Annotated in this window: 188 protein-coding genes and 1 tRNA gene (1 of these 189 only partly in view); 73 read left to right on the forward strand and 116 right to left on the reverse strand. The window is 58.5% G+C overall.

Annotation, left to right across the window (positions count from 1 at the left end):
* Nucleotides 1-240, forward strand: the 3' end of a protein-coding gene (locus tag AC4HNJ_RS06485) for a M1 family metallopeptidase (protein ID WP_490478732.1). The gene continues 1,500 nt to the left of window position 1, outside the view; 240 of the gene's 1,740 nt are visible here — the last part of the coding sequence; its start codon lies off the left edge, out of view; it ends in the stop codon at nucleotides 238-240.
* 232 nt (nucleotides 241-472) lie between these two features.
* Here the strand turns inward: AC4HNJ_RS06485 and AC4HNJ_RS06490 are convergent, their stop codons facing one another.
* The 13 genes from AC4HNJ_RS06490 to AC4HNJ_RS06550 all read right to left on the reverse strand — a co-directional run bounded on the left by AC4HNJ_RS06490 (nucleotide 473) and on the right by AC4HNJ_RS06550 (nucleotide 14,816).
* Nucleotides 473-1,078: a DUF4126 domain-containing protein gene (locus AC4HNJ_RS06490; RefSeq protein WP_490478733.1), complete on the reverse strand. Its 606-nt coding sequence runs from the start codon at nucleotides 1,076-1,078 to the stop codon at nucleotides 473-475.
* 206 nt (nucleotides 1,079-1,284) lie between these two features.
* A complete protein-coding gene (locus AC4HNJ_RS06495) occupies nucleotides 1,285-3,492 on the reverse strand; it encodes a carboxy terminal-processing peptidase (protein WP_490478915.1) in 2,208 nt (735 codons plus the stop codon).
* A gap of 113 nt (nucleotides 3,493-3,605) precedes the next feature.
* Entirely contained in the window at nucleotides 3,606-4,613 is a 1,008-nt protein-coding gene (lipA, locus tag AC4HNJ_RS06500; protein WP_490478734.1) for a lipoyl synthase, read from the reverse strand.
* Between the two features lie 8 nt (nucleotides 4,614-4,621).
* Nucleotides 4,622-5,290, reverse strand: a complete 669-nt coding sequence (lipB, locus tag AC4HNJ_RS06505; RefSeq protein WP_490478735.1) for a lipoyl(octanoyl) transferase LipB — start codon at nucleotides 5,288-5,290, stop codon at nucleotides 4,622-4,624.
* 156 nt (nucleotides 5,291-5,446) lie between these two features.
* Complete coding sequence (locus tag AC4HNJ_RS06510) at nucleotides 5,447-5,737, reverse strand: YbeD family protein (protein ID WP_490478736.1); 291 nt, start codon at nucleotides 5,735-5,737, stop codon at nucleotides 5,447-5,449.
* Between the two features lie 99 nt (nucleotides 5,738-5,836).
* On the reverse strand, nucleotides 5,837-7,063 hold the full coding sequence (locus AC4HNJ_RS06515) for a D-alanyl-D-alanine carboxypeptidase family protein (protein WP_490478737.1): 1,227 nt from the start codon (nucleotides 7,061-7,063) through the stop codon (nucleotides 5,837-5,839).
* A gap of 61 nt (nucleotides 7,064-7,124) precedes the next feature.
* The gene (locus AC4HNJ_RS06520) at nucleotides 7,125-8,033 is read right to left on the reverse strand and encodes a septal ring lytic transglycosylase RlpA family protein (RefSeq protein ID WP_490478738.1); all 909 of its coding nucleotides are present in this window, start codon (nucleotides 8,031-8,033) and stop codon (nucleotides 7,125-7,127) included.
* Complete coding sequence (gene mltB, locus AC4HNJ_RS06525; RefSeq protein WP_490478739.1) at nucleotides 8,030-9,019, reverse strand: lytic murein transglycosylase B; 990 nt, start codon at nucleotides 9,017-9,019, stop codon at nucleotides 8,030-8,032. Before mltB ends, AC4HNJ_RS06520 begins: the two co-directional genes overlap by 4 nt.
* A gap of 61 nt (nucleotides 9,020-9,080) precedes the next feature.
* On the reverse strand, nucleotides 9,081-10,196 hold the full coding sequence (gene rodA, locus AC4HNJ_RS06530; protein ID WP_490478916.1) for a rod shape-determining protein RodA: 1,116 nt from the start codon (nucleotides 10,194-10,196) through the stop codon (nucleotides 9,081-9,083).
* Nucleotides 10,196-12,196 carry a penicillin-binding protein 2 gene (mrdA, locus tag AC4HNJ_RS06535; RefSeq protein ID WP_490478740.1) on the reverse strand — a complete coding sequence of 667 codons (2,001 nt, stop codon included), beginning with the start codon at nucleotides 12,194-12,196 and terminating at the stop codon, nucleotides 10,196-10,198. The genes rodA and mrdA overlap by 1 nt, the downstream gene beginning before the upstream one ends.
* Nucleotides 12,197-12,242: 46 nt before the next feature.
* Nucleotides 12,243-12,731, reverse strand: a complete 489-nt coding sequence (mreD, locus tag AC4HNJ_RS06540) for a rod shape-determining protein MreD (RefSeq protein WP_490478741.1) — start codon at nucleotides 12,729-12,731, stop codon at nucleotides 12,243-12,245.
* The gene (gene mreC / locus AC4HNJ_RS06545; protein WP_490478742.1) at nucleotides 12,728-13,744 is read right to left on the reverse strand and encodes a rod shape-determining protein MreC; all 1,017 of its coding nucleotides are present in this window, start codon (nucleotides 13,742-13,744) and stop codon (nucleotides 12,728-12,730) included. Before mreC ends, mreD begins: the two co-directional genes overlap by 4 nt.
* Nucleotides 13,745-13,769: 25 nt before the next feature.
* Nucleotides 13,770-14,816: a rod shape-determining protein gene (locus tag AC4HNJ_RS06550; protein ID WP_490478743.1), complete on the reverse strand. Its 1,047-nt coding sequence runs from the start codon at nucleotides 14,814-14,816 to the stop codon at nucleotides 13,770-13,772.
* A 338-nt stretch (nucleotides 14,817-15,154) separates the two neighbouring features.
* Between AC4HNJ_RS06550 and AC4HNJ_RS06555 the strand changes: the two genes are divergently transcribed.
* From AC4HNJ_RS06555 to AC4HNJ_RS06600, 10 genes are all read left to right on the forward strand, one after another.
* Entirely contained in the window at nucleotides 15,155-16,090 is a 936-nt protein-coding gene (locus tag AC4HNJ_RS06555) for a carbohydrate kinase family protein (protein ID WP_490478744.1), read from the forward strand.
* 24 nt (nucleotides 16,091-16,114) lie between these two features.
* The gene (locus AC4HNJ_RS06560) at nucleotides 16,115-16,474 is read left to right on the forward strand and encodes a DUF1304 domain-containing protein (protein ID WP_490478745.1); all 360 of its coding nucleotides are present in this window, start codon (nucleotides 16,115-16,117) and stop codon (nucleotides 16,472-16,474) included.
* Nucleotides 16,464-17,165, forward strand: a complete 702-nt coding sequence (locus AC4HNJ_RS06565; RefSeq protein ID WP_490478746.1) for a M24 family metallopeptidase — start codon at nucleotides 16,464-16,466, stop codon at nucleotides 17,163-17,165. Before AC4HNJ_RS06560 ends, AC4HNJ_RS06565 begins: the two co-directional genes overlap by 11 nt.
* A 118-nt stretch (nucleotides 17,166-17,283) precedes the next feature.
* Complete coding sequence (gene fusA / locus AC4HNJ_RS06570; protein WP_490478747.1) at nucleotides 17,284-19,422, forward strand: elongation factor G; 2,139 nt, start codon at nucleotides 17,284-17,286, stop codon at nucleotides 19,420-19,422.
* 298 nt (nucleotides 19,423-19,720) lie between these two features.
* Nucleotides 19,721-21,322, forward strand: a complete 1,602-nt coding sequence (locus tag AC4HNJ_RS06575) for a peptide chain release factor 3 (RefSeq protein ID WP_490478748.1) — start codon at nucleotides 19,721-19,723, stop codon at nucleotides 21,320-21,322.
* A gap of 156 nt (nucleotides 21,323-21,478) precedes the next feature.
* Nucleotides 21,479-25,126 carry a response regulator gene (locus AC4HNJ_RS06580; protein WP_490478749.1) on the forward strand — a complete coding sequence of 1,216 codons (3,648 nt, stop codon included), beginning with the start codon at nucleotides 21,479-21,481 and terminating at the stop codon, nucleotides 25,124-25,126.
* 16 nt (nucleotides 25,127-25,142) lie between these two features.
* Nucleotides 25,143-25,988: a CheR family methyltransferase gene (locus AC4HNJ_RS06585; protein WP_490478750.1), complete on the forward strand. Its 846-nt coding sequence runs from the start codon at nucleotides 25,143-25,145 to the stop codon at nucleotides 25,986-25,988.
* On the forward strand, nucleotides 25,985-26,554 hold the full coding sequence (locus AC4HNJ_RS06590) for a chemotaxis protein CheB (protein WP_490478751.1): 570 nt from the start codon (nucleotides 25,985-25,987) through the stop codon (nucleotides 26,552-26,554). Before AC4HNJ_RS06585 ends, AC4HNJ_RS06590 begins: the two co-directional genes overlap by 4 nt.
* Nucleotides 26,551-27,549: a diguanylate cyclase domain-containing protein gene (locus AC4HNJ_RS06595; protein ID WP_490478752.1), complete on the forward strand. Its 999-nt coding sequence runs from the start codon at nucleotides 26,551-26,553 to the stop codon at nucleotides 27,547-27,549. The genes AC4HNJ_RS06590 and AC4HNJ_RS06595 overlap by 4 nt, the downstream gene beginning before the upstream one ends.
* A gap of 81 nt (nucleotides 27,550-27,630) precedes the next feature.
* On the forward strand, nucleotides 27,631-28,563 hold the full coding sequence (locus AC4HNJ_RS06600) for a CPBP family intramembrane glutamic endopeptidase (RefSeq protein ID WP_490478753.1): 933 nt from the start codon (nucleotides 27,631-27,633) through the stop codon (nucleotides 28,561-28,563).
* Between the two features lie 166 nt (nucleotides 28,564-28,729).
* Here AC4HNJ_RS06600 and AC4HNJ_RS06605 read toward each other — a convergent pair whose 3' ends face one another.
* Nucleotides 28,730-31,198: an acyl-CoA dehydrogenase gene (locus AC4HNJ_RS06605; protein ID WP_490478754.1), complete on the reverse strand. Its 2,469-nt coding sequence runs from the start codon at nucleotides 31,196-31,198 to the stop codon at nucleotides 28,730-28,732.
* 1 nt (nucleotide 31,199) lies between these two features.
* The gene (locus AC4HNJ_RS06610; RefSeq protein ID WP_490478917.1) at nucleotides 31,200-32,093 is read right to left on the reverse strand and encodes an alpha/beta fold hydrolase; all 894 of its coding nucleotides are present in this window, start codon (nucleotides 32,091-32,093) and stop codon (nucleotides 31,200-31,202) included.
* 128 nt (nucleotides 32,094-32,221) lie between these two features.
* Here AC4HNJ_RS06610 and AC4HNJ_RS06615 point away from each other — a divergent pair, with 128 nt between their 5' ends.
* The 5 genes from AC4HNJ_RS06615 to AC4HNJ_RS06635 all read left to right on the forward strand — a co-directional run bounded on the left by AC4HNJ_RS06615 (nucleotide 32,222) and on the right by AC4HNJ_RS06635 (nucleotide 36,744).
* A complete protein-coding gene (locus AC4HNJ_RS06615; RefSeq protein WP_490478755.1) occupies nucleotides 32,222-32,800 on the forward strand; it encodes a TetR/AcrR family transcriptional regulator in 579 nt (192 codons plus the stop codon).
* Nucleotides 32,801-32,884: 84 nt separating this feature from the next.
* Entirely contained in the window at nucleotides 32,885-34,693 is a 1,809-nt protein-coding gene (locus tag AC4HNJ_RS06620) for a phosphoenolpyruvate carboxykinase (GTP) (protein ID WP_490478918.1), read from the forward strand.
* A gap of 120 nt (nucleotides 34,694-34,813) precedes the next feature.
* Nucleotides 34,814-35,359 (forward strand): RNA polymerase sigma factor, encoded by a 546-nt coding sequence (locus AC4HNJ_RS06625; protein WP_490478756.1) that lies wholly within the window; start codon nucleotides 34,814-34,816, stop codon nucleotides 35,357-35,359.
* Nucleotides 35,359-35,817, forward strand: a complete 459-nt coding sequence (locus AC4HNJ_RS06630) for a hypothetical protein (protein WP_490478757.1) — start codon at nucleotides 35,359-35,361, stop codon at nucleotides 35,815-35,817. The genes AC4HNJ_RS06625 and AC4HNJ_RS06630 overlap by 1 nt, the downstream gene beginning before the upstream one ends.
* Before the next feature lie 21 nt (nucleotides 35,818-35,838).
* Nucleotides 35,839-36,744 (forward strand): DUF4097 family beta strand repeat-containing protein, encoded by a 906-nt coding sequence (locus AC4HNJ_RS06635; RefSeq protein ID WP_490478758.1) that lies wholly within the window; start codon nucleotides 35,839-35,841, stop codon nucleotides 36,742-36,744.
* A gap of 105 nt (nucleotides 36,745-36,849) precedes the next feature.
* Here the strand turns inward: AC4HNJ_RS06635 and AC4HNJ_RS06640 are convergent, their stop codons facing one another.
* Entirely contained in the window at nucleotides 36,850-37,728 is an 879-nt protein-coding gene (locus AC4HNJ_RS06640) for a hypothetical protein (protein ID WP_490478759.1), read from the reverse strand.
* Between the two features lie 277 nt (nucleotides 37,729-38,005).
* Between AC4HNJ_RS06640 and AC4HNJ_RS06645 the strand changes: the two genes are divergently transcribed.
* Nucleotides 38,006-40,897, forward strand: coding sequence for a bifunctional diguanylate cyclase/phosphodiesterase (locus AC4HNJ_RS06645; RefSeq protein ID WP_490478760.1), 2,892 nt, complete (start codon nucleotides 38,006-38,008; stop codon nucleotides 40,895-40,897).
* 33 nt (nucleotides 40,898-40,930) lie between these two features.
* Here the strand turns inward: AC4HNJ_RS06645 and hslO are convergent, their stop codons facing one another.
* Nucleotides 40,931-41,827 (reverse strand): Hsp33 family molecular chaperone HslO, encoded by an 897-nt coding sequence (gene hslO / locus AC4HNJ_RS06650; RefSeq protein WP_490478761.1) that lies wholly within the window; start codon nucleotides 41,825-41,827, stop codon nucleotides 40,931-40,933.
* Nucleotides 41,828-41,940: 113 nt separating this feature from the next.
* Between hslO and mtgA the strand changes: the two genes are divergently transcribed.
* The 3 genes from mtgA (at nucleotide 41,941) to AC4HNJ_RS06665 (ending at nucleotide 44,199) form a co-directional block, all read left to right on the forward strand.
* A complete protein-coding gene (gene mtgA / locus AC4HNJ_RS06655; RefSeq protein WP_490478762.1) occupies nucleotides 41,941-42,687 on the forward strand; it encodes a monofunctional biosynthetic peptidoglycan transglycosylase in 747 nt (248 codons plus the stop codon).
* 70 nt (nucleotides 42,688-42,757) lie between these two features.
* A complete protein-coding gene (locus AC4HNJ_RS06660; protein ID WP_490478763.1) occupies nucleotides 42,758-43,726 on the forward strand; it encodes a glycosyltransferase family 2 protein in 969 nt (322 codons plus the stop codon).
* A 44-nt stretch (nucleotides 43,727-43,770) separates the two neighbouring features.
* Nucleotides 43,771-44,199, forward strand: coding sequence for a CBS domain-containing protein (locus tag AC4HNJ_RS06665; RefSeq protein WP_490478764.1), 429 nt, complete (start codon nucleotides 43,771-43,773; stop codon nucleotides 44,197-44,199).
* 7 nt (nucleotides 44,200-44,206) lie between these two features.
* Here AC4HNJ_RS06665 and AC4HNJ_RS06670 read toward each other — a convergent pair whose 3' ends face one another.
* The gene (locus AC4HNJ_RS06670; protein ID WP_490478765.1) at nucleotides 44,207-45,514 is read right to left on the reverse strand and encodes an NTP/NDP exchange transporter; all 1,308 of its coding nucleotides are present in this window, start codon (nucleotides 45,512-45,514) and stop codon (nucleotides 44,207-44,209) included.
* A gap of 61 nt (nucleotides 45,515-45,575) precedes the next feature.
* On the opposite strand from AC4HNJ_RS06670, the gene AC4HNJ_RS06675 reads away from it, so the two are divergent.
* Both AC4HNJ_RS06675 and AC4HNJ_RS06680 read left to right on the forward strand, forming a co-directional pair.
* Nucleotides 45,576-47,153: a GMC family oxidoreductase gene (locus tag AC4HNJ_RS06675; RefSeq protein WP_490478766.1), complete on the forward strand. Its 1,578-nt coding sequence runs from the start codon at nucleotides 45,576-45,578 to the stop codon at nucleotides 47,151-47,153.
* A 192-nt stretch (nucleotides 47,154-47,345) separates the two neighbouring features.
* The gene (locus AC4HNJ_RS06680; protein ID WP_490478767.1) at nucleotides 47,346-48,665 is read left to right on the forward strand and encodes a serine hydrolase domain-containing protein; all 1,320 of its coding nucleotides are present in this window, start codon (nucleotides 47,346-47,348) and stop codon (nucleotides 48,663-48,665) included.
* A gap of 78 nt (nucleotides 48,666-48,743) precedes the next feature.
* Here AC4HNJ_RS06680 and AC4HNJ_RS06685 read toward each other — a convergent pair whose 3' ends face one another.
* From AC4HNJ_RS06685 to AC4HNJ_RS06715, 7 genes are all read right to left on the reverse strand, one after another.
* A complete protein-coding gene (locus AC4HNJ_RS06685) occupies nucleotides 48,744-49,796 on the reverse strand; it encodes an energy transducer TonB (RefSeq protein WP_490478768.1) in 1,053 nt (350 codons plus the stop codon).
* A 368-nt stretch (nucleotides 49,797-50,164) separates the two neighbouring features.
* Nucleotides 50,165-50,686: a met regulon transcriptional regulator MetJ gene (metJ, locus tag AC4HNJ_RS06690; protein WP_490478769.1), complete on the reverse strand. Its 522-nt coding sequence runs from the start codon at nucleotides 50,684-50,686 to the stop codon at nucleotides 50,165-50,167.
* A gap of 567 nt (nucleotides 50,687-51,253) precedes the next feature.
* Complete coding sequence (gene gcvH, locus AC4HNJ_RS06695) at nucleotides 51,254-51,655, reverse strand: glycine cleavage system protein GcvH (protein WP_490478770.1); 402 nt, start codon at nucleotides 51,653-51,655, stop codon at nucleotides 51,254-51,256.
* 108 nt (nucleotides 51,656-51,763) lie between these two features.
* Entirely contained in the window at nucleotides 51,764-52,864 is a 1,101-nt protein-coding gene (gene gcvT / locus AC4HNJ_RS06700) for a glycine cleavage system aminomethyltransferase GcvT (protein ID WP_490478771.1), read from the reverse strand.
* Between the two features lie 81 nt (nucleotides 52,865-52,945).
* Nucleotides 52,946-53,590, reverse strand: a complete 645-nt coding sequence (locus AC4HNJ_RS06705) for an alpha-ketoglutarate-dependent dioxygenase AlkB family protein (protein ID WP_490478772.1) — start codon at nucleotides 53,588-53,590, stop codon at nucleotides 52,946-52,948.
* Nucleotides 53,571-54,041 carry a class I SAM-dependent methyltransferase gene (locus AC4HNJ_RS06710; protein ID WP_490478773.1) on the reverse strand — a complete coding sequence of 157 codons (471 nt, stop codon included), beginning with the start codon at nucleotides 54,039-54,041 and terminating at the stop codon, nucleotides 53,571-53,573. The genes AC4HNJ_RS06705 and AC4HNJ_RS06710 overlap by 20 nt, the downstream gene beginning before the upstream one ends.
* Nucleotides 54,042-54,212: 171 nt before the next feature.
* Nucleotides 54,213-55,637 carry an amidase gene (locus AC4HNJ_RS06715; RefSeq protein ID WP_490478774.1) on the reverse strand — a complete coding sequence of 475 codons (1,425 nt, stop codon included), beginning with the start codon at nucleotides 55,635-55,637 and terminating at the stop codon, nucleotides 54,213-54,215.
* Nucleotides 55,638-55,820: 183 nt separating this feature from the next.
* Here AC4HNJ_RS06715 and AC4HNJ_RS06720 point away from each other — a divergent pair, with 183 nt between their 5' ends.
* The 4 genes from AC4HNJ_RS06720 to AC4HNJ_RS06735 all read left to right on the forward strand — a co-directional run bounded on the left by AC4HNJ_RS06720 (nucleotide 55,821) and on the right by AC4HNJ_RS06735 (nucleotide 61,388).
* A complete protein-coding gene (locus tag AC4HNJ_RS06720; RefSeq protein ID WP_490478919.1) occupies nucleotides 55,821-57,437 on the forward strand; it encodes an electron transfer flavoprotein-ubiquinone oxidoreductase in 1,617 nt (538 codons plus the stop codon).
* Between the two features lie 26 nt (nucleotides 57,438-57,463).
* Nucleotides 57,464-59,557, forward strand: a complete 2,094-nt coding sequence (locus tag AC4HNJ_RS06725) for a glycosyltransferase (protein WP_490478775.1) — start codon at nucleotides 57,464-57,466, stop codon at nucleotides 59,555-59,557.
* Between the two features lie 113 nt (nucleotides 59,558-59,670).
* Entirely contained in the window at nucleotides 59,671-60,417 is a 747-nt protein-coding gene (locus AC4HNJ_RS06730) for an electron transfer flavoprotein subunit beta/FixA family protein (RefSeq protein WP_490478776.1), read from the forward strand.
* Nucleotides 60,418-60,443: 26 nt separating this feature from the next.
* Nucleotides 60,444-61,388, forward strand: coding sequence for an electron transfer flavoprotein subunit alpha/FixB family protein (locus AC4HNJ_RS06735; RefSeq protein ID WP_490478777.1), 945 nt, complete (start codon nucleotides 60,444-60,446; stop codon nucleotides 61,386-61,388).
* A gap of 63 nt (nucleotides 61,389-61,451) precedes the next feature.
* On the opposite strand, the gene AC4HNJ_RS06740 is transcribed toward AC4HNJ_RS06735, so the two are convergent.
* The 3 genes from AC4HNJ_RS06740 to cysD form a co-directional block, all read right to left on the reverse strand.
* Entirely contained in the window at nucleotides 61,452-62,621 is a 1,170-nt protein-coding gene (locus tag AC4HNJ_RS06740; protein WP_490478778.1) for a DegT/DnrJ/EryC1/StrS family aminotransferase, read from the reverse strand.
* Between the two features lie 92 nt (nucleotides 62,622-62,713).
* Nucleotides 62,714-64,564, reverse strand: a complete 1,851-nt coding sequence (gene cysN / locus AC4HNJ_RS06745; RefSeq protein WP_490478779.1) for a sulfate adenylyltransferase subunit CysN — start codon at nucleotides 64,562-64,564, stop codon at nucleotides 62,714-62,716.
* Nucleotides 64,564-65,460 (reverse strand): sulfate adenylyltransferase subunit CysD, encoded by an 897-nt coding sequence (gene cysD, locus AC4HNJ_RS06750; RefSeq protein WP_490478780.1) that lies wholly within the window; start codon nucleotides 65,458-65,460, stop codon nucleotides 64,564-64,566. The genes cysN and cysD overlap by 1 nt, the downstream gene beginning before the upstream one ends.
* Nucleotides 65,461-65,709: 249 nt before the next feature.
* Between cysD and AC4HNJ_RS06755 the strand changes: the two genes are divergently transcribed.
* The 6 genes from AC4HNJ_RS06755 to AC4HNJ_RS06780 all read left to right on the forward strand — a co-directional run bounded on the left by AC4HNJ_RS06755 (nucleotide 65,710) and on the right by AC4HNJ_RS06780 (nucleotide 72,348).
* Complete coding sequence (locus AC4HNJ_RS06755; RefSeq protein ID WP_490478781.1) at nucleotides 65,710-66,492, forward strand: transketolase; 783 nt, start codon at nucleotides 65,710-65,712, stop codon at nucleotides 66,490-66,492.
* Between the two features lie 47 nt (nucleotides 66,493-66,539).
* Nucleotides 66,540-67,403, forward strand: coding sequence for a transketolase family protein (locus AC4HNJ_RS06760; protein ID WP_490478782.1), 864 nt, complete (start codon nucleotides 66,540-66,542; stop codon nucleotides 67,401-67,403).
* The gene (locus tag AC4HNJ_RS06765) at nucleotides 67,400-69,364 is read left to right on the forward strand and encodes an NAD-dependent epimerase/dehydratase family protein (RefSeq protein WP_490478783.1); all 1,965 of its coding nucleotides are present in this window, start codon (nucleotides 67,400-67,402) and stop codon (nucleotides 69,362-69,364) included. The genes AC4HNJ_RS06760 and AC4HNJ_RS06765 overlap by 4 nt, the downstream gene beginning before the upstream one ends.
* Before the next feature lie 25 nt (nucleotides 69,365-69,389).
* On the forward strand, nucleotides 69,390-70,352 hold the full coding sequence (locus tag AC4HNJ_RS06770; RefSeq protein WP_490478784.1) for a class I SAM-dependent methyltransferase: 963 nt from the start codon (nucleotides 69,390-69,392) through the stop codon (nucleotides 70,350-70,352).
* Nucleotides 70,349-70,723 carry a GtrA family protein gene (locus AC4HNJ_RS06775; RefSeq protein WP_490478785.1) on the forward strand — a complete coding sequence of 125 codons (375 nt, stop codon included), beginning with the start codon at nucleotides 70,349-70,351 and terminating at the stop codon, nucleotides 70,721-70,723. Before AC4HNJ_RS06770 ends, AC4HNJ_RS06775 begins: the two co-directional genes overlap by 4 nt.
* Nucleotides 70,724-70,884: 161 nt before the next feature.
* Nucleotides 70,885-72,348, forward strand: coding sequence for a hypothetical protein (locus tag AC4HNJ_RS06780; RefSeq protein WP_490478786.1), 1,464 nt, complete (start codon nucleotides 70,885-70,887; stop codon nucleotides 72,346-72,348).
* A 3-nt stretch (nucleotides 72,349-72,351) separates the two neighbouring features.
* Here the strand turns inward: AC4HNJ_RS06780 and AC4HNJ_RS06785 are convergent, their stop codons facing one another.
* Nucleotides 72,352-73,110, reverse strand: coding sequence for a class I SAM-dependent methyltransferase (locus tag AC4HNJ_RS06785; protein ID WP_490478787.1), 759 nt, complete (start codon nucleotides 73,108-73,110; stop codon nucleotides 72,352-72,354).
* Nucleotides 73,111-73,131: 21 nt separating this feature from the next.
* Nucleotides 73,132-75,153, reverse strand: a complete 2,022-nt coding sequence (locus AC4HNJ_RS06790) for a hypothetical protein (RefSeq protein WP_490478788.1) — start codon at nucleotides 75,151-75,153, stop codon at nucleotides 73,132-73,134.
* A 707-nt stretch (nucleotides 75,154-75,860) separates the two neighbouring features.
* Here AC4HNJ_RS06790 and AC4HNJ_RS06795 point away from each other — a divergent pair.
* From AC4HNJ_RS06795 to AC4HNJ_RS06820, 6 genes are all read left to right on the forward strand, one after another.
* A complete protein-coding gene (locus tag AC4HNJ_RS06795; protein ID WP_490478789.1) occupies nucleotides 75,861-77,645 on the forward strand; it encodes an HAD-IIIC family phosphatase in 1,785 nt (594 codons plus the stop codon).
* A 10-nt stretch (nucleotides 77,646-77,655) separates the two neighbouring features.
* Nucleotides 77,656-77,898 (forward strand): acyl carrier protein, encoded by a 243-nt coding sequence (locus AC4HNJ_RS06800; protein WP_490478790.1) that lies wholly within the window; start codon nucleotides 77,656-77,658, stop codon nucleotides 77,896-77,898.
* Nucleotides 77,898-79,337 carry an MBOAT family O-acyltransferase gene (locus AC4HNJ_RS06805; protein WP_490478791.1) on the forward strand — a complete coding sequence of 480 codons (1,440 nt, stop codon included), beginning with the start codon at nucleotides 77,898-77,900 and terminating at the stop codon, nucleotides 79,335-79,337. The genes AC4HNJ_RS06800 and AC4HNJ_RS06805 overlap by 1 nt, the downstream gene beginning before the upstream one ends.
* Entirely contained in the window at nucleotides 79,324-80,517 is a 1,194-nt protein-coding gene (locus AC4HNJ_RS06810; protein WP_490478792.1) for a hypothetical protein, read from the forward strand. The genes AC4HNJ_RS06805 and AC4HNJ_RS06810 overlap by 14 nt, the downstream gene beginning before the upstream one ends.
* 169 nt (nucleotides 80,518-80,686) lie before the next feature.
* Nucleotides 80,687-81,613, forward strand: a complete 927-nt coding sequence (locus tag AC4HNJ_RS06815) for a class I SAM-dependent methyltransferase (protein ID WP_490478793.1) — start codon at nucleotides 80,687-80,689, stop codon at nucleotides 81,611-81,613.
* A gap of 829 nt (nucleotides 81,614-82,442) precedes the next feature.
* A complete protein-coding gene (locus AC4HNJ_RS06820) occupies nucleotides 82,443-84,179 on the forward strand; it encodes an LTA synthase family protein (protein ID WP_490478794.1) in 1,737 nt (578 codons plus the stop codon).
* Nucleotides 84,180-84,524: 345 nt separating this feature from the next.
* Here AC4HNJ_RS06820 and wecB read toward each other — a convergent pair whose 3' ends face one another.
* The 8 genes from wecB to AC4HNJ_RS06860 all read right to left on the reverse strand — a co-directional run bounded on the left by wecB (nucleotide 84,525) and on the right by AC4HNJ_RS06860 (nucleotide 95,923).
* Nucleotides 84,525-85,631, reverse strand: a complete 1,107-nt coding sequence (gene wecB, locus AC4HNJ_RS06825) for a non-hydrolyzing UDP-N-acetylglucosamine 2-epimerase (protein WP_490478795.1) — start codon at nucleotides 85,629-85,631, stop codon at nucleotides 84,525-84,527.
* An 83-nt stretch (nucleotides 85,632-85,714) separates the two neighbouring features.
* The gene (locus AC4HNJ_RS06830; protein ID WP_490478796.1) at nucleotides 85,715-87,085 is read right to left on the reverse strand and encodes a hypothetical protein; all 1,371 of its coding nucleotides are present in this window, start codon (nucleotides 87,083-87,085) and stop codon (nucleotides 85,715-85,717) included.
* On the reverse strand, nucleotides 87,082-88,056 hold the full coding sequence (locus AC4HNJ_RS06835) for a glycosyltransferase family 2 protein (protein WP_490478797.1): 975 nt from the start codon (nucleotides 88,054-88,056) through the stop codon (nucleotides 87,082-87,084). Before AC4HNJ_RS06835 ends, AC4HNJ_RS06830 begins: the two co-directional genes overlap by 4 nt.
* Before the next feature lie 78 nt (nucleotides 88,057-88,134).
* Nucleotides 88,135-89,298, reverse strand: coding sequence for an acyltransferase family protein (locus tag AC4HNJ_RS06840; RefSeq protein ID WP_490478798.1), 1,164 nt, complete (start codon nucleotides 89,296-89,298; stop codon nucleotides 88,135-88,137).
* Nucleotides 89,299-89,305: 7 nt separating this feature from the next.
* A complete protein-coding gene (locus tag AC4HNJ_RS06845) occupies nucleotides 89,306-92,479 on the reverse strand; it encodes a glycosyltransferase (protein WP_490478799.1) in 3,174 nt (1,057 codons plus the stop codon).
* The gene (locus AC4HNJ_RS06850) at nucleotides 92,476-93,891 is read right to left on the reverse strand and encodes an ABC transporter ATP-binding protein (RefSeq protein ID WP_490478800.1); all 1,416 of its coding nucleotides are present in this window, start codon (nucleotides 93,889-93,891) and stop codon (nucleotides 92,476-92,478) included. The genes AC4HNJ_RS06845 and AC4HNJ_RS06850 overlap by 4 nt, the downstream gene beginning before the upstream one ends.
* Nucleotides 93,881-94,714 (reverse strand): ABC transporter permease, encoded by an 834-nt coding sequence (locus tag AC4HNJ_RS06855; RefSeq protein WP_490478801.1) that lies wholly within the window; start codon nucleotides 94,712-94,714, stop codon nucleotides 93,881-93,883. The genes AC4HNJ_RS06850 and AC4HNJ_RS06855 overlap by 11 nt, the downstream gene beginning before the upstream one ends.
* A gap of 39 nt (nucleotides 94,715-94,753) precedes the next feature.
* A complete protein-coding gene (locus tag AC4HNJ_RS06860) occupies nucleotides 94,754-95,923 on the reverse strand; it encodes a trans-sulfuration enzyme family protein (RefSeq protein WP_490478802.1) in 1,170 nt (389 codons plus the stop codon).
* A 328-nt stretch (nucleotides 95,924-96,251) separates the two neighbouring features.
* Between AC4HNJ_RS06860 and rfbB the strand changes: the two genes are divergently transcribed.
* The 6 genes from rfbB (at nucleotide 96,252) to AC4HNJ_RS06890 (ending at nucleotide 102,359) form a co-directional block, all read left to right on the forward strand.
* Nucleotides 96,252-97,301: a dTDP-glucose 4,6-dehydratase gene (gene rfbB / locus AC4HNJ_RS06865; protein ID WP_490478803.1), complete on the forward strand. Its 1,050-nt coding sequence runs from the start codon at nucleotides 96,252-96,254 to the stop codon at nucleotides 97,299-97,301.
* Nucleotides 97,298-98,185 carry a glucose-1-phosphate thymidylyltransferase RfbA gene (rfbA, locus tag AC4HNJ_RS06870; protein ID WP_490478804.1) on the forward strand — a complete coding sequence of 296 codons (888 nt, stop codon included), beginning with the start codon at nucleotides 97,298-97,300 and terminating at the stop codon, nucleotides 98,183-98,185. The genes rfbB and rfbA overlap by 4 nt, the downstream gene beginning before the upstream one ends.
* Nucleotides 98,182-98,739, forward strand: coding sequence for a dTDP-4-dehydrorhamnose 3,5-epimerase (rfbC, locus tag AC4HNJ_RS06875; protein ID WP_490478805.1), 558 nt, complete (start codon nucleotides 98,182-98,184; stop codon nucleotides 98,737-98,739). Before rfbA ends, rfbC begins: the two co-directional genes overlap by 4 nt.
* A complete protein-coding gene (gene rfbD / locus AC4HNJ_RS06880) occupies nucleotides 98,736-99,671 on the forward strand; it encodes a dTDP-4-dehydrorhamnose reductase (protein ID WP_490478806.1) in 936 nt (311 codons plus the stop codon). The genes rfbC and rfbD overlap by 4 nt, the downstream gene beginning before the upstream one ends.
* A gap of 3 nt (nucleotides 99,672-99,674) precedes the next feature.
* Nucleotides 99,675-101,087, forward strand: coding sequence for a mannose-1-phosphate guanylyltransferase/mannose-6-phosphate isomerase (locus tag AC4HNJ_RS06885; RefSeq protein ID WP_490478807.1), 1,413 nt, complete (start codon nucleotides 99,675-99,677; stop codon nucleotides 101,085-101,087).
* A 114-nt stretch (nucleotides 101,088-101,201) separates the two neighbouring features.
* Nucleotides 101,202-102,359: an alkaline phosphatase family protein gene (locus AC4HNJ_RS06890; RefSeq protein WP_490478808.1), complete on the forward strand. Its 1,158-nt coding sequence runs from the start codon at nucleotides 101,202-101,204 to the stop codon at nucleotides 102,357-102,359.
* 93 nt (nucleotides 102,360-102,452) lie between these two features.
* Here the strand turns inward: AC4HNJ_RS06890 and AC4HNJ_RS06895 are convergent, their stop codons facing one another.
* Genes AC4HNJ_RS06895 through AC4HNJ_RS06905 form a run of 3 tightly spaced genes read right to left on the reverse strand, consistent with a single transcriptional unit; the run spans nucleotide 102,453 to nucleotide 108,243 of the window.
* Complete coding sequence (locus AC4HNJ_RS06895; protein ID WP_490478809.1) at nucleotides 102,453-103,919, reverse strand: efflux transporter outer membrane subunit; 1,467 nt, start codon at nucleotides 103,917-103,919, stop codon at nucleotides 102,453-102,455.
* Nucleotides 103,916-107,092 carry an efflux RND transporter permease subunit gene (locus tag AC4HNJ_RS06900; RefSeq protein WP_490478810.1) on the reverse strand — a complete coding sequence of 1,059 codons (3,177 nt, stop codon included), beginning with the start codon at nucleotides 107,090-107,092 and terminating at the stop codon, nucleotides 103,916-103,918. The genes AC4HNJ_RS06895 and AC4HNJ_RS06900 overlap by 4 nt, the downstream gene beginning before the upstream one ends.
* Nucleotides 107,089-108,243 carry an efflux RND transporter periplasmic adaptor subunit gene (locus AC4HNJ_RS06905; RefSeq protein ID WP_490478811.1) on the reverse strand — a complete coding sequence of 385 codons (1,155 nt, stop codon included), beginning with the start codon at nucleotides 108,241-108,243 and terminating at the stop codon, nucleotides 107,089-107,091. The genes AC4HNJ_RS06900 and AC4HNJ_RS06905 overlap by 4 nt, the downstream gene beginning before the upstream one ends.
* A 121-nt stretch (nucleotides 108,244-108,364) precedes the next feature.
* Here AC4HNJ_RS06905 and AC4HNJ_RS06910 point away from each other — a divergent pair, with 121 nt between their 5' ends.
* Nucleotides 108,365-109,009, forward strand: a complete 645-nt coding sequence (locus tag AC4HNJ_RS06910; RefSeq protein ID WP_490478812.1) for a TetR/AcrR family transcriptional regulator — start codon at nucleotides 108,365-108,367, stop codon at nucleotides 109,007-109,009.
* A 52-nt stretch (nucleotides 109,010-109,061) separates the two neighbouring features.
* On the opposite strand, the gene AC4HNJ_RS06915 is transcribed toward AC4HNJ_RS06910, so the two are convergent.
* The 5 genes from AC4HNJ_RS06915 to cyoA form a co-directional block, all read right to left on the reverse strand.
* Nucleotides 109,062-109,853, reverse strand: a complete 792-nt coding sequence (locus AC4HNJ_RS06915; protein WP_490478813.1) for an SURF1 family protein — start codon at nucleotides 109,851-109,853, stop codon at nucleotides 109,062-109,064.
* A 242-nt stretch (nucleotides 109,854-110,095) separates the two neighbouring features.
* Complete coding sequence (gene cyoD, locus AC4HNJ_RS06920; RefSeq protein ID WP_490478814.1) at nucleotides 110,096-110,494, reverse strand: cytochrome o ubiquinol oxidase subunit IV; 399 nt, start codon at nucleotides 110,492-110,494, stop codon at nucleotides 110,096-110,098.
* Nucleotides 110,491-111,135: a cytochrome o ubiquinol oxidase subunit III gene (gene cyoC, locus AC4HNJ_RS06925; RefSeq protein WP_490478815.1), complete on the reverse strand. Its 645-nt coding sequence runs from the start codon at nucleotides 111,133-111,135 to the stop codon at nucleotides 110,491-110,493. The genes cyoD and cyoC overlap by 4 nt, the downstream gene beginning before the upstream one ends.
* A gap of 84 nt (nucleotides 111,136-111,219) precedes the next feature.
* Entirely contained in the window at nucleotides 111,220-113,226 is a 2,007-nt protein-coding gene (gene cyoB, locus AC4HNJ_RS06930) for a cytochrome o ubiquinol oxidase subunit I (protein ID WP_490478816.1), read from the reverse strand.
* An 18-nt stretch (nucleotides 113,227-113,244) separates the two neighbouring features.
* Nucleotides 113,245-114,207: a ubiquinol oxidase subunit II gene (gene cyoA / locus AC4HNJ_RS06935; RefSeq protein WP_490478817.1), complete on the reverse strand. Its 963-nt coding sequence runs from the start codon at nucleotides 114,205-114,207 to the stop codon at nucleotides 113,245-113,247.
* 698 nt (nucleotides 114,208-114,905) lie between these two features.
* On the opposite strand from cyoA, the gene AC4HNJ_RS06940 reads away from it, so the two are divergent.
* Complete coding sequence (locus AC4HNJ_RS06940; RefSeq protein WP_490478818.1) at nucleotides 114,906-116,237, forward strand: MFS transporter; 1,332 nt, start codon at nucleotides 114,906-114,908, stop codon at nucleotides 116,235-116,237.
* Between the two features lie 136 nt (nucleotides 116,238-116,373).
* On the opposite strand, the gene AC4HNJ_RS06945 is transcribed toward AC4HNJ_RS06940, so the two are convergent.
* Nucleotides 116,374-117,273, reverse strand: coding sequence for a LysR family transcriptional regulator (locus AC4HNJ_RS06945; RefSeq protein ID WP_490478819.1), 900 nt, complete (start codon nucleotides 117,271-117,273; stop codon nucleotides 116,374-116,376).
* A 106-nt stretch (nucleotides 117,274-117,379) separates the two neighbouring features.
* Here AC4HNJ_RS06945 and AC4HNJ_RS06950 point away from each other — a divergent pair, with 106 nt between their 5' ends.
* The 10 genes from AC4HNJ_RS06950 to AC4HNJ_RS06995 all read left to right on the forward strand — a co-directional run bounded on the left by AC4HNJ_RS06950 (nucleotide 117,380) and on the right by AC4HNJ_RS06995 (nucleotide 126,378).
* Entirely contained in the window at nucleotides 117,380-118,372 is a 993-nt protein-coding gene (locus AC4HNJ_RS06950) for an aldo/keto reductase (protein ID WP_490478820.1), read from the forward strand.
* 15 nt (nucleotides 118,373-118,387) lie between these two features.
* Nucleotides 118,388-118,777 carry a RidA family protein gene (locus AC4HNJ_RS06955; RefSeq protein ID WP_490478821.1) on the forward strand — a complete coding sequence of 130 codons (390 nt, stop codon included), beginning with the start codon at nucleotides 118,388-118,390 and terminating at the stop codon, nucleotides 118,775-118,777.
* Between the two features lie 100 nt (nucleotides 118,778-118,877).
* Entirely contained in the window at nucleotides 118,878-119,705 is an 828-nt protein-coding gene (gene queF, locus AC4HNJ_RS06960) for an NADPH-dependent 7-cyano-7-deazaguanine reductase QueF (RefSeq protein WP_490478822.1), read from the forward strand.
* Between the two features lie 560 nt (nucleotides 119,706-120,265).
* Complete coding sequence (locus tag AC4HNJ_RS06965; protein ID WP_490478823.1) at nucleotides 120,266-120,826, forward strand: hypothetical protein; 561 nt, start codon at nucleotides 120,266-120,268, stop codon at nucleotides 120,824-120,826.
* Between the two features lie 452 nt (nucleotides 120,827-121,278).
* Nucleotides 121,279-121,884 (forward strand): hypothetical protein, encoded by a 606-nt coding sequence (locus AC4HNJ_RS06970; protein ID WP_490478824.1) that lies wholly within the window; start codon nucleotides 121,279-121,281, stop codon nucleotides 121,882-121,884.
* A 188-nt stretch (nucleotides 121,885-122,072) separates the two neighbouring features.
* Nucleotides 122,073-124,676 (forward strand): bifunctional lysylphosphatidylglycerol flippase/synthetase MprF, encoded by a 2,604-nt coding sequence (mprF, locus tag AC4HNJ_RS06975; protein ID WP_490478825.1) that lies wholly within the window; start codon nucleotides 122,073-122,075, stop codon nucleotides 124,674-124,676.
* Nucleotides 124,673-125,488: an AcvB/VirJ family lysyl-phosphatidylglycerol hydrolase gene (locus AC4HNJ_RS06980; RefSeq protein WP_490478826.1), complete on the forward strand. Its 816-nt coding sequence runs from the start codon at nucleotides 124,673-124,675 to the stop codon at nucleotides 125,486-125,488. Before mprF ends, AC4HNJ_RS06980 begins: the two co-directional genes overlap by 4 nt.
* Before the next feature lie 36 nt (nucleotides 125,489-125,524).
* Nucleotides 125,525-125,782 (forward strand): hypothetical protein, encoded by a 258-nt coding sequence (locus AC4HNJ_RS06985; protein ID WP_490478827.1) that lies wholly within the window; start codon nucleotides 125,525-125,527, stop codon nucleotides 125,780-125,782.
* Nucleotides 125,783-125,888: 106 nt separating this feature from the next.
* A complete protein-coding gene (locus tag AC4HNJ_RS06990) occupies nucleotides 125,889-126,101 on the forward strand; it encodes a CsbD family protein (RefSeq protein WP_490478828.1) in 213 nt (70 codons plus the stop codon).
* A gap of 103 nt (nucleotides 126,102-126,204) precedes the next feature.
* Nucleotides 126,205-126,378 (forward strand): DUF1328 family protein, encoded by a 174-nt coding sequence (locus AC4HNJ_RS06995; RefSeq protein WP_490478829.1) that lies wholly within the window; start codon nucleotides 126,205-126,207, stop codon nucleotides 126,376-126,378.
* 176 nt (nucleotides 126,379-126,554) lie between these two features.
* Here AC4HNJ_RS06995 and AC4HNJ_RS07000 read toward each other — a convergent pair whose 3' ends face one another.
* Nucleotides 126,555-127,433, reverse strand: coding sequence for a hypothetical protein (locus tag AC4HNJ_RS07000; protein WP_490478830.1), 879 nt, complete (start codon nucleotides 127,431-127,433; stop codon nucleotides 126,555-126,557).
* 113 nt (nucleotides 127,434-127,546) lie between these two features.
* Between AC4HNJ_RS07000 and AC4HNJ_RS07005 the strand changes: the two genes are divergently transcribed.
* Nucleotides 127,547-128,008 carry a GNAT family N-acetyltransferase gene (locus AC4HNJ_RS07005; protein ID WP_490478831.1) on the forward strand — a complete coding sequence of 154 codons (462 nt, stop codon included), beginning with the start codon at nucleotides 127,547-127,549 and terminating at the stop codon, nucleotides 128,006-128,008.
* A gap of 15 nt (nucleotides 128,009-128,023) precedes the next feature.
* Here AC4HNJ_RS07005 and AC4HNJ_RS07010 read toward each other — a convergent pair whose 3' ends face one another.
* Entirely contained in the window at nucleotides 128,024-128,902 is an 879-nt protein-coding gene (locus tag AC4HNJ_RS07010) for an alpha/beta hydrolase (RefSeq protein WP_490478832.1), read from the reverse strand.
* A 205-nt stretch (nucleotides 128,903-129,107) separates the two neighbouring features.
* Here AC4HNJ_RS07010 and AC4HNJ_RS07015 point away from each other — a divergent pair, with 205 nt between their 5' ends.
* Nucleotides 129,108-130,418 (forward strand): Nramp family divalent metal transporter, encoded by a 1,311-nt coding sequence (locus AC4HNJ_RS07015; protein ID WP_490478833.1) that lies wholly within the window; start codon nucleotides 129,108-129,110, stop codon nucleotides 130,416-130,418.
* Nucleotides 130,419-130,520: 102 nt separating this feature from the next.
* Here the strand turns inward: AC4HNJ_RS07015 and AC4HNJ_RS07020 are convergent, their stop codons facing one another.
* From AC4HNJ_RS07020 to AC4HNJ_RS07030, 3 genes are all read right to left on the reverse strand, one after another.
* The gene (locus AC4HNJ_RS07020) at nucleotides 130,521-131,651 is read right to left on the reverse strand and encodes an acyltransferase family protein (RefSeq protein ID WP_490478834.1); all 1,131 of its coding nucleotides are present in this window, start codon (nucleotides 131,649-131,651) and stop codon (nucleotides 130,521-130,523) included.
* A gap of 372 nt (nucleotides 131,652-132,023) precedes the next feature.
* A complete protein-coding gene (locus AC4HNJ_RS07025) occupies nucleotides 132,024-132,782 on the reverse strand; it encodes an SDR family oxidoreductase (protein ID WP_490478835.1) in 759 nt (252 codons plus the stop codon).
* A 21-nt stretch (nucleotides 132,783-132,803) separates the two neighbouring features.
* Complete coding sequence (locus AC4HNJ_RS07030; protein ID WP_490478836.1) at nucleotides 132,804-133,205, reverse strand: nuclear transport factor 2 family protein; 402 nt, start codon at nucleotides 133,203-133,205, stop codon at nucleotides 132,804-132,806.
* Between the two features lie 138 nt (nucleotides 133,206-133,343).
* Here AC4HNJ_RS07030 and AC4HNJ_RS07035 point away from each other — a divergent pair, with 138 nt between their 5' ends.
* A complete protein-coding gene (locus AC4HNJ_RS07035) occupies nucleotides 133,344-133,964 on the forward strand; it encodes a TetR/AcrR family transcriptional regulator (RefSeq protein ID WP_490478837.1) in 621 nt (206 codons plus the stop codon).
* Nucleotides 133,965-134,664: 700 nt separating this feature from the next.
* On the opposite strand, the gene AC4HNJ_RS07040 is transcribed toward AC4HNJ_RS07035, so the two are convergent.
* The 4 genes from AC4HNJ_RS07040 to AC4HNJ_RS07055 form a co-directional block, all read right to left on the reverse strand.
* Nucleotides 134,665-135,375, reverse strand: a complete 711-nt coding sequence (locus AC4HNJ_RS07040; RefSeq protein WP_490478838.1) for a DUF6988 family protein — start codon at nucleotides 135,373-135,375, stop codon at nucleotides 134,665-134,667.
* 129 nt (nucleotides 135,376-135,504) lie between these two features.
* A complete protein-coding gene (locus tag AC4HNJ_RS07045; RefSeq protein ID WP_490478839.1) occupies nucleotides 135,505-135,969 on the reverse strand; it encodes a hypothetical protein in 465 nt (154 codons plus the stop codon).
* A gap of 329 nt (nucleotides 135,970-136,298) precedes the next feature.
* Nucleotides 136,299-136,375 (reverse strand) — tRNA-Arg (locus AC4HNJ_RS07050).
* Nucleotides 136,376-136,529: 154 nt separating this feature from the next.
* Nucleotides 136,530-138,431, reverse strand: a complete 1,902-nt coding sequence (locus tag AC4HNJ_RS07055; RefSeq protein ID WP_490478840.1) for a M61 family metallopeptidase — start codon at nucleotides 138,429-138,431, stop codon at nucleotides 136,530-136,532.
* Nucleotides 138,432-138,748: 317 nt separating this feature from the next.
* Here AC4HNJ_RS07055 and AC4HNJ_RS07060 point away from each other — a divergent pair, with 317 nt between their 5' ends.
* Nucleotides 138,749-139,381 carry an outer membrane protein gene (locus AC4HNJ_RS07060; RefSeq protein ID WP_490478841.1) on the forward strand — a complete coding sequence of 211 codons (633 nt, stop codon included), beginning with the start codon at nucleotides 138,749-138,751 and terminating at the stop codon, nucleotides 139,379-139,381.
* Nucleotides 139,382-139,541: 160 nt separating this feature from the next.
* Nucleotides 139,542-139,901 (forward strand): hypothetical protein, encoded by a 360-nt coding sequence (locus AC4HNJ_RS07065; RefSeq protein ID WP_490478842.1) that lies wholly within the window; start codon nucleotides 139,542-139,544, stop codon nucleotides 139,899-139,901.
* A gap of 348 nt (nucleotides 139,902-140,249) precedes the next feature.
* Here AC4HNJ_RS07065 and AC4HNJ_RS07070 read toward each other — a convergent pair whose 3' ends face one another.
* From AC4HNJ_RS07070 to AC4HNJ_RS07120, 11 genes are all read right to left on the reverse strand, one after another.
* The gene (locus tag AC4HNJ_RS07070; protein ID WP_490478843.1) at nucleotides 140,250-140,555 is read right to left on the reverse strand and encodes an STAS domain-containing protein; all 306 of its coding nucleotides are present in this window, start codon (nucleotides 140,553-140,555) and stop codon (nucleotides 140,250-140,252) included.
* A 12-nt stretch (nucleotides 140,556-140,567) separates the two neighbouring features.
* Nucleotides 140,568-141,752, reverse strand: coding sequence for a methyl-accepting chemotaxis protein (locus tag AC4HNJ_RS07075; RefSeq protein WP_490478844.1), 1,185 nt, complete (start codon nucleotides 141,750-141,752; stop codon nucleotides 140,568-140,570).
* Between the two features lie 16 nt (nucleotides 141,753-141,768).
* The gene (locus tag AC4HNJ_RS07080) at nucleotides 141,769-142,866 is read right to left on the reverse strand and encodes a protein-glutamate methylesterase/protein-glutamine glutaminase (protein WP_490478845.1); all 1,098 of its coding nucleotides are present in this window, start codon (nucleotides 142,864-142,866) and stop codon (nucleotides 141,769-141,771) included.
* 141 nt (nucleotides 142,867-143,007) lie between these two features.
* Nucleotides 143,008-143,664, reverse strand: a complete 657-nt coding sequence (gene cheD / locus AC4HNJ_RS07085) for a chemoreceptor glutamine deamidase CheD (protein WP_490478846.1) — start codon at nucleotides 143,662-143,664, stop codon at nucleotides 143,008-143,010.
* On the reverse strand, nucleotides 143,661-144,539 hold the full coding sequence (locus AC4HNJ_RS07090) for a CheR family methyltransferase (protein ID WP_490478847.1): 879 nt from the start codon (nucleotides 144,537-144,539) through the stop codon (nucleotides 143,661-143,663). Before AC4HNJ_RS07090 ends, cheD begins: the two co-directional genes overlap by 4 nt.
* Before the next feature lie 338 nt (nucleotides 144,540-144,877).
* On the reverse strand, nucleotides 144,878-146,605 hold the full coding sequence (locus AC4HNJ_RS07095) for a methyl-accepting chemotaxis protein (RefSeq protein WP_490478848.1): 1,728 nt from the start codon (nucleotides 146,603-146,605) through the stop codon (nucleotides 144,878-144,880).
* Nucleotides 146,606-146,617: 12 nt separating this feature from the next.
* Nucleotides 146,618-147,124 (reverse strand): chemotaxis protein CheW, encoded by a 507-nt coding sequence (locus AC4HNJ_RS07100; protein WP_490478849.1) that lies wholly within the window; start codon nucleotides 147,122-147,124, stop codon nucleotides 146,618-146,620.
* Between the two features lie 202 nt (nucleotides 147,125-147,326).
* Nucleotides 147,327-148,979: a methyl-accepting chemotaxis protein gene (locus tag AC4HNJ_RS07105; RefSeq protein ID WP_490478850.1), complete on the reverse strand. Its 1,653-nt coding sequence runs from the start codon at nucleotides 148,977-148,979 to the stop codon at nucleotides 147,327-147,329.
* Nucleotides 148,980-149,116: 137 nt separating this feature from the next.
* Nucleotides 149,117-151,096 carry a chemotaxis protein CheA gene (locus AC4HNJ_RS07110; protein ID WP_490478851.1) on the reverse strand — a complete coding sequence of 660 codons (1,980 nt, stop codon included), beginning with the start codon at nucleotides 151,094-151,096 and terminating at the stop codon, nucleotides 149,117-149,119.
* A gap of 183 nt (nucleotides 151,097-151,279) precedes the next feature.
* Nucleotides 151,280-151,642: a response regulator gene (locus AC4HNJ_RS07115; RefSeq protein WP_490478852.1), complete on the reverse strand. Its 363-nt coding sequence runs from the start codon at nucleotides 151,640-151,642 to the stop codon at nucleotides 151,280-151,282.
* Between the two features lie 14 nt (nucleotides 151,643-151,656).
* Nucleotides 151,657-151,980, reverse strand: a complete 324-nt coding sequence (locus AC4HNJ_RS07120) for an STAS domain-containing protein (protein WP_490478853.1) — start codon at nucleotides 151,978-151,980, stop codon at nucleotides 151,657-151,659.
* Between the two features lie 985 nt (nucleotides 151,981-152,965).
* Between AC4HNJ_RS07120 and fliK the strand changes: the two genes are divergently transcribed.
* Complete coding sequence (gene fliK / locus AC4HNJ_RS07125) at nucleotides 152,966-154,102, forward strand: flagellar hook-length control protein FliK (RefSeq protein WP_490478854.1); 1,137 nt, start codon at nucleotides 152,966-152,968, stop codon at nucleotides 154,100-154,102.
* Nucleotides 154,099-154,365, forward strand: a complete 267-nt coding sequence (locus AC4HNJ_RS07130; RefSeq protein WP_490478855.1) for a flagellar biosynthesis protein — start codon at nucleotides 154,099-154,101, stop codon at nucleotides 154,363-154,365. Before fliK ends, AC4HNJ_RS07130 begins: the two co-directional genes overlap by 4 nt.
* 48 nt (nucleotides 154,366-154,413) lie before the next feature.
* Here AC4HNJ_RS07130 and AC4HNJ_RS07135 read toward each other — a convergent pair whose 3' ends face one another.
* The 33 genes from AC4HNJ_RS07135 to AC4HNJ_RS07295 form a co-directional block, all read right to left on the reverse strand.
* On the reverse strand, nucleotides 154,414-154,827 hold the full coding sequence (locus tag AC4HNJ_RS07135) for a DUF2802 domain-containing protein (protein ID WP_490478856.1): 414 nt from the start codon (nucleotides 154,825-154,827) through the stop codon (nucleotides 154,414-154,416).
* Entirely contained in the window at nucleotides 154,817-155,293 is a 477-nt protein-coding gene (locus AC4HNJ_RS07140) for a chemotaxis protein CheW (protein ID WP_490478857.1), read from the reverse strand. Before AC4HNJ_RS07140 ends, AC4HNJ_RS07135 begins: the two co-directional genes overlap by 11 nt.
* Nucleotides 155,294-155,303: 10 nt before the next feature.
* The gene (motD, locus tag AC4HNJ_RS07145) at nucleotides 155,304-156,398 is read right to left on the reverse strand and encodes a flagellar motor protein MotD (RefSeq protein ID WP_490478858.1); all 1,095 of its coding nucleotides are present in this window, start codon (nucleotides 156,396-156,398) and stop codon (nucleotides 155,304-155,306) included.
* On the reverse strand, nucleotides 156,395-157,135 hold the full coding sequence (locus AC4HNJ_RS07150) for a flagellar motor protein (RefSeq protein WP_490478859.1): 741 nt from the start codon (nucleotides 157,133-157,135) through the stop codon (nucleotides 156,395-156,397). The genes motD and AC4HNJ_RS07150 overlap by 4 nt, the downstream gene beginning before the upstream one ends.
* Nucleotides 157,136-157,322: 187 nt before the next feature.
* The gene (locus AC4HNJ_RS07155) at nucleotides 157,323-159,275 is read right to left on the reverse strand and encodes a chemotaxis protein CheA (RefSeq protein WP_490478860.1); all 1,953 of its coding nucleotides are present in this window, start codon (nucleotides 159,273-159,275) and stop codon (nucleotides 157,323-157,325) included.
* A gap of 253 nt (nucleotides 159,276-159,528) precedes the next feature.
* Nucleotides 159,529-160,173, reverse strand: a complete 645-nt coding sequence (locus AC4HNJ_RS07160; RefSeq protein WP_490478861.1) for a protein phosphatase CheZ — start codon at nucleotides 160,171-160,173, stop codon at nucleotides 159,529-159,531.
* A complete protein-coding gene (gene cheY / locus AC4HNJ_RS07165; protein ID WP_490478862.1) occupies nucleotides 160,170-160,577 on the reverse strand; it encodes a chemotaxis response regulator CheY in 408 nt (135 codons plus the stop codon). The genes AC4HNJ_RS07160 and cheY overlap by 4 nt, the downstream gene beginning before the upstream one ends.
* 266 nt (nucleotides 160,578-160,843) lie before the next feature.
* Nucleotides 160,844-161,578, reverse strand: coding sequence for an RNA polymerase sigma factor FliA (locus AC4HNJ_RS07170; RefSeq protein ID WP_490478863.1), 735 nt, complete (start codon nucleotides 161,576-161,578; stop codon nucleotides 160,844-160,846).
* A 1-nt stretch (nucleotide 161,579) separates the two neighbouring features.
* Entirely contained in the window at nucleotides 161,580-162,521 is a 942-nt protein-coding gene (locus AC4HNJ_RS07175) for a MinD/ParA family ATP-binding protein (RefSeq protein ID WP_490478864.1), read from the reverse strand.
* An 84-nt stretch (nucleotides 162,522-162,605) separates the two neighbouring features.
* Complete coding sequence (gene flhF, locus AC4HNJ_RS07180; protein ID WP_490478865.1) at nucleotides 162,606-163,937, reverse strand: flagellar biosynthesis GTPase FlhF; 1,332 nt, start codon at nucleotides 163,935-163,937, stop codon at nucleotides 162,606-162,608.
* 158 nt (nucleotides 163,938-164,095) lie between these two features.
* A complete protein-coding gene (flhA, locus tag AC4HNJ_RS07185) occupies nucleotides 164,096-166,186 on the reverse strand; it encodes a flagellar biosynthesis protein FlhA (RefSeq protein WP_490478866.1) in 2,091 nt (696 codons plus the stop codon).
* Nucleotides 166,187-166,216: 30 nt separating this feature from the next.
* Nucleotides 166,217-167,356 (reverse strand): flagellar biosynthesis protein FlhB, encoded by a 1,140-nt coding sequence (gene flhB, locus AC4HNJ_RS07190; RefSeq protein ID WP_490478867.1) that lies wholly within the window; start codon nucleotides 167,354-167,356, stop codon nucleotides 166,217-166,219.
* 100 nt (nucleotides 167,357-167,456) lie between these two features.
* Complete coding sequence (fliR, locus tag AC4HNJ_RS07195) at nucleotides 167,457-168,224, reverse strand: flagellar biosynthetic protein FliR (RefSeq protein WP_490478868.1); 768 nt, start codon at nucleotides 168,222-168,224, stop codon at nucleotides 167,457-167,459.
* The gene (fliQ, locus tag AC4HNJ_RS07200; protein WP_490478869.1) at nucleotides 168,221-168,490 is read right to left on the reverse strand and encodes a flagellar biosynthesis protein FliQ; all 270 of its coding nucleotides are present in this window, start codon (nucleotides 168,488-168,490) and stop codon (nucleotides 168,221-168,223) included. The genes fliR and fliQ overlap by 4 nt, the downstream gene beginning before the upstream one ends.
* Nucleotides 168,487-169,251 carry a flagellar type III secretion system pore protein FliP gene (fliP, locus tag AC4HNJ_RS07205; RefSeq protein WP_490478870.1) on the reverse strand — a complete coding sequence of 255 codons (765 nt, stop codon included), beginning with the start codon at nucleotides 169,249-169,251 and terminating at the stop codon, nucleotides 168,487-168,489. The genes fliQ and fliP overlap by 4 nt, the downstream gene beginning before the upstream one ends.
* A 161-nt stretch (nucleotides 169,252-169,412) precedes the next feature.
* Nucleotides 169,413-169,799, reverse strand: coding sequence for a flagellar biosynthetic protein FliO (fliO, locus tag AC4HNJ_RS07210; RefSeq protein WP_490478871.1), 387 nt, complete (start codon nucleotides 169,797-169,799; stop codon nucleotides 169,413-169,415).
* A complete protein-coding gene (gene fliN, locus AC4HNJ_RS07215; protein WP_490478872.1) occupies nucleotides 169,796-170,161 on the reverse strand; it encodes a flagellar motor switch protein FliN in 366 nt (121 codons plus the stop codon). Before fliN ends, fliO begins: the two co-directional genes overlap by 4 nt.
* The gene (fliM, locus tag AC4HNJ_RS07220) at nucleotides 170,158-171,174 is read right to left on the reverse strand and encodes a flagellar motor switch protein FliM (RefSeq protein WP_490478873.1); all 1,017 of its coding nucleotides are present in this window, start codon (nucleotides 171,172-171,174) and stop codon (nucleotides 170,158-170,160) included. The genes fliN and fliM overlap by 4 nt, the downstream gene beginning before the upstream one ends.
* Before the next feature lie 10 nt (nucleotides 171,175-171,184).
* The gene (locus AC4HNJ_RS07225) at nucleotides 171,185-171,682 is read right to left on the reverse strand and encodes a flagellar basal body-associated FliL family protein (protein ID WP_490478874.1); all 498 of its coding nucleotides are present in this window, start codon (nucleotides 171,680-171,682) and stop codon (nucleotides 171,185-171,187) included.
* Between the two features lie 294 nt (nucleotides 171,683-171,976).
* Nucleotides 171,977-173,296, reverse strand: coding sequence for a flagellar hook-length control protein FliK (locus tag AC4HNJ_RS07230; RefSeq protein ID WP_490478875.1), 1,320 nt, complete (start codon nucleotides 173,294-173,296; stop codon nucleotides 171,977-171,979).
* A gap of 223 nt (nucleotides 173,297-173,519) precedes the next feature.
* Nucleotides 173,520-173,954: a flagellar export protein FliJ gene (gene fliJ / locus AC4HNJ_RS07235; protein WP_490478876.1), complete on the reverse strand. Its 435-nt coding sequence runs from the start codon at nucleotides 173,952-173,954 to the stop codon at nucleotides 173,520-173,522.
* The gene (gene fliI, locus AC4HNJ_RS07240) at nucleotides 173,951-175,318 is read right to left on the reverse strand and encodes a flagellar protein export ATPase FliI (RefSeq protein ID WP_490478877.1); all 1,368 of its coding nucleotides are present in this window, start codon (nucleotides 175,316-175,318) and stop codon (nucleotides 173,951-173,953) included. Before fliI ends, fliJ begins: the two co-directional genes overlap by 4 nt.
* Nucleotides 175,315-175,953, reverse strand: coding sequence for a FliH/SctL family protein (locus AC4HNJ_RS07245; RefSeq protein WP_490478878.1), 639 nt, complete (start codon nucleotides 175,951-175,953; stop codon nucleotides 175,315-175,317). The genes fliI and AC4HNJ_RS07245 overlap by 4 nt, the downstream gene beginning before the upstream one ends.
* Nucleotides 175,953-176,141 (reverse strand): hypothetical protein, encoded by a 189-nt coding sequence (locus tag AC4HNJ_RS07250; RefSeq protein WP_490478879.1) that lies wholly within the window; start codon nucleotides 176,139-176,141, stop codon nucleotides 175,953-175,955. Before AC4HNJ_RS07250 ends, AC4HNJ_RS07245 begins: the two co-directional genes overlap by 1 nt.
* Nucleotides 176,141-177,154, reverse strand: a complete 1,014-nt coding sequence (gene fliG, locus AC4HNJ_RS07255; RefSeq protein WP_490478880.1) for a flagellar motor switch protein FliG — start codon at nucleotides 177,152-177,154, stop codon at nucleotides 176,141-176,143. Before fliG ends, AC4HNJ_RS07250 begins: the two co-directional genes overlap by 1 nt.
* Nucleotides 177,144-178,838 carry a flagellar basal-body MS-ring/collar protein FliF gene (fliF, locus tag AC4HNJ_RS07260; RefSeq protein ID WP_490478881.1) on the reverse strand — a complete coding sequence of 565 codons (1,695 nt, stop codon included), beginning with the start codon at nucleotides 178,836-178,838 and terminating at the stop codon, nucleotides 177,144-177,146. The genes fliG and fliF overlap by 11 nt, the downstream gene beginning before the upstream one ends.
* A 75-nt stretch (nucleotides 178,839-178,913) precedes the next feature.
* On the reverse strand, nucleotides 178,914-179,246 hold the full coding sequence (fliE, locus tag AC4HNJ_RS07265; protein ID WP_490478882.1) for a flagellar hook-basal body complex protein FliE: 333 nt from the start codon (nucleotides 179,244-179,246) through the stop codon (nucleotides 178,914-178,916).
* A 36-nt stretch (nucleotides 179,247-179,282) separates the two neighbouring features.
* The gene (locus tag AC4HNJ_RS07270; RefSeq protein WP_490478883.1) at nucleotides 179,283-180,743 is read right to left on the reverse strand and encodes a sigma-54 interaction domain-containing protein; all 1,461 of its coding nucleotides are present in this window, start codon (nucleotides 180,741-180,743) and stop codon (nucleotides 179,283-179,285) included.
* A gap of 364 nt (nucleotides 180,744-181,107) precedes the next feature.
* Nucleotides 181,108-181,695 carry a PilZ domain-containing protein gene (locus tag AC4HNJ_RS07275; RefSeq protein ID WP_490478884.1) on the reverse strand — a complete coding sequence of 196 codons (588 nt, stop codon included), beginning with the start codon at nucleotides 181,693-181,695 and terminating at the stop codon, nucleotides 181,108-181,110.
* A gap of 338 nt (nucleotides 181,696-182,033) precedes the next feature.
* Nucleotides 182,034-182,327, reverse strand: a complete 294-nt coding sequence (gene fliT / locus AC4HNJ_RS07280) for a flagellar protein FliT (RefSeq protein WP_490478885.1) — start codon at nucleotides 182,325-182,327, stop codon at nucleotides 182,034-182,036.
* Nucleotides 182,328-182,332: 5 nt separating this feature from the next.
* The gene (gene fliS / locus AC4HNJ_RS07285; protein WP_490478886.1) at nucleotides 182,333-182,761 is read right to left on the reverse strand and encodes a flagellar export chaperone FliS; all 429 of its coding nucleotides are present in this window, start codon (nucleotides 182,759-182,761) and stop codon (nucleotides 182,333-182,335) included.
* Nucleotides 182,762-182,769: 8 nt separating this feature from the next.
* Nucleotides 182,770-184,239: a flagellar filament capping protein FliD gene (fliD, locus tag AC4HNJ_RS07290; protein ID WP_490478887.1), complete on the reverse strand. Its 1,470-nt coding sequence runs from the start codon at nucleotides 184,237-184,239 to the stop codon at nucleotides 182,770-182,772.
* Nucleotides 184,240-184,419: 180 nt separating this feature from the next.
* On the reverse strand, nucleotides 184,420-185,652 hold the full coding sequence (locus AC4HNJ_RS07295; RefSeq protein WP_490478888.1) for a flagellin N-terminal helical domain-containing protein: 1,233 nt from the start codon (nucleotides 185,650-185,652) through the stop codon (nucleotides 184,420-184,422).
* A 486-nt stretch (nucleotides 185,653-186,138) separates the two neighbouring features.
* Between AC4HNJ_RS07295 and AC4HNJ_RS07300 the strand changes: the two genes are divergently transcribed.
* From AC4HNJ_RS07300 to AC4HNJ_RS07310, 3 genes are all read left to right on the forward strand, one after another.
* Complete coding sequence (locus AC4HNJ_RS07300) at nucleotides 186,139-191,133, forward strand: glycosyltransferase family 92 protein (protein ID WP_490478889.1); 4,995 nt, start codon at nucleotides 186,139-186,141, stop codon at nucleotides 191,131-191,133.
* Nucleotides 191,134-191,157: 24 nt separating this feature from the next.
* Nucleotides 191,158-191,397: a GNAT family N-acetyltransferase gene (locus AC4HNJ_RS07305; protein ID WP_490478920.1), complete on the forward strand. Its 240-nt coding sequence runs from the start codon at nucleotides 191,158-191,160 to the stop codon at nucleotides 191,395-191,397.
* 229 nt (nucleotides 191,398-191,626) lie between these two features.
* Entirely contained in the window at nucleotides 191,627-192,085 is a 459-nt protein-coding gene (locus tag AC4HNJ_RS07310; RefSeq protein ID WP_490478890.1) for a hypothetical protein, read from the forward strand.
* On the opposite strand, the gene AC4HNJ_RS07315 is transcribed toward AC4HNJ_RS07310, so the two are convergent.
* The 14 genes from AC4HNJ_RS07315 to AC4HNJ_RS07380 all read right to left on the reverse strand — a co-directional run bounded on the left by AC4HNJ_RS07315 (nucleotide 192,082) and on the right by AC4HNJ_RS07380 (nucleotide 206,687).
* A complete protein-coding gene (locus tag AC4HNJ_RS07315) occupies nucleotides 192,082-193,863 on the reverse strand; it encodes a hypothetical protein (protein ID WP_490478891.1) in 1,782 nt (593 codons plus the stop codon). The genes AC4HNJ_RS07310 and AC4HNJ_RS07315 overlap by 4 nt on opposite strands.
* 329 nt (nucleotides 193,864-194,192) lie before the next feature.
* Nucleotides 194,193-194,861, reverse strand: a complete 669-nt coding sequence (locus AC4HNJ_RS07320) for a class I SAM-dependent methyltransferase (protein ID WP_490478892.1) — start codon at nucleotides 194,859-194,861, stop codon at nucleotides 194,193-194,195.
* Nucleotides 194,862-194,900: 39 nt separating this feature from the next.
* Entirely contained in the window at nucleotides 194,901-196,142 is a 1,242-nt protein-coding gene (gene flgL / locus AC4HNJ_RS07325) for a flagellar hook-associated protein FlgL (protein ID WP_490478893.1), read from the reverse strand.
* A gap of 33 nt (nucleotides 196,143-196,175) precedes the next feature.
* On the reverse strand, nucleotides 196,176-198,071 hold the full coding sequence (gene flgK / locus AC4HNJ_RS07330) for a flagellar hook-associated protein FlgK (RefSeq protein ID WP_490478894.1): 1,896 nt from the start codon (nucleotides 198,069-198,071) through the stop codon (nucleotides 196,176-196,178).
* Nucleotides 198,072-198,234: 163 nt separating this feature from the next.
* A complete protein-coding gene (flgJ, locus tag AC4HNJ_RS07335; protein WP_490478895.1) occupies nucleotides 198,235-199,194 on the reverse strand; it encodes a flagellar assembly peptidoglycan hydrolase FlgJ in 960 nt (319 codons plus the stop codon).
* Between the two features lie 10 nt (nucleotides 199,195-199,204).
* On the reverse strand, nucleotides 199,205-200,299 hold the full coding sequence (locus tag AC4HNJ_RS07340) for a flagellar basal body P-ring protein FlgI (protein WP_490478896.1): 1,095 nt from the start codon (nucleotides 200,297-200,299) through the stop codon (nucleotides 199,205-199,207).
* Nucleotides 200,300-200,394: 95 nt separating this feature from the next.
* Entirely contained in the window at nucleotides 200,395-201,090 is a 696-nt protein-coding gene (gene flgH / locus AC4HNJ_RS07345; protein WP_490478897.1) for a flagellar basal body L-ring protein FlgH, read from the reverse strand.
* A gap of 10 nt (nucleotides 201,091-201,100) precedes the next feature.
* A complete protein-coding gene (gene flgG, locus AC4HNJ_RS07350) occupies nucleotides 201,101-201,886 on the reverse strand; it encodes a flagellar basal-body rod protein FlgG (protein ID WP_490478898.1) in 786 nt (261 codons plus the stop codon).
* A 104-nt stretch (nucleotides 201,887-201,990) separates the two neighbouring features.
* A complete protein-coding gene (flgF, locus tag AC4HNJ_RS07355; RefSeq protein ID WP_490478899.1) occupies nucleotides 201,991-202,731 on the reverse strand; it encodes a flagellar basal-body rod protein FlgF in 741 nt (246 codons plus the stop codon).
* Between the two features lie 23 nt (nucleotides 202,732-202,754).
* A complete protein-coding gene (flgE, locus tag AC4HNJ_RS07360; protein ID WP_490478900.1) occupies nucleotides 202,755-203,984 on the reverse strand; it encodes a flagellar hook protein FlgE in 1,230 nt (409 codons plus the stop codon).
* A gap of 47 nt (nucleotides 203,985-204,031) precedes the next feature.
* Complete coding sequence (locus AC4HNJ_RS07365) at nucleotides 204,032-204,718, reverse strand: flagellar hook assembly protein FlgD (protein WP_490478901.1); 687 nt, start codon at nucleotides 204,716-204,718, stop codon at nucleotides 204,032-204,034.
* Between the two features lie 13 nt (nucleotides 204,719-204,731).
* Entirely contained in the window at nucleotides 204,732-205,163 is a 432-nt protein-coding gene (gene flgC / locus AC4HNJ_RS07370; protein ID WP_490478902.1) for a flagellar basal body rod protein FlgC, read from the reverse strand.
* On the reverse strand, nucleotides 205,163-205,570 hold the full coding sequence (flgB, locus tag AC4HNJ_RS07375; RefSeq protein ID WP_490478903.1) for a flagellar basal body rod protein FlgB: 408 nt from the start codon (nucleotides 205,568-205,570) through the stop codon (nucleotides 205,163-205,165). The genes flgC and flgB overlap by 1 nt, the downstream gene beginning before the upstream one ends.
* 190 nt (nucleotides 205,571-205,760) lie before the next feature.
* The gene (locus tag AC4HNJ_RS07380) at nucleotides 205,761-206,687 is read right to left on the reverse strand and encodes a chemotaxis protein (protein ID WP_490478904.1); all 927 of its coding nucleotides are present in this window, start codon (nucleotides 206,685-206,687) and stop codon (nucleotides 205,761-205,763) included.
* A gap of 313 nt (nucleotides 206,688-207,000) precedes the next feature.
* On the opposite strand from AC4HNJ_RS07380, the gene AC4HNJ_RS07385 reads away from it, so the two are divergent.
* The 6 genes from AC4HNJ_RS07385 to AC4HNJ_RS07410 all read left to right on the forward strand — a co-directional run bounded on the left by AC4HNJ_RS07385 (nucleotide 207,001) and on the right by AC4HNJ_RS07410 (nucleotide 212,234).
* Nucleotides 207,001-208,311, forward strand: a complete 1,311-nt coding sequence (locus AC4HNJ_RS07385; RefSeq protein WP_490478905.1) for a methyl-accepting chemotaxis protein — start codon at nucleotides 207,001-207,003, stop codon at nucleotides 208,309-208,311.
* Nucleotides 208,308-209,177: a flagellar basal body P-ring formation chaperone FlgA gene (flgA, locus tag AC4HNJ_RS07390; protein WP_490478906.1), complete on the forward strand. Its 870-nt coding sequence runs from the start codon at nucleotides 208,308-208,310 to the stop codon at nucleotides 209,175-209,177. Before AC4HNJ_RS07385 ends, flgA begins: the two co-directional genes overlap by 4 nt.
* 208 nt (nucleotides 209,178-209,385) lie before the next feature.
* Nucleotides 209,386-209,697 carry a flagellar biosynthesis anti-sigma factor FlgM gene (gene flgM, locus AC4HNJ_RS07395; protein ID WP_490478907.1) on the forward strand — a complete coding sequence of 104 codons (312 nt, stop codon included), beginning with the start codon at nucleotides 209,386-209,388 and terminating at the stop codon, nucleotides 209,695-209,697.
* A gap of 14 nt (nucleotides 209,698-209,711) precedes the next feature.
* A complete protein-coding gene (locus AC4HNJ_RS07400; protein WP_490478908.1) occupies nucleotides 209,712-210,158 on the forward strand; it encodes a flagella synthesis protein FlgN in 447 nt (148 codons plus the stop codon).
* Between the two features lie 72 nt (nucleotides 210,159-210,230).
* Nucleotides 210,231-211,517, forward strand: a complete 1,287-nt coding sequence (locus AC4HNJ_RS07405; RefSeq protein WP_490478909.1) for an EAL and HDOD domain-containing protein — start codon at nucleotides 210,231-210,233, stop codon at nucleotides 211,515-211,517.
* Between the two features lie 246 nt (nucleotides 211,518-211,763).
* Nucleotides 211,764-212,234, forward strand: a complete 471-nt coding sequence (locus AC4HNJ_RS07410) for a hypothetical protein (RefSeq protein WP_490478910.1) — start codon at nucleotides 211,764-211,766, stop codon at nucleotides 212,232-212,234.
* Nucleotides 212,235-212,239: 5 nt separating this feature from the next.
* Here AC4HNJ_RS07410 and AC4HNJ_RS07415 read toward each other — a convergent pair whose 3' ends face one another.
* Together AC4HNJ_RS07415 and AC4HNJ_RS07420 are read right to left on the reverse strand one after the other, a co-directional pair.
* Nucleotides 212,240-213,859, reverse strand: coding sequence for an MASE1 domain-containing protein (locus AC4HNJ_RS07415; protein WP_490478911.1), 1,620 nt, complete (start codon nucleotides 213,857-213,859; stop codon nucleotides 212,240-212,242).
* A gap of 1,060 nt (nucleotides 213,860-214,919) precedes the next feature.
* Nucleotides 214,920-215,108: a cupin domain-containing protein gene (locus AC4HNJ_RS07420; RefSeq protein WP_490478912.1), complete on the reverse strand. Its 189-nt coding sequence runs from the start codon at nucleotides 215,106-215,108 to the stop codon at nucleotides 214,920-214,922.
* Between the two features lie 296 nt (nucleotides 215,109-215,404).
* On the opposite strand from AC4HNJ_RS07420, the gene AC4HNJ_RS07425 reads away from it, so the two are divergent.
* On the forward strand, nucleotides 215,405-215,848 hold a 444-nt coding region (locus tag AC4HNJ_RS07425), incomplete at its 3' end, for a contractile injection system protein, VgrG/Pvc8 family (RefSeq protein ID WP_490478913.1).

Genomic DNA, 215,848 nt, shown 5'->3' on the forward strand with positions numbered 1-215,848 from the left:
CATTGGCATGCACCGAATAACCTGCCCTTCCCGATGCCGGTGGAAGTACAAGTGGGCGAAACTGTGCACGAGTTACCGATGACGCATGGCGAAGGCATGGTGCAGGCGCCTGTCGGCACGCTGGTGATCATCGACCCACACTCGAAGCTGCTACGCGATCTGCCACAGGTGACGGAATATCAGCAATGGCGGAAGCAGCAGAAAGACAAGGCGAAACAGGGTAAAGCCAAGCAGAGCTGAGCGCCCCGTAACCACGCACGCATGGTGTTGCACTGTTCGCGTTTGGAGTTGGGCATTTCGTATGCCCAACTCGTTATGCATTGCCTCTCAGATCCAAACTTTCTGGAAAAAGCCACGTTGCATTACATGCAGCAATGCACGCTGAAAATCGCCCCCATCGAGAGAGAATGACGGCGCGATGGGCGCTCAAAAGCGCAACCTGCGCAAACATGAAATACCGATAAAAGCGCGATCATGAAGAATCGGCTTTTCTCGCAAATTTGCGCCACTGCCCGATGATGGCGCGCAAGCCGCGCACGATTTTCGGCAGCAGCCAGCACAGCAGGATAAGGAACAGCGCCAGCAATGCCAGCAGCGCCCATGGATGCCTCCACATCAGATAAAGGATCCCGAACAGGGAAATGTCTTCGCCTGTGCTGGCACCCCAATTGCTGAAAGGCTCGGGCGATGTGTTGATCAAGGCGCGCGTGCCTGTCTTGGCCAGATGGGTGCTGGCCACAACGACCCCACCGAGTAGGGCAGCGGCTACTTGCTGATCCGCGTTGGCATGCGTGAACACGCCCCAGGCCAGCAAGGTGCCGACGGGAATGCGAATGAAGGTGTGGACGGCATCCCAGACACTGTCGAAAACGGGAATCTTGTCGGCGAGAAATTCACCCACCATGAGCACACCGGACACGATCAATACGGTGTTGTGGCTGAGTATTTCCAGTCCCGGCGGAAGCGCAACGTAACCCAATCGCCCCAGCAACCCGGTGAGGAACAGGGTGGCATACAAACGGATACCACTAGCCCAGGCAAGACCGCCTGCAAGCGCAAAGCTGGATAGCAGGTTCATGCGCGATAGCTCCTTGTCGCCGTGCCGCCATCCTCGCTCCAAAGATACGTGCGTGGCTACTTATGGTTCACGCCCAGCAATCATGAGTGCTGCCTGCAACAGTAAAGAGACTCGCGAGGTTTCCGCTTTTGCTGCTGTCGGGAAACGGTGACGAACGCAAAAAAAACAGCGCCGAAGCGCTGCTTTTTCGTACTTACCGTAGCCGGTTACTGGCCTGACGAGCCTGCCGCGGCCGGCGCTTGCGAAGGTGCCGGCTCGACCATCGGAGCAGGCAGCGAGATCGGGGCGTTAGCCGATGCCATCGACGCACTGTCACTCTGCTTGCCGCCATAGGGCAGCACTTCCGCCGCCAGCTTGGGATTGGCGTTGATCAGGCCGATCGCGTCGAACAGGATGTGCGAGGTTTCTTGCAATTGCGGATCCGGTGCCTTCTTGGCATCGGCCTGTTCCTTCAGTTCCGACTTGAGGCTGCGCTCGCTCGGATTGAGCCCGTCATCAAGCTGGGTATCAGCATCGACCTCGGCGGCATCCGTACCGTCGATCGCCTTGTGCCGCGCGCGGAACTGGGCCTGGATGGCGTCCAATTGCTTGCGCTCGGCCAGCCGCTGATCGTAGTTCAACGAAATCGTGGTGCGATCGGCCAGCTTCTTGTATTCCGTGATCTCGTCGATCATCAGCTGCCATGCCTGGGACTTGGCAACGCGAGCATCGTGCAGTTGCTGCAGCTGCGGCAGGTAAGCCTTCATATCCGCCACGGGCTTGTAGTCGGCGGGCGGGATTTGAGTCCAGGGCAAGGCGTTGTCATAGGTCGACTCGCCGAAATCCTTCTCGTCGCCATTGGAGGGATACAGGATGTCCGGTGCGACACCACGCAATTGCGTAGAGCCGCCATTGATGCGGAAAAACTCCTGCACCGTCATTTTCAGCGCACCATAGTCGGTGTTGGTGTCGGGATCGGCCGCAAATTTGTTGAGGTCGATCAGCGTCTGCACCGTACCCTTGCCGAAGGTTTGCGTGCCGATGATCAGCCCGCGACCGTAATCCTGGATCGCTGCGGAGAAAATCTCCGAGGCGGAAGCCGTGCCGCGATTGACCAACACGGCAAGCGGACCGCTCCAGACCATGCCGGGATCGTCATCACCCTGCACCTGCACTTGGCCTTGCGCATTGCGCACCTGCACCACCGGGCCCTTGTCGATGAACAGACCGGTAAGCTCGTTCGCTTCGTAGAGCGAACCGCCGCCGTTGTTGCGCAGGTCCATGATCACGCCCTGCACGCCTTCGGCCTTGAGTTCGTTCAGCAGCTTGGCCACATCACGGGTGGCGCTCTTGAAGTTCTTGTCGCCTTCGCTGCGCGCACCGAAGTCGGAATAGAACATCGGCAACTCGATCACACCGATCTTGCGGGTAACACCGCCGTCGGTAACCTCGATCACCTTCTTCTTGGCCGCCTGCTCCTCGATGGTGACCTTCTTGCGCACCAGCGTGATGATTTCGTGCTTGCCATCCGTGCCCAGTTCGCCCGGTACGATTTCCAGACGCACGGTGGTGTCCTTCTTGCCGCGGATCAGGTTCACCACGTCGTCGATGCGCCAGCCGACCACGTCAACGATCGGACCTTTGTCGCCCTGGCCGACGCCGAGCACATAATCGCCGACATGCAGCTTGCCGGACTTGATGGCCGGACCACCGGGCACCAGCTCGCGGATCACGGTGTAATCATCGCGCTGCTGCAACACGGCACCAATGCCTTCCAGCGAGAGCTTCATGGAGATGTCGAAGTTCTCGGCTTCGCGCGGCCCCATGTAATCCGTGTGCGGATCGGTCGAGTTGGCATACGCGGTCATGAAGGTCTGGAAAGCATCCTGGCCATCCAGTTGCTTTACACGGTCAATGTAGTTGCTGTAGCGCTTGTCGAGAATCTTGCGGATGTCGTCGTCGCTCTTGCCTGCCAGCTTCAGGCGCAGCCAATCGTTCATGGTGCGCTCGCGCCAGAGTTCATCAAGCGCGGCCTTGTCCTTGGGCCAATCGGCATTCTTGCGATCGACGTTGTAAGTGTCGTTGGTGTTGAAATTGAAGCCCTGCTTCAACAGGCTGCGCGCATAGTTCATGCGGTCAACGGCGCGCAGGATGTATTGGTTGAAGATATCGAAGGGGCCGGACAGGTCCTTGTTCCAGATCGCGTCGTCGAACTTGTCCTTGTACTGGGCGAACTTCGCCATGTCCTGCTGCGTGAAGAAGACCTTCTCGCCATCCAGCAGCTTGAAGTAAAGCTTGTAGATCTTCTCCGACATCGCATCGTCGAGCGGCTGCGCGTCGTAGTGGAAGCGGGTAAGCAGGTGCGCCGAAAGCAGCGCCGCATTCGCTTCGTCATTGGTGGGCTGCAAGGGCAGCGTCGATTCCTTGCGCGGCATGCTTGCGCCGAGATCGGCTGCCGATTGTGCGAAGGCGGCGGTGGTCGTGATGCCTAGGGCGATCACCAGGGCGAGCAAGGGACGAAAGCGAAAGGTCATAGATGAGCCTGTTCTTAGGCGTGTTCGGTGACACCAGCCGCGTGAGCCTGCTGGTCGGCATGGTAGGAGGAGCGAACGAGGGGACCGGAAGCAACGTGATGAAAGCCCATCGCTTCGCCTGCTGCACGCAGGGACTCGAATTCGTCCGGCGTCCAGTAGCGAACGACCGGATGGTGATGCGGCGTAGGCTGCAGATATTGGCCGATGGTGATCATGTCGACGTCATGGGCGCGCAGATCACGCATGGTTTCGATGACTTGCTCGTAGGTTTCACCCAGGCCCAGCATGATGCCGGACTTGGTGGGAATCTCGGGGTGTTGCGCCTTGAAGTGCTTCAGCAGGTCGAGCGACCACTGGTAGTCAGCGCCCGGACGCACTTCGCGATAGAGGTGCGGCACGGTTTCCAGATTGTGGTTGAACACGTCCGGCGGAAAATCTTTCAGCACTTCCAATGCGCGTTCCATGCGTCCCTTGCCGCGAAAATCCGGTGTAAGGATCTCGATGCGGATATCCGGATTGGCATGGCGCACGGCGCGGATGCAGGCGGCAAAATGCTCCGCGCCGCCGTCGCGCAGATCGTCGCGGTCGACTGACGTAATCACCACGTACTTCAGGCGCATATCGTGAATGGTGTCGGCCAGACGCGCCGGTTCCAGCGGATCGGGCGGCGCCGGACGCCCATGCGCGACATCGCAGAACGAGCAGCGGCGGGTGCACACCTCGCCGAGAATCATGAAGGTGGCCGTACCCTTGCTGAAACATTCGTGGATGTTCGGGCAGGACGCCTCTTCGCAGACGGTCACCAGGGCGTTGGCGCGCAGGCGTGCCTTGAGCTGCTGCACGGCATTGCCTTGTGGCAAGCGCACGCGAATCCAGCTTGGCTTGCGCAACGTCGGCACGCTGCTATCGAAGCCCGCGCGGTTGAGTGCGATCTTGTCGTTGCCGAGCTGCTTCTCGACGGGAGCACCGCTGACAACGCTGATCGGAATGGCTTTCGTGGAGGATGCGGTGGTGTCGCTCATGAAACAGCTCAGACCGCCACGCGAGCGGGGAGTTCGGGGAGGATGGGAGCGGCCGGCTCAGCCTCGAAGCCGAACTGCCGGCAGAACTCGCCGATCAGCGCATCTTCGACATCCGCCAACCGCGACGGACCGCCCAAGTCTAGCACTTGCGTGACCGCCAGGCCCTTGTATCCGCAAGGATTGATGCGGTGGAACGGCTCCAGGTTCATGTTCACGTTGAAGGCCAAACCGTGGAAACTGCAGCCTCGCCGAACGCGCAAACCCAGCGCGGCGACCTTGGCCTCTGCGACATAGACCCCTGGTGCGCCTTCACGCCGCACGGCTTCGATATTCCAGCGCCCCAGGGCATCGATAATGGCCTGCTCGATCCGGTGCACCAGCTCACGCACACCTACGCCTGCACGGCGCAGATCAATCAGCGGATATGCCACGATCTGCCCTGGACCGTGATAGGTCACCTGGCCACCACGATCCACCGGAACGACTGGGATATCGCCCGGAGCCAGCACATGTTCCATTTTGCCGGCCTGGCCGAGGGTAAATACCGGATCGTGTTCCAGCACCCACAACTCATCGACCGTATCGGCCGTGCGGTTGTCAGTAAATGCGCTCATTGCCTGCCAGACAGGCTCGTAGGGCTGACGGCCCAGGCGGCGGATTTTCAGGGGAAGAGACATGGGGGAGGTGCACTTGGGGAATAACGGAACCAATGTGCGGCGCCGGAACGGAGCTTGCAAGGGGACGATCGAGGAAGGCAGCAAGGCTCGGCGTTCGCTATCTGTTGAGAACTTCACGTCAGGATACGATTGAGGCCAGGATTCCCCACTGGCCGGTCACAGCGTGTAGCGAATCGCCGGATCCGCCCGCAGCGCTGCGTGAGCGGCATCGTATTGCTCGCGCGTCTCACAGCGGAAGCTGACGGTAACGGAAAGGAAGTTGCCTTCGCGGGAATGTCGATGTCGTACAGTTTCATGCCATACGTGAAGGCCGATGCCTTCCAGTATCTGCGGGACGCGCGCCTTGAGGTCGGCGTCTGCGCCGCCCATGGCGGTGATCTCGAATTCGCCGGGAAATTGGAAGCCCTGGCCCTCTTGCTGAGCCTTGATTTCGCCCAGGTCTTTCATGGGTTCTCTCCGTTACTTCAGGTGCTTGGAGTCACAGCGCGCATTCGCGACACAACACGCCGCCCCTTCTCCCCTGACAGGGGAGAAGGGGCGCCAAATCTATTTCTTGCCGCTACCGTGGAACCACAGCAGGATGGTGTCCCACAACCGTTTGAAGAAACCACCCTGTGGCGCATCGTTCATCGCAACCAGTGGGACATCTTCGATCGACTGGCCGTCTTCGGTGATGTGCAGCGTGCCGACCTGCTGCCCCTTCTTGTAGGGCGCGATCAACGTAGATGGAATATCCATAGTGGCTTTCAGCTTGCTGTAGTCGCCGGTCTTCACGGTTACCAGCACGTCCTGCGGCACGCCGATCGGCAGCTGATCCTCTTCGCCTTTCCACAAGCGCGGCGTGGCAAGCGGTTTGCCGACTTCATAGAGCTTGTGGGTTTCGAAGAAACGGAACCCATAGTTGAGCAGGGCCATGGCCGAATCCGCGCGCGCTTTTTCGCTGCTGGCGCCCATCACGATCGCGATCATGCGCTCGTCTCCGCGCTTGGCGGAGGCATCAAGGCAAAAGCCTGCTTCGGCGGTGTGGCCGGTCTTCACACCGTCCACACTCGGATCACGCCACAACAGCGTGTTGCGATTGCCCTGCTTGATGCCGTTCCACTCGAACTCCTTGATCGCCGAAATGGCGTAGTCCTCCGGATAGTCGTGGATCAGCGCACGGGTCAGGATCGCAACATCATGGGCGGTCGTGTAGTGGTCAGGGACCGGATAACCGGACGCATCCGAATAGTGCGTATTCACCATGCCGAGCTGCTTGGCATAGGCGTTCATCAGATTCGCGAACGTCCCTTCCGAACCGGCGGTGTGCTCAGCCAGCGCGATCGCGGCATCGTTGCCGGATTGGATGATCATGCCGTACAGCAGATCCTTCAGCGGCACCTGGCTGCCAAGCTTCAGGAAACTGGTGGAGCCGTCCGTACCTGCACCGCCGGCACGCCATGCATGTTCGCTGATCGTCACCGGATCGGTGAGATGGATCTTGCCGGCGGCCAATTGCGCGGAGACCACGTAGTCGGTCATCACCTTGGTAATGGAGGCCGGCTCCACGCGCATGTCGGGATTCTTGGAAGCGAGGATCTGGCCGGTGGCGTAATCCATCAACACCCATGCCTTGCCATCCACATCCGGCGGAGGCGGCACCGGTACTTGCACGGACGCCGGCGCCGGTACATTGGGCACGGGTTTGGGCGGCGTTTGCTGGGCGATCGCGCTGACGCCAAACACCAGCGCGGCAGCAGCAAAGATGTACAGGGGGCGGCGGAACAGATTCATCGTGGGCGTACTTCCCATAGCTAAATTTCGGCGCATGCGCGCCATTCGACAATAAAAAAACTTAGTCTACTGCGACCTGCGGGTGCGGCAGACCCATTTGTTCGATCTTGGCGCTCACCTGGTCGGCGCTATCCACGTCGGTGAGAGGTCCTACTCGCACGCGATGCACGAGCCGGCCGCCAATGGTGGCATCGGTCACCTGCACCGGAGCGAAATTCGCCACGCGCAATTGCGCGGCGACATGCTCGGCATTGGCGGGATCCGCAAATGCGCCGACCTGCAAATAGATCCCCGGAGCATGCGCCGGCGAGGCGGCAATAATCGGCGCCGGCAGCTCATCTTGCGCGGGCTGGGAAGGATCGATGCCCTGCACTTCCACCAGACCGGTACCCTTGGGCCAGATGCCAATCTTCACGGCGGCAGCGTAGGAGAGGTCAATGATACGGTTTTCATGGAATGGGCCGCGGTCATTGACGCGCACGATCACGCTCTTGCCGTTCTCCAGGTTCGTGACACGCGCGTAGCTCGGCAGCGGCAGCACCTTGCTGGCCGCCGTGAACTTGTACATGTCGTAATCCTCAAGATCCGAGGTCTTGTAGCCATGGAACTTGGTGCCGTAATAGGAGGCAATGCCACGCTCATCATAGCCGCGGGCAGTAGGCAGCACGGTATAGGTCTCGCCAAGCACGGTGTAGGGGGACTTGTTGCCATACAGCGCACGCGGCTCCACCTTGGGTACCGGTTCGGGCAACTTGCTCACATCCGGCGGGGGACCATCCGGCGTGCTGTCGCTGCCATCGCGATAGCGGCTGCCTTGCGGTTTGCTGGTGTCGTCGTAGACACCCCCTCCTCCCGCACGCGACCGTTCCGATCCACTACTGTAGTACGGGCGCGTGCTGCGATGGCCACCGCATCCGACCAGCATCAAGGTGATCGCTAGCAGCCACGATAGGCGCCAGAGGATCTTCATCGCGTGGCGTTCTCCTGGCCGTTTACGCCATCGAGAATTGCCTGCGCCAGCTGATGGACCGCCATCGCGTACATCGGGCTGCGGTTGTAGCGCGTGATCACATAGAAATTCTGGAACGTGAACCAGTCTTCGGGTCCGTTCAATCCCTGGAAAGTCTGCACACTGCTCAATGCACCGGGATCCAGATGCTGCAGCGGCGCGTAACCCCAGGCTTCGAGCTGTTCGATCGTCCACTGCGGCGCCATGTCTTTCACCGCCAGTACCTTGGCTGCGCCGTCGGGCTGCGCACGGGCGGCCACCGGAGCACCGGTCACCCAGCCGTGCCTGGCAAAATAGTTGGCCACGCTCGCAAGAATGTCGGGCAGCGAATGCTGCAGATCAATGCGGCCATCACCGTCTTCATCCACGGCGAAATCGCGAATGCTGCTGGGCATGAACTGGCCCCAGCCTTGGGCACCTGCATAAGAACCCATCAGGGTATCCACCGGGCCGGCGAGCTGACTGTCGGGCAGTTCGAGCAGGGTTTTCAGTTCGCTTCTGAAAAAGGTGGCACGCGGTGGGTAATACAAGCCCAGCGTGACCAGGGCATCCAGCACTTTGAATTTGCCGGTGTTGCGCCCGTAGAAGGTCTCCACCCCAAGAATGGCGACAATGTACTGCGGCGCAACGCCGTACTGCGCAGCGATCTTTTCAAGCAAGGCCTGGTGCTCGCGGTAAAACGCGATGCCCGCATCGATACGCGCTGGCGTCAGGAAGATCGCTCGGTATTCGCTCCACGGCTTTGCTTCAGCCGGACGACTGATCGCATCGAGAATGCTTTGCTGACATGTGGCGCCATTGAGCAATGCATTCAGCGCGGCAGGATCCTTGCCGGTATCTTTCGCCACTTCGTCGACCAATTGCGCCTGCCCGGGATGTTCCGCCCAGACAGCAAAAGGTGCCGCAAAGCATAGCGCCGCGAGCGCAAAGATTATTTTTCCCTTCATGCGCAGGAGCGTAACACGCAAGTGCGTTTTTGCTCCCTCTCCCCAGAGGCAAAACACGGCGCTAATCATGCACTTTGCGATTAGCATGAATCGACATCAGCACACCAAAACCCACCAGCAGCGATACGGCCGAGGTACCGCCATAACTGACCATCGGCATGGGCACACCCACGACCGGCAAGAGGCCAGCCACCATGCCGCCATTGACGAACACGTAAACAAAGAAGCTCATGCCGATGGCCCCGGCCAACAGGCGGGAATAGGTATCGCGCGCTTCCATCGCAATCCACAGGCAACGACCGATGATGAAGGCGTACAACACGAGGATGGCGCATACGCCGATCAGGCCGAACTCCTCGCAGAACACGGCAAAAATGAAATCGGTGGTGTGTTCAGGCAAAAAATCCAGTCGCGACTGGGTGCTCTGCTCGAAGCCCTTGCCGAAAATGCCACCGGAACCGACGGCGATCTGCGACTGGATGATGTGCCAGCCATTGCCGAGCGGATCGGATTCCGGATTCAGCATGGTCAGAATGCGATCACGCTGGTACTGATGCATGAAGTGCCATGCCACCGGCACCATGCCAGCCGCGGCTGCCAGCAACACGCCAATGCGCCACCACGCCATGCCGGAAAGGAACAAGGCAAATGCGCCCGCCGCTGAGACGAGCAGCGCGGTACCGAGATCAGGCTGTTTGGCAATCAGTGCGGCGGGTATCGCGATCATCACTCCCACCACCGCGATGTCCTTCCAACCGGGTGGCAGCTGGCGCGGATGCAGATACCACGCGACCATCATCGGCATCGTCAGCTTCATCAACTCCGACGGCTGAAAACGCATGACACCGAGGTTGAGCCAGCGATCGGCGCCACGGCCTTCGCCAAGTACTGCGACCACCAGCAGTAACATCACGCTTCCGATATAGAGCCACGGCGTCCAGTTGCGCAGCACCGATGGGGGCAGACGCGACATCAGCAGAATCAATACACCACCCAGCGCGAAACGAGCGGCTTGGCCGACAACCAGGGAAACATTGCTGTCGCCGGCGCTATATAGCGTTACCAATCCCACGCAGCACAGAATGAGCAGTGCAAACGCCAGCGGCAGGTCGATCCGTGGCCGCGTCCACAACCGGCGCAGGAAGCGATGCAGGCGGATACGCATCGTATCGATCATCATGGCGAATCCCCTCCCGCGCTGGAGCTGTCCACAGCTGGCGTGTCGCCTTGCGGCAAATCCTCCGGCGGCGGCGGTGCGACGGATGTCGCGCTTGTTATGCCACTTTCCGGCAACGGTTTGTCAGGCGGTACCGCGCCGCCTTGGGTGGCGAGCCATGCATCCAGAATTTTGCGCGCGATCGGACCTGCATCGGTTCCGCCCCAGGCACCGGCCTCCAGCACGACAACCACCGCTATGCGAGGATTTTCCGCCGGGGCGAACATCTCGAACCAGGCGCGATGGCGTGCGGCTAGATAAGCCGCACTCTTATTTTCATCGTAAGCGCTACTCGTACGCGAAAAGCGCTCGGCCGTACCGCTTTTACCGGCAATGCGATAAGGGAAGCCATTGCCCAACCCTTTACCGGTGGCGTCATAGGCATCGCCGTAAATCACCAATTGCATGCCGTCATTGACGGCCTGCCAATCCGCCATGTTCTTGATCAATGAAGGTCCTTCTGGCGTATTCACCAACGGAATCTTCTGACCACCGACACTTCCTGTCGCTTCCACCACCCGCGGTGCATAGGGCACACCACGGTCGGCAAATGTGGCCATGGCGTGCGCCAATTGCAGCGGTGTCACCGCCCAATAACCCTGACCAATGCCAGCAATGACGGTTTCGCCGGGATACCAGGGCTGCTTGTAGCGTCTGGCTTTCCATTCGCGGGAAGGCACTACCCCCGACACTTCGCCAGGCATATCGATGCCGGTAGGGTGGCCAAAACCGAAGCTGCTCATGAAAGCGCTGAATTTGTCGATCCCCATCTCCAACGCAAGCGAATAGAAGTACGTATTCACCGATCGCTCAATCGCGACGTACAGGTTCACGCGCCCGGCACCATAGCGCTGATCATCGCGATAGCCTCGCGATTGCCCTGGAATGTAGAAAACGCCGGTGGACAGCACCGTATCGTTTGGCGTGCGCAATCCGTATTCGAGCCCGGCCAGCCCGACCAGCGGCTTGACCGTCGATCCGGGCGGATAGACACCGGCAAGGGCACGGTTGTTCAGCGGTTTGTCTGGTGCGTTGAGCAAGGCCTTGTAATCAGCCTGGCTGATGCCGTTGACGAATAAATTCGGATCAAAAGACGGCACGCTGACCATTGCCAGCACTTGGCCATTGCGGGGATCGATGGCTACCGCCGCGCCCGGCCGTCCAGCAAAAGCATCGTAGGCTGCCTTTTGAATGCGCGCATCGATGCTCAGGTAGAGATTCCTGCCCGGCGTGGGGGGATGCGTTTCCAGCACTCGTTGCACGCGTCCGTCGGCGTTGACCTCGTCAAGTTCGTAGCCGGGCTTACCGTGCAAAATGTCTTCGTAGGAACGCTCCAGGCCAATCCGGCCGATGTGCGTGGTGCCCTTGTAGGCGTCCGGATCCAGATGGGCGAGGTCGTCGGCGTCGATGCGATTGACGTAGCCGACCACATGGGCAAACAACTCACCCTGCGGGTAATAACGCGTGAGATAAGGGACGACGTCCACGCCGGGGAAACGCCACCGGTTGACTTCGAAGCGCGCGATATCGTCCTCGGTAAGGCGCATCTTCAAAGGGATGCTGTCGAAGGGCCGCGACTGCTTGAGCTGCTTGCGAAAGGCATCGAGGTCATCCTGATCCAGCGGCACCACCGCAGCCAGGTTAGCCAGCATTTGCTTCATGCCGCCGTGCACCTGGTCCGGCCTGACCTCAAGCCGGAAGGCCGGAACGTTATCGGCCAGCAGCACGCCGTTGCGGTCGTAGATCAGACCGCGCGCGGGAGGCAGCGCGCGTGGCTTGACGCTGTTGCTGACCGAGCGCATCGCAAATTCGTCATGATGCAGGACCTGCAAAAAAACGTAGCGAGCAATCAGTGCCGCCAGTCCCAGCAGGATCAGACCAAAGCCGGCCAGCGCGCGACGCCGGAACAGCTCGCCTTCACCACGAGCGTCCTTGAAACGGCGGCGAATCAGCTGGGGCATGCCCGTGCCTCCTGACCGATCCGCCACGCTTTGCTGTGCCTACTGCTCATTGAAGACGCAACCGCATCCGCAAATCGTCGAGCAGCAGGAACAGGAATGGCCACAGCAACGCGCTCACGAAGGGCGACGCCCACCACAGCATCGGCGGCGTGGATTCGCCTGCAAAGGCCCGCACGACAAGCAGCAGGAAGCGATCGTTGACCAGCAGTGCAAGGACCGCCAACGTCTGCTGCCACATCGGGAAGAACCGCAGCCTTGAACGAAAGCGCAGGGCGATGAAAGCAAGCACGCATAAGCGCAGCGCCTGCTCGCCCAGCAACACGCCCGTCAATAAATCCGCGCAAACGCCCAGGATGAAAGCAAGGCCGAGCGTGACACGCTGATCGCCCGACTCCAGCGCCCAATACAAAAGCACCAACGCCGGCCAATAGGGTTTGAACGGCTCCAGCACATGCGGTAGCGGCACCAGCATCAGCAGCAATGCAATCGCCAGGGTGCCGACGAACCACCAGAAGGAGAGTCGCTGCCGACTCATGTGGACGGTACGCCTGTCGACGCACCCTTCGCCTTGGGGGCGGCCGTCTTGATGGGAGCGGTGGATGTCATGGGTGCCGTCATATGCGGTATCGCAGCTGAGGCTGACGGCGCCGGCGCTTCATCAGCAGGCGGACCGGCAGGTATCGCCAGCGGCGGCGGCCCAACCGGCTCGGCCTGGTCATGCAACACCAACACCTCATCGCTGCGATCCAGATCCGCGCTGGGCGCGGCGCGCGCCTCCAGGAACATGCCTGTCGGTGCCGGCTCCACGCTGCGGACCTCGCCTACCGGGAAGCCTTGCGGAAAACGACCACCGAGGCCGGACGTGACCAGTTTATCGCCGGGGTGTATGTCGGCCGCCATCGGAATCGTCGGCAGCGTCAGCTGATCGCCGTTTCTCGAGCCATAGGCAATGGTGCGCAAGCCGGTGCGCTGGACCACCACAGGCAGGGCGTGATCGGGATCAGTCACCAGCATCACTTCCGAAGAATTCGGCAGCACATCGATAATCTGCCCCATCACGCCGTGTGCATCGATCACCGGCTGTCCCGCCTTGATGCCATCGCGGGCACCGAGGTTAATCATGATGCGATGCCGATAAGCCCCCAGGTCCATGCCGATCACGCGCGCCAACTGTACGTGCAGATCCAGACTGTGCTGGGTATCCAACAGTTCCTTAAGGCGCTCGTTTTGCTGGGCCACGGCCGCCATGCGGTTGAGCTTGGCATTGGCCAACAACAAGTCTTCGCGCAACCGCTGGTTTTGTTCGGTCAGCATGCGCCGGTCAGCAAAGGCAATGCTGAGTGCATGCAGGCCATCGGTGGGCAGACTCGCCAGACGATAGACGGGCTCCACCACGATGGCGGTGGCATAGCGCAGACGCCACAACCAACCGTTGCGATGGTCCAACACCATCAGCACCATCGCCAGGGCGAGGTAAAAGATCAGCCGCAGCGTGCCTGCGGCGCTACCGGCGAACAGGGGCGAGGATTCCTCGCGCGCAAGCGGCATGGCCTACACCCCCTTCCAGAATGGCTTATTCGGGAGCGAAGAAATCGCTGCCGTGCTGGTCGATCAGCTCCAGCGCCTTGCCGCCGCCACGAGCCACGCAAGTCAACGGATCATCCGCCACCTGCACGTGGAGGCCGGTTTCCTCCGACAACAGGCGATCCAGATCGCGCAGCAGCGCTCCACCGCCGGTCAGCACAATGCCGCGCTCGGCCACGTCGGAGCACAGTTCGGGCGGCGTTTGCTCAAGCGCCGACTTGACAGCGGCCACGATTCCGGCGAGCGGTTCATGCAGGGCTTCCAGAATCTCGTTGGAGTTCACCGTGAACATGCGCGGCACGCCCTCGGCCAGATTGCGGCCGGAGATTTCGATCTCCTTGACCTGGCTCTGCGGGAAGGCACAACCGATTTCCAGCTTGATGCGCTCGGCCGTGGACTCACCGATCAGGGTGCCATGATTGCGGCGTACGTAATTGATGATGGCCTCGTCGAAGCGGTCGCCGCCGACCCGCACGGACTGCGAGTAGACAATACCGTTGAGCGAAATGACCGCGACCTCGGAAGTACCACCGCCGATGTCCAGCACCATGGAGCCGCGTGCCTCATGCACCGGGATGCCCGCACCGATCGCGGCGGCCATTGGCTCCTCGATCAGGAACACATCGCGCGCACCGGCGCCTTCGGCCGATTCCTTGATCGCGCGGCGCTCTACCTGGGTGGAACCGCAAGGCACGCAGACCAGCACGCGCGGACTCGGGCGCAACAGGCGCGAGCGATGCACCTGGCGAATGAAGTGCTGCAGCATCGCTTCGGTCATGGTGAAGTCGGCGATGACGCCATCCTTCATGGGACGCACCGTCGCAATATTCCCGGGCGTACGGCCCAGCATGCGTTTAGCGTCGCTCCCGACCGCCGCCACCGTGCGAGGACCACCGGGGCCGCGATCCTGGCGGATGGCGACGACAGAAGGCTCGTTCAGAACGATACCCTGCCCTCGCACATAAATAAGCGTATTGGCTGTACCGAGGTCGATGGAAACATCGTTGGAAAACATCCCGCGAAACTTCTTGAACATGGGTCCGCCGCGCATCGACTCTGGCTAAAAAGTAAGCGGACCAGTCTAGTCAGCAAACCCTTTGTCCGCAAGGACATTGTCGTTAAGAAAGGCTTGTTTTCGCGGGGATGCTCAAGGAAGCAACCTTGCCTGTGATACCGACAGCCGGCTCATCGAACGCCGGCGAACCGCTGCCCTGTTTCATCCTGGCCTCGATGGCAGCGCATCCAGAAAGGCATCGTCGCGCTTGGCGTCAGTCAAACGGCGGTTTCCTGATTTCCCGTCAGCCGTTAGGATGATGCGTTTGTATCTGGGCCGCGCCGCGCCCAGCCACCCTCTTTCATTCCGGATTGCCAATCATGTCTGCCGTCATCTGCGGATCGCTTGCCTACGACACCATCATGGTGTTCCAGGATCAGTTCAAGAATCACATCCTGCCCGATCAGGTGCACATCCTGAACGTGTCCTTCCTGGTGCCGCGGATGCGCCGCGAATTCGGTGGCTGCGCCGGCAATATCGCATACAACCTCAAGCTGCTCGGTGGCGATCCCTTGCCGGTGGCCGCCGTAGGTCAGGATTTCGGCCCATATCGCGAACACCTGGAGCGTTGCGGCATCCGTCTGGACTGCATCCGTATCTTTGAGGATCAGTTCACCCCGCAATGCTTTATCACCACCGATCTCGACAATAACCAGATCACCGCCTTCCACCCTGGCGCCATGTCGAGCGCACATGCCAACCATGTGAGCACGATTGACGGCATCAGCTTCGGCATCGTCGCTCCGGATGGACGTGAGGCCATGCTGCAGCATGTGGATGAATTTGCCGCACGAGGCGTACCGTTCGTGTTCGACCCCGGACAGGCCATGCCATTGTTCAACGGCGAGGAATTTCGCGCCATGATCGACAAGTCCACTTACGTGATCGTCAACGACTACGAATCACAGTTGCTGCAGCAACGTACGGGCTGGAATGCGGCGGAGATCGCGGCGCGCGTCAAGGCCTATATCGTAACCCTGGGCCCGCGTGGCTCGCTGATTCATACCGAGGGTACGACCCACGAAATCCCGGCGGCGCGCGAGCGCCGGATTGTCGATCCCACCGGCTGTGGCGATGCCTACCGTGCCGGTCTTATCTTCGGCATCATGAACAAACTGGACTGGCCTACGATCGGACGCATGTCATCGTTGATGGGCGCGCTGAAGGTGGAGCACCCTGGTACGCAGAATCAGCGCTTCACCTATTCGGAATTCACCGCCGAGTTCAACGATCAATTCGGCTATTCGCTGGGCTGAGCCACTTTCCTGGGGAACATCGCCGTGTCGACATTAGCCAGCATCGTGGTCGCAATCATTGCGCTCATGCACGTGTGGTTCTTGATCCTGGAGATGTTTCTTTGGGACAGGCCGGCAGGCCTGCGCGCGTTCGGTATCACGCCCGAGTACGCAGCCCAGACCAAGGTCTTGGCCGGCAATCAAGGGTTGTACAACGGCTTCCTGGCGGCCGGCCTGTTCTGGGGGCTGTTCCTCAATGGCGCGGAAGGTGTGCATGTAACGATCTTTTTCCTGCTTTGCGTGCTGTTGGCTGGCCTGTACGGCGGCCTGGTCGCCACACGCAAAGTGCTCTGGATCCAAGGACTTCCTGCATGCATCGGCCTGATCCTGGTGCTTGCAAGCTGATTTCGAAGAGGATGAAGCAATGGCGCTCCAGGATCGCGAAGCCGTAGGACAACCATTCGACCCGGCCCTTATGAAGCAAGCGCGCACGCGCAGTTGGACCGCGCTCCACCGGATTCGCGAATTCATGCGCCCCGGCATCAATGAGGACGAAGCCATCGCAAAAGCCGCAGAGGTCTTTGCCGAGCTGGGCATGCAGCGGCTATGGCACCCGGTCATCATCCGGATCGGGCCGAATACGACCAAGACCTTCCGCGATCGCTCCGCTCCCGACATCCGCCTGGGCGAAAACGACATCTATTTCATCGACCTCGGCCTGGTGTTCGATGGCCACGAAGGCGACGTCGGCGACACCTTCGTGGTAGGTCATGCCCCCGAGCAGGCGGCCTGCGCCCAGGCAGCCCGCGACCTTTTCCATGTGGTAGCGCACGCATGGCGCACTGAAGGCTGGAGCGGCAACAAGCTGTATAATTACGCGCAAGAGCGCGCCGAGGCGATGGGATGGCGTTTCAACCACGCCATCAGAGGCCATCGCGTCAGCGATTTCCCGCACTCGGTACACAAGGGCGGCAATCTGGGCGATTTCGACCACACTCCTGTCAAGGGGCGGTGGATACTCGAGATTCAGATTGCGCACCCCACCGAGCCGTTCGGCGCCTTCTACGAGGACATGCTGACCGACTCGGCGCCCTAAGCGCCTCCCGGCCCGCCCACTCGGCAACGCCGAATACACATTCGGCCCGTACGCTGCGGACCGTGGATGACATGCCCGCCTTTGCTCGACCAACGACTTCTAATACGGAACCAAGACTGTGGCCCGCCAAAAACCCCTAAGCCTCTACCGCAACATCGGCATCATCGCGCACATCGATGCTGGCAAGACCACCACTACCGAGCGCATCCTGTACTACACCGGCAAAAAGCACCAGATCATCGACGTGCATGACACGAAGGATGGCAAGGGCTCGACCACCACCGATTATCTGGAACAGGAACGCAAGCGCGGCATCACGATCCAGTCGGCAGCCGTGTCGACCGAGTGGAAAGGTCACCAGATCAACGTGATCGACACCCCAGGGCACGTGGACTTCACCATCGAGGTGAATCGTTCGCTGCGCGTGCTCGACGGTGCGGTGGTGGTGTTCGACGGCGTGGCCGGCGTGGAACCGCAGACCGAGACCAACTGGCGCCTGGCCGATCAGTACAACGTGCCGCGCATGTGCTACATCAACAAGATGGATCGCATCGGCGCGAACTTTAAGCACGCCGTCAATGGCATCAAGAATCGACTGGGTGCCAACGTGGTGCTGTGCCAGATCCCGCTGGGCAGCCATGACGATTTTATCGGCATGGTCGACCTGATTGCGGGCCAGGGTTATATCTGGGAAGGCAGCGACAAGGACAGTAAGTGGGAAACCATCCCGCTCGATCAGGTCGCCGACCATCCCAAGGTGAAGACCTTCACCACCGCTGCCGACAAGGAATGGGTATCCAAGCTCGCCGAGCTGCGCGCAGAAAGCATCGAAAGCGCGGTGGAAATGGACGATGACGCCATGCACGCCTATTTGGAAGGCAACGAGCCAACGCTGGAGACACTGAAGAAGTGCATCCGCAAGGGTTGCGTAGCCGGCAAGCTCGTGCCGATCTTCTGCGGCTCTTCCTACCGCAACAAGGGCGTGCAGCAGATGCTCGACGGCGTGATCGATTACATGCCGTATCCGGGTGAGAACGGCGGCATCTCGATGGTAGACGAGGACGGTAACGTGATCGGCGAACAGCCGGTGACCGACGACGCCCCAGTTCGCGCGCTGGCCTTCAAGGTAATCAACGACCAGTTCGGCACCCTCACCTTCACCCGCATCTACTCCGGCGTGATCAAGAAGGGCGACACGCTGCAGAACGTCACCCGCGGCAAGAAAGAACGCATCGGCCGCATCGTGGAAGTGCAGGCCAACGCCACCAAGGAAATCGACGAAGTGCGCGCCGGCGACATCTGCGCGTTCGTGTCGCTGAAGGAAACCGAGACCGGTGACTCACTCACCGATCCGCAGCATCCAGTGCTGCTGGAGCGCATGCGCTTCCCCGACCCGGTGATCAGCGTGGCGGTGGAACCGAAGAGCCGCAACGACATCGACAAGCTTTCCACCGCGCTCTACAAGATGGTGAAGGCCGACCCGTCGCTGCGCATGGAAGTGGACCAGGAAACCGGTCAGACCGTGCTCAAGGGCATGGGCGAGCTGCACCTGGAAATCACCATCGACCGCATGCGCACCGAACTGGGCGTGGAAGCGAACATGGGCAAGCCCAAGGTCAGCTTCCGCGAAGCCTTCGGCCAGACCGTCGAACACACCTACACGCACAAGAAGCAGTCCGGCGGTTCGGGCCAGTTCGCCGAAGTGAAGATGATCTTTGAGCCGGGCGAACCCGGCAGCGGCGTGGTGTTCTCCGACGAAATCGTCGGCGGCCGCGTGCCGCGCGAGTACATCCCGGCGGTGGAGCACGCGATCACGGTGGAATCGCGCCAGGGTCAGGTAGCCGGCTACGAAGTGCTGGATTTCAAGGCACGCCTGGTCGACGGCAAGTACCATGACGTGGACTCCTCCGCGCTCGCCTTCGAAATCGCCGGTCGCGCCTGCTTCCGCGAAGCGCAGAAGATGTCCAAGCCCAAGCTGCTCGAGCCCATCATGAAGCTCGAGGTAGTCACCGAAGCCGACTACCTCGGCGACGTGATCGGCGACATCAACCGCCGCCGCGGCTCGATCAGCGAACAAGGCCAGAAAGGTACCAACGCCTTCGTGCAAGGCTTTGTGCCGCTGGCGGAAATGTTCGGCTACATCAACTTCCTGCGCTCGGCCACCAGCGGTCGCGGCACCTTTTCGATGATCTTCGATCATTACGAAGAAGTGCCGGCGAGCATGGTCGCCAAGCTGATGGAGAAGGAAGTGAAGTAAGTTTCGCTTCAGCGATGCAAACTAAAGCCCGGGGAGTTATCTCCGGGCTTTTTCATTCTTCGTCTTCAAGCCATTTACTGCCTGCACCCGTTGCCCGAGTGCAAGCCGGAGGCTTGCGACCTTGACGCAGAAGCCACTGGAAGCCAGCTTGCGCAGGAACGAGAAACTCAACGACTGAGATAGTCTCCTCAAAAGTGGTTCGGCCAGCCAACCCCATGGACGCGATCAGGATGACCTTGCCGGTCGCTCCGCACAGTTCCCGCTACAATGACAGGTTCGCAAGTCAGCTAACCCGCCTATGTCCCCCCATCTTCAAGAAACCCAACGTCGCCGTACTTTCGCCATCATCAGCCACCCTGACGCGGGAAAGACCACGCTCACGGAAAAGTTGCTGCTGTTCGGTGGTGCGATCCAGATGGCCGGCTCGGTGAAGGGGCGCAAGGCGGCACGTCATGCCACCTCGGACTGGATGGCGCTGGAAAAGGAACGCGGCATATCGGTGACGTCGTCGGTGATGCAGTTTCCTTATGAAGACAAGATCATCAATCTGCTCGACACCCCTGGCCATGCGGACTTCTCTGAAGATACGTATCGGGTGCTGACCGCGGTGGATTCCGCGCTGATGGTGATCGACTGCGCCAAGGGCGTGGAGGAACGCACGATCAAGCTGATGGAGGTGTGCCGCCTGCGCGACACGCCGATCATGACCTTCATCAACAAGCTCGATCGGGAAGGACGTTCTCCGATCGAATTGCTGGATGAAGTGGAATCCGTATTGGGGATCGCCTGCGCACCACTCACTTGGCCGATCGGCATGGGCAAGCGCTTGAAAGGCGTCTACCACCTGTTGCTGGACGAAGTGCATATCTTCGAGCCGGGCAAAAACTTCACGCGCCAGGATTCGACCATTTTCAAAGGGCTCGATGCGCCGGGCCTGGAAGCAGCTGTCGGCATGGAAGCATTGAACGAACTGCGTGACGAGCTGGAACTGGTACGCGGCGCTTCGCATCCTTTCGATATCGATCAATACCTGGCCGGCAAGCTCACGCCTGTCTTTTTCGGCTCGGCCGTCAACAACTTCGGCGTGCAGTTACTGTTGGACTTCTTCGTCGAGCACGCACCCTCGCCTCGCCCTCGCGCCACCCTGAGCCGCGAGGTCAAGCCGGAGGAAGAAAAGCTGACCGGCTTTGTTTTCAAAATCCAGGCAAACATGGATCCGGCACACCGCGATCGCGTGGCGTTCATGCGCGTGTGCTCCGGCACGTATACGGCCGGCATGAAAATGGTGCAGACCCGCACGAACAAGGACGTGCGCATTGCCAACGCCCTTACCTTCATGGCCAGCGATCGTGAAATCGTGGAAAGCGCCTATCCTGGCGATGTGATCGGTTTGCATAACCACGGCACCATCAGCATTGGCGATACGTTCACTGAAGGCGAGGCGATCAGCTTCACCGGCATCCCCAATTTCGCGCCGGAACTGTTCCGTCGCGCCCGCTTGCGCGATCCGCTCAAGATGAAGGCATTGCAGAAGGGACTGGCGCAATTGTCCGAAGAGGGAGCTACCCAGTTCTTTCGCCCACTGATGAGCAACGATCTGATCCTGGGTGCCGTCGGCGTGCTGCAGTTCGACGTGGTGGCATACCGGCTAAAGGACGAATACGGTGTGGATGCTGTGTTCGAGCCCGTGGGCGTAGTGACCGCGCGCTGGATCCACTGCGACGATGCAAAGAAGCTGGAGGAATTTCGCGAGAAGAACATCATGCATCTCGCGGTCGATGCCGCTGGCGAACTGGTTTATCTCGCCCCTTCCCGCGTCAATCTCCAGCTCACACAGGAACGCTCTGCGGCGGTGCGCTTTTCGGCTACTCGCGAGCACGCCGCATCACTAGACGTCTGAGCCTTTACGGAAGGCTCGCGTTTACACCTGTCCTTCACATTCCCCCGGATGGCGGCGCTACCGCCCGTCCGGGCATCTCGCTAATCTGGCCACCATGGTCTTTCCGTCGATGATCGGCGGAACAAGGCCCCCACTGCCACTCAAGCGGGATTACGCATGGCCAACCCCAGCGTCACGACCACTCCTTCAAGGAAGTATTCCTGGTTGGCCCATCTCCCTATCCGTTACAAAATCGTGCTTGCCATCGGCCTGCTGCTCGGCCTGTTTTTGCTGGATAGCCTGATCAATGTCGTTTCGCAAAATCGCCAATCGGAGACGCGCCGCTGGGCGGATCACACCTATCAGGTGCTCTTGCGGATAGATGCACTGCAGCGTACCGCGCTCTCTGGCCAGGTCAGCCTGCGCGGTTTCGTGTTCACGCACGACGCCGAAGATCTCGTTCGACTTACGAACAGCACCGCGACGTTCACGGGTCAATTATCACAGTTACGCCAGCTGACCGCTGACAATCTGCTGCAACAATCGCGTATTGACCGTATCCAGAACCTGTTTTCGCGATGGAACCGCGAATTGCGTGACATGCTTATTGCCCCGGAAGCGGCGCTTAAACCTGGTGATCCGCAGGCAGCCGCACGCGACGCGGCCATTCGCACCAACTATCTCGCGCACCGTACGGTGCAGGTGGAAGACTACACATCGATCCTCGATACCATGAGTACCGCAGAGCGAGAGCTGCTCGCCGCGCGCTCCTTGAACGTCGATCGCATACTCAGGGAAGCCCTATATGCCAATCTGGCCAGCGCACTGATCGGGCTGCTGCTGGGCCTGACCGTGATATCCCTGACCACGCGCATGGTCGCTCGTCCGATCCGCCGCCTCACTGACTTGATGACCCGGCTCGCCGATCATGATCAGACCATTGCCATCCGCGGGATAGAACGCCGCGACGAAATCGGAGAGATTTCGCGAGCACTGCAAGTGTTCAAACAGATGGTGAGCGAATCGGCACAGCAAGCACAATTAAAAAACCATGCCTCGTCCATTTCAGCCAGCTTGCAAACAGCCACGAATCATCGGGATTTTGCCGATCACCTCGTCTCGCAACTATCCCCTCTGGTCCAGGCAGGTGTAGCCCTGTTCTACGGTTACGACGAATCACGCCAACGGCTGGACCTGCTAGGCAGCTATGGTTTACGCCTTCAAGGGAACCCTCACGCCTACGTACCCGGAGAGGGTCTGGTCGGCCAGTGCGCCGTCTCACATCAATCCATCGTGCTGGACGAGATTCCGGACAACTATTTGCGTATCGACTCCGGCAGTGGCACGGCGCTTCCCCGCCACATCACCATTCTTCCCTTGCTGGTACGCAATCACTTGGTGGGCGTGCTGGAGCTGGCTGGGTTCGTGCCACTTACAAGCTGGCATCGTGAGTTGCTTGAAGAACTGTTGCCCATGGCAGCACTGACCCTGGAAAATCTCAATCGCGCCGTAAACACAGAAGACTTGCTGGAACAAACGCGCGAACAGGCCGACGAACTGCGTCTCTCCGCCGTCACCATGCGCCAACAACAGGAGGCGTTGCGTGCAGCCAATGACACCTTGCAAAGCAAAACCATTGAACTGGAGGAACAGTCACAACGACTGCTTGCCTCCGAGGAAGAGCTCCGTGTTCAAGCTGAGGAATTGCAGACGTCCAATGAAGAATTGCGGCTTATGACCGATACGCTTCGGCAGCAGAAGCAGCAGGTCGAAGCATTGCAACAGGAAACCGAGCACAAAGCCGCGGAACTTGCACGTGCAAGCCAGTACAAGAGCGAATTCCTGGCCAATATGTCGCACGAGCTGCGTACGCCATTGAACAGCTTGCTGATCCTATCGAAGAGTCTTGGTGACAATCGCGAAGGCAACCTCGATGCGGAGCAGGTCGAATCGGCTCGTATCATTCATGACGCAGGATCGAGCCTGCTGCGTCTCATCAATGACATTCTCGATCTCTCCAAGATCGAGGCGGGCAAAATGGAATTGTTGTTGGTGGACTATTCGCTGGGAGATCTGGCACGCAGCCTCCGCCGCAACTTCGATCACGTCGCCCGCGACAAGCAACTTGGCTACCAGGTCGTTCTCGATGAAGCATTGCCTGCGCTGATTCATACCGATCCCAATCGGCTCGAGCAAATCGTCAACAATCTTCTGTCGAATGCCTTTAAATTCACTACCAGCGGTAGTATCGACGTGTGTATCACAAGGCCTTCCAGTGACCTGCCCGTTCCGGACGTGCTGAAAGACCAACCATTTGTCGCGATCAGCGTGAAAGATTCCGGCATCGGCATACCTGCCGACAAACTGGAACGCATCTTCAATGCGTTCGAGCAAGCCGACAGCAGTACCAGCAGACAATTCGGCGGCACGGGTCTTGGCCTGAGTATTTCGAGACGGATGGCTGCGTTGCTAGGCGGCGATATCGTATTGCGCAGTGAGGAGGGCCGCGGCAGCGAATTCGTGCTGCTCATTCCCGAGCACAGCACTGACGTTACTGCGGCCCGCATGGGATTCGAGCCAGCGACAACGTCAGCGACCGCTCGGCCCGCAACACGGGCGCTCCTCCCTGCCGAAGGGATCCACGACGATCGCGACTATATCGTTCCGGGTGACAGCATCATTCTCATTGTGGAGGATGATCTCGCCTTTGCCCGTATTCTTGCCGACATCGTGCGGCAGAAGGGTCATCGGATGCTGCACGCGCCGGACGGTGAAAACGGTATGGAGCTGGCGCGTCGCTACCATCCCACCGGCATCCTGCTGGATATCATGCTACCCGGCATGGATGGCTGGACGGTGATCGAACGCCTCAAGGCCGATCCGGCAACCCGTCACATCCCGGTCCATTTCCTGAGTGCTATGGACGACCTCGGACGAGGCCGCGAACTGGGCGCCGTCGGCTTTCTTACCAAGCCGGTAACACGCGAAGCGATCAACGAAGCATTCGAGCGCCTGCTTCATTTTGCGAAAGGCCGTACGCGGCATCTCTTGGTTGTCGACGACGATGAAAACGCACGCAGTGCCGTTCGTACCTTGCTGAATCAGGACGATGTAGCCATCGACGAGGCCGGATCAGGCGAAGAGGCTCTGCAGAAAATCGCGGAAATGGGCTACGACTGCATCGTGCTCGATCTGGGACTTCCCGGTATATCTGGCCTGGATCTGCTTGAGAAACTAGCATCGAGCGGCAGCATTCCGCCGGTCGTGGTGTATTCCGGCCGCGAATTGAGTCGCGAGGAAAACCTGCGGATACGGCAATACACGGACAGTATTGTCATCAAGGGGGTACGGTCCCCCGAGCGCTTGCTGGATGAGGTGAGCCTGTTCCTGCACAGCATCCGGGATCCATTGAGAGAAGGCACGCCCGCCCAGTCCAGTGTTCACGATGGGCTGAATGGCCATCACGTCCTGTTGGTCGACGATGACATGCGGAACCTTTTTGCACTCTCCAAAGTGCTGCGCGGATGGGGCATGCAGATCAGCCTGGCGCAGGATGGGCAGAAAGCGTTGCAGGCCCTCGCCGAAAATCCCCGCATAGAGTTGGTGCTGATGGATGTCATGATGCCAGGCATGGATGGCTATGAGACGATGCGAGCCGTCCGGACTCAGCCTGGATCTGCAAACCTGCCCATTATCGCGCTGACCGCAAAAGCCATGCGCGGCGATCGTGAGCGATGCCTGGAAGCGGGTGCCAACGATTACCTTTCCAAGCCGATCGACGTGGACAAGCTAGCTTCCATGATGCATGTATGGCTGCGCACCTGAGATCAATAGAACGAACGTGGAAACGCCGGACCTGACACACATCGAAGTGGATCTGTTCGTGCAGGCGCTGCAGCGCCGCCATGGTTACGACTTCAGCCAATACGCACCAGCGTCGCTCAGCCGCCGCGTACGGCAGCTAGCCGAACAATTAGGCTGCAAAACTATCAGCGGCTTGACCGAACGAGTCATGCACGAGCCGCTATTGCTTCCCGATATATTGGAAGGCTTGACCGTGCCAGCCTCGGATATGTTTCGCGACCCGGCCGTTTTTCGCGCGCTGCAGGAGAAAATTTTTCCACTGCTTGCGTCCTATCCACACATCACTATCTGGCAAGCCGGCTGCGCACATGGGCAAGAGGTGTATTCGCTGGCCATCCTGCTGGAAGAAGCAGGGTTGTACGAACGCGTGCAGATCTTCGCGACAGACCTGAGCGAACGGGCGCTGGATCAGGCGCGCGAAGGCATCTATTCCGCGCGGGATGCACAGCAATGGTCGCGCAATTACCAGGCTGCCGGTGGGGCACGTTCGCTCAGTGATTATTACAGCGCCCGCTACAAGCTGGTAAAGATCGATCAGCGCCTTCGCCGGCATGTGACGTTTGCCCTGCACAATCTGGCTGCCGACAGCGTATTTTGCGAGGCGCACTTGATCCTCTGTCGCAATGTGCTGATCTACTTCGCCAATCCGCTGCAGGACCGTGCCTTGGGACTATTCAGGGATAGCCTGACGCGAGGTGGCTTTCTCTGCCTGGGTCTGCGAGAAAACATGAGACCCGCCTCAGCGTCCCATGATTTCGTAGGGTTCGTACAATCTTTGCGGATTTTCAGACTGTCCACTCACCCGGATGCCAAGCAACCGTGACAGCACCGTCCGCTATCGTGATCGGTTGTTCCGCAGGCGGCGTCGACGCCTTGCAAGTCATCATTAGCAGGCTCTCTGCCGACGTTCGACAACCCATATTGGTCTGTTGCCATAGTCGCTCCGATACCGTGAATATGCTTTGCGAGGTGTTGGGGCGCTCCTCACCGTTGCCCGTAACGGAGGCGGTCGAACGCCAATCTGTGCACCCGGGCGTGATCTACCTAGCACCCACGGGCTACCATCTACTGGTGGAAAGCGATCTGCACTTCGCCCTTTCGACTGATCCGCGCGTCAATTACGTGCGCCCATCGATCGATGTGCTGTTCCAGTCGGCCGCCGATGTATGGCTCGACGGTTTGATCGGGGTCATTCTCACGGGAGCCAACGCCGACGGCGCCGCAGGACTGTTCCGCATTCGCCAATTGGGCGGGACGGCCATCGTACAGGCGCCGGCCCATGCTGCCGCGCCGGCCATGCCTCAGGCCGCCCTGGATATCGCTGGCGCCGATTATTGCGTTGCTCTATCCGACATTGCTCCCCTGCTCAATAGGTTGTGCCTGTCATGACTGCTCCTAATCCCAAGATCTTGGTCGTCGACGATACGCGCGCCAACCTTGTGGCTATGCGTCACCTGCTGGCTGACTGCGGCGCTGAGCTGGTCGAAGCCAATAGCGGAAATGAGGCGTTGTCCCTCTGCCTCGACCAGAGATTTGCGCTGATCCTGCTCGACGTGAACATGCCAGATATGGATGGGTTCGAAGTGGCGGCGCTGCTCAACGAAGCAGAGCAATTGCGAGAAACGCCGGTCATCTTCGTCACGGCAGCCTACGCTGATGACTTGAATCGGCTGAAGGGTTACCGATCCGGCGCGGTTGACTACATCGCCAAACCCATCAATGACGTCATCCTGCGATCGAAAGTAAGGGTGTTTCTTGAGCTGCACAACGCTCGTGCGCAATTGCAGCAGACCCTGGAGGAACTGGCCTCGCGCAATCAGCAATTGCAGGCAGAAATAGCCGAACGTCATCGCGTTGAAGCCCAAGTCCGCCATCAAGCGACGCATGACATGCTTACGGAGTTGCCGAACCGGGTACTGTTCCATGACCGGCTGCGCTCAGCCATAGTGCGCGCCACACAACAAGAAGCACGTTTTGCCCTCGCGCTGATCGATATCGACGGCTTCAAGTCCGTCAATGACAGCTACGGTCATCCTGCAGGTGACGCCTTGTTACAGGCCATTTCGGCACGCCTTCGCCACCATGTGCGCGCCATCGATACGGCTGCGCGCCTTGGTGGTGACGAGTTTGCGCTGATCTTTGAAGAGATTGACGATCAAGACACCGTAGTCGAACGATGCCAGCACATTTGCGATGCCTTGGCGGAACCCTATCCGCTTTACGGCTTGCAGGAGAAGGTCGTTGCGCGGATTAGCGCCAGCGTCGGCATTGCTGTCTGGAACGAAACCTTCGAGTCAGACGAAGCATTGATGCAAGCCGCCGATCACGCCCTGTATCGCGTCAAGGGAAATGGCAAGAACGGTTGTGCGATGGCAGCCTCGTGAAAATCCACATGACATTTGGCACTGCCTGAAACCACGCTACGCTGCCTAGTGTGCTGTGGCCGCATCTTCGGGAGGAACGCCATGTCCAAGAGCATCGCTTTCAGCACACCTCCTTCAGCGCCGACATGGCAACGCTGGCTGATCTTTTCGCCATTGGCACGCATTGTGATTTACACGGCGTTGGTCTTCGCCCTGGGCTATCTGGTTCATGAGACCAGCATGACACTCGGTTGGTTGAGCGCTTCGGCAAGCGCGACCCAGCACACACTGGCGCATCTGTCGCTTCAGCTTATCCCGACCGTACCCAGTTACATGATCCTGGTATGGGTGGTCGAACGAAGACCCATGCATGAACTTTCCTTGCGAACGGCTCCTACTTATGGGATTGCGGGACTGATCACGGGCTTTTTGATCTTCAGTACGGTGGTGGGCCTGCTATGGCTGTTGGGCAGTTATCACGTAGAGGGAATCAATAAGGATTTTGTGTGGCTGGCGCCCATTCTCACTACGGGATTGGGGGCCGGCATTTCCGAAGAACTCGTCACGCGCGGCGTATTGTTCCGCATCGTTGAAGAGGGGCTTGGCACATGGTGGGCACTGATTATTTCCGCCGCCTTCTTTGGGGGCGCCCATATCTTCAATCCTGGCGCCACACTGTGGAGTTCGTTGGCCATTGCCATTGAAGCCGGCCTGCTATTGGCACTGACCTATCACGTGACGCGGTCGCTGTGGGCATGCATCGGTTTGCATGCTGCCTGGAACATTACACAAGGAACGATTTACGGCATACCGGTATCGGGAACGGGCAAGCCGGGTTGGTTGATGTCGTCACGCACAGGGCCGGACTGGCTGAGCGGCGGTGCATTCGGAGCAGAAGCTTCGGTCGTGGCCTTGGCCGTATGCACATCGGTCACCATCGTGCTGCTGCTAGTGGCACTACGCCGTCAAAGCATCGTGCCACCCAGCTGGTCTCGTCGCGTTAGGGCGCCTTCCGGCACGATCACCACATCGTGATACGTGCGCGTCAGACCGGCAGGGCTGCCGGATCCATTATCTCGACCCAAACCGGCCGCGCCTGGCTGGCGTGTAGCGTGCCGATATGTCTAGACCGACGCGGCGGTCACGCACGTCGCCCTCAGGCGACGGTGGCAAGCAGCCTCCGTCGCACAAGCAAATACACTTAGGCCACGTCAGCCAGTTTTTTCTGACTATGTCGCGATATGGCTGAGCGCAGCTCCATCGGATCGAAATCATCGACCGAGATGAATTCGAATACACCCTCACGCACCCGCTTGAGCAAGGCAGCCTCCGTGATGTCGATAATACCTGCCTTCACGGCCTCATCCAGTTGCTCAAGATAATCGTGTGAAGCGAACTGTCCTGCCTTTTGCGCTTTGCCGAATTTGCGCTCTACCGGCTCCGCCGCGATCACGTCAGGCAGGAGCTGGTTCATGCGACCGACAGTGTTGTTCGGTGTGGGTGCAAGGTAGGCCCACTCCAGCAGACGATCGCGTGCTTCACCGGGTGCGGTAATGATTGCCGCAACGCGCCGTCCCAACCGATCGGACGGCGGCACTTCACGACGGCCGAAAGGAAACACCAGCACGCGCAGCAACCAGGACACCGGACGAACCGGAAAATTACGGATAGCACCATCAAGTGCCATCTGTGTGCGCCACATGCATTCGTGGAAGGCCCATGCCAGCAGCGGGCGATCGGCTTCGGGACGCCCGGTGTCCTCATAGCGCTTCAACATAGCACTGGCGATATAGAGATAGCTCAGTACATCACCCAGGCGTGCAGAAAGTTTTTCCTTGAATTTCAGCTTGCCACCCAACACGCCCATGAAGGTATCGGCGCAGAGCGCCAGCGCAGCGGAATAACGATTGAGCTTGCGGTAATAGCGGCGCACGTAGGCATCGCCCGCCGCATCACCGATGCGCGCCCCCGTGATACCCAGCACAAAGGCGCGCACTGCGTTGGAAATGCCGAAGCCGAGATGTCCGAACAGCGCACGATCGAAGGCTTTCAGGCGCTCGCCGTAGTCCTCCATGGTCAACGCCTGCATTTCTTTCAGCACATAAGGATGGCAACGGATCGCACCCTGGCCGAAGATCATCAAGCTGCGCGTCATGATGTTCGCGCCCTCCACCGTGATCGCGATGGGCACGCCCTGCCATGCGCGGCCGGCGTAGTTCTTCGGACCAAGCTGCACCGCCTTGCCGCCATGCACATCCATGGCATCGCCCGCTATGGCGCGCCCCCATTCGGTTGCATGGTATTTGGCGATCGCTGATGGCACGGCAGGCTTTTCGCCGCGATCCACGGCAGCGGCTGTGGCGCGGGATAACGCCGCGGTGGCATAAGTGAGACCACCGATGCGTGCGAGCGCCTCTTCCACGCCCTCGAAACGCGCTACGGCGAGGCCGAACTGCTTGCGCATGCGTGCATAGGCGCCCGTTGCGGCCACCGCCATGCGTACGCCACCGGTAGCATTGGAAGGCAACGAAATGGCGCGCCCCACCGAGAGGCACTCGACCAGCATGCGCCAGCCATGGCCTGCCATGTGGGGACCGCCAATCAACGTCGACAGCGGCGCGAATACGTCTTTGCCGCGTACCGGCCCATTCTGGAACGGGATATTGAGCGGAAAGTGGCGCCGCCCGATCTCCAACCCCGGGGTGTTACGCGGCAATAGCGCGAGCGTAATGCCGAGGTCCTCCTTGTCGCCAAGCAGATGCTCGGGATCGTACAAACGGAATGCGAGGCCAACCACGGTGGCGATGGGCGCCAACGTGATATAGCGCTTGTCGAAGTTCAAGCGCATGCCAAGCGTCTCAACACCATTGAGCACTTGCTTGCAAACGATGCCGTAATCCGGGATCGAGGTGGCATCCGAGCCGGCATACGGCCCCGTCAAGGCAAAGCACGGGATCTCTTCACCGACGGCAAGACGCGGCAAATAGAAATTCTTCTGTTCGTCGCTGCCGTAGTGCAGTAGCAGCTCGGCCGGCCCTAGCGAATTGGGTACCGCCACCGTCGATGCCACCGTCGCCGACATGGTGGCGAGCTTCTGCAGCACCGCCGAATGTGCCAGTGCGGAAAACTCCAGGCCGCCGTATTGCTTGGGAATGATCATGCCGAAGAATTTGTACTTCTTCAGGAACTCCCATACCTCCGGCGGCAGGTCGGCCAGCTCGTGGGTGATCTGCCAGTCATCGAGCATGCCGCAAAGCTCTTCCACTGGGCCGTCCAGAAAAGCATTTTCCTCAAGACTCAGTTCGGGCTTCGGCTGCTTCAGCAACTCATGCCAATCGGGCTTGCCGGAGAAGAGTTCGCCTTCGAAACCGACCGTGCCCGCCGCCAGGGCGGTCTGCTCGGTTTCGGAGAGTTTTGGCGTCACCTTGGCAAACAGTTTCAACAAGGGCGCACTGATTTGCTGGCGTCGAAAATCGATCATCAGCAGTGGCACGGCAATGGCCAGCTCAATCAGCAGCAGAACGATCATCGTGATGGGAGCATGCGCGAGCACGCCCACCACGATGGTCACTGCAATCGTAGTTATCGCCCACGTACGCAGGCTGCTACGGTGATAAGCGCAGGCGCCCGTCGCAATGAGCGCCGCCAAAATAGTGAGTAGCACGGACATCTCAATACCTCTTTGCAGATTGCTTGGCTGCGTCCACGGGGACGTCAGCTGAGTTGAGCTCTTCCATGAAAGCTGCGATCGCCGCCGTGAATGCGTCGTTGGCATCCCCAGCTAGCATATGGGTTGCACCAGGCACCTCGATGTGTCGCGCGTGGGGTACCAGTGCGAGGAATTCGTCGACGGTATGCCGCGAAACGACATCGCTGCGCTCGCCGGAGAGCAGCAGCACCGGTACATCCACTTTAGCCGCCGCAGCGAACAAGCGCGGCTGATAGCGTTCGCTCTCGCTCAGCAGATCACCGGCCAGCAACGCCGGATCCCAGTGCCAGCGGAGGCGACCATCCGGCCCTTCGCGCAATAAGGGGCGCAGCTGTTGTTCGCTTTTGCGCTCGCGACGCTGTGGCAAGTAGATGGCGATTTGATCGGCTGCCTCGGCGTAGCTGGCAAAACCATCCGGATGTGCCTGCATGAAAGCAAGGATGCGTTCAACGCCGGAAGTTTCCCAGCGAGGCGTGATATCCACCAGGATCAGGGCGCGAAAGGGTGAGGGTCGCACTTCCCCGGCAACTACCAACCCCAAAAGCCCCCCCATGGACGCCCCGACCAGAATGGGCGGTTCCACCTGAGCACGGGCAAGGCCTGCCAGATCCTCGGCAAACGGCTGCATGTGATACCCGCCGCCGGGCAACCAATCACTTTCTCCGTGCCCACGGCTGTCAAAGCTCACGCAACGGCAACCGCGCTCCGCCATCGACACCATCGCCGCATGCCATGCTCCGCGAGTCTGGCCGAACCCATGGGCAAACAGCAGCGTAGGCTGTCCTTGCGCGTGGCATACGTCCACCGCCAAAGAAAGGTTATCCGTCGTGGTAAAGGTGGTTCGCAAGGGCCGCATCATTTCCATACGCGTGAGTATGGATTGCACTGGATAGGCCGTCAACCTGATGCCGTCATTGGCCTCGCCCTACATTCACGCCATCTGCACAACCACAGTTCCAAGTAAGTCTGGGCTACCATACGCGAATGAATGCCCGTCAAAAACCCGAACGTACGCGCCTTTCCGCTGAAGACTGGGAAGATGCAGCCCTCAATCTGATCGCCGAGCAAGGTGTGGGAGCATTGGCCGTGGAAGCACTGGCCCGCCAGCTCGGGGTGACCAAGGGTAGCTTCTATTGGCACTTCCGTACGCGCGAGGCGCTCCTCCAGGCCGCCCTGGGACGTTGGGAGCAGTATGGCGAGCGCGAGATCATCAGCCAGATCGAGGCCATTCCCGATCCCCGCGAGCGTTTGCCCGAGCTTTTCCGCCGCGTCGCTCACGAAGTGCAACCGCATCGCGTCTATGCCGCGCTGCTAAAGGCATTGGATCATCCGCTAGTGGTTCCGGTCATGGCACGCGTATCGAAACGGCGCACGGAATTTCTCCACACCGCCTACACCCAAGCGGGATTGGGATCGGTGGAGGCACTCAACCGTGCCCGACTGACCTACGCGGCATACGTCGGCTTTTTACAGCTGAATTTCACGCTCGGCCTGCCAAGGTTGTCGCATGAGGAGTTCGACGCATACGTGGAACACATGATCGCCACGTTGATTCCGGCTTGATCGTTTGCGGACGTTTTCTTAAATAGGCGTCGCACTGCATTGCTGCACGCGACCTTGCAATGCCAGTTTTCGTAACATACCGTCATTTCTCTCTTTTATGGGCATACCAAAGCGAGGGAAGTTATGGCGAGCAAGCTGGAGACACTCAATCGATGGGTTAACGATGTGGCGAGCAAGACACGCCCCGCGACCATCCATTGGTGCGACGGCTCAGATGCCGAATATCAGTCACTGGTGCAGCTGATGCTGCAACGTGGAGATCTGATCGAATTGAATCAGCAAACCCATCCGGGCTGCTATCTCCATCGCTCTCATCCGTCCGATGTCGCGCGCGTGGAACACCTCACTTTCGTATGCACGCAAGACGAGGCCGACGCCGGGCCAAACAATCATTGGATGGCCCCCACCGAAGCCCACGCGAAAATTGACGCATTGTTCGACGGCTGCATGGAAGGCCGCACGATGTATGTCATCCCGTATTGCATGGGACCTATCGATTCACCGCTTTCCCAATGTGGCGTGGAAATTACCGATAGCCCTTACGTCGTTGCCAATATGCGCACGATGACGCGCATGGGCGCCGCTGCCCTTGCGCGCATCGAACGCGAAGGATGCTTCGTGAAAGGACTGCACTCCACCGGCGAACTGGATCCAGAGCGCCGTTTCATCATGCACTTCCCGGAAGAACTAACGATCAAATCCTATGGTTCCGGCTACGGCGGCAACGCGTTGCTTGGCAAGAAATGCCATGCATTGCGCATCGCCAGCTATCAGGCTCGCAGGGAGGGTTGGCTCGCCGAACACATGCTGATCGTCGGCATCGAGAATCCGCAGGGTGAAACCCACTATATCGCCGCCGCATTTCCTTCCGCCTGCGGCAAGACCAACCTCGCCATGCTGATTCCCCCAGAGGGCTACCGCAAAGACGGTTGGCGTATATGGACGATTGGCGACGACATCTGCTGGATGCGCCCCGGCCATGATGGACGGCTTTACGCCATCAATCCCGAGGCCGGCTTTTTCGGCGTTGCGCCGGGGACCAGTCGCGACAGCAACCCCAATGCATTGGCCTCCATCTCGCACGATACGATTTTCACCAATGTCGCCCTCACTGCAGATAAGCAGCCTTGGTGGGAAGGCCTTCCCGGCACGCCAACTGTAGACTGGCAAGGACGGCCTTATGATCCGGCCAACGGTCCCGCCGCCCATCCGAATTCACGCTTTACCGTGAGCGCGAGGCAGTGCCCGACGTGGTCACCCAAAGCCGAAGATGCGCAAGGGGTTCCTATCAGCGCCATTGTTTTCGGTGGCCGCCGCCCATCGCTCCTCCCGCTTGTCATGGAGGCGCGCGACTGGGCACACGGTGTGCTGATGGGTGCAGCGATGGGCTCGGAGACGACAGCCGCGGCTACCGGCGCCATCGGCGTACTGCGTCGCGACTCCATGGCAATGAAACCCTTTTGTGGTTACCACTATGGCGATTATTTCGCACACTGGCTGTCCTTCGATAAACCAAATGCGAAGCTGCCGAAAATTTTCCACGTCAACTGGTTCCGCAAAGGCAAAAACGGCGCCTTTCTATGGCCGGGCTTCGGCGAAAACCTGCGCGTGCTGGAGTGGATGATCGCGCGCGTTCAAAACCAGGTCCGCGGCGTTGAAACGCCCCTGGGTATCTTGCCAGCCGCAGGCGAGCTGAGGACGGATGGCCTGCCACTCTCACGCGAAACGCTGACCGAGCTACTCGATATCGATAGTGGCGGGTGGCAGGCGGAACTGGACGCCATCGGCGAATATCTCGCTAGTTTTGGTGTCCGCGTGCCGGATAGCCTGCAAAAGGAACAGCAGCGCATTGCGCAGGCGCTAAGCGCCCCGCGCAAGGCAGCCCGCGCCTGAGAGAAGCTTTCCCTACCCTCTGGCAACGAGAGTCGAAGTCGACGCGCTCTAAACCTTCGGCGCTTTCGCGGCATCCAATCAGGCAAGATGATTGCGGCTTGCATTGCCAACGGAAGCGCCATGCCACCTGCGCTCGCTGCGGGACACAACGATATGGATGATGTGCGCGCGGCCGCAGCGGGCGACCGCCAGGCGTTCCAGCGCCTGTATCGCCTGCACGCGGGGCGCATCCACGGTGCGATGCTGCGATTGTCAGGCTACGATCATGCGCGAGCAGAAGATCTTACGCAGGACGCATTTGTGCGCGCTTGGCAGAAACTGGACAGTTTTCGCGAACAGAGTTCATTCGGCACCTGGCTTTATCGGCTCGCGGTAAACGTGGCATTGATGGACATTCGGGCAAGAGGTGCCGATCCGGTCGGCTATATCGACGAGGAAAGCGTTCCCGAGCATGGCGAAACGCCATTCTGCGCGGCGGAGCGCGAAGAACTCGAGCGGGCAATCGGCAAACTGCCGCCCCGGGCGCGCGCTGTGCTGGTGCTGCACGATGTGGAAGGCTGGCGACATGATGAAATCGCTACTGAACTGGATATGGCCGTAGGGTCGTCCAAGGCGCAACTGCATCGAGCTCGTGGCTTGTTGCGCAAAGCTCTTGGAGAGGTGTAATGAACGAATTCGAATGGCTGCGCCAGATGCGCGAACTAAACCAGCCGGCTGAGCCACGAAATGATTTGTGGACGCGTATCGATGCCGCGCTCGACCATGCAACGCCGCAGAGTGCTTCCGCGCCAGCCCCTATGAAGCGTGCCAGGCAGCTTCGCATTTGGTCGCTGGCAGCAGGCATGGCCGCAGTCGTAGTGCTCGCCGGAGGCATCGCATGGCGCATGCATGCGGTTCAATCGAATGCGCCATCTATCGCAGCCTCCAGGGTACCTGCAAGGGCAGCTTCCTGGAAACCCAGCGATCCGCGTCTGGCTGGCGCCGCACTCGAGCTGGATGCTGCGCGCATGGAATTGCAACAGGCCATGCAGCAAGCTCCCGATTCACCCGCGCTGCAGCGGCTTTTACAACAAACCGACGCACAACAAAACCGTTTACGTGACCTTGAGAAACGAGCAGGCTGAAACCCTTAGGACATAACAACGATGAAAAACGCCCGCTATCTGCCATTGCTGATCGGCCTGTCACTGGGGGGGCAGGCTTATGCAGACACTCCGCTCGATCTCACCCATCCCGCTGCGCCGACAGCACATGTCTATATCACCAATGTCAAAGGCGAAGTCACCATCACTGCCTGGGATCGCAATGAAGTACACGTTGGCGGTGAACTGGGCGATGGAGCGGAACCGCTATCCATTCAAGGCAGCGATAACAACCTGACCATTAACGTACAGGCACAAGGACATAGCGGCTGGTTCAACTGGAATGGCGACAGAGCGATGTCGCCGACCACGCTGGATGTCAATGTGCCGCGGGGAGCGTCTCTCAAAGTAAATGTCGTCAGCGCGCCACTGAGCGTAGATGGCATCGATGGTGGCGACATTGAGGTCAATTCGGTCAGCGGCCGCATCCGCATCCATGCGCAGACACCTATGCTCGACGTCGTAACGGTCAGTGGCAACCTGGCTTTCTCGGGTCAAGCGACGCAGGCAAAGCTGCAAACGGTGAGCGGTGACGTCCTTGCACCGTCGCTGGGTCATGCCGCCGATCTGCAGACCGTATCCGGACACATCCAGGTCGGAGGTGGTCCGTGGCAACAGTTCAATCTCAGTACGGTGTCGGGTGACGTGCAGCTCAACGGTGGACTCGCTCCGGGCGGCAACATGAGCATTGACAGCATGAGCGGCGATCTTCAGCTGCAATTTCCATCATCGCTCAGTAGCAGCTTGCACGTCAGCACGTTCAGCGGTGATCTGCGCAGTGACTTTGGCACGCCGATACGGCCCGAGCACGGCCCGGGGAGCAAGCTAGATACCGTCACCGGCAGCGGCGACGGGAAAATCCACATCGAGACGTTCAGCGGTGACGTGCGTATCCGCAAACAGGATTGAACGGCAGAAAGCAGCATCCGGCTGAATAAAGCACTCCGTGCCTTCTCTTCGAAAAGCAAAACGCCTCCGTATTACGGAGGCGTTTGCATGAGGCGGCAAGATAAGTCAAAGATCCTGATGATATTGCACGTAAGGTGTGCGCGACTGATCCGGTTCCGGCGGACCAGCAGGTGTGTTCGCCGCGTTGCCGGATGACCAGATGTTCTGCGCGCCAAAGCTCAATGAACCTTGCCACGGCAAATGCCAGGTGACACCCAGGTCAATGCTGTTCCAGCGGCGATCGGTTGCGAAACTACCCGGCACGCCCGGTTCCGGCTGCATGGTGCGGCCAATGATGCTGCCGCTGATCGGACCATGGTCGACACCGAAGCTCAACGCTTTCTGATCCAAGATACCGGTACCCAAGAGATTACCCGGTAGCAGACGAATGCGACCCATGCTTGCGCCGAGCATCACGCCGCTGTTGGCGTCCAGCGCGAAACGACCCTGTGCATTCAATTGCGTACTGCTATCGAAATCCGGCAAGCCGTTGACCCCGGGCGCCACACCAGGCAACACGCGCGGCAGCGGCGTGGGATTAGGAACCTGGTCCTGCGCGACGCTCAGACCAAGGCTGTAGCGTCCTGCGTTGTAGGTGGCACCTACTTCGCTTGAAATAATGCGCGGTTGCGTCACCCATGAACGCTGCGTGACACCCGCCTGCGCCGTTACATGTGGCGTAACGCCATATTGCACGGTACTGGAGTTGACTGTGCCGCCCGACAACGGATCAAACGAGAGTGCCGAATTGTTCTGCGCATCGGCAGTCGTGCCATGCTGCGCCTGTACCAGCATTGAGCCCTCAATGGGCTGCTGCTGGCCGGTTTTCAGCAACGCTTGCTGCTGCATCCATGCCGTATTACCAAGCTGATCGCCAGCCAGCGTCTGCCCTACCGCCATAAGCGGCATGCAGAGCAGCGGCAATGTCAGCAGCAGTCGGCGCATGAAGATTCGAAAGTGACTATTTACAAACCCGCTCCGCCAAGCATTTCTGGACGGAATCCCTGGGTTCAGTGTATCCCATTTTACTTTTTACTAACACCCCGCGAGCCGGGATTTCCCCTTGCGAATAGCAGATAGCGAACAAGGATCTGCTGGCACAAGGGATGCTTGAGTCGGAGAAGCCTTTTTGCCGGCCTGAACCGATGGACAACAGCGACATGACGGTATCTTCACGTTATATAGTCATGCGGGACATCGCGCATGGACACGCCACTTCGTCATGAGTTCAGTGCCTGACAGCCGCAATTTCACGCCAGGACTCGCCGGGAATGTCCCGGTGGAGCTGCGTGAAACCATGGAACGGCTGTGCCGGGCCGCCGATGCGGAAAGCATACTGACCGTCTGTGACACGGCCCTGAAACACCTGGGCATCACGGGCACGCTCCGCTGGCTGCCTCCCGAGCCCGAGAGCCCCCCCATGACGCCCGGCCAGCAATGGCTGGCCCAGAACCCTCAAAACCAGTACGCCATGGTGCTGGAGGGGGACATCAGCGCGCTCAACGATACCCAGCGCGCCGAGATCGCCTGGCTTGGACGCATGGCCGACATCCGCTTGCGCCACCTGACCGAAACCGAACGGCTCTACGAATCCATCTCCCGCCTTGCAATGGCGGAACGCCTACAACGCGCCCTCTACGCCATCGCAGAACTTTCAAGCACCGCCCACAACTTGACCGACATGATGCAGTCGCTGCATACGATCGTGGGCATGTTGATGTATGCAGAAAATTTCTACATCTTCCTGTACGACCCGGCCACCGACAGCGTGCGCTTCCCTTACTACGTGGATACAGCCGACCAGAGGCCCCCCGCCCCCGACGAAAGCTACCCACTGCAAGACATGCGCTACAGTCTGACCTGGAATTTGCTGCAAAACGGCCAGCCCATCATGGGCTCAGTAGAAGAGTTAGCGCATCAGCTGGAAGGCCGTTTCACCTTGATCGGCCCCCCCTGCGAGCACTGGCTCGGGGTACCGTTGTTGCGAGGCAGCCAGGCGGTCGGCGGCATCGTCGTACAAAGCTATCGCGCTGATACCCATTACACCTACCACGATCGCGACCTGCTTAACTACGTTGCCCAACACATGCAAACCGCGCTGGAGCGGCGCGAGGCCCACGCTGAGCTGGAGCGGCGCGTCGCCGATCGCACTGCGGCACTGCGCGCCACTAATCGCGTACTGCGCCAGCAAGTGCTGCAACGCCAACGCGGTGAACGATTGCAATCTGCGCTGTTCCGGATCGCGGAACTGGCCAGCGCCCCGGAAAGCCAGCAGAACTTTTATGCCGCAGTGCACCGCGTCGTTGCCGGCTTGATCTACGCTCGAAATTTCTACATTGCCCTGCTCGACGAAAGCGGCAAGAACATCACCTTTCCATACTCCGTCGACGAGGTCGAAACCACACGCTTGCCACGCCCCATCGGCAATGGCGCCACTGAATATGTATTGAAGCACGGCAAACCGCTGCTGGCTGATCGCCAGGCTTTTGATCGACTGGCTGCAAGCGGCGAATGCGCCGAGGTCGGCGCCAAATCCGTATGCTGGCTAGGCGTGCCGCTTGTGTGGGACGACCGCGTCATGGGCGTGCTTGCCGTACAAAGTTATTCCGCCAAGCACATCTATGACACACGCGACCAGGAGCTGCTCACCTTCGTGAGCTACCACATTGCCAATGCGTTGCAGCGCAAGCAAACCAGCGAGTCGCTGAAGCAGGCTTACATCAATCTGGAACGCCGCGTGACGGAACGCACGCGTGCGCTTGCCTTGGCCAATCGCGACTTGCGCGAACAAATCGCCGAGCGCGAGCGCGTCGAACGCAGACTGATGTATGAAACCTTGCACGATTCGCTTACCGGACTTCCCAATCGCACGCTCTTGCTGCAACGCCTCGGGCAAGCACTGCAGGCTTATCATGCAGATCCGAACAAATTCTTTGCAGTGCTCTTCATCGATCTTGATCGCTTCAAAGTGATCAACGACTCCGTAGGCCATCTCATTGGCGATGATCTGCTGTTCCAGGCTGGCAGCCGGATTCGGGCATGCTTGAAAACCCGCGACCTGGTCGCACGCCTGGGCGGCGATGAATTTGCGGTTCTGCTCGAAGGCATCACTGACGCCAGCAAAGCCACAATTGTCGCCGAACGCATCATTGCAGAACTGCATGTTCCCTTCCGCCTCGGTATCAAGGAAATCTTTACCTCCGCGTCCATCGGCATTGCGCTGCCCGGCCTGCACTACCAGCAACCGGAAGAGCTGCTGCGCGATGCCGACGCCGCCATGTATCGCGCCAAGGACGAAGGCCGTCATCGCGCCGCCGTGTTCGATGATCGTCTCCGTCGCGAAGTGCTGTCCCTACTGGAAATGGAAGGCGACCTGCGCCGTGCCTTGAGCCGCAACGAGTTCGTCCCGTTCTATCAGCCGATCGTTGCATTGGAAGACGGCCGTACCGTCGGCTACGAAGCGCTGCTGCGCTGGCGTCACCCCGACCGCGGCCTGCTGTGCCCCGGGGATTTCCTCGCCGTCGCCGAGGAAAACGGCAGCGCCGAAAGCATTGATTGGCAGATCTTTGAACAGGTTGCCTCGCAGGCAAGCCTGCTGGCAGGCCCCACTGGCTTTGTCAGTCTCAACGTTTCAGGTCGACACTTCCGCCAAACCGATCTCGACGACCGATTGCTCGGCCTACTGCGCAGCCATGGCGTCAATCCGCGCTCGCTGCGTATCGAAGTCACCGAGCGCACCTTGCTGGAAAATCCTGCACAGGTCAAACGCATCCTCGACAACTTGCGCCAACAAGGCGTAAGCATTGCACTGGATGACTTTGGTACAGGGTATTCGTCGCTGAGCTACCTGCATCAATACCCGATCGAAACACTTAAAATCGATCGCACCTTCATCACCGAACTTGCCCACGCCGGCAGCCACAGTGTGCCGGTCGTACGCGCCATCCAGGTTTTGGCCGATTCCTTGCAGATGCAAGTGATCGCTGAGGGCATCGAAGACGAGGCGCAACGGCAAGCATTGCGACACATCGGTTGCCGCTATGGCCAGGGCTTCTTGTTCGCTCAGCCTCAGCCCGCCGAGTTGTGGCTAAACGCACTCACGCCGTCTGGATAAACGCAGCCGGCAGCAACCATCCAACCGTTGCAACTACTGCACCGTCGAACTGGCCGCGGTGCCACCACCACTCAGCAGATGCTGAGCATCCACACGATCGAAAGAATAAGTCCGCGCACAAAATTCGCAGGTCACCTCGATCACACCATCCTGCGCCTCCAGCGTGGCTTCCACTTCATCGCGGCCGAGCGTTCTCAACATGGCTTCGACGCGTTCGCGCGAGCAGCTGCAACCAAATGCCAGCGACCTGGGTTCAAACAGCCGTACTGTCTCTTCGTGATACAGCCGATAGAGAAGTTGCTCGGGAGGAGTGCTCAGCAACTCCTCGCGTCCAAGCGTGGCGGTCAGATGTTCGATACGCGGCCACGCATCATCGTCCTGCACCGCATCCCGGCCACCGTCGCCAGGGAGACTCTGCAGCATCAAGCCAACGGCGTGGTCACCATTGGCCGCGAGCACGAGGCGCGCCGGCAACTGCTCGGATTGCAAAAAGTAGTTCTCCAGCGCCGTCGCCAGTTCCGGATGATTCAAATCCACCAGCCCTTGATAGCGCTGGCCACGGTCGGCGCTGCCAATGGTGATCGCCATGATGGCACTCGGCAGATCGCCCAAATCCAGGGCGCTTGGCAGCGGCGCGTTCCAGCGCGCCAAGCCACGCAAACGACCACTGTCGGAACACTCTGCGAACAACAGACGCAGGGCACCTGCACTTTTCAATTCGATCGACAACGCCCCGTCGAACTTGATATTGCCTGTCAACAAGGCGCTCGCTGCCAACGCTTGACCCAGCAGCTCCTGCAACGGCGATGGATAGTCCGAGCGACCGGCGACTTCGCGCCAGGCGGCCCCGAGACGAACGATGACGCCCCGAACCCCCGCTCGTTCCAATAGAAAGCGGTGAAGCACATCTTCAACAAGCACGGTTTCCACGCCGACTACCTCACAAAACACCAAGACGCGAGAGATGGGGTCTCGCCTCGGAACAGACAATAGCCTACGGTTACCGCCGCTTATACTGTCGGGGTCCTTCAGGCTGACTGACCATGCCGCATCTTCCCTCTTTTCGCCACCTGTTGCGTTACGTGGGCATCGTGGCCCTGTCATGGATCGCGCTGAGCTGGCTGGTGGTACTGGTGTTGCGTTTCGTGCCGCCATGGACCTCAGCAGTGATGATGGAGTACCGGCTGGATGCCTGGCTGCATGGCGACAAACACGTTGAGCTGCGCCATCACTGGGTACCATGGTCACGGATTTCTCCATGGGCTTCCATTGCCATGGTCGCCGGCGAGGATCAAAAATTTCCGTTCCATCACGGTTTTGATTTCAGCGCCATCGAAACCGCCATCGATGCCGCCGACGATGGGAAACGCCTGCGCGGCGCCAGCACGATCAGCCAGCAGACCGCCAAGAATCTCTTTCTCTGGAATGGCCGCAGTTTTGTCCGCAAAGGCCTGGAGGCTTATTTCACCGTATTGCTGGAAGCGACCTGGCCCAAGCGCCGCATCCTGGAGGTGTATATGAATATCGCCCAATTTGGCGATGGCATTTACGGGGTCGGTGCTGCCAGCGAGCGCTTTTTCCACGAGTCAGCCGACCGACTCAGCCTCGGGCAAGCCGCCCGCCTGGCCGCCGTTCTGCCCAATCCCGACCGCTTTCACGTCGACCGCCCCACTGACTATGTGCTGGAACGCGCTCGATGGATCGAGCAGCAGGTCGCGCAGCTGGGGGGACCGGCCTATCTGGAAAGCCATCGACCGCCCCGCGATATCTCCCCTGCGCGGCGACGTTAAAAGGCACAATCCAGCATCCAGCGCTTAAACTTGGCGCATCCTTCCTATCTTGCGCAACGGACCTGTTTGCATGTCGCAACTGACGGTTGTCGTGCCCGCTTATAACGAATCGGCCGTGCTTGCCGCGTTTCATGCGCGTCTGTCTGCCGTGCTGGACCCGCTTCCTTTGTCGTGGGACGTTCTGTATGTCGACGACGGCAGCCGCGACGACACTTGGTTGATCATGCAATCGCTTGCCGCGGACGATCCGCGCGTCGGCCTGCTGAAGCTTTCGCGCAACTTCGGCAAGGAAGCCGCGCTGACAGCAGGGCTCGATCACGTGGACGCCGATGCGGCCGTGGTCATCGATGCGGACTTGCAAGATCCGCCCGAGCTGATTCCACAAATGGTGGCGCAATGGCAGGCCGGTTATGACGTGGTGTACGCCACTCGTAGTGCGCGCGCCGGCGAAACGGGCTTGAAACGTTTTACCGCGGCATCGTTTTACCGTGCCATGGAAGTGATGTCGGATGTAGCCGTACCGCGAGACACCGGTGACTTCCGATTGCTTTCGCGTCGTGCACTCGCGGCTCTGTCGCAGCTGCGCGAGCGGCAGCGGTTCATGAAGGGCTTGTTCGCCTGGATCGGTTATCGCCAGACCTCGATCAAGTACATGCGCGATCCACGTCTGGCGGGCAAGACCAAGTGGAATTACTGGCGCCTCACCCAGCTTGCCATCGAAGGCATCACCTCGTTCTCCAGCGCACCGCTGAAACTCGCCACCTGGACCGGCCTGGCCGCTTCCTTGCTGGCATTCCTGTTCGGTTTGAAGGTGCTGCTGAAAGCCCTGCTGCACGGCAATCCGGTGCCGGGCTATCCGAGCCTGATGGTCGTGATCCTGTTCCTAGGCGGTGTTCAATTGCTGGCGCTAGGCGTGATCGGGGAATACCTCGGCCGTAATTACACGGAAAGCAAGCAACGGCCACTCTATTTCATCGAAGAACAACATCGTTCCACGTCGCAAGAACCGTTTCACACCGAGGCAACGCCGCAGCGCTAAACTGTCTTCACGCGGCCATTGCTGCGGCCGTCGGGGAGGTCTGGATGCGTCAGGTCAAGCATTTGCTGGACAGGAAAGGCAGTGACATCTTCGCTATCGCGCCCGAAGCGCCCGTGCTGGAAGCGATCAAACACATGGCCGAGCGAGGTGTCGGCGCACTGTTGGTCATGCGCGGCGAGCAACTGGTAGGCATCGTTTCCGAACGCGACTACGCACGCAAAATCATCTTGCAGGGTCGATCTTCGGCACAGACGCCGGTATCGGACATCATGAGCAGCTCGGTGCTCACCGTGTCGCCGGAGACCGATGTGTTCGATTGCATGCGCCTATGCACGGACAGTCGCGTGCGGCACTTGCCGGTTGTACGGGGAAGCCACGTGCTGGGCGTGATCTCGATCGGCGACTTGGTCAAAGAGGTCATCAGCGCCCAGGCCGAACAGATCGAACAACTGCAACGCTACATCACCAGCTAGCGCCCAACTAAGAGCGCACCATCGCGTGGGTGCGTCCCGTCGGACTGGCTCCTTCTTCGGGAGCCAGATCCGATGCCGTCGCAGCCTTGCGTGCCACCCATGCAGCCAGCGATGACGTCCCGACGCCGATCAATGCGATGCTGGCCACGCCGACCCCAAGCTTTAACAAACCGCTGATGCCGCTTGTGACTACCAGATCGCCGAAGCGCCATACGGCTGTCTCGACAAAATTCTTGCCCTTATAGCGCGTTTCGCGCGGCACGCGGGTATAAATCGCGTCGCTGGCGGGCTTGGTCATGCCATACATGAAACCGCGCGTGCCTATCATCATCAGCGACAGCAAAGGCACGCTGTATCCAAGAACACTCCAATGCGCGTGCCCGCCGATGGCTACCATGATCAACAAGGCCAGATTGACGCATTGCGGTATGACCATGGCCCAAAGGACCCCGCGACGAACCAGCAGCCAGCGCGACAGCGTCAACTGCAAAAAGGCTCCCAGCAGATTGACCGCCAGATCGATATGCGCATAGAACGCCGTGCGCACGCTCGCTGTATGCAGATGCGCCTTGGCATAATCGGCCACCAAGACATAAGCCAACGTACCGACGCCATCGCCCAGCAGCATCAGAATGGCCATGCAGCGCAGAAACGGGCTTGACCACAATTCTCTTATGCCTGTCCACAGTGAACCGCCCACCGGCCGTTCAGCAATGCCTCCTTGCGCGTGGTCTACGGAAATACGCCACAGCAATATGAGAGCTACCCCAAGCATCACGGCGGATACCAGTAGCAGCGGCGCCACGCCTATCAGCCCCACCAGCATACTGGTGATCGCCGGGCCGAAAATCGCACCCGCCATCCCTCCGAGCGCAATCAACGGAAATATGTCACGCGCACGATGACTGGCGAAAACATCGGCCATGAAACTCCAGAACAGCGACACCACGAACAGGTTGAACACGCTGACCCAGATAAAAAACACCACACCCAATGTACGCGCACCGATGCGGTCCTGCGCCAGAAACGCGGGAATGAACAACAACAGGCATACGATAAAAAAACTGTAGCTCCATCCAAGTAGACGCCGTCTGGGAAAGCGCGCCACCAGGGCGCCAAATACCGGTGTGAGCAACAGCATTGCGACAAAAGTAGCCGCATAAAACAGCGGCAACTGGGTAGAACCTACCGCGCCACCAAGCTGATCGCGCACCGGTCTAATGATGTAGTACGCCGTCAATAGAAAGAAGAACGCGAGCGTGGACACCCAGGGTGTGGTGTCTTTGCGGGAGGCATCAGGGAACGACGAGCGCACCAGGTAGCTTCCAACGGGAGGCCGCGCAAGACTAGCATGGCCTGGAGATCGAGGATTCACCATGGACTACGACTATGTGATCGTCGGCGCCGGCTCAGCCGGATGTGTGCTGGCCAACCGACTGAGCGCACATTCCGGCCAAAAGGTGTTGCTGCTCGAAGCCGGCGGCTCCGACTGGCATCCCTTGATCCATATGCCTGCAGGTATCGCGCATCTCGCCACCTATCGTCGGATCAATTGGAATTACGAAACCGAACCAGAGCCCGGCCTTGGCGGACGGCGTCTTTGGTGGCCGCGCGGCAAGACGCTCGGCGGATCGAGCTCGATCAATGCGATGTGCTATGTACGTGGCGTACCCGCCGATTACGACGACTGGGCAGCCGCCACCGGCGATCCGCGATGGTCATGGCCGCAGGTCTTGCCGTGGTTCTTACGCAGCGAAAACAACGAGCGCGGAGCAAGCGCCTTGCACGCAACGGGTGGTCCGCTCTGCGTCTCGGATCTGCGCCACCATAACGTGCTTTCCGCCGCATTGATCGAAGCCGGCGCCAGTGCCGGCTTCGGCCGCAACCCCGACTTCAACGGTCCAGAGCAGGCAGGTTTCGGCTTCTATCAAGTGACGCAACGCAAGGGCGTACGCTGCTCGACCGCTGCGGCGTATTTGCGCCCGGCCCGCACACGAACCAACCTGCACGTGCACACACATGCCCTGGTCGAACGCATACACATCGAGCAAGGACGTGCGACGGGCGTCGTGCTGCGCCACGCGCACGGTCGAGAAACGGTGCGCGCAGGGGAGATCATCCTGACGGCCGGCGCGATCAACTCACCGCAGCTACTGATGCTCTCCGGTATAGGACCCGCTCATCATTTGCGCGAGCATGGTCTGACACCCGTGATTGATCTCCCTGGCGTCGGCGAAGGACTGCAGGACCATCTGGACATTTGTACGCTGGTAAGGTGCACTCAAAACATCACCTATGATCGGTTGAACGAACTTGCGGTCGGGTGGCGCTATGTACGTCATCGCGACGGTCCGGGCAGTTCGAACATCGCCGAATCCGGAGGCTTCGTGCGTAGCCGCCTTGCCACCAATGCACGCTGCGACATTCAATTCCACTTTGTGCCGGCGCTGCTGGACGATCATGGCCGCCATCGCCTGCCGGGTTTCGGCTACACCCTTCATGCTTGCTACCTGCATCCGAAAAGCCGCGGGCGGTTGCGCCTGCGCTCGGCGGATCCCACCATGCCGATAGCTATTCACGCCGGCTACCTCAGTGATCCCGACCATCACGACCTTGCTCGTATGATCGAGGCGGCAAAGCTGTCGCAAGACATCCTCGCCCAATCTGCCTTCGATGTTTACCGCAGTCGCCCGGTCTTTCCCGAATCCCCGCCGAGCAGCGATGTGGAATGGGAGGATTTCATCCGCCGTAAAGCAGAAACCATCTATCACCCTGTCGGCACCTGCCGCATGGGTCAGGATGAGCGCGCGGTCGTGGATAGCGAACTTCGCGTCCGCGGCGTAGACGGCCTCAGAATTGCAGATGCGTCAGTGATGCCGACACTGCCCACCGGCAATACCAACGCGCCAACGATCATGATCGCTGAACGCGCCGCAGCCCTTATGTCAGTGTGACATTCACGTGCCGAATACTCCGCATCTCGACCTGGGATCGTTGCAGCACGGCGCATGATCGACAAAACACCCGCCCCCTGACGTTGTCAGGCCGGTTCGAAGTGAAGGACAATCCAGCGGTTTCAAGGACGATTCTCCGTAGCCCCTATTCCCCGGGGCATGGCTCCACGTCCGAAAGAGAAGCGCAGTAGCATGCCGTTCCGTAAGCTTCCCTGGTTGATGGCCGTCCTGCTCGGCATCCCAGCAACGCTCTTGCCTGTTTGCGCAAAAAACACGGAGTCTTCCGGCGCGGGGCCCACCACGGTCATCCGTCCGGCGGAGCATGACCTCAACATAACGTCCACACTTCCGCCCGAGCGGATCAAGGCCGCCCTCGACGCCTACGCGCACTGGCTGGATGTGGTAGCACAGCGCAATGAAGTCGCCGGCCTGGCCACCGCTGTGGTAGTCGACGACAAAGTCGCTTTCGAGCGTGAAATCGGCTACGCGGATACCGCCACGCAAGAACCTGTGACGGCCACCACCGTGTTTCGGCTCGCTTCCTTATCCAAGGCGTTCGCAACGGCCGTGACGGGCTTGCTGATCGATGACGGCCGTTTCAGCTGGAATACCAAGCTGGTCGATGTCCTGCCATTCTTTCAACTCAAGAGCGCGCAGGCATCAAGCGAAGCCACGGTAAAAGACATCCTCGGGCAACGACTGGGATTACCGCATAACACGTACGACAACATGCTGGAGGACAACGTCCCCTACGAAGAGCTCGTACGAAAACTCGATGAGGTCAGCCTTACCTGCGACGTGGGCCAATGCTATGGCTACCAGAACGTCGCTTTCAGTTTGATCGGCGACTTGATCTACGCGGAAACCGGCGACTTCTTCTATCACCAGGTCGACAAGCGCCTTTTCTTTCCGCTCGGCATGACCCATGCCACATACGGGCGGGAAGCGTTGGAAAGCAGCAAGAGCTGGGCACGGCCACATCGTCCCAATGGATCTCACGGCTGGGTGCCGTTCGATCCCAAGGAGGCTTATTACCGCGTTGCTCCCGCAGCAGGCGTAAATGCCAGCCTGCGTGACATGGAACGCTGGTTGATAGCACAGATGGGTGGACGGCCAGACGTCTTGCCGCAAACGCTGCTGGATTACCTGCACGCGCCTGGCATCCCCACGCCAAGTGAAATGCACGCCACACCCTGGCGTCGTGCCCGCCTCACCTCAGCCAGTTATGCGCTCGGCTGGCGCGTATTTACCTACGCTGGTGAAACGATGATCTTTCACGCGGGCGCCGTGCAAGGCTACCGGACCATGATTGCCTTTCTGCCCAGATACCACATCGGGATGGTGTCGATGTGGAACTCGCCCGGCGCCATCGGTACTGACCTGATGCCAATGGTGTTCGACATGATGTTGGGATTACCGCATGTCGACTGGGCTGGCGTGGAAAGCGACCCCCCGACCAAACGTGCTGCGTCCTCCAAAGCTCATCGCAGGCATCGACACCAGACCAGCTAACAGCGGGGCGACTTCAGGATAAAAAAGAAGCGGGCCCGTAGGTCCCGCCTCTTTGCACACTCCGCCGGCTGACACGGCTCACTGCGTCGCAGTGAGCTTGAACTCGATCCGCTTCTGTTGTTGCGAGGCGATCGCCGCTCCATCACGCAATGCGGGTGAGAACTTGGCGCGACGCAGCGCGTCGATGGCCGCGTTGTCGAAAACATGCCTTGGCTCGGCACTGACGACCTGGATGTTGCTGACACTACCGTCGACGTTGACGGTGTACTGCACATCCACCCAACCCTCCTGATTGTTTCGAAGCGCTGTGGTGGGATAGCGCGGCCGGATGGTCGAAATCGGTATTGCGTCGCGCGTCTCGCCGCCACCCGCCGAGCTGCCGTTTTCACCAGCCACCTGATTCTGATTCGCAGCAGGCGCCTTGAGCTGCTGTTCCTGCCTGGCCTTGGCCTGCTGCGCAGCGAGCGCTTCTTGCTGTGCGGCCCGCTCAGCGACGGCCTTGTCCGCAGCCGCCTTTTCCGCGGCGGCTTTATCGGCAGCGGCCTTCTGCGCTGCCAGGTCGGCCTGTCGTTGCTGATCGAGCTGCTTCTGTTGTTCCTCATCCAGGGTCTTACGCTGGGCGTCCAGTTTGGAACGCAGGATGGTCAGCGTGTAATTGGTAGGATCAACCTTGGCCAGCAGGTCGATCTCGCGCTCGGCTTCGTTGAAATCCCGCTGGTTGATCACCTGTTCCACGTTGCTGGCGGCAAACGGGAACGTCTCACGTAGTGCATCCGCAGCCACCTGATTGCCAGGCTGCTTCTGCAATACCTTGAGATAGAATTCGAAAGCGTTATTGCCGGCCGGCGCTATCACACGCTGCTCATTCATGGCCTTGCGCGCCTCGTTCAACAGATCATTGAGGCTCAACGCCTCGACGTTGACCGGCGGTGCCGTTTCCTGGCCCAGCTTGACCGGCGTGGACGGATGACCGCCTGCGTCGGTACTCATCAAGTCCTGATGGGGCTTGATAATAAAGACCCAGGACGCAATCGCCAGACCCGCGATAATGGCAAGGACGGCGAGGGTGATGGGCCTGATGGCCCCGCGCGCGCGAGTGCGCGCATGACAACGGCTTATTCGGGTATCCATGATCTCTCACTGACTGCGTGGCATCAGATACCCGCGCTTCCCCCCTGTTATCCAGGAGCGGCTTCCCCCAGGTTAGCCGCGGCGCGGATGGAGAAAAGGTAACGCGATCGGATCAATACGGCAAATGCATGGCAGTTCACGACGACGCCGGCAGCTTTGTCACAGCAGGAAAAGACCGGATACCGCCCCGCCGCCGGATCTTTTAGGGAATGAAAACCGAGGCGACGCCAAGAGCAGGTCGCGCCATCCATTTTTCCGAATCCCAAAATGAAGCGTCCCGGCACATGGCCGGGACGAAACGCTTTTGAAGCACCTCCCTGCGCTGGGCACCGCAGGGAGACAAATCGATCAGAATCTAATTATTGTGCTTACTTGGCTTTCGAGGTCTTGGAAGCTTTCACAACCTTGGCGGCTGCAGCTTTCTTGGCAGTGCGCTTGCGCGTTGCCTTCTTAGCAGCCTTCTTGGCACCAACGCGCTTGGCGGTGGCCTTCTTCGCGCCTACGCGCTTAGCAGCAGCCTTCTTGGCAGTCTTGCGCACGGTGCGCTTCTTTGCGGTGGCCTTCTTGGCGACCGGCCGCTTAGCGGCGGCTTTACGGGTGGTCTTCTTCGCGGCTTTCTTAGCCGATTTCCTAGCAGTTTTCTTGGCAGTGGCCATAGTTCGTCTCAGCTCCTCATCAGTTGGCAGTGGTTGCCCAGTAAAAGCGTGGAGGAACGCCTCGACCAGCAAATCGCTATTCGTGGCGTGCCTCAAATTGTTGACCTGTCGGTACGTACGCAAATCCGACAGCAGTCGCAATACATGCATGGGTATCGAAACAGTGATCTTTCTCACCGCACCAGATTTTTCGCCATGTTCTACATAAGGCTTGATGTATTTCGATGCCACCATTGGTACCGTTCCCCGTTATATGGTGCGAAAGCTATTCCTGAACATTTCAACTGTCAATTGATTTTTGCCATGAAATCAATCCCTTCGCCCCTAACATCAACCGGACGCACTGCTTTTGCGAGGTGTATTTCCATGGCAAAACGTAACGCTGACTCTGTTTAAACGTGCAAAGAATTCGCCTCGCTCACTTTTAAAAAAAGGCCAAAAACAAGCTAAAAAATGTGATTTTTCTCATTCTCGCTGATACATGCTCAACGCAATGGCGGCTTGCCTGGCGTCTTAACACACCACCGCGCAAGGTCCTTCTTGGAGGGGTATTCCGGAGCATGAACAAACTTAGACCAGAATGCGCGGAAGACAGCCTGAAGAACGACACCGCGCTGCCTTTACATCCGGATGGCCACCCAGCTCCTTGGGTAAATGTGCCGTGATGATCATCCTCGACACGGCAAACACATCTGTCGCCGACACCTTCATGTTCAATGCCACGACCCACGCACATCAAACCACCGCGGACATGACAACGGCCGCCTAAGCGGCCGTTGTCCATGCAACCTGACCCAAAGATCAGTTGTCTTCGTTCTCGATCAATTCGGCATAAGCGTCGGCGTCGAGCAGCTCGTCCAGCTCTCCGCGATCGCTAGCCTTGACCACGAAGAGCCATCCTTCACCGTAGGCGTCTTCATTGATGGTCTCGGGCTTGTCGCCAAGCATTTCGTTTACTTCGACGATCTCGCCGGAAACCGGTGAATAGATGTCCGACGCGGCCTTGACCGACTCCACCGTTGCCGCACCGGTGCCTGCCTGCACGTTGCTGCCGATCTCCGGCAGCTCCACGTAGACCAGGTCGCCGAGCTGCTCCTGTGCATGGTTGGAGATGCCCACGCGGACCAGGCCGTTGTCTTCGACACGGGCCCATTCATGGGACTTAAGAAATTTCAGATCGCCGGGAATTTCGCTCGCGCTCATGGTCGGGTCCAGTCGTCGTAGGTTTTCGATCAGGGTTGGAGGCGTCAATTCTAACTGCTGAACTGACGGGAATGGGAATGGCGCAACGGCACCACCTCACTCGTGCAGTCAAATACCTTCGCAAGGCTTGCCGTCGCGCACGAACGGAAACTTCACTATGCGGACCGGCACCTCACGACCGCGAATATCCACTCGCACACGATCCCATGCCCCTGCGGGTACGCGAGCGAAGGCCACCGATTTGTTCAACGTCGGCGCGAAGCTGCCGGAAAGGATTTCGCCCTCGCCTTGGTCCGTGAGCACTTTCTGCCCGTGGCGCAACACACCTTTATCGTCCAGCACCAAACCAATCATCGTGCGCGGCACACCGGCAGCCTTCTGTGCTTCCAGCGCCTCGCGACCGATGAAGTCACGCCCATCGTCCAACGCAATAGTCCAGGCCAGGCCGGACTCCCAAGGCGTGACGGTTTCGTCCATGTCCTGCCCATAGAGATTCATGCCCGCTTCCAGCCGCAGGGTGTCGCGCGCACCCAGCCCGCATGGAGCGACACCCGCTGCAGCCAGTTCTTTCCACAAAACGACGGCCTGGTCTTCCGGCACCATGATCTCGAAACCGTCCTCGCCGGTGTAGCCCGTGCGAGCGATGAACAGCGGCACGCCGTGTGGCCCCTGCGCGGCAGCCGCGGCAAAGCGGCCGAGCTTCTCGATGCGCGCGCGGTCCACTTCGTGCAACAGGCCAATTGTCTTGGCACGGGCATGTGGCCCCTGCACCGCGATCATCGCGAAATCCGGGCGCTCCTGGACCGCCACGTTAAACGCCTTCGCCTGCCGTTCGATCCACGCCAGATCCTTCTCGCGCGTCGCTGCATTGACGACCAGTCGGAAAAATTCGTCCCCAAGGAAATAAACGATCAGGTCATCGATCACGCCACCCTGCTCGTTCAACATGCACGAATAAAGCGCCTTCCCCTGCACCTTCAGTTTGTCGACGCTATTGGCCAACAGATGACGCAGAAAATCACGCGCACGCGCACCGTGCAGATCGATCACGGTCATATGCGAGACGTCGAACATGCCCGCATCGCCACGCACCGCGTGATGTTCTTCGATCTGCGATCCATAGCTGATAGGCATATCCCAGCCGCCGAAATCAACCATGCGGGCACCGAGTTCGCGATGGGTGTCGTTGAGTACGGTCTTCAAAGTCATTACGGGCCTGCAAAAGTAGGGAAACCGGGGAAACAGCCACGCATTATGCCAGCGCGCCGCCTCAATCCAAGCTGCAAGGCGTCATGAACGGGACGATTGAGCCGGATGGACAAAGCGAAAAGTGAGATTGATTCGCGGCCCCGTCACGCCGATGCGCTTGGGTAAGTCGTGTTGATAGACCTGCTGCGTGCGGCCGCCCATGTAAAGCAAGCTTCCATGCTCCAACAGAACACCAACCGGCGCCTGACGCGCTCCGCGCGGGACGCGTCGGCGAAACCGAAAACGGCGCGCCTCTCCAAGACTTATCGAGGCAATGATGGGGTGCGGGCCGAGTTCGGGTTCGTCATCGCTGTGCCATCCCATCGAATCCCTGCCATCGCGGTAGAGGTTGGCGAGCACGCTGTTGAAGCGTACTCCGCAAAAGTGCTCTACACGTTCCCGCAACATCATCAACGAAGACGACCAGGATCGGGGCTCGAAGCGGCTATTTGAATAGGTGTAAGACGCGCCAGCATCGCCAATCCAGCAACTCAATCGTGGGGCTTCGATCTCACGCCCAAATAAACGCAGGCGATGACATTCCCATGGAATGTCATGCATCAGCTGCGCGAGCAATCTGTCGGCCTCTTCACGCGCCAACCAGCTCGGCACATACCAAACCTGCGCATCAGGCAATGGCAATACCTGCTCATGGCTCCCAAACAGGTCAGTGGGTATCACGGGCATAACGGAATACGTTAGCTGGCGGCAGATTGCGCCACACCGTGCCAACGCGCGTGCAATGCAAGCCCAAATCCTGGCGCACCTGCTCATGCAACGGACTGCGCCAGCCGTAGGTGTATTGCACAAACACGCCGCCCGGCCGCAGTATCGCCAGCGCGGCCGAAACAATATCGTGCTGAAGCGCCGGCGGCATGGTCAGCAAGCCAAGACTGCTGAGCACCGCATCCGCCCCCTCCGGCGCCAGCACCCCCGTACGCTGAGCAAGCTCGCTGAGGTGGCGCGCATCTGCGCACAACACCTGTGCCTGCGGAAACCGGCGCCGCAAAATGCCGTGCATCGTGGCATTCAACTCCAGCACCAGCAGTTGAGACGCTGAAACACGCTCAAGCAGTGCTTCCGTAATGACGCCGGTACCCGCTCCCAGCTCGATCACGCAATCCGCCTTGGGCGGCATGGCCGAAATCATCCTGCGCGCCAAAGCTTGGCCCGATGGCAATACTGAAGCCATCTGCAGAGGGTGTTTGATCCATTCGCAAAAGAATGCGAGCTGCTGCTCGTATGCGGACATAGGTAAGAGGCCTGACGTTTGCCGTCACTTTAACGGTGAATACGTAACAAAACGTTGTCAGGCCCTCTGCACGGGCATGATGGTTGAATCCAGCACCGGATAGTCAGGCGCAGCATCTAGGGTGGCGGACCATACCGAGGCCAGCTCCAGCAAGCGCAGGTCCGAGCCTCGCGCGCCGACCAATTGCATGCCGATCGGCATGCCGTTCGGCAGAACTCCCATCGGGATGTTTACCGCCGGGCAGCCGGCCAGGCTGGCAAAACTGGTCAGGTCAGCTTGCGTATCCGGCACCGCATCATTCAGGGGAAACGCGCCCTGAGGCGTCGTCGGCATCACCAGCACGTCAATTTGCGCAAATAGCCGACGCGCCTTGAGCGTTGCCGCATCGAGCACGCGATCCGCATCGGCGTAGTCGGAGGCCGTCTTAGCCGCCGCATACTCAAGCATGCGCCGGAACGACGGCGATACGGGATGAACCCGATCGGCAAGCTGCGCAGCGAACGTGCCCAGCATCTCGGCCTCCATCAAGAGCAATCCAGCACGCCGGGCACGCGCGAAAGGCCAATCGTTGACATCAATGACACGTCGCTCCCCTAATTCGCGGCCGAGGATATTCAATGCACCCTCGAAGACATCCACCACTGCCGGTTGCACGCCCAACACGGAAAGATCGGGCAAGACCCCGCAACGCAACTTGCCCGGCTCCCAATCAGGTGGCGACAGCGCAACTCGCCGAATGCGCGAAAGCGGATCATCGGCGTCGTAACCAGCCAACACGTGCAGCAGCACGACAAGATCATCGACACCGCGTGCCAGCAACCCCACGGTATCGAGCCGGCGCGCCGCCGGCGCCATGCCGCGTGCCGAAATCTCGCCATGCGTCGGCTTGAGCGCAAACAGTCCGCAATAACTGGCGGGAATGCGAATAGAACCGAGACTGTCCGAACCAATGGCAGCTACAGCCAAGCCGGCCGCCACGGCGGCAGCAGCGCCACCGGATGATCCACCAGCGGTGTAGCCATAGCGATGGGGATTATGGGTCGGACCATAGTGAGGATTGTTCGTAACAGCGCCAAGCGCGCCCTCGTCCATATTCGTTTTGCCGGCCAGCACGGCACCGGAGGCGCGCAATCGCGTCACGACATGCGCGTCTTGTTGCGCTGCAACGCCTGGCCCCGGCAAGCCAGAGCGCGTAGGCCATCCCGCTATGTCGAAATTGTCTTTGAGCGCGATAGGCAACCCATCTAGCCGACCGATAACACCCTCGCGACGGCGATGCTCGGCCGCTTGCGCCTGTTCAAGTAAAAGCGGTGCGCTCAAGCCTACGTAGGCATTCAATCGCGGATTGATGCGGTTGATCGCCTCCTGGTAAACCTCCGCCAACTTACCTGGACGCACCTTGCCCACAGCCAGCCAGTGCAGCAGCTGGCAAAGCGTGGCACGACGAAGATCGATCTCGGCCATCGGCGGCGAAGAGGCCATGCTTGCTCCAACGTGACCGGCAGCCATGCCGTCCGTTCATTGTCTTCAGGAGCTGCTCGGCGATGCCCTGTTTGCCGCGCAGCGGACGAATCCGGAGAATACTGTCCGAACCGTTGCCGGAATACCCGCCTGCGGTACTTCAATTTCCCGCAGCCGCCGCCACACCACGGAGCCTTACCCGCTATGACCGAACGCGAGACGATGGAATACGACGTGATCGTCGTCGGCGCCGGGCCAGCCGGGCTCTCCTTCGCGATCCGCCTGAAGCAGCTCAAGCCAGACGTAACAGTCTGTGTGATCGAGAAAGCTTCGACGATCGGCGCACAGATTCTTTCTGGCGCGGTAATCGAGCCGCAACCACTGGATGCACTGCTGCCCGGCTGGCGCGACAACCCGCCACCGATCTGCGTGCCGGCCACGGAAGACGAGTTCTGGCTGCTCAACAAGACCGGAGGCCGCAAGCTGCCGGTGCCGCCCGGCATGCGCAATCACGGCAATTTCATTGTTTCACTGGGCGCGATGTGCGCGTGGCTTGCGCCGCAGGCCGAAGCAGCGGGTGTGGATGTGTTCCCGGGCTTTGCCGCCGCGGATACCGTTCACAACGAGGACGGCTCGGTCGCAGGCGTGCGTATCGGCGATATGGGCGTGGCCAAGGACGGTTCGCACAAGCCCGGCTATACCCAAGGCATCGACATCAAGGCCAAGGTCACTGTGCTTGCCGAAGGTGCGCGCGGCAGCCTTACCAAACAGCTCATCAAGCGCTTTGCACTGAACAAGGACAGCGATCCGCAAGGCTACTCGATCGGCATCAAGGAACTCTGGCAAGTACCGGCAGGACGCGTGACACCCGGCAAGATCGTGCACAGTTTCGGCTGGCCTGCCGATAACCATACCTATGGCGGTAGTTTCCTGTATCACCTGGACAAAGACCGCATCGCACTCGGCTACGTAAGCGGGCTCGATTACAGCGACCCCAACTACCAACCCTGGGAAGCCTTCCAGCAATGGAAGAACCACCCGACGGTCAAATCGCTGCTCGAAGACGGCAACATTCTTTCAGCCGGTGCGCGCGCGATCGTCACCGGCGGCTACCAATCGCTTCCCCGAGTCGACATGCCCGGCGCACTGCTGATTGGCGATACCGCCGGCCTGCTCAACGTGCCCAAGATCAAGGGCACCCACCAGGCGATCAGGAGCGGCATGCTCGCCGCCGAGCACCTCGCCGCTACGGAGCTTAATCCGGCCGGTTTCGACGCCAAGCTGCGTGGCTCGGAAGTCATGGCCGAACTGAAGAAGGTGCGCAATATCAAACCCGGCTTCAAGAAGGGGCTATGGTTCGGCATGTTCAACGCCGCCTGGGAAACCGCGATCGGCGGCAAATCCCCCTGGACGCTGAAGAACAAAGCCGACTGGTCGTCGTTACACAAGCTCGGCCAGCAGGAAGAACCCAAGCGCGACTACGTGCAACGCGAACTACCACCACGAGATCGCCTCGCAGGCGTCTACTTCGCCGCCACCGAGCACGACGAAGACCAGCCCGTCCACCTGCACGTAAAGGACACCACGATCTGCATCGAGCAATGCAGCAAGGAGTATGGCAACCCCTGCACCCGCTTCTGCCCCGCCAACGTCTACGAGATCGTCAACGACACCATGCCCGATGGAAGCAGCGGCAAGCGCCTGCAGATCAATGCCGCCAACTGCGTGCACTGCAAAACCTGCGACATCAAAGACCCCTACGAAATCATCAACTGGGTTCCGCCAGAAGGTGGGTCGGGGCCGAATTATCAGAATCTTTGATTCAAGGATGCTATTAAGGAGCGGCTTTGAGCAGTTCGTTAACCTGGCGCGTGAAGCGTCTGTATTATCTGATGCGACGTGTCATCGGCAGCGTTATACAGCGTGGCTTGCGCGGTACCGTAGTGCGCATCGCGCAAGAATTTCGGCCGCGCGCACCACAACTGCCTCCACTGACATTGGAATCGCCCGACGACTCTTATCCTTCTGTCTTTTCGCTACCCACCAGCAATACACCTCAAGTTTCAGTAATCATTCCTGTGCATGGAAAGCTGAACTACACGCTAGCCTGTCTTCGCTCCATCGCGCACCATGGCGCAAAAGCGCCTTTTGAAGTCATTGTAGTAGACGATGCCTCACCCGACGAAACGGCTTCAGTACTGGGCGAAATAGCAGGGCTGCGATTACTCCGCAATGCCCATAACCTTGGCTTCATTGGTAGCTGCAACTCAGGCGCTGCGGTAGCATGCGGATCGTATTTTTTGTTCCTCAACAACGATACTCAGGTTACGTCAGGCTGGCTCGACCATCTGCTGGAGTGCTTTGAGCAGGAACCCAACTGTGGTATCGCAGGTAGCCGATTGGTCTACCCCGATGGCCGTCTGCAAGAAGCTGGAGGAATTGTTTTCTCCAACGCTGACGGCTGGAACTACGGCCGCTTTGAATCTCCAGAAGACCCAAGATTCCGTTATCGTCGGGATGTCGATTATGTTTCAGGAGCGTCCCTGATGATCGACTCAGCCGTATTCCGCCAACTGAATGGTTTTGATAGCCGCTATAGCCCCGCTTATTATGAGGACACAGATCTCGCCTTTGCGACTCGTGCTGCGGGGAAGCGCGTCATCTATCAGCCAGAAAGTCTGGTCGTACACTTCGAAGGCATCAGTTCCGGCACCGACTTGCATGCCGGAGTTAAGCAGTATCAGCTCGTCAACAAAGCCAAATTTGCAGAAAAATGGGCTATAGCACTAAAAAAGCAGCCTGTCGCAGGTTCCGCAATTGAGAAAGCCATTCATTCCATCGAACGACCACATGTCCTAGTCGTCGACGCTCTTGCGCCTGATGCATCACGTGACTCGGGCTCTTTGCGCATGATCAACGTCATGCGTCTTTTACGTGAACTAGGCTGGCGCGTAACTTTCATGGCAGACAATTGCACGGCCAGCGAACAGGAGATCAATCAATTGGGCCGCATAGGAGTACAAACTCTTTGCAAACCATGGTCTCCTTCGCTGTCTCGTTGGCTTATCCAGGAAAAGCACACCATACAGGCAGTCATACTGTCGCGGCATTACGTTGCCGCTCCCAACCTGAGTTTAATCCGGCGAATTGTTCCAGACGCAAAGATCATCTTCGACACAGTCGATCTGCATTTCCTACGGGAGCAACGCGCGGCTCAGCATATGGGAAATCGCGCCATGGTTCGCCAAGCACAAGCCTCTCGAAAGCGCGAGCTCGCCCTGATACGTGCGAGCGATGTCACACTCGTCGTCAGCCCCGCTGAGCAAAAACTTTTATCAAAGGAAGTCGACGAAGCAAACGTAGAACTTGTCTCCAATGTCCATGAAGTATTCGGACGACGAATGGACTTTCACTCGCGCAAGGATCTCGTTTTTGTAGGAGGATTTGGTCACCCACCCAACGTCGACGCTGTCAATTGGTTAGTTAGCGATATTTATCCGCGTATCCATGCCCTACGCCCTGACATTGCATTACATCTTATTGGTGACATCCCTGAATCTGCACGGGCCAGGCTGGCGAGACAAGGCATTCACATACACGGAAAGGTAGAAGATCTAGCGCCATGGATGGATAAATGTCGCATCGCCTTAGCTCCTCTACGTTATGGCGCCGGAGTCAAAGGAAAAGTCAACATGGCGATGAGTTACGGGTTACCCGTAGTAGCGACATCGATTGCCGCTGAAGGCATGCAGCTTCACGATGGTGAAGACGTGCTGATTGCCGACGATGCCGCTACTTTTGCCTCGGTCATATTAAGTGCCTACGATGATGAACAGCTCTGGCTAAAGCTGTCCGACAACGGGCTTGACAACGTACGCCGGTTTTTTTCCTTCGATGCCGCACGCAACGCTCTTCGCCGTGCCCTGTACGGCCATGCGTAGGTGTAAGGGCATTTCGCCCAGCCCCTCCATTCGTGCCCGAATGGGGCATCGGTTAGAATAGGAATTTACTTAATCCACTCGCGCCCATAGGGTGCATGGTTGAAGGAAACAAGATGAAGATTCTGGTTGGCTACAAGCGTGTCGTGGACTACAACGTCCGCATTCAGGTCAAACCCGATGGCACCGGCGTAGTGACGGATGGCGTGAAGCTCTCTGCCAACCCCTTTGACGATATCGCGCTAGAAGAAGCGCTGCGTCTGCGCGAAAAGGGTGTGGCCGACGAAGTCGTCGTGGTGGGTATCGGGCCGACCGATTTGACCGCCCATCTGCGCAATGGCTTGGCGATGGGCGCCAACCGTGCCATTCACGTTGTCGCCACTGATGCCGTGCAGCCACTAACGGCCGCCCGCGTATTTCAAAAGCTGGTCGAGAAGGAACAGCCTGGCTTGGTTATCCTGGGCAAGCAGGCGATCGACGACGACGCCAATCAAACCGGCCAGATGCTCGCCGCGCTGTGGGATCGCCCGCAGGCTACCTTTGCCAGCAAAGTCGAGATCGCCAACGGCAAAATCACGGTAACACGCGAAGTCGATGCCGGCCTGGAAGTCATCGAAGCGGAACTGCCAGCTGTGATCACCACCGATCTGCGCTTAAACGAACCACGCTTCATCAAGCTGCCGGACATCATGAAGGCCAAGTCCAAGCCCATCGATATGATTGAATTCGCGTCGCTAGGCGTGGATACGCACGATCAGTTGAAGACCACGCACTATGCAGCGCCCACCAAGCGCAGCAAGGGCGTGATGGTAAAAGATGCAGCCGAACTCGTCGCCGCGCTGAAGCAAAAGGGCCTGCTTTAAGCAGCCGACCGGACAAGGAGACCCTCATGAGCAAGATCCTGATTATCGCCGAACATCTGGACGGCAAACTGAACCCCTCCGCCGCGCGTGCAGTGAGTGCGGCAGTTGCCGTCAAGCCAGATGCCATTGACGTGCTGGTATTGGGCGATAAGTTGAATGCCATTGCGACGGAAGCCGCCAAAATCCAAGGCGTGAGTCGCGTGCTCACTATTGAACGCGCCGAAAATGCACATCCCCTGGCAGCCGTGCTGGCGCCGCAGGTCGCTAAGGCAGCGGTGGATTACAGCCACGTCTTTGCACCCTCCACCACATTCGGCAAAGACCTGGCGCCACGGGTGGCCGCACTACTGAACGTTGCACAAGTCAGCGACGTAATGAGCGTGGAAAGCAGCCATATCTTTAAGCGGCCTATCTATGCCGGCAACGCCATCATCACCGTGGAAGCTGATTCCGCGCACGCCGTCGTAGCCACGATCCGCACGGCCTCCTGGCCAGCCGCCACAAGCGGTACGAACGCGGCCCCCATCGAAGCGCTCAGCCTGGATGTTGTATTGCCCAATCACACCCGCTTCGTAGAACTGAAGCAAGGCAAGAGCGACCGCCCCGATCTACAAAGCGCCAGTAAAGTGGTTTCCGGTGGACGCGGAGTCGGCTCGAAAGAAAACTTCGAGATCATCTACAAGTTCGCTGACAAGATCGGCGCCGCCGTAGGCGCCTCCCGCGCCGCTGTGGACGCAGGCTATGTCCCGAACGAACTGCAAGTAGGCCAGACCGGTAAAATCATCGCACCAGAACTGTATATAGCCATCGGTATCTCGGGTGCCATCCAACATCTGACCGGCATTAAAGACGCTGGGATGATCGTCGCGATAAACAAAGACGCCGAAGCACCGATTTTTGATGTGGCTGACATAGGCCTAGTGGGTGACTTATTCAAGCTGATTCCGGAGCTGGAACAAGCCATCAGTTAGAGACCATTGATCTCGGGAACAGTAAAAGGTGTTATCCATAGATTCCACCTTTTTGTCGCCGAATCAGGCCCCGACAATGCATCGAACAGTCTGGACAACCCGTTCGATATCTTCATCCGATAGGGCAGGAGATAGAGGCAGGCTCACCGTCTCTCGCCCAAGCTTCATGGCTTTAGGCCACTGTTCCGGCCGCCATCCGAATCGGCTTTGGTAATAAGGGTGCTCGGGAATAGAAAGATAGTGCACACCTACTCCAATCTTTGCCGCATTCATTGCATCAAGAAAATCGTCGCGTGAAATACCGCACCGCCGCTCATTGATCATGAGCGTGTAAAGATGTCGCCCATGCCGCGTGTCGAGTTCCGTTTGCGCAGGCAGCCCGAGAGGTAATGACCTGAAACCCTCGTCATAGCGTCGCCAAATCTCGTCGCGACGCCGCCAATTTCTTTCAACTCGCGCAAGCTGATGCAAGCCTATACTCGCCTGCAAATCCATCATGTTGTACTTAAAACCACATTCTATAACTTGATAATGCTTGTACCCTTTATCGCCAAAACGGTGCCAAGCGTCCTTACTCATACCATGTAAAGCCAGCACTTTCGCTTTGGCAATTTGTTCATCACTTCGCCCAACGATCATTCCACCTTCGCCGGTCACAACATTCTTCGTAACGTAAAAGCTGAAACAACCAAAATCACCAAATGTGCCTACCGATTGTCCATGAAATTCAGCCTCGACAGCATGTGCACAATCCTCGATGACAACCAAGTCATGCTTGCGAGCGATAGCCATAATGCGGTCCATGGCACAGGGTCGCCCAGCGAAATGTACGGGTAGAATTGCCCGTGTGCGCGACGTTATAGCGTCCTCTATGGCCTCAGGATTAATGTTCTGGCTACCCGCGTCAACGTCCACCAGCACTGGCGACAGTCCCGAGTGCAAAATTGCATTTACCGTGGCACAGAATGTCAGTGGCGTCGTAATCACCTCCGAACCAGGCTCCAGACCGGCAGCAAGCATGCTTATATGCAAAGCCGCGGTGCAGGAATTGACAGCCGCCACCTGTGTGGTGCTGATCCGACGAAAGGCCGCGAACTCTTGCTCGAACTGCGCGACGCGCGGCCCAGTACCCAACCAGCCCGAGCGCAGACACGCTAACACTTCATCGATTTCCGCCTCTTCGATAACGGGTGCACCAAATACAAGGAAAGACTGATCATGGATGGTACTCATGGGGCTATGCCAAAAGTCGTTGATGGAGACAACCACGAGAGAATTAGTAACGCAGGATCGATCAACAGTCAGTAGCAAGTGACTGATCTGTATTATTTATCTGACAATACCTGCGCAATAAGTTGCTCAACCATGACATCAAGCGACATGCCGTGGGGCGTTAGATGTACCTCAGGCGCATCAGGCCTCTCGTAGGGCGAATCGATGCCGGTGAAGTTGCTGATCTCTCCTGCGCGTGCTCTGCGATACAACCCCTTTGGATCACGTCGTTCACATTCCTCTAGCGGAGTGTCTACAAATACCTCGATGAACTCCCTCTCATCAAAAAGTCCCCGCGCAAATTCTCGCTCACTGCGAAAGGGAGAAATTACGCACACCAGGACGATAAGCCCAGCGTCAACCATCAGATGTGCAACCTCGGCCACACGTCGCACATTCTCCACGCGCGCCTCCGGTGTGAATCCTAGATCACGGTTGAGACCGTGACGCAAATTGTCTCCGTCGAGGAGATAGGTGTGATACCCGCGCGCTCCCAAACGACGCTCTAACAAGTTAGCTACCGTGGACTTGCCCGCGCCCGACAATCCAGTGAACCATACGCACCTCGGATGTTGGCCCTTAGTTTGAGAACGCATTCGCTTATCAACATCCATATGCTGCCAATGCACATTAGTGGCACGGTGCAGTGCAAAATCCAGCATGCCACAAGCCACTGTTGCATGACTTTGCTTGTCGACAAGTATGAAGCCACCTAGTGTGGGATTTGTAGCATAGGCCTCGAACGCTACAGGCTGGTCTAAATCAAGATTGCAGTAGCCCACTTCATTCAACTCAAGACGATGAGCAGCCAATTGAGCCTGTGTATTTACGTCAACCTTGTGCTTGATGGCTGTGACACGGGCATTTACTGTTCGTGTACCGATCTTTAGCCAATAGCCACGATTGGGCAACAGCGGTTCGTCTCCCATCCAGAGCACGTGCGCTGCAAATTGATCCGCTTCTGGCGCAGGTCGCGAAGCCTCGGCAATGACGTCGCCGCGGCTAATGTCGACCTCTCTATCCAGGGTGAGGGTCACGGCCTGCCCCACGCCTGCCGCTTCAAGATCGCCATCAGCCGTTACGATTCGCGCAATACGAGCACGATGTGTCCCAGGCTGTATGACGATTTCGTTACCTATGCGAATAAGCCCACCGCAGATAGTACCGGCATAGCCTCGGAATGATTGGTCCGGACGATTCACCCATTGCACTGGCATCCGGAAATCAGCCCCTTCTACCTGTTGCACCTCCACGGCTTCCAACAGTTCAAGCAACGTGGGACCGGCGTACCACGCCATTTCCATCGATCTCATCCCAACGTTGTCGCCCTTCAGGGCCGCCACGGGCAGCGTATAAACGTCCGCAATCCCCAGCCGCTTAGCCAACGCTTCGTAAGCTTCACGGATCGACTCATAGACTTCCCGGCGATAATCAACAAGGTCCATCTTGTTTACGGCCAAAATTACCTTGCGTATGCCCAGTAACGCACAGATATACGTATGCCTGCGCGTCTGAGCCAGTAGTCCTTTGCGTGCGTCCACCAACACGACGGCCAAATCAGCATGCGAGGCACCCGTCGCCATGTTGCGCGTGTACTGCTCGTGCCCTGGACAGTCGGCGACAATAAAGCTGCGGTGCGCACTATGAAAATAGCGGTAGGCTACATCGATCGTGATGCCCTGCTGTCGCTCAGCATCCAACCCATCGGTGAGCAACGAAAAATCTAGCGCCCCGCCCTCTGGATGCAAGCGTCGGCTCTCACGATGAAGCGTCTCGATCTGGTCTTCCGGCAACATGCCTGCGTCATAGAGCAACCGGCCAAGCAACGTACTTTTGCCGTCATCCACGCTTCCGCAGGTAATGAATCGCAATAACCCACGATTTGGGCTGGAAGAGATCGCCATTAGAAATAGCCCTCCTGCTTTTTGTGCTCCATTGACGCGGACGGGTCGTGATCTATTACACGCCCCTGGCGCTCGGAGGAGCGTGAGGCAGCCATTTCCGCAATGATCTCGTCGACAGTGCCTGCATGGGACTCAATGGCGCCGGTCAACGGATAGCACCCCAACGTTCGGAAACGAACCATGCGGTGTTCTATCTTCTCTCCATCCTTCAATACAAAGCGATCATCATCGACCATGATTAGCGCTCCGTCGCGAACCACTACAGGCCGTTCCTTAGCAAAATAAAGCGGCACTACAGGGATATCCTCTTGCCTGATGTACTGCCATACATCCATTTCCGTCCAATTGGATAACGGAAACGCTCTCACGCTTTCGCCTTTATGGATGTGGGTGTTGTAGAGATTCCACAACTCTGGTCGTTGCCGCTTTGGATCCCAGCGATGCTGGGCATTGCGGAAGGAGAAGACACGTTCCTTGGCCCGTGATTTCTCCTCGTCACGACGAGCCCCGCCGATGGCGGCATCAAACCCGTATTTGTCCAGCGCTTGTTTGAGAGCCACCGTCTTCATCACATCGGTGTGCACCGTCGCGCCATGAGTCAATGGAGAAACCCCCTGCCGAACCCCTTCCTCGTTTATATGGACAAGGATCTGCACGTCCCCCGCCAACGCCACCTGATCGCGAAAAGCTATCATTTCGCGAAATTTCCATGTGGTGTCCACATGCAGAAGTGGGATAGGAGGCCGCGACGGGTAAAAGGCCTTGCGTAGCAAGTGGAGCAGAACTGAAGAGTCCTTGCCGATCGAATACAGCATGACCGGCTGCCGAAAGCTAGCAGCAACTTCTCTTAAAATATGGATGCTTTCGGCTTCTAGAGCGTTAAGTTGGGTTAGCACGTCGTAAGAAAACTGGTCGGTATAATGAATTCTATTTTGGCATGAGATTGGCCGAAGTTCCGCAAGTGCTCGCTCATTCAGGGTACTTGAGCAGTCGACTCGGGCTTGCGGCGTTCGATCCGAGGAAGCGCGGCTCTTAAGCCTCTTAGCCGGCTTCTGAAGCTTGCCGCCAGCGGAAGCACAACCTTCATAGGTTGGCGGTAAATTATTGAACCCGAAGGAAATGTGATGCTAGAGGGAAGTAAAAGTATGACAACAAAATTAGATAGCTCGCGCTTGTCCATCATTCGCAAGCGTCTGCTACAGATGCATTATGAAAGCGGCGTTGGCCATATCGGTGGCAACCTGTCATCCATCGATGCACTAGCCCTGCTTTTTAACGAACGCATGAATCCGCAAGATAAGTTTATTCTTTCGAAAGGTCACTCAGCCGGGGCGTTATACGCAGCGCTATGGAGCGTAGGAAAGCTACGAGACTCTGATCTGACTACGTTTCATCGAGACGGCACCTTTCTGGCTGGACACCCCCCTGCAAACGGCATCGAAGACATCCTGTTTGCCACAGGAAGCCTCGGACATGGGTTATCGCTAGCGGCAGGCACTGCTTTAGCCTTGCGCTTTAAACAGTCCTGTGGACATACCTATTGCATGACATCTGACGGTGAGTGGCAAGAAGGGTCAACCTGGGAAGCGCTGATATTTGCAGCCCACCATCGACTGACCAATCTTACGGTACTTGTCGATCATAACGGTCTACAGGGATTTGGAAGTGTGAGCGGGGTGGCATCGATGGCTCCTTTACATGATCGCCTCAAGGGATTTGACATTGACATACATGTCACATCAGGGCATGACCTGAACGCCATGAGAAATGCGTTGGATACCCACTCGCAACGTTTGAAAGTCATAATCTTACAAACCATCAAAGGCAAAGGTGTGTCCTTCATGGAAGACCGTATGGAATGGCACTATCTCCCACTCGGGGAGGCAGATTACCTGCAGGCCGTCAAGGAACTTGAGTCGTCCCTATGAGAAAACAATTATGCGACGCTCTTATTAGCCGTTCCGCAGACCAGAGCATGGTGTTCCTGACTGGCGATCTTGGCTTCATGGCCCTTGAGCCATTACGAGCGGCCATGGGGGAACGATTCATCAACGCCGGAATATCCGAGCAAAATATGATATCCGTAGCTGCTGCGATGGCCAAACAAGGGCTAGATGCCTGGGTTTATAGCATAGCCCCATTCTGCTATGCCCGGCCCTTTGAGCAAATTCGCAATGATGTCACCTTTCACCGCTTGCCGGTGCGACTAATTGGTAATGGCGGCGGGTATGGTTATGGAGTCATGGGACCCACTCATCACGCTATCGAAGATTATGGCGTGTTGCTAACGCTACCAAATATGAAAGTCTACATTCCCGTATTTGATGAAGACGTAACGGATGTTATCCAATTGGCCGGAAACTCTACGGAATCGACTTATATTCGTCTAGGAAGAGGCGAACCTCCGGGAGACTATGAAGTTCCTGCCTACGCTGCCTGGAGGCAATTGGTAAGCGGCCAAGGGGCCGTAATTATCGCAGTAGGTCCATTAGCCGGCACATATATCCAATCAATCCAGCAGCTGCCTGATGAAGAGCGCCCAAGCTTGTGGGCTGTATCCGAGCTTCCGCTCTCACTAAATCCGCCGCCTGCAAATCTGCTAGATCAAATTAAAGACGGCACCCGCGTTTATATCGCTGAAGAACACGTGGCAAGAGGTAGCTTTGCTTCGGAGCTTGCTTTGTACATGCTCGAGAATGACATCTTTGCTCGATTAACGCATCTTGGCGCCAAAGCGCACCACTATGCCACGTATGGCTCCCAAAAATACCTTCGAGGCGAATCTGGCCTAGATCCTTCAAGCCTTATTAATGCATTGGCTTCACGCAGAACGATATGACTACCCTTAGCCAATACATTCGCGATCTCCGCGGCCCTATCGTTGTAACGGGTGGGGCAGGTTTTGTCGGCGCAAATCTGTTTCTGAAGATATTACAACATCGTCCCGACGTTTTTGCCATTGTACAGAATGAACGGAACTGGCGACTCGAACAGGTTCCCGAAACAAACATTATTTCTGCAAACGTTAACGACCTTGCAGCTCTGAAGCATTTTGTCGATCAGATAGCGCCACGCACCGTTTTTGACTGCGTGGCCTATGGAGCCTATTCATTCGAACAAGACCCACGCCTGATCTATGAAACGAACTTTCAATCGATCATCAATTTTACAACGCTCCTGATGGAAAAGTCGGTTTCCGCGTTTGTCCATGCAGGAACCTCATCAGAATATGGGGTAAATAGCGCCGCTCCATTGGAGGAAGATCATTGCTTTCCTAATAGCCATTATGCAGTATCGAAGGTCGCAGTTTCCGAATATCTTCGATACCTCGGAAAGGCTAAGCATTTTCCGTGCGTTAATCTGCGCCTGTATTCGGTCTACGGGCCGCTTGAAGACGGCTCACGCCTGATCCCAAACTTGGTACATAAAGCTCTTTCCAGAGCCCTACCCTCTTTCGTCGATGCCAAAACCTCTCGGGATTTCGTGCACATAGATGACGTTTGTGCTGCTTTTATTTATGCAGCCGCAAAGATGAACCCCGACATCTATGGCGAAAGCTTCAATATCGGGACGGGAACGTGCACAACAATGGCTGACCTCGCTCAGCTCACACGCGAAATCTTCGACGTTAAAGAGGAGCCTAAGTTCGGGACAATGGAAGCGAGGCCTTGGGATTTGGCCGACTGGTATGCGAATCCCGACAAAGCATTTAGGGCACTGGGCTGGCAAGCTCATATTTCGCTCGCCAAAGGGCTGAAGTCAACTGCTGAATGGGTAGAAACACTGACTATCGTTGATTTGGCAAATCGGTCAAAGCAGATGACCAATAAAAAGAGGCGGAGCGTCTCCGCTATTGTGGCTTGCTACAGGGACGAGCCCGCTATACCCGTCATGTATCGACGCCTCAAAGACACTTTCAACCGGCTCGGCATCGATCACGAGATCATTTTTGTAAACGATTGCAGTCCAGATAACAGTGCTGATGTCATAAGGACGCTATCTGCCTCCGATCCAAAAGTGATTGGCATTTCTCATTCACGGAATTTTGGCTCGCAAATGGCATTTCGCAGTGGGATGGAGCTTGCCTCAAAGGACTCGGTTGTATTGCTGGACGGTGATTTGCAGGATCCTCCCGAATTAATAGAGGCCTTCTACCAAAAGTGGGAGGAAGGATTCGAAGTTATCTATGGGCGGAGGGTAAAGCGGGAAATGCCATGGCACTGGGGGCTTTTATACAAGGCCTTCTATCGTATATTTGCCGCGTTCAGTTATGTACAAATGCCTTTAGATGCTGGAGATTTTTCTCTGATAGATCGCAAAGTTGTCCAGTGGCTACTCGCTTGTCCTGAGCGCGATCTCTTCATGCGTGGATTACGAGCGTATGTAGGCTTTCGGCAAACAGGTATTGACTATATTCGTCCGGAAAGGATGTTCGGACGCACCACGAACAATTTTTCTAAAAATATCGATTGGGCTAAGAAGGGAATATTTTCCTTCAGCAACGTACCTCTTACCCTTTTAACGACAATAGGCTCCAGTTTGTTGGCACTCTCGCTGCTGGCCGCCGTTATCGTCGGCACTCTACGGCTCATATGGCCAGATATCGCCCCCAGGGGCATCACTACTGTGCTCATAGCCGTTCTAGGATTTGGCTCACTGAACCTATTTGGCATTGGCCTGGTTGGAGAGTATGTAGGGAAGATCATGATTGAGGTCAAGGGACGCCCTAGACTCATTCGCTCTGCTTTGATTCGCCATGGAACTGTGACTCCCCAAGGTACCAAGCCCGCTCAACCCTAACTGCTGCGTTAAAGTCCAAGACCCTATGCAAAATATTCCTGCCAATTCAAAAACGCATCTGTTAGATCGCACTTCACGTTCTTGCCCAACATGCGGCGCATCAAATGATCAAGCTATTCGCTTTCTTGAGGAGCGGATCGATGCCTCTCGCCTTAACAATTTCAGTTTTGCGTCTCGAAAAGAGCCCGAATTTCTCAACTATGGAATGTTGTGCTGCGAAAAATGCGGCACTGTATACGTAAACACTCCTCCGTCACAGAACGCACTAGAACGCGCCTATCATGACGCCGCATACGACAGTGCAGAGGAAGCCAATGATGCTGCTGCTTCGTATTTGCGAGAGCTCGAGCCTGTACTCACCCGAATACAGATGAATAGCGCCTTAGAGATTGGGTCTGGAACAGGCGTCCTGCTAGATAAATTATTGGACCGGGGGTTCTCAACTGTCCACGGCGTAGAGCCGTCTGTCGCAGCTATTAAATCAGCATCACCCCGTATCAGAGGCATGATCCGTGAGGGAATCTTTTGCGAGAGCCTCTACGACTCACAATCGTTCGATTTGGTTTGCTGCTTCATGACATTGGAGCACGTAGCGGCCCCCATGGATATCGCAAAATCAGCCTACCGCTTACTAAAGCCAGGCGGCGCTTTCGTGACTGTGACACATGACTATAGAAGCTTCGTCAATCGGTTAATGGGACGGCGATCGCCCATCATCGACATTGAACATATGCAGCTCTTTTCAGAAAAAAGTATAGCAACATTATATAGTCTTGCCGGATACAGCGATATAAATGTCCGCGCCTTCTCAAACACGTATGCAGCTTCTTATTGGCTAAAGTTAATGCCCATGCCAATTGAGTTCAAGCGAATTATACGTCAAATTCTTAATTTAATGGCGCTCGACCGTATTAAGTTGACCACGAATGTTGGAAACACTTTTACTTATGGGTTCAGACCTGTTGATAGCACAGGTGCTTTTAAGTGAAGTTGAACCGACGTTTTATCAAATTTATATTTATTGGCGTAATTAACACCATTTTCGGCCTAATAGCCTATACCGCGCTAATTTATTTTGGCACACACGTCTGGATCGCTCTCATTACGGGGAATGTTGCGGGAGTGCTATTTAATTTTTTAACGACGGGACGCTTTGTCTTTTCTTCACTTTCACCTGGGCGCTTTTTCCCATTCACTATCGTCTATCTATTCTGTTATCTCGCAAACTATCTCTTGCTTCGGACTCTGATTACATTTCATCTTGGCCCCATTGAAAGCCAAATAGGCGTTACACCAATAATGGCGGCCTTACAATTCTATTTGCTTTCTAAGCATGTCTTTCCCTCAAGTCAAGAGTAAGCCTCCTCATGTCATCCTTGAGCCAACTCAATGGGCCCGCCCCAAAAACTCCAAAAACATATCAAAGAACGCAGGGTACAGAACTACTGTTAATTGCGCTGATTTGCATAATTTTCGTAGCCTTTTTTTTACTTTGGGAGGGACACAAGGGCTTTAGCCTTATGGACGAGAGCTACCTTTGGTACGGCGTGCAACGTGTTATAGCAGGGGAAGTGCCCATACGAGACTTCCAGTCTTACGATCCTGGCCGCTACTACTGGTGCGCCTTGTTTCTAGAACTTACCAAAACGCGGGGCATCATGGCGATCCGCTACGCCGCTTCAGTTATGGAGTTATGCGCCCTATTTACCGCTATCGTCTCGCTTATCTCCATGACGAGCGCGAGGCAAAAGCGGGGACTCATCATTCTTGCCATAGCGATTCTCGTCACGTGGATGGTTCCCAGGCACAAGCTTTTTGACATAGCCATGTCGATTGGCCTTGTTTTCACACAGGCGCGTCTTATACAGAGTCCTGGCAAAGCAAATTACCTATTCGCTGGTCTCATGGTAGGGTTTGCGGCCTATATAGGTAGAAATCACGGTGTATATGGTATATCCGCCAGTGCACTTACTTTTTTTTATCTAGGTACACAGTGCACTCACTGGCAAGCGTGGAGGAAAGGTATTCTTCTCTATGCTGCTGGCGTTTTATTGGGATTCCTGCCCATGCTTATCACTATGGTGCTTGCGAAGGGCTTTATGTCAGCGTTCATTAACAGTGTCAAATTCATCTTCGCCGTTAAGTCGACAAATCTGCCACTCCCTGTCCCCTGGCCATGGAAGCATGGCGTTGTCAAACTATCATCGTTAGATCATTGGCGATATATTGCTACTGGTAGCTTTTTCATTTTACTTCCAGTCTTTGGCGCATTATGTAGCACGATTGCATTCATCAAACGCTGGACAGGACGCCCCATTTCCCCCCTTGTAGTTTCCTGTGCTTTTTGTGCAATCCCATACGCCCATTACGCCTATTCCAGAGCCGATGTTGCACATTTAGCCCAAGGCTCTTTTCCTACATTAATAGGCATCTTAGCCCTCCTAGCAAATTGGAGGTTACGCTGGAGCCTCCCAGCTGCTATCGCACTATTGGCTATGAGTCTTTTGATAACTACTCCACTGCATCCAGGATGGCAATGTACGCAAGCGTCCACCTGCGAGCACGCCAGAATCGGCAATGATCTGTTGTGGGTCGACCACGCCACTGCTAGCGACATTTCATTGCTGCAAGATCTAAGAAGTCACTTCACTCGAAGGGGGCAAAACTTCTACGTTATGCCGTTTATGCCAGGTGCGTACTCTTTATTTAATGCTCGCTCTCCTACTTGGGAAATCTACACTGCGTGGCCAAGGGATGCAGCGTTTCAACAGGAAGAAATAACTCGTCTCTCACACGCAGCGCCAGGATTTATACTCATAACAGATGAAGCCTTGGATGGGCGAGATACTCTACGTTTTCAGCACACACACCCTCTGATCTATCAATACATTCTCCAAAACTATCTTCCCTTGAAAGGCTACAGCGCCAATCCCTCATATAGAATCTTCGTCCCACGGGCCGACAGAGCCCCCCCGATTATTTAATTTCTATTTGCGAATAGCCCTAATGAAATACCCCAAAGGATCTTCCTTCCCTCCGAGATGGAACCACTCTGCAATATGTGAAGTCAATATAAACGCGCTGGTTAAGGGAAGTAAGATTAAAAAAAATGGAAGTCTCAGTAGAGACAAAAAAAAGTGGCGATTCGGTTTTTGCCTTAAATTTAATATCAACAATTTATTAGCTATCGCAGAAATGTCGGAGCCACGTTCTCTAATAAATATCTTCGAAAATCCATGTGTAGATAAAAGCTTCTCCAATTGTTCACAGCTAAATCGATGAAAATCATATGGAATATGATGACGCCTCGCTGACCATGGCGTACTCAACAACAAGATCGCACCAGGTTTAAGACACCTGGCAATTTCAGCAATCATTTCATCTGGCGACTCGACGTGCTCAAGAACCTCGATGCAGATAGCTCCATCAAATGACTCATCAATAAAAGGAAACACCCCCCCCGCATAATAAACAATATCTTTTCGCTTGTTACTCATACCAAAATCATTCGCATATTTAATATCTAAACCAACGTAGGTTGTCGTAGCCGGCATCCATGCACGCCAAGGGGACTGTCCAGCACCCACGTCTAATATCTGCCCCTTGAATTCCTTAATGGCCGGCCGTAAATAGCGAATAATACTATTAAACTGAAGATCAACAACTCTTCTAATGTAAAATAATAGCCAATTAGACGCCGGCGACTGGACTGGAATCGGTTTAAAGGTATCACGATCTGAATTCATGATATAAAGAATAGCTCAAAATTATTTTGGAACATATCTGATTCCATAATATTCACCAAAATCCAAGGTTTTGTCTCTTCTATAGACGGCATCATAGTCCGACAACCATGCTGATCCGTTAAAATCCTTGCACATTAACACCCAACCCGGTTTCTTTAGCCTATCTGCAACTCTTTTAAGAAATTCTCTCCTAACCGGAGGAGGTAGGTAAGCATAGTTTTCGGGACCTTGAAAAGCGCTCCAAACACTTCCCGCAACAGATCCCTCTAAATTCATTGCGGGGTCAAAGACCGTTACTGGCTCGTGATAATCGGATACTATCACTTTCATTCCAGTAGCGGCATCATTCGAGCCAGCAACGCTGGAGCATCGCCCATTGACAGCCCTATTTGATTCAACTCCAGCCGGCTGCATATAACTATAATTTCGCACCACATTTGTGGGACGAACCTCGACAAGGTTCCCTGCTCTAATAACACCACTCCATTGACCCCAGCCACCCAAAATCGGGTATGCAAGTAATGCAGACAGAGATATACACGCTACAAGTCTAGTCCATGGAAATTGACGCAGCTCGCGTAATGCCAACAGCATCAATAAAAAAAATACACTGATATTAAGTAAATTATTATCATGACTTCTACCCAGAAAGTAAGAAGCGGCCCCATAAGCAGACAGCGTAGTCACCAAAACATTATTAATCTTAGCGTCTTCCTGCTCACTATACAACAACTGATATATACTGACGATTGCAGTTACTAATGCAATTCCAAAAAAACATACAATACCATACGGATTGGCCAGCATGGCTCCCGGTGGATAAAGCACATAGGCCAGATAACCATTCAACGTTGGATAGACTCCTAGTATCCATTTATAGAAGACCGTAAAAGTTACCACTATACCGATTGCCCAGATTGCCAATTTTGCATTGGCTAGAAAAAAAGCCTTAAAACGTCTTTCTTTTTCAGATATCCCTGTGCAACGGACCCAGACACAATAAGGCCACCAGAGAACAGTTACCTGAAAAGCACTTTCAGGAGACCAAATTAGACCAACTGTCCAGATCAATTGAGAGAACCACACCTTGTGTTTAAGCAGAGGCTCATCACGATTATTTAATAGCACACATAGTAAAGCCGTTAAGGGTAAAAATCTAAAACCCGCTACAGAGGGCGTTAGACTTGGCGAACCCATGTTTGGCGGATAGGCTGTCCATACGTATACACATATAAATACAAGAAAAACGATTAGAAAATTTAATAACACATTCTGCTTTCCTCCGCATATCTTGATTGCCGCATAGATCAGCAAAACACCATAAGCAAGGTTTAAGGAAGCGACTAGTGCGTACATGCTAAACCAGCAAGATCGTCGGCATGTCATCGCGATAAGGCTAGTAGGGCCTAGTCCATATTGAAGTGGCACGTCAAAAAAGGGGCGAACCCCGGCTCGAACAAGCTGTGCAGGACCTATGTATGCACCCCAGTGATGCCAGCTTAGCCATGACACCCATGGATTTGCATAAAGACCAGTAGAGAAAGCATCGATGCTCGCAGCCGTAATGAAGAGGAAAACTGGCGCCGACCAGCGTAAGTAGTTACATGACTTATCCTCGACAGATATCAATAACAATGCAAAAAGAACCAAACATAAAAAAACCCATACGGTCTTGAACAAGAGCGGCAAGCCGTGCAGCCACCATGCGATGGTTGAAGACGTCAAGACGACTAGAAAAAGAAGCGGAAAAGACGTCCATCTAATATCTTCGTCCGTAATCTTTTTTGAAAAAATAAAAACTGCCACCGTACTAATAAGCATCAATATGATAATACCTGAATTGATTGTTGACGGTCCCAGCAAAAATACTACCACTGCAATGGTGGCAGCCACAGAAACAAATCTCCTTCCGCTCAAATAACTCCAACCCTTCGGGCTCACCCCAGTCATCAAAGGAAAGATGATCGCTGCCCCAGCGATAAGATATACGATAATTAGCGCAACTTTTTCGACGACGTAGCTACCTTGCCCTATATTGTGCATAATTTCAGCCTATATATGAAAATTAATAAGCGTAGTCTTGACGCCACGGCCAAATTACTTCGACGAATGTCGAGCGCATGTGCTTCTCTTCTTTGTTGCCGATTTCCTCATGTGCCGGAAGCAATTCCGTTGATAGACTGCTCCGTGCCGCATCCTGACAACCCATCTTTTCCATACTAAGCCTTCTTGCTTGAACTCAGATATCTATATGTACTATCCCTTTGGATAGTCAAATTTATACCTCATCGCCGAAATGAGTACGCTTTTCTTATTAAGGTAACAGCAATTGACCAAAGAACGCTACTTGCGCGGTCAACAATAACGCTTACGCGCCTACGACAATAAATACCACGCCACCCATTCACTGGAGATGTGGCCAAGCCACAGTCAATTGTGGCTCTTTCACTGCTTGAAAGGATATGCTCAAATGGCTTTAAAAAGTTGCGGCCATCCATGTCAGTTCGTTATCTTCAGAGAAGTAAGGGCACGCAGAAAGTTAGATCACGCCGTGACGTCCAGACACAAAAATGTCTAGTCGAGGAGGCATTCTCAGTCCATAGGTGCTCTCAATACAGGGCATCCTGCTGAGTAGCCTCTTACCGCCATGGCGTCAAACCCACGTTCGCGTTGGCCCCGTGCTACAAGGCCAATCATCGAGAACTGTACTAAGGCAACTCAGTCAACGTATGGATATACACAAGTTCCACTTGGAAAAGAACGACGGCTCCGCGTTCGAATACTTCAAATTGATGAAAGAAGTAAAGCGGCTTGATGAGCTTAGAGCGTGTGCCGGCAGGACGGTTCGGCTAGCTCTACTTGCCGATTGTGCTACACAACATCTGACCATGCTTGTCCAAGTGATCGGAGCACGTCGAGGGCTTGCGATCGAGGTATACGAAGCAGGTTACGATACGATCGAACTTGAAGTGTTCAATCCTGCATCCAATCTGTATGCATTTGAACCAGACTTTATTTTGATAATGAAGTCAACTGAAAAACTCAAACGGAAAATCTATTCGGGGCACCGCGTAGGTACCGAATACGTGACAAAACAGTTATCTCCGCTATGGACTGCGATCAAGGCGCACTCTCGCGCGACGGTCATTCAGTCGACTTTTGTATTGCCACTGGAACGCCCCTTTGGCCACTATGGGCGTATGGTACCCGTGGCATCCGATCAATTCGTCGCTGAGGTGAACCAAAAAGTTGTCGAGTTAGCTCGCCTAGACAGCCAAGTTATTTTGCAGGATGTGGACTATCTCGCCGCTTCGGTAGGGCGTCGCCATTGGATAGACGAAAAAATGTGGGCGCTCGCCAAGGAACCCTGCGCGCTCGAGTATATGCCGCTTCTTGGTCACAGCCTCGTCGACATAATGGGAGCGTCGGTTGGCAAGATAGTTAAGTGCATTGTTCTCGACTTGGACAACACACTATGGGGGGGAGTCATTGGTGACGATGGACTTGAAGGCATCCGACTAGGGGATATAGAAGATGGTGAAGCCTTTGTGGCGTTCCAGCATTTTATTCTCAGCCTCAAAAACCGAGGAATTATCCTTGCCGTATGCAGTAAGAACGATCACCACAATGCAACCCTACCCTTCCAACACCATCCTGAGATGGTGCTCAAAGAAAGCGACATCGCTATCTTTATCGCAAACTGGAACAACAAAGCAGATAATATCCGCCACATCCAGCAAACGCTAAATATTGGCTTCGATTCAATCGTCTTTCTGGATGACAACCCATTCGAACGTAACCTTGTTCGAGAGTTGCTACCTGAAGTTATCGTTCCGGAATTACCCGATGATCCTGCGCAATATGTTCGCTCTTTGGCGGAACTAAATCTCTTTGAGGCGGCGAGCTATTCCGAAGCAGATGCCGAACGTGCTGACATGTATCGCCTGGAAGCCCAGCGCGAGCAAGCGAAATTTAGTTTCGATCATATTGAAGATTATTTACTTTCATTGAACATGACGATCACGTTGGAGCGATTTAACGCTTTTAATCTTCCACGCATTGCACAGCTCATCCAACGCAGCAATCAATTCAACCTCACTACAAGGCGCTATAGTGAAAGCGATTGTCTGGCACTTATGCAGGATGCCCATGACTCATTTCCCTTTACGCTGACGCTTGAGGACAGATTCGGCAATTATGGCTTAATTTCCGTTGTCGTGCTAAAACGCTTTAAAAACGCTCTCGTCATCGACGAGTATTTAATGAGCTGCAGGGTCCTTCAACGCGGCGTAGAGAACTTCGCCATGAACCATATTGTCCGCCTTGCTCGCCAGCTTGACCTTGCGCACGTAAAAGGTTGCTACATACCAACGAAGAAGAACGGAATGGTTAAGCATTTCTATAAAGATTTCGGCTTCGAAATAGTCGAAGAAATGCCGGATGGAACGACTCACTGGGCTCTCCCCGTTGACGCCTACCAGGATAGGCCCGTTTTTGCGCGTGACGCAGCCCCTCAATCCCCGTCATTGATCTAAAGGAAAGCACATGGATCGCACTCACATACATGAAAAGCTTACAGCCATATTTCGGGATGTGCTCGACGACGATACGCTCATCCTTTCCGACACAATGACCGCAGACGATGTCGACGGCTGGGACTCTCTCTCTCACGTGAACCTACTTGTCGCCGTGGAAAAAGGATTCAATATCCGCATGTCCACTCGCGAGGTAAAAAACATGCGTAATGTCGGTGACTTTATTGATCTGATTTCACAAAAGACCCCCTGATGAATTTCACTTCCCTACCATTCCTGATCGGGCTGACTATCGCAATACCTGTTTTTTACCTCGTTCCAGCGAAGTCCAAATGCACCTACTTGTTGGTACTGTCCTATCTCTTTTACTTTACGTGGAGCGTCGGCTACTCGCTTCTGATGGCTGGAGTGAGCTTAATCATTTATGCAGCCGCACGAGTCATAGGCTCAAGCAAGTCCGAGGGCATCAGGAACTGTGCACTGCTGATTGCTATTACCAGCCTGCTCGGAGTGCTTGTCTTTTTCAAGTACGACCAGACGCTCACTGCGATCTGCAGCTATCTGAAGGCGCCAAGCATTGCTGCTCTATTCAATGGCCTGATCATTCCGATCGGAATTTCCTATTACCTCTTCAAATCCATCAGCTATATTCTTGACGTCTACTGGGAAAGCGTACCTGCCTCGCGGGATGTCATAGCCGTAAGTCTTTATGTAGCATTCTTTCCACAGATCCTGAGTGGCCCTATCCAGCGTTCTCCGGAGTTTTTCGAGCAAATTACGGCTCCAACCTTCGGCACGCTGCAGCCAGCTGTTTTTGAGCGTGCCGTCGCACTACTTCTTTTAGGCTTCTTTGAAAAGCTTGTCGTCGCTGATCATATTGGCGCCTTAGTTCATGCTATTGATGCCGATCTAGGCGCCAGTGGTGGATTATTACTGGCCGCCCAGTATGGCTACGCTCTCCAGCTCTTCGCAGATTTCTCAGGGGTCACCCACATTGCAATCGGGATAGGTCTATTCTTCGGAATTGAAGGGCCACCTAACTTTGACCGGCCATTTCGCGCCAACAATATCCAGGAATACTGGCGCGGCTGGCATATGAGTCTGACTACTTGGCTGACCGACTACCTGTTCATGCCGCTGCGCATGGCTTTGCGCAACCTTGGCTTTATAGCGCTCCCGCTGAGCATCATGATCAACATGGTGCTTATTGGGATCTGGCACGGTGACAACTGGACATTTCTAGTATTCGGTGTCATCCATGGTATCTTCATGACTGGCTCAGCCTTGACACTGAGAGCAAGAAACGTGTTCTTCAAGGGACATCCCTTTCTTGCGAAGGTGCGAAAGTTCTACGCCCCAATTGTCACGTTCCATATGGTCTGCTTTGCACTCGCCATCTTCCGCGAACCATCCATATCTTCGGCAATTCTCGACATACGTGGCATCGCCGAACGCCCCTTCACCGGTCCGCTCCCACCATCTATCAATCGTGATCTCCTGATTCCTGCCTTAGCGTCTGCCCTGATCGCGTTTGATCTAGGCACAGGCTATTTGAGGTTATGCCGTTTGGGCGAGATGATCTTCGGCAACAACGGATCGGCCCGTCGATGGGTTGGTTACGCAACTGCGTTAATGGCCATCCTTCTGCTAGCAAGCAGCAACAGCGGCGAGTTCATTTATGCGCGATTCTAAACTCTCCACGCAGCGCTTGCTTCTGCTGCTTCTACTGGGAGCAGCAACATTTGCGACCCTCGATTTCGGCATTTTCCGGTCACGCTTATACGATCGTTGGCTATCTCCGACATCCATCGCAGGATTCGCCTACTGGGTTGCTCACTTCGAGAAACTCAGGCCTGCGGATCCGGCAAGGGATGTCTTGCTTACTGGTGATTCGCGCATGAGCGAAGGGTTTTCTGCGCGGCTGGCCAACAGCGGCGCCTTAGGAAAGAAGCTCCACTTTGTCCAGGCCGGCATTCCGGGGACATCGCTTCGTTCCTGGTACTACTTGTTGAAGTATATGGATCCAAATGCCAATCGATATTTGGCCGTTGTCATCAGCCTCCCCAGCTATCGCGAAGTCTCTCCTGCAGAGCCGTCATTCGACGATCGTGAACTGGATGCCGATATTCTAGCTCCCATAATCACAACACGGGATTTTATCGACCTGGCGGACACATTCCCCTCTCCAGAAAAGCGTTTGGTGATGTGGTCGCATGCGGCGATTTGGGCACTCAATTATCGCATGGATGTACAAGACTTTCTGCTTCATCCAAAGCAGCGCATCAGAGCCACTCGCTGGCGCGTACGCATCGGCATCCATCTTGGCGACGAGTATCTTGGTCACCCGGAATCGATGACTGGGCTTGCTCTTAATTCTACAACGGGTGCGCTGGCATATCCTTCCAGATTGACCGCAAGCCAGAGACACATCGTGTTTGAGCGATTTGTTCATCCTTATAATTATTCAGCATCTGCATTTGATGCCTACACGAGCAAATGGCTAAGCCAAATTTGTGCCCGCTACGCACAAAGTAATACGAAAATTATCTTCGTACGCGTCCCTACTTCACCTCTCCCCCAGGTATTTCACGAATCGACAAAACCGTTGGCGCATTTCGCCAGAACGTTGACACGTTACTCCAATGTCACGTTTGTGGCCGAAGACTCATTTCTGAATCTCGAAGCCCCTGAATACTTTTTTGACACCAATCACCTCAATGCCCTAGGGAGAACTCGGTTCACAGCAGAATTAGTACCCGTGCTCAACGCGATGCTATCGACGTCAGAGAAAGGGATTTCCGAGGCTAAAGACTCGAGCTACACGACTAGTGGTGGTATCACGCAGACGCTTTCAAGCTCGCATAGCCTATAGTTAAAGCCGTGGCGTCCAAGGCTGGTGTAATGAAATGCTGGCTTCCGGTGTTCTATTGTTGCGGGTTCAAGAAACAGGTTGTTTCATCATTAGCAAAAGGTAATCCAGAATCATTATTCGCAAGGTCACCAGCCGAGTTAGGTGCAGTTCCAGCCCGGAGAAAAGGACGATGTTCAAATCCGCTAAATCCATTCTGCGTAAGGGCCTGAATCGGTGGACTCCCTGCCGACCCATGCCGCCACCGCCCTGGTGCATGAAGCTAAAATCGCATGCTGAATACGAACAGGTTCGTGAAATACAGTCGTCTCGCTTTGCCGCCCGCCGAATGATTGAAGGTGAGCTGGAAGAACAGCTGGTGGCTGACGGTACATCAGTGATGCCTGGTTACTGCTGGGTATGTCGCCGGGTCGAGTCATTTATCTATGACCGTAGTTACTCCGGCGAATCCAGTGTCAATTGGCGCGAACGACTCGTCTGTCCACGCTGCCGCTTGAATAATCGACTACGCCTGACCGCTCAAGTGCTCGATCGACTGGTTGGTCCCACTAAACCTCGAATCTATATGACGGAGCAGGTCACACCTTTTGCGAGATACGTGTCCAGCCGATATCCGTTCACCATCAAAAGTGAGTATCTCGGTCCGGAGTACAGCGCGGGGGCCTTCAATCTTCGAGGCGTTCGCCACGAAGATGTAACAGCACTGAGCTTTGAAAATAACTCTTTCGATTTTGTCTTGACTTTTGACGTACTTGAACATGTCCCCGCGTACAAATCTGCACTCCGGGAATTTGAACGTGTTCTAAGGCGAGGAGGGAAAGTCATTATGACGGTCCCGTTCGTACTTTCTTATGAGCATAGTCTCATTCGAGCCACGGTAGACGCCAATGATGGAGAAGTCCGACATCTTCTTCCCCCGGAATTTCACGGGGATCCTGTTGATCCGCAAGCGGGGATCCTTTGTTATTACCATTTTGGCTGGGATCTTCTTGAAGATTTTTATTCCTGCGGCTTCACCGATGTAAACCTCCACTTGTACTGGTCACTGGAGTTTGGCCACATCGGTCACGAGCAAATCATGATCGAAGCCACCAAATAGCGCGACTCTCCGGCTTGATTGGAAGATGACTCGCCCGGCGTTCTGGTGAACTTGAGAGAGCCCGCTCCGCTCGATGCGCCACGGCGCTCGTAGGTTGGACAGTCGAGTCTAAAATCACATTTGAGAGCCTCTGATTGTCCCTTGCTCGGCCGACAGTCATCCCCCCCCTTGTCTAGACAAGCTACACCCCTGCCAAGCGAGGAGAACCTGATGCGGCGAATGCTCTTTAGTCGATTGGGGGTCTGCCCATTCGTAGTATTTGGTGGGAATGCTTTCTCCAAAGAGGAAGATTGACGCTGGGACCGCCTCGATTTTCGGTCGGCAGCGCGACAACTGAAAGCGGTGCCTTCACAAACCCCTGCGCATCAGACCTACGGCGTATAGACCGCCACTCATGAATTCCAGGTGCTCCGGAACGCCTGTCTGGCGTGCGCATCGGCCTCCCGCTGCATTTGGCGTCATAATTGTGTAATCTTTCTTGAAGCTGACGAATTTTCCAGCTTTTGGTTTTTACATGCAGGGGGACTCGCAGATATATGCGCTAGCGCAAGCCCGAATAGCCGGTGCCTATCGCCTCAACTAAGACGGTCGAGTCTTACTGGAACGGCACCGGTTATAGGCAAGTGCATGTCAGCGCGGGGTATTTCATTTCGGCAGCCGTCCAGGCTGCTCAACAAAACTGGGGCTTTTCAAGTTCGACAAGAGCGATATGACTACTACGGGGGAGTCAATGAACGCAATTTGGTCACGAGCCAGAGAACGCGCCCGTGCTGTGATAAATGCCACAGGCCCATGGGCAATAGGTGCACGCGTGGCGATAATAGCGCTGGTGAGTACCGTCATCGCCTGCTGCTCCGATACAGCATGGTATTTCACCCTTGACCTTGGACTCATCTGGCGGAACGGCCTACCCATTGCGTTGTTTATCCTGCTTATCTATGGCCTCAGTGGTCGCTTTCTTCTTTCGATCGTTATAAGCAGCGGTATAACGCGTGCTGTTTATGCCTTAAGCGCGGTCAAGGTATTCAACCTAAATCAACCTCTTGTGCCGGGCGATTTAGTACTCGGAAAGCAGGTATTGAGTCACATGGGCTTTTTTGCCCACTATACGGGTCACCGTCTATATCTCCTGCTGTTGGCCGTTGCGGCATTTATGCTACTGCTCTACGGCATCTGGCTTGTGGAAGGCCGCTGGCCAAAGCCACGATCGTTGGCACGTGTAACAGTAACACTGCTGTCCGCCATCGCTCTTTTCACGCTCTACCAAGGTGCTGGTTTTTGGCGGAACGTTTATTCTCTTAATGCACTACCTGGTTTTCAGCCATGGGATCCCATGCAAAGCGTGCATCAAGTCGGGCTCATGGCAGGACTGGTCAAAATGACTCAGGACTCCGGCAGCCCAATCCCGCAACCTGATACGACCCTCGTTACAAGCTTCGCCCGGTCGCATGCTAAAGAGGTAGCCGCCCTAGCGACACGAAAGCCTCCTGCAGAGCTACCGGATATCGTCATGGTGCAGAGCGAAGCGTTCTTTGACCCTGGTGTGATGCGAGGAGTTAATTATGGGCAGTTTGTACCCAACTTCGAACGGATCGCTGCGACCGGAATCACGGGAAGCTTAACAACGCCCACCTACGGAGGTGGCACGATTCGCACGGAATTTGAAACCTTGACCGGTTATCCAATGGAGGCGTTTCCGGCCGTTACCTACCCCTATTACGGCCTTGCAGCTCGATGGATGCCAACTGTACCGCATCGCCTTGAAGCCTTCGGGTATTCAACTACCCTATTCCACCCATTTAGTGCAGGCTTTTGGAATCGGGATCTCGTCATGCCGCAACTAGGCTTTCAACATAGCTACTACGAGAACGATTTCCAGAACGCTGCTCACGCCGGCGAGTACATATCAGATCGAGCGCTTTTCAATTTCGTGCTGGCGCATCTCGACAATACTGAAACAACGCCCCAGTACGACATGGTTATCACCATGGAAAATCATGGTCCGTGGGACTTCAATCCCGGTCCACTAGCTCGACTACTGAAGGATCATCCACTGCCGCATGACCTCTCCCCTGCGGGTACCAAAGAAATGACCTATTACCTGTCTCATCTGGTCAACGGCGACCAGGCTCTCGGGGACTTTTCGAAAGCACTGATGGCGAGACGGCATTGGACAATCCTGATTTTCTACGGCGATCATCTTCCTGCATTGCCACATGCATTCGCTGACCTTGGATTCGACGATGGCAAAGCAAACATCGAGGAACACACCCGCTACATGTTGATATCCAACCGGCCACTAACACCACAGCGACTCAATCTCAGCGCGTATGAATTACCTAGCTTGCTATTCGACACCGTAGGCTTACCGGAGGACGGTGACCTAGCGGTCTCCTCCTTAATAAGAAGGCTCGCCAACAACAAGGATTCAATCCGGACCGAGAACTATCAGCAAGTGCTATTCAATGCGGCCGTGCTGGAAGTGAGTTGTAAAAAAAAGCTGAGTGAAACCGGATCTTGCAAACAGCAGACCCGATCGCCTATCGCGTCAGCAATATCGAACTAATAATCACTTCTAGAAATTATTTATATAAGTCATAGAAAATAAATAAAATGCGATGCACAATTCATAAAAATAATTATGAAACAATTTTCAACATTTTATACTATAGTATAAAATGTATGGATTGAGAAAAATCGAATAAAATTACATCCGAGGTCAAAAGGCGGCGTAAAACCCGTAAAGACCAAATATTGACAACATCCATCGAGTCTTGATCGATTTAAGCATGCCAGACCTTTAATAAACGCGATCAACTTACACGAGTAGAAAAGCCGTTTAGTTCTCCAGCTTGTCCAAAACATCCAAGACCACAATCAATTCAGCTGCAAGCATTCTCCCAAGGGCACGTTAAGTTGTTGGAAAAAAAGAATTGCGTAGCACCGAAACAATACGACCTGCAGCCTGACCGTCGCCATAGGGCGATACCCCTCGCGCCATCGCCCGATAAGCCTCCTCACTATCGAGTAAGCGTGACGCCTCCTCAACTATACGCGCCTCATCGGTACCAACTAAACGGACGACACCCTCATCAACGGCTTCCGGACGTTCTGTTTCGGCGCGCAGCACTAGAACGGGCTTGCCCAATGCTGGCGCTTCCTCTTGCACGCCTCCCGAATCAGTGAGTATCAAGCAAGCACGTTTCTGCGCCTCCACAAATGGTGCGTAATCCAATGGATCACAAAGTAGGATTCGTGGATGTCCACCGAGCAATTCGTGCGCAACCGTACTTACATTCGGGTTGGGGTGTACGGGATAAACGACCTCTATGTCGGCATATCGGTCAAGTAGCTGAAGAAGCGCACGACAAATCGCCCTAAATGGCTCCCCAAAATTTTCGCGACGATGAGCCGTGACCAATATCAATCTTTTTTTTGGATCAAGTGCGATATCTAAAGGCCATTCACTCGCGGCGACATCAAGCAAGGCATCGACCACAGTATTACCTGTAACGTGTATCGCGCTATCCGCAATACCTTCCCTCAACAGGTTTCGTCGAGATCGTTCAGTTGGGACAAAATGCCATCTAGCTAGATGTCCTGCCACTAATCTATTCATCTCTTCTGGGAAGGGATTATCGAGATCGTGTGTCCGCAGCCCCGCCTCAACATGACCAAAGGGTATTCGGCGATAGAACGCCACCAGTGCCGCCGCCATGACAGTTGTTGTATCGCCTTGCGCTAGCACGACGTCAGGCATTAGCGCGGTGAACTTTTCATCGAGCCCGGTGATCAACCGCGCGGTGAGTTCAGGCAGCGTCTGATTCGGACGCATGATGTCAAGGTCAACGTCAGGATGTATATCAAACAGCGCCAGCACCTGATCTAGAAGATGCCGATGTTGCGCTGTGGCTAGCACAGTCACGCGTGCCCACGACTCGCGCCTCAAAGCCTTTATCAACGGCGCCATTTTTATGCCTTCCGGGCGGGTACCAACAATACAAATGATATGCTTCATAAATTCTCTCGGTTCCAAAGTTCGCATGTAAGCGTCACGACACATATACGCGATTTAAATAAGCACGTGTTTAAACTTGATGCCTACTGATGCAAAATCAGATGTCCATTTTTTTCGACCAAGCAAATACCAACTACACCCGTACAGGGATCAACGCTATTTGCCGATAACTTAATTATCTTGACTGTAATCTCGCGATCTGCGTAATAAAGCCTTAACGCAGCACCTTGTGCCCACGAAAAGGGATCGAAGTATGGCTGTGCAACCCCAATAGTTACTTCGGATGGTACGGGTTCTCCCTTCATATCACGCACGTAGTCCTTCATCAAACGAAAGCTATAAGCTCCCTTTTGAAGATAGAAATTCTTAGACCATTCCCATTGATGAGAATAAAAAGGCCATCCAAGCAACACGAGAGCTAACAACACTGTCAGGGCCGTTGCCATTCCGGTGCGTGGCTTAATGGAGCACAGTGTCAGTGCAATAAAGAAATGCGGCGCATATAGGTAGAGCGTATTGTGCTGATTCGGCATGACGAGAACCGCCGCCATCAAGGCAATAGCAGATATTAAGCCAGCAAGAGCCGCTCTGGAGGTAAACCCGAGAACAACCAAGGCAATGAGCAACACATATCCCAATATCAGATAAGAGTGGCCTTGTATATAGAATGCCTGTGATACGTAATAAGCTGCATTATCAAGACAAGTTGACAGCGAAAACGTGAGCTTGTACGCGCCTTTCGAGACAAAGACCTCATCAAGTCGATATAGTCTAAGATAAATTAAGCCAAATACGACCGTTATCAGGATGTGTGGCACAAGACGTATGAGACGGCGATTAAACGACTGTCCTTTTATTACTAAAAATTCCCAACTCGTTAGAACTACAATCAAAGCCAAAGCAAATTCTTTGCAGCGAATCGCCAGAAAATGTGTCAAAGCTGCGGCGGTAACCAGCAACAATTTATTCCACCGCACTGCATTACTGGACTGGATATAAAACAGTACGCACAGTAGACACCATGTGGCACCCGCCAAGTCAAAGATGGCGCCCACCCAATGCACAGCTATAAGAGTACTGCACCAAGCCGCAGCAACTATAGCCGCTATTAATGCCCTATTCGTCGGCAATATCCGACGAGCCAATGAAAAAAAAACTGCACAATTGATGATATGCAGCAATAGCCATAGTACGTTATATGGATGGCTATCTAAACCGAACAACCGATACATCAAGAAAATAAATATGAATCCGGCGGGACGATCGTTATAAATGCTTTGCGGAAATATATGAAATATATCCGTCCATTTATCAAACGCTGCCCGTTCAAGCCAGCCCCAATCATCTGCATAGAAATAATGCGCTACGTTAAGCGTCCAAAAATTAACTGCCAACGCCGCCGCAATAACAGCTATCAAGCACGCCAGATTGCGCCATGGCATCATTGCCCTCATGCCTCGCGCTCCCTACCAGCATCACGATAATATTTTTTGACAAAATAAAGTGGGCGATTCTTTGTCTGATTGAACATCCTTCCAATGTACTCACCGAGAACACCAATTGCCACGAGCTGCACGCCACCAAGGAAAAGCACCGAGCACATCAGAGAAGGGTAACCAGCCACCGGATTTCCGAAGACCATTGTCTTGATGACGACGCAGAGCCCATAGCTTCCGGCAATGAATGCAACAAATGCCCCAAAATAAGAAGATACCTTCAACGGCGCGATCGAAAAGGATGTAATACCCTCAAGCGCAAAGTTCCATAGTTTGATGTAGTTAAACTTCGACTGGCCAGCAAAGCGCGGGTCCCTGTCATATTCCACGGCAATAGCATCATAGCCAATCCAGGCAAACAACCCCTTCATAAAACGATGCTGCTCACGTAATTGCAGCAATGCATCGACGGCACGACGACTAAGAAGACGAAAATCACCGGTATCTGCGGGAATCTCTACCCTCGACAGTCCTCCGATCACGCGATAGAAAAGACCTGCAGTGGCTCGTTTCAGCCAGGTTTCTCCGTGACGCTTACGCCTAGTGGCATAGACATTGTCAAAACCATCTCGCCAGCGACTCAAAAGTTCTGGAATCAATTCAGGAGGGTCTTGCAAGTCAGCGTCAATGATCACTACCGCATCGCCCCGACTGTAATCCATACCAGCCGTCATTGCGCTTTCTTTACCAAAATTACGACTAAGATCAATGCATGCAATGAGATCACTTTCTGCACAAAATTTGCTCAAAAGCGCCAAAGATCGATCCCCACTTCCGTCGTTGACGTAAATCACTTCAAATGACTCACCGACTTCCTGTAACACGCGCAGCAACCGAGCATGAAATTCAGGCAACACATCTTGTTCGTTATAAACTGGAACAACAATGCTAAGTGTTGGCACAACATCATTCATATTGATTAAGCCCATGTATCCTCCCTAATCGGAGCCACCCTCATTGGGCGCATGCACGATTGCCCTTGATAAATATCCTTACTAATTAAATCTTCAATCCGAGGCCGATCGAGACACCTTTCCGATGCGAGGCCATCCAAAAATGCCATTTAGCCACTTGAGCAATTTTCTGGGGAGCGTCTTCAAGCCAAGGACTGGCTGCTCAACAAAGTGCCACGAGAGTGCAGCCATAACAAGCGCGAGCACAAATGCGTAACATGCATTATGCTTCGGCCCCATCTCAGGGAAATGGTGAGCAAGCACCTGTTGCATCGGATAGCCCCATAAATAAATACCATATGAGTAGTCACCAAACCGATTGAATCCGTACCAGGGCAGGCAATGCGCAAAAGCAAATGAAAATTGTACGATCGCCATACCAAAGGCGAACTGATAGAGCGCTGTATCGCGTAGAAGATATGCAACCAGCACAGCGGCGGCTGCGTAGGACCATCCCACAGGAATGTATTCTTGAAATAAATAACACAGCGCGCCAAAGCCAAACATGGCAGCCAGATGCAAATATATACTAGGGATCATTAGTGTATCTGCTTCAGGGCGTGCAACACCTAAGCCGAAAAGCGTCAAAATAATCAAAATGCATAACCAGCGGCGTGACAATATGCCGACTATTCCGACTAATGCCACCCATAGATACATCCGGAACTCTGCCGGTAGAGTCCAGATTGCGCCATTAATAACGGCGTCTTGCGGATTACCAGAAAATACCCCAGGCAGCTTCCATATCATGGTGGTTTGCAGTCGGAGATTTTGTATAACGTAGTTCAATACACCGGGTTTCTGAAAATACTCAGACAACGGCAAAGTAGTGTAAATAGCACCCAACACAAAGGCCGATATAACGAGGCAGCAAAAATAAGCGGGATAAATTCGTAACAGACGCGCCCAGAGAAAATCAACTAAATGCCGGCGCCGTAGATAACTGCCCGTTATCATAAATCCGCTAACAACGAAAAAGATGTACACTGCCAGTGTACCTGAGTATGTTCCCCAACCAAGGCGAATAAATAGATCCGGCGACGCGCCTTTGACGTTCGCTACGGCGAGCCCGTGGCCGTAAATCACCATGCTGGCTGCAATAAAGCGCAGCAGCAGGAAATTATCCTGTCTTCGTGCCAGACCATCGGCAAGTGTCTTGACTGGCAAAGATTCACCTGCCTGCACAGCTTCGCCTCCTGTATTACCAGTTACGCGCATGATCGTTTCACCTTTCCCCGCGATACCCGTGAGGCTCCCAAACACCCCACTTGGCCTCATAGATTGCTCTATTTTTTTCGAACAGCGCCTGCCGCTTTTCTTGTTTTAATTTATTGAACGATGCTGACAGATTATGGTGAACGAACACATCGTCAGCACAAGCTATGTTCCAGCCCGCCTGCTCTACACGTCGGCAATAATCATCATCCTCGAAGAAACCGGTGCCAAAGGATTCGTCCAGCGACCCCACCTTTTCATATACATACCGAGGTAGCATGACGCAAAAGAACGCGGCCGTTCGCAACGGAGTCAACATCCCAACGTGGTGAGCCGTGTATTCGAAGGCTGCTTGCAGCATTTCATCCATATCGTTATAGGCGATATCAATGCGGGCCTCATTTCCTATGTTATTGGTGACCGGGCCAATCAAACCGAGTGTCTTCGAGCGCCGCAAATGGCCCATAAGCGTTGCTATCCAACCGGGCGTAACGTAAGTATCGTTATTAAGAAGCACCAGATAGTCACCAGACGCAACCTCAAGCCCTTGATTGTTGGCAGCTGCAAATCCACGATTATCAGTATTGAGAATAACGCGGCGATTGTTATCGGCCGCCACCCAAGTCTTTAGATACGCCGGAGTATCATCAGCCGAAGCGTTATCGACCACGATCATTTCGAGATTTGAATACGCACTATGCGACTCTAGGCTGTGCAGGCAGGCTTTCGTAAGTTCAAGATTGTTGTAGGTCACCACAATCACGCTAACGCGTGGCTCCGGTAACGCAGCAATACCCTCGACCAAATCATGCACACGATGCACCCAAGTCTGCTCAGCGGCAAACTGGCGGCGCTTTGCCATAAGGCCAGTATCTGGCTCAATTGCAAGTGCGTCTCCCACAGCTTCGACAAATGAAGGGTGGTCTATAGCGGTGCGTACGAGATCTCCAAATTGCCGAATTTCCGGTAATAGGATCGACACCACTTCTTTGCCAGCACTCAAATACTCATAAACTTTGACGGGGTTAGTGGCAAGGGTCAACGGTATCACCTGGAATGGCAGCAAACATACATCGAACCCGTACAAATAGAATGGCAGCTTCGAATAAGGTACTTCACCGGTAAACTGGATATTAGGCAGATGCCGCAAGCGCTGTTGCGCACCCGCCGTATCGGCCCCCACCATAAGCACTAAGCAATCATTAAAACGCTGCGCTATCTTTTCGAGCAAATCCAGATCAAACCATTCAGCAATGGCACCGTAATAGCCAATAACCCTACGCCCCTTGTGATCCTTGAAAGTTTCTTCTGGCGGATGAGCAAAGTGTTCGTACTGACAAGCATTGCGGACTATGAGCCGATTAGAGTTTTGCTTAGCGGTCTCTCCGTAAAGCCAATCCGACGTTACGACTAACAAATCAGCCGTGCGCATCAAGTCTGTTTCCCGCGCCAAGACCTCCGGGCTATTGTCGGCAAAGCCACCATGATGATCCATGCAGTCATAGACAATGCGCTGATTGGGCAAAATACGCGCCGTTTCCAGCCAGTAGGGATGTTGTATAAGAGATATGTTGGACGAACCACACGCCCAAGCAAGCATTTTCCCCACGCCAATCCGGAGTTGTTCCTGAGCATCTGGCGTCGGTATCGCATGGTAAATCGCTGGACTACCCTTAAGATGAAGTTGCACCCTGAACAATCTGCCATCGTTGTCGAGCGGCTCCACTACAAAACCAGGTTCTGCATGGTCAACGAAAAGGTTCGAGATATAGAACACGCGATGACCGCTTGCAGCCAGTTCCCGCGAAAGGTGTTGAGGGCGCTGAATGCGGAAATGCCAATCTATCACTGACCAGACAAAAAAATCAGGTCGATTAGGCATCTGTGATGCAGGACGGATATTCGAAATATCCCTGGCGTCAGGCAGTAACGAGGAAGTAGCCATATTAGCTGCATCTTTGCGCTGAAGTAGGTGCTGCAGTTTTGCACGGTCTCCATTACTAACACCTCGATGACGAAGCATGCGAGCGATCACGCGCAGTGGCCGCGTCAAACGCCAAGAACGACTTGCCTTGATCATCTGAAGCTCATTACTTGCTTCTTCAAGCAGATGGATCCGTGCTCTGAATTTCACAATTTCGCCGCGTGCAGCAATCAGCCGCTCATTTTGTCCGTTCAAATTGTCTCGTGTTTCGGCCAGTTCCAACTGAAGACGTTCCTGCGCGGCTTTGGCCACCATAATTTCAGCTGCCTGCCTTAGCTCTACTTGCTCTAACTGAGCCATCTTGACGCTCAGTTGATCACGCAGTGATTTCGGATGCAGATCTGCAATTAGTGGACGCACAAATTCGAAGTGAACCATCATTGCATTTAGGCGACCCTCAAACTCCGACCACGTCTTCTGACCCCACGCCACCTCACGACTGGTCTCGTAAATGTCGAACAAAGGATGCGACCACGTGCCAGGCAACAAATCCTTCACCCGATCTCGTCGTTGATGTCGCAAATCCCCCCGCAAGTGGGCATCAACTTCTATTGCGCAAGCCGCGGATGAAACGGGCCAATCAATCTCAAGATCGGCAGCCATCCGCGACATGCAAAAGCGCCAGTCACTCAACAGGTCGTTATAATCGACCACACAGCGCGACAACCCATGCGACTCCTTAACCGGCTCCACAAGATGACGTAGCCATATCAGCGAAGCTGAAGCAGCCGACAGACCATTCCGGTGGATTAACGAGCCAACAACTTCAGCCGGATCGCGCATCGCAAAAATCAGCTTCGGCTGAATATTCAAGCGCGCGAGCGCAACCGACCATAGCGGGAAGAGACGGCATAATCTTGGATCCTTGACGGCCCAGATCGGAGTTTCGCCAAATTCGCTGGCAATCAGCGTCATCAGCTCATCAAGAAAGACTGCCGTCTGCGGCTCATGAAGCCAATCTTCGCGAAGTTCTCGCGGATCATCCCAGCTTGAATTGAGCGCACTTAGTAGGCGCTCATGAAATCGCACAAAGTGCTGATTTTCCCAGAAGCCCGCTTCATTATCGAAGGCAGCCTCAGGTAAATCCGATCCTAACGGCACGCCATGCAAGTTCAGAACGCGTGTCAGCGCCGAGGTCCCACTACGGTGCATGCCCAGTACAAGCAAAGCCTGTCTACGATTGCGCTGCTCTTGGCTCATGCCTCTACCTTGCTAGCATCCATTAGATAAATATCGGGTATCACGCAGAAATCGATCAACCCAGTTGCCAGTCGCTCAGGCTGGGGCATGACACGGAACATCGCTGCATCGATCAGTCGATCGATGTAAGTCTCTTCTTCACCGAGACGCGCCAACACACCTGCATTAGTGAAGTAGGTTCCTGCATCGAGCAGGCAGCGAAAGCGAAAGCGCACTTCGACACTTTTACCTGCCTCCACCAACGCGATCGAGTCTTCCGGCAAGCTGCTGGCACCACCACCCAACTCAAGCCCTGTCAAAGTCTTGATCAGCATTCCACAACGGATTCCCGCTGCGGCTTCCTGAAAGTCCACACGATAGACGTAGACATATTCATCGCCGGCATGAAGTACATTCACCTTGCGCCCGTCGGGTGTCTCGATGTGGGGCTGGTTGATGTGCGCCCCCCGAGTGTCATAACGGACAGTGCTCCTGGGCACCAACCCTTCATCGAACCATCCACGTGATCCCTTTGATTCCGCTGTTGAGGGAAGCTCGCTTGCCGAAGCAACCACCCGTGCATCCTGCCGATCTATATCCGACAGACCGAGCGAGATGTCACTCTGTGACGCTTCATCCTCTTCGCGCTCCGAACGGATCATTTCACGTATCGCCGCAGCGCGATCCTGTGGTACGTAAAGCATCTTGTGATAACGAGATACCACGAACTTGGGTGACCCCTGCGTCAAGAGTTCACCATGGTCCAACAGAATGGCGCGATCGCACAATTGGGTGACGATGCCCGCCGAATGAGAAACAAAGAGCACGGTCGCCCCGTCGTCACGAATACGGTTGATTCGTGCGAAGCATTTGCGCTGAAACGCCTCATCACCCACTGACAGCGCCTCGTCAACCACGAGGATATCTGGTGTTACATGGATCGCCACAGCAAACGCCAGACGGACATACATGCCGCTGGAGTAACATTTGACGGGCTGATCCATAAACTCGCCAATTTCCGCGAATGCAGCGATTTCATCGAAGCGCGCATCAACTTCTTGCCGGCTGAGTCCGAGCACGGTGCCATAGAGAACGACGTTTTCGCGCCCAGTGAACTCCGGATTGAATCCAGCACCAAGTTCAAGCAATGCAGCGATACGACCACTGATCTGAATCTCACCCGTCGTGGGTGTCAGCGTGCCGCAGATGATTTGCAGAAGAGTCGACTTACCAGACCCATTTCGCCCAACGATGCCAAGTGTTTCACCCTTGCGTACGTGAAGGGTTATATCTCGCAGTGCATGAAACTCCTGATACCAACGATGCTTCGCCGAGCGCGGAGACATCATCTGGTACAGCCGATGTATTGGTTTGCTGTAAACCGGAAATGCCTTACCTACCCGCTCGACACGGATCGCTAGATCAGATGACATCGGCAAACCCCCGTCGTGTCAAACGGAATGCCGCATAACCCAAGTACAGTACAGCCAATGCCAACAGGGCATAGATCCCCAACCCGATCCAGTCAGGAAGCTTGCCCCATAAAGCAACGTTACGTGCCTGGTCGATGATGAAGGATAGTGGATTGATCATTAGCAACCAGCGATACCGCACCGGCAAGGCATCAATCGGAAACATGGCCGTGGAGAGAAACAGCATTGCAGTGGTCAGTACACCGGTAACTTGGCTTATGTCGCGCAGGTAGACACCCAGTGCCGCCAGCAGCCATGACACCCCCAACGTCAGTATGACCAGCGGCAGCAGCACCAATGGAAGCAACACAATCGTCCATGCCACGCTGTGGTCCAGCACAATATGCAGGACCAGAAACACCAGGAAATTCATGAAGGTATGAAACAGCGCTGATGCAACCATCGGCCACGGTAAAATTTCGAGCGGAAAGATTACTCGTTTGACGAAATTGGCATTTCCGGTAATCAAATGGGGAGATCGATTGAGGCACTCCGCAAAGAATCCGTGCACGATCAGCCCAACAAACAGAATGATCGAATAATGCACATGCCCCTGCGCAGCCTGCGGCCACCTTGACTTCATTACAAAGCCAAAGGCAAACGAATACACCATCAGCATCAGAAATGGACTAATCAGCGACCAGAGCAAGCCGAAACTAGCACCACGATATCGTCCTAGCACGTCACGTTTGGCCAACTCTATTGACAGCGACCGATAGACTCCGAGCGCGCCAAACGGCCCCGGAGCTGACGAAGTGCTGGCGCGGGCAGCGGGAAACTCCAAATTACTATCTCCGTTAGTTACTCAGCGGCGAATTCGCCTTCACCGATCCAGCGCGATGGCCAGTTCGTTGCGCAGATCGGCGAGATCCTCAACGCCGACGGACAATCTGATCAGCCCATCGCTGATACCCAGCCTTTTGCGGTTGGCGGCCGGCACGGAAGCATGGGTCATGATGGCAGGATGCTCAATCAGGCTTTCTACACCCCCCAGCGATTCGGCAAGCGCGAAGAGTTCACATCGCTCAAGCACACGCCGCGCCTTTTTCAGTCCACCTTTCACTTCGATTGAAATGATGCCACCGAAGCCGTTCATCTGCCGCTTCGCCAGCGCATGCTGGGGGTGACTCTTGAGACCAGGATAGATAACTCGTTCGACCGCAGCATGTTTCGCCAGCCATCCAGCCAACTCCAGCGCGCTCGCACAGTGCGCTCGCATACGCAGATGCAGTGTTTTCAGCCCGCGCATCGCAAGAAAGGCATCGAAAGGCCCGGCAATGGCCCCGACGGAATTTTGCAGGAACGCCATCTGCTCGGCCATGCCCTTGTTGCCAGCCACGACAACTCCGCCGACCATATCCGAATGACCATTGAGATACTTTGTAGCCGAATGCAGCACCAAGTCTGCTCCGTATTCCAGTGGGCGCTGGAGCATGGGTGAACAGAAAGTGTTATCCACAACGAGGATCAAGCCGTGTTTCTTGGCAAAGCGGGCCACCTTGGCGAGGTCCACCAACTTGAGCATGGGATTGGTGGGCGTTTCAGCCCAGATCATGCGTGTGTTCGGCTTGAGAGCCGCTTTAAGCGCATCACCGTCATTGAGGTTGATAAAACTGAAGTCTAGCCCTGCCGACCGGCGCCGCACGCGCTCGAAAAGGCGGTAGCTGCCACCATAGAGATCGTCCATCGCAATCACATGACTGCCTGAATCGAGCAGGTCCAGCACGGTAGCCGCGGCGGCAAGACCTGAGCCGAACGCGAAGCCGGCTACGCCACCCTCCAGATCCGCTACACAGCGTTCATAGGCCATGCGCGTAGGATTTTGCGTCCGGGAATATTCATAGCCCTTGTGCACCCCGGGGCTCTGCTGCACATACGTCGAGGTCGCATAGATCGGCGTCATGATCGCGCCGGTACTGGGATCCGGCTGCTGACCAGCGTGAATGGCGCGAGTGCCCAGGCCCAACGGATCGCTCTTGATTGATTTCTTCATGTTTTCCCTGGCCCTATGGTCTGAAACGTTTGCGCCATAAACCCACCATATTACCTGTTACGCCTGAATAGCTGAAATTAAAGCGTTAATGAGAGAGCTTGCCCCAGATACGCTCCCAAACGAGTCAGTCGTTGCGATCATCCCTTGCAGCCATTTGAACTGGGGGAATGTTTGACCACTTGGCTCACTGGATCCTGCTAGCTTTCTTTAAAGGGCTGCGGTTCGGCGCCAAGCGGCAATCCGAACTCAACGCTAGGGCATGAACACTTCTTAACAGCCCACCCTACCCATCCCTATGACAAAATACCGGGCCACTTTGGAGAGCCCGATGAAAACACTGCTCGTGACCGGCGGAGCCGGCTTTATTGGCGGCAACTTCGTACTTAAAGCCGTGGCCGATGGCCTGCGCGTGGTTAATCTCGATGTGCTTACCTACGCCGGTAACCTCGACACTCTCGAGCCTTTGGCGCACAACGATCGGCATGTTTTCGTGGAAGGTGATATCGGCGACCGCACCCTGGTCGGGCGCCTGCTCGCTGAATACCGCCCTAGCGCCGTGGTGAATTTCGCCGCTGAATCGCACGTCGACCGCTCCATCGACGGCCCGGCTGCCTTCGTCCACACCAATGTGGTAGGTACGCTGGGGTTGCTCGAATCCACCCGCGACTACTGGCGCGGGCTAGACGGAGAGGCCAAGGAGGGGTTCCGCTTCCTGCACGTCTCCACCGACGAGGTCTATGGCTCGCTGGGCGAGGACGGCAAATTCACCGAAACCACCCCCTACGCCCCCAACTCTCCCTATTCAGCCTCCAAGGCCGCCTCGGATCACCTGGTGCGGGCCTTCCATCACACCTACGGCCTGCCCACCCTCACCACCAACTGTTCGAACAACTACGGGCCGTACCAGTTTCCTGAGAAGCTCATCCCCCTGACGATCCAGAAGGCGCTGAAGGGAGAGCCGCTGCCGGTCTACGGGGACGGCCTGAATATCCGCGACTGGCTGTTCGTAGGCGATCACTGCTCGGCCATCCGGCGAGTGCTGGAAGCGGGCCGGGTGGGCGAAACCTATAACGTGGGCGGCAACGCGGAGCGCACCAATATCACGGTGGTGAAAACCATCTGCGCCCTGCTCGATGCCAGAAAGCCCCTTGCCGATGGCCGCAAGCGCGAATCGCTCATCACTTACGTGAAAGATCGCCCCGGTCACGACCGCCGCTATGCCATCGACTCCAGCAAGCTGCAGCGCGAACTGGGCTGGCAGCCTTCGCAAAGTTTTGAAAGCGGCATCGAAGAAACCGTCGACTGGTATCTGACGAACCAACCTTGGGTGCAACGCGTGCTCGACGGCAGCTACCGCATGGAGCGTCTGGGCGCATGAGTACACGCAAGGGCATCATCCTGGCCGGCGGATCCGGCACCCGGCTTTATCCCATTACGCAGGCGGTGAGCAAACAGCTGCTGCCGGTTTACGACAAGCCGATGATCTTCTATCCGCTTGCCACGCTCATGCTGGCAGGCATACGGGACATCCTGGTGATCAATACGCCGCATGAGCAGGCGCTTTTCCAGCGCTTGCTGGGCGATGGTTCGCAATGGGGTGTTTCCATTCAATACGCGGTGCAGCCTTCGCCTGACGGGCTGGCTCAGGCATTTCTCATCGGCCGCGACTTCGTCGGCAACGATCCAAGCTGCCTGGTTCTTGGCGACAACATCTTTTACGGCGTAGGCCTCACGGAACGCCTCAAGCGCGCAGGCACTCGTCAACAAGGCGCCACGGTATTCGGCTATTGGGTACGCGATCCTGAGCGATATGGGGTTGCCGAGTTTGATACTCAGGGACACGTCATCGGGCTGGAAGAGAAACCCGCCAAGCCCAAGTCCCATTACGCCGTCACGGGTCTCTACTTCTACGACTCGCGCGTCTGTGACTACGCTGCCGAACTGAAGCCATCGCCGCGCGGCGAGCTGGAAATCACCGACCTCAACCGCCGGTATCTGGAAGACAACTCGCTCCACCTGGAACAGTTGGGCCGCGGCTACGCCTGGCTCGACACCGGCACGCATGAATCGCTGATGGAAGCGGGCAATTACATCGAGACCATCGAGAACCGGCAGGGCCTGAAGGTATGTTGCCCGGAGGAAGTGGCCTACGGAAACGGCTGGATCGATGCGGAACAAGTCAGGCGTCTTGCCGCTCCGCTCCTGAAAACCGGCTACGGCCAATATCTCCTGCATCTCATCGAACAAGGCAACCTTCAATGAAGGTCATCCAGACCTCGCTACCTGGCGCTGTCGTCATCGAGCCGCAGGTCTTCGGTGACGCGCGCGGCTTCTTCTATGAAAGCTACAACCAGGCGAAATACGCCGCGGCAGGCATTACTGCCGCATTCGTACAAAGCAATGTATCGCGCTCCAGCAAAGGCGTGCTCAGAGGGCTTCACTACCAGTGGCCCCATCCGCAAGGCAAGCTGGTCAGCGTGCTGGAGGGCGAGGTCTACGACGTCGCCGTGGACATCCGCCGCGGCTCGCCCACGTTCGGTCAATGGGCCGGCGTGATGCTTACCGCCGATAACCATCGTCACTTCTGGGTTCCCGAGGGTTTCGCACACGGTTTTTGCGTGTTGTCCGAGCACGCCACCTTTACCTATCAATGCACGGCGCTCTATGACGCGAAGGCTGACGCAGGCATCCGCTGGAACGATGCCGCGCTTGGAATCGATTGGCCGGTGAGCGCGCCTCAGCTTTCCGAAAAAGACAACAAAACGCCGCTGCTTGCGGATGTCCCTGCTGACCGATTGCCCGTTTTTGCCGAATGAACATTCTGCTACTGGGTGCGAACGGCCAACTTGGCCGCAGTTTTATCGAAGACGGCGGTCTTTCTTCCCTCGGAAAACTTGTCGCCGCAAGCCGGGACGGTAAACGCTTCGACGACGGTGCCGCTGAAATCGCCGATCTCTCGGCACCCGCGACCCTGCCCGCCCTGTTGGATCGGGTGCGTCCCGACATCATCGTCAACACCGCGGCCTATACCGCTGTGGATCGCGCCGAGCAGGAAGAAGCGCTCGCGACCACGATCAACGGCGAAGCGGTGGGTGTGATCGGCCGCTGGGCTGCCGCTGCGGGATCCTTGGTGGCGCACTATTCCACCGATTACGTTTTTGACGGCAACGCCACGTCACCTTATGCCGTTGACGCCGCCACAGCACCGCTCGGTGCCTATGGCCGCAGCAAACTGGCGGGCGAGCAGGCCCTGCAAGCCAGTGGTGCCGCCCATCTCCTGTTGCGCACCGCATGGGTATACGCACCCCATGGCCACAACTTCCTGCGCACCATGTTGCGCCTGGGCGCCGAACGGGAGGAACTGCGCGTCGTCGCGGATCAGCATGGGGCTCCGACCAGCACCGATCTCATCGTCCAGGGCACACTAGCTGGCTTGCGCGCATGGCATCAGGCCGATACGACGTTGCGCCGGAAGATGCAGGGCACGCACCATCTGGTCGCCAGCGGCCATACCAGTTGGCATGGCTTTGCGAGTGCCATTTTTGAGAAGGCCCACGCCGCCGGTCTGCTGAAGCGCATCCCACGAGTGATGCCGATCGGCACCGCCGACTATCCCACGCCGGCCCAGCGCCCCGCCTGGTCCGTACTCGACAACAGCGGCTTCCCAGCCTGCTTCGGCTATGCTTTGGCCGATTGGCGGGAGGGCCTGGACGATGTCATCACTACCCTTTCCAAGCAGGCTCATTGAACCATGCTGATTCCTTTGGTCCTCAGCGGCGGCAGCGGTACGCGCCTTTGGCCGGTGTCGCGCAGGAACATGCCCAAGCAGTTCCTCTCTCTTAGCGGCGATGGCACCTTGTTCCAGCAAACGGTGCTGCGCACGCAAAAACTGCCGGACGTCGCCGCGCCGATCATTGTCGCCAGCGAAGATCACCGCTTCCTGGCCGCCGATCAGCTGCTCGAAGTCGGCGTCGACGGGGCGACCATCGTGCTTGAGCCAGTCGCTCGCAACACAGCGCCGGCCATCGCCCTGGGGGCACTCAAGGCACTCGAACGCGATCCGCAAGCCTTGCTGCTGGTGCTGCCCGCAGATCACTTGATCGGGGACGAACAGAGTTTCACCGCCGCTGTGCAGCAAGCGTTGCCAGCAGCCCGCGACGGCTGGCTGGTCACCTTCGGCATCCGGCCGGATCGTCCCGAGACGGGCTTCGGCTATATCCGCCGCGCCGAGTCCATGGGCGGCAATGCTTTTCGCGTCGAGCGCTTCGTGGAAAAGCCGGACCAGGCCACTGCCCAGAGCTATGTCGCCGACGGAAGCTATGACTGGAACTCAGGCATGTTCCTGTTCAAGGCGGCACGCTATCTGGAAGAACTGGGCCAGCACGCTCCCGCCATGCTTGCAGCGGTGCGCGAGGCTTACGCCACCGGACACAGCGATCTCGATTTTGTGCGCGTGGATGCCGAGGCTTTTGCCAAGGTGCCGGATGATTCCATTGACTATGCCGTCATGGAAAAAACCTCGCGTGCCGCGGTGATTCCGGTCAGCTGTGGATGGAGCGATATCGGCTCATGGTCGGCCCTATGGCTTGCCGGCGAACGCGATGAGCAAGGTAACCTCTGTGAAGGCGATACCCTCGCCATCAACACACGCAATTCCTTGCTGCGTTCGCACGACCGCCACATGATCGCGACGGTTGGCCTGGACGACGTGATCGTCGTCAGCACGCCGGATGCCACCTTGGTGGCGCATCGCGATGCCGCGCAGGACGTCAAGAAAGTCGTCGATCATCTGAAAGCCTCCGGCCGTACCGAGCACTCCTTTCATCGCGTGGTGCATCGCCCATGGGGCAGTTACGACTCGCTGGAAGCCGGCGGCCGTTTCCAGGTGAAGCGCATCGTGGTCAAACCCGGCGCCAGCCTGAGCCTGCAAAAGCACCACCATCGCGCTGAACACTGGATCGTGGTGTCCGGCACGGCGGAAGTCACCTGCGATGACAAGGTGTTTTTGCTGGCAGAAAACCAAAGCACCTATATCCCGCTCGGCAGCGTGCATCGCCTGCGCAATCCCGGCAAGGTGCCGCTTGAATTGATCGAGGTGCAATCCGGCAGCTATCTCGGTGAAGACGACATCGTGCGCTTCGACGATGTTTACGGGCGCGCCTGACTCGGCAGCTCCAGGCAGATCGACATCCACGTGACTTGATCCTGTCGCGCAAGGCAGTTGCAATACCTGCTGCTCGCTGCGCGTCGCAGCGAGCACGGCTCAAGGAAACCGCGGATGTCTTACCTTACTCACTGCTTAAGTGCACGCCGCATGCTGGCGTGCCTTCGTCTAGGTCTGATCGCGCTGGTCGGCATGTTGTCCCTTTCAGGTGCGTGCCTGGCTTCAGCGACCCACGCCATGCCACCGGTACGGCACGTCTTCATCATCATGCTGGAGAACGAGTCCTACCAGGTGACGTTCGGACCGCAATCGATTGCCCCCTATCTCGCGCACGAGTTGCCCAAGCAAGGGGCCATGCTTCCCCATTATTACGGCGTGGGTCACTACAGCCTGGACAACTACATCGCCATGATCAGCGGGCAGGCTCCCAATCCTGCCACGCAGGGCGATTGCGCCACTTACACCGAATTCGTCGCTACCGCCAAGAAGCCGGATGCCTACGGACAGCTGCCCGGCACCGGCTGCGTCTACCCCAAGAGCGTCAGCACTCTCGCCAACCAGCTCACCCACGCAGGCTTCAGCTGGAAGGCTTACATGGAAGACATGGGGGCGGACCCTTCACGCGAATCGGCCACCTGCGGGCATGTCGCCATTGGCGCGCCGGATATCACTGAGCACGCCACACCCAAAGATCAATACGCGGCCAAGCACAATCCGTTCGTCTACTTTCATTCGATCATCGATGATGCGAAGTATTGTGGCAGCCACGTCGTCAATCTCGATCACCTGACGTCCGATCTCTCGCATATCAAAACCACGCCGAACTTCAGCTACATCACGCCCAATCTCTGCCACGATGGGCACGATGCACCTTGCAAGAATGGCGAACCGGGCGGCCTGATTTCGGCCGATGCCTTCCTGCGCACCTGGGTGCCACGCATCGTCAACTCGCCTGCTTTCAAGAAAGACGGCTTGCTTGTCATCACTTTCGATGAAGGCACCGACGGCAGCGCCTGCTGCCATGAGAAAGGCCTGCCTGGCGGTCCGCAACCGGGTGGAAAAATCGGTCCCGGCGGCGGCCAGATCGGTGCTGTGCTGCTCTCGCCTTTCATTGCCCCGGGCACCACCTCAAACGTGGATTACAACCATTACAGCCTGCTGCGCAGCCTGGAGGATATCTTCGGACTGCCGTATCTCGGCTATGCCAAGGATGACCAGCTGCACACCTTCGGTCGCGACGTGTTTACCGCTCACCCTGCTTCATCGAAGTAACACACGGCCGAGCCCTGCATAAACCTCAAGCGCCTCCCTCTGTCTACAGAGGGAGGTCGCGCAGTACGGCTTAGCCAGATCCGTCGGTGCCGCTCATTTTTCGGCAAGTGTCACAGGCTGAGGTACGCCCATCGCCTGAAATAGCGCCGCCGTATCGGCCAATCGCGCCGTCCTCGCCTGGATCGCCGCCAATGTGGCGCTCTGCCAATGCTGTTCACTGAGAACCATCGAGGGATACGAAACCGCGCCCAGGCGGTAGCGTGCATCCGCATCGGTGAACGATTGCTCCGCGGCATCGGCTCCCCACTGCGCGGCCTGCAAGGTCAGGGCATCCTGATTCAAGGCCGTCAAGGCGTCGGCCACGTTCTGGAACGCATCGAGCACGGTCTGCTGATAATGCGCGATGGCTGCGTCATAACTCGCCATAGCCGCCTTGCGCTGCGCGATAAGCGCACCACCATGGAAGATCGGCTGGGTAAGCGAAAGACCTGCGCTCCAGACCGCGCCGGTGGCGGTAAACAAGTTCGATGGTTTGAATGCGGCGCTACCCAGCGATGCGGACAAGGCGATGTGCGGAAAGAGATTCGCCGTCGCCACACCCACCTGCGCCGAGGCAGCATGCACGGCCGCTTCGGCAGCGAGCACATCCGGACGCTGCTGCAATAGCTCGGAGGGAACACTCACCGGTACGTCATGAGGAAGGTGCAACTGATCCAGGGCGAGATTGCGCGGAGCCTGATCCGGCGTACGGCCCATCAGCACGGCCAAGGCATGCCGGGCACGTTGAGCTTGAGCCCGCAAGGATGGCAAGGACGTGTCGATGCTTGCCGCTTCCTGTCGCATGCTCAGTACATCATCCTTCGATGATGCGCCGAGCTGATAAGCATGTTCGGTCAAGTCGACCTGCTTATGGGCGAGGCTGGAAAGTCGCTCACTGGCGCGCACCTGCTCTTCCAGTGATGCCGCATTGATCGCTGTGATCACGATATTGGCCGCCAAGGCACGCTTTGCCGCGTCGAACTCATACGATTGCTGATCGACTTGCGCTGCGACCTGGGCGATACCCTGCCGTGTGGCGCCAAACAGATCGAAGTTGTAGCTCAGTGCGAGCTGCCCGGCATACACATCGTAGAGATTGGTAGGTGGCCCGAAATCCGGAAAGCCCAAGGCTTTTTGACGGCTGGCTTGCGTTTGCGCATCCACCGTTGGCAACAGATTGGCACCCATTTGTGCACGCAGCAGCTGATGTGCGGCTTCTAGCGTATGCCGGGTCGCGGTCAATGACGGATTATTGCGCAACCCTTCTTCCACCCACGCGTTGAGCGTGGCATTGCCATAGGCATGCCACCACTCCGGCACCGCGCGCGCACCCAAGCTGAAGTGCTGGGCTATGCCGTCTACTTTGGCGCTATCTGCAGGCATCGATGCTGCCGTATAGCGGACGGGCGAAGGTGAAGCCGGCGGCGTGGCCGGTGGTGCAAAAGCGCAGCCCGCCAAAATCAGCACACCGGCCAACCTTACGATGCGTGCGGACGATCTCATGCTGGTTGCGGGCCTCATGGCGCAGCCTCCTGATGTATCGCTGGTTCATCGGCGCGTACGCGAAACCAGGTCGCGTACAGTGCAGGCAAATAGAACAACGTCAACACGGTTGCCACGGTAATGCCACCCATCAAAGCCGTTGCCATCGGCCCGAAAAAATTGCTGCGCAAGAGCGGAATCAAGGCCAGCACAGCAGCAGCTGCCGTCAATGTGATGGGGCGGAAACGTCGCACCGTCGCGCCGACGATGGCTTCCCAGCGCGAATGACCGGCATGGATATCCTGCTCGATCTGATCCACCAAAATGACCGAATTGCGCATGATGATGCCGAACATCGCAATCGTGCCAAGCATCGCTACAAAGCCGAACGGCTGATGGAACAACAGCAGCGCAAGGATCACACCGATCAATCCAAGCGGCGCAGTCAACACGACCATGAAAGTACGTCCGACGCTCTGTAACTGGATCATCAGCAAGGTAAGCACGGCGACGACCATCAACGGCATCTGCGCGTTGATCGAACCCTGCGCTTTCTCGTTCTGCTCGACCGAACCCCCAACTTCGACGCGATACCCAACGGGCAAATGACTTCGGATATCGGCCAACTTCCGGTCGACCGCATTCGTAACGTCGAGACCTTGTGCGCCGCCACGGGTATCGGCTTCCACGGTAATCGTGGGCTGGCGGTCGCGCTCCCAGATGACACCGTATTCGAGCCCGTAGCTGACATGGCCGAGTTGCGTCAGCGGAATCGCGGTACCGCTCGGCGTCGGGATGGCCAATTGCTCGATCTGCCCCGGATCGATGCGATCACCCTTCGCACCACGCAGGTCTACCGCAATCAGCTTGTCGCGCTCGCGCAACTGCGTCACCGTTGTGCCGGAAAGATTCATCGCGAGAAAGTTGGCGATGTCTTGCGAACTGATGCCCAGCTGCCGTGCCTTGAATTGATCGACCTCAAAGCGAACGGAGCGCTCGGCCGGCTCGTCCCAGTCAAACTGCACATTCGTGGTGCCGGGATCGGCGCGCATCACTGTCGCTACTTGCTCGGCGATACCGCGCACGGTGGCAATGTCATCGCCTTCCACCCGGAACTGCACCGGAAAACCGACCGGTGGACCATTCTCCAGACGGCTGACGCGCGTACGCACCGCGCTGAAATCACGCCTCAATTCACCTTCGAGGAAGCCTGCCAGCTGCTCACGCTGTTTTACGTCCTTGGCCGTAATCACGAATTGCGCGAAGTTGGGCTGGGCGAGCTGCTGATCCAAAGGCAGATAGAAGCGCGGTGCGCCGCTACCGACAAAGCTGACGTAATGGGCGATTTCCTTGCGCCCCTGCAGCACCGCTTCCAGCCGCTTGGTCTCACGCAATGTCGCCGCATACGAAGCCCCTTCCGGCAAGCGCAGATCGACTAACAGTTCGGGACGATCCGAACTGGGAAAAAATTGCTTGGGCACCAGGGCAAAACCCGCCAGCGCCACGACGAATAACGCCACCGTGGAAATCAGGACCAGCCAGCGATACCGCAGACAGACATCCAGCCAGCGGCGAAAGCGGCGATAGAACGCCGTGTCGTAAATTTCGAATTCGTCGCCGTTATGCACCGGCTCCACGGCTTTGGCGGCCCTGGCCTCGCGCCAGCTTCGCGGCAGCAGCCGTGCCCACCACTCCTGCCCGGGTTTGGCACGTTCATGGTGTTCCGGCAGCATGTGATAACCGAGCAATGGAATCACGATCACCGCAGCCAGCCAGGACACCAGCAGAGCGATCGCCGACACTTCAAAAATCGAGCGCGTATATTCGCCCGTGCCCGATTTGGCCAGGGCAATCGGCAGGAATCCTGAGACGGTGACCAGTGTGCCCGTGAGCATGGGAAACGCCGTGCTGGTGTAGGCAAAAGCCGCAGCACGCACGCGCCCCCAGCCTTGTTCCAATTTCACCGACATCATCTCGACTGCAATGATGGCGTCATCGACCAAGAGTCCCAGCGCCAACACCAAGGTGCCTAGCGACACCTTGTGCAGGCCAATGTCGAACAGGTTCATGCACAGCGCCGTCGCAGCCAGCACAAAGGGAATGGAAATCACCACCACCATGCCAGTGCGAAAACCAAGGCTCAGCAAGCTAACTAGCAGCACAATGGTCACGGCTTCCGCAACGGATTCGAGAAAGTCGTCGACAGAAAGCGATACCGCACGCGGCATGCTGGTGACTTCCGACAATTTCAAACCTGCAGGCAGACGCTTCTGCAGCAAAGCGGTCTCTTGATCCAGCGCCTTGCCGAGATGGATGACATCGCCACCGGGCTGCATGGTCACGCCGATGCCCAGCACCTGCTTGCCCATGAAGCGCATCGTTTCGCTGGGCGGGTCGTCATAGCCACGCCGGATGGTGGCGATATCACCGAGGCGAAAGCTCTTGCCGTTGATGTGCAGCAGCGTATTGGCTAATGCATCCATATCGTGATATTGACCACTCGGCCTGACGAAGACGCGATCGTCCGGTGTCGTCAGTACGCCGGTCGACGCCACTGCATTCTGTTGGCTGATCGCCTGCCCGATCTGTTGCGGGCTGATACCCAGTTTGGCCAATTTCGCGTTCGCGATGTCGATGTAGATATGCTGGTTCTGATCGCCGAAGTAATCGACCTTGGCCACACCCGGTACATGCAGCAGTTCGACACGCAACTGGTCGGCATAGTCGTGCAATTGCGCGGGCGTATAGCCATCGCCCTCCAAGGCATAGATATTGGTATAGACGTCACCGAACTCGTCGTTGAAGAAGGGACCTTGCACACCTTGCGGCAGCTGCGCGGCAATATCGCCCACCTTCTTGCGTACCTGATACCAGGTTCCAGGGACGACCGACGCAGGTGCCGAATCCTTGATATTGAAAAAGATCAGCGACTCGCCCGGACGCGAATAGCTGCGCAAGAAATCGATGAACGGTGTCTCCTGCAATTTGCGCGAGATGCGGTCCGTGACTTCCTCCTGCACCTGCTTGGCCGTGGCGCCAGGCCAGAAAGTCTGGATCACCATGACCTTGAAGGTGAACGGCGGATCTTCCGATTGTGAGAGATTTTTGTACGCCAGCACGCCGAACAACGCGATCAGTCCCATCAGAAAGAACACCAGCGACTGATGACGCAACGTCCACGCGGAAAGATTGAAACGCTCTTGCTGGCTCATTGCGGCGCATCCTCCGGGTGCGGCGGATCGATGGGCGTCACCTTTTCGCCCACTGACACCGTGTGCACACCTTGCACGACGATGCGCTCGCCAGGTTTGAGGCCTGCGGTGATCAGCACATCGCGTTCGCCGTAACGTGCAACAGCTACTGGACGAAGTTCCAACACAGCATCGGATGGGCGCACGACCCACACGGCGGGATGCTCACCCTGATGGTACAAGGCCGTCGCGGGGATCGTGACGGCAGAGCCAGCGAGCTTTCGCCCTTGCAAGGCCACGTCCACCGTCATGCCGAGTTGCAATGCCCGATCGGGATGGTCGATCGAAAGCTTGACGAGATATGTGCGCGATTGCGGATCGACGGCTGGCGCGATTTCACGTACATGGGCCGGGAAACGGTGACCCGGCAACGCAGACGCAACCACCGTGGCGGCCTGCCCAAGCGAGATGCCGTCAATGCGGCTTTCCGGCACGTCGATATACACCTCGCGCTCGCCCGACCATGCAAAACCGAACACGGTCTGCCCGGTGGCAAGCACTTGCCCTACTTCCGCCTGCCGGCTGGTGATCACGCCATCGTGATCGGCCACTAACGTGGTGTAGCGCAACTGGTCCTGAGCAAGTTCGTATTGCTGCTTTGCCTGATCGCGACTGGCAAGCGCGGAGGCGTAAGCATCCTGGGTCTGCTGCAGTTGGAGCTGACTGATAAGGTTCTGGGCGAACTGCGCTTGATCGCGGTCGCGCTGTTGCGTGGCGAAGACAAGACGATGCTCGGCGGCGTCGAGCGCGGCCTTCGCCGCGGCTACCTGCTTGTTTGCATCAGCAGGATCAAGCTGGGCCAAAGGCTCCCCTTGCCTGACCGCCTGTCCCAGATCGACATAGCGCGCAATCAGCTTTCCGCCTACCCGAAACGACAGCGGCATCTCGTAGCGCGCGTGCACATCACCAGGGAAACGATTCGCGGTCGCTGTATCGGCAGCCTTCGCGGGATAGGCGATAACCGGAACTGGGGCCACCACATCCGGGGATGTGTTGCCGCAACCGCCCAGCAAAACCAGCGACGTGACGAGAGCCCCTTGTAGCCAGGGGTAGTGTAGCCGGGGGTAGTGCCGCGCAAACCCGCGCGACCAGGGAAGAAGGAGAACACTCACGGACGACTCCCAGGAGATTGGAGGGGTATCGCAAATACAGCGCTGGACTCTAATTCATATTAGAATTCAAATACAACTATGTATTTAAATACATATGCCAGACGTCGTGCTACGATGCCGTATGCCGCGCAAACGATTGACCCGGGAAGAAAGCCGCGAACAGACCCGCCTGCGCCTGCTGGACGCAGCGGCAACGGTTCTTGCCAAGAAAGGGCTGGCCGCGACCAGCGTGGAAGACATCGCCGGCCATGCCGGCTATACGCGCGGTGCGTTCTATTCGAACTTCAAGAGCAAGACGGATCTTTTCATCGAACTGCTCAAGCAAGATCACTCGAATGTCCAACAGGACCTTCAGCAACTGCTGGATGCCGATTTATCCCGCGACGACCTGCAACAGCAACTGGCGAAGTTCTACGGCCAGTGCTACCGCGATCACACCAGCTACGTGCTGTGGGCCGAGGCACGACTACACTCAGTCCGCGATGCGAAGTTCCGGCAGCGTCTGAACACGCTGTGCCTGGAAAAACGCGACATGATTGCCTACTTCATCATGCAGTTCTGCCAGCGCATGGACATGCCGCTACCTGCGCCCGCCACTGACCTCGCGCTCGCCATGATGGCGCTGATCGACGGCATGCTCTACTTCAACATGAGCATGCCCGGTGAACTGACGGATGCCGCCATGGGCTCCACGTTGAGCCTGATTTTCACAGCTACCTTCTTCGGTGCCCGGGCCGGCGACATGCGGGCGAATCCATCGGCGTGATGCAACGTTCTCTCCATCGCCCCCTTTTTGCGGGAGCGCGATGGCTGAAAGATCACGTTCGCGGCCTACGGGCACGACGCAAACGATATTCGTCGTATCCCACATACACACTCGCAATCAGCACCATCAGAGCAAGCAGATACCACGTAATCAGGTAGCTAAGATGGTTATTGGGGAAGTTGATGACGGTCTTGCCACCTTCCGGCCACCTCGCCTTACCGTTCGCTGATGCAGCGGCATCGGCATCTACGAAGTAGGGCGCCACGTCCCTGAGGCTAAGGCCCCGTGCGATGGCCATGGCGGACACATCCCGCGTATACCAGATGTTATGGATGGGATCGTTGCGACGCAGAAAAGCAGAAGGTTCCGATATGCGCAGCAAGCCGGTCACCACCGTCTCCCCCGTCGGACCCGGCACACAACGTCCATGGCGGCCACACCAATCAGCCGGCGCATAACCACGGTTAATCAGCACGATGGAGCCGTCAGCCATACGTAACGGCGTCATCACCCAATAACCACTGCCTTCATCGGTAGCGGCCCACACCAATGTTTGCTTGCCATTGAGGAAAACACCGCTAAGGCGAACATGGAGATATTCGTCCTTCTCCGCGTTCACGCCAGACCATTGCGCCCGTCCTGGTGGTGCGATGGGCGGCGCGTGCACGCGCTGGTCCACCCGCGCGATGAGTGCGCGCTTCCACGCCAGCCGGTGGACCTGCCAGTTGCCCAATGACACAAAGCCCACGAACAAGCCGATGGCAAACAGAGCAAGCAGGGTCAATCCCAGCGGACCGCGTGGGGCGCGGGGCGCGTCATAGAGAGAGGTTTCTTGGGAGGCCATGGGAACATGATCGCATCTCGCGGCCCCATGTTCACTGCTGTGACGTTACGCCCCAACCTCCGGAAAGGAAAACAGCTCGCGAACGCACGCCCTCTGCTCGCAAGTGTGCCCAAACTCATCGCAGGGAAAACGAAGTACCCACACTTAGATGACGACGAAGCAAGCTTTATCAGAGATCCATGCCTGCAGATGGAGGTCCAGCGTCCATCGGCACCACCAGCCTCCAGGAAAAAACTTCGATGTCACGGCAAATTCTGTACGTTCCGCATCATCGACGGCATCATGTTCTGATTGAGGTGATACATGATCCAGATCGATCCGCTCAGCGTGATCACCACCAGGATCACGGTGAAGACCAGGGCAAGCATGTTCCATCCGCCCTCGGACTTCGCGTTGAGGTGCAGAAAGTAAACCATGTGCACCACGATCTGGATGGCGGCCAGCAGCAGGATAAACGCATCGGCCGGGCCGGACTTCGAAAACGCCCCGGACATCACCAGCCAGAACGGAATGATGGTAAGAATCGCAGCCGCCAGGAACCCGGTGAGGTAGCCCTTCAGGGTGACGTGAACATCGCCTACGCCATCGTCGCCGTGCTCGTGATGGCCATTGTCATGACTTTCCAGGGTGTGTTCGCTCACCGCAGCACTCCCATCAGATAGACAAAACTGAAAACCCCCACCCACACCACGTCGAGAAAGTGCCAGAACATCGACAGGCACATCAGCCGCCGCTTGTTAGCGGGAATCAAACCTTTCTTGCCGACCTGGACTAGCAACACGATCATCCAGATCAAGCCGCAGGTTACGTGCAGGCCATGCGTACCCACCAGCGCGAAGAACGACGTCAGGAAGGCACTGCGCTGCGGGCCAGCGCCGATCGAGACGAGATGGGTGAATTCCGTCAGTTCCAAGGCGATGAAGCCCGCACCCAACAGCCACGTGACAATCAGCCACGCCATCATCGGACCCTTACGATTCTGCTGCATCTCCAGCACACTGAAACCGTAGGTAATCGACGACAGCAACAACAGGGTGGTATTGATCGCCACGATGGGCAGCTCCAATACCTGTGCGGCCGAAGGACCTCCCGCGTATTCACGGCCGAGCACGCCGTAAGCCGCAAACAAACACGCAAAGATGAGGCAATCGCTCATCAGATATAGCCAGAAACCGAGCAGCGTGGCGTTTTCCGGATGATGCCCTTCCGCCACATGGAAGCGCAGAGCCTCTGCCGCCCCGCTGCCGCCGCTCACTGTCATGGTCATGTCAGAGGTGCTCATACATCAAGCACTCCATAGGGGGAGCTCTTTGCGCAACGGCTCAAGCATTCCGACGCCGCGCACTCAAAATGGGAATGCATATTCTCAAGCATGATGGGCTAGCGGCTCCGCGCGGGCTGCTTCGACACGCCCTACTTCATCGGCAGGAATGTAGTAGTCACGGTCGTAATTGAAAGTGTGTCCGATTGCTACTGCCAGCAACGCAACGAACGATACGGCCGCCAATAGCCACATGTACCAGACCATGGCGAAACCGAATACGAAACTCAGCGCCGCCATGATGACGCCCGCACCGGTGTTCTTCGGCATATGGATGGGCAGGAACCCCGCCACCGGCCTGCGCCAGTTGTGCTGCTTCATTTGCCACCACGCATCCACGTCGTGTACTTGCGGCGTAAAGGCGAAGTTATAGGGCGGCGGCGGCGAGGGAATGGACCACTCCAGCGTGCGCCCATGCCACGGATCGCCACTGGTGTCGCGTAGCTGCTCACGATGCAGAATGCTGACGACAAACTGCACGATCATGCTGATGATGCCAAGCAAGATCAGGAGCGCGCCGAAGGCCGCAATCACGAACCAGATCTGCAGCGCCGGATCATCGAAATGGCGCAAGCGGCGCGTCACGCCCATCAATCCCAGCACGTACAACGGCATGAAGGCGAAGTAGAAACCCACCACCCAGAACCAGAACGAGCATTTGCCCCAGAACGGATCGAGGCGGAAACCGAACGCCTTCGGGAACCAGTAATTGATGCCGGCAAACATGCCGAACAGCACACCGCCGATGATCACGTTATGGAAGTGCGCAATCAGGAACAAGCTGTTGTGCAGTGAGAAATCCGCCGGCGGCACGGCCAGCAGTACGCCGGTCATGCCACCGATGGCGAACGTCACGATAAAAGCCACGACCCATAACATCGGCACGTCGAACACGATGCGACCGCGATACATCGTGAACATCCAGTTGAAAATCTTCGCTCCGGTAGGAATCGAAATGATCATTGTCGTGATGCCGAAGAACGAATTGACACTCGCGCCTGATCCCATGGTGAAGAAGTGATGCAGCCACACCAGGTACGACAACACCGTGATCACTACCGTGGCATACACCATCGACGCATAGCCGAACAAACGCTTGCGGCAGAACGTGGCGGTCACCTCGGAGAACACACCAAACGCCGGCAGAACCAGGATGTACACCTCCGGATGCCCCCATATCCAGATCAGGTTGATGTACATCATCATGTTGCCGCCGGCATCGGCGGTGAAAAAATGCGTCCCGGCGTAGCGGTCCAGCGCCAGCATGGTCAGCGTAATCGTCAACACGGGAAATGCCGCCACGATCAACACATTCGCGCACAGCGCGGTCCAGGTGAAGATCGGCATCTTCATCATCGTCATGCCGGGCGCGCGCATCTTGACGATGGTGGCAATCATGTTGATGCCGGATAGCGTTGTCCCGACACCCGCTATCTGCAGGCCCCAGATGTAGTAATCCACGCCGCTGTCCGGACTATTCGCCAGTTCCGACAAGGGCGGATAGGCAAGCCAGCCGGTGCGCGCAAACGCGCCTACGAACAGCGAGGTCATCACCAGCATGGAGCCGGCAATGGTCATCCACAAACTGAAATTGTTGAGGAAAGGAAACGCCACGTCGCGCGCGCCGATCTGCAGCGGCATGACGAAATTCATGAGCCCGGTGATCATGGTCATGGCCACGAAAAAAATCATGATCACGCCATGGGCGGTAAAGATCTGGTCGTAATGCTCGGCCGGCAGATACCCTTCCGAAGGTCCAAAGGCGATGGCCTGTTGCGCGCGCATCATCAGAGCATCCGCAAAACCGCGCAGCAACATCACGAGGCCCAGCACCATATACATGATGCCGATCTTTTTATGATCGACACTCGTGAACCATTCCCGCCACAGGTATCCCCACAACCGGTAATAAGTGATGATGCCAAGCAAGGCAATGGCGCCCAGCGCGACGACGATGAACGTACCCACCAAGATCGGCTGCTGATAGGGAATCGACGCCAGGGTAAGGCGTCCGAAAAGCAGCTTGGTGAGATCGGGATGTTGGAAGGTCATCGCGGCACCGGAGCGTAATTACTGTGATTGGGCCATTGACATGGCCCGGCGGCTGTCGGACGGCACAGTGGCTTCTGACTTCCCAGTCGGCTCTGACATCCGAAGCATGTTCATGCAGTCAGGACCGGGCTGGAAGCAACGATTGAGGATGGCGTGGTAGAGCCCCGGAGCGACGCTGCCGTAGTAATGCACCGGATTTTTTTCGCTGGGCGCCGCCAGCGACTCATAAGACACGCGATCGAGGGTATCGCCGCTCTGCTTGGCATGCGCCACCCATTTGGCGAAGTCGTCGTCGCTCATGCCATGGAAGGTGAAGTTCATGTACGAGAATCCCGCCCCGCTGTAGTTGGCGGAAAAACCCTGGTAATCGCCGGCCTTGTTGATCACCGCCTGCAGCGTGGTCTGCATGCCCGGCATCGCGTAGATCTGGCCGGCAAGCGCGGGAACAAAGAATGAGTTCATCATCGTCGAGGACGTGAGATTGAAACGGATCGGCCGGTTTACCGGCGCCGCCATTTCATTCACCACGGCCAAGTTCTGCTCGGGATAGATGAACAGCCATTTCCAATCCAGCGCCACCACGTCGACCACTAGCGGCTTGGTGTTCGGAGGCACCAGATGCCCCGGAGCAATGCGATCCAATGGGCGATAAGGATCCAGCTTATGCGTGCTGACCCAGGTGACTGCCCCCAGGGCGATGATGATCAGTAGCGGCGCCGACCAAATCATCAACTCGACGATGGTGGAGTGGTCCCAATCTGGATCGTAGTTCGCCTTCTGGTTCGAAGCGCGGTAGTGCCAGGCGAAAAATATCGCTGTCACGATCACCGGCACCACGATCAGCAGCATCAGGATGAGCGCGGTGATGATCAGGTCGCGCTGCTGTCGCGCGACGTCGCCTGACGGCGACATCAGCACCGTATGGCAGCCTGTCAGCGCCAGAATGGGAACTAGCAGTAGCAGTCCGCGGAAAGCCTTCATGGACATACCCGACGCAACCGAGTGAAAAAGGGATACTGCTGTGTCGAGAAGGTACGCCGATCGACGGCCTGTACGCAAATGGTCTGCCGATCTCCGGGATGCGCTGCGACATTTCGTCTGACTGCCATGCATCTGTAACGTCCGCGCATCGAAAGGCTGGACGCACGAAAGTCCGCGCCGTGCCCCACTAAGAGATGGGTAAGGTAAGAGGTCATGCCCGCCATGATGAGGGGATCATGCCAAGGCACAGCATGAACACTTTGTATTCGCGACATTTCGACAGGATGATTCTCTCGCCCCGGAGCTGCCCTGTGCGTGACGTCCCATGCATCTGGGGCAGACCATGACCGGATTGCCTGCGCCGCATTATTGTTGTTTCGCTACCCATCCTCGTTCCTCGCTTCTCGACCCGGTGCACCCCTCTGCCCGTCTGCACCCTGCAAAGACAGGCATCCATGATTCCTCATGGATGCGCGACAAATGCCATACACGTCTTACCCCATCATTGCCGCGTGTTCTCGTGCTTCACGGGAGCGCTGGCAAATAGCCTGCTACGCGCGATGGAAGAGTGCTCTCCCCCAGTGGGGGGAGAGGCCCAAGATGTCGCAAGACGGAAAATAGACTCACTCATCTCTAGCCTTGGCGCCGCGACGGTGCCATGCTGTGCCTGCCGCATCATCCCTATCCGAGTAACGACGATGTCAAGTACGTTTCAGGATCAGCGCGAATCCGCCGGCTTTTCCCCGGACGACATCGGGCGTATTCATGCCCATGCCAAGCTGGCTCCCGGCGAAATCGCCGTCGGCGTCATCATCGGGCGAACCTCCGAATACTTCGACTTCTTTGTTTTCGGCATCGCTTGCGTGCTGGTTTTCCCGATGGTTTTCTTTCCGTTCGAAAGTCGCCTGGACGGCATGTTGTTGTCGTTCGCGATCTTTTCGCTGGCATTCATTGCCCGCCCGATCGGCACCACATTGTTCATGGCGTTCCAGCGCCGATGGAGTCGCGGCACCAAACTCACCATCGCCCTGTTCCTGCTCGGCAGCGCCACGGCGGGGATGGCTTTCTTGCCTGCCTATAACACCATCGGTGCATGGGCCATCGGACTGCTCGCCTTTTTCCGCATTTTGCAGGGCCTTGCGCTAGGTGGCTCGTGGGACGGACTCCCCTCGCTACTCGCCCTCAATACACCGCCCGAGCGGCGTGGCTGGTACTCCATGCTGGGGCAGCTCAGCGCACCCATCGGATTCATGATCGCCAGCGGCCTGTTCCTGTTCCTGCATCTGGAATTGGCCACCGACGATTTCCTCGATTGGGGTTGGCGCTATCCCTTCTACGTTGCCTTCACGATCAACGTCGTCGCCCTGTTTTCACGCCTGCGCCTGGTCGTCACCGAGGAATATACGCGCGCCATGGAAGAGCGCGAACTGGCGCCTTTCGGTATTTTCGACATGTTGCGCAAGCAGGGCTACAACATCTTCGTGGGTGCCTTCGCAGCCTTGGCGAGCTACGCGCTCTTCCACCTGGTATCCATCTTTCCCCTTTCATGGATCGTGCTTGGTACAACGCAGTCCATCAACGCCGTGCTGACCATCCAGGTTATCGGCGCCTTGTTCGGCATCGGCGGCGTCATCGCATCCGGGCTTATCGCCGACCGCATCGGACGACGCACCACGCTTGGCACGGCAGCCGTGCTGATCGGTATCTTTGCACTGTTCGCTCCTTGGCTGCTTGGTGGTAGCCGGATTGCGCAAGACACCTTCATTGTCGTGGGGTTTGCCCTGCTCGGCCTCTCATACGGGCAGGCTGCCGGCAGCGTCACATCCAATTTCGAAATTCAACTTCGCTACACCGGCGCCGCGCTCACTTCCGATTTCGCATGGCTGATCGGTGCAGCTTTCGCGCCGTTGGTCGCACTGGGGTTGTCGTCGCGCTTTGGATTAGTGGCAGTGAGTGTGTATTTGCTGTCGGGCGTGGCATGTACATTGATTGCCTTGCGGGTGAACAGGGCGCTCGCGGCGCGGGAGTAATAGCGAACAAGGGCAAGCTCGTCGTACACAGCAGCGACCACCGGCCTGCCCACAGCCATAGCTTTATTTCGTTGACTGGGACATCACGAAATACTCAGGCACGCGAAGCGACCAAGACACCCCAGACCAGCACTCCTTAAAGCTGCCGCTCCATCAACTCCACCAGCCAATCCACAAACACCCTCAAGCGCGCCGGCATCTGCCGATGCGGCGAGTACAACACGGTCACCGGCAACGAGGGTGGCGGCATGGACGGCAAAATCTCCTTCAGCTGCGCATTCGCCAAAGCATCCGCGACGCGATAAAGCGGAAACTGTGCGATGCCCAGTCCCGCCTCGCAGCAGCCCATATACGCCTCGACGCCGCTGACCGTGACACGACCCGGCAGCATGACTTCCCGGTGCTTGCGTCCGACCATGAATTCCAGCGGCTCGCTGCGATGAGTCGTGGGCGATGCCCAATTCACCGCGTAATGCCCTTGTTGCAGATCCGCCAGCGAACGCGGCATGCCCTGGCGACGCACATATTCCGCACTCGCGACAGTGATTTGTTGCAAGGTGCCGACGCGTCGACTGACCAGCCCGGAATCGGGCAGCTTCCCGACACGCAGGACGCAATCGACACCCTCGCGCAACAGATCGACGAAACGATCGCCCGTGCCGATATCCAGTTCGAGTAATGGATAACGTGCAAAAAAGGATGGCAGCGCAGGAATCAACCAGAGCCGCGCCATCAGCGCGGGAAGATCCACGCGCAGGCGCCCGCGCGGCTGCGCCGAAGCCTGGCGGAAATCCGCCTCGACTGCATCGACGTCGGCCAGCAATCTCAGGCAATGGCTGTAATACGCCTCGCCCTCGCGACTGGCGCGCACGCGCCGCGTGGTCCGCTGCAAAAGTTGCGCGCCGAGCCGTGCTTCAAGCCGCTTGATGGTGTGGGTAACGGTGGCGCGCGGCAAATCCAGGTCGTCAGCGGCGGCCGTGAAACTGCCCAGTTCGACGATCCGTACAAACAGCCGCATGGCATCGAGGCGGTCCATGGATTGTTGATATAGATGAAATAGTGAAGCTCATTATTGAGTATTTATCGCAGGGCTGCATCGGTCGAAGATTCGTTATCTTTCCCCCTGCTTGCGAGGCGACATCATGCAGACACGTACACTCGGCAAGAACGGCCCCATTGTTTCCGCCCTCGGCTTGGGCTGCATGGGCATGAGCGATTTCTACGGCCCGCTCGACGATGCCGAATCCATCGCCACCATCCATCATGCGCTGGAGCGCGGCGTCAGCCTGCTCGACACCGCCGATATGTACGGTCCTTACATCAACGAGGAGCTGGTCGGCAAAGCCATCAAGGGACGCCGCGAGCACGTGTTCCTGGCGACCAAATTCGGCATCGTGCGCGACCCTGCCGATCCGGCAAAACGCGGCATCAATGGTCGCCCGGAGTACGTGCGCGCGTCCTGCGACAATAGCCTGAAGCGGCTGGGGGTGGACCACATCGACCTCTACTACCAGCATCGCGTCGATGCCAGCGTTCCGATCGAGGAAACCGTCGGTGCCATGGCCGAACTGGTGGCTGCGGGCAAGGTACGCTATCTCGGCTTGTCGGAGGCTTCGGCTGCGAACATCGAGCGTGCCAGCAAGGTGCATACGATTACCGCACTGCAAAGTGAACTGTCGTTGTGGACGCGCGATCCGGAACAAAACGGTACGTTGGCAATGTGCCGCAAGCTTGGCATTGCGCTGGTGGCGTATTCCCCGCTGGGCCGGGGCTTTTTGACCGGCGCCATCATCAGGCCGGACGATTTTGCCGAAGACGACTTCCGCCGCGGCAATCCGCGCTTCCAGGGCGAAAACTTCGTGCGCAATCTGCAGCTAGTGAAACAGGTAGAAACACTCGCCGCGGAGAAGGCTTGCACGCCTGCGCAACTCGCGCTGGCCTGGGTATTGGCGCAGGGCGACGACATCGTGCCGATTCCAGGCACCAAGCGCCGCTCGCGTCTTGACGAAAACCTGGGCGCCCTGGACGTACGCTTGAGCAAGGATGATCTCGACTCGATCGAGCGCATCTTTCCCATCGAAGCCGTCGCCGGCGAACGCTACGCACCCGCGGGCATGGCCCACGTCAACCGCTGAAAGCGGGGTGCAACCATGACTACGATCGAACGTCTGCAGCCGGAAGCGGTTTTCCCTATTCCCGGCATCACGGCCGGTGCCAAGGTCGGCAACCTGCTGTTCACCTCGGGACAGGTGCCCCTGGGCACCACGGGAGAACTGGTCGGCATCGGCGATTTCCAGACACAGGCCGAGCAGGTGTTCGTCAATCTCGGCGCCGTGCTCGAAGAAGCCGGCAGCGGATTCGATCGGGTCATCAAACTGACCGCGTTCTTCACGGACATCTCCCGCGACCTCCCCTTCTATCGGGAGGTCCGGGATCGATTCATCCCGGCTGCACATGCCAGCTCCGCGGTCCAAGTAAGCAAATTGTTCCACCCTTCGGCGTGGCTGGAGGTGGAAGCCGTGGCACTCTGCGACGCTTGAAGGACTCGCGCATCCATTTTGTTCAGCCGATTTGTTAGCTGGCCATCCTTAAGGTCGCAGGCGACAGCGCCGAGGATGGCGCTTCCCTTAAAATAGCGGGATGAACATCCCCGACCACTCCCCGCTCGGCAAGCACACCGTCTACGCCGATCGGTACGATCCCGCCTTATTGTTTCCCATCCCGCGCCAGGCCAAGCGAGAGGAAATCGGCATCAGCGGCGAGCCACTGCCCTTTCATGGCGTGGATATCTGGAACGCATACGAACTGTCGTGGCTGGATATGCATGGCAAGCCGATGGTCGGCGTGGCGGAATTTCGCATTCCGGCAAACTCGCCAAACATCATCGAATCCAAGTCCTTCAAGCTGTACCTCAATGGTTTTGCACAAGAGCCGCTGGCCAACATCGCCGCATTGAGCGCCTTGCTGCAACAAGACCTCACCCGCGCCGCCGGTGCGGTGATAAGCGTGCGCATCCAGCCGTCGCGTGCCGCAACATATGTTCTCTCTGACCTTCCCGGCGAATCGATCGACGCACTGCCAGTGAAGATCGACGATTACGGCCCGCCTAAGGCAGACTACCTGCGCGCCGACAACGCGGCAGTCGAAGTGGAAGAGACCCTGGTTTCCGACTTGCTGCGCTCCAATTGCCCGGTCACCGGCCAGCCGGACTGGGGCAGTGTGCAGATTGCCTATCGCGGTGCTCCTATCGATCGCGAAGGACTGCTGCGCTATCTGGTTTCATTCCGCACACACAACGAATTCCACGAGCAGTGTGTCGAGCGCATCTTCGTCGACGTGATGAAGCGTTGCGCACCGCAACAGCTGAGCGTTTACGCACGCTATACACGGCGTGGCGGGCTGGACATCAACCCTTTCCGCAGCACCGATCCGGCTATGCCGGACAATAGGCGCGGGGCGCGACAATAGCCCTGCGAACTACTATCGGCAGCTCCATGCTCCGCCGACAATAACGACGTCCGACTGCGCTTACCTCAGTAGCAGCGCGGTCTATGTACGGAAGCATTCGATTCGAATACAAGGCCGCGACGCCCTTGGTCGTGGTCGCATCGATGGACCACGGTGCGATCGCGTGTCCACGCTTTTTCCCATGCGAATGTCTTTCGAGACTGCAAACAACCGAATGGCTGCGGCCTAGCCAGGCCTCTGACGACTCCCGGCCTACACCTTCTGCGGCGGGTCGATGATCCGCCCTTCTCGAAAGCTTCTTCGCACTCATCTTTTCCCGCCGGATCTCACTGCAAATCTACACACGCAACCCGCATCAACATCGGCATTGATATGAAAAGTCTTATTTCTCCGCCTTCTTATTATTCAACCCACTTCATCGGCCTATATTCGATACCGCTGGTGGACCTCCTTGGTTGATGACCCCGCACGATATGCCATCACCCCAAAATAAAACCAGAGAGTAAAACCCAGCGATACGTCAATATTCTCGAAAAATCAGCTATTCCCGGAGGAAGATCATGAATGCTGCAAAAAAAGCATGCTTTTCTGTATTGGTTTCCACCACCGTCTTTGGAATAAGCACCGCCCATGCGGCCAATACCGGCTATATCGAGGCATGGCTAAATACCGATAGCTGCGCCTACGTTACTTCTCCCGCGAAAGACAAAATCAGCACCGACATCAAGATAAAACCCGTGCTTTTGGAAAAAAAATATACGCGAGGAAAGAGCGACTTCTATGTGTGGAAGCTCAATACCCAAAACTCCACTGAATATACGTGCCACGGACCAAAATCCACCCCAGGAGGCGGTTTTATCGAATTCAATTATTTTCTGATCCACAATGATGTCGGCGGCTGGTATAGCAATAACAAACTGAAGGACAGTCTTGGCAATACAATTCTGTCGCAGGGCAGCGCCACAGTAGATTCTTGGGTCTGGTATTACCCTCCCGATGGATTTAAAGCCTATTCCGGCTACCCGGGAACTACCACTTACACCCTGCAAGCGGAAGCGTATTGGGTGTTCGGCGGCGGCGGCGAATACGCTAAGCTCAACCTCAATATCGCCCCCGAATAATAAATCCGCACCTCCCTCCACCTGCCGTGGAGGGAGGTGTTCCACCGCCGACCCAATAGGGCGACGTGCGAGCTCACGTTTCACCGTGAGAGACCACGCTCATCTTTCGGAAGCCGCCCTACCGCGTCTGTAAAGTCCTGGAGCCGGCGGCATGTGCGCTCGCACCGCACATGCGACACACTCAATGCCGTATACCGTGAGACTCGGATCACGTGTATCCACGACAGCTGTTGCCTAAGCGCACCAGCGATCAAGCGCACCGAAGCCGCCAGCGCCAGCCGCCACAGGCCCTCTCAACATGAGGCGCGATGTGTTTCGCAGCCTCTGTTAAACTCGCGGAGATATCCTGTTGGTCATCGGCACTTCAGATCGCCAGCGCTAGCCTTGGCAGCTGCCTCTAAAGCTGCCGGCCTCTACCGGTTATCGCCTTTCTCTTTTTCGGAAGCTCACCCATGAAACTTTCCGCACGTTCCGCCGCCCTTTACAGCGTCCTGTTGGTTGGTCTGCTGGCACTCAGCGCCTGCGGTAAGAACGAGCAACAGTCCGCCAGTCAGCCGGCGTCACCCAGCACTGCACCGGCGCCATCGAGCACGGCAGCCGCGAAGCCTGCACCGGCCACCACGGCTGCCGCACCGGCCCATGCGGGCACGGCAGCGCCAGCTCCTGCTGCACCGGCCGCCGCCAGCACGGCTACCGCCACTCCGGCCACGAACGACAGCTTCCAGGTGAGTTCGGTAACGTTGGGCGATTCGGTCAATAGCGAGCACCAGGTGCGCAAGGACATGGCGACCTTTACCCCGAACGAGAAGACCCTGTACGTCAGCGTCGATACCACCGGCAGCACACAGGGCGCCACGCTCAATGCAAAGTGGAGTTATCTAGAGGGCAATGGCCAGGAAGTGATGAGCACCAGCCAATCGATCATCGCTGACGGCCCGGCCACCACCACTTTCCGCGTGCAGAATCCGAACCTGTGGCCGGCAGGCAAATACAAGGTGGATATCTCGGTGGATGGCAAGCAGGCCGCGAGCAAGACCTTCGAAGTGAAGAAGAGCTGAGCCTCGCAGAGATGATGCATAACCGGGGCGCTCCAGCGGGGCGCCCTTTGTTTTGGCGGTGGTGGCACACATCTCGGGACACATCGCCGCGCGTCGTGCCGCAAGTTATTACCTGTCATACCAGGTATGGCACCATCGCGAACTTGGGGAATTGAGAGCCTGGTTAAGGCCTGAGAGGCGGTCGCAGCGTGGAGCAACAGGGCGGGGCCGAAATTCTTAGCCAAGAAAATGCCTTGGGCCGGCCGGGCTTGGTGTGGCTGCGCCGATTCGGCGGCCCGGCATTGTCAGTATTGATGCTGTGCCTGGCGCTGTGGGCGCTTTATCGCCTCGCCGGGGAAGTGAGCTATCACCAGGTGGGCGAATACATGCATCGCCTGCGCCGCGGACGCATCGGCCAGGCGATCGTGCTTACGGTGCTGGGCTACGCCGTGATGCCGCTCTACGATTTGTTCGCACTGAGCGCAATCGGCCGCAAGCTGCCCAAGCCGCGCGTCGCACTGATCTCCTTCATCAGCTACGCCTTCAGCAACACGCTAGGCATGGCCATGCTGGTATCCGGCTCGATTCGCTACCGCTTTTATATCCAGGCGGGATTGTCGACGCTCGATGTCGCCAAAGTGGTGCTGTTCTGCACGATCAGTTTCTGGCTGGGCTTGTTCGCCATTACCGGCGTCACCCTGCTGCTGGTCCCTATTCCCGCGGGATTGCCCTTCGCACCGATGCGTTTGCTGCTCGGCGGCGTGCTGAGCGCCATTCCCCTGCTATGGCTGATCGGCGGCATGGTGATTCGCCGTCCGATTTCGATCTGGCGCTGGGATGTGCGGCTGCCACCACTTTCCATCGGCCTAAGGCAAGTGTTTGTCGGTGCACTGGATTGGGGACTGGCGGCGGCGGTGTTGTATGCCTTGATGCCTGATGCATTGGTGCTGCATTTCGGCTCGTTCCTGGCAATCTTCGCACTGGCGCAGATCGCCGGCCTGATCAGCCATGTTCCCGGCGGCCTGGGTGTGTTCGAAGCCGTGATGCTGGCCGGCTTCGGTGCCACCGGCAACCAGGCATTGTCCGCTCCCATTCTCGGCGCATTGGCGGCCTTCCGCGGCGTCTACTACTTGCTGCCGCTGTGCGCAGCCACCGTAGCCGTAGTGGTACGCGAAGCACGCGGGCTACGCCAGACCGCGCTGCTCACACCATGGTTCAACGGCATCCTGCCGCCATTCTTCGCAGGACTCACGCTGGTGTCCGGCGCCGTGCTGCTGTTCTCCGGCGCAACCGCCGTACTGCCGGGACGCCTGGAATTGCTCAGCGACCTGCTGCCGCTGCCGGTGTTGGAAATCTCGCACTTCCTCAACAGTGTAATCGGCATGTCGCTGCTGATCCTCGCGCGCGGGCTGCAGCGCCGCCTGGATGCCGCTTACTGGTTGACCCTGGTGCTGCTGATCGCCGGTGCGGTCGCCTCACTGCTCAAAGGCATCGACTATGAAGAAGCCTGCCTGCTGATTCTGTTGGCCGTGGCACTCGCACCTGCGCACCGGTTGTTCTACCGACGCGCCTCGCTATTCGACTTGACGTTCTCGTTCGGCTGGCTCATCGCTTGTGCCACCGTGTTGGGTTGCACGGTATGGCTGGTGCTTTTCAGTTACCAGCATGTCGAATACCGCAATGATCTATGGTGGCAATTTAGCTTTTATCACGGTAATGCACCGCGTGCGCTACGCGCCCTGGTGGGCGCCGCAGGCGTGGCCTTCCTGTTTGCCCTCACCACATTGATCCGTTCCGCCCGTCCGCGCCCCACGCTGCCCAATGAAGCCGAACTCGCGCGTGCCCTGCCGCTGATCAAACATTTTTCTTCTGCCCAGGCACATCTCGCGCTGATGGGCGACAAGAGCCTATTGTTCGCGCCCAACGACGAAGCCTTCTTGATGTATGGCATCGAAGGGCGCAGTTGGGTTGCCATGGGCGATCCGGTCGGCGGCAATGATCGCGCCCGGCAAGAGCTGGTATGGAATTTCCGCGAACTTTGCGAGCGCAGCGGCGGGTGGCCGGTGTTCTATCAGGCCAATCCGGCCGATCTCGATCTTTATCTCGAAGTGGGCATGAGCCTGCTGAAAATCGGCGAGGAAGCCCGCGTGCGCCTGGAGCATTTCAACCTCGACGGCAAATCGAAGAAGGTGCTGCGCAATACGGTAAACAAACTCACACGAGAGGGTTTGCGCACAGAGATCGTGCCGGCCGAGCAGGTGCCCACGCTGCTACCGCAGCTAAAACCGATTTCCGATGCGTGGCTGCGGGAAAAGCGTGTACGCGAGAAAGGCTTCTCGCTGGGCGCGTTCGATCAACGCTATCTATCGCGCACACCCATGGCCGTGGTGTGGCAGGACGACCAGCCGGTCGCATTCGCCAATCTGTTCCTGACCGACAATCTGGAAGAGGCCTCGGTCGATCTGATGCGCTACCTGCCCGATGCCCCCTCCGGCTTGATGGACTACCTGTTCATCGAGCTGATGCAATGGTCCAAGACCCAGGGCTACCGCTGGTTCAACCTCGGCATGGCACCGCTGTCGGGTCTGCAGAGCCGTCGTCAGGCACCTCTGTGGAATCGTTTCGGCGCACTCATCTACGGTCGGGGCGAGCGCTTCTATAATTTCCAGGGCCTGTACCGCTACAAGGATAAGTTCGACCCCGAATGGGAACCGCGGTATCTGGCAGCCCCAGGCGGCATTGCGTTGCCGGTGGTCCTCACCAATGTCGCCAGCCTGATTTCGGGTGGCCTTAGCGGAGTCGTGCGTCGATGAAATTCCGTGTTATTGCCCTGATCGCCTGCGTGGCGGTCATCGCTGCGCTGGTCATCTGGAAACCGTTCCCCCATCCCACTCTCGAGCACGCTACCGTCAAACTGATGCCCACCGTGCAACCCCCGGCGGGCCACGACGACGTGCTGGCCATTTTCTATTCGGGCGACGGCGGCTGGCGCGACCTGGACAAGCAACTGGGTGCGAAGCTCGTCGCCCATGGCGTGCCGGTACTTGGCATCAGCTGCCTGGATTACTACTGGCGCGGCCGTTCGCCCGAAACATCGGCACGCGACCTGGATGCGATGATCACGCGCTATACCACGCAATGGCACAAGCAAAAGATCTGGCTGATCGGCTTCTCGTTCGGCGCGGACATCCTGCCGACCATCGTCAATAAATTGAGCCCGGCCAATCGCGCACGCATCACCCAGATGGTGCTGCTCTCTCCCACCCAGGACGTGAACTTCGAGATCGAGCTTGAGGGTTACATCATGGTGCGCGAAAACTGGCTGAAGACGCACTTGAAAGAAATCAGTGAACGGCTCAATCCAGTGGCCCACTTTCCCGCGCTGCCGCCGCTGGCAGCGCTGCACGACAAGCCACCGGTGGTCTGCTACTACGGCCGCGAGGAAAGCGACGACACCGTATGCAGCGATCCGCATCTGCCGTCCTGGGTCACTGTTCATGAGATGCCAGGCGATCATCACTTCGACTACAACTACGATGCCCTGGCAGTCCGCATGATCAAAGAGCTGCCGCGTGACACAGCACCGGTCACTACCGCACCGGCGACAGCGAGCAGCGCTCCCTAGCTTCTCGCAAGAATCGGCCTTCCAAAACGACCATGCATGCGCGCGAGCTACCGCCGCGCGTCTGAGCATCCGGAACCAGGCTGGAAACAACAGCGCAGACAGAAACGGATTGATCTCAGCAAACGGGCAAGACGAAAGTTTCACGATGAAGCAGATAAGCGCCTGCATCTCGGAGCGCAGTATTTCTCGCGCGAACGAATGCATTTTGTCATCGGCATGGCCGTCATCTGGCGCACGCTTGCATCGTTGCAACTCGGCGCACATACCCTTTGCGCGGAACTTTCACTTAACTGAATCCCTTTGCATAACGCGTACGCAGCATTCACGGCCACACTGATCGAATCGGCATCACCGACGCACACGCGCCCGGTCAACAGTCGATCCACATGAGGTACCCGTTATGAATCAGGACACGATCAGCGGCCAGTGGAAACAAGTCAGAGGAAAGATCAAAGCGCAGTGGGGAAAATTGACCGACGACGATCTCACGATCGTGGAAGGCAATGTCGAGCAGCTGGCCGGCCGGCTGCAGGAGCGCTACGGCATCGCGCGTGACGAAGCAGACCGGCAAGTGCGTGCATTCGAGGAAGACCTGAACATGAGCCGTCATTGAGAGATCCACGACCGCTGTTCCTGCCTATCCTCGTCACCCCACTGCTCCACTCGGTTCATGCACTAAAGCCGATACGCACGCCATCACTGTAAAGGAGACTGCCATGCTTTATTGGGCCGCTGTCTTTTTCATCATCGCGATCATCGCCGCCATTTTCGGGTTCGGCGGTATTGCAGCCGGTGCTGCCAGCATTGCGAAAATCCTGTTCGTGGTATTCGTTATCTTGTTCGTGCTCTCGCTGATTTTCGGCGGCATTCGTCGAGGCCCCCGACCCTGACACGACCGGCACTTCCTGCAAGCCGCCGCGCTTTGACGCGGCGGCTTTTCTCTGCGCACCTGCCATGCCACATCTTTCCATGCGGGATCGCCGCTGACGTGTACATGGAGCAAACACCAGACATGGCCTGTATGCCGGAGATGTCAAGCAAGCGGTGCCCCGCACCTTCCATAACCCTAAAAATTACGAAACAGAACCATCCTGCCCGGATCGCAAACACCATCCGCCTTCAGCCATGGTTCTTGCGCAATGATTTCGCTGCATGGGCCCAGCGTTCCGATACGAAGCTCGCGTGTAGCGGCTTCACGCTTGAGCATATCAAGTACCGTGCGCAGGATCGTGCCGGTGAACGGCGTATATAAATAAAACACCGTCGCTTCGGACAGCTGGGTATAACGCACATCCTGTTGGATAAAATGTGCATGGGTGATGCGCAATCCTTTCGCACATTGCTGCGCGCTTGCCACATAAGCGGCCTCCCGCTCGACACCCATACAGCGCGCGCCTGTGCAAATCGCGGTCACGATTGCGACGTGCCCGAGCCCCGAGCCCAGATCCATCACGGCATCCACGCTGCGTATCGCCGCACGATCTATGAAATCGAAGATATGTCGCGCAGGTGTCGGCTGATAGAACACCATCTCGGGTTCTCTCACGATGGTTGCGGCATCGGGTTCGTCCAGCGAGAGCACACCGCTGACCAGCGCATCGAGTTGGTCGTATTCCTCAGACTCCTGCTGATCCATGGCTTTGCTCACTTCATCGCGCAATCGCTTCGCACCGTGGCCGCGGCGTATGTCATTACGGATGGAACGAAACAGCTCATGATCGACGACGGCCATCTCGGCCATCATGGCTTCCGCCTCTCGATACAACGCAGACGTGGCATCGGCCCCGCCGAGAAACAACCAACGTTCAAGCTGATCGGCAAGCTGGGCGCGACGGCTGAAGTGATCTGGTCGCCGCCAGGATGGATCGAACTGCAGAGTATCCAGCAGGGTTCGCAAGGCCATCGAGATCATGGAAACGACGGAGTCAGTGGATGTGCGAAGCATACGCGCAGCCCGCAGTCTCAATCCACGTCGTTTCGGCCAGAATGAAAATCCATTACCTTGGTGAAGTTGAAAGCCACTTCCGCCCCGCAGATACATGGCCGCAGGACTCTCGCATGTCGTCGACGCTCACCGTCAGGCCCGTAACCGCTGCCGATTTCCCGGCATGGCTGCCGCTATGGAATGGTTATAACGCTTTTTATGGGCGCCACGGTGAAACCGCGCTGCCAGAAGCGGTTACCCGGCTGACATGGTCGCACTTCTTCGATGCCTATGAACCCATGCATGCCCTGGTCGCCGAAGACCAAGGCAAGCTGGTCGGGCTTGCTCACTATCTCTTTCACCGCAGCACCATCCAGCTCCATCCGAGTTGCTACGTGCAAGATCTTTTCACCGCGGAGACGGCAAGAGGCATGGGCATCGGCCGTACCCTCATCGAAACGGTATACCGCTGCGCGAAACAAGCCGGCTGTCCTCGCGTGTACTGGCAGACCCATGAAACCAACACGATCGCCATGCAGCTTTACGACAAGGTGGCGGAAAAGTCCGGCTTTGTGGTCTATCGAAAAATGCTGTGAAACAGGCACCGCGCCTTACAGCTGCATGCGGCGCAACCACTCCGCGAGCTGCGCCAGTACCTGCCTGCGCCCGGTCTCTGTCTCATTGAACAGCTCATGGTAAAGCGTGTCGAAGAAGCGGCATGTCAGCCGCTTGGTGGCCCACGCGCTGTCCGCAAACGCGCGGCTGCCGGAGGGATCCACCAGTCGATCACTGCCCGCGGCGAGCAGCAGCGCCGGCACGCGCAAGCGCCATGCATCGGCAATGCTCGATGCACCGCCACGGAAAATGAAATCCGCCATGCGCGGCGTTATCCGGTTCGTGCATAACGGATCGTTGCGGTAATCCTCGATCACGGTGGCGTCATGCGAGAGACCATCCACGGCCAGACCGGTACGCAACGGCATATTCGGCAGCACATGCGCAAGCATACTGGCGAGCCTGCGCAGCCACGGCGCCGCGAACGTCCGCAGCGCAGGGGATGAGAGCACCAGGCCCGGCGGTTCTATCCGGCCGTCCAGCACGGTTCGCAACGCGACCATCCCGCCCATGCTGTGTCCCAGCAGCAACGGCGACCTTCCAAGTGACCGCGCATAATCCTGATAAACGGCGGTGAGATCGCGCAGCAAATCATCACCTCGCCGCAATGCCGAACGCTGCCCGGGAGTGCGGCCATGCCCACGCTGGTCGTAACTGCGTACGGCGTAACCTTGCGCGAGAAACCAGTGCGCCAGGGCTTCATAGCGTCCACTGTGCTCCCCCAGGCCATGCACGATCAGCACAGCGCCCTGCGCAGAACGGAGTGGCCAATCGCGCAGGAACAATGCCTGCCCATCGGACAAGGTCAACCACGTACTGCTGTCATGCAGGGCATGCTCTCCGGTTCCCGATGCCGCTTGTGCTCGTTGCTCCATAGCAGTTCCCCCTGCGTTGGCCCCCATACAGTAATGCGGAACGCGCTCAATCTGAACCCATACCCTCTTTCGCCAGCATGGTTTCGATAGACGGAGGCTATGTTTTGTATCGGTACTATCAAATTCCCCTGCGCACTAAACGCCCATACAGTGGTGACGTGTGCTGTCCCGGCCTCGTGCCAATCCACGCCTTGGGAGGTGAAGCATGAATGCGCATGTGCTCCACGCACCTGCCGCCACGGATGAAACACTCGCCTCCATTCGGCGGGTGCTGGATCGGCGTGGGCAGGCGTGGGCGGCGTTTTTCAAGCTCATCGGTCCTGCCGTGGTAGTGTCCGTGGCGTACGTGGATCCGGGCAATATCGCCACCAACCTGCAAGCCGGCGCCCAATATGGCTATGCGCTGCTGTGGGTGGCGCTGCTTGCCAGCGTCATCGCCATGTTCTTTCAAGCCTTGTCGGCCAAGTTGGGCATGGTCACCGGGCGCAACCTCGCCGAACTTTGCCGCGACCACTTCCCGCCCGCCCTAGTGATGGCGATTTGGCTGGTCAGCGAGCTCGCCGCGATGGCAACCGATCTCGCCGAGTTGATCGGCGGTGCGCTCGGCGTGTCCTTGTTGCTGCATCTGCCACTGCTGGCCGGCATGGTGATCACCGCCCTCGCTACCTGCGCGCTGCTGGCACTGGAAAGCCGCGGGTTTCGTCCGTTGGAGCGCGTGGTCGGCGTGCTGGTTGGCGTCATCGCCTTGAGCTATCTCGCCGAATTATTCGTTGCTGATGTGCATTGGCAAGGCGTGGCCGCCGGCCTCATTAGCTATCAATTACCGGACACGCAGGCCGTGAATATCGCGGTCGGCATGATCGGCGCCACCGTGATGCCGCATGCTCTGTTCCTGCACTCGGGCCTGACCCAATCACGCGTGCCGCCCCGCAACGATCAAGAAAAACGGCGATTGCTGAAATACTCCCATGCGGAAGTGATCGTCGCACTGAGCGTGGCTGCGCTGATCAATCTCGCCATGATCGCCACGGCCGCAGGCGCTTTCCATCATGGGCATAGCCACGTGGCCGCGCTGCAAGACGCCTACCATATGCTCACGCCGTTGCTTGGCGCTTGCGCGGCCGGATTGTTCCTGGTCTCCCTGATCGCATCGGGTATTTCCAGCTCCGTGGTAGGCACCATGGCCGGCCAAATGATTGCTCAAGGCTTCGTGCGTTTGCGCATGCCGATCAGCGTGCGCAGAGCCATCACCCTGCTACCCAGTCTGATCGTGGTAGGCCTCGGCCTCGACGCAACCCGCGCATTGGTCGACAGCCAGATTGTGCTGAGCCTCGCCCTGCCGGTACCGATGATCGCGCTGGTGTGGTTCACCGGACGCCGCAGCGTGATGGGCACGTATCGCAACCGCCCGGCGATACACGCCATGGCTGTGATAGCAACCGTCTTCGTCGTAACGTTCAACCTCGTGCTCATTGCGCAGCAGTTCGGCATCACCTTGTTTTCAACGTCCACCTGAACAGCCGAAAAGCACCCAAGCGTGCAGGCAGGCGATCTCGGCGAAAGGCGTATTACCGCCTATCGCCAGGGGTATTCGATCACGGAATCATGGCAAAACTCTTTAAGCCGCTGGCGTCGTCGCGTATCGCCGCTGCTCTGCCCGCCTGCGACGCATCGGCTCGCGCAGCTGCAAGCACGGACGCTCTACAAGGTAATGAAGTAAGGCGCCAACGGTGAGTATCGCCGCCGCATAGATCAGCAGCGTCCCAAAACCATGACCATCGGCCCATGATGCGAATCGTCCGTGCAATTGCCCATAAACCATTTTGTGACTTAGATAGAGACTGTATGAGATGGCCGCGAGCCATGCCGCGCCGGGTACCCGGATCTTCGCCAGCACACCCTTTTCACTTGCCGCCCCCGCCACCAGCGCGCTCATCGCCAGGGCGAGAAGCGGATAGCCAAACACGTTGGCGGCAAAGCCAAACCGTTGCCCATCAAAACCCCACATGCAAAGGCTGACGAATATCACGCCGATCATCGAGATAACATTCGCGTGGCGCTCGATCCACATCCAACCGCGCGTACCGTAACTGCGTGCAGCTGCCAGCACGACACCGCCAAGCAAGTCATCCAGCCTCGCATACGTAGGCACATACAGGAAGCGCAAGTAAGCACTCGTGGCGTCCCCACCTTCGACCTGAATGGGGTGAACAAACCGCAGCCAGAGCCACGCGCGAAGCATCATACCGCCCAGTACAAATCCCACGATAACGGTCACGCTATAACGCCGCCGGCCCATACGTGCCAGCCACAACGCTAACAGGGGAAACATCAGATAGAACTGTTCTTCAACGCAAAGCGACCATGCATGGGAGAAAGCGGGATGCCTCGAGTCCATGAACAGATTGAGCGTATAGGTAAGAAACTGCCACAACGGCATCATGCCCGGCGCTTCGCGCATCGACGGCCAGGCGACATAAATACCCAGCACCAGGAAATAAGCGGGCAATGTGCGGAAGCCACGCCGCAGATAGAAATCCACAAAATCCACGCGACCATCGATGGCAAGCGCCCTGAAGACCTGCGAACCGATCAGGAAACCGGATAGCGCAAAGAACAGGTCCACGCCCATCCAGCCACTCCAGCGCAACACGCCTCCGCCCATGTAGCCGGCCAAATAACTATGGAACGGAATAACCCAAAGGATGGCGATGGCTCGTAGCAGATCGAGTCCCGGTTTGCGCGTCATGAGGCCCCCTTTTTGAGCGGGCAATTTACCCGCAACATCCATGTAGCGAAGCCCGCTCGCAGCAGCGCTTTCCCAGGCTCCGAGCGCTTTAGTCTATGCGGGACTTGTGGCGCCGCTAGGGCGAAAGACCATCAAGAAAAGGCTGAGCCCCCTTAACGAGTCATCGGCAGAGCTGCCATGGCTGTTTGTTCGCGAGTGGCCGTCCACGACTGAAACTTCCCCGCCGACAATATTGGACCTCGCATCGTTGCGCCACGTGAGGTATTTCGACGTCATTCGGTTCCTGCAATGGGCGAAGCCGGATATCTTCTTGCCAGACAGAGAGATATACCGGCCTCTTTTTTTCGCTTAGCCAGCCAGTGACTCAGGCACTCAGGCACCGCCGAAGAGCGCAAGTGCTTGTTCGTTGAACCCGTTGACGAGACCATGTTCGCTCGGGCCAACATTGGCACGGAATTGCTGGGCCGCATCAACCACGATTTCATCCACATCCGTGCCAAGCATCGTCATCGCCTCGGCAATGAATTGATCCAGCGGCATGGCCTGTTCAGCCTCCTGGCTGTTCATGAGTTCGGTGCGTACCCACGGTGGCGCGATCTCCAGCACTCGTACGCCGCTGTTCTGCAGCATGAAGCGCTGCGACAGTGCATATGAATGAAGTGCTGCCTTGGTTGCAGAATAAATACCGGCAATTGCCATCGGCACAAACGCGAGTACGGAGCTCGTGTATGCCACGACCGCGTTGTCTTTGCGCTTCAGATGTTCGATCAGCGCCGATGTCATGCGAATCGGCCCCAGCAAATTGGTAGAGATCGTGGAGGTCAATAGCGCGTCATCGATCTTTCCGCCGATCGTGTCGGGATGCATGATGCCCGCGTTATTGATGAGAACATTGAGCTCGGGGTGCTCGGCGATCAGTGTAGCCGCCACGCGATCGATGCTTAGCGGGTCGGTGATGTCGAGTTCGATCGCTTCCATGCCGGGGTTGGCTGCGATCACGGCATTGAGGTGACTCCGCCGCCGGCCGGCAATGATGACCTTGTTGCCGAGCTTGTGCAGTGCTTCGGCGAGTCCGCGGCCGATACCTGAGCCACCGCCGGTGATAAAGATGGTGTTGCCAGTGAGTTTCATGTGAGTGCTCCTTGGATGGATTCAGGCGGGAAAACGATTGCCAAACATGGGCAATCCGCTCTTGGATTCGGCTTGCGTGGCTTCGTCTTGCAACACATCCCAGTGCTCGGCGAGCTTGCCGTTCTCGATGCGGACGACATCTGCGGCAATCCATGCCGCAGGGCGACCGTTACCGGAAAAGCGGCCATGCACGATGACGTAATCGCCTTCGGCCACGATCAGTCCATGTTCGTAACGCAAGGTGCTGGGGATGCCGCGAATCAGGTTGAACAAGCCGTCGCGGCCAGGTGCGATATGCGCGCTATGTTGGATGTACTGATCGGACCAAAAGCGTTCGGCGGCTTCGTAGTCGCGCTTGTTGAACAGTGTGTCGAATGCCTCGATCACGAGGGCCTTGTTTTGTTCGGGCGACGTCTTTGACATGGTCATTTCCTCTTCGATGGCCGACAGCTCACATCGCAGTGCGCTCGTGCGCAGATTCGCCGACGTCGCCTCAGCTTTGAACATGGCACTTAGGCCAAATCACAATGGTGATCACCATCGTAATTAAAAGCGGTCGACGTGACGCCGCAAGAGCAGGAGTGGCAGATGGGCGTTTCAAAACAGCAAGCTATTGAAAACAAAAAGGCTATCGTCGCCGCCGCGGAAAAGCTTTTCCGCAAGCATGGGGTCGCTGCGGTGGGCTTGGCAGAACTGACCAAGGCCGCGGGCTTCACCCAGGGCGGCTTCTACAATCACTTCAAGTCGAAGGACGCCCTGGTCGCCGCCGTGATGGAAAAGGCGATGAAAGATGGCGCAGCCGACCTGATTGCCGCGATCGAAGTGTCAAAGACGAAAGCGGCCAATCCGATGAAGCGGCATGTGGAGGGATATCTCTCTCCCGGCCATCTGGGTGACATTGAGGCGGGTTGTCCGCTGACCGCATTTGCTGGCGACATTCGGCGGCTCGGCCTGGAAGCTCGGCAATCGTATGCACGCGGATTGGATTGGAATTTCGATCAGTTGGCAAACGTAATCGACGGCAAAAATCCACAAGAGAAGCGAAAAAGAGCCATCGCGTTTTTCAGCCAGATGCTCGGTTCGCTGGTACTCGCACGCGCCGTCGCCGACACCGAACCTGCTCTGGCCGATGAAATACTGAAAGATGGTCGTGAGCAGTTGTTGCGGGCTATCGATGCTTGAATAGCGCGGAGTACGAAGCCCCTATAAGCGAAAAACGAGACCCTGCAAACGACGAACGGCAAGCGACGTTGTACAACTGGTGGAGAGTTTGGGGCCGAAGTGTGTCCACCAAGCCGCCTCGTGGATTAAGGCATACGTAGGCTTCCCCCTGAGGCATAGCCCGACGATGCCAATACTTCTGCTTGTTTAAGAATCCCTGGATTCATCTCACCAGAGCCTGCCGCAGCCGCGGCAGGCCCTTCGCCATGCCGTGGTTTACGCTGCCCGTCTTGGCGCGCTCGCACCACCGGAACTACGGTGACATGATTCAAAAATAATCGTCATTCCGGCATAAACCGGAATGACGATTAGCAAATGAGAGGTTTCGCAGTGCATCGCCAGCACCGTCAACAAGACTGATGCTCAATGATTTGCGCAGAACACTCTTATCGCCAGGATGTTCTAGGGGCTGAACCTCCCTTTTGACTCCCCTTAAGATGCTCTCGTGGGCGAACCGCTCGGTCTTCTGCTGGCGAAAGCTATATCCGGCCCCAGTGAACGTCTCCGGCTATGTTAGCAACTGCCCCACTTAGGAGGGCGGTCACAGTCCACCATGACCGTTTTTGATTGGGGAGGCGGACACTTCGCATGCAACGACCTAAGAGAAAAACTCGCCGAAATATAGTGCGCAGCAAGCTTCCGAAAAAGATGAACATGAAGACTACTCGAATCCGACTTCTTCGCAGAATTTTTGAGCAGATCGGTACGGTTCTTCAAATATTTCCGAAGCCAAATTGGTGTCCTCTCCCGACAGTTTAGCGATTACTATCATTGCCAGATTAGCGAAGGCATAGGAATATTTTAGGGTTCTAAGGGTTGAAGCGTTGGATGAGATGAAACCAATGCCGCGTGGCCCTTGATATGCGTTCAGAAGTGAAATGCCGCCGTGAACGTGGGCATTCAGAAAGTCACGCAATAACCCCACGGAAGCGCTAATTCGACTGTCATTCTCCCACGTCGATTCAACAATCTTTGCGAGATCCTCAAGGGAGATATCTTGCATCTTCCCCTTTTCATTAGGCCCTCGCTTGAGCTTGTCCTTCTCAAAGAAGGAATCAACTTCAGCATCGCTTGCGTGATAGGCGAAAAACGCAGATCTCAAAGTGAGTTCGAGCTGGCTGCGCAGAAGGCTTAGTGCCGGCGCGCCTAGCTCTTCATGATGTGCGCCAACGATAACTGTAATTGCGCGACCATAGTCACATGAAGCGCGAGCTAACGTTACAGCTGTGCCTAGTCGTAGATTGGGTAACGATACCTTCGACTCGGCAATGCTTGAGAACTTCGCCATCGCTGAAATGGTGTCAACTAAGACGATATCGAGCAGAGCCGAGGCCTTACGGACGTCTACTGGCTGAATTATTTGATTTTCCATCGGTTATCTCACGCCGTTCTTGCTAAGCGTCCACTATCCGCGAATTTGTTTTAAACCCGGACCACAAATTGTCTACAGTTGAAGAAGATAATTCCTCCGAACTATATGGATGGCATGGTGGCCAAGTGGTCACTGACTCGCCTCTTGTGGCAGCTTACTTATCGTTGCGTAGAGCGATGCTAGCTGCCACTGCATGCGCTGCACGCTCGGCTCCAGCTTGCTCGGCATTGGAACACGGGAATTCTGTTTTACGAGCAAGTCTATTCGATTCAGTTTTTCTTTAATCGACTCATCATCATGCGTTTGAAGCTTGTGGGCCATCGCGTTCCGAACGCTGTTAAGTAGGGTGACGCACTCCCATACCCACTCATTGTTTGGTTTCCAGTAAATAGCTTTAACAAGGCTTAGGCACTGAGAAAAACCAAATATTTCGTGTCTAAAATTATTCGGAACCGGCAAATATTCGTCGATCAAGGCACGCAATTGCTCTTCAAAGAGCATATGAGCGCGAAGGACCAATAACTCCAACTTTCCAGGCTCTTGAATGAGCTTGAGATAGCGAACTAGATCAGAAACAGGTTCCAACTTTTTCACAATGCCTCGACACTCGGCTGGTAAGTCATTGTTGCCCCTTTATCGAATTCACCTACAATTTCTAGATGTCTTTGGGTGAAAGACTCTTTGTTTGGACACCCAAACCCGAGAGCGCGAACTAGCACTTTCTGTCGACCATCGCGGACACCACCTATGGCTCCAAAGCGGCATCGCAGAAACGCAAAAGTTTGCGCATGAACGCTATCGCGTCGAGCGGACAGTTTATGGTTAAACGAATATCAGGATGAATTTGCGCGATAACAGCTGCTTACAGCTGACGCGGCCAATTTATGGTTGAACGCACACCGTGCAAGGAGCGATGAAGAAATTGGCGCGCCCGGAGGGATTCGAACCCCCGACCAATGGCTTCGGAAGCCACTACTCTATCCGGCTGAGCTACGGGCGCTTGGGATGGCGCTGACGGCGTGAGTGCGCGTCAGGCGGGCGGCAAGTATAGCGGACTTGGGCCGGATCGCCCATGCGTGGGGTGTGGAACGAGGTCTTGCCCTTGCTCCAACCCTCTCCCCGGCCGGGGAGAGGGAGGAACATGGTGATACGGATCAGCGGGCCTTGATCAGCTGGGTCAAGGTATCCGGTTTGCTGGTGTCACGTACGATGTGTGGATACTTCAGGCCGCCGTGGTAATCGATGCGTACGGTCTTGTACTCATCAAAGTTCTTTACCAGCAGTTCGATCGGCTGGCTGCTGTCCTTCGCCGAAGCGGTGACGGCTTCCTTCAATGCATCGGGGTCATAGTTACGGCCATTGACGGCCACGATGCTCATACCGGGCGAGATACCGGCATTGAAGGCCGGGCCATCCCAGAGCACATCGTTGATCGCGCCGTCTTTGCCGACCGAGAGGCCAATCGAGTAGGTCAGATCAGCGGAGTGGCGGAATGCTTCGATGGCCTTGAGCGCGTCGGACGGCTGATCGGTGTAGACCAGCTTCCAGCCGTGCGACTCCAGTCCGCCGATGAGGGGGCCGTGTCCATCGAGACGCGTGCGCAGATAAGTTCTCCAGTCGTACGGAGCGATCTCGTTGAGCGTCTTCACTATATCGTCGAAGGTATAGGTGTCGACGTCCCATGCACCGGGATTCACGCCGAAGAAGGCCTTGGCGAAGTCATCAATGCTCTTCTTGTTGCCGGTGAGCTGGCGCAGCTTGCCGTCAACGTCCAGCCAGATCATCTGACCGGCAGAGTAGTAATCCTCGCTGGCCTGATAGTTGCGGTATGGCAACGGACGACGCATGGCGATAGTCGGATCGTTGGTGGTGTCCTGCACATTGCGCCAACTGGCGAGACCCGGGCGGCCCTTGTCATAAGTGGCAGCAACGGCGGCAATCATTTCTTCGAATTGCTTGTCGTTCCACAGGCCGGCACGCGCGGCCATTACCTGGCCCCAGAACTGGGTCTGGCCCTCATACACCCACAGCAGGGAATCGCCCATCGGTACATTGAAGTTGGGCGTAGTCAAATCCGCGCCGCGGCGGTACTTGCCGTCCCAGGAATGGTTGAATTCGTGCGACAGCAGATCGCGCATCACCCAGCTCTTGTCCCACTCGGTGAAGTAACCGGTAGGCGTGCCGTCTTCGCTGGAGCGATGGTGCTCCAAGCCGTTGCCGCTCATCTTGTCGCTGAGCGAGAACAGAAAATCGTAGTGGTTGTAGTGGTGTGCACCGTACAGCTTGTACATCTGTTGCACGAGTGCGCGATGCACCTTCAACTGCTCGGGCGTGATGTCCAGATACTTCGGCGCATCCGCGACGATATCCATGTGTACCGGCGTGCTCGCGCCCGGATCGAGATCCACGCGCTTGAAGTATTTGCCGGCATAGATCGGCGAGTCGACCAGATCGTTATAGTCGATCGGCTTGAAGTGCACCGTGCCGCCGTCCTGCGAGGCGACTTCCAGCGCGGAACCGAACTGCCAGCCGGCCGGCAGCTTGACGCTGGGATCGGTCTGGATCTGGCGCGCGTAGTAACCGGCCGGATACAACGTGACGGTGTTCCACTGCAGGTTGAGCATTTCCGGCGTCATCACCACACGACCCTCGCGGGTGCTCTGCGGCGACAGGAATTGGAAATCCACGTCGATGCTGTTCGCGCCCTGCGGCACATCGATGTGGAACGCATAAACGTTGTATTCGTCGCGCGTCCACGTCAGGGTCTTGCCATTGGCCTTCACCACCAGGCCGGCGAATTTGTCGATCGGACCAGTAGGCGAGTGAGTGCCGGGAATCCACTGTGGATAAAGCAGGGTGATCGGACCCGATGCGACCGGGATGACTTCGTGCACGCGGAACACGCGATGGGCGATATCGGTCGCATCCACGTCGATCTTCAATGCACCGGCACTGTAGGGAACGTTCTGAGGAGCAGGCACGTCGGCATGGGCGGCAAAAGCAAAGCCTCCCAATGCGGTAGCAAGGATGGCGGCTGCAAGCGGGTTGCGTTTCAAGGGGAGAGTCTCCTGGTGCGGCAAGGTGCCGGCGTCACAAAACGTAACGCGGCATAAACATCGCGATGCTAGCCACCCGTACGCCGCACGCCCCCCTGCCAGAGGTCACATGAGCCGTGATGACCGGCTGTCGACAGGCATCAGGGAGATGAACAATGCACCCCTGACAAACTGAATAGTGCCCGCCACGCAAGCACTTACAGGGGAGCTGAGGGGAAATCCGATTGTTACAATGCTGTTACCGCGTAACCCCGCGCGGTTCCTCGCAGGGATCTCCCCAATCGCTGCCAGGACCTATAAAAAGATGGAGCTCTCCTATGAATAAGCTAGCCCTCACGGCCGTTGCGGCCGCTCTCGCTTTTTCTCCCCTGCTGAGCCAAGCCGCCCATGCGGACGACGCCAGCACCCCGACCAGCACGAATTGGCAGGACAACTTTTTCGTTGCCGGCCAGTTGGGGCAAACCCAGTTCCGCAATGCCGACCTCAGCCACAACAACAGCGTGTTCCAGAACGTGCGTTTCGGCTGGCGCTGGAACGGCCTCGTAGGTCCGGAAATCGGCTATGTGTATCTCGGCCGCCCCAAGAGCGACGTGTACGGTGACGGCTCCACCTCGCTGTCCCTGAAGCCGCGCGCCGCCACCATAGGTGTCAACGCCAAGTACAACTTCTATCAGAACTGGTTCGTCACCGCCCACGCTGGCTATCTGCGTGCCGAGAACAAGTTTGCGCTCACCTCCGGTGGCGCCGAGAACCGTTACACCACTTGGAACAATGGCCTGTACGCCGGCCTGGGCGTCGGTTACGACCTGACCAAGAACTTCAGCGTCGGCCTGAACTACGACGACTACCGTCTGCAGTCGGGTAACGGCACCAGCGCCAATTACGTCGGCGCCGGCCATGACCGTACCAACATTGCCGCGTACTCCGCCTCGGTGGAATACCGCTTCTAAGCAGCCACGAAGCAACGGCGTATCACCCAAATCCCCCGGTTACCCCGGGGGATTTTCTTTTGGACGGCCATCCGCACGAGCGGCCTAAAGTTCGTTCCGCTTCCGCCGATAGTTGATGCAAGACGCTGTTTCGTGGCGTTTCCGGCCTAAGGATTGAGACATGAAATCTGTACTTGCTGCGACCCTGTTACTGGTCGCTCCCCTTGCCGCCCATGCCTGCGCGCCCACCGACTTTGCCATCCAGGATGTCAAAGTGAGCGCCATCGGTACCGGTATCGCAACCCGCCTGAGCGTGAAAGGCAAACTGGTCAACAACTGCACGGCGGCGGCGGCGGCCCAGGTCCGCGTGGACGCCAAAGACGGTTCTGGCAACGTGCTGGCCTCCCGCGAAGGCTGGCCGGCCGGCACCACCAATATCGCCCCCGGCCAATCGGTCGACTTCGATATGGGCCGCCTGCTGCATTATCAATCGGACATGCAGACGTACTCCTTGACTGTCGTCAACGTGCGCGCCTGGTAAGACTCGTTTCAAAATGCGTGTGTGAACCTGCCGACGGCGCTAGCCCATGCCGTCGGCTTTTTTTGCTGTTCGCTTCGAGCCCACTTTACGTATCACACGGTGGCGCTCACGCATTACCGCCACCGCTGCCCCAGCGGCAATCCAGCGCCGTCCCGTATCTGGTCCGGGCTTGATCTCACGCCGGTTAAGGCACGACGAGCGTCATGCCGGGAAATCGCCCGGACGATTCGCAAACGCAGCGATCACCGTTGCTGCTACATCGCACGCTGTAGCAAGCCACTCTGTCACGCGAAGAAAGCCGAACACACGCACCGTCACGGCGCATACGCATTACTGCAGCTAATGCAGCTAATGCAGCGTAAACAGCTTGTCGAATCCGGCCACGCGCAACGTGCCGCGCAAGGCGGTGCTGGCGTTGACGATGCTAATCTCCGCGCGATCGCCACCTGCGTGCTCACGCAAGAGCAGCAGCATGCCGAGCGCCGAGCTGTCCATGCTCTCCACATCGCCAAGATCGATCACGTAGCTGCGAGAAGGCTTGCGATGGCCAAGGCAGGCCTCGTGAAACTGCCGATGCACGCTGAAATCGAAGTGATCGCCGAATTGCAGCGTGAGGCAATCCTGCTCTTGATCGTGCTGAACATTCAGGCTCATGGCATGCATTCCTCAAAATAGTTCGATTTCGCCGGCATCCATGCTGCTTTGCAGGGCCGGTCCACGCGAGCGGATACGTGCTTTTTCACGCTGCAAAGCCAGGCGTTCGCGCACTCGTTCGGAATGCTGGCGCAACAGCTGCGTGTCGAGCGACTCGCAGGCCAGTGCTTCGATATCACGCGTGGTCTCGGCAGCGACACCTTGCAGTTCCACCAGGCGTGTCCGCGTCTGGTTCAAAAGCTGGCTCAGGATATCTTCGAACTGCAGCGAGCGAATCGTGGTGGACACGTCGTTGCCCAGGCCGCGATTGATTTCCACCACTTGATCGGCCACCGCGCTGGTGCGCGCGTCGCTCTCCGTGACATGCGCCATCATCGCATCGATGCCGCCCTTGGCCGACAACGCCACATTCAAGTCCTGCGAGGCCAGCTCGCCCACCAGGCCACGCACCTGCTCCATGGCCAGGCGCGCACGTTCGACGTGGCTACCGATCTGCTCGTTGAATTGATTGGAATGGCTGGCAAGGTTGCGGATTTCACCGGCCACCACCGCAAAGCCGCGCCCAGCCTCACCGGCGCGCGCCGCTTCGATCGCTGCATTGAGCGCCAACAGATTGGTTTCTTCGGCGATGGTGTTGACGTTTTTCAGCAGACCGAACACCGCGTCCATTTCTTTCGACATACCGTCGATGCGATAAACGATGCGCAAACTTTCGCGCGACAGTTGCACGATCAATCCGACGAAGTGATCCAGCAGATCACTCGTGCGCGATGCAAAATCCTGCACCGACACACCGCCATTCTGCACGTCGATAATCTGCTTCAAGAGCGACTGCTGCATGCCTGTCTTCTGCGACAGGCCATCGAAACCACCGCCCAGTTCGGAGACCGCGTCGCGTAGCAAGTCCAGCGCCTGGTACAGCTCGCGCGAGGCGTGCCCCAACTCATCGATCAACGCACCGCGCACATCCTCCAGCGCTTCGCGCAGTGGACCATGATCCGGCTCAGCCGGCGGCTCTACGGCCATGGCTGCGGTCGCTGTACGGCGGCATTCGAAGATCCACACGGCACACAATGCGGTCACGAGCGCGGGCGCCAGCCAGATCGGATTCCAGATCAGGCATAGCAGCAAGGCGACCAGGCTTGCGCCGATGCCGACCAGAGGACGCGGAGCGGAGGGGGACAGAATGGCGGACATAAGATGTTCCGATACGTCAGGAAGCGGCGCGGCGCGCGCCGACGATAGGTTCTTGCGCCAACACCAGCAGGCGTGCGGCGATATTTTCGAGCGGCAGCTTTTCTTCGGCGGCCTCCAATTTCCAGGCAGCGCCGGGCATGCCCCACACCACCGAGCTTTCTTCGTCCTGCACCAGCGTGGGTGCACCGCTCTCGCGTAGTTCGAGCAGGCCGCGCGCACCATCGTCGCCCATGCCGGTCAGCAGCACGCCGATCGCCGCACCGCCCACGCTGGCTGCCGTGGAGCGGAACAGCACATCCACGCTCGGCTTGTGCCGATTGACCTGCGGACCGTCGTGCAAGCGACAGACATGTTTGGCGCCATCCCACATCACCAGCAGATGTTCGCCGCCCGGCGCGATATAAGCGTGGCCCGGCTGGATAGGCTGGCCATCACGCGCCTCGCACACACGCATCGATGAGCAGTTGTTCATGCGTGTCGCGAACGGACCGCTAAACGCAGCAGGAATATGCTGCGTGATCACGATCGGCGGCGCGTCCGGCGGCATCGCCTCCAGCAGCACGCGAATCGCTTCCGTGCCGCCGGTGGACGCACCCACCGCGATGATGCGCGTGCTTCCGCGCGTACCCGGCATCTGCGAGCGCGGCAATACCACATCGGCCGACAGGCGCGGCGGTACGTCCAGCTTCTGCACCTGCGTGTAAGCACGCGGCCGGGTGAGCGCGGCGAGTTTCACCTTGGCGCAAATTTCCTGCGCGCTTTCCGCAAAACAATTGGCGAGATCACTGGAAGGTTTAGTGAAGAAGTCCACCGCACCGATTTCCAGCGCACGCAAGGTCACCTCGGCGCCGCGTTCCGTCAGCGACGACACCATCACCACCGGCATCGGACGCAAGCGCATCAGGTTCTCCAGGAACGTCAGCCCGTCCATGCGCGGCATTTCCACGTCCAGCGTGAGCACGTCCGGATTGAGCTGCTTGATCTTGTCACGCGCGATCAGCGGATCGGCAGCCACGCCGACGACCTCGATACCGGGATCGGAATCGAGCATGGCCGACAACAACTTCCGCACCAGGGCAGAATCGTCGATCACCAGGACGCGAACTTTTTCCATTGCCGCTTTCTCGCTTTGCGCATCGTTTTATGCTTTTCCCTGCCTGCGGAGAACGTGCTTCCTTCTCGTTTCCCTGCTTGCAGGAAAGTAAGTTTTTTCCCTCTCCCTGCACGCAGGGGAAGGGGTACCCATCGCGGAACCCTAGAAAAGTTCCACCTCTCCCTTTATCGGATCATTCGCCAAACGCTTGAGGTAACGCTGCTCGTTCGCGGCCAGCTCGGCATCGCGCGAGCTGCGCAACTGCCTCACCCGCACCCGCCCGCTGGCCGGGAAATACTGCAACTGGCGGGGGTAGATATCGCCCACGTCGGACGCCACCAGCGGCAAGCCTTCTGTTTCCAGATAGCGCTTCACGAAGGCGATATTGCGCTGCCCCACATCCGTCATCTGCGCCAGCACGCGCCCACCTCCGAAGATCTTCACCCTCAGCGCATCGCGCTTGCCGCCTGCTTTCAAAATGGCGTTGATAAGCTGTTCCATGGCGTCGCTGCCATAGCGCGCCGCACGGCCTACCGCTACCGACCAATCGTTGCGCTCGCCACTCATCGGCTCGGGCAACATGAAATGATTCATGCCACCGATACGTCGCTCGTCATCGCGAATGCAAGCGGATACGCATGAACCCAGCACGGTCGAAATCATTTCTTCCTGCCCGCTGACATAGAACTCACCCGGCAACACCTTCACCGTCATGCAGCTATGGGTGGGGTCCCAGAATCGACGCATGTGCTCGAAACCGGGCAGCACGGGCAGGCTGGCTTTGGGCGTCACGGCGACGCCTGGCGGTGCAACGGTCATGGCGCAGATTTCCGATAGACGGTACGGCCGACCAGTTCGAACGAATCGCTGAGGCCGTACATCGATTCGGAATGTCCAAGGAACAAATAGCCTCCCTGCTCAAGCAAGCCCGCATATCGTTCAAACAAACGCTGCTTGGTCGGCTTGTCGAAATAGATCACGACGTTGCGGCAGAAAATCGCCTCGAACGGTCCGCGCATCGGCCACTCGTGCAACAGGTTGAGAGGCTGGATGGTTACTAGCTCACGCAAACGTGGATGCACGCAGGCCAGTCCCTCATAGCGGCCTTCGCCGCGCAGGAACCAGCGGCGCCGACGTTCGTCACTCACACCGCTCAGGCGATCCAGCGCATAGGTGCCGGCGCGTGCGTGCTCCAGCGCCTGCGGAGAAAGATCGGTAGCGAGAATGCGTGCATCGATCTTGCTGCCGCTACGTTCCAGCGCCTCGGCCAGTACCATGGCCAGCGCATACGGCTCCTCGCCTGTCGAACAGCCCGCTGACCAAATGCGCAAACGGCCACCGTTCTTCTTCGCCTCCAACCATCGCGGCAACAGGTCCTGCACCAGCAAATCGTAGTGGTGCATCTCGCGAAAGAAGGAGGTGACATTGGTGCTGATCGCACTCGCCAGTTCGCCCAATTCGCTATCCGGATCACGCCGCAGCAGCTCGCAATAGCTGCCAAACTCTTTCAGCCCCAGCGCGCGCAAGCGACGCAGCAATCGTCCCTGCACCAACTGCCGCTTCTGCTCGCTCAGCGATATGCCGCAGTAGCGATAGACGAAGTCGCGCAGAAACGCGAACTCGACGTCACCGAGCAACGGGCCGTTCGCGCCAGGCGTGGCGGATGGGAAGTCGGATAAGGTCGCCGTGTTCATCGTGTTGAACCTGTGAGTGCGGAAGCGCGAAGTGTGCGTAGAGTGCGTGGCCGAATCCCCAACGTTCGCCACCATGGAGGGCGTTCCTTGGCACCTGTCGCCAAGAGATTTTCGCCGTGCCCTCCCGTGGTTGCCTGGTGTCATGTCTCCACCGGCGCCTCGCGTTCCGTGAAATCGAAGATGCCTTCTCTATCGAAGCCACTTTCAACGTGTCAGCCAGCGCCCAGACTGTTTGCTCTTTGATGCCTCCGTCCTGGACTGCCCCTTTCGCGGCACGTGCACCCCGGGAGGCATCGGGTATCGCCGGAAGACAGCGACACCCGATAAAACACCGCTACTCAGAACTCCTTCCACACGCTCTCGTCTGCCGGCTCCGGCACAGGACGGCGATTCGCTGCGGCAGCCGGCACCGATTGCCGTACCGCTGCAAACACCGCCTCGGTCTCGGCCATCACTTCCGACGTTTTCGGGCGGCCCGATGCAGACGGCGCAGCGGCGGCATCGCTCATGCGGAAGAAATTCACCTGGCGGGACAACTCACCGGCCTGCTCATGCATCGCACGCGCAGCAGCGGATGCCTCTTCCACCAACGCAGCGTTCTGCTGGGTCATTTCATCCATCTGCGACACGGCGTTGTTGACTTGATCGATGCCGGCCGACTGCTCCTGGCTGGCTGCGGCGATCTCCGCCACGATGTCGGTCACCTTCTTGACGCTGTCGACGATGTCAGCGAGTGCCTTGCCGGACTGATCCACCAATTCCGAACCGGTACGCACCTTTTCGGCGCTGTCATTGATCAACAACTTGATCTCCTTTGCCGCACCGGCACTGCGCTGCGCCAGATTGCGCACTTCGGTAGCCACGACCGCGAAACCACGACCCTGCTCGCCGGCACGTGCTGCTTCCACCGCCGCATTCAGGGCGAGCAAGTTGGTCTGGAACGCAATTTCGTCGATCAAGCTGACGATGTCGGAAATCTTGCGGCTGGAGGTATTGATCTCACGCATCGCTGTGACTGCCTGCGCCGCCACTTCACCGCCGCGCTCGGCTTGCTCGCGCGCACCGCGCGCCAGCTGATTGGCATGGCTGGCGTTTTCGGCATTCTGCTTCACCGTCGAGGTCATTTCCTCCATCGACGATGCCGTTTCTTCCAGGCTGGACGCCTGCTCTTGTGTGCGCTGGCTCAGATCATCGTTACCGCGCGCAATCTGCTGCGCAGCCGTGCTGACGGCATCGGAACCCTGGCGCACCTCGGCGACAATATCCACCAGGCGCTGATCCATGGTGCGTAATGCGTTCAGCAATTGCGCCAGTTCGTCATTGCCCTTTACTTCGATGGTGTGACCCAGCTTGCCGCCGGCAATTTCGTTGGCCACCCGCATGGCGCGGTTGAGCGCATGCGTGATCGAGCGGATCAACAACGTCGAGCGCAACAAGGCAAACAGCAAACCGCCGGTCAGTGCGATCAACGTGATCAGGCGAACACGCTGATAGCTTTTGACCTGATCCATGAAAATTTGCTTGGCTTCGTTGCTCTGCAACGTCACCAGCTTTTCGAGCGAATCCTGGCGCTGCATCATCAGCGGGCGAAGTTCCATCTCGACCAGATCGGACGCACCCGTATCGGACTGTTTGATCGCATCGAGCACGTCCTGCTTAGCCTGCTGATAGTCCTTGTCGGTGGAATGCCAGTCCTTGTTGGCGGCCGCCACAGCCGGGCTCATCGGCAACGCGGCAAAGCGCTTGGCATAGTCGTCCATGTCTTTCTGATAGCGCTCGAACTCCGCCATCTTCTGCTTGACCTGATCGGCCTTGCCGGCAAGTCCGGCAGCCTCGTTCAATGTCAGGAACGACTTCAGCGAATCGCTGCGCACCACATCCAGATACTGAGAAGGCACCAGCTCCAATGCATAGATGCGCTGCGTGCCAGCATTCTGCTGCGACATCGAATACAGACCAATGGCCGCACCGGCCAGCAGCATGAAGCCGAGCAAGCCGACCAGCGTAATCAACTTGGCCCGCACAGACAGCGACTTGAACTTGAATTTAGGCATACGGAATTTCATCGGTTGTGTTCCTCAGGCCACAGCTTTTACGTCGTCGGCCGCATTCAGGGCGGCTTCGAGCATCTGCGCGTCCTGCGGTTGCAGCAATTTGTCTGCATCGAGCAGCAACACCATGCGGTCGCCGACCGAGGTCAGTCCTTTCAGATATTCGGTATCCACCGTCGTGCCCATGTCCGGCACCGGACGGATCGCATCGCTCGCCACGTCAAGCACGTCCGATACGGCATCCACCACCACACCGAACTGACGTCCTGCCACGGTGATGATCACGGTGACGGTCGTGGCGTTGTATTCCTCGCGAGCGAGGCCAAAGCGCAGGCGCAAATCGATCACCGGCACGATCGCGCCGCGCAGATTCAGCACGCCCAGCACGTAATGCGGCGATTGCGGAATACGCGTCACGGGAGTCCAGCCGCGAATCTCGCGCACGGCCAGAATGTCAACGCCGTATTCCTCGTGCGCAAGGTTTACGGTGAGATATTGCGACTGGAGCGCCTCGCTCCGGGCTTGATCGGACATGTTCGCCTCGTCGTTGGAGCGCCACACGATGCTCCCCTTCAGGACTGAGATCGGCGGGTGCAGGGAAAACTTGAGGTAACGGCTGGAGCATCTTGGCGATAACGGCTTGCCGCTTTGCAGCCTTCCGCGCCGTCATTCCCCGCTATCAGGGGATGACGGCGACGCATCCAACGGCTACAGAGCGCGCGGTGATCCGCCCGCCTTAATCCCGCGCCGCCGCCAGCGACCCTGCCACCAGGACCGGGCGTCGTGCCGCCACACCCTTCGGTGCCGTATGCAGCATCCCATGCACCCGGAAAAAGCCCACCTGCGCTTGCAGACGATCAGCCTGCTCCTGCATGGCGCGGGCCGCAGCCGCCGCCTCTTCCACCAGCGCGGCGTTCTGCTGTGTAACCTGATCCATCTGCGTGACCGCCCGATTGACCTGCTCGATGCCGCCGGATTGCTCCTGGCTGGCCGCGGCCATCTCGTTGACGATGTCGGAAACCCGCTTAGCCTGCCCGACGATGCCCGCCAAGGCCTGCCCGGACTGATCCACCAGCTGCGAGCCGGCCTGCACTTTCTCGGCACTGTCGCCGATCAGAGTCTTGATCTCTCTTGCGGCGCGGGCGCTGCGCTGTGCCAGATGGCGCACTTCGTTGGCCACGACCGCGAAACCATGGCCCTGCGTACCGGCATGGGCCGCTTCCACCGCCGCATTCAGGGCCAGCAAATTGGTCTGGAAGGCAATGTCGTCGATCATGCTGACGATCTCGGCAATCTGATCGCTGGCTTGCTTGATCGCCTGCATCGCCGCGCTCGCGCGCACGGCGACGTCGCCTCCGCGCTCTGCCTGCACACGCATGTCGGTAGCCAGATGACTGGCGTGTTCTGCATTCCCGGCGCTCTGCTTGACCGTCGCGGTCATTTCTTCCATCGATGAAGCCGTTTCTTCCAGGCTCGCCGCCTGTTCTTGCGTGCGGTAACTCAAATCATCATTGCCACGCGCAATCTGCTGCGCGGCTGCCGTGACGGCATGTGCGCCCAGCTGTACTTCGCCCACGATGTCAGTGAGTTTGCCGCGCATACGTTCCAGCGCATCAAGCAAGCTGCCGGGCATGAACGCCTGATGCGCATCCTCGCCACGCAGATCGCCATCGGCGATGCGCACCGCCATGACCAACGCAGCACGCGGTTCGCCACCGATACTGCGCCGGATGCTGCGCATGGATTCCCACACCACAAAAATGACGAGCAATCCCAGCAAGCCGGCCTGCAACAGGCTTCGGATCAGCATCTGGCGGAACTGTGCGTCGATATCCACAAAGTAGGCACCGGCCGCCAGATGCAGATCCCACGGTTTGTAGAACGCCGTATAGGTCATCTTGAGCTTGTCGCCCTTGCTGCCCGGCATCGGCCACATGTAATCGGTAAGGCCGTGACCATCGCGCTGGTCGGCGGCAAGCATTTCGCGATACATGTATTTGCCGGTGGAATCCGTCTCGTTACGAATGCTCTTGCCCACGCGCTTGGGCATGACCGGATGCATACGCATCGTCAGCCCCGAATCGAAGGCATAGATGTACCCGGTGCCATCGCTCCAGCGCATGCTCGACACGGCGGCCAATGCGCGCCGCTCAGCCTCCGCTTCGCTGAATTCACCCTTGGCGGCACGAGCGCGATAACTGTCCATCAGCGACATCGCAGACGCCACGTGATCGCCCAGCGCACGTTCGCGCGCCCGCATCTGCAGCCCGCGACTGGCGATAGCGGACATGACGGTCAACGCCACAAGCCCGACCACGACCACAGCGATAACCAGCCAAACCCGAGCCGCAAGACTCAGGCGTTCGAGCGTTTTCAGTGGAGGCACCATGACGAAACCTGCTAAGGACATAGGAAGACAGGACACACTCCCCCGTGCTTCCCGCACGGCCGCACGCCACCCTCCCGGCGCGAGGATCTACCTGAGAAAATTGGCGGAGCCCTCCCAAGCCCCGCTACGCTCGCGCCCTAAGCTGCCTTGCGGCGCGATTGCAAACGAATCAGGCCGGCCACATCGATGATCAATGCCACCGAACCATCGGCGAGAATGGTGGCGCCCGAGATGCCATCGACACGCCGGTAATTGGCTTCCAGCGATTTCACTACCGCTTGTTGCTGGCCGATCAGTTCATCGACAAACAAGCCCACCTGATTGCCATCGGCCTCGACCACGATCACCAACCCTTCAGCGATGTTCTGCCGCGCATGGGCGCAGCCGAACTGTTGATGCAGGCGCAAGATCGGCAGGTATTCGCCGCGGAAACGGAACAACTCGCCGCCACCGGTGACGCTGCGTACCGCGTCGGGACTCAACTGCACCGATTCCACGATCGATACCAGCGGCACGATGTAGCACTCATCGCCCACCGCAGCACGCAGGCCATCGATGATGGCGAGCGTCAGCGGCAAGGTGATGGTGAATGTCGTGCCCTGGCCGGGGCGGCTCTGGATCGACACGTTCCCGCCCAGGTCCACGACGTTACGACGGACCACATCCATACCCACGCCGCGGCCGGACAGATCCGTGGTGACCGCCGCGGTGGAAAAGCCCGGCTGGAAAATCAGCTCGCCTACGGCTTCGTCGCTTAGCTCCTCACCGCTCTTGATCAAGCCCTTTTGCAGTGCCTTGGCAATAATCGCTGCGCGATTCAGGCCGGCGCCATCATCGACGATTTCCACCACGATGGAACCGCCACGATGGAACGCCTCCAGCCGCAGCGTGCCCGCTTCTTGCTTGCCTGCGGCGCGACGCTTGTCCGGCGTTTCCAGACCGTGGTCGATAGCGTTGCGCACCAGATGCACCAGCGGATCGCCGATCTTTTCCAGCACGGTCTTGTCGAGTTCGGTGTGTTCACCGACCATCTCCAATTTAACGTGCTTGCCGAGTTTCTGGCTGAGGTCGCGCACCAGACGCGGAAAGCGGTTGAACACCGAGCCGATCGGCAACATGCGGATGCCCATCACGCTTTCCTGCAGCGTGCGGGTGTGGCGCGCCAGCTGTGCGAGACCTTGCTGCAGCATGGCCAGTCGCGACGGGTCGAATTCCTCGCGGAACTGATCCAGCATGGCTTGCGTGATCACCAGCTCGCCGACCAGATCGATCAGGCCGTCGATCTTGTCGATACCTACGCGTACCGATCCAGCGTCGTTGCTGCTCGCGGCCGCAGTACGCGCAGCTCCCGCCGTCGCGCCCGCACTCGCCGGCACTGCAACCGATTCGACCGGCGGTGCGGGCGGCGGCGCAGCGGCAACCAGCGGCTCGATCACCAGATCGCATTCGTCCTCGACCCATTCGAACACCGAGGCGATCGCCTCGCGGCTGACCGCACCGGTCAACGCGATGCGCCAGCCCATATGGCATTCGGAGGGATCGAGCGCGTCCAGCGCGGGCACACGATCCAACTGTGCCTCGACGACCAGCTGACCGAGCGCAGCCAGTTCACGCAACAGACGCAACGGATCGTTGCCGCCGGCCAGCATGCCGGCATGGGGACGGAATTCAATCTTCCAGCCGCTCGAAGCGGCCGGTTTTGCAGCAGCCTTGCTTGCAGCAGCAGGCGCCGTGTGACCCGCCTCCGCCGCCAAGTGCTGCTTCAGGCTTTCGCTTTCCGCATTGGCCAAGGACTGTCCGCTCTGCGCGCGATCAAACATGCCGCGCAAACAATCGACGGTGCGCAGCATCAGCTCAATGATCGGCTTGTCGATCGCACGGCGACCGTCGCGCACCTGATCGAGCAGCGATTCCGCCTCATGCGTAAACGCTGCCATCTCCGGAAAACCAAAGGTTGCCGCGCCGCCCTTGATCGAATGCGCCGCGCGGAAAATGCGGTGCACGAGTTCGGCATCGCCGCCTTCATCTAGCGCCAGCAACGCCGACTCCATCGCATCCAGCCCTTCCAGACTTTCCTCGAAGAAGACTTTGTGGAATTGGGTAACGCTGATGCTCATGGGGAATCCTGGATTGACGCTGACGCTCTTACTCCCGTCCCTTCCAAACCCGATGGGTCTCGAATCTCAGCTGTGCGCTGCGTCCCCTGTCTGCCGCGGAGGGCGCAGCGTTCGGCGATGTGATCAGCTAAGGCTCGACACCCGTCATCAGGTCGAAAGGGAGAGGATCGATTTCGGTGATGCTCAGCCAAGCACCCGCTTGACCGTAGCCAGCAATTGCTCCGGATCGAACGGCTTCACCAGCCAGCCCGTCGCACCCGCCGCCTTGCCTTCCATCTTCTTGTCCGTATTCGACTCGGTGGTCAGCATCAGAATCGGCACGCCTTTGTATTCCGCGCGCGTGCGCAACTCGCGCACCATGCTGATGCCATCCATCACCGGCATATTGACGTCAGCCAGCACGAGATCGAAACGCGATGCAGCCGCCGTATCCAATGCCATCTGGCCATTTTCCGCTTCCGCTACGTCGTAACCCGCGCTACGCAGCGTGAACGCCACCATCCCGCGCATCGAAGCCGAATCGTCTACTGCAAGAATCTTCGCCATCTTCCACCTCAAGTTCAGGCCGGCTGCTTCGCCGGCAGTGCCAATACCTGCGCCAATCCAAGCTGCATCGCCGCGTCATGCAACGGTGCGCTCACCCCCGCCCAGTTCACCCGGCGACCGCGCTTTTGCGCATCGCGCTGGAACGCCACCAGCAATTGCAGCGCCGCCGTGTCGACACGCTCTACTGTGCTGCCATCGAGCACGATCGCCGACGACTCCAACGCCTTGCGCAAGTGCTGATGCAAATCGCCCACATCGGCGATGCGGCAATCGGCTGGCATGGCGACCTGGATCTCGCTTTTTACCGACGGCGTATCGCTTTTGGGTTTGCTGGCCATGGGGGTGTTTTATGGATTGCCCTGTTGCGAGGTTTATCGGCGGGAATGAAGGGAGCTTTAGGTGGGTGGTGCTTTTTTTGTGGGTTGTAAGGGTCGTATTGGCACGATTGAGTATGTCGTTGGTTGGGGGATTGCCTGCGGCGCTTCCGGTCCCGAAGGGACCGGGTCACTTTCTCTTGCGTGCCCAAGAGAAAGTAACCAAAGAGAAGGGCAACCCCGAGGGAGCGCTGGCCGGGCTCCTGCCCGCCCAGTGCGTGAAGAATGGGTGGGGGTTTTCGACAGCACCTCCTGTGCTGACGAAAACCAAGCCGACATCCATGCCGGCTTCCCTTCGGGCTGATCCACCCATCCTTCACCGCTCCCTAGGGGCCCCGGAAAGAGCCACGCGCCGTCCAGGCGCGCACTCGGTGCCGGTGCTGCGCGCCGGTAAAAAAAGCAGCCTTCTCCGCAAAAGATGTTTTATCGAAAAGCTGGTCTTGCGAGTTTGACCAGCGCTAAGCGCTGGCCAACAGTGCGCGCCAGGAGGGCGCGCTCAATGGGGGTCCCCTTAGGGCTCGGCAGATGGGCGAAGGAAAGCCCGCAGGGTGGCCGGCACGCGACGTGCTGTCGGAAAACCCCGTAGCCCATCTGCGCACCTGGAGGACAGGAGGCCCGTAAGGCGAGCCCTTCGGGTGCCGTTTCTTTTGGTTATTTTTCTTGACTTCAGGCGTCCTGCCTTCCGCCCTTCGGGCCAGCGGCGCTGTGCGCCAGCGTTCCTTACGCTGGCGTGGGCACGCAAAGAAAAGTAACCCGGTCGCCTTCGGCGACCAGAAGCGCCGCAGGCAATCCATCAGGAACCAAACAAAACACACACCCATCACAAACCTACGAAGCCACCCACCCCAAACTAAGCAAACCCTAAAGTTTCCCCCACCCAAGCCGATAATCCGCCCAAGCCCCGCGAAAGAACGTGCGAACCAGCACATCGCTGGCCGAGGAGTCACGCGTGATCATCCAGCCAACCAGCGTTGCCGCACTGACCTGGCTCGGTGCCGCCGCCGGCGCCAGTTCTGAAGGCTGGCGCATCGGCAGCGTGTTGTCTGCGCGTCCGCTTGGCGTGAGCGAGCAAGGCTTGCTGGTACTGCAGATCGGCGCGTTGACCGTCGAAGCCGAAGCACCGGGAACCGGTACCAAGCTGCCGCCGCAGTTCCAGGTCCGGGTGCTAAGCCTCGGCGCACAGCCGCAACTGGAGATCCTTGGCGCGGATTCGCAGCTTGATGGCGTCGTCAATCAAGCGCTGCGGGAGCGTCTTCCGCAACAGAATGGTTATGCGCCATTGCTGGCGACGGTCAATGCGCTGTCGCAATGGTCGGTGGCAAAACAATTGCCGCCTTATGTGCGTTCAGCACTGGCGCTACTCGAACACAGCATGAGCACGCCGCAGGAGCTGGCGACCGGCGACGGGCTGCGCCAGGCCGTGCAGCGCAGCGGCTTGTTCCTGGAAGCGCAGCTGGCGCAGGCGCCACCGAGCGATGCGACCACCGCGCACGACGACATGAAAGGCGCCATGCTGCGCCTGGTGGCGATCCTGAAAGGCCAGCCGCTGCTTGGCGAAAGCAGCGGCAGCGAAGTGGATCCACCCTTGCTTTATCGCGGTGTGATTCCGCAGGGACGGTTGCCGTTACCGGCAGAACTGGCGGCCGCCACCGACGCCACGGATTTTCTTCCACGTCTTTCCAATGACGTGCAAGGTGCCTTGGCGCGACTCGAAGTCGCGCAGTTGCAGGCCAATCCGAATCACTGGGTGGTCGAGCTGCCCGTCCAGAACACCGATGGCCCGGACGTCCTGCAATTATCGATCAAGCACGAGCAGGAAGCTGATCAAAGCTGGACGATGGGCTTTTCGCTGGACCTGCCCTCGCTGGGTCCGATCGTCGGCGAATTGCAGTTGCGTGGGCTACGCTTGTCGGTACGCCTATGGGCACAACATCGCGAAACGGTGGATCGGCTGGAAGGACAATTTGCCAACTTGCGTGCACGCCTCGACGCCACCGGTTTGTTCCTGGATCAACTGAGCTGCCAGTTCGGATTGCCGCAAGCGGGCAACAGCGTCAGTGCCGTTTTCTTGAAGGCAACGGTATGAGCACACCCTCGTTGCCATCGCCTCAACGCAAGGTGGTATTGCGTCTGCCGGGTGGTGAGGGCGCTGCTGCGCCGAGCCAGCCTTCACACGACGTCGAAAACCTCTTTCGCCATGCTCACGCGCTGGGATTGCCCTTGCATCACGATCCGCAGATCGCCGCGCTGCTGGTATCGCTGCGCATGAGCGCCGATGTGCCGGCACCCTTATATGCCGCGGCTGCCGCGGTACTGGCGACTATCTACGACGCTTCACGCGAAGCGTAACGCCGTCGACACAAGCCACACCCCGCACCTCATCGGCGCCATCGCGGTCTACGCGCGCTTCGCATAAAGCCGCTGCACCAGTTCCGCTTCATTGCGCGACAGACCGCAGCGTGTCATCAGCTGTTCCAGATCCGCGCCCTCGCGCGCCAACTGCTGGGCCAATTCATAATGATTGCCCGCGAAATGCGCACTGCTCATGCGCCACGCCGGTATTTGCGTGGCCGGTACTTCAGTCGAACGGCGGGGCGTGCCGGCTTCCGTGTCATCCCGGCCGCGTTCTTCGAGCAGACTCAAACGGTGATCGATTCTATTGAGCGCATTGACGATCAATAGCTCCGGTACGCCGCCGTTGCTCTTGCTGCTCACGCCCGCAGGTTTCCCGGGACGCCCTTGCAACCAAAGCAGCACGATCGTCACGGTTTGCAACACAATCAGCGCAACCGCCGTTACCTCAAGCCACATCCTTGATCTCCCGGTCGAGGCGGCATAGGCGCGGTACATCGAGCAAGGCAACAAAACCGCCCTGCCATCCCATCACAACCTGCACCGGATCATCCGCCCGACCGGAGCGGGCGGGCGGCAGTTCGATCGCCTCGCGCCTGGGTTGCAGCAAGTCGCCCACCGCATCCACGCGCACGCCGACACGATGCGTTTCATGCGCGAACACCACGATGCGCGCGTTGGCCGGATCGCCAGGTGCCGCCTGCTCCAGCCCGAGGCGGCGACGACCATCCATGACCGGCACGATAGTGCCGCGCAAGTGGCAAATACCGAGCAAATCGTCGGCGGAGCCAGGAACAGGCGTCGGCGGATAATCCCGGATGACCTCGCTTACCCGGCTGAGCAGGACGGCGTAATGCTGCCCGGCCAGCTCAAAGGATAGCCAGGGTTCGTTCGCGAGCGCTTCGATGTTGGGAACCGGACTCATGGGGACAGCGTTATTCCTTGCTGGCAGCGTTGCTTGGCGGAGACGAGGGCACCGCCGCCGTCGGCGACGTCACCAGCGAGGCGACAGGCGTCACCACTTTCGGAACAGGCAAGGTGCCGGACGCGGGCGTGACCACCCATGGAGATGTCGCAACCGGCGCATGGGACGGCACCGCAGCCGCCGGCGCCTTGGGCGCTGCCGGGTTCTGACCGTTCGTCGTTTTATCGTCTGCGTCGGCCGTCAGATTGATCTGGTTGCTATTGGTATAGAAGCGGCGCGGCGCTGCTTTGTCGCTCAGCACCACCACCAACACACGGCGATTCCTGTTGCGGCCATCCACGCTGTCGTTGTCCGCCGCCGGACGGTATTGCCCCCACCCGACGATACCGAGGCGTTCCGGATCCACGCCATGCAGCGTAAACAGGCGTGCCACGCTCGCTGCACGCGCGGCGGAGAGTTCCCAATTGGACGGATAGATGGCTGTATCGATCGGCACATCATCCGTATAACCTTCCACCCGCAACGGATTGGCGAACGGCGCGAGGATCTGGCCGAGGCTGGCCAGGATCTGCGTGGCAGAGGGCGACAAGGTCGCCACACCGCTCGGGAACAGGATGTCCGTGCGAATCTCGATTTCCAGCCAATCCGGCGTGCGTCGTACGACCACCAGTTTCTTGTCGATCAGCGGTTGCAGTGCGTGTTCGACTTCGCTGCGAATGCGCTCCAGATTCTCCTGCTCGTCGCTGAGCTTGTTCTTGTCCTGATCGGATTGCGTATCCGGCGTGGTGGCCGGCGTAGGGATGTGCTGGGTCAGCACCGGCAGCAGGATCTGCGCAAGCGGAGTGCGCGGAATCGGCGCGGGCTTGTTGGTCGGCACCGGCATGCTGGATGGCGGCGCGTTCGGCGTCAGCGGCTGGATCACCGCGCGCGAGCCATTGAATGCTGCCGAGATCGCCTGTGCCAGCGCGCGGTACTTGGTGGTATTGATGCTGGACATCGCATACAGCACCACGAACAGCGCCAGCAACAAGGTCAGCAGATCCGCGTACGGGATCACCCATGCCTCGTGATTGACGTGTTCATCGTGCTTGTGGCGGCGTCTCATACGAGATAGCCCTGCAGTTTGCTTTCGATCTGGCGCGGGTTGTCGCCCTCGGCGATTGAGATCAACCCTTCGATAAGGATTTCGCGTACCTGCGTCTGCCGGTTGATCAGCGCCTTCAATCGCGCGCCGATCGGCAGCAGCAGCAAGTTGGCGAGACTGATGCCATAGATGGTGGCAACGAATGCTGCTGCGATACCGTGGCCAAGCTTGGCCGGGTCGGTAAGGTCGCGCATCACCGCCATCAAGCCGAGTACGGCGCCGATGATGCCCATGGTCGGCGAATACACCCCGCCCTGTTCGAACACCTTGGCGGCATGCAGGTCGGCCTGCTCGCGTGTTTCCACTTCCAGTTCCAGCACGGTGCGAATGGCTTCCGGCTCACTCCCGTCGACCAGCAATTGCAGGCCTTTTTTCACCAGCGGATCGTCTTCGGCATCGATATGCGACTCCAGTCCCAGCAAACCCTGGCGGCGCGAAATTTCGCTCCAGCCGATCACACGGCTGATCAGGTCGGACGGATGCAGCTCCGGCGGCTTGTACACCATCTTCAGCATGCCCACCGCACGCTTGAGCACCTTGCCCTGTGTATGCAGCAGCAGCGCGGAAAACGTACCGGCGAATACGATCACGAAGGCTGCGGGATTCCACAGCGCGGTGACATCGGTGCCCTTGAGGATGGCGCCAACAATCAGCACCACGAAGGCAAGAATGGTGCCGGCAATGCTTACGACATCCATGTCACTATTCCTTGCTGGAACCTGGCCCGTGGTCCCTCCCCCTGCTTGCAAGGAGAAGTTAAGAGCGGGTGCACCCTTGCGGGAAAGCCTGAGGCAAGTGCCTGACCCCACCCCAACCCTCCCCTGCAAGCAGGGAAGGGAGCCATATCGGGTAACACCGAACATCGGTTGTCGTTGAAGGTACCCATTACGCCGACACCTTCAGCGCAGGTAGCAAGCGGCCGCCTTCTTGCGACAACGCGGCAAGATCCAACACCAAGGCAAGCCGTCCATCGCCGGTGACAGTGGCCCCGGCGACACCCGGCACGCCTTCGAACAACGGCCCCAGCGGTTTCACCATCACGTCTTCGCGTCCGATGACTTCATGCACCAGGCAGCCGAGATGCATGTGACCCACATGCAGCACCACCACATGCCATCCGCCCGGCCCGCTTACGCCGGCCCAATCGCCCAGATCGCCCAGCACCAGGGCGCGGCCGCGATGTGCGGCGACGCGGCGCCCGTCGAGCATGTGATCATGTTGCGGGCTCAGCTCGAAGACTTCGCTGACGTTGCCCAACGGCAACGCAAACAGGCGATCGCTCACGCGCACCATCAGCACCCGCAAAATGGCGAGCGTGAGCGGCACGGTCAGCTCCAAGGTGCTGCCGTGACCCAGACGCGATTGCACCTGCAAGGTGCCGCCCAGTTCGGCAACACGCGTCTTCACTACGTCCATGCCGACGCCGCGTCCGGAAATATCCGAGATCGTGGCAGCAGTGCTGAAGCCGGGGCGAAAAATCAGTTCGTAGCATTCGACCTCGGACAGGCGTGCCGCCTGCGTCGCATCGATGACACCTTTCTCTACCGCTTTACGGCGAAGCACTTCCGGATCCATGCCGCGACCATCGTCGCTGACCGAAATCACGATGCGCTCGCCGCGCTGGCTGGCCGACAGCGTGACCTTGCCCTTCTTCGGTTTGCCGGCACGCTCGCGGCCGGCCGGATCTTCAAGACCGTGATCGACCGCATTGCGCAGCAAATGAATCAGCGGATCGGCCAGTGCTTCGACCAGGCTGCGATCCAGATCGGTATCTTCACCCTCGGTGATCAGCTCGATATCTTTGCCGAGCTGTCGCGCCAGATCGCGCACAATGCGCGGAAAACGCTGGAACAGGCGGCCCACCGGCTGCATGCGCATGCCGAGCACAGCAGTCTGCAGATCATCCGATACGCGATCCAGGTCACCGGCCATCGCGGACAGCGTTTCGTTGTCGCTGCGCGTAGCCAGGCTCAGCAGCCGGTTGCGCAGCAACACCAATTCACCGGCGCGACTGACAAGCGCATCCAGGCGTGCAGTATCCACGCGTACCGTGCTTTCGGTTGCCGACGATTTTGCACTGGCCGCTGCACGTGCCGGTTCGGCACGCACGGGTTCCGCACGCGGCGGTTCGGGTGCCGGTATCGGCGAAGCTGCCGCCGCCTGACCCGGCGCGCTGCCCTTGCCATGCAGGTTATCCAGCAAAGCTTCGAACTCGTCGTCGCTGATGTCTTTCTTTTCGGGTTCGGCCGCCTTGGCGCCGGGGGCGCTGCCCCTGCCATGCAACGCATCGAGCAGACTTTCGAATTCGTCGTCGTTGATCTCGTTGGAAGCGTGCTTGGGTGCGCCCGGCACTCCGCCCTGTCCATATAAGGTGTCGAGCAGCGCTTCGAACTCGGCTTCGATCGGATCGGCTGCACGCGTAGGTTTAGCAGGCTGCGCCGCGAACACGGCCGTCTCGACGACGGGGCGCAAACGCTCCAGCAATGCTTCGGGCGGTGACGCCATGGCCTCGCCGCTGGATAACGCAGCCATCATCGCATTGAGCAAATCCAGCGATTCAAGCAGCGCATCCATGTGTGCCGCGTTCAGTACCAGCTTCTCGTTACGCGCGTCGTTGAGCAATTCTTCCGCGCAATGGCACAACTGCACCATCGGCTCGATGCTCAAGAAGCCCGCGCCACCCTTGACGGTATGAAACACGCGAAACACGGCATTGAGCAGTTCGCGATCGTGCGGCGACGCTTCCAGTTCAACTAGCTGTTCACCAAGACGCTGCACCAGCTCCCCGGCCTCGACCAGGAAATCGTCACGCAGTTCGCTGTCGAGATTGGCATCCATCAATGTGCCTTCCTGCGCGCTGCAACATGCCGGGATGTACTCCCTCCCCTGTGCGCAGGGGAGGGTTGGGGTGGGGTTGCACGAGCTTGCTGCAAGGTTGACGCCGCCGCTTCCCGAGCATCACGCGAGACAGGGAATTGTTTATGGTCAGTCCTTGGCTTGCGGCTCACCCACACGCTGGTACGCGACCTGGCTCCCGCAAGCGGAGAGGTGGTCAGTTGCAGCAGCGGACGACCAGGCATCCCCAGCATGCTCAGAACCCAAACTCGCTCAGCAGACGGTCCACTTCGTCCTGGCTGGAAACTTTCGCCACTTCTACCGGCGCTTCGCGTCCGGCCAGCGCACCGGTCAGGCGCACGAGTTCCAGCAATGACGATTCCACGCTTTCGATAAAGCTCACGACCTTCTTCACGCGCTGGCCGGCGAGGTCTTGCCACGACTGCACCAGCACCATGTCATTGAGGCCTTCGCAGCACGCACTGGCAAACACCTTGGCCTGGCGCGCCAGCACGGCAGCCGGATCGGTTTCGCCGCTGTTGAAATCCAGCACGGCGGTAGCGTTATTCGACAGTGCCTCGGCTTCCGGGCGGATGCGGTCGACGAAATCCAGGCTGCGGTGGGCGGCCTGCGCGCTCATTTCCAGCACTTCACCCAGATAGTTGCGCGCATCGACCATGCTGTCCGGCACGCCTTCGTTGGCAAGGTCGCTGCCCAGTCGGCAAACGGCACCGTGCAGGTCGCGGGCAAGCACGCCCAGGGCGCGGAACAGATGCTGTTCGCGCTGGCGCACCATCGTATCCAGCGCCTGTTCGAACGTTGCGCCGTCCTTGCTGTTGAGCAGATCAAGCACTTCAGGAGGCAAGCCGTCGTTCAATGCGGCGATCGCGTTTGCATTCATGCGGAAGCTCCACTGGCTGCCAGGCGCTCGAAAATCTTGTCCAGCTTTTCCTTCAGCGTGATCGCGGTGAAAGGCTTGACGATGTAGCCGTTCACGCCGGCCTGGGCGGCGGCAATGATCTGCTCGCGGTTGTTCTCGGCGGTCACCATCAGCACCGGCAGGCCCTTCAGCTTGGGTTCGGCGCGAATCGCCTGCAGCAGCTCGATACCGGTCATGTTGGGCATGTTCCAGTCGGTCACGACCATGTCGAAGGTGTTGGCCTTCAACATCGCCATCGCGTTATGGCCGTCGTCCGCTTCCTGGATCAACGGGTTGCTGAAGCCGAGTTCGACCAGCAGGTTGCGAACGATGCGCCGCATGGTGGAGAAATCGTCTACCACCAGAATTTTCATGTTCTTGTCCAAACACGTTCTCCAAAAACGTTTGAAGCGAGGGGGAGGAGCCGGGAAACGAGTGAGCGCCGCGGACCGGTGGTAGTTGCCTGTCTTCCCTCGGAAGAAGGTTCCGCAGGAAATGCGACCGGCTGAGCCTTGACGCGCTGGCCGTACCGTCATCCCCTGGCGAAGCCCTCTCCCGAAGAAAGGGAACCGCACCCATCGGCGCAAACGGGTGATTTGCGCTGATTGTCGAAACGCTCGTTACCTGCTCCTTATCGATTCACTCGTGATTGCTAACCGCGCCACTGGCCCATGCGCGCACGCAACCTGATCAGGGCCTGGCCATGGATCTGGCACACGCGCGATTCGGTCACGCCGAGCACCATGCCAATCTCCTTCAGGTTCAGCTCCTGCTCGTAGTACAGGGACATCACCAGTTGCTCGCGCTTGGGCAGCGTGCTGATCGCTTCCGCCAATGCTCCGCGCAGGCCGTCCTGCTCGAAGCTGTCCTGCGGACCGAGACTGTCGTTGTCGGCTACGTCCAGCGCGCTGGCATCGCCGCCTTCGCCGTCATCGGGCGCGGTCAGGCTGAGCAAGCGCGCGCTGGTCGCATCGGCCAGCACCTGGTGATATTCCTCGGCACTGATGCCGAGTCGCTTCATCACCTCGGCGCTTTCCGCATCCGCGCCGGTCTCGTTTTCAATCTGCCGCACCACTTCAGCGACTTCACGCACCTTGCGATGCACGGAACGGGGGGTCCAGTCCGTGCGCCGCAATTCGTCCAGCATCGCGCCGCGTATGCGGATACCCGCATACGTCTCGAAGCTGGCCGCGCGATCAGTCGTAAAGTTTCGCGCCGCTTCCAGCAAACCGATCATGCCCGCCTGCACCAAATCTCCTACGTCGACGCTCGGAGGCAGACGACCCATCAAGTGGTAAGCGATACGCCGCACGAGCGGCGCATGCTTGCGCACCAGTTGGTCCGCATCTTCGCGTTGTAGCTGCAGATATTCCGAAGCCACGTTCATCTCACCACCCCGCAGCCGGCGCGCTCTGGCCGCTGAAAAAGGCAATTCGGCCGAGATCCGGGTACGCGGGTTTTTCCCATGTATCGACCGCACCTGCCAATTGCTTGAATCCGATCGCAGCACGGCTGGATGGCCACAAATCGACCACCGCACCTTGCCGACGGATCGCCTGCCGCAGCCATTCGTCCTGCGGCACCATACCCATGTAATCCAGCGCGACATCCAGGAAGCGTCCGCAGACACGCGCCAGCTTTTCGTACAGTTTCCTTGCGTCGCCCGCCTGCCGGACCATGTTGGCGACAATGTGGAAGCGGCGCACGCCGAAGTCATGCGCCAGGATCTTGATCAAGGCGTAGGCGTCCGTGAGCGAGGCCAGTTCGTCGCACACCACCATCACCACGTCGTCGGACGCCGCAGCGAACATCGCTACGTTGTCGGCCACGCCGGCAGCGGTATCGACGATCAGGAATTCCGGCGGCTGGATCAGCTCGTCGAAAGCACGGATCACCGCGGCATGCTCACCATTGCCCATCTTGGCCAGCCGGCGCACGCCCGATCCGCCCGGAATCACTTTCAGGCCGTGCTGTGCCGGAATGATCAGGTCCTGCAGTGCGCAGAGGCCCTCCAGCAAATGCCCCACGTGACGCGCCGGATTCAGGCCGAGCTGCACATCCACGTTGGCAACGCCCATGTCGGCATCCAGCAACATCACGTCACGTCCGCCCATGGCCAAGGCCATCGCCAGATTGACCGCCACCGTGGTCTTGCCGACACCGCCTTTACCGCCGGCGACGGCAATAGTGCGCGTCGTGCGGGAGCGTGACACCACCGGCCGCAGACTGGCCGCCTGATGAAAAACGTCCATTTCCTCGCGATCCCCGCGCACAGTGGAAAAAAGATTCTGCAAGCCTGCTGCCTGGTTCACTTGCAATGCCTCATTCATGCGATGCCGCCTTTCTTGTCCCTTCCCCCGCACGCAGAGGCGGAACGCAAGCCATGCAACTGGAGTTCTTGGCACTTATCGATTTCATAGACCCGCCACCGCCATGCCGAAGCGCTCGGCCATATCCAGATCGTCGCTCGCCGGCCCCAGCCTTCGCTGCTGCTGCGCTGCGCGGCACACCAGCACGCGCGCGTCGGCGGCGCTGATGTCTTCGGGAACGCGTTGTCCGTCAGTGGTGCAATCGAGCGGAAGGCGATGGCGAATCAGCACCGACAGCAGGCCGCCGAGGCTTGGCGCCTCGTCGAGCTTGGTGGCAATGCACACGCTCGGCTGCAATGACAGGTACGCGCGTACCGATTCTTCAAGCGCGGAGGATTGTGCGTTCGCGGCCAACACCAGGCAGGCGCGCAGCTTGGCGACTCCGCGCGTGCTTGCTTCACGCAATACATCCATCTGCTGCTGCAGGCGCGGATCGTTGCCGGAAACGCCAGCGGTATCGACCAGCACCGTGTGGTGCTCGCGCAGCAGATGCAGCGTTTGCGCGAGACCGGCCGCGTCGTACGCGGGATACACGCGCACGCCGAGCAGGCGGCCGTAATGTTCCAGCTGCGCGGCTGCGCCGATGCGATAGTGATCGGTGCTCACCAATGCCACTTGCTGCGGGCCGTGATGCATCACCGCGCAAGCGGCCAGTTTGGCGATCGTGGTGGTCTTGCCGACGCCGGTGGGACCGACCAGCGCCGTTACCCCACACACATCCGCCAGGCCACGGCCACTCACCTTCAGGCTGCGGCTCAGCAGGCCGAGCGGCAAGTAGCGCGCCTGATCCGCATTGATGTCTTCCGGCAGTTCGTCGATCAGTTGCCGCGCCACATCGGAATCGATGCCCAGCCGCGACATGTCACGCAACACGCGCGCACGCATCGGACTGCGGCGTTCCATATCGTTCCAGGCCAGGCTGGATAATTGCTGCTCCAGCAACTGCCGCAGGCCGCCGAGTTCGGTACGCATGCGCGCGGCTTCCAACGCCTGCTGTTCCATCACCGGCTGCAGCGACGCGATCTCGCTTGCAGGCATGGGTGGTGGCGGCGGCGTGGCAGCGCGCGTTTCCCGCACCGGTTCTTTTACCGGCGGCTTGGCGACTTCCCTGGCGCGCTCCTTCGGCGTTTCTTTCATGGGCGCCTTGGCGACGTCTTTCACCGGCGGCTGCATCGGCGCCGGCGCAGGAGCCGCCGTGGGCGCATTGATACGTGCCGCTTCGCGCATCAGCGCTTCGTCGTAATCGACAGCCGCGATGATCTCGATGCCTTCCTCAAGCCGGCGGGTGGAGAGAATCACCGCATCGGCGCCCTGCTCGGCGCGCACATCGCGCATTGCCTGGCGCATGTCAGCTGCGATGAAGCGTTTGATCTTCATGGGGTGCTCCTGTGATCGACACCGGATGCCACGTGCAGCTGCTTTTTGTTCACGCTATCAATGGTCATCCGATATCCCTCACTGCCGCCTTGCCTTGTCGCTGTTCGTGTTTGATTCACGGCGTGCCATCCGTGGCCCGCGCGCTGCCGGCGTTGCCGTCAGCGCCCAATCGCCTGCACCAATCGCACACGACGGTTGTCCGGTACTTCGTTGTAAGCCAGTACATGCAGGTTCTGGGCCACGTGGCGGGTAAAGCGCGAGAGCCACGGACGCAGTTGCGGCTGTACCAACATCACCGCCGGTTCGCCGTTTGCCTCCTGCCGCCGCGCCGCTTCAGCGACGCTTTGCTGCAGGCGGTCGGCAAGCCCCGGCTCGACGGCCGCACCTGCTGCACCACTGCTTGAAAGAGATCCGAGCAAGATCTGTTCCAGCTCAGGCGCCAGCGTCAGAACCGGGATTTCCGTGCCCAGACCGGCAATTTCCTGGACGATCTGGCGGCCCAGCGCCACACGCACATGGGCCGTCAAAGCGCCGGGATCCTGACTCTGCCCCGCGTGCTCCGCCAAAGACTCGACGATGGTGCGCATATTGCGGATCGGCACCCGCTCGGCCAGCAGGTTTTGCAGCACCTTCACCACCACGCCCAGCGAAAGGCGCTTGGGCACCAGGTCTTCCACCAGCTTGGGCGCGCTCTGCGAGAGGCGGTCCAGCAGCTGTTGCACGTCCTGATGACCCAGCAGCTCATGGGCATGGTTCTGCAAGATATGCGAGAGATGCGTGGCGATCACCGTCGCCGGGTCGACCACGGTGTAACCGAGCGCCTGCGCATGATCGCGCTGGCTGTTCTCGATCCACACGGCCTCCAATCCAAAGGCAGGATCGCGCGTCGCCACGCCCTGCAAGGTGCCGTGCACGCGACCGGGATTGATCGCCAGATGACGCTCGGTATAAACCTCCGCCTCGCCCATCGGCACCCCCATCAGCGAAATGCGGTACGTGTTGGGACCCAGATCGAGGTTGTCGCGGATATGCACCGGCGCGACCAGGAAGCCCAGCTCCTGCGAGAGCTTGCGACGCACGGATTTGATGCGCGCCATCAGCTCGCCGCCCTGGTTTTTATCCACCAGGGGGATCAGGCGATAACCCACTTCCAGGCCAACCGGGTCGACGCTGGCCACGTCTTCCCAACCCAGCTCCAGGCGCTCGGCCGATGCCGGCGCCGGCAACGCCTCGGCAGATGCCTTGGCTTGCCGCTCTTTCGTCTCTTTCTCGCGCCGGATCATCAGCCAGGCGGAACCGCCGCACACCGCGCCCAACAGCAGGAACGCGATGTTCGGCATGCCTGGGATCATGCCCATCACCACCAGCACCACGCCGGCCACGGCCAGTGCACGCGGCTGCGCAAACACTTGCCCGACCACCTGCTTGCCCATGTCCTGCGACTTGGACACGCGCGTAACGATCACCGCCGTAGCGATCGACAACATCAGCGCCGGCACCTGCGCAACCAGACCATCGCCGATCGTCAGCAAGGTGTACGTGCGCGCCGCTTCGGCGGCGGAAAGGCCATGCTGCAACATGCCGACGAAAAAGCCGCCGATGATGTTGATGAAAAGAATCAGGATGCCGGCGGTGGCGTCGCCGCGCACGAATTTCGAAGCACCGTCCATCGAACCGTAGAAATCCGCTTCCTCGCGCACTTCCTGGCGGCGTTCGCGCGCCTGTTCCTGCGTAAGCAGGCCGGCATTGAGGTCGGCGTCGATCGCCATCTGCTTGCCCGGCATCGAATCCAGGGTGAAGCGTGCGGTCACTTCCGACACGCGCGTGGCGCCCTTGGTTACCACCACGAAGTTGATGATGGTGAGGATGCCGAACACCACCAGGCCAACCGCGAAATTGCCGCCGATCACGAACTCGCCGAAGGCTTCGATCACCTTGCCCGCCGCACCGGCGCCATCATGGCCGTGCAACAGGATCACGCGACTGGATGCGATGTTCAGCGCCAGCCGCAGCAAGGTGCCCAGCAGTACCACCGTGGGAAACGCCGCGAATTCCAGCGGCCGCATCACATAGACCACGGCAAGCAGGATCACCAGCGACAATGCGATGTTGAAGCTGAAGAGAATATCCAGCACGAACGGCGGCAGCGGCAGCATCAGCATCGCCAGCATGGCGAGCATCACTACCGGCGCACCGACACCGCGCCGGCTGACCTGCTTGAAGGTATCGAGAACGCTTGCGTTAGCCATGCGTATCGCCTTGAAAGTTACGTGCTTCGTTTACGGTTGGCGGTAACGGCCCTGCAGCTCGGGATCCACATCCGGCTTCGGTACCGTGGGTCTGGGACCACCTTGCTCGGTGGCCTGCTTGAGTTGGTAGACGTAAGCAAGGATTTGCGCGACCGCGACATACAGCGCCGCCGGAATCTCGTGCCCAAGCTCGGTGGTCGCATACAGCGCGCGCGCCAGCGGCGGCGCTTCCACCAGTGGAATGCGATGTGCATCGGCAACCAGGCGGATCTGCTGGGCGAGCACATCCACGCCTTTCGCCACCACGCGCGGTGCGCGCATGCGCGTGTCGTCGTAGCGCAACGCCACGGCGAAGTGCGTGGGGTTGACTACCACGACGTCGGCCTTTGGCACTTCCTGGATCATGCGCCGGCGCGCGATCTGGTGTTGCATCTGGCGAATGCGACCTTTCAGCTGCGGATTGCCGTCGGTTTCCTTGTGTTCGTCCTTCACCTCTTGCTTGGACATGCGATGGCGCCGTCCGTAATCGAAGCGCTGCCAGATCGCGTCGATGCCGCCGATCACCATCAGCACCACCGCAAACAGCAAAGCCGCATGCGCCACCAGCAACAGCGCTTCGCCAATGCCGTAACCGATGGCGCCGTTGCCGGTAGCCATCACGGCGACTTCGTCATGACGCAACAACATGATCAGCGCGATGCCGATGAAGGTGACTTTCAGCAGCGACTTGGCCAGTTCCACCAGGCCGTTGAGCGCAAACAGACGGCCAAATCCCGCGATCGGATCCAGCCGTTCGAACTTCGGCACCAGGGCTTCCGAACTGAAGTTGAGGCCGCCGATCAACACGGACGATCCGACTGCGGCGATCAAGGTGGCGGCAAACACCGGAATCAGCAGCGCCAGGGTGTCGCCCATCACGGCGTGGAACACGCGCGACATCAGGGCATCGCTGAACAAAGCGTCGCGCGAGTAATCCAGGCCCAGCGCATAAATATGCCGCAGATGCACATACATGCTGGAGCTGTACGACATCAGGATGCTCGCACCGGCCAGCACCACCGTGGCGCCGGAAAGATCGCGCGAGCGCGGAATCTCGCCTTTCTCGCGCGCTTCCTGCAGGCGTTTTTCCGACGCTCGTTCGGTGCGGTCTTCGTTTTCGGTCTCGGCCATGGCGTGCTACCTCCTCGCCATAACCGGCGCCTTCCCCTGCATGCAGCAGGGGGAGGGAGAAGAGAGTGGCTGGACATGGGCCGTCCGTTGGGCGCGCATATCAAAGCCCCACCACATGCCGCATCACATCCCAACCCACCGCCTGCAGCGCCGAATACGCATTTGCCAAACCGCGCATCGCCAACCACAGCGCGATAAAGCCCATACAGATGCTGATCGGGAAACCCACGGCAAACAGATTCATGGCCGGCGATGCACGACTGGTCGCGGCAAAACCGATATTCACCAGCAGCAACGCGGTCATCGCCGGCAAGGCAACACGCAGCGCGCCGGAGAACAAATCGCCGCCGGCCGCCACGACCGTCCACAATGATTTTTCGTCGAGACCGTTCACACCGGGCGGGAGGCTGCGAAAACTGTCGGCCAATAACGCAATCACTTGCAAATGGCCGTCCATCGCCAGGAACAGCAGCGACGCCATCACCATGTAGAACTGCCCAAGCACCGGCACGCTGGTATTGCTGGTGGGACTGATCAGCTCCGCAAAACCCAGGCCCATGCTCTGCCCGATCAGGATGCCGCCGTAGGACACCGCCTGGAACACCAGCTGCAGCACGAAGCCGATGGCGGCACCGATCACCATTTGCGTGGCCATGGTGGCGGCACCGGAGGCACTGAACAGATCCATGTGCGTGGGCGCCAACGGTGCCAGCACCATGGTCAGCACCAGGATGATCGCCACGCGGATGCGCGTCGGCATCACCGTCGCATTGAAAATCGGCGCCACCATGCAAAAACCGCCCACGCGACCGAGTGCCCAGAACAAACCGGACAACCAGTACATCAACGTGGACAGCTCGATCGTCATTTGATCGCCCCGGGCAAGCCGACAATGATGTCGTGCGTGAACTGCACCAGGGTGCGCAGCATCCACGGCCCCAGCAGCAGGCCGACCGCAGCCATCGCCAGCAACTTGGGGATGAAACTCAGGGTCATTTCGTGAATCTGCGTGGCCGCCTGGATGATGCCGACCAGCAAGCCGACCAGCAGTGCTGTCAGCAACAGCGGCGCTGCCACCATCATGCCGACGTAGAGCGCGTGCTGGCCGAAGTGGATGACCCATTCCGGTGTCATGTATAGAAACTCCCCGCCAACGTCCCCAGCAGCAGCGACCAGCCATCCACCATCACGAACAGCATGATCTTGAACGGCAGCGAGATGATCGACGGCGACACCATCGCCATGCCCATCGACATCAGCACGCTCGCCACCACCACATCGATCACCAGAAACGGGATGAACAGCAGGAAGCCCATCTGGAACGCGGTCTTCAGTTCGCTCGTCACAAAGGCCGGCATCGCCACGCGGAACGGCACGTCGTCCTTGCTGGCATAAGGCTGTTCCTTCGCAAGATTCCGGAACAATTGCAGATCCGTATCACGCGTCTGGTCCAGCATGAAACGCTTGAACGGTGCCGCAGCCGCAGGAATGGCGGCCTCCGCAGTGATCTGATGATCCATATACGGCTTGACCCCGTTTTCATAGGCGCGGTTGAGTACCGGCGACATCACGAACAAGGTCAGGAACAACGCAAGCCCGAGCAACACCTGGTTGGGTGGCGTGGACTGCGTCGCCAAGGCCTGCCGCAAAAAGCTGAGTACGATGATGATGCGTGTGAACGAGGTCATCATCAGCAACACCGCCGGAAGCACGGTGAGTACCGTCATCAGCGCGACGACTTGCAGCGACAGGCTCCAGTTCTGGCCGCCGCCTGCGTTTTGCACGGTCAACACGGGAATGCCGGCGGATTGGGAAATCGGTGCGATCGGTGCAATCGGCGTCATCGCCGTCGACGTGGTTGTGGTTGTCGCGGCGTGCGCCAGAGACGCCACCATGACTAGCAACAGAAAGACGAAAGCGGACAGGCAATACCGGGATCTGCCCCCTCCCCTACGTGTCATCGGAGAGGGTGGGGATGGGGTGGGGCCAAGGTTGAGGCAAGCCTCAGCAGCACGCCGCGGAAAGAACCGCTCATTTGCTTCGCGCAAAAAAGGCTTCATGACTTGCGCCCCAGCCGGCCGAGCAATTCCGCGAAAGGCGGCACGCTTGGCGATGGCGGCAATTCCGTTACCGGAACGTCACCTTCATACACATGCAGCGCACGCACGCCGCCGGTGCCGACCCCCACCAGCAGACGCTTGCCGTCTGCTTCGAGCAGGACCACGCGCTCGCGCGCACCCAGCGACAGCGTTTCCACGCAACGCAGGCGGCGCCCGCCGATCAGCTGGCGCGCTTGCAATCGACGCGTCAGCCAGCCCGCCGCAAAGATCAGCGCGATGATCGCGGCCAGACTCAGCACGACCCGAATCAATTCACCGGTGACGCTGATGTCGGGCACGCCGGCCACCGGGGCGCGCGCCAGCATGAAGGCAACGATGCTCATCTCAGCTTGCGCACCCGTTCGGCAGGGCTGATGACATCCGTCAGGCGGATGCCGAATTTCTCGTTGATCACCACCACTTCGCCGTGCGCCACCAGGGTGCCATTGACGAACACGTCCAGCGGCTCGCCGGCGGCGCGATCGAGCTCGACCACCGAACCCTGATTGAGCTGCAGCAAGTTGCGGATGCTGATGCGAGTGCGCCCTACTTCCATCGCCAGCGTGACCGGGACATCGAGAATCATGTCCAGGCTGACGTCGGCACGCTCGCCATTGCCCTCGTTCAAGGTATCGAACTGAAGGGGATGCTCGCCGTTGTTGAGCGCGCCAAAGGCACCGTTCGCAGTATCAGTACTCTGATTCATAGCAGTTTGTCTTGAGTAAATTCGAGTGTGGGGAGCGGTGCGCGACGCCCGGCCGCGACCTTGTAGCGAACGGCATAGCGGCCGCTGGACTGACCGTAATGCCCGCGGAAAATCGGTACGTCTTCGGCAAACACCGTCGTTGCGTCCGGCAGGCTGACTGGAATCACGTCACCGATACGCAGACTCAGGAACTCGCCGATATTGATCTGCGTTTCCAGCAACAGCGAGCTGAGCTCCACTTCGGCGTCCATCACTTCGTCATGCAGGCATTGGATCCAGCGCTCGTCGCGCTCGCCCATGCGGTCGCTCTGCACGCCGGCATCGAGCATGGTGCGGATCGGCTCCACCATCGAATAAGGCAAGGTGAGATGGACCTCACCGCCGCCGCCGTCCAGTTCGACGTGAAAGCGCGACACCACCACGGTTTCGGTCGGACTGACGATATTGGCGAACTGCGGATTGATTTCGGAGTTGAGGAATTCGAATTGCACCTTCATCACCGGTGCCCACGCTTCGACCATCGACCCAAACACTTCGTTGAGCAGGATCTGGATCACGCGGTTTTCCGTAGGCGTGAAATCGCGTCCCTCGATGCGCGCGTGATAGCGGCCGTCGCCGCCAAAGAAATTATCGATGACGGTGAACACGAGACGCGGCTCCATCACCGCGAGCGCCGTGCCGCGCAGCGGCTTGAGCCTGACCAGGTTGAGGTTGCTCGGCACCGCCAGTCCGTGCACGTATTCGCTGAACTTCATCATCTTCACGCCCAGCACCGAGACCTCGCAGGTCTTGCGCAGCACGCCGAACAGTGCGGTACGGAAGAAACGCGCGAAGCGATCGTTGATCATTTCCAGCGTAGGCAGGCGTCCGCGCACGATGCGGTCCTGCTGGGTGAAGTCGAAGTCCATCACCGTGCCCGGCGGCGGCGGTACGTCGCTTTCGGTTTCGATCTTGCCGTCATCGACGCCGTTGAGCAGGGCGTCGATTTCTTCCTGGGAAAGCAGATCGCTCATCGCCGGTTTCTCACTGCATCACGAAGCTGGTGAAGTACAAGGCATCCACATCCGGCTTGCCGGTCTTGGCGGCCACGATCTTGCGCACCGCATCCAGCGCCTCTGTCTGCAGTTTTTTCTTGCCTGCGATATCGCTGAGTCCGGCATAGGTCTGGCTGCTGAATAGCATCACCAGCGCATTGCGAATGACCGGGTCGTTGTCTTTCATCACCTGCACCGCGGCCGGATCGTGCGTCATCACCGTCACGCCGACCTGCAGATAGCGGGTAGCGTCCTGATCCTGGAAATTCACCACGAAGGCCGGCTCCAGCGGCAAGAACAGATCCGGCGCCTTCGGCACTTCTGCCGCGACGGCACCGTTGCCTTTCCCTCCGTGCAGGTGGCCGAGCACATAGGCGCCACCGCCAAGCAGGCCCAGCAGAACCACTCCCGCAATCATCATGCGCCCTCCGCGTTTCTTGCCTGCGGCGGCGGATGCATCTCCTTCAAGCTTGTCGGCGTTAGCCATGAACGACCTCGATCCCTTTGCAATGACATGGCGCCCCGCTCGCGCGGAGCAGGCTTCTGAAGAAGTTTTAGCAAGCGGCGTGCCATGCTCTTGAATCGCATAACAGCGCGCTTTTGCAACGCAAAAAGAACAGCGGCGGCGTTTTCTTGACGCGCGACGGAAGACAGACAGATGGCGTGCGCGGTGATTCCGTCATGCGGCGCATGCATGCGCCAAAAAAAACGCCCCGCCTGCTGGGCTTGGCAGGCGGAGCGAGGAGACACGTTGAAAGCGAGGAATTATCGTGCGAAAGGATTACGCAAATGCGTCGACCAGGCCCACGGCGACTTGCCGTATGACGGACGCCACCGGCGTATCTGCACCGGCTTCGGCATGACTGTTTGAGGAACCGGCTTGCCCTTGTTGCTGGTGCGGGGCGCCAAACTGTTGTTGCGCCTGCTGCCCTACCGTCGCCTGGCCGAGCGACAAGCCTTGCCCACCGAGCATCTGGTGAAGCTGGCCGAGGCCTTGCTGCACAGCGGCGGCGGTATCCGGATGCTGCGCCATGAACGCCACGTCGACGCGGCCATGTTGAACACTGATCTTGACGTCGAGCGGACCGAGATTCTGCGGATTCAGGCGTATCTGCGCTTGCTTCACATCCTGGCCGCTGAGCCAGGTGACTTGCTGGCCCAGCTCCTTGGCGAAACCGGAGGAACCCACCGGTGCATTGAGTGTGAGGCTGTGTCCTGCCACCGGTGCGGACGGCGTCGGCGTGGCCGTGGCAACGATATTCCCCAGCGCCGCTACATCCGAGGGATTTGACACGGTGCTGCCAGCCGTCGGTGCCGCCAAGGCCGATATCCCCGCATGGCCGGCGGTCACCGCGCCACTAAGCGCCTGCGCAGCGTCTGTGCCGCCTTGGACCTGGGATGAACCATCAGCAGTTGCAGCCGCGCCACTGGTGTCGCTGGCGTCAAAAGCACCGCCATCCGCATCGGCGAACGATTTCTGTATACCGCCGGTCGAGCTACCGCCTACTCCGCCGATAGCAGCCGTACTGCCGGTGGCCGACCCTCCCGCCGACTTGGTATCGCCTTGCTTGCCGGAAGCGCCGGTTGCAGCAACCAGCTGTGGCAACGGTGTCACGGCGATAGGCAAGACGGTGGGTTGCGGCGCGGGAACTGTCTGCTTGGTAGCGCTCGGGGTCGTGGTCTTGGTAGACGCCGTACCTGGACTCGACGTCGAGCTGTCTTTGCCGGCATCGGCGGCATGATCGATGAGGTTCAACACGGCGCTTGCCAAATTGCCGACAGCGGGGGCGTCAGCGGCGGCATCGTCACTGCTTGATGCATCCTGCGAATCAGTCGAGCCGCTTGCCGCAGCATGAGCCGTGGCGGAGTTCGATGGACTGGCGGATGAGGAACCGCGCTGCTGCGGGTTGCCCTGACCGGCATCGCTCTGCGACGCGGACGTTTGCGTGTCATCCGTCGACGCCGATTGCTGTTGCTGCGCGTCCTGCAGATGACTATTGAAACTGGTATGGCTTTGCTGGCTCTGCGTATTTGCCGGCCTTGGCGCATTGGCCTGCACCGGATTGGCGATCGGGACGGCGGGCAATGGCGTGGCGCTCATATGCAGGTTCTCTTCGAAGCAATGGCATCAAAACCGACGGGATCGGCGTCAAACCTCCATCGCGCAGGTATCACCCCTCCCCCACTGCACGCAGGGGAGGGGGCATTCTTGGCGCTTCCAGCTTCTGTCGAGGTCCAACACCAGTCAGAAAAATCGATGCAATAAGTGGGCCAGTACCGGCCAATCCTGGCCGTGAAAGAAAAGGCGCCAGCCTGCAATCCGCTCACGGCAAACCGACCTTGCGGCGGCGATGCTGCATGCGCTCATCCACTTCAGCCTGCTCAAGCCTTTGTTCGCGCTGGCGTTCCTGCGTACGCAAGCGCTCGACCACCGTACCGAGTGCATGCTCGCGCGCGTGCGCCTGCAGCCAGCGCTCCCGCGCAGCGTCGACCAGGCGCTGCAAGCGTTCGATCAGGCGGGTTTGCTGGACGATGGCCTGATCGATGCGCTCGACGAATTGTTGACGGTTGAGCAGCGCGCTCACCGTCAGGCCACCGTCGCCCAGGCGGTAATCGCGGCGATAGCGTTTCAGTTCTTCCAACTGCTGCTCGGCGTGGGTCACTTTCTGCTGGGATTCGGCGAGGCGTTGCAAGGCGTCTTTCTGGCGCTGCTGCGCCTGGTCCACGGCAGGTTGCAAGCGATCCGAACGCGAACTCATGCGGCGATCTCCGCGGTGAGCGAATGCAACCGTTCCTGCGCCGCGCGCAATTCGACCGGTTCATCCACTTCCTGGCGCAGGAAGCGTGTCAGCCGCGGCCACATGGCGATGGCCTGATCGACCTGCGCATCCGAACCCTTCTGGTATGCGCCCACTGCAATCAGATCCTGTCGCTGGCGATACGCCGAATACACCTGGCGAAAGCGCTGTGCCGCGCGCATCTGTTCTTTCGTGACCACGGCCGGCATCACGCGGCTGATGGAAGCCTCGATGTCGATCGCGGGATAATGTCCGGCTTCGGCCAGATCGCGCGAGAGCACGATATGGCCGTCCAAAATGGCACGTGCCGCATCGGCAATCGGATCGTGGCGATGATCGTCGCCTTCCGTCAGCACGGTATAGAACGCCGTAATCGATCCACGCCCTTCTGCATCGTTGCCGGCACGCTCGACCAATGCCGGCATCAGGGCGAAGACGGACGGCGGATATCCCTTGGTCGCGGGCGGTTCGCCGATCGCCAGCGCAATCTCGCGTTGAGCCTGGGCGTAGCGCGTCAGCGAATCCATCAGCAGCAATACGCGCTGCCCGCGGTCGCGGAACCACTCGGCAATCGCGGTGGCGTATTGGGCGCCGCGCAGCCGCTTCAAGGGCGGCGCGTCGGCCGGTGCAGCCACGATCACGGCGCGCTCGCGCCCTTCATGACCCAAGGTCTGCTCGACGAATTCTTTTACTTCACGGCCACGTTCGCCGATCAGCCCGACCACCACGACGTCCGCATCGGTATAACGCGTCATCATGCCCAGCAAGGTGGATTTGCCGACGCCGGAGCCCGCGAATAAACCGATGCGTTGGCCGCGACCGACGGTCAGCAATGCATTGATCGCGCAGACGCCGGTGTCGAGCGGCATGTCGATCGGCTTGCGCGCCATCGGATTGATCGGTTCGCGCTTGAGCGCGGCGTGGTGCTCGGCGTGCAACGGACCCTCACCATCCAACGGCATGCCATCGGCGCCGACCACCCGGCCAAGCAAGGCTTCGCCAACCGGCAAGCCGCCCGCACGCACGCAAGGCCGCACGCGTGCGTTCGGCAACACGCCATGCATTTCCGTCACGGGCATCAACAGCAAACGCTCATCGGCAAAACCGACCACTTCGGTATCCAGGGCCGTGCCATCCGCCGCATCGACCAGGCAGCGCGCGCCGAGCGGCGCCTCGCAGCCTTCTGCTTCCAAGGTCAAGCCGACCACGCGGCGCAGCCGGCCCTCCACGGTAAATACCGGCGCCGCTTGCGCGCGTTGCAGGCGACGCGTGAGCTGCTGCCGCCAGCGTTCTGATCTGGGTGACGCAAGACCCTGGGCCGTCATGCGGACACCTCGTCTTCGCCATCGTCGAGGTCGTCACCGATCACCGCGTCGACCACCGCCGCAAGTTTGGTGGTGACGCGCGCATCGAGGCGCGAGCGCTCGCTTTCCAGCACGCAATCGCCGCGCTGAAGTTTCGGGTCCGCGCCAAAACGCCAATGCGGCTCGGCGGCTTCCAGTTCACGCAGCAGATCCATATCGCTGGGATGCACCCATACGCGTAATGCGCGCGTCGCGGAAGGCAAGGCCGCAGCAGCTTCGCGCACGGCCATGTCGATCAAGGAAGGATCCAGCTGCAATTCGCGACGCACGACGCGGCGCGCCACCACCGTGGCAAGCAAGGCCAGTTCGCGTTCGGTGGCATCATCCATGTCATTGAGTGGACGTGCGGCGGCCGTGCAGATCGCATCCAGCCGGGCGAGCCGCTCATCGATGTCTTTCTGGGCTGCGGCGCGACCTTCCGCCAATCCCGCGGCATAACCTTCCTCGCGGGCCTGACGTTCAATTTCTTCCAACTCGAATACGGTCGGCCCCGGCGCTTGCTCCAGCGCGGGCGCGGCAGCAGGCGCCTCGCCGACCACCGGGGGATCCCAGCGATCGAAGGCAGCAATGGTTTCGCGACTGAGGATGTTGGGCATCAACGGACCTCGCGCGATAGCTCTCTCCCCTGCACGCAGGAGAGGACGGGGATGGAGTTGCCGGTGCTTGCCGCACGGGATGAACGTTCGACGACGACGTTGCCGACTTCATCCCATTCCAACTCTCCCCGACGGCGCGTAAGAGAGGGAGGCACATGGCGATGTCGCAGCAAGACGGAACGTGTCATCAGACAAACTCATCTCCATTGGCGGCAAGACTGATCTGCCCGGCGTCGGCGAGCTTGCGTGCGATGGTCAGCACTTCCTTCTGCGCAGTGTCCACGTCACTGAGCTTGACCGGACCTTTCACTTCCAGATCGTCGCGCAGCATGTCGGCGGCGCGTTTGGACATATTGGCGAAGATCTTTTCGCGCACGGATTGTTCGCAACCCTTCAGGGCGATCACCAGGCGTGCGGAAGGAACTTCGCGCAGCAGGGCCTGCATGCTGCGATCGTCGATATCGGCCAGATCGTCGAATACGAACATCAACTCTTCGATCTTGTTGCCGAGGCCGGCATCCTGGCTGCGAATGGCGTTCATCAGCTCCGCCTCGCGCGAGGTCTCCATGGCATTGAGAATGTTGGCAGCCGCTTTCAGGCCGCCAACCGTGGCGGATTTCAGCTTGGACGAGGTGCCGGAAAACTGGCGCTCCATGATTTCGTCCAGTTCGTTGAGCGCCTGCGGTTGCACGCCATCGAGATTGGCGATGCGCATGACCGCATCGCTGCGTACGCGCGTCGGCAAGTAACCGATCACTTCGGCGGCCTGATCTGGCTCCAGATGCGCAAGCACCAGGGCGATGATCTGCGGATGCTCCATGCCGATCATCTCGGCGATGGCGCGGCTTTCCATCCACTTCAGCGATTCCAGCCCCTTGGTGGAACGGCCGAGCAGGATGCGGTCGATGAGGCTGCCGGCCTTGGTTTCGCCCAATGCGTTGACCAGGATCTTGCGGATGTAGTCTTCGGTGCCGACGCCGAGTGCCGTTTGTCGCCCGATGTCTTCGTTGAGACGATTGAGCACCACTTCCACCTGGTCGCGCGAAACATTGCTCAAGGTCGCCATGGCGGTGCCGACCGCCTGTACGTCGCGCGCACTGAGATGCTTGAGCACGTCGGCGGCATCCTGTTCGCCAAGCGTCAGCAACAGGATCGCCGCGCGCTGGGCGCCGGTAAGCAAACTGTTGGCGTCAGTTGCCATCGTCGCCCACCCAATTCATCACCACCTGCGCCACCTGCTTGGGATTTTCCTGCACCAGCTTGCGCGCCAGGCCGATCTTTTGTTCGTAGGCCATGTTCTGGATCTGCGGCGAGGTGATCTTGACCGTGTCCTGGCGTTCGCGATCGTCGTCGTCAATGCGTACGGAAACGGTGGGAATCGGCCCCGCCAGGGCCGGCATGGGTTCCGGTCCGCGCAGCAGTCCCTTCAACAGCGGCTTGAGCAAACCGAATGCAATCAGCAGCGCGATGAGAATGCCTGCGCCCTGCTTGATCAGATCCAACATGCCGGGGCGCTGCCAGAAAGGCAGCGCGACCGGCGCGCTATCGGCCGGTTCATCGGAGAACGCCTGATTAATCACGCTCACGCTATCGCCGCGCTTGGCGTCGAAACCCACCACGTTCTTGGTCAGATCGGTGAAGTGCTGCAGTTCTTGCGCGGTGAGTGGAATGCTCTTGCCTTTGCCATCCGGCGCCGGCTTGTTGTCCACCACCACGGCAACCGTCAAGCGCACCAGGCGTCCGGCCGGATCGCTGACGTGGCTGATGGTGCGGCCGAGCTCGTAGTTGCGCGTAGAACTCGACGATGTGTCGACCGGTGTCGAGGTGTTGGCGTTCGCTGCTGCCGTGTTCGCACCGGCTGCGTTCGCGCCCGCCGGTGGTGTGCCGGCGTTGGGTTTGGCGGCGGTCGGCTGCGCAACGGTGTTCGGCGGTTGATTGCTGAGCGCGCCGGCCACTTGGGAGCCGCTATCGTCGCGCTTCTGTTCGCTGCTGGTCTGTTCGCTGCGCAACGCCGGGTTGGCGCTGTCGTAACTCTCGCTGGCTTTTTCGGTCTGGCTGAAATCGAGTGCCACATCGACTTGTGCGCGCACGCGGCCAGGCCCTACCAGTGGCGTCAACAAATCTTCGATGCGCTGCGCATAGCCGTTCTCCATGCGCGTGGCCAGGCGCATGCGCGCATCGCCGATCGCACTGGGACTGTCAGGATCGGAGACCGTCAGCAAATTGCCTTGCTGATCGACCACCGATACCTCTGAAGGATCGAGATCCGGCACGCTGGCAGAAACTAGATGCACGATGGCTGCGACCTGGCTGCTATCAAGCTGGCGGCCCGGATACAAATTCACCAGCACCGAAGCGCTGGCCGGATGATTGTCGCGAATGAAGGCGGACGGCTTGGGTAGCGCAAGATGCACGCGCGCCGAGCGAACGAATTGCAGGCCGGCGATGGTGTTGCCCAGATCGGCTTCCAGCATTTCGCGATAACGGGTGCTTTCCGCCAGGTCGCTCATGCCGAACGGCGAATCGCTTTGCGGCAACATGCCGCCCGCCGTACTGCCTTGCGGGAGGCCCTGGGCAGCGAGACGCAAGCGCGTCGCGGCGAGCACGTCGGCCGGCACCGAAATGGAAGCGCCATCCGGTCCGAGACGGAAAGGCGTGTTATTGGCCTGCAACGCTTGCGTCACCGCCGCGGCATCCTTCGGATCGAGGCCCGCGTACAGCAGTGCGTAGTTCGGACCGCGCGACCACAGCACGATGCCCACGCCCAGCGCCACCGCCGCCGCGACGCCCACCAGCAGCAGCAGCAGGCGCGTCGTCGGATTGCGCAGGAGACTCTTCAGTTGGTCCTGACGCGAGCTAGTGGTAGCGGGAATGTTGTCGGCCATGCGCGGAAGAAAAGGTGGGGACGGAAATTACCGACTGGGCGACGCCCGCTCCGGGGAGCGGGCGCAAGAGGCACGTCAAACCTGCATGTTCATGATCGTGGTGTATGCATCGACCAACTTGTTGCGCACTTCGACCAGACCACGGAAAGCGAGATCCGCCTTCTGTCCTGCAATCGACGTTTTCACGATGTCCGCGCCGGGATCGCCGCGCTCGAATGCCGTGACCTGTGCCTGCGCTTCGTTCTGCTGGGTGGCGACAGCCCCGATGGATTGCTTGAACAGCGCGCCAAAGTCGGTGCCGGCGCCGCTCGATGACGAAATCGGCGAAAGCGACGGCAGCGTGTCGGAAGCTTGCGCACTGAGTGCGCGCATCTGCGACAGCACACTGTTGACGTCAATCTGACTCATGTCGGTTTTCCAACGCTCGATGGGTTATGAAGTGCTTCAAGCAACCGCCGTGCCACTCTGCGGTGGCGCGTCGTTGGTCCGGCAGCAGGATTGCAGGCCGTATTTGCGCAGCTTTTCCACCAAGGTCGTGCGCTGCATGCGCAGCAGCTTCGCTGCATGCGCCACCACGCCGTCGGTGATGTCGAGTGCTTGACGGATCAGTCCCACTTCGATGTCGGCGAGATGGTCCTTCAGATCGACGCCGCCTTCGGGAAGCAGCACTTCCGTATCCAGCAGCGAGCGCGGCGCGGCCGGCGCGGTCTTGCTTTGCCCATCGAGCATGGCGCGCAGGATGCTGCCGCCGGCTTCGTCGATAGGCTGCATGCCGCGGTATTTTTCTGGCAGGTCGTTCGCGCGCACTTCCCCATTCGGATACAGAATGGCCAACCGCTCGACCAGGTTCGAAAGTTCGCGCACGTTGCCTGGCCAGGTGTGTTGACGCAGCGACTGAATGGCGCTGCTGCTGAAGCGGACGCTATGCAATCCGCGACGCTGCAGTCGCTGGTTGAATTCGCTGATCAGCTCCGGCATGTCTTCCAGGCGCTCGCGCAGCGACGGCATTTCCAGCGGGAACACACTGAGGCGATAGTAAAGGTCTTCGCGGAAGCGGCCTTCGGCGGTGGCCTGCTCCAGATTGCGGTGGGTGGCGGCGATGATACGCACGTCGCAGCGTTGCGTGCGGTTGCTGCCGACACGTTCATACATGCGTTCCTGCAATACGCGCAGCAACTTCACCTGCATCGGCAGACTCATGTCGCCGATTTCGTCGAGGAACAGCGTGCCGCCCTCGGCCATTTCGAAACGGCCCTTGCGCGTGCTGATGGCGCCGGTGAACGCACCCTTCTCGTGACCGAACAATTCACTTTCCAGCAACTCGGCCGGAATCGCGCCGCAATTGATGGCGACAAAACGTTTGTCTCGGCGCGGCGAGCAGTCGTGGATGGCACGTGCCACCATTTCCTTGCCGGTGCCGGATTCGCCCAGCACCAGCACACTGGAATCGAACGGCGATACTTGGCGGATCAGCGCATTGACGCGCCCCATCGCCGAGGAGCTTCCGACCAGGCGCAATGGCGCCGGCTGGCTGGCCGCGCGCAAGGTCGGTGCACGACGCACGGCTTCCGCCAGGCGTTCGTAGCGCAACGGAAAATCCAATACTTCGATCTGCGCGGCGTAGGCAGAGCCGGCCTTGGTCAATCGCTCAAGCTGCGGTGAATCGGAGCCGAGCAGCACCAGCAGCTGATCTGCCGGCACATCGAGCGAGGCCAGCACTTGCTCACACTGCGCATCATCGTCGATACCGCCAACGTAAACCGCGCGCCAGTCGTGCGCGATCGAATCTTTCGGCAACGATGCATCCCATCGCTGAGGAATGAATCCCATGAATTGCATGGCCGACGTCACGATGTCGGCGCGCGTGCCGTTGGGTTCGATGATGAGTACGTTGCTATTTGGCATGGGCGAGAGTCCTGCTGGGTTACTGCCACTGCTACGAACAACGCGATTCCCCGTCCGATGTCGAGTTGTCCCCTGTGCGCCAGCGATCCGTCGTGACACGTGGTGCAATCCAGCAAGAAGAACGCCAAAAAATTTGCGTCACATCGGTCTTGTGGCGCGCGTCGCGCGTTGTCCGTGACGGATTTCGCGCACGCAACCTCGACGGATTCACATCCGTCACCCGGCAAAGAAACCGTTTACATCAAGCATTTAGATCGATTAGGGCGAGCCGGCATCAACTGGATTCAGCCGCCAGAAAGACCTCATACATACGTATGCGCGGCAGAATTTCGGCGTGGATGGATGTTTCATGGCGTGATCGACATCACACTCTGTATTTGCCGCCCGACACGTTTTCCATCGCACCTATTAAACGGGCTTCTGCCACTTTTCGGCGATGGTGACAAAAAACGAAACGTTCCAACCCATCTTCGACCAGTTCGCTCACGTCACAAAAGTAAACGAAAGCCTGATCATCGTTCAGTGCACGTCCGAGACGCGCCGGCAACTCCAGCGGAAGCGCGCGGCAAGCATCGAAATGCAGGCGTATCAGTAAGTCATCCGCCTGGGGCAGCAGCTTGGCCGGCAGCGTCATTCCCACTGCATTGAGACTGACAGGCTGGCGTGCCGGCAGCACGGTTGCGGGAACGAGCAGGCGATCGATGACTTCCAGCAAGACGTTGATTTTGCTGTCCATCCGCTGCAGTTCCTGCATCAGCGGGCTATCGTCATCCCCGGCATTGTCACTCCGGCGCTCGTCCAGCGAAGCAACCGATCGCAAGACATGCAAGTTGCGCTCGTTCAGGCGCGCGATGTCGTCGGTGGTCGGATGGAACAGCTCCGCGGCGACATGCGGATGGCCCTGATAGGTCACCCGGTCCGAGAACGCCTGCCATCTTTCGTCGGCTTGCATGGACTCCCCTCCCTCGTGCCGATTTTCATGACGTTTTGCCCGCCATGGCGGTGATTATTCATGACACCTGCCACTTTTTACTCCCTCTCCCCGGGCCGGGATAAGAGCTCACGCCTGTCGGAGAGTTTCAATTGTCTTCGCACATGACCGATTCGCAAGCAAAACGGCCATGCCGTCGGGTGCGCGGGGCTGGCCTTGGACCGCACGATCATGCACTAGCATGCTCTTTGGGAAGCGCAAAACACGCCAAACAGCCCGACAATCGTGGAAGTAAAGAGGATCTCGCATTTCGCGGCAGCGCAGGGCATGCCAAGCGCAACGGATTTTGCGACGGCATCTCAGCCCGCTGCCGTTATGTACGTCCGCAGCGCCCGGTGGTTGTATTGGTGCTGGCTGAGCTGGTGCTCCATCGCTTGGCGGAAAGACTCGGCCCGTTCGAGCAGCATGCGGTTGTGTGCCTGCAGCGCAAGCAAGGTCTCGCGATGCTCGACGCCAAGTTCACCGTTCTGCACCGCTTGCAGATGCGTCTGGCGCTGGATATCGAGGTCACCGACCCGGCCCCACTGGTCGTGCGTCGCGGCCTCGACCATCTCCAAGGTCATCGCCAACGCGCGGTGCAGACTATCTGCCACGCTGTTCACTGCGCTGCCGCCTTGGTCTGGGCAAGTTCCGACAGATAGGTTCCGCGAATGGCATGCCAGGCTTCGCGAACCGGTGCAATGAGGCGCTCGCATTCGTCCAGCGCGCGCAGATCGTCGTTGAGCTGGGCATGCAGCAAGCGCCGGGTGATGTAGTCGTACAAGGCATCCAGCCGAGCGGTGAGCGTTGGCTCGACGGCATGGTCCAGGCTTTCGCGCAAGGCGTTGACGATGCCGATGGCCTTGGCAAACGTGGCGCCTTTGGCCGGAATGTCTTTGTGGATGATGTGACCGCGCGCCTGGCTGATGCGATCCACCAGGCCGTCCAACAGCATGGCCAACAGTTGATGGCGGTCGGCTCCTTCGACGCTGCCCTGCGCACGGGTCTGCGTGTAGAGTGAGCTTCCGTTTCGCGACATATAACTCATGACTCGTATCAGCTCTTGCTACTGCTGCTGGAGTTGTTGAGCGCCGCCAGCGATTGCGTGAGATAGGAACTGGTATTGTTGAGCGAGGTCATCAGAGCGCCCAGGTTGCTGTATTGCTGCACCAACTGCTTCTGGTACACCGCCATGCGCGCATTCAGCGCGCTTTGCTGCGTATTCAGATTGGTCACGTCGGTGTTGAGACTGTTGATGCGCGTCTGCAACACACCGGAACTGCTGTTGAAGTTGGTGACCAGCGAATTGAGCTGGGTGCCGATGCCGTTGGTGCCCGTGAAAAGCTGCTGCACCGTCGACGGATTATTGGACAGCGCATTCGCCAAAGTCTGCGAATTGAGCGTCATGGTGCCATCCGAATTGCGGGTAATGCCCAGGGTGGCCAGGTTGCCGATGCTATTGCCCGCGACCGAACTGCCCAGCACATTCGACAATTGCGTCTGGATGGATGTCAGCGTGGCATCGCCGAGCAGCACGCCGGCCTCCCCGGTGGTGCTGTCGTAACTGTCCAGCTGGCCTACTGTGCTGGCGTAGTTGTTGTACGCGGTCACGAAGTCGTTTACCGCGGTGGTGATCGGCGTGGTGTTCTGGGCCACCGTGAGCTGCGAGCTGCCGGTCGCCGTGAGATTCAGGGTAACGCCGGTCAATGCACCGCTCACATTGTTGGAAGCGCTGCTGACCGCAATGCCATCGATCGTCAGCTGCGCATCGCTGCCGGTCGTCGTCGGCGTATTGAGCGAATTCGCCAGCGAGGTGAGGCCGCTGCTGCTATCGCTGCTTGCGCTTACGGTGAACGCATTGGCGGCGCCGGTGCTGGTCGAGGTCAGCACGAGTTGATTGCCGTTCACGCCCGATACGATGGTGGCGGAAACGCCAGGATTATCGCTGGCGTTGTTGATGCTGGTGGCAATGGAAGAAAGTGTATCGGTGGACGACACCGACACATTCAGCGTCTTGCCGCCCACCGTGATGTTGAGCGTGCCGCTGCCCACCGCGGTGCCGCTGGCCTGGGCGGCACTGACACTTTTCTGCGCGGTGGCAAGCTGGGTGACATTAATGTCGTAGGTGCCCGCGGTGGCATCCGGCAAGGTGCTGGCGGTGCCCAGTGAAGTATTGGACAAGGTTCCGGTAAAGGTGTTGTAGGTCGTGCTCGAGGTCAGCTCGTTCAACGCAGACTGCAAGCCGCTCAAGGCTGTCTGCAGCGCGGTCAGGCCGGCGATCTGATTGTTGTCCTGCGTTTCCTGATTGGTGATTTGCGCCTGCGGACCCGCTTCTTGCGCATTCACCAACGCCTGGATGATCGAATTGACATCCAGCCCCGAGCCCAGGCCCAGCGAACTGAGAATGCCGGTACCGCTGATGCTGGCAGCACCGCTGCCGGATGTGCCCGTGGCACTCGACGAAGAACCGCTGATGGCGCTGGAGAGCGCGCTCGAATTGCTGCCGATGCTGGAAATGCTGCTCATGAAGGGGCTCTTCCCATCGTTGCCGGGCCACCAGGCCGCCGGCAAAGTTCACGCCTCGATCGTGGCTGCGAAAACTTTGCCCGCTTCCCGCGTGGGTATTCCGACGGCGCTTCGCCGTCGGAATACCGGTAAGCAAAATCCCGGCCATGGCATTGACGCCATGGCCGGTGCTACTACCTGTTACTGCAACAACTTCAGGATCTGCTGCGGCTGGGCATTGGCCGTGGCCAGCACCGAGATACCGGCTTGCTGCAACACCTGCGCCTGACTCAACTGCGCGGTGGTCGCCGCGAAATCGGTGTCCTGGATCGAGCTTTGCGAGGACGTCAGGTTGGTCTGCTGTGCGCTCAACGTCGCGATGGTCGACTGGAAGCGGTTCTGCACGGCACCCAGTGTGCTCGAGAAGTTGCTGACCGTGGTCAGCGCCGCATCGATACGCGAGATCAGCTGGTTGGCGTCGTCTACCGTCAAAACATCGCCGCCACTCAGCGAACCCGACGCGTTGATCACCGAGCCGTCGGTATATGTCACGCCGGTAGCCGCCAGGCCGGAAGCCGTCGAGCCCACACCGCTGGCGCCGAAAGCGAGCGCACCGTTGGTGAAGTCGAAGGTACCGCCCGAAGCACCCGTGAGTGCTGCACCGGACACTGCCAGCTCACCCGTGGAGTAGATGTTGATGCCGCCGCTGGCGTTGACCGCTGCGCTGACACCGTTGACGCCGGCCGCGTTGATCGCATCGGCCACGTCCTGGGCACTGGTCGCGGTGGAGCCGCTGAAGCTGTACGTCGTACCGTCCGCACCTTCGATGGTCAGGCCGCTCAGGCTGATCGACTGACCGGACACGCCGCTGGCATTGACGAACGCACCACTGATGTCGCCCGTGGAGATTTCCGAGATCTGACCGACCTGGCCGGCCGTGACGCCCTGGCCGAGCTGCACGTTGATGGACTGACCGACGTTCGCGCCAATCTGGAACGACAGACTGCTGGTCGAACCGTTCAACACGTTGGTGCCGTTGAACGTGGTCTGGTTGGCGATACGGGTGATTTCCGACAGGTACTGCTGCACCGAGGTGTTGATCGCAGCGCGGTCGGAAGCCTGATACGTACCGTTGGCGGCCTGCACCGCCAGATCGCGGATCGACTGCAGGTTGGAGGTGATCTGGCTCAACGCGGAGCCGGCCGTCTGCGCCAGGTTGATCGCGTCGCTGGCATTGGTGCTGGCTTGGCTGAGACCACCGATCTGGGTCTGGAAGCGTGTAGCGATGGCATAACCCGCTGCGTTATCGGCAGCGCTGTTGATCTTCAAACCCGAAGACAGGTCTTCGGTCGCAGTGCTCAGCTGGCTGGACGACTTGGTCAGATTGTTCTGCGCCTGCAGCGAAGCAATGTTGGTGTTTAGGATGAGTGACATGAAAGTCTCCTGGAACCGGATAAGTGGTACTCAAGCCGGCGGGGTCCGGTCACGTGCTGTGCCGACCGCCTCGGGAAGTTTTTCGGCGCACGCGCGCAATACTTGAGCACCCGGCGATAAATTTTTTCCTGCGCCGCCAAGGAGATGGATCGCAAAAGTGTGATGTATTCCGCTAAAGGTTTTGCCGTTCATGCCGAAGCGCGAGCCCATCACTACGTTGGATGCGACCTCTTATATAAGAGGTGCTCGTGCTTGCACTGACGTCATGCCTGCGCAAACGACTGGCCGGCGTCGGGCTATCCGCTTACCTCATGAACAAGCCGGATTCCTGCTTCTGCAGAAGAAACGGGCGCGCGGTCGGCGGCGCTGCACGTCCCGGTTGGCACCAACATTGCTGCTTACCTCGCATAGCCGGCGCGGAGACCCGGAAGTGTCGGAATTCTGACACCTGTATGCCGTGCCTCATCGAACATGCGAGGAAGACCGATGCGTTGCGTGCTTGCGATTTGCGCCATATTCAAGGACGAAGCGCCCTATCTGCGCGAGTGGGTCGAATTCCATCAGCTGATGGGTGTGGAGCGTTTTTACCTCTACAACAACAACAGCTCCGACCGTTATCTCGACGTGCTGCAGCCCCACCTCGCCTCCGGCACGGTAGTGCTGCACGAATGGCCGCAGCATCCGGCTCAACTGCAGGTGTATGAGCACTGCATCAAGACACACGGCAGCGAAACCGACTGGCTTGCCTTCATCGATATCGACGAATTTCTGTTTTCACCCAAGGCCAGGCTGCTGCCTGACGTCTTGGCCGATTACGCGGATCACCCCGGCGTAGGTGTCAATTGGGTGATGTTCGGCTCATCCGGACACAAGCAGAAACCGGCTGGCGGCGTCTTGGAAAACTATCTGCGCCGTGGGCCGCTGGAGGGCGGCGTGACATATCCGCATCCGGATGGCAGCCCTCGGCCGGAAAATGCACACATCAAGAGCATCGTGCAGCCGTCCAAAGTGATCGGGTGCAAGAACCCGCATTACATGCTCTATGCCAATAACGCCCACGCTGTAGACGAAAACGGGCAACCGATCCAGGGCGCCTTCACCCAAAAAGTCTCGGTGGAGTGCTTGCGCATCAATCATTACTGGAGCAAATCGGAAGAAGAATGTCGCTCCAAGTTCGCCAAAAGTCTGGCCGACAGCAACAGCCTGCGGGATTGGAGCGCCTTTCTCGAACACGAAGCGGTTCTCAACGACGTGCATGACGACGTCGTGCTCCGCGTGGTCGCGGAACTGGGCGTGCAGCCGGCCACCTGGCCGTTGGAGGCCTTTGTCCGCAATCAGGAAGGCGTGTGGCATTCGCCGTTGCGCGACCGTCCGGCGCACCAGGCCATCCATAGCACCGCCACGCAGCTTTATGAGCTGGTGCGCGAGACGTCCGACACAAGTCTCTACTCGGCACCCTTGGTAAGAGAAATCCACGGCCGCAGCAGCGCCTTGCATCTCTCGCCGCGGCGCGCCAATGCGCTGCATGCCTTCGATCCTGTCGGCCCCGACACCCGCGTGCTGGACATCGGCTGCGGTGGCGGCGCCATGACGCAGGCCTGGGCCGAACGCGGCTGTGCCGTGGATGCCGTGGAATTCGCCCCTCACTGGGCGCGGGTGGCCGCTACACGCTTACGCCATCATCCGCAGGTGCGCGTGTTCCAGGCCAGCTTGCGCGAACTGGCCTTGCAACCTGTTTACGACGTGGTGTCATTGACGTTCGCCGACGGCTATGCCGAAGCGTGGCCACGTGGTGGCGCACTGCGCGAGGCTATCGCCTTGGCCGCCGCCGCGTTGAAGCCTGATGGCACGCTGATGATCGCGACGCAAAATCGTCAGGCCTTCCATGGACAACCCGAGCTGCTGACACGCGCGCAGCTGGAATCTGCACTGCAGGGAGCAGGACTGGCGCATATCGACCTGCGCCTCGCGTTTCCCGATGCGCTGTTGCCGGAAGTGCTTATCGCCGCCGACGCCGCGCACGCCTCGCCGCGCTGGCGTCCGGACGATTTGATCGCGCAGCGCCCGTTGTTGCGCGATGCCGGCCAGGAAGCCACGCAATGGGACATGCATGCGGAATCCGGCACGCTTGCCGATTACGCACCCGGCCTGGTGCTGTTCGCGCGCCGCGACGGCGCCGTTTCGCGCCTGCGCGAAAACGTGGCGGCGCAGTGCTTCACCGACAACCGCGTGCCGGCGCTGAATACGGTGACCGATTACGTGCGGGAAGATGGCGACGTCCAAGTCGTTCCGCGTGCGATATCACCCCACTCGTCATGGAATGGTTCCGCCTTCGATCCGGTGCTGGAACCGCATGCACTGCCGCCGGGCCGTTCGCTGCTGGTGCTGCTACGCAAAGCGATTCATGCACAGCGTACCGACGTGCTGGTAGCCCTGCTGCGCAAATGGGGTGCCCTGGTCTATGCACAGGCCGACGATGAGGATCGGATTCCCGGGGAATGGCTGGACGCGCTGCCCGCGCATATTTATCTCGAAGCGGATGGCGATAGCCTGAGCTTCCACGGCGGCGAATGGTGCGCGCGGCAGCCGATCGAGAAGCAGATTCCGGTCTATGTCGGTCTATGGCAGATCGCCTACGAAAGCGGCCTCGAGTCCCTGCTGGGACTGGCCGCGCCTGTCGAGCGCGTCACCTGGCTCTGCAAACGGTTGCTGATCGATGCCTCAGCAGAGTGGATTGGGCATGGACGCAACATCAACGAAGCGTTTGCGCACGAGATCCATGAAGGCGATCTTTGGAACCGCACCGATCGTCACCTCAAGATCATCCCGGAGTGGCTCATTCCGCCACCGCCTTCCGACCTCTACAAGCAATGGCAGGCGCAGCAGCAATTGAGCGATATCGCCGTGACGCGTGCGATGGGCCGCATCGAAAAACTCGGGCCGCCGCCGCGTGTGCAGGTCATCGTGATCGATCGCGCCGACGATGCCGAGGCCATGCAAGCGACGCTGGAAAACCTGGAAGCGCAGCACTATCCGCATAGCCGCATCAGCGTCGTCAACGGCGATGTCACATTATGGGAACGGCTCAATGAGGAGATCGCCGCCAGCGACACCGATTGGGTGCAGCTGCTTTACGCGGGCGATCTGCTCCATCCCGCTGCGTTGTTGTTGCTCGCCGAGCGGGTTGCCACGCATCCGTATCTGCGCGCGGCCTACTACGATGAGGACGCGCACGCGCACGGCATGTTCGAGCATCCGATCTTCAAGCCCGATCTCAATCTCGACATGCTGCGCAGCTATCCGTACACGGGACGAGCCATCGCCTTCCAGCGGCAACGCTGCATGGAACTGGGCGGGTTGAACACGCGCTATGGCGACATGTCGTCGTATGAATTACTGTTCCGCTTGCTCGAAACGGATGGGCTGCAGTCCATCGGCCATATCGCGGAAGTGATGTATCGCGCCGCGTTGCCGTATACCCATTGGCTGGCATCGGAAAGCGTCAAGGCGCACAGCGCTGCGATCGTGGCGGACCACCTGACCCGTATCCGCGTGCCGCATCGGCTGGAGCCCGGCGCACTGCCCGGCTTCAATCGTGTCGTTTATCACCATGCGCGCCAGCCGCTGGTATCGATCATCGTGCCGACCAAGGACCAGCTGGCGATGCTCAACGGGCTGATCGACAGCCTGCTCTCCAAGACCAGCTATCTGAATTACGAACTGCTGATCGTCGACAACCATACGCAAGAACCCGCTGCCGTCGCCTATCTCGACGGTATCGAACGCTTGAACAGCACCCAGCTGCGCGTGCTCCGCTATCCGCATCCGTTCAATTATTCCGCCATCAACAACTTCGCCGCCGCGCAGGCACGCGGCGAATACCTGATCCTGCTCAACAACGACACCGCCGTGCTGCATGCCGACTGGATCGAAGCGCTGCTGCACCATGCGCAACGCCCTGAAGTCGGCATCGTCGGTGCGAAATTGCATTACCCCGATGGCCGCATCCAGCATGGCGGCGTGGTGCTCGGCCTGCGCGGCCCGGCCGATCATCCGTTCATCGGCCAGCCGATGGAATCAGACGGCTATATGCATCGCCTGCGCGTCGACCAGAACTACACTGCCGTCACCGCAGCGTGCCTGATGATCCGCAAATCGGTGTACGAGGAAGTCGGCGGCCTGGACGAACAGGCGTTCACGGTGTCCTACAACGACATCGACTTGTGCCTGAAGGTGCAGCAGGCCGGCTACCTCACGGTATGGACGCCTTACGCGCGCTTGATGCACGTCGGCAATGTCAGCCAGCGCAAGGTTGACAAGGCCTCGGCGGAAGCCAAAAAGCTGCGCTTCCAAGGCGAACAAAAGACGATGTATCGCAAGTGGATGCATCTCATCGCGCGCGACCCGGCCTACAGCGTGAATCTAAGCATCGAGGGCAACGGCTTCGAACTGGATCCGCTACGCAGCAAGGCGTGGCAACCCTTCGCCGCGCCGCTGCTTCCGCGCCTGTTCTGCGTTGCCGCCGATGGCCACGGTTGCGGACACTATCGCATCGTCCAGCCATTCAACTCGATGCAGCGCCAGGGCATGGCCGACGGCATGATCGCCGGCGTCCATCTCAACCCGGTGGCGATGGAGCGCTTCCAGCCGACGTCACTGGTTTTGCAGCGGCAGATAACCGATGCACAAATCAAGCTGCTGGAGAATTACCGCGACTTCTCGCAAGCGTTCAAGGTGTTCGAACTGGACGACCTGATCCAGCAGATCCCCGTAAAAAGCATGTTCCACGGCCTGATGCCCAAGGACGTCGTCAAATCACTTCGCCGCGCACTGTCCAACGTGGACCGTTTCGTCGTATCCACCGATACCCTGGCCGAGCAGTTCGAAGGCTTCCACTCCGATATCCGCGTGGTGCTCAATCGCCTGCCACCGCACTGGTGGAACGGCTTGAAGAACCAGCGCCGCGCAGGCCGCAAACCCCGCGTGGGCTGGGGCGGCGGCTCCAGCCATCGCGGCGACCTGGAGCTGATCGCCGATGTCGTGCGCGATCTGGCCGACGAAGTCGAATGGGTGTTCTTTGGCATGTGCCCTGACAAGTTGCGCCCCTATGTGCACGAATTCCACACTGGTGTCCCGATCGAGGAATACCCCAAGAAACTCGCTTCGCTCAATCTCGATCTGGCGCTCGCTCCACTGGAAGAAAACGCCTTCAACGAATGCAAGAGCAATCTGCGCCTTCTGGAATACGGCGCCTGCGGCTTCCCGGTGATCTGCACCGACATCGTCTGCTACCAGGATGACCTGCCGGTAACGCGCGTAAAGAACCGCTACAAGGACTGGACCAGCGCCATCCGCATGCATGTGGAAGACCTGGACGCCACGGCGAAGATGGGAGATGCGTTGCAGGAGACCGTACTCAAGGATTGGATGTTGGAGGGTGAGAAGCTGGTTGCCTGGCGAGATGCGTGGCTGCCTCATTGAGGCCTGTTTACGCTTTCGCCTAGCCTGCTTGTCGACCCGAAAGCGCGAGGACTCGGCGTCGGCAAGCGCCTGGTCGATGGCTGCATCGCCTTCGCGGAGAACGCGGGCTACGCAAAGATGATGCTGTGGACCAATGACACGCTTGTTGCGGCCCGTCGTCTCTACCAGTCAGCAGGTTTTTCGCTGGTATCGGAGGAACCGCACCATAGCTTTGGGCATGACCTGGTGGGCCAGATATGGGCGCGGCCGCTCACGACCGTTTGAATGATCCGACTATGCCGGACGGGCATCAATGCACCGTTTTGCTGGACGATGAGCAACAGTTGTTGCCAAAATGTGTAAATGGCGTGAAAAAAACTACTCGGATGAGTTTGTATTAAATCAGTCAGCACGGACAAAGATTTCTTCCGTATCGCCTACGCCCTTCCCTGCTAAATTCCGTTCACCCGGTAGGCGGTCTACCGGCTTACACATCACACAAGAGGGGAAGCCCATGTCACGTGTTCAAGGAGTCCGCAGTGTACTGCTCGCTGGTTCTGTCGTCCTTGGCTTATCATCCACGGCCTTTGCGCAGACTTCGACGCCTGCCACGGGCCTGGGACAGTCCTGGCCAAATGCGGCAGATGTCAGCACAAATCCCAATTGGCACGTCTACGTATTTGTGCTCAACGGGATCAAGTATGTGCAGATCAACGATCTGAACGGCACCGTGCACGCTGCGGTAGCAACAGCTGCCGGCACCGTGGTGGTGCTACCGATCGGTATTGATTCGCAAGATGTCCGGACGTCACATTCGAGAACTTCGTCGGTCGCGCAAATGGTCTACAACGACGGCGCGACTGTCATTACCGCAAGTCCGCAGAGCAACGGGACAACGCAGTTCCTGATACAGGATACGTGCACTAATCCCTACAGTTGCTCAGCGGCTGCCAGTTCGTTAGGAACTAATTAGCTCACCCACAAACGCAGGGGTGCGGAAGCTCTTACTTTCTGCACCTCTGCGACGTTGCTATGGAGAAGGGCGGTAACCATCATCCTTTCAGACGTTGAACGCACATGTAACTCGCCACCGAATACCCTGACGTGCGTTCGCATCTCGTCCGCGCCAATGAGATTGGTTCCAAGCTTCGTTGCAAGATCGCGCCAGTGTTCCCTGAAATAGACAGCGCTCGCGACTTGATTGTGGTCCAACTCTCCTTCTACGCGGATAACCACCCAACGCCGGCCATGAGTTTTCCCGGCGCGCACGCGAAGCAAGACTCGCGAACATAACCGTTGCGAGCAGATATGGACAATAGCCTCGCATGCCACCCGATAGATGAGAGAATGAATGGCCGAGTCGAGCCACAAGAAGCCTCGTCCACTTATCTCGCACCGATAACCCATCCCAGACTCATCCAGCGTGCGAGCAATGGTCTCGTTGAGCGCGGCGGGTAGTCCTCGGTCCCGCCATGCCGAGGGATGCAAGCTTTCCGCCAAGCGATAAATCTGTTCTTGCGCCCTGACGGCCTGCTTGTAGAAACCATGCGTTTCGATGTTCGGAATAATCCGTCGCATGTGATCAAGCACTTGTGCGGAAGTGATGTGCAATGTGCCCGCCACAAATTCCAGTCGTTCGGCTGCGCGCCTCATTCGACGCTCGCTGAGAACGAGGTTCTCCCTTGTCAATTTGTGCGCTTCCTCGGCTATTTCGCGCTCGCGTTCGTCACGTAGGTCCTGAACAGTAATTTTCGCCCCTAACGCATAAAGCCCACTGACGGCGACGCACAGTACGGCCATCACCTCGACAACGCTTCGGGTGGGTAGATCAGGCTGTAAAGCCCCAACGCAAATAATGACTGTTGTACCCGCTAGAGCCGCCGCACGCCAGCCATGCTTCGCGGTCAACCACGCCGCCGGAATAAGCATCGACAATTCGAACACTTCCGCCTGCGCTGCATCTAACTTCGCAGTCATGATCGTAATGAGCAGAATCATGGGCACAGCAATGCCAAGCGCATCTACGAGAAGCTTGCCTGACCAACGGCGCTTGAGCTGATCCTTCAAACGACCTTTGTGGTAATCGAGTCGAGCAATAAGCGCCCAAGGCACAAGCGTAAGAAGCCCAGCATAGTTACCGGTCAAATATCCCGCGGCCAGCATTGCGGTGGGGCGGAATGGACCTTCTTCGATGTGGGGAACGGCAGATATCAGCGCATAGCTGTAAGTGCTAAGCACCACCGACACCAGCAAAAGACAAACCAACAGGGTTTTGATGTTGACGAGACGTTTGCCTGGAAAGATGCACAACTGATCCCGACACAACCACACAATGGGCATGACGAGCAGGATCTCTGGAATCATGCGAATGCCTACCCATGTAGGTCCAAAGCTACTCAGGCACTGCCAAGCCTCATAGCTATTGGGAATGGCCTCGCCGATGAACAATGCGCCCCAGTATCTATAAGGGCACAACAGAAGACAGATAACTTGAAGACCCGCGTAGAGGTGCCAATGCGCTGGTGCCGAGCTAATGGAATGAATCGCAAAAAATGCCAGCGCGTAACCGACACAAACCGCCAGTTGTATTAGCCATTCCCTTCCCCCTAATCGCTTCCCCATGCTCCGTGCCCCTTTTTGCGAGATGTGGTGACGCTTTTTGATGCTTCCCAATCCAACCGCCCATAACACCGGCAGTTTGTCTAATTTTTGAATGGACCGCGTGAAGTAGCTGTGTAAGACAACCCGCAAGAAAGTGCGACACTCCCTCGGTCTAACCACATAACCTGTCTACCCGCCCTCAATTCATCAGGAAGGTTATCGGCTCAGAAGAACCTCGGGAACGAGATTATTCTGAAATCTGGATTTGCGTGAGCCCGGTTTTGCGGTACGCAAACGCAGCCACCGTATCTGCACGGGCTATCGGTAGTCGATTGGCCGCTTTGGTGGAGCCGCCTATCTTCGATGTCTACCTGCAACTACTAACAGGAGAGAGAAAAAAGCAGGATCTTTGCATCCGGTAGTGCTTCTACCGATTCCTGTAAGCCGATAGACACATTTATGGTCATCGGATTTACCACTTAAACCGGCACCGCCTTCACCACAAACTGGAAGACATTCGCGTCCTGCACGGCTCTTTCCGGATCGCCACCGGCCGCTTGCGCCATTGCCCGGATATGCGGCGCAAACTGATCGATGCCGGGATGGTTGAGCATGCGCGTAATGCCTGTGGCAATGCCAAAGCCCGCGCGCTGGAACATTTCCAGCATGGTCTCGCGGGTGAACCAGCGCAGATGGGTACGATCGAGCAGGCCGGCGGGCTCGTAGCGAAAGTCGCCACGGCTCAGGCGTGCCTGAATACTCCAGTGCTGCACGTTGGGTATGCAGGCCAGCAGACAGCCGCCGGCCGGCATGATTTCCCGCAAGTTGGACAACACCTGCCAGGGATCACGCAGATGCTCCAGCACGTCCGCGAAGACCCAGCAATCGGCATGGAAGCGGTCGCGCAGGAAATCCTTCTCCTGCATTTCGATGTCGAACGAAAGCACTTCGTCGCAATGCTCGGCGGCCAGTTCGGTGTATTCGGGCACGATGTCGACGCCCACGTAATGCACCGATGGATTGAGCTTCTTGTATTCGCGCGCCAATGCACCAGAGCTGCAGCCGATCTCGACGATCCGGCGGCGGTCGAGCGGCATCAAGTTGAGCACGTCCTGATTATGAATGTGATGGACAGGTGTTTGTTGCATGATGCCAAGACTCCGGATGAAGCAACCCCGCGCAATGCGCTATTGCAGGTAATTGAACAGGCTGGTGCCCTGGACTTTCGCGAACACCTGCTGCGAAGCCTGTAGCGCCGTGGATTGCAAGCTGAGATTGCTGATGGCGGTGGCCATGTCGACGTTCTGCACGTCGGTGAGCGCGGTCTGATACGTGACGTTGAGGTCGGAGTAACTGCTGCTCTGCTGCTGCAGCGTATCGATGCGGCTGCCTACCGACACTTGCGTGGTGGAGACGGCATTCATCGCCTGGTTGAGCGATTCAAGCTGGCGATTCAGCGTATTGTTGATGGATGCCGTGCTGCCGCCGCTCTGCAACGCCGCGATCATGTTATTGAGCGTGGTGAAAACATCTTGCGTATTGGATGACGTGTCCGATTGCACACTCACCGTATCACCCGCGGAGGGCGTGCCGCTGAGGGTGATCGAGGCGCCATCGAAACTGATGCTGCCGCCGTCCGTATAGGTGCCGGTGATCGGATTGCCGCTGCTATCGGTCACCGGGTTGCCGGAGGCATCGGTCACGGTATAAGTGCCGTTGGCGCCGAAGGTGATGGTGTCGTTGATCGGACCTGAAGCCGTAGCCGCACTCCATGCACTGGCGTCAGTCACGCTGTTGGAACCTACGACCAGCGTACCGGTATTGCTGCTGCCGGCGCTGGCGACGAACGAACCGTTGCCGACCGGCAGATTCATGAAAATCGAGGCGCCTGGATCGCTGTTGGCGACTTGCAGGCCCGAGCCGATCGAGGTGAACGCCTGTTGATTGTTGCCGGCATACGTCACTGCGCCGGTGCTGTCGTTGCTGACGAAGGGCGTGGTCGTGGTGCTGGTGCCGGCAAACAATGCCTGGCCATTTGCATCGGTGGTGTTGGCCAGCTGCACGAGCTGGTCGCGGTATTGCGTCAGCTGGGTCGCCATGTTGCTGAGGTCGCTGGACGACAGGGAACTGTTGATCGCGCCGAGGGCGATGTCGTTCACGCTGCTCAGCAGGTTGCTGACGGAATCAAGTGTGTTCGACTCCGTCGAAAGACGCGTGTTGGCGCTGTTGATGTTGGTGGTGTACGTGCTGTTTTCCGCAAGGATGTGGTTGAGACTCACGATCTGGGCGGCGCCCACCGGGTTATCGGATGCCACGTTGATGGCATAGCCGGTACTGACTTCGTTTTCGGTCTGGCTCAACGCGCTCTGCTGATTGAGCATGGTGTTGAGCGACTGCTGGTACATCCAAGCGGTGGATATGCGCATCATGACGAAAGCCTGCTATGAGAGCCTGTTCAAGTCTTAGCCGTCCTGAAGGGCGGTAATCAGATTGGTGAAAAGCTGCTCGGCGGTGGAAATGACCTGCGCCGAAGCCTGGTACGCCTGCTGGTACTGCACGAGATTGGCCGCCTCCTGGTTCAAGTTCACCCCGCCGAGGCTTTGCTGGTTGCTCGCTGCCTGGTTGTACAAGTCAGTCTGCGTGGTCAGATCCGCGCTGGCCTGGCTGCCGGCGTCACCGATCTGCGTGGTGAGATTGGCGTAACTGTCCACGACCGAGGTCTTGCCGCCATCGAGCACACCTTGGTCGGCCAGGCCCGCAAGCGCCTGCGCATTGCTGGTGTCGTTGAGGCCATTGGTATTCGCGGCGACCGTGAACGTATCGCCACTCGCCGGTGTGCCACTCAGGTTCAGGCTCCAACCGTCGGCCGTGATCGGCTGCCCGGAGGTATAGGTGCCGGTGGTGGTGTTTCCCGCACCGTCCGTGATGGTGTAGCTACCGCCTGCGCCGAAGGTGATGGTGGCGCCGGAAAGCAGGTTGCTGTTGGTAGCGTCGCTGACGCCGATCGAACTGACCTGGCCCGAGCCGGTATTGGACGTACCTGCTGTGGCGGTCAGCGCCGCGGCGGCAGCGATGCCGCTCGGATCGGTCAGGCTTACCGACAACGATGTGGAGGCGTTGCGCGTGGGTTCGATCTCGTAGCTATCGCCCGTCTGTGCGGTGCCGGACACGTTGAACGTGAGGCCGGCGGCGGAGAGCGAGCCATCCGGATTCGCCGTAAGCGCAACGCTCTGGCCGCCGGTCGTGGTCAGGGTCCAGCCGTTCGTGCCAGTGCCCGAACCGGTGTAGCGCAGGATGTAGTCGGATGAGGTGAGTTGCGACACGTCACTGACCGAGGCACTGACCGTCGCGCCACCGCTGGAGTTTTTGCTCGATGGCAGCACCGTCGGCGACCCGACGCTGAAAATCGGCTGCCCTTGCTTGCCGTTCGCATCGAGTCCCTGCGCCTGCAGGCCGTTGACGCTGGACGCCAGCGCAATGGCCGATTGGCCGAGCGCATTCTGCGCCGGCTCCAGCACATTGTTGCGGTAGTTGATCAAGGCGCCGAGCGAGCCGCCGCTTACCTGCGAGGTAATGTCGTTGCCGGAACTGTCGAACACATCCGTGCTGGACGGATCGTATGGATTGGAACCCGACGACAGCGCGTAGGACTGCGTGCCGCTGACCAGGGTGCCGCCGGCCGAGGTATACACGCTGATCGATCCATCGCTGGCCGTCGAGGCAGAGATACCGGTGAGTCCGGACAATTGCTGCACGAGATTGTCGCGTTGATCGAGCAAGGCATTCGGATTGCCATTGGCCCCGGCCTGGGCAATCTCGCCATTGAGCGAGGCGATCTGCGAGGTCAGGGTATTGATGCTGTCGACCGTGTTGCCGATCTGCTGATTGACCTGCGTCGACTGCTGGCCGAGCTGCTGGCCCAGTGTATTGAACACGCTGGTGAGCGACGAGGCGTCGCCCAACGCGGCTTGGCGCACCGACGATGAACTGGGCGAACTGACGATGTCGCTGAAGCTGCTGTAGAAATTATCCAGCGCGGTCTGCAGATTGCCGCTGTTGCTGAGCAAGCTATTGAGCGTGCTGGTGAGGTTATTGGTCGTGGTGGCGCCCTGCAGGCTGCTGTTACTGCTCCATAGGGCCGTGGTGAGGTACTGGCTGTACGCACGCTGCACGGACAGCACGTCGACGCCGCTGCCCACCGTGTAGCGGCTGTTGCCCAGCGTGACGGTTTCCGCCTGCACCACGCTTTCCTCGCTGTAGCCGCTGGTGCTGGCATTGGCGATGTTGTTGCTGACCGTGCTCAGCGCAATCTGGGCGGCATTCAACCCAGAAATACCGATGTTGAGCATGCTGGACATGAAGCGGTTCCTTAAATGGGCGAGCCGATATCAATACGTACGCAGAGTGGTCGGGCGGGGCGATGCGCACGAACCCCTGCGCACGATTCAGCAGCCCCCGCCCGGCCCTCTCCGGCGTGCAGGGAAAGGCGTAATACGGCACCGCGGAGCAGAGACATCTCGTTCATAAATTCGGCACTCCCACTGTTTTCTTGAGCGCGTCCAATGCCTGCTGCATCACACTACTGTGGGCAATGGCCGCCACCTTGCCCGCATAAGACGGGTCGGTGGCATAGCCGCCTTCAACCAGGGCACGGGCATAGCCGAGCACGTCGTCGCCACGTCCGCGTGCCTGGGCATAGCGGGGATCCTTGCTGATCAGGTCGGCATAGTCGGCCAGCGAATCCGCGGTGGATCGGTAGGAACGGAATTGCGCTTGCTTGCGTACCGCGATGCCGTCTTCGTATTCCACGGTCGGCACGGTCACGCGCCCGCCGTTCCAGCTGCCGCCGGCCTTGATGCCAAACAAATTGAAACTGCTGCTGCCGTCGGCATGCGTGGGCATGCGCTTGCCCCACTGCGTTTCCAGCGCGGCCTGCGCCAGCACGGTGCGCAGCGACAGGCCCAGTTCCTTGGCGACGATGCTGGCTTGCGGCGCCAGCTCGCGCACGAATGTTTCCGCATCCGCCGGCAACCAGGCGGCCAAGGCCCGACCGGCGGAACGGGTGGCATCGTCCACGTCGTACAGACGCTGGCGCCAGTCGTCGGTCATGCCCGTGGTGGCGGGGTCCACCACGCCCGGCTTGCCAGCGTCGCTTTGTGCGCCGTGATGTCCGCCGAGCTGGCGCACCAGCAATTCGGCAATACCCAGGCCCTTGCCGTGTTGCGAGAGATTCAACGACAACTGTTGATCGTACATGTCCTGCCATGCATCGCCGGCCTGACTCTCGAACAGCGGATCGCCGAAGTTCGCCTCGCGCATCGACTTGAGCAGCATCTCGGTGAACATCGATTCGAATTGCCGGGCAACCGCCGGCAACGCGGCGCTGCTGTCGGTCTCGGCTTGATGACGCAGCGCGCCGAACCCGGACAGATCCGTCCAGGTACTTAGCGTCTGCGCAGCAACGTTGCCGAGATCAGCCATCAGTGCGCCCTCATATCACGACCAGGTCCGCATGCAAGGCACCGGCCTGTTTCAACGCTTCAAGAATCGAAATCAGATCGGTCGGTGTTGCGCCAACCTGATTCACCGCGCGCACGATCGCGTCCAGGCTCACGCCCGGTCCGAACTTGAACATGTGCGCGCCTTGCTGCGAGATCGATACCGAACTGTTCGGCACCACCGTCGTCTGGCCATTGCTGAAGGGCCCGGGCTGGCTGACCTGCGGCTGTTCGGTGATGGTGACTTCAATGGAGCCATGCGCCACGGCCGCCGCGGTCACGCGCACATCCGAGCCGATCACGACCGTACCGGTACGCGAATTGACGATGACGCGCGCGGGTGCGTCGCCCGGTGCGACGTCCATCGATTCGATCGCGCCCAGCCACGCTACTTTCTGGTTCGGGTCGATCGGTCCGCGCACGGCGACCGAACCGCCATCCAGCGCGCGTGCCGTACCTGCCCCGTAGAGATGATTGATCGCTTCGACAATGCGGTTGGCCGTGACGTAATCGGCGGTATCGAGATTCAGCACGATGTCGCCGGTGCGCGAGAACGAATTGGGCACGGTGCGTTCGACCGATGCGCCGTTCGGTATGCGTCCGCTCGCGGAGACGTTGATCTGCACGCTGGAGCCACTGCGGCCCGATGCGCTGACGCCACCTACCACGACGCTGCCCTGCGCTATCGCATAGACGTTTCCATCCGCGCCGCGCAGGGGTGACATCAGCAGTTCGCCGCCGCGCAGACTCTTGGCGTTGCCGATCGATGCCACGGTGACGTCGATGGTTTCACCGGGCTTGGCGAACGGCGGCAATTGCGCGGTGATGGTGACCGCCGCCACGTCTTTCAGCTGGGGCTGGATGCCGGTCGTCGGCATCGACACGCCAAACTGCTTGAGCATGTTTTCCAGGCTTTGCGTGGTGAACGGTGCCTGCGTGGTCTGGTCGCCGGTGCCGTCAAGACCCACCACCAAGCCGTAACCAACCAGCTGGTTGCTGCGCACGCCGGCGACTTGTACGAGGTCGCGGATTTTGTCGGCATGCGAAACGCCGGGCAGCAGGGCCACGCCCACGACAAGCAACGCCATGCCTCTCGCAAGCTTGCGCGAAAGCCACTGCTTGTCTTGCATGCAGGAGAGGGAAAGGAGCGGCCTGAGGCGAGTGCCAAACCTGTGCGCGCGCATCAGAATGGCATCCACTTCGAATTGAAGAACTTCGCCAACCATCCCTGCGTGTTCACTTCGTTCAAGGTGCCGCGACCGGTGTAGGTAATGTTTGCATCGGCCACACGGGTGGAATCGACCGAGTTGTCCTGCGCGATATCCTCGGGACGCACGATGCCGGAGATACGAATCAGCTCCTGGCCCTGGTTGATCGTCAGCCACTTTTCGCCGCGCACCAGCAGATTGCCGTTGGACAGGCGCCTGGCCACGGTGACGGTGAGCTGGCCGCTGAGCTGATTGCTCTGCGTGCTGCTGCCGGCGCCGTCGAAACTGTTGGCGGTATTGAGCGCGGAATCGGCCGTCTGGCCGGCAATCCGCAGCGACTGGCCGAGGATCTGCGGCGCACCGACGTTGACCTTGTCGCTCTTGCTGGTCGTGGTTTCGGATTTCTTGCTCGCCTGCATCGCTTCGACCAGGTTGATGGTCAGGATGTCACCGACGCGGTGGGCACGCGCGTCATTGAACAGCTCCATGTTCTGCATGTCGTGATAGATAGAGCCGTCCGGCGGCGGCGGCGAAGTGTCTTCGACCGGCGCGGTGGCGGCCCACTTTGCATCGTCCTGCCGCTGGTGCTCCTGGATGGAGCCGCAGCCGGCAAGCACTGCGATGAGCAGTGCAGCGGAAGCGATGCGTAACAGCACAGATGGATAAGCCATACATCACCCATCAAGTCTTATTGATGACGAACTGCAACATGTCGTCCACGGCACTGATCGACTTGGAGTTCATCTCATACGTGCGCTGGGCTTCGATCATGTTGACCATTTCTTCCACCACATTGGTGTTGGACGATTCCAGCGAACCCTGTTGGAGCGTGCCCATGCCGTTGACACCGGGCTGGCCGGTCTGCGCGGTGCCGCTGGACTGGGTTTCGAGATAGAGGTTCTGGCCCATCGCCTGCAGGCCGGCAGGATTCACGAACGTGGCCAGCTGCACCGTGCCGATCTGCGTGGAGGCAGTGGAACCGTTGCTGGTCACACTGACGGTGCCATCGGTGCCGATGGTGATGCTGTTGACGTTGGCCGGCAGCGTGATCGATGGCACCAGCGGATAGCCGTCGGCGGTCACGACCTGTCCGTTCTGGTCTTCATGCAGCGAACCGTCGCGCGTGTAGGCGATGGTGCCATCGGGCATGCTCACTTGCAGGAAACCGTTGCCCTGGATGGCGACGTCCAACGAGTTGCCGGTCTGCGTGATCGCGCCCTGCGTGAACAGTTTTTCGCTGCCCACCACTTTGACGCCGGTGCCCAGCAGCAAGCCGGAAGGCGATTCGGTCTGCTGCGTCGTCTGGCTGCCCGGCTGGCCTTCGTTCTGGTACATCAGGTCCTGGAACGAAGCACGCGAGGCCTTGAAGCCGGTGGTGCTGGCGTTCGCCAGGTTGTTGGAAATCACGTCCATCTCGGTCTGCTGCGCATCCAGACCGGTTTTAGCAATCCATAAGGAAGAAAACATGGGTTAGCTCCAGATGCTTTGTGTTACGCGATGCATGGCAATCACCGCAGGGCCGATGTCGCTCGCCAGTAACTGTGCAAATCGCAGTGTCATCGCGGCCGTCCTCAACTGTTCTGCAGCAGCTTGCTGCTGTCGTCCGCGTCGTCTTCAGCGGTCTTGATCGAACGCACTTGCATTTCGTACTGCCGCGACAACGAGATCATCTTCACCAGCTCGGAAGACGGATTGACGTTGCTGGCTTCCAGTGCGCCCGAGGTCAGCGTGACGGTGGGATCGACGTCGGGCGTGCTGCCGTCGTTCATGTGCATCAGGCCATCGGATCCCTCGGACATCTGCGTGGGATCCGGATTGACCAGCTTGATCTGGCCGACCGCAGCCAGCGTGTCCGGCCCTTCTCCCATCGGCACCGTGGAAATGGTGCCGTCACTGCCGATGCTGATCTTGGCGCTGTCGGGAATATTGATCGGGCCGCTCGCGCCCATGACCGGATCGCCGCGTTCGTCGGTGAGCGTGCCATCGGGACCCAGCTGCAGATTTCCTGCACGCGTGTAGGCTTCGGTGCCATCCGGCGCCTGCACGGCGATCCAGCCCGGGCCGTTCACAGCGACATCAAGCGAACGGCCGGTATGCTGGACAGCGCCCTGGGTCGTGTCCTGACCGATGCCTTGCGCGACCGCATTGATGCGCGTGGCCGCGCCGGGCCCGAGTACGGGCACGCTTTGGAACGCGCTGAGCTCGCTCTTGAATCCCACCGTGGATGCGTTGGCCAGATTGTGGCTGACGGCATCCTGCGCCCGCATCGTCTGCGTGGCGCCGGTCATCGCGATGTAGACAGAACGATCCATGCTTCAGGGCCCGGTTATCACGCTTAGCCGCCGCGACTGACGGCCTGGAACAGCGTCTGCGAGAGCGAATTCACCGTGCCGAGCATTTGCGAATTCGCTTCGTAGTCCTGCTGCGCCTGGATCATGTTGACGAGCTGCGCCGTGGTGTCGGAGGTGTTGGACGTTTCCAGCTGCCCCTGTTCGATGTCGCCGTACTGACCTGTGCTGGCAGCACCCAGCACCGCCGTACCCGACGATTGCGACGCCACCCAGCGGTTGTTGCCGATCTGCTGCAAGCCTTGCAGGTTGGCAAAGTTGGCGACGGCGATCTGGCCGAGCTGGCTGGTCTGGTTGTTGGAGTAGACCGCCGTCACGATGCCGTCGGTACCGATCTCCACGTTCTCCAGCACGCCGGCCTGATAGCCATTCTGATTAATCGTGCCGGGCGCATACGCCGTGCCGAACTGCGTGGTGTTGGTCACGTTGACGGTCATATTGGCCGGGAACGTGGCGCCATTGGTCGGCTGCGCGGGCGTAAAACTGAGGTTGCCATTCGCCGGCGTCACCAGCGTGCCGGCACTGTTGAACGTCAGTGCCGCGGTGCCGGCGCTATTGCCGTCGATATACAGGTTTGCGTTCCAGGTGTTGTTGCCGGTCTTGACGTAATACACGGTGGCGTTGTGCGAACCGCCCTGCGAGTCGTAGACCGTGAACGACGATGCATCGTTGTAGGTGGTGTTGTCGCTCGGATTGAACGGCGTGTTCGTGGGCAACGCATCGCTGGCCGGGAGATTGGAGCTGATGGTGATCGTGCTGGTCGGCGTCGCGGCGCTTTGCGCGGTATTCAACTGCAGATTGGTAAGCGTGCTGGTATTGAAGCCGCCGCTGGCATTGGGTGGGTACACCTGCAAGTAGGCGCCATCCTGGGTGACTACATTGCCTGCGTTGTCTTCATGGAACGCACCGTCGCGGGTGTACTGATCGCCGGAGCCATTGTTCACGACGAAGAAACCATTGCCGCTGAGCGCCATATCCAGGCTGCCGTTGGTGGTTTCCAGGTCGCCCTGCGAGAATTGCTGCGCCACGTCGGTCAGCTCGGCACCGCTGCCTACCGCGACTGAGCTGAGATTCAAACCCGTCACCGCGTACACCTGGGCGAACTCCGCCGTCGAACCCTTGAAGCCGACGGTGCCTGCGTTAGCGATGTTGTTGGAAATGACGTTCAAATCGGCCTGGGCCGCGTTGATGCCACTGAGCGCCTGATTGAGAGCCATGCTTTTATTCCTCTCCGGATGATGACGACGCGCGGTCGATGATGTCGTCAGTTGATCTGTGCAACCTGGCTCAGCGGCACGCCGCCGATACCCGCCACTTGCAAATACGTGCCGGTGCTGCTGCCGCCGTAGCCGACACCGGTCACCGAACCGGCTACGTAAGTTGAAAGCGCGGCCGTATTGCCGCCGTTGTTTGCTGAAATCGTGTAGGTGCCGTTGGCGACGGCTTTGCCGCTGCTGTCCGTACCGTTCCAGGTGAATGGGGATAACCCCGGCTGCTGCGTGCCGAGATCGATGGTGTTGACGGTGTTGCCGTTGCTGTCCTTGATGGTGACGACCACGTCGCCGGCGTTACTGACATTCACACCGCCGCCCACCGAGCTGCCGCTGTAAGTGAGCGTGGTCGACGGCACCAAGACCTGACGGCCAACCAGGCTTGCCGAACCGAGCACCTGCGATGTCTGCATGCCGGCGCCGATGTTGCTGCCCAAGCTCTGTACGTTGGTGTCGATGTCCTGCAGCGCGCCGAGCTGCGCGAACTGCGCCATCTCGGAGGCCATCTGCGAGCTGTCCATCGGCTGGGTCGGATCCTGCGCGGTGAGCTGGGTGGTGAGCAGCTGCAGGAAATCCGACTGCGTCATGATCGAACCGGTCGGCGTACTGGTCACCGTGCTGCCGGTGAGGCTGAGACCGGAGGCGGAATAGTTGTTGGTGCTGCCATTGACGGCGGACATGGTGCGGCTCCGGTTAGCTGCCGAGATCGATGGTCTTGATCATCAATTGCTTGGTGGTGTTCATCACTTCCACGTTGTTCTGGTAAGAACGGGACGCGGAAATCATGTTGACCAGTTCATCGATGGGATTGACGTTGCTGCCATAGACATAGCCGTTGGCATCTGCCATCGGATTGCCGGGTTCGTAATGCGATTCGACCGGCTGCTGGCTTTCTGTCACGCCAGCCATGCGTACACCGGTGTTGGTCTCGTCGGTGCTTTGTGGACCGAAGCCCGACTGCGACTCCAGTACCGGCGCGAACAGCAGCTCTTTCGCTTTGTAGGCGGATGCCGCGCTGCTGCTGACACTGTCGGCGTTGGCGAGATTGCTGGCGACCGTGTTGAGCCGCAGCGATTCGGCGGACATGCCGGAACCGGCGGTATCGAAGATCTTCATCAGCGACATCAGCTTTGCCCTCCACCATTGATAGCCAGGCGCAGCTGCTGGATGGTGCTGTTGATAAAGCTGAGGCTGGCCTGGTAATGCACCATGTTGCTGGCGAACGCGGACTGCTCGACCTGCGTGTCGACCGTGTTGCCGTCCATGCTCGGTTGCAACGGCACGCGATATTTCAACGTGTCCGCAGACTGGGTGGTCGGATTGATCTGCCCCGGCGAGGGCGTGCTCAACTCGAGCGTTTGCGAATCGCCGCCGCTGGCTTGTTGCAGCACTTGGCGAAAATCGACATCGCGTGCCTGGTAATTCGGGGTATCGGCGTTGGCGATATTGGATGCGATGACTTCGGAACGGCGCTGCCAGACCTCCAAGGCCTGGCTGCTCAAACCGAATACGTTGTCGAGAGTGTTGCTCATGACGGATTCCCCGCAGCGATCACTGCTTGCAGGGGTCGGAGCAAGTTGCATGCCACGCCTTGACAAAGCGGCCAAACCCGCGTGGCGTGGCCGCTTGTGCCGCATGCACGCGAGGCTCGCATGCATGCGGTGACGTTATACCGGCGCGCTGGGACGGAATCCCGACATCAGCGCTCTAGCGCTGGCGCCGTCAATTTGTTGACGGGTCCATCAGATCGAGCACCGTCTTCGCCAATAAATCGGGCTGGAACTTCGCAATGAACCGATCCGCGCCGACATCGCGCACCAGGGTTTCATTGAATACGCCACTCAACGAGCTGTGCAGCACGACTTTGAGCCGACGCAATGCCGGCGTCTCGCGAATGGCGCGCGTCAAGGCATAGCCATCCAGGCGCGGCATTTCGATGTCGGAGATCACCAGCATCACGTTTTCATTCTCATCCTCGGCCATCTGGGTCAGCCGTTCCAATGCTTCGCGTCCGTCCTGTGCGATCACACAGTCGATATCCATCTGCTTGAACAAACTGACCAGTCGCTGGCGTGCGACCAACGAATCATCCACCACCATGATGCGGCGCGGGCTCAGGTCGCGATGTTCGGCATCGTGCTGGATGCGCAAGGAGATCTCGGCCGCCGTGCCTTCGATGCTGGCCAGTACGTGCTCGACGTCCACCACTGCCATCAGCTGGCCATCGACCCGGCTGACCGCACTGACGCGACCACCAAAACCCAGTGTTGGCGATGGCGCTTCGAGCGCTTCGCCGGCGCAGTGCACGATGCGCTGGAAATCCGACACCAGAAAACCCTGCATGGAGCGGCTGAATTCAGTCACCACCAGATGGGCCGAATCGACGTCCGCCAGCGGCGGATAGCCCAGCGCCGCGGCCAGGTCGATCACCGGAATGGTCTTGCCGCGGTAATCGAAACTTCCCGCCAGCAGTTCATGCATGCCCGGCAGTTTTTCCATCGGCGGTTTGCGCAATACCTCGCGCACCTTGAAGACGTTCAAGCCAAACAACTGCGCGTCGCCCAGGCGGAACAACAGCATCGCGACGCGATTGTGACCGGCCAGCCTGGTATGGCTTTCCACGCTGTCCAGCAAGGCGACGCCACTCATGAGAATCCCGGATGGAAGTGATACCCGGCTTATCGGCGAACTCGCGAGAGGCTTTAGAGGATGCGGAGGAGTGTCGCATCCTGCTTGCCGATGTATCGCTCTCCTGCATGCACGGGGAGGACGCTAGCGCTGTGTGGGCCTGCTGCGGCTTGGCTTCACCGCGTCCCCTATCGCATGCAGGGGAGAGAGTCGCTCTCTCCCGCTACGGCTGGACACTGGTCCGTTTGTTTTTGTCGTGGCACATCACTTGCTTCCTCAACTTTCAGCGCTCCCCGCCGATGTCAGGGGACCCAAGCATGGAAATGTCTTGCCTATGAGTCTGATCCGCAGCCAGCACCTGGCCGCCTTGATCCAAGCCGCAGTCGCCGGTCACGACGCCGAGCTGGCGAGGCTGAGTCGCAAACATCCGGTGGCGGCCACGCTGCTTGCGCCGCTGTTCGCGCGCCTGGCGCCGCGTGCGCCGGCCGCGGTCGCGCTGCAATCGCTGGAGCAGCAAAGCCTGGTGCTTACGCATGCGCAGACGTTGCACCGCGAGCAATGCGCCCTGGAGCAGTCGATCGGCGAAGGCCGCGATAGTGTCGGACAGTTGACGGAAGGCAGTGCCGGAATGTCGACCCTGCTGCAGCAAGCGCAGAGCGGCATCGATCAAGCGGCCAAGGCCGGCGAACAGAGCTCGGCGAATGTCAGCGACCTGCAAGGCCAGCTGCGTTTGCTGCGTAGCGCGTTGTCGGCGATGAATCAAAACCAGAGCCTGCTCACCGAGCAGGTGGCGCAGATCCGCGCGCTGACCACCACGGTGCAGGACATCGCTCATCAAACCAATCTGGTGGCCTTGAATGCTGCGATCGAAGCGGCGCGTGCCGGCGATGCCGGCCGAGGTTTTGCGGTGGTCGCCGATGAAGTGAAGCAGCTGGCGGAAAAAACCGCGCAAGCGACGGCGGAAATCGAGACAGTGACCAGCTCGATCGGCGAATTTTCGCTGCAGATGAATGGCAATGTGCAGCTCAGCCTGCAGCGTTTGGAGCGTGCGCAGGGCGGCGTCGCCGATACCGAACGTTCGCTGCAACAAGGTACCGATGTGCTGCAGGGCACCGGCCAACGCTTGCGCTCCTTGCGCGAAAGCCAGGACGCCTCGCAAGTACGCGTCACCACCTTGAAGGCCATGCTCGGTGCCTTGCAGCGGCGTGCTTATGAAACGCGTCGCCACGGCGAATCGCTCAACCGCGCCGCGGCGCTTGCCCATCGCCTATGCCTTGGCTGGCTGGAAAGCGAGAGCGGCAACGATCTGGCGAGCCTGAGCCTCACGGTGCGCGAATCGGTGATCGGCTTGCGCCAGAGCATGGAGCTGGCGTTGCAGGAACCCACCTCACTCGATCGCCGCTGGTTTGATACCGAGGTGTTGAAGCGCAGCCTGAACCGGCTGACCGCACGCCAGGGCCATCATCCTTCCGGAACGGGCCTGCACGAATCGGCGACCCGCCTGCGCGAGCACGGCGAGGCCTTTCTCGAATTGCTTGGCAATGGGCAGATCGAGTTGGCCAAGCAGATGTCCGACAAGCTGGAAACCGAACGCGAACTCATCAACAGCCAATTGGCCGCGATGTTGAACGACGATCAGCCATGAATGTTTTCAATCTCGCCCATCTCGCCGTGATCCCTCGCTCTCTCCGCCGGGTAGCGGGCTGGCGTGCAACGGCAAGGTTGGCGGGACATGTTGTTCAAACCCACCGGGGCATCGCACGAGACGATGCCACCTTCACCGCAAGGAAGGGAATGCATCGCTCCACGCAGCCGGGCCGTTATCTGTCTCGCGCATGCGCCGCGCTCCTGCTGCTTGCCGCCCTCCCCGCCGCGCACGCCGACACGACGCCGGTCGAGCTTCGCACCGTTGCCGAACGCGCGGTGCGCGCGCAATACAACACGCTCGGCAACCGGGTGGTGATCGTTCCCACCCGCTTGAATCCGCGCCTGCGCCTGGCTTCCTGTACCCGCCCACTGCAAGCACGCCTCCCGATACGCCAGGGAACGCCATCGCGCGTCGCGGTAGCGGTGAGTTGTCCGGGTCGGCCAGGTTGGACGATCCAGATTCCCGTGGAGATGCAGGTGTTCCGGCAAGTGCTGGTCACCAGCCGGCCGATGGCTCGCGGCGATATTCCGGGTCCTGCCGATGTGCATACCGAGGAACGCGACATAGCGCGGCTCGGCTACGGCTATATCGAAAGTCTCGACCAGATCCTGGGGCGTTCGCTGGACCGGCCGCTGATTGCCGGTGCCGTGCTGGAACCCGGCGACTTCAATGGGCGCCAGGTTGTGCGCGCCGGCGAGCAAGTGCAGCTGGTCGCCCAGCTTGACGGCATCCAGGTGCGTACTGCTGCGATGGCCTTGGACGGCGGCGACACCGGTGCACATTTGCGAGTGCGCAACGACAACTCCGGACGGATCGTGGACGGGGTGGTGATTGGCGCCGGGCAGGTACAGGCCTTGCCGTGACCGGGAAAGCAAGGGGGAGTGAGCGCAGGCATGGTCATCGCTCGCGAAACCGCCGGGACGGCCCCGGGCTGCCTCGGTGGCGATGCGGCCAACCCCTCCACGGCCCCCGCTCCTAACTGACATACTCCGCAGGTTCGGCAGGCTCAAGTTTTCCTCAGGGACGCCGATACCTTCACCAGGGCTCATCGAAAGAGAGAATGCCAGCGCTATGAACACTACGATTTCGTCCAATGGATTGCCGCAGCTGCCGCTGGCAAACACCAATACGGACAGCAGCGCCAACCAGGCTTCGACCACGTCCTCGGCAACCGGCTCGTCCGCAACACAGGCCAACGACAGTGTGCGGCTGACTGACTCAGCGCGTGCGCTCCACCAGGCCAGCAATGCGAATGCTCCGGTCGACACCAGCCGCGTGGAACAGATCAAGCAATCGCTGGCGTCCGGCACCTACAAAGTCGATCCGAATGCCATTGCATCGAGCCTGACGTCGCTGGAAGGCCAGATCGGCGGTACGAAGTAAGCGCGTCTGCCGACATGAGCCAGAACCTTCAGTCCGAACTCGGTGCCGCGTTGCGCACTGTCCTGGAAGAGATGGGCGCGACGACATCGCAGCTCATCGCCATCCTGGACGAGGAGCGCGAGGCTTTGGGTTGCGCCGACGCGCAAGCACTGAATCGCGCGGGCGAAGCCAAACAGATGCTGATGCGCCGGCTCGAACAGCTTGACGTGGAGCGCCTGCACCTGAGCGGCACCTCGGCCGACGCCGCGCAACAGGTCGAACCGATGTGGCGCGAACTACTGAAGTCGCTGGCGGTTTGCCGCGACAAGAATCTACGCAATGGCACGCTGGTCGGACAGCGTCTGGCGCAGGTGCGCCGCGCCTTGGCCGTACTCACCGGCAACGATGCGCAATCCGGCACGTACGGTCAGAATGGCGCGTTGCAGGATACGCACCGGTCCGTGTCGTTGGCGCAGGCATAAACAAGCTTTCCCCGGCGTCGCAGTGACGGCGCCGGACCGTAGTACGCGCTTCATCAGTTCGGTATCCATGCCATGACGACGAGTACAGCTACTCCTGCCGCAAAATCCCCGAGCAACGAAGCCACTGCGCTTAGCGACATGTTGCTGCCGGTGGTGCGCAGCCCCATGCTGGACCGCGAAGAGGAGCTGTTCGCCTACGAGCTGGTGTTCTATCGCCAGGGCGCGGGTACCGACGCCGATACCACGCTGAGCGGCGGCGTGCTCTCCGGCATCACCGATGGTGCGATTACCCGCCTGGTGCGCGGCAACCGCGCCTTTATGCGCCTGCCGCGCATGCTGCTGCTGGAACAGACCGATATCCTGGCGCACACGCCGCGCCTGGGCGTGATCATCGATCCCATCCATGTGCGTGATGTCACGGTAGTGCAGCGCTTGCAGCAACTTGCCATGCGCAACTGTCCGCTACTGCTCGACCTTGGCGCTGTCGATCCGGTTGCTGGCGAACCTTTCGGTACGCTCGAACCCTTGCTTCGACTGGTCCGCTATGTGCGCCTCGATGCGAAGGCGCTCGATGCGGACACCCTGGCCGCACGCTGCCAGCAGTTGTTCGAGCGCGGCCTCGGCGTCATCGCCGGCAATGTCGACGATCACGCCACTTATGCACACTGCAAAGATCTGCCGTTCCAGGCGATCCAGGGGCGCTACTTGCTGGTGCCGCAGCAGATCGACGTGCCGGTGCTGACACCTAACCGGCTCAGCCTGCTGCGTTTGATGGGTGCCTTGCAGGATGCCAGTGCAGGCCCGGTGGAATTGGGCGAAATCATTCGCGATGACGCGGTGCTCAGCTACAAGCTGCTCGGCTGTGTGAACTCCGCCTATTTCGCGTTGCCGCGTCAGCTGAAATCGATTCAGCAGGCAGCGATTTTTTTCGGCGTTGCGCGCATGCGCAACTGGATCCACACCATGGCGTTGAGCAGCATGGACGATCGTCCGCCGGAATTGCTGCGCACCGCACTGATCCGCGCGCACATGTGCGAAAAACTTGCCAAGGGCATGCCAGCCGGGCAACAAGACATGGCGTTCATGGCAGGGCTGTTGTCCCTGCTCGACACGCTGCTGTGCGCGCCGATGGAATTCGTGCTGAGCCATTTGCCGCTGGCGCCCGAAATCCGTCAGGCACTGGTGGAAGATCGCGGCCCCTTCGCACCGTTGCTCAATCACATCTACGCATGGGAAGCCGGCAACCTGCAGGCTGCGCAGATTCAGCCGCAGGACATTCGCAAAATGGCCAGCGCGTATTACGAAGCCACGCAATGGGCAGATCAGGTGTATTCGTTTGCAGAGCAGCGTGCGAATTGAACGCTGCTATTTGCGTGCGGATAACTGGCAACACATGGGTGTGAGTTGCGCCAGCCCACGCGTCACGGCCTCCAACCTCATGCTGGCCTGAGCGGCGCGTACCAACGGCCGGGCTCGGCGGCTAATTTTGCGCGACTTGTCTGAAAGACGATATCCGTAGACGGCGCACATTACTTATTGCATGCGTTTGCCTGTACTGGTGTACCAGCCCATGCTGGGCGGCTATGTCACCAAGGAGAAAACACCATGGCTCGCACGATCCGCTGCAAACCACTACTTTTTGCCACACTGGGACTGGGATTTGCCGTTCCCGCTCTTTTTGCACAGACACCACCTCCGACCGGCCTGGGGCAAACCCGACCGCATGCGCCGGATGTCAGCACCAGCCCGGATTGGCATGTGTATGTGTTCCAACGCGACGGCATTCGCTACCTGCAGGTCAACGACGCCAGCGGTACGGTGCGCGGTGCCATTGCCACCGCGAACGGCTCGATTCTGGTTCTACCGATAGGCAAGGATGCGGCGAACATCCACGTTATGCGCGTGACCACCGCCAACGCGGCAACAGGTACCGCAACGGCGATGGTCCAGACGGTGTATCAGGATACTGCTCTCAGTGTGGTGGTATCCGTATTTGATCCGACCGCACCCATCGAGATCATTCAGAACGATATGTGCCAGGATCCCGGTGAGTGTGGCCACTTCGCTAACCCCTAGATTGGTTAGGTTGCGCTCTCTACAAGGATCGCTTGCTCAGTAAAATGGCTGAAGGCGTCGGGCCCGCGCAACAGCACAACCACCTGACTGATATCGCCCGTCATACGCTGACGAGCTCTTCCTTCGAATGTGTGGGCCGTATCCACCATTGTCCGAAAGTCACCATCGCGGCTGAGCACACGCAAGTGGGAGAGCAGTTCATCCCAGAACAGCCGCCTGCTCCACGGCCGCGATGGTGCATCCTCTCGATGCATCTGCGCTTCGATCACCAATCGAATCCAGCATTGACCATGAAGGATGCGGGAGCTGATGCATACCCTGATGGTATCCACTTTGCACTGGCCGCACAGATTGGCCGCACCATCGCAAACCAGGCGATAAAGCACCAGATGCAGAGCCTGCGGAAGAGCGCTCACCCGGCCTCGATAGTGCACATGGAAGTCGACCCCGTAATCCGCCAGGGTCCGCAGTAGCGGGCCTCCTTGCAGAGCTTGCGGCAGGCTGCGCCTGGTGCCGAGCGGATGGGCATAGTCAGTAAGCTGCTCGACCTGCCGGATCAAGGGACGGGTCTGATCTTCATGCACAATGGCTTCGTGCGGCGACAAGATCGTGAACCGCTGCAACAGCCGGTAGGTGGCGCGCTGCATATCCAATAGCACATAGGCGACGCGGCGCAATTGATGTTCGCCTTGATGGTAGTTGCGCTGCGCCAACGCCACGGCCTGGCGCACCCGTATACGTTCCTGCTGTTCCCGGCGATTCAGGACCGTGATGGGTTTGCCCAGCAAGAGCATGCTACTCATGGTGAACGCGATAAACGTCTCGGCCTGCAATGTGCCGTGATCGTAAAGCGCCGGCATAAGCAGCACGATGCCGATGCTGGCCGCCGTGCCGCCGACTGCTGCGCCCTGCCAGCCATGCCGAAGGGCCAGCCCCACCACGGGGACAAACATGGCTATCTGCAGGATGGCGCGTAAATCCGATCCCGATGCGGCGTGCATGCCGATCCATACCAGCGCCGCCAGGCAGGGCAGCAGCATGATGCTCTCAAGCACGAGCCGATGGGTTCGAATGCATGCCATTCGCTGACGCCAGGAGATGGCAGCGCTCTTTTCGTAAATGCTGAGTACCAAGGGCGTAATGGTAAGAATGCCCAGGTAATGGCCCAACATGTAGCGCACGGCCCAGACGTGAAGCGGAGGATATCCAGGCGGACGTGGTGCCAAAGACAAAAGCGCCACGTCATAACCAGTCACGATTAAGGCAGCCGCCAAAGCACAGAGCAGCAATACCGCAACGTTGACAGCTCCGTTGCTTAAGAGACGCAAGCGCGCCCGGCAAAAACAGACTACAGGCATGATCAGAGGAAGTGATGGCACCATCTCGAACAGTGCCCAGGCCCAACCAAACTGAGGCAAACATGTCATGGCCGTATAGCTCACCGGTAGTGTTTCGCCGACAGCCAGCGCAAGCCAATAGCGGTAAGGCACCAAAATCAGCACCGACAGCTGAAATCCGGCCAGTACGAACCAATGCGAAAACGACACCTCACGCAGCAGTGCATAGCTCAGTGCGTACACCATGGCCACCGCAACGTGAGACCACATCTTTCTGAAATTGACCATGTCCCTACCCTTGCCCGAAGCTCCCTATCACGTAGGAAGGCGCTGGTCACAGTAGTGAATGGAAGGAAACGTGTCGCGCGGTGTGAGCCGCTTTATGCAGCATTTCAGACAAATCATGCGGGTCGTGCCAGACATACCGTTTTGACACAGAACCCGGCACAAGAAACGCCACGATATTTTTTCTACGGCCCCCACCGGATGCATGTGTAACGGCGCAGCGTACAAATGGAACACCGCCTGCCCCGCCCCGCGCACAGCCGCATCGTTCCAGCGACAGCAACCACAACCTACGTCGCACCATCGCTATCGGCATGATCATCGACACTATTTCAACCGGACACTGATCAACCAGGCTGCTTCCATCGCATGTGTCGTGTGGATGCCTTGCACGACTTGTCTGAAAGACAGGATTCCGTGGCGCTGCTTGCAGCATAATCACGCCGCTCACGCCCATCTTGATCATGCCTGATGGCAGCGGCAGACGTAGCACGTCGCTGTATATCTTGCTTCAACGTACTCCACCGGCCTCTTTCTACTCAGAGCAAAGTGCGAGCAATCATTCTTTCCATAAACGGCAGGAACATGAGGCGACCCATCTTTCTTCTATCGAGCATGCTCTTCGTGGCCATTGCCCACGGTCAAACTGCGCAGTTAAAAAACGACGACGACGCAGCGGTTCGTGCCGCTGCCATAACGACGCAATATCGCCTTACGAGCATCACGCTTAAGTGCCTGTACTTTGATACGGACGATGAAGGACAGGCTTATCTTGTCCGTGTTCGGGAAAAGCATTCCAGGGAATGCGGCGGCGACCCTGAGACCTCTCCAACGGCTTTCTTTATGAGGCTTCGCAAAAGAGATGGGCATGCAACCACGACCGCTTATAACCTCGACGGTAATTTTGAGGCGCTAAAGCCGGTACCCGCAAATCATTCGCCCCCTGGCATCGGGTCGCGGTAAGTCATGGACCATCCCATAGGCATCACCGGATCATCAATGTCGAAGTACCAACGCCGCTTCTTCCTGCGCAGCGCAACCGGCCACGTTTTGCGGACAAGATTTATTGATACTCCGGCTTGCCGCCTTTGACGGGCCTGAACGTCGGCTCGCCGGGTATCCCCGCATAGGTGATGATCAGTACCGTGGGCTGATCGCCGCTGACGCCACGATGGATATCGTTGACGGATTCCGTAAAGGCCTTCCCCGTTTTGAACGTCTGCTTTTTGCCGCTGCGTTTCCAGACTGTCACGCGTGTTCCCGTCAGTGATCCATACCTGCGCATAAGCATCGTAACGACGCCGCTGCATGCTACATGCACGAGCAAGACACTTGGCATTGCCACATTTTCTCGACCCGCGTGACGGGATTTATCTCAATTAATTTCAGAAGTAGACAAATGACTTTCGTGATGTTCTTGACACGCGAAAATGACTTCACGTGTCTGCGAAAAACATTTATGTTCGATCTTTTGCAAAACGATACGCATGCCATGACGCCATGCCTATCGAGCGCATCACACGATAAAAACAAATCAGGAACACATACATGCCTACCCGCCTCGATGACGCCAGCGCAGCGAACACGTCTGCGCGTCTTCAGTCTTACTTCGTGGACGTTCCGGGCGCGCCCGCCGAGAGTGCGTTATCGGTGGTGTCGTGCCGTATCGTCGAGCGCATGGGCGAGCCCTGGCGCATCATCGTCGACCTGACGCATCCGGATGCGCTTGAGCGCAAGGATTATCTCGGCAAGGACGCTACGTTCACGATCGCGCCCAGAGAGGACGAACCGCGTCTGTTCCACGGTTGGGTGGCGAAGTTCAGCCACCTGACCACGACCAAGGATCAGCGCACGTATCGCTTCGTGATCAAGGCGCATGCCGCGCGCCTGCGACTCACGCGCACCAGCCGCATCTTTCAGCAACAGACCGCGCCGCAGATCATCGAGGCGATCCTGCGCCGCCACGGCTTCAAGGGACATCAGTTCGTCTTC

The sequence above is a fragment of the Dyella sp. SYSU CM1112 genome (genome assembly GCF_058216415.1).

What these genes read in the sequence shown, in the direction of transcription:
- AC4HNJ_RS06490 (WP_490478733.1), bottom strand. Translation starts at nt 1,078, where the DNA reads ATGAACCTGCTATCCAGCTTTGCGCTTGCAGGCGGTCTTGCCTGGGCT.
- AC4HNJ_RS06495 (WP_490478915.1), bottom strand. Translation starts at nt 3,492, where the DNA reads ATGCCGCGCAAGGAATCGACGCTGCCCTTGCAGCCCACCAATGACGAA.
- lipA (WP_490478734.1), bottom strand. Translation starts at nt 4,613, where the DNA reads ATGAGCGACACCACCGCATCCTCCACGAAAGCCATTCCGATCAGCGTT.
- lipB (WP_490478735.1), bottom strand. Translation starts at nt 5,290, where the DNA reads ATGTCTCTTCCCCTGAAAATCCGCCGCCTGGGCCGTCAGCCCTACGAG.
- AC4HNJ_RS06510 (WP_490478736.1), bottom strand. Translation starts at nt 5,737, where the DNA reads ATGAAAGACCTGGGCGAAATCAAGGCTCAGCAAGAGGGCCAGGGCTTC.
- AC4HNJ_RS06515 (WP_490478737.1), bottom strand. Translation starts at nt 7,063, where the DNA reads ATGAATCTGTTCCGCCGCCCCCTGTACATCTTTGCTGCTGCCGCGCTG.
- AC4HNJ_RS06520 (WP_490478738.1), bottom strand. Translation starts at nt 8,033, where the DNA reads ATGAAGATCCTCTGGCGCCTATCGTGGCTGCTAGCGATCACCTTGATG.
- mltB (WP_490478739.1), bottom strand. Translation starts at nt 9,019, where the DNA reads ATGAAGGGAAAAATAATCTTTGCGCTCGCGGCGCTATGCTTTGCGGCA.
- rodA (WP_490478916.1), bottom strand. Translation starts at nt 10,196, where the DNA reads ATGATCGATACGATGCGTATCCGCCTGCATCGCTTCCTGCGCCGGTTG.
- mrdA (WP_490478740.1), bottom strand. Translation starts at nt 12,196, where the DNA reads ATGCCCCAGCTGATTCGCCGCCGTTTCAAGGACGCTCGTGGTGAAGGC.
- mreD (WP_490478741.1), bottom strand. Translation starts at nt 12,731, where the DNA reads ATGAGTCGGCAGCGACTCTCCTTCTGGTGGTTCGTCGGCACCCTGGCG.
- mreC (WP_490478742.1), bottom strand. Translation starts at nt 13,744, where the DNA reads ATGCCGCTTGCGCGCGAGGAATCCTCGCCCCTGTTCGCCGGTAGCGCC.
- AC4HNJ_RS06550 (WP_490478743.1), bottom strand. Translation starts at nt 14,816, where the DNA reads ATGTTCAAGAAGTTTCGCGGGATGTTTTCCAACGATGTTTCCATCGAC.
- AC4HNJ_RS06555 (WP_490478744.1), top strand. Translation starts at nt 15,155, where the DNA reads ATGTCTGCCGTCATCTGCGGATCGCTTGCCTACGACACCATCATGGTG.
- AC4HNJ_RS06575 (WP_490478748.1), top strand. Translation starts at nt 19,721, where the DNA reads ATGTCCCCCCATCTTCAAGAAACCCAACGTCGCCGTACTTTCGCCATC.
- AC4HNJ_RS06580 (WP_490478749.1), top strand. Translation starts at nt 21,479, where the DNA reads ATGGCCAACCCCAGCGTCACGACCACTCCTTCAAGGAAGTATTCCTGG.
- AC4HNJ_RS06595 (WP_490478752.1), top strand. Translation starts at nt 26,551, where the DNA reads ATGACTGCTCCTAATCCCAAGATCTTGGTCGTCGACGATACGCGCGCC.
- AC4HNJ_RS06600 (WP_490478753.1), top strand. Translation starts at nt 27,631, where the DNA reads ATGTCCAAGAGCATCGCTTTCAGCACACCTCCTTCAGCGCCGACATGG.
- AC4HNJ_RS06605 (WP_490478754.1), bottom strand. Translation starts at nt 31,198, where the DNA reads ATGTCCGTGCTACTCACTATTTTGGCGGCGCTCATTGCGACGGGCGCC.
- AC4HNJ_RS06610 (WP_490478917.1), bottom strand. Translation starts at nt 32,093, where the DNA reads ATGCGGCCCTTGCGAACCACCTTTACCACGACGGATAACCTTTCTTTG.
- AC4HNJ_RS06615 (WP_490478755.1), top strand. Translation starts at nt 32,222, where the DNA reads ATGAATGCCCGTCAAAAACCCGAACGTACGCGCCTTTCCGCTGAAGAC.
- AC4HNJ_RS06625 (WP_490478756.1), top strand. Translation starts at nt 34,814, where the DNA reads ATGCCACCTGCGCTCGCTGCGGGACACAACGATATGGATGATGTGCGC.
- AC4HNJ_RS06630 (WP_490478757.1), top strand. Translation starts at nt 35,359, where the DNA reads ATGAACGAATTCGAATGGCTGCGCCAGATGCGCGAACTAAACCAGCCG.
- AC4HNJ_RS06635 (WP_490478758.1), top strand. Translation starts at nt 35,839, where the DNA reads ATGAAAAACGCCCGCTATCTGCCATTGCTGATCGGCCTGTCACTGGGG.
- AC4HNJ_RS06640 (WP_490478759.1), bottom strand. Translation starts at nt 37,728, where the DNA reads ATGCGCCGACTGCTGCTGACATTGCCGCTGCTCTGCATGCCGCTTATG.
- AC4HNJ_RS06645 (WP_490478760.1), top strand. Translation starts at nt 38,006, where the DNA reads ATGAGTTCAGTGCCTGACAGCCGCAATTTCACGCCAGGACTCGCCGGG.
- mtgA (WP_490478762.1), top strand. Translation starts at nt 41,941, where the DNA reads ATGCCGCATCTTCCCTCTTTTCGCCACCTGTTGCGTTACGTGGGCATC.
- AC4HNJ_RS06660 (WP_490478763.1), top strand. Translation starts at nt 42,758, where the DNA reads ATGTCGCAACTGACGGTTGTCGTGCCCGCTTATAACGAATCGGCCGTG.
- AC4HNJ_RS06665 (WP_490478764.1), top strand. Translation starts at nt 43,771, where the DNA reads ATGCGTCAGGTCAAGCATTTGCTGGACAGGAAAGGCAGTGACATCTTC.
- AC4HNJ_RS06675 (WP_490478766.1), top strand. Translation starts at nt 45,576, where the DNA reads ATGGACTACGACTATGTGATCGTCGGCGCCGGCTCAGCCGGATGTGTG.
- AC4HNJ_RS06680 (WP_490478767.1), top strand. Translation starts at nt 47,346, where the DNA reads ATGCCGTTCCGTAAGCTTCCCTGGTTGATGGCCGTCCTGCTCGGCATC.
- AC4HNJ_RS06685 (WP_490478768.1), bottom strand. Translation starts at nt 49,796, where the DNA reads ATGGATACCCGAATAAGCCGTTGTCATGCGCGCACTCGCGCGCGCGGG.
- metJ (WP_490478769.1), bottom strand. Translation starts at nt 50,686, where the DNA reads ATGGTGGCATCGAAATACATCAAGCCTTATGTAGAACATGGCGAAAAA.
- gcvH (WP_490478770.1), bottom strand. Translation starts at nt 51,655, where the DNA reads ATGAGCGCGAGCGAAATTCCCGGCGATCTGAAATTTCTTAAGTCCCAT.
- gcvT (WP_490478771.1), bottom strand. Translation starts at nt 52,864, where the DNA reads ATGACTTTGAAGACCGTACTCAACGACACCCATCGCGAACTCGGTGCC.
- AC4HNJ_RS06705 (WP_490478772.1), bottom strand. Translation starts at nt 53,590, where the DNA reads ATGCCCGTGATACCCACTGACCTGTTTGGGAGCCATGAGCAGGTATTG.
- AC4HNJ_RS06710 (WP_490478773.1), bottom strand. Translation starts at nt 54,041, where the DNA reads ATGCCGCCCAAGGCGGATTGCGTGATCGAGCTGGGAGCGGGTACCGGC.
- AC4HNJ_RS06715 (WP_490478774.1), bottom strand. Translation starts at nt 55,637, where the DNA reads ATGGCCTCTTCGCCGCCGATGGCCGAGATCGATCTTCGTCGTGCCACG.
- AC4HNJ_RS06720 (WP_490478919.1), top strand. Translation starts at nt 55,821, where the DNA reads ATGACCGAACGCGAGACGATGGAATACGACGTGATCGTCGTCGGCGCC.
- AC4HNJ_RS06730 (WP_490478776.1), top strand. Translation starts at nt 59,671, where the DNA reads ATGAAGATTCTGGTTGGCTACAAGCGTGTCGTGGACTACAACGTCCGC.
- AC4HNJ_RS06735 (WP_490478777.1), top strand. Translation starts at nt 60,444, where the DNA reads ATGAGCAAGATCCTGATTATCGCCGAACATCTGGACGGCAAACTGAAC.
- AC4HNJ_RS06740 (WP_490478778.1), bottom strand. Translation starts at nt 62,621, where the DNA reads ATGAGTACCATCCATGATCAGTCTTTCCTTGTATTTGGTGCACCCGTT.
- cysN (WP_490478779.1), bottom strand. Translation starts at nt 64,564, where the DNA reads ATGGCGATCTCTTCCAGCCCAAATCGTGGGTTATTGCGATTCATTACC.
- AC4HNJ_RS06755 (WP_490478781.1), top strand. Translation starts at nt 65,710, where the DNA reads ATGACAACAAAATTAGATAGCTCGCGCTTGTCCATCATTCGCAAGCGT.
- AC4HNJ_RS06760 (WP_490478782.1), top strand. Translation starts at nt 66,540, where the DNA reads ATGGTGTTCCTGACTGGCGATCTTGGCTTCATGGCCCTTGAGCCATTA.
- AC4HNJ_RS06765 (WP_490478783.1), top strand. Translation starts at nt 67,400, where the DNA reads ATGACTACCCTTAGCCAATACATTCGCGATCTCCGCGGCCCTATCGTT.
- AC4HNJ_RS06770 (WP_490478784.1), top strand. Translation starts at nt 69,390, where the DNA reads ATGCAAAATATTCCTGCCAATTCAAAAACGCATCTGTTAGATCGCACT.
- AC4HNJ_RS06780 (WP_490478786.1), top strand. Translation starts at nt 70,885, where the DNA reads ATGGACGAGAGCTACCTTTGGTACGGCGTGCAACGTGTTATAGCAGGG.
- AC4HNJ_RS06785 (WP_490478787.1), bottom strand. Translation starts at nt 73,110, where the DNA reads ATGAATTCAGATCGTGATACCTTTAAACCGATTCCAGTCCAGTCGCCG.
- AC4HNJ_RS06790 (WP_490478788.1), bottom strand. Translation starts at nt 75,153, where the DNA reads ATGCACAATATAGGGCAAGGTAGCTACGTCGTCGAAAAAGTTGCGCTA.
- AC4HNJ_RS06800 (WP_490478790.1), top strand. Translation starts at nt 77,656, where the DNA reads ATGGATCGCACTCACATACATGAAAAGCTTACAGCCATATTTCGGGAT.
- AC4HNJ_RS06805 (WP_490478791.1), top strand. Translation starts at nt 77,898, where the DNA reads ATGAATTTCACTTCCCTACCATTCCTGATCGGGCTGACTATCGCAATA.
- AC4HNJ_RS06810 (WP_490478792.1), top strand. Translation starts at nt 79,324, where the DNA reads ATGCGCGATTCTAAACTCTCCACGCAGCGCTTGCTTCTGCTGCTTCTA.
- AC4HNJ_RS06815 (WP_490478793.1), top strand. Translation starts at nt 80,687, where the DNA reads ATGTTCAAATCCGCTAAATCCATTCTGCGTAAGGGCCTGAATCGGTGG.
- wecB (WP_490478795.1), bottom strand. Translation starts at nt 85,631, where the DNA reads ATGAAGCATATCATTTGTATTGTTGGTACCCGCCCGGAAGGCATAAAA.
- AC4HNJ_RS06830 (WP_490478796.1), bottom strand. Translation starts at nt 87,085, where the DNA reads ATGAGGGCAATGATGCCATGGCGCAATCTGGCGTGCTTGATAGCTGTT.
- AC4HNJ_RS06835 (WP_490478797.1), bottom strand. Translation starts at nt 88,056, where the DNA reads ATGGGCTTAATCAATATGAATGATGTTGTGCCAACACTTAGCATTGTT.
- AC4HNJ_RS06840 (WP_490478798.1), bottom strand. Translation starts at nt 89,298, where the DNA reads ATGCGCGTAACTGGTAATACAGGAGGCGAAGCTGTGCAGGCAGGTGAA.
- AC4HNJ_RS06845 (WP_490478799.1), bottom strand. Translation starts at nt 92,479, where the DNA reads ATGAGCCAAGAGCAGCGCAATCGTAGACAGGCTTTGCTTGTACTGGGC.
- AC4HNJ_RS06850 (WP_490478800.1), bottom strand. Translation starts at nt 93,891, where the DNA reads ATGTCATCTGATCTAGCGATCCGTGTCGAGCGGGTAGGTAAGGCATTT.
- AC4HNJ_RS06860 (WP_490478802.1), bottom strand. Translation starts at nt 95,923, where the DNA reads ATGAAGAAATCAATCAAGAGCGATCCGTTGGGCCTGGGCACTCGCGCC.
- rfbB (WP_490478803.1), top strand. Translation starts at nt 96,252, where the DNA reads ATGAAAACACTGCTCGTGACCGGCGGAGCCGGCTTTATTGGCGGCAAC.
- rfbA (WP_490478804.1), top strand. Translation starts at nt 97,298, where the DNA reads ATGAGTACACGCAAGGGCATCATCCTGGCCGGCGGATCCGGCACCCGG.
- rfbC (WP_490478805.1), top strand. Translation starts at nt 98,182, where the DNA reads ATGAAGGTCATCCAGACCTCGCTACCTGGCGCTGTCGTCATCGAGCCG.
- rfbD (WP_490478806.1), top strand. Translation starts at nt 98,736, where the DNA reads ATGAACATTCTGCTACTGGGTGCGAACGGCCAACTTGGCCGCAGTTTT.
- AC4HNJ_RS06885 (WP_490478807.1), top strand. Translation starts at nt 99,675, where the DNA reads ATGCTGATTCCTTTGGTCCTCAGCGGCGGCAGCGGTACGCGCCTTTGG.
- AC4HNJ_RS06890 (WP_490478808.1), top strand. Translation starts at nt 101,202, where the DNA reads ATGTCTTACCTTACTCACTGCTTAAGTGCACGCCGCATGCTGGCGTGC.
- AC4HNJ_RS06895 (WP_490478809.1), bottom strand. Translation starts at nt 103,919, where the DNA reads ATGAGGCCCGCAACCAGCATGAGATCGTCCGCACGCATCGTAAGGTTG.
- AC4HNJ_RS06900 (WP_490478810.1), bottom strand. Translation starts at nt 107,092, where the DNA reads ATGAGCCAGCAAGAGCGTTTCAATCTTTCCGCGTGGACGTTGCGTCAT.
- AC4HNJ_RS06910 (WP_490478812.1), top strand. Translation starts at nt 108,365, where the DNA reads ATGCCGCGCAAACGATTGACCCGGGAAGAAAGCCGCGAACAGACCCGC.
- AC4HNJ_RS06915 (WP_490478813.1), bottom strand. Translation starts at nt 109,853, where the DNA reads ATGGCCTCCCAAGAAACCTCTCTCTATGACGCGCCCCGCGCCCCACGC.
- cyoC (WP_490478815.1), bottom strand. Translation starts at nt 111,135, where the DNA reads ATGAGCACCTCTGACATGACCATGACAGTGAGCGGCGGCAGCGGGGCG.
- cyoB (WP_490478816.1), bottom strand. Translation starts at nt 113,226, where the DNA reads ATGACCTTCCAACATCCCGATCTCACCAAGCTGCTTTTCGGACGCCTT.
- cyoA (WP_490478817.1), bottom strand. Translation starts at nt 114,207, where the DNA reads ATGAAGGCTTTCCGCGGACTGCTACTGCTAGTTCCCATTCTGGCGCTG.
- AC4HNJ_RS06940 (WP_490478818.1), top strand. Translation starts at nt 114,906, where the DNA reads ATGTCAAGTACGTTTCAGGATCAGCGCGAATCCGCCGGCTTTTCCCCG.
- AC4HNJ_RS06945 (WP_490478819.1), bottom strand. Translation starts at nt 117,273, where the DNA reads ATGGACCGCCTCGATGCCATGCGGCTGTTTGTACGGATCGTCGAACTG.
- AC4HNJ_RS06950 (WP_490478820.1), top strand. Translation starts at nt 117,380, where the DNA reads ATGCAGACACGTACACTCGGCAAGAACGGCCCCATTGTTTCCGCCCTC.
- AC4HNJ_RS06955 (WP_490478821.1), top strand. Translation starts at nt 118,388, where the DNA reads ATGACTACGATCGAACGTCTGCAGCCGGAAGCGGTTTTCCCTATTCCC.
- queF (WP_490478822.1), top strand. Translation starts at nt 118,878, where the DNA reads ATGAACATCCCCGACCACTCCCCGCTCGGCAAGCACACCGTCTACGCC.
- AC4HNJ_RS06965 (WP_490478823.1), top strand. Translation starts at nt 120,266, where the DNA reads ATGAATGCTGCAAAAAAAGCATGCTTTTCTGTATTGGTTTCCACCACC.
- AC4HNJ_RS06970 (WP_490478824.1), top strand. Translation starts at nt 121,279, where the DNA reads ATGAAACTTTCCGCACGTTCCGCCGCCCTTTACAGCGTCCTGTTGGTT.
- AC4HNJ_RS06980 (WP_490478826.1), top strand. Translation starts at nt 124,673, where the DNA reads ATGAAATTCCGTGTTATTGCCCTGATCGCCTGCGTGGCGGTCATCGCT.
- AC4HNJ_RS06985 (WP_490478827.1), top strand. Translation starts at nt 125,525, where the DNA reads ATGCGCGCGAGCTACCGCCGCGCGTCTGAGCATCCGGAACCAGGCTGG.
- AC4HNJ_RS06990 (WP_490478828.1), top strand. Translation starts at nt 125,889, where the DNA reads ATGAATCAGGACACGATCAGCGGCCAGTGGAAACAAGTCAGAGGAAAG.
- AC4HNJ_RS06995 (WP_490478829.1), top strand. Translation starts at nt 126,205, where the DNA reads ATGCTTTATTGGGCCGCTGTCTTTTTCATCATCGCGATCATCGCCGCC.
- AC4HNJ_RS07000 (WP_490478830.1), bottom strand. Translation starts at nt 127,433, where the DNA reads ATGCTTCGCACATCCACTGACTCCGTCGTTTCCATGATCTCGATGGCC.
- AC4HNJ_RS07005 (WP_490478831.1), top strand. Translation starts at nt 127,547, where the DNA reads ATGTCGTCGACGCTCACCGTCAGGCCCGTAACCGCTGCCGATTTCCCG.
- AC4HNJ_RS07010 (WP_490478832.1), bottom strand. Translation starts at nt 128,902, where the DNA reads ATGGAGCAACGAGCACAAGCGGCATCGGGAACCGGAGAGCATGCCCTG.
- AC4HNJ_RS07015 (WP_490478833.1), top strand. Translation starts at nt 129,108, where the DNA reads ATGAATGCGCATGTGCTCCACGCACCTGCCGCCACGGATGAAACACTC.
- AC4HNJ_RS07020 (WP_490478834.1), bottom strand. Translation starts at nt 131,651, where the DNA reads ATGACGCGCAAACCGGGACTCGATCTGCTACGAGCCATCGCCATCCTT.
- AC4HNJ_RS07025 (WP_490478835.1), bottom strand. Translation starts at nt 132,782, where the DNA reads ATGAAACTCACTGGCAACACCATCTTTATCACCGGCGGTGGCTCAGGT.
- AC4HNJ_RS07030 (WP_490478836.1), bottom strand. Translation starts at nt 133,205, where the DNA reads ATGTCAAAGACGTCGCCCGAACAAAACAAGGCCCTCGTGATCGAGGCA.
- AC4HNJ_RS07040 (WP_490478838.1), bottom strand. Translation starts at nt 135,375, where the DNA reads ATGGAAAATCAAATAATTCAGCCAGTAGACGTCCGTAAGGCCTCGGCT.
- AC4HNJ_RS07060 (WP_490478841.1), top strand. Translation starts at nt 138,749, where the DNA reads ATGAATAAGCTAGCCCTCACGGCCGTTGCGGCCGCTCTCGCTTTTTCT.
- AC4HNJ_RS07065 (WP_490478842.1), top strand. Translation starts at nt 139,542, where the DNA reads ATGAAATCTGTACTTGCTGCGACCCTGTTACTGGTCGCTCCCCTTGCC.
- AC4HNJ_RS07070 (WP_490478843.1), bottom strand. Translation starts at nt 140,555, where the DNA reads ATGAGCCTGAATGTTCAGCACGATCAAGAGCAGGATTGCCTCACGCTG.
- AC4HNJ_RS07075 (WP_490478844.1), bottom strand. Translation starts at nt 141,752, where the DNA reads ATGTCCGCCATTCTGTCCCCCTCCGCTCCGCGTCCTCTGGTCGGCATC.
- AC4HNJ_RS07080 (WP_490478845.1), bottom strand. Translation starts at nt 142,866, where the DNA reads ATGGAAAAAGTTCGCGTCCTGGTGATCGACGATTCTGCCCTGGTGCGG.
- cheD (WP_490478846.1), bottom strand. Translation starts at nt 143,664, where the DNA reads ATGACCGTTGCACCGCCAGGCGTCGCCGTGACGCCCAAAGCCAGCCTG.
- AC4HNJ_RS07090 (WP_490478847.1), bottom strand. Translation starts at nt 144,539, where the DNA reads ATGAACACGGCGACCTTATCCGACTTCCCATCCGCCACGCCTGGCGCG.
- AC4HNJ_RS07095 (WP_490478848.1), bottom strand. Translation starts at nt 146,605, where the DNA reads ATGAAATTCCGTATGCCTAAATTCAAGTTCAAGTCGCTGTCTGTGCGG.
- AC4HNJ_RS07100 (WP_490478849.1), bottom strand. Translation starts at nt 147,124, where the DNA reads ATGTCCGATCAAGCCCGGAGCGAGGCGCTCCAGTCGCAATATCTCACC.
- AC4HNJ_RS07105 (WP_490478850.1), bottom strand. Translation starts at nt 148,979, where the DNA reads ATGGTGCCTCCACTGAAAACGCTCGAACGCCTGAGTCTTGCGGCTCGG.
- AC4HNJ_RS07110 (WP_490478851.1), bottom strand. Translation starts at nt 151,096, where the DNA reads ATGAGCATCAGCGTTACCCAATTCCACAAAGTCTTCTTCGAGGAAAGT.
- AC4HNJ_RS07115 (WP_490478852.1), bottom strand. Translation starts at nt 151,642, where the DNA reads ATGGCGAAGATTCTTGCAGTAGACGATTCGGCTTCGATGCGCGGGATG.
- AC4HNJ_RS07120 (WP_490478853.1), bottom strand. Translation starts at nt 151,980, where the DNA reads ATGGCCAGCAAACCCAAAAGCGATACGCCGTCGGTAAAAAGCGAGATC.
- AC4HNJ_RS07130 (WP_490478855.1), top strand. Translation starts at nt 154,099, where the DNA reads ATGAGCACACCCTCGTTGCCATCGCCTCAACGCAAGGTGGTATTGCGT.
- AC4HNJ_RS07135 (WP_490478856.1), bottom strand. Translation starts at nt 154,827, where the DNA reads ATGTGGCTTGAGGTAACGGCGGTTGCGCTGATTGTGTTGCAAACCGTG.
- AC4HNJ_RS07140 (WP_490478857.1), bottom strand. Translation starts at nt 155,293, where the DNA reads ATGAGTCCGGTTCCCAACATCGAAGCGCTCGCGAACGAACCCTGGCTA.
- motD (WP_490478858.1), bottom strand. Translation starts at nt 156,398, where the DNA reads ATGAGACGCCGCCACAAGCACGATGAACACGTCAATCACGAGGCATGG.
- AC4HNJ_RS07150 (WP_490478859.1), bottom strand. Translation starts at nt 157,135, where the DNA reads ATGGATGTCGTAAGCATTGCCGGCACCATTCTTGCCTTCGTGGTGCTG.
- AC4HNJ_RS07155 (WP_490478860.1), bottom strand. Translation starts at nt 159,275, where the DNA reads ATGGATGCCAATCTCGACAGCGAACTGCGTGACGATTTCCTGGTCGAG.
- AC4HNJ_RS07160 (WP_490478861.1), bottom strand. Translation starts at nt 160,173, where the DNA reads ATGAATGCAAACGCGATCGCCGCATTGAACGACGGCTTGCCTCCTGAA.
- AC4HNJ_RS07170 (WP_490478863.1), bottom strand. Translation starts at nt 161,578, where the DNA reads ATGAACGTGGCTTCGGAATATCTGCAGCTACAACGCGAAGATGCGGAC.
- AC4HNJ_RS07175 (WP_490478864.1), bottom strand. Translation starts at nt 162,521, where the DNA reads ATGAATGAGGCATTGCAAGTGAACCAGGCAGCAGGCTTGCAGAATCTT.
- flhF (WP_490478865.1), bottom strand. Translation starts at nt 163,937, where the DNA reads ATGAAGATCAAACGCTTCATCGCAGCTGACATGCGCCAGGCAATGCGC.
- flhA (WP_490478866.1), bottom strand. Translation starts at nt 166,186, where the DNA reads ATGGCTAACGCAAGCGTTCTCGATACCTTCAAGCAGGTCAGCCGGCGC.
- flhB (WP_490478867.1), bottom strand. Translation starts at nt 167,356, where the DNA reads ATGGCCGAGACCGAAAACGAAGACCGCACCGAACGAGCGTCGGAAAAA.
- fliR (WP_490478868.1), bottom strand. Translation starts at nt 168,224, where the DNA reads ATGACGATCGAGCTGTCCACGTTGATGTACTGGTTGTCCGGTTTGTTC.
- fliQ (WP_490478869.1), bottom strand. Translation starts at nt 168,490, where the DNA reads ATGACACCGGAATGGGTCATCCACTTCGGCCAGCACGCGCTCTACGTC.
- fliP (WP_490478870.1), bottom strand. Translation starts at nt 169,251, where the DNA reads ATGGTGGCGTCTCTGGCGCACGCCGCGACAACCACAACCACGTCGACG.
- fliO (WP_490478871.1), bottom strand. Translation starts at nt 169,799, where the DNA reads ATGAGCATCGTTGCCTTCATGCTGGCGCGCGCCCCGGTGGCCGGCGTG.
- fliN (WP_490478872.1), bottom strand. Translation starts at nt 170,161, where the DNA reads ATGAATCAGAGTACTGATACTGCGAACGGTGCCTTTGGCGCGCTCAAC.
- fliM (WP_490478873.1), bottom strand. Translation starts at nt 171,174, where the DNA reads ATGAGCGATCTGCTTTCCCAGGAAGAAATCGACGCCCTGCTCAACGGC.
- AC4HNJ_RS07225 (WP_490478874.1), bottom strand. Translation starts at nt 171,682, where the DNA reads ATGGCTAACGCCGACAAGCTTGAAGGAGATGCATCCGCCGCCGCAGGC.
- AC4HNJ_RS07230 (WP_490478875.1), bottom strand. Translation starts at nt 173,296, where the DNA reads ATGAGCGCCACGCCATTGCCCGCCGTCCCGATCGCCAATCCGGTGCAG.
- fliJ (WP_490478876.1), bottom strand. Translation starts at nt 173,954, where the DNA reads ATGAGTTCGCGTTCGGATCGCTTGCAACCTGCCGTGGACCAGGCGCAG.
- fliI (WP_490478877.1), bottom strand. Translation starts at nt 175,318, where the DNA reads ATGACGGCCCAGGGTCTTGCGTCACCCAGATCAGAACGCTGGCGGCAG.
- AC4HNJ_RS07245 (WP_490478878.1), bottom strand. Translation starts at nt 175,953, where the DNA reads ATGCCCAACATCCTCAGTCGCGAAACCATTGCTGCCTTCGATCGCTGG.
- AC4HNJ_RS07250 (WP_490478879.1), bottom strand. Translation starts at nt 176,141, where the DNA reads ATGACACGTTCCGTCTTGCTGCGACATCGCCATGTGCCTCCCTCTCTT.
- fliG (WP_490478880.1), bottom strand. Translation starts at nt 177,154, where the DNA reads ATGGCAACTGACGCCAACAGTTTGCTTACCGGCGCCCAGCGCGCGGCG.
- fliF (WP_490478881.1), bottom strand. Translation starts at nt 178,838, where the DNA reads ATGGCCGACAACATTCCCGCTACCACTAGCTCGCGTCAGGACCAACTG.
- fliE (WP_490478882.1), bottom strand. Translation starts at nt 179,246, where the DNA reads ATGAGTCAGATTGACGTCAACAGTGTGCTGTCGCAGATGCGCGCACTC.
- AC4HNJ_RS07270 (WP_490478883.1), bottom strand. Translation starts at nt 180,743, where the DNA reads ATGCCAAATAGCAACGTACTCATCATCGAACCCAACGGCACGCGCGCC.
- AC4HNJ_RS07275 (WP_490478884.1), bottom strand. Translation starts at nt 181,695, where the DNA reads ATGCAAGCCGACGAAAGATGGCAGGCGTTCTCGGACCGGGTGACCTAT.
- fliS (WP_490478886.1), bottom strand. Translation starts at nt 182,761, where the DNA reads ATGAGTTATATGTCGCGAAACGGAAGCTCACTCTACACGCAGACCCGT.
- fliD (WP_490478887.1), bottom strand. Translation starts at nt 184,239, where the DNA reads ATGAGCAGCATTTCCAGCATCGGCAGCAATTCGAGCGCGCTCTCCAGC.
- AC4HNJ_RS07295 (WP_490478888.1), bottom strand. Translation starts at nt 185,652, where the DNA reads ATGTCACTCATCCTAAACACCAACATTGCTTCGCTGCAGGCGCAGAAC.
- AC4HNJ_RS07300 (WP_490478889.1), top strand. Translation starts at nt 186,139, where the DNA reads ATGCGTTGCGTGCTTGCGATTTGCGCCATATTCAAGGACGAAGCGCCC.
- AC4HNJ_RS07310 (WP_490478890.1), top strand. Translation starts at nt 191,627, where the DNA reads ATGTCACGTGTTCAAGGAGTCCGCAGTGTACTGCTCGCTGGTTCTGTC.
- AC4HNJ_RS07320 (WP_490478892.1), bottom strand. Translation starts at nt 194,861, where the DNA reads ATGCAACAAACACCTGTCCATCACATTCATAATCAGGACGTGCTCAAC.
- flgL (WP_490478893.1), bottom strand. Translation starts at nt 196,142, where the DNA reads ATGATGCGCATATCCACCGCTTGGATGTACCAGCAGTCGCTCAACACC.
- flgK (WP_490478894.1), bottom strand. Translation starts at nt 198,071, where the DNA reads ATGTCCAGCATGCTCAACATCGGTATTTCTGGGTTGAATGCCGCCCAG.
- flgJ (WP_490478895.1), bottom strand. Translation starts at nt 199,194, where the DNA reads ATGGCTGATCTCGGCAACGTTGCTGCGCAGACGCTAAGTACCTGGACG.
- AC4HNJ_RS07340 (WP_490478896.1), bottom strand. Translation starts at nt 200,299, where the DNA reads ATGGCGTTGCTTGTCGTGGGCGTGGCCCTGCTGCCCGGCGTTTCGCAT.
- flgH (WP_490478897.1), bottom strand. Translation starts at nt 201,090, where the DNA reads ATGGCTTATCCATCTGTGCTGTTACGCATCGCTTCCGCTGCACTGCTC.
- flgG (WP_490478898.1), bottom strand. Translation starts at nt 201,886, where the DNA reads ATGTTTTCTTCCTTATGGATTGCTAAAACCGGTCTGGATGCGCAGCAG.
- flgF (WP_490478899.1), bottom strand. Translation starts at nt 202,731, where the DNA reads ATGGATCGTTCTGTCTACATCGCGATGACCGGCGCCACGCAGACGATG.
- flgE (WP_490478900.1), bottom strand. Translation starts at nt 203,984, where the DNA reads ATGGCTCTCAATCAGGCGCTCAGTGGCATCAACGCGGCCCAGGCCGAT.
- AC4HNJ_RS07365 (WP_490478901.1), bottom strand. Translation starts at nt 204,718, where the DNA reads ATGTCCGCCGTCAATGGCAGCACCAACAACTATTCCGCCTCCGGTCTC.
- flgC (WP_490478902.1), bottom strand. Translation starts at nt 205,163, where the DNA reads ATGTCGCTGATGAAGATCTTCGATACCGCCGGTTCCGGCATGTCCGCC.
- flgB (WP_490478903.1), bottom strand. Translation starts at nt 205,570, where the DNA reads ATGAGCAACACTCTCGACAACGTATTCGGTTTGAGCAGCCAGGCCTTG.
- AC4HNJ_RS07380 (WP_490478904.1), bottom strand. Translation starts at nt 206,687, where the DNA reads ATGAGTGGCGTCGCCTTGCTGGACAGCGTGGAAAGCCATACCAGGCTG.
- AC4HNJ_RS07385 (WP_490478905.1), top strand. Translation starts at nt 207,001, where the DNA reads ATGAGTCTGATCCGCAGCCAGCACCTGGCCGCCTTGATCCAAGCCGCA.
- flgA (WP_490478906.1), top strand. Translation starts at nt 208,308, where the DNA reads ATGAATGTTTTCAATCTCGCCCATCTCGCCGTGATCCCTCGCTCTCTC.
- flgM (WP_490478907.1), top strand. Translation starts at nt 209,386, where the DNA reads ATGAACACTACGATTTCGTCCAATGGATTGCCGCAGCTGCCGCTGGCA.
- AC4HNJ_RS07400 (WP_490478908.1), top strand. Translation starts at nt 209,712, where the DNA reads ATGAGCCAGAACCTTCAGTCCGAACTCGGTGCCGCGTTGCGCACTGTC.
- AC4HNJ_RS07405 (WP_490478909.1), top strand. Translation starts at nt 210,231, where the DNA reads ATGACGACGAGTACAGCTACTCCTGCCGCAAAATCCCCGAGCAACGAA.
- AC4HNJ_RS07410 (WP_490478910.1), top strand. Translation starts at nt 211,764, where the DNA reads ATGGCTCGCACGATCCGCTGCAAACCACTACTTTTTGCCACACTGGGA.
- AC4HNJ_RS07415 (WP_490478911.1), bottom strand. Translation starts at nt 213,859, where the DNA reads ATGGTCAATTTCAGAAAGATGTGGTCTCACGTTGCGGTGGCCATGGTG.